This window comes from Amycolatopsis lurida, assembly GCF_900105055.1.
Classification (GTDB): domain Bacteria; phylum Actinomycetota; class Actinomycetes; order Mycobacteriales; family Pseudonocardiaceae; genus Amycolatopsis; species Amycolatopsis lurida.
In genome coordinates, this window is sequence record NZ_FNTA01000004.1 from 2,825,803 (window position 1) to 3,048,162 (window position 222,360).

A 222,360-nucleotide genomic window follows, 5' to 3' on the forward strand; every position below is an offset into this window, starting at 1 on the left:
CAGCTCGTGCTCGATGTCGGTCATCTGCTTCGCCGCGACGGAACCGGATTCGAGGAGCTTGCGGTCGCGGTCGCCGCGGGCGCGCACCGACTCGATCTCCTTCTCCTGGCGCGCGATCTCGCGGTCGAGGTCGGACGCCGCGGTCTGGACCGAGACCAGCGCGTCACGTCGTTCGCGCACCGTCTTCTCGCCCGCGTCGATCTCGGCGATCTCCGGCAGGGTGCGGCGGCGGTGGGCGGTACGCGAGAGTTCCGCGTCCACCTTCGCGAGTTCGAGCAGCTGGCGCTGGACGGCGGGGTCGGCCTTCACGGTGCTCCTTGAATTGTCAGTGCTCGGTTCGGGTGGCCCGTAGCGTCCACGGGTCGGTGCACCTCGTGGAGACGTGAACGTCGACGTTACCCGCAAACGCGGCGCGGACGACGGCCGAGGCTTGCTCGCACCACGGCCATTCGCTCGCCCAGTGTGTGACGCCGACCAGGGCGGGGACTTCGCTGATCTCGGCGAGATGCTCGCCGGCGGGATGATGCCGGAGATCGGCGGTGACGTACGCGTCGACACCGGCGGCGGTGGCCCGCTTGAGATAGCTGTCGCCGGAACCCCCGGAGACGGCGACGCGGCTGATCGGGCGGTCCGGGTCGCCGGCGCCGTAGACGCCCGGCTCGGTGCGCGGCAAGGCGTTCGCGACGCGTTCGACGAAGGCGGAAAACGGTTCGGGCTCGGGTAGCTCGCCGATGCGCCCGATACCGGTGACGCCGTCTTCGCGGGGGTCGAGCGGGCCGAGGACGGTCAGGCCGATGGCGTCGGCGAGCGCGTCGGAAACGCCGGGCGACGCGGAATCGGCGTTGGTGTGCGCGCAGTAGAGCGCCACGCCCGCACGGATCAGGCGGTGCACGAGGCGCCCCTTGGTGCTGTCGGCCGGGACGCCGTGGACGCCGCGCAGCAGCAGCGGATGATGCGCGACGATCAGCTGCGCGCCGCCGTCGATCGCCTCGTCGACGGTCTCCTCGACCGGGTCGACGCAGAACAGGACCTTGTCCACCTTCTCGGCCGGGTCGCCGCAGACGAGCCCGACGGCATCCCACGATTCGGCGAGTTCGGGCGGGTACGCCTGTTCCAAGGCGGCGATGACTTCGGCTAGCGCGGGCACCCGGGGATTTTCGCATGTAGCGTTTCCTGGCATGCGACTTCGGGTGCTCTGTGCCGCTTCGCTGCTTCTCCTGGTGCTACCGGCGCCGCCTGCGTCGGCGTCTTCGGGGCTCTGGCAGCTGACCGACCTGGCCGCGCAGCGCGTGCAGATCGCCGACAAGGTCGCGGCCGCGAAGTTCGGCACGCCGTCGCCCATCAACGACCCGGTGCGCGAACAGCAGATCCTCGACTCGGTGGCCGCGAAGGCGCCTGGTCTCGGTCTCGACGCGGCCGAGGTGGTGCGGTTCTTCCGCGACCAGATCGAGGCGAACAAGGTCGTGCAACGCGGCCTGTACGCGCGGTGGACCGAACACCCCGGCACGCGGCCGCCCGGACGGCCCGATCTGGGGACCGAGGTGCGGCCGGTGATCGACCGGCTCAACGCGGGCCTGCTCTCCGAACTCGCGGAGACGCGGGACGCGCGGGCGCGGCGGTCGTGCGACGCGCGGCTCGCGGTCACGGTGCGGCTGACCGACGCGCGGCGGGAGCTCGACCGGCTGCACTCGGGCGCGCTCGCGGCGTCCGTGCGGTCTACCTGCGTGCGACCCTGACCTGCGGAAAGGGAGCAAGGGACCTTTGCTATCGCCCGGACCGCGCCGCGTGTTGCGAAAGCCACTTTCGCAACCTTCACCGTTGCGAAAGTGGCTTTCGCAACATCCTGGGATGTGCCGCCCGGGTCGCTGACCTGCGAAAAGGGAGCAAGGGACCTTTGCTACCGCCCCCGGCTCAGTCCAGCGCCTTCGCGTCCTTGTTGATCGCCCAGCGGCCGGCCGCGCGCACGACGCGACCGGTCCACAACATCGCCCGGTAGGCCTTCGTCGCTTGATCGGGCACATCGGGCCGGACGACCTCGTACGGCGCGACGGACGCGCTCGACCGGAGATGCAACGGCATCCTGGTCATCGCCTCTTTCGGCGATCTCGCCTGGACGAAGTGGTGCTCCGACAGGATCCGCCCGACCTCGTAGGGGTGCGGATGCTTGACGGTGATGCGATACCAGCGAAGCCCGGTTGCCGGGGACTCGACGCTGGGTGTTGGTGCGCTCATACGCGACCTTCCTGCGTGTTTCTCTCCAGGAGGTCTACTCCCGCTTCGTCCCGGCTTTCCACCTTCGCGCGCCCGGTAGCCGTTCGGAGCCGGTGAGCGGTCGATCTCCGGCGGCCATCACACTGATCAGGTGCTGCACATCGTCTTCGTCTGTTCCGGCAACATCTGCCGCTCCCCGATGGCCGAGCTCGTCTTCCGAGCGAAGGCCGAGGAGGCGGGGCTCGATCACCTCGTTCAGGTGTCCAGCGCCGGAACCGGCGGCTGGCACGTCGGTGAGGCCGCCGACAAGCGGGCCCGCGCGAAGCTGGCCGAACACGGTTACCCGACCGGCCACGTCGCGGCCGAGGTCGACCGCGGGCATCTGGCCGCCGACCTGCTGCTCGCGGCGGACGAGAGTCACCTGTCGTTCCTTCGGCGCAAGGTGTCGGACCCGGCGAAGGTCCGGCTGCTGCGCGCGTTCGATCCGTCCGCGCCCGAAGGCGCCGAGGTTCCGGACCCGTACTACGGCGAGGACGACGGATTCGAGGACGTCCTCGGCATGATCGAGCGGGCCGTTCCCGGACTGCTCGACTGGGTGCGCGCACACGCCTGAGGCCGACCGCTTACCGTGGTGGGGTGCGGTTGAAGTTCCTGCTGAAGCCCGGGTGGCTGGCGTTGACGTTGGTGGTGTTCACCTTCGCCATCACTTGCTTCACCCTGCTGGCGCCGTGGCAGTTCTCCCGCAACACCGAGCGCGAGCATCAGAACGCGGCGCTGCGGGAGTCGTTCTCGGGGCAGCCGCGGTCGCTGGACCAGCTGCTTCCCCACGGAGCCGCCCCTGATCAGCGCACCGAATGGCACTTGGTCGCGATGAAGGGGACGTACCTGCCCGAAGGCGAGGTCATTGCCCGTCTGCGCTCCGTACAGGGCGAAGCGGCCTTCGAGGTCCTGACTCCGTTCCGAACCGTCGAGGGCACGGTCGTACTGGTGGACCGCGGGTACGTCCGGCTCGACGACAAGTCGCGCGCGCTCCCCTTCGACCCGCCGCCCGCCGGAACGGTGGACATCGTCACGCGGGCCCGTCACGACGAGAAGGACGGGAAGAACCGCGACGCCTTCGCCGACGAGTCGACCGGCGGGAAGCTGCAGAGCTACGTCGTCGATTCCCAGGTCGTCGCGCGGGCCGCGAAGCTGGACATCCGTCCGGGCTACTTCCAGCTCGACGTGAACCAGCCCGGCGTGCTGGGCGCGCTGCCGCTGCCGCAGACCGACGCCGGGCCGTTCTTCTCCTACGCGCTCCAGTGGATCGCGTTCGGGGCGATGGCGCTGATGGGCTGGCTGTACTTCACCGTCCGCGAGCTGAAGCCGGGCGGCGTGCTGGCCACTGAGCGGCCGCAGCGCCGCAAGAGTGTCGCCGAGATGCTGGCCGAGGACGAACGCTCCGAAGTGGCTACCTGATCTGACGCGAAAATGGCCCTTTTATAGGTCCATTCCGCGTGTTCCCCTTCGATCATGCTGATTCACCCGTGGGACGCCGCCCACGACGACGCCGAATGGCAGGCCTGGCTCTCCGAACACGACTTCGGCCAGTTGATCGCCGGGGGCGCGGGCCGTGACCTGCCGATCGTCAACCCCGTGCACTTCGTCTACGACGGCGACCGAACGGTCCTGCTGCACCTCGCGCGCCCCAACCCGGTCTGGCCGTTGCTGGAGGAACACCCGCGCGCGCTGCTCTCGGTGATCGACGACCACACCTACATCCGCTCCGGCTGGAACACCCCGGCCGACCCGCCGCACGGGGTCCCGACGTCGTATTACGCGTCCGTCCAGCTCGAATGCGACGTCCGGCTCATCGACGACGCCGCGGAGAAGGCAGCGCTGCTCGACCGGCAGCTCGCGCACTTCGAACCCGGTTCGGGCCGGTTGGGGGTGAGCGCCACCGAGGCGCCGGACAAGCGGGTCCTGCCCGGCATCCGCGGCGTCGAGCTGACCGTCACCGGGGTGCGGGCGAAGTTCAAGTTCGGCGGGAACAAGCAGCCCGCCGACCGAGCACGGATCGACGCGGAGCTCGCGCGGCGCGACGGTCCGATGGACGCACGGGCGCGGGCGCAGCTGGCGCGGCGGGAGCGGTAGCAAAGGTCCCCCGCTCTCTTCCCGCAGGTCAGCGGGCCACGCGGTAGCAAAGGTCCCTTGCTCCCCCGCCGCCGAAACCTCGGATCAGCGCCGTCGTCGCCGCAGCCCGACGAGACCCGCCAGCACCACTGAGCTGAGCGCGCCCAGCCAGCCGACCACTCGCGAGAGTTCCACGGCCCGCGTGACGTGCCCGGCGTCCGGGTTGCGGCCGATGCCGAGCACCGGCAGTTCCTCGACTCCGTGCGGATACACCGTCCGCCCGCCGACCCGGATCTCGAGTGCCCCGGCGAACGCGGCCTCGACGCGGCCCGCGTTCGGGCTCGGGTGCGCGGTGGTGTCCCGTCGCCAAGCCCGCCAAGCGCCGCCCGCCGAGCCGCCGACGACGGGTGCCGCGAGCACGGTCAGCCCGGCGGCGACTCGCGTGGGCACGAGATGGACGATTTCGTCCAGCCGGGCGACGAGCCATCGGTACCGCTCGGGGCGCCCGCGCCCGATGCCGCGCAGCAGGCTGATCGCGCGCGAGCCGAGCAGGCCGGGGATACCGGCCAGCGCTCCCCACACCAGCGGCGCGATGACGACGTCGGCGGTGTTCTCGGCGAGCGTCTCCACCGAAGCGCGCGAAAGGCCGATGACCCCGAGGTCGTCGGCGACTCGGGGGTCCAGTGTGGACAGTGTGCCGCGCGCGGTCTCGAGTTCGCCTTCTTCGAGGTCCCGGGCCAGCGATGTGCCGTGCGCGGCCAGGCCGGCGGCGCCGAGGACGGCCCAGGTGGTCACCGCGGTCGTGGTCGCCTGCAGGACGGGACTGCGCCGTCCGGCGCGTTCGGCGAGCACACCCGCCAGTACGGCGGAGCCCGCGAGGCCCCCGGTCCACAGGACTCCGGCCACCGGATGCTTCGACCGGACCTTCGCGTCCGCCGCGGAGGCCGCCCTGGCGAACGCCGTCGCCGGACGCCGGGACCGAGGGTCTCCGATCACCCCGTCCGCGGCCACCCCCAACACCAAGCCGATCGCGCGAGCCGCGCTCACCATCGCCCCCTGCAGCCAGTATCCCTCGAAGACCTGCAGAGGTTACTCGAAGATCATCCGTCCAGAAGGACGGCCATCTCGTCACGCGCCTGGATGACGATGTCCCGCATCGCGCGTTCGGCCCGGTCAGGGTCACCGGCGTCGACGGCCGCGGCGACCTCGACGTGCAGGGCGACGGCCTCGGGTTGCGGTTCCTCCGGCATCAGCCCGTGCCCGGTGCGCCCGGCGAGCACCGCGGCGACGACCGCCGAAAGCTGCGCGAACATCGGGTTCCGCGACGCGGACAGCAGCAGCTCGTGGAAGGCGACGTCGTGCCCCAGGAAGGTTTCGAGGTCCCGTTGGTGCGCCGTCTCCTCAAGCCTCTTCGCCAAGGCCCGGAGACGGCCGCCTTCTTCCGGTGTCGCCCGCAGCGCGGCGTACCGGGCGGCGCACGGTTCGACGCCGGAGCGCAGTTCGGTGAGAGTTCGCAGCGCGGTCTTCCGCTCGGATCCGTCGAGTTGCCAGCGGAGCAGTCTCGGGTCGTAATGGTTCCAGTCGCGCGGCTCGCGCACGATCATCCCGACCCGGCGCTTGCTGCTGGTCAGGCACATCGTTTCGAGGACGCGTACCACCTCGCGCGCGACCGTGCGGGACGCGCCGAACCGCTCTTGGAGCTCCTCCGAGCGCAGGACGGAACCCGGCGGGAGCTCCCCGTTCGCGATCGCGGAGCCGAGCGCGTCGAGCACTTCGGCATGCCTGTCGTTGCCCACCAGGCGACTGTAACGTTCTGACTCGATTAAGTAGTACTTGATGTTGCTTAAGTAGTACTTTTGAGCTGTACTCGTCCCGGCTACAACGACGTGGGAGGTACGGATGACCGTCATCGTGGTGATGGGCGTTTCCGGCTCGGGCAAGACGACCGTGGGCACGGCACTCGCCGAACGCCTCGGCGTCGACTACGCCGAAGCGGACACGTTCCATCCGAAGGCGAACATCGACAAGATGAGCTCCGGCCACCCGCTGAACGACGAAGACCGGCGACCCTGGCTCGAAGCCATCGCCGCCTGGATCTCCGATCACCAGTCCTCCGGCGGCGTCGTGACGTCCTCCGCGCTCAAGTACCGCTACCGCGACATCCTGCGCAGCGGCGGCGACGTCTGGTTCCTGCACCTGCACGGCGACCGCGACCTGCTCGCCGACCGGATGAAGACCCGCTCCGGTCATTTCATGCCGGTGTCCCTCTTGGACTCCCAGCTCGCCGACCTCGAACCGTTGCAGCCGGACGAATTCGGCCTCATCGCCGACATCGCGAAGAAGCCGGAAGAGATCGTCGACACCGCCCTTTCCGCTTTCGAGGACCGCTGATGACCACCACTCTCGCCGCCGCCTGGACCGGACACGACACCCGTCTCATCGGCGCGACGGTGCTCGCCATCGCCGTGATCGTCGTGCTGATCACCAAGGCGAAGCAGCATCCGTTCCTGGCTCTGATCCTCGGCTCCGGCGTGCTCGGGCTCGTCGGGGGCATGCCGGTGGACAAGCTGATCAAGAGCTTCAGTTCCGGCGTCGGTTCCACCGTCGCCTCGGTCGGCGTGCTGATCGCGCTCGGCGCGATGCTCGGCAAGCTGCTCGCCGACTCAGGCGGCGCGGATCAGATCGTCGACACCATCCTGCGCCGCGCGGGCGACCGCGCCCTGCCATGGGCGATGGCGCTGGTCGCCGCGCTGATCGGGCTCCCGATGTTCTTCGAGATCGGCCTGGTCATGCTGATCCCGGTGATCCTGCTGGTCGCCAGGCGCACCGGGAAACCGCTGCTGATGCTGGGAATCCCCGCGCTCGCCGGGCTTTCGGTGCTGCACGGTCTCGTCCCGCCGCATCCCGGACCGCTCGCCGCCGCGGGCGCGCTTAACGCGAACGTCGGACTCACTCTGGCCTTCGGTCTGCTCGTCGCGATCCCGACGGTGATCATCGCCGGGCCGCTGTTCGGCAAGCTGGCCGCGAAGATGGTTCCGGACGCCGTCGCGCCGGAACGCCTGATCCCGGAATCGTCCTCTTCGGACGGTCGGCGGCCCGGCTTCCTCGCGACACTGTCCACCGTGCTGCTGCCCGTCGTGCTGATGATGGGCAAGGCGCTCGCCGACATCCTGCTGGAGAAGGAGAACCACGTCCGCCGCGTGCTCGACTTCATCGGCGACCCGCTGGTGGCACTGCTCGCCGCCGTCCTGCTCGGCATGCTCACCCTTGGCAGGTCCGCGGGCTTCACGCGGGACAAGCTGTCGTCCACGGTGGCGGACTCGCTGCCGCCGATCGCCGGCATTCTGCTCATCGTCGGCGCGGGTGGCGGATTCAAGCAGACCCTCGTCGACGCCGGGGTCGGCAACGTCATCACCGGTCTCGCCACCGGCGCGAACCTGTCGCCGCTGCTGCTCGGCTGGCTGGTCGCGGTCGCGATCCGGCTCGCCACCGGTTCCGCGACGGTCGCGACCGTGTCGGCCGCCGGCATCGTGGCCCCGCTCGCCGCGACCATGGACCCGTCGCACAGCGCGCTGCTGGTGCTCGCGATCGGCGCCGGTTCGCTGTTCTTCTCCCATGTCAACGACGCCGGGTTCTGGCTGGTCAAGGAGTACTTCGGGCTTTCGGTCGGGCAGACGCTGAAGAGCTGGTCGATCATGGAGACGGTCATCTCGGTGGTCGCGATCGCGCTGATCCTGCCGCTCGGCGCCTTGCTGTAGCCGAAGCACCGGTTGTCATGTGACCTTTTGGTCACCTATTCTGCTGGCGTGCCCGACGACGACCTGGTTTTCAAGGCCCTGGCGGATCCGACCCGCCGGTTCCTGCTCGACCAGCTGTTCACGCGTGACGGCCGCACGCTGACCGAACTCGAGTCCGGCCTGGACATGAGCCGGTTCGGCGTGATGAAGCATCTGAAACTGCTCGAAGAAGCCGGACTCGTCGTCACACGCAAGGAAGGCCGGGAGAAGAAGCACTTTCTCAACCCGGTGCCGATCCGCCAGATCCACGACCGGTGGATCGACAAGTTCACCGAGCGCAACGTGACCGCGTTGCTCGACCTCAAAGCCGAACTCGAAAAGCAGGAGCCGCCATGACCGACGTCCAGGTCTACCGCGTCTACATCAAGGCCACCCCGGAGAAGATCTGGGACGCGATCACGAAGCCGGAGTGGTCACGGAAATACGGCTACACCGGCCTCGTCGACTTCGATCTGCGCCCGGGCGGCAAGCACACCACGCATCCGACACCGGACTACGTCGAGGCCGGATTCACCGGCGACCTGGTCGACGGCGAGGTCCTGGAAGTCGTCCCGCCGCGCAGACTGGTCATCACCTGGAGGCTGCTGATGGACCCGGCCTTCACCGGGGAGCCGTACACCAAGCTCACCTACGAGATCGAGGAGACGAAGACGGCGGGAACCCGGCTGACCGTCACCCACGACGTCACCGGCGCACCGACGACGGCCTCCATGGTCGACGGCTCTCAGGAGAACATCGACGCCGGACCGGACGAGAACCCCGGCGGCGGCTGGCCGTGGATCCTGTCGGACCTCAAGACGCTGCTGGAGACGGACGAGCCGCTCGTCTCCGCCTGACCAGGAAGTGCTGAAGGGAACTTTCCCCGCATAGGACGCCACGAAAGGGCCCTTCACCGCATCGCATGCGGTGAAGGGCCCTTTCAGCCCTCTCTAGACCCGCTTGGTGGCGGCCTTCAGCGCGGCCTTGGCGGTGCCGGAAGCACCGATGGTGTCCAGTGCGAACAACGCCGCGCCGACCACCGGGGCCACGTCGACCACCTGGATCGAGGCCTGCGGCGCCACCTTCAGGCACCGCCGCTCGATTTCCGCGATCACCTGCTCGCCGACCCCGGTCAGCACTCCCCCGCCGAGGATGACCTCCGGCGCCTCCTCGGTCAGTTCCAGCCGCCGCAGGATGACCGAGACCAGCAAGGCGACCTCTTCGACGAACCGGTCGACCACGTCCTGCGCCACCTCGTCGCCGCCCGCCGCGACGGCGAACAGCAGCGGGCACAGGCCGTGGATCGCGTCGGAGTGCAACTCCTCGAAGTGCAGGCGCTGCACCACTTCCAGCACCGAAGACGCCTTGAAGTGCGCGGTGACGGCGGCTTGCAGGGCCGTGCCGGGGCCCCGGCCGTCCTCGGCGCGGACGGCCCACCACAGTGCTTCCTCGCCCAGCCGGTAGCCACCGCCCCAGTCGCCGGAGATCTTGCCCAGCGCGGGAAACCGATGCTCACGGCCGTCGGCGCTGACGCCGGCGCCGTTGATCCCGGCGCCGCACACCACCGCCACCCCGGTCCCGTCGGAGCTGCCCGCCCGCAGCAGCGCGAGCGTGTCGTTGCCGACGATCAGCGTGTCGCTCCAGCCGCGGGCGGCCAGCGCGGCGTGCAGGATCGCCTCCTCCCGAGGGAAATCCAACCCCGCGAGGTAGGCCGACGTATGTATCGCGAAAGGACGTTCGTCGGGAAGCCCTGCCCCGCGAAGGGCTTCCAGGACCAGCTTCTCCAGCGCCTGGACGCTGCCGTCCACCCCGATGTTCTGCGGGGACGCGCCCGGCCCTCGCGACTGTCCGAGCACCCGTCCGTCCCGGGAGACGATCAGGACGTCGGTCTTGCTGTTGCCGCCGTCGATCGCGACGACGACGTCCTGTGAGCCGGCCGTCATGCCCCCGCCCACGGCAGGAACTCACGGTTGATCCGCACCAGCGTGTCGGCGAGCTGATCGGCCTTGGTGTACTGGCCGACCAGGGGATGCGCGAGCAGCGCGTCGGCCACCCGGTCGCGGCCGCCCTTGATGGCCGCCTCCAGCGCGAGGTGCTCGTACGCGGTCACTCCGGCGATGAGCCCGGCGAACCGCTGCTCCACCGGCGGCTGCGCGATCGGACGCGGACCATCACCGTCCACAAGGGACGGAACCTCGATGACGGCGTCGTCGGGCAGGAAGTCGAAAGTGCCCGCGTTGCGAACGTTGACGACGTGTTCCTCCGCCGGGCCACCCGAGGTGAGCGCGTGCACCAACTGCACCGCGGCCTCGGAGTAGTAGGCACCGCCCCGCTTTTCCAGCTGCTCCGGTTTGGTCACCACCTCCGGGTCGAGGTACACCTTGAGCAGTTCTTCCTCGACGTCGCTGACGACGTCCGCGCGCGGCCGCTCGGTGCGCTGCTTCGTGACCTGCTCGTCGTGCCCGTAGTAGTACTTCAGGTAGTACGACGGCACGACGTTCATCCGCCGCATCCATTCGACCGGCGCGGTGACGTGCTCGCCGAGGAATTCCGCGTGCTCCGCCAGCAATTCCGGCAGGCGGTCCTCGCCGTTGACGAGCACCTTCCGTTCCCAGCTCAGGTGGTTCAGTCCGGTGTGGACGAGTTTGACCTCGTCGACCCCGGCACCGAGCAGGTGCGCGAACGTGCGCTGGAGGTGGATCGCGACGTTGCACAGCCCGACGGCGCGGTGCCCCTCGTTCAGCAGCGCGCGGGTGACGATGCCGACCGGGTTCGTGAAGTTCACGATCCAGGTGTCGTCACCGGCGATCTTCCTTACCCGGTCGGCGATGTCGAGCACCACCGGAACGGTGCGCAGCGCCTTCGCGAGGCCACCCGCGCCCGTGGTCTCCTGCCCGACACAACCGCAGGCGTGCGGGAACGTCTCGTCCCCGCGCCGCGCGCGCTGCCCGCCGACCCGCAGCTGGATCAGCACCGCGGACGCCCCGTCGACACCTTCTTCGAGACTCGACGTGGTGCGGACCCGCGCCGGATGCCCGGCGTGGCTCAGCAAGCGATTGCTGAAATCCCCGACCGCCTCCACCCGGTACGCGTCCGGATCGATCAGCACGATCTCGTCGACGTCCAAAGTGGACCGCCGTCCGGCGATCCCGTCGATCAGCTCGGGCGTGTACGTGGACCCACCACCGACGACTGCCAGTTTCATCCCTTGACCCCTGTGAATGTGATGCCCTTGACGAAGGACTTCTGCGCGAACACGAACAGGACGATCACCGGCAGCATGATCAGCGCGGTGGCCGCCATGGTGAGGTTCCATTCCACGTGGTGCATACCGCGGAACGACGCGATCGCCAGCGAAAGCGGCCAGCTGTCCCTGGTCTCACCCGTGTAGAGCAGCGGACCGAAATAGTCGTTCCAGGTGAACAGGAAGCAGAACATCGCGGTGGCCGCGATCCCCGGCTTCGCCATCGGGATCAGTACCTTGACCATCGCCTTGAACTCAGTGCAGCCGTCGATCTTCGCCGCTTCGAGATAGTCCTTCGGAATGGTGAGGAAGAACTGCCGCAGCAGGAAGATCGAGAACGCGTCGAAGAAGAAGTACGGCGCGATCAACGGGATCAGCGTCCCGGTGAACCCGAGCCGCACCCACAGGTCGTACAACGGCACGACGGTGACCTGCGGGGGCAGCATCATCGCGGCGACGGTCAGCATGAAGAACAGGTTCTGCCCCCGGAACTTCAGTTTCGAAAGCGCGTACGCCGCCGGGATCGCCGAGACGAGCGCCCCGACCGTGGCCAGCGTCGAATACAGCATGCTGTTGCCGAAGTACCGCAGCAGCGGCGCCTTTTCGAACACCTCGATGAAGTTCTCGAAATGCCATTCCGTCGGCCAGAAGTTCGACGAAAGTGCCTGATCGCTGGACATCACCGCGGTGAGGAACACGAACAGGATGGGCAGCATGAAGATCACGCCCATCGCGATGCCCACACTGTGCGTCGCGATCCAGTACAGCTTCTTGTCCCACTTGCGCCGCATCCGCACCTTCGGCGGTTCGGACGCCGGGGCGGTGTGCCTGGGTTCGGCCAGAGTGGTCATCCGCCCACTCCGCTCACGCGGGACACCCGCACCCGGTCAGGGCCATGAACAGGCTGGCGCGAGAATATGATCATGCCCCCTCCTCCTGATGCTGAGACTTACGAAGCTGCCTGACCAGAATCCAGGTGAACCCGGCCGAGACGACGAACAGCAGGACCGCCATCGCCGCCGCGTAACCCATGTTGAAATACCGGAAACCCTGCACGTACAGCCAAACCGGATAGGTCAGCGTCGAGTTCTGTGGTGCGCCGATGAACTTCGTGTTGCCCGCGACGTCGGCCGCTCCGGCCGCGGCCGATCCCGCGACGATCGCCTGTGTGAAGAACTGCAACGCGAAGATGATCGAGTTGACGATGCCGAACAGCAGCACCGGCGAGATCGACGGCAGCGTGACATGCCAGAACCGGCGGACCGGCCCGGCGCCGTCGAGCTGAGCGGCTTCGTACTGTTCCTGCGGCACGTCGAGCAGCGCCGCCAGGATGATGATCATCAGCTCGCCCGAACCCCACATCACCAGCAGGGTCAGTGCCGGTTTCGACATCGCCGGGTCGTTGAACCACAGCCCGCCGTCGATGCCGACGAAGTCCAGGAACGCGTTGACCGGGCCGTATTCCGGGTTGAACAGGAACACGAAGGCCAGGGTCGCCGCCGCCGGCGGAGCCAGCGAAGGCAGGTAGCACAGCGTCCGGACCAGGCCGACGCCCGACTTCAACCGGGAGATGACCGAGGCCACGCCGAGCGCGAACACCACCCGGCAGACGGTCAGGACGATCACCAGCCACAACGTGTTGTACGCGGCGGTGCCGACCAGCGGCTCGGTGGTGAACATCCGGACGTAGTTGTCGAAACCGATGAACTCCGGCGCGTTGATCAGGTCGTACCGGGTGAACGAGTAGTACACGGTGGCGATCAGCGGGTAGCCGAAGAAGATCAGGAAACCCAGCATCGCCGGGGCGATGAAGTAGAAGACGGTGCGACGGCGGCGCGCCGCGTTCCCCTTCCGCGTCCGGGTGGACGCGGAAGGGGAGGCGACCGCCCTGGATTCCAGGGTCGAAGTCATGCGATCAGCCGCCGGCGCGTTTCTGGGCCAGCTCGTCGTTGATCTGAGCGTCGACCTGCTTCAGACCCGCGACCATGTCCGGGACGTTGCCCGCCTGCCACTTCTCCGCGAAGTCGTTGACCGCCTTGAGGTGCGCGTCGCCGATCGGCGTCGACGGGTTCGGCGTCAGCTTGCCGCCGTTGTACAGGTCGAGGAACGTCTTGAACTCCGGCGTGACCTCGAGCTTCGGGTCGGTCAGCGCGGCCTTGGTGCTCGGGACGTTCTTCAGGCCGTTGGACAGCTCGACCAGCGTGGACGTGTCGAGGGTGACCTGCTTGATCAGTTCCCAAGCCGCGCCGGGGTTCTTGGCGCCCTTGGGGATCGCGATGATCGTGCCCGTGGTGAACGCGCCGCCGTAGCGGTCGGGCTTGCTGTCGAGCACCGGCGGGGCCGCCGTGCCGAACTTGAGCTCCGGCGCCTGGTCCTTGATGAACGCGGTGCGGTACTCGCCGTCGATCATCATCGCGAGCTTGCCGCGCTGGAAACCGTGGTCCGCCGAGTACTCCTCGCCGAGACCGGCCTTGAACTGCTCGACCTTGGCGTGGCCGCCGTAGAAGTCCACCAGCTGCTTCTGGAAGTCGAACATCGCCTTCCACTCGGGGCTGTCGGCGAGGTGCGACTGGCCGTCGGGGCCGATGTAGGTGGCGCCGAAGTTCGGGGCCCAGTACTGCGCCATGTTGGCGTAGAACGGCATCGACGGCAGGAAACCGGCGACCTTGATGGAGCCGTCCGGGTTGAACTCGGTCAGCTTCTTGGTGGCTTCGAACAGTTCCGAGGTCGTCTTCGGCGGCGACGTGACACCCTTCGCCGCGAACATGTCCTTGTTGTAGTAGAAGCCGTAGACGTCGGCGAGCAGCGGCATGGCACAGCGCTTGCCCTGGAATTCGGTGTAGCTGCGGACCGCGTCGGGGATCTGCGTCAGGTCGATCTTGTCGCGGTCAATGTAGGGCTTGAGGTCCTGGAAGCTGCCCGTCGAGCACCACGCGCCGAGGTTGTCGGTGAAGAACGAGATCGCCACGTCCGGCGGGTTGCCACCGCGGATGGACTGGGTGATCTTGTCGTCGTCCTGCTGGCCTTCGTGCTTGATCTCGATGTTCGGGAACTTCGCCTTGAGCTTGTTGAGCCCGGCGGTGACCACGTTGTACTCACGGTCGGTGAACTTGCTGTAGACGGTCAACGTGAGCTTCGCGTCCGCGGCGGGGGCGGCCGCCGCGTCGCCCGCCCCACCGTTCGGGCCGCTTGCGGCGCCCGAACAAGCGGACACCAGTGCGGCGACGGTGACCGCGCCGAGCACTATCGAGCCGCGCCAACGGCGGCCACTTCTCCGAACCTGGGTCGTGGAACTCATGACCCTCCTCCTAGTTGGTTGGGGCGGGAGACGGTGGTTCTGTTCGTGAATCCGGGATCGCCACGATCGGATTGGGCTCTCCCGCCCCGGACCGTCTCGGCCCGAGGAGCGAAGGGGTGTTGACGCCGAAGACGTCCCGGCGGACGGTGGCGAGCGCCGATTGGAGCGCGCCCGCGCGGACCGCGTTGCCCTGCACCGAAGCGACCCCGACGGGGGTGCGGGGCAGGACCAGTTCGTGCAGCCTTCTCGCGACCAGTGCGGCGAATTCGTCGCCGCCGGCCCGGCTGGTGTCGCCGGAAAGGAGCACGAGTTCGGGGTCGACGACCGCGATCAGGCCGGCCGCTCCGCCCGCGACACGGCGGGCGAGGTCGTCGAGGAAGGCTTCGTTGTGGCCTTCGCGCGCCTTGAGGACGGCGTCCGCACCGGTCTCGGCCTCGATGCCGTGCGCGGCGGCAAGCTCGACGACGGCGGGAGAAGCGACGAGATCACCGAAGCGATCTCCCGCACGAGGCTTCTCCCTCGGTGTGGCAACGGAAACCGGATCGGGAACGCGCATCCAGTCGATCTCGCCGCCACCGCCGGTCGCGCCGCGCAACAGCCTGCGGCCGACCACGACCGCGCCGCCGACGCCGTCGCTGAGCCAGATCATCACGAAGTCGTCGAGGCCGACGGCCTGGCCGACCGTCATCTCCACGATCGCGACGAGGTTGACGTCGTTCTCGATGGTGACCTCGACGCCGAGCTCCCGGCTGAGCCTGCCCGGTACGTCGAACCCGAGCCAGCCGGGGATGTGAGGCGCCGAGGAGAGCAAGCCGGTGCGGGGATCGAAGGCGCCCTGCGCACCGATGACGACGTGGCGGAGATCGGTGGCGGCGAGGCCGGCGCTGTTCGCGACGCTGGTGAGCGCCGCGCCGAAGGTGCCGACGACGTCCGCGCCCTCGTGGACCGGCAGCGGGACCTGGTACTCGGCGAGCACGGCGCCTGCGACGTCGGCGACCACGAAGTCGGCCTGCTGCGGCGTCAGGTCCACGGCCGCGACGTACGCGACGCCACCGTCGACCTGCCAGAGCTGCGCCCTCGGGCCGCGGCCCCCGCCGCGGACGCCCGCTTTGGCGACGATGCCGTCCTGCTCGAGCCGGGTGAGCAGCTGCGCCGTCGCGGGCTTCGACAGGCCGATGGCGACTTCGAGCTCGGAACGCGTCAGAGGGCCGTCCCTGAGGAGGACCTCGAGGGCCGCGCGATCGTTGATCTCGCGCAGCATTCGCGGACTACCGGCTCGCACTGGGGCTCGCTCCCGACTTCGTTAGGAAACTTTACAGACGGTTTCCGGGGACTGTAGTGAGCCGAGCCACAGCCGTCAACGGCGCCGGGAAACGGGGAGGTAACGCTTGCCGTGTTCCGCACAGCGGGTATGCGTACCGGCGCGGAGGGTGGCCGCTACGGGTCGCCACTCACGGCCACCTGCGCGTTTCGTGCGGCCGATTGGGCGACACCCACGTCGGCCGCGTGTCGTCCGTCCAGTCACACGTGTCGTCCATCCAGTCACGCGTGTCGTCCGTCCAAGCACGCGAAACCGCCATCGGAGTTCTTGACTGGTCATTCTTGAATGACTATTCTCAAACCCATGGCCCGACCACGCCAGTTCGACGAGATGACAGCGATCGAAGCCGCGGCGGCGGTCTTCCGGCAGCGGGGATACCACGCGACCTCGGTCGATCACCTCGTCGAGGCGACGGGTGTCCACCGGGGAAGCCTGTACGGCGCGTTCGGCAGCAAGCACGGCTTGTTCACCCGGGTGCTGGAACACGTCGCCGACGATCGGGACGGCGCCGGGCGGCTCGACGTCCTGCTGATCGCCCTGCTCGAACTCGCGCCCGAGGACGAGCGGTTGCGCGCCCGGGTCCGGACCGTCATGCAGGACGTCGGGATCACCCCGGACCAGCTGGGACGCCGGTTGCTGGCCCGCGCCGGATTGCCGGACATCGACAACGGAGGAACGACATGAGCAACAACCGCGTCACCATCACCGGAGACCGCCTGGTGGTCGAACCGGTGGGGATCGACAAGGTCTGGTCATTCACCCGGCGGCTCGAATTCCCGCTCGCCCATGTACGCGGCGCGACACACGATCCGGGAATGCGCGACGAGCCGAAGGGGTGGCGCGGGCCGGGTCTCCGGATCCCCGGGAAGCTCAGCGGTACCTTTCACGCCGACGGCGACCGGCAGTTCTGGAACGTCTCCGGGTTCGACCGCACGGTCGTCATCACTCTCGACGAGGCCGAGGACTACAACCGGCTCGTGCTCACGGTCGACGATCCCGCCGAGACCGTCACCGCCGTCAACAAGGCGATCGCGTGACGACCAGCCTGCTGGTGGAGCGAACGTGGCGATCATCAACCTTGAGGGACTCGGGGTCCCTTTAGGAGGCCTTCACCTTGTTGGCCTTGCCGAGGTCATCTGTCCATAAAGGAAACCGACCCTCGTCGCAGCATCCGATGTCCCCAATGTGGCATTGGAGACGCTCAGTGTCCCCAATGCCACATTGGGGACACTGAGCGTCAGCGACGCGGCGGTGGATCAGAAGTTGGGCTGCACGTACAGATCCCACACCCAGGGAAGCGAGGAGGGGTAGCACATCCACCCGTCCCAGTCCCCGGCGATCTGGCCGTGGTGGCCGGTGATTCCGCAGTCCTCCTCGGTGTACGAACCGAAGTACTCGTAGTCCGAGGCCTGCGCCGCTCCCGCGGTCACGGCGCTGAACGAAACGAAGGCCGCGACAGCGGCTCCGGCGACGGCGAACCGCCGCAAGGTGTTCTTCATGTTTTCCCCAGTGTCCTGACTTGATGATCTCGAACCGGACAGCAGGAGATTAGCGGACGCGTCACCGCCTTGAGGGCGAATCACCAACATGATCAAAGTCCCCCGCCGAGGATCAGACGCCGGCCCAGGCCGCCAGCATCACGCGCGCGATCGACGAGTTGCCCGGCAGCACCAGCTGCCGTGTGCCACCGGCGATCGGCGTCGGCACGGCGCCCGCGTTCCGCAGCTGGCTGTTCGCGAAAGCGGCCCGCACCTCCTCGCGCGAAACCCAGAACGCCTCTTCGATCTCGCCCTCCGCGGGCACGATCGTCGCGGTGATGTCGGCCCGCGCGGTGAAGCCGAGCATGATCGACCGCGGGAACGGCCACGGCTGGCTGCCGAGATAGCGCACATCGCGTACCTCGACGCCGACCTCTTCGCGGATCTCGCGCTCGACACAACCTTCGAGCGATTCCCCCGCCTCGACGAAACCGGCGAGGATCGAGTACCGGTCCGGCGGCCAGATCGGCTGCCGCGCCAGCAGGACGTGCTCGCCGTTGACGCCGGCGTCGTCGTGCACCAGGCAGATCACCGCCGGGTCGGTGCGCGGGTACTCCTCGCGGCCGCAGCCGCTGCACTTACTGGCCCAGCCCAGCTGGATCAGCTCGGTCGGGCTGCCGCAGCGCGTGCAGAACTTCGCCTGCCGCCGCCAGGCCTGCAGCGCCTGCGCGGTGGTGAACAGCCCGGCCGACGTGTCGTCGAGCAGGTCGCCGTAGCCGCGCAGGTCGACCCAGATCTCACCGTCGCGGCGCTGGACCTGTTCGATGACGCCCCAGCTACCCGCCATTTCGACGGTCTCGGTCTCCCCGGCGGGGCGGCCGGGCATCGACCAGTAGTCGGTGCCCTGCCACTCCCCCAGGAAGACCGCGTCCGCGGGCGGCTCGGTGCCGAAGTCCTGCGACTTGCGGGTCGCGAGCGTGCCGGAACCCTCCACCACCGGGGTCCGCGCGTGCTCGTCGAGCAGCACGACCCGGGCGTTCGGCCAGCGCTCGGCGAGCCTGTCCGGGTTGGTGCGCAAGGATTCCTGACGGTCCGCGGTGGAGCGCGAAAGCGTCGGGAGCGCCCCCAACCCGAACGGTGTCTCCATCAGGAGGGCTCCCCGACGGTCACATCGCCCAGCGCCGTCAGCTTCGGCGCGAGGACCTCGGCGTCGCCGACGACGACCCCGGTGAACCGCTTGGGCGCGAAGAACTCCAGCGCCGCGTTCGCCACGTCTTCGGCGGTGACCGCGGCGAGCCGCTCCGGATGCCCGGCGAGCCATTCGACACCCAGCCCCGTCGCGGCGAGCGCGGACAGCTGCGCGGCCAGGCCACCCTGCGACGACGCCGCCGTGACCAGCGAACCGATCGCGTACTGGCGCACCGACTCGACCTCGTCGGCGGTCGGCGGCACGAGACCGAGCCTGGCCAGCTCGTACCGCGTCTCCATGAGGGCGGCGGCGGTGGCGTCGGTCGCGGTGTCCGCGTCGACGTTCACCACGGCGGTCTGGTCGGTGAACTCGAATCCGGAGTGCGCGCTATAGGTGTAACCCTTGTCCTCACGGATGTTCTCGACCAGCCGCGACGAGAAGTACCCGCCGTACACGAGGTTCGCCAGCTGCAGCGCCGGGTACCGCGGGTCCGTGCGCGACACGGTCTGCGCGGACAGCCGGATCTGCGACTGCACGGCACCGGCCCGCGGCACCAGCAGGACGTTGCCGCCGACGAGGTCGGGCAGCACGGGCAGGCGGACGGCGGAGCGGTCCGAAGCCCAGCCGCCGAACGCCTTCTCCAGGTCGCCGATGACGGTCTCCGGGTCGATGTCGCCGACGATCACCAGCACGGATCCCCGAGGCAGCACCGACGCCTGGTGCAGCGCGCGAACCTGTTGCGGTGTCACGACTGCCACGTCTTCGGCCTGCGGCACCTCGCGCACCGCCGGGTGGTCGCCGTAGCGGTGCTTCTGCAGCGCCTCGCGGGCGATCGTCCTCGGCTGCGTGCGGGAGACGGCGATCCGCTCGATGAGCCGCTCGCGTTCCCGCTCGACCTCGGCGTCCGCGTACGACGCGCCGGTGAGCGAGTCGGCGAGGACGTCGAGCATCGTCGGCAGGCCGTCGGCCAGCGAGGTACCGGTGATGATCAGACGCTCCGGGTCGACGCCGGACGCGAGGTCACCACCGATCAGCGCCAGATCCGCGTCGATCTCGATGCGGTCGCGACGGGCGGTGCCGGTCAGCAGGGTTTCGGCCAGCACCTCGGCGGTGGCCGGGTGCAGCTTGTCTTCACCGGCGAACGGGATCCAGACGCGCAGCTCGACCAGCGGCACGGTGGGCTTGCGGACGGCGAGCACCCGCAGCCCGTTGCTCAGCGTGGTGTCCACATGGGACAGATCGGCGGCGGCGCGCTGTGTCCCCAGCGAAGGGACCGGACGCGGCCCGGCGGCCGTGCGGCCGATCTCCTCGGCGGTGCGGTGCGGTGCGCTCACTGCTCGGTACCTTCCTGGTCTGAAGATCCACTACCCGGGCGGACGACGAGCACGGCGCGCGAATCCGGCCGCAGCGCCTTCGCCGCCGCCGAAACGGCCTCCCCGGTGATCGCCGAGATCTTCTCGGCGAGCCGGTACACCAGCGAAGCGTCGCCGTACAGCAGCTCGAACGAGCCGAGGGCCAGCGTGCGGGACACCAGCTTGTCGTGCTCGGAGTGCAGGCTCGCGGCCCAGCGCGCGGTGACCTTCTTGATCTCCTGGTCTTCCGGCGGCGTGGCCGCCAGCTTCTCCAGTTCCTCGTCGAGCGCGGCGAGGACCTGGTCGGTGCTCACCTCGTGCGGGTGGATCGCGGTGATGGTGAACGTGTCCGGGTCGCGGGCCTCGAACGGGCCGAACAGCCCGGCGCCCGCGCCGATGTCGACGACCAGCGGCTCCCGGTGCACCAGGCGCTGCTGCAGGCGGGAACCGTCGCCGTCGGTCAGCACGCCGGCGAGCACGAGGTTCGCCAGGTAGCCGTCGAGGTCGTTGATCGGATCCGGCATGCGGTAGCCGACGCCGACCGCGGGCAGCGGGGCGTGCGGGTCCACGTGCTCGCCGCGCAGCTCGCCCTCGGGGGCGGGCTCGGCGAACGACGGACGCTGCGGCGCGGGCCGGTGCGGTACGTCGCCGAAGTGCTTCTCGATCAGCTCGCGGGCCTCCGCGACGGTGAAGTCACCGGCGACGGTCAACACCGCGTTCGCGGGCGAGTAGTAGGTGTCGAAGAAGGCCGCGCAGTCGTCCAGGGTGGCCTGTTCGAGATCCTCGAAACCGCCATAACCGTTGTGCGCGTTGGGGAACGTGGAGTACAGCACCGGAGGGAGGAGGATCCACGGGAACCCGCCGTACGGCCGGTTCAGCACGTTGAGGCGGATCTCCTCCTTGACCACGTCGATCTGGTTGGCCAGGTTCTCCTGCGTCAGCTTCGGCGCCCGCATCCTGTCCGCTTCGAGGAACAGGGCGCGCTCGAGTGCCGCGGCGGGGAGGACCTCGAAGTAGTCCGTGTAGTCCGGATGGGTGGAGCCGTTGAAGCTGCCACCACTCGACTGGACGTACCGGAAGTGCGCGAGCTTCTCCAGGCTCTCGCTCCCCTGGAACATCAAATGCTCGAAGAGGTGCGCGAAACCGGTGCGCCCTTCGGGCTCGGAACGGAAGCCCACGTCATAGTGGACGCTGACACCCACCACCGGAGCGGTCGCGTCGGGCGCGAGCACCACGCGCAGACCGTTGTCGAGGGTGAATCGGACAAGCTCGGGATCGGCCATGCGCACCACCCTACGGGCTAGTCAGGCCTCCAGGCGACGACCCTGGCGGGTCGCGGCGAAGGTTCCCACTAGCGCGGCCGTGAAGTCGCTCACCCGCTCGATCGCGACCTCGCCGCCGTCTTCCCTGCCGTACCAGTAGATCTTGGGCGGCCCCTTGAGCGCGGCGAATCCGGAGACCCACTGTTCTTGTTCGCCGAGAGCGAGCGCGTACGGCAGCGCCCGGGAAAGAAGCACCTCGCGTTCGAGCTTCGGGACGGCCGTCGCCTCGGTCGCCAGCAGCGCGTCGCGGACGCCGAGCAGCCGCCGGTGCAGCGCGACGCCGGCGCCGGTGCGCACCGGCAGCCACCGGGCGGCGACGGCGAGTACCGTGCCCGCGGCGATGACGATCAATCCGAGCTGGGCGTAGCCGACGGTAAAGGCCAGCAGGACGGTGAGGAACAGCCCGTAGAAGCAGAGCCGCAGGCCGACGCGGGTCAGCCTGCCGGGCAGCCGCGAGTACCAGCGGCGTTCGACCACGCTGTCGTCCAGCGCGTCCCGCACCGTTTCGATCCCGATCCGCGCCGACTGGATCTCCGACAACAACACGGACTCGCGTTCACCGGGCAGCAGCGCGTCGAAGACCGCGCGTTCGTAAGCGGTCAGCTGGCCGTCCGGCGGGTTTCGGCGGACGAGCCGCCAGCCGGTCAGCTCGCTGGGCTCCTCGCTCACCCAGAGGTAGTTCCGGACGGCGAGGTCGACGACCGTCGCGGCCAGGTCGACGGCGTCGGCGCGCCCCGTGAGCACGGTCCCCACCTGCCCGGGCAGCACACCGTCGGGTGACGCGAACGCGGCCTGGTCGTCCTTCCCGGTGAGCAGCCGGACCGGGAGCGCGTCGCCAGGGTGCTCGTCCCGCCTCCGCAGCAGGACCAACGCCACCGCGGCCGCGACCAGCGCGAGTGCGAAGCCGAACCAAGCCCAGCCGACCGGAGCGGTGAGCACGAACGCGCCGGCGAAGGTCTTCGACGGCTCCAGGCGCGCGTTCGCCGGGACGGTGCCCCCGGGCAACTCGACCGAGATCTCCATCCGCTGCCCGGCCGCGAGGTTCTGCTGGCTGAACCTGGTCAGCCCGGAATGCGCGATCTGGGCGGTGCCGCAGCGTGCGCGAGCACCCTCGGGCCCGGCGTGACAGGTGACCGCGTCCGGGACGGACGGCGCGGCGAAGCTCGCTCGCACCAGTTCGAGCCGGGAGTCCCAGCCGCCCGCGAGCTGCCAGCTCACCCGGGTCAGGCCGTCGACTTCGGCGACCGCACCGTCCACTGTGTACCGGACGATCGAGGTGCCGCCCTTCAGCTTGACGGTGAACTCGTCGTCGGTCAGCTCGGCGTTGCCCGCGCCCTCGATGACGACGTCGCGGATGCCGATGATCCGGTCACGGTTGTGCGGAGCGGCCGTGCGGAGCGGGATCCGGCGGGTCATCGTCGCCTCGCTCGGCACGGACACCGCTTCGACGACCGAGAGCGCGCCGTCGCGTTCCACCTTGAGCGAGATCTCCGCGCTGTTCGGCAGCGAGGGCAGCTGCGGTTCGCCTTGCGCTCCCGCCGGTGCCGCGCCCAGCACCAGCAGGAGACCGACCAGCAAGCAGATCTTCACGTCAGGCGGGGACCGGTTCCGGGCGAAGCGAGCGCAGGTGCCCGGATTCGGCGAGCAGACCGTCCAAAGCGGACAGGAACGACGGCAGGTGCGCGGCGAACCGGCGCAGGTCCCGATCGCCTTCGAGGCCGCCGAACCAGTACAGCCCGGCCGAACCGTCCGCCGACGGGTCGAGCCCCTCGAACGTCCGGAGCCAGCGCTCGACGTCACCGAGCACGATGGCGTACGGCAGAGACCGGGAGAACACCATTTCCCGGTCTCCCACCGGAATGTCGGCGACCTTGACGGTGTGCAGGTACTCGAGCAGACCGCGCACCTGGCCGACCAGACGCCTGCCGCGCGAGGTCCGCGGCGGCACCCACGAAGCGCCCAGCAACGCGGCGACCCCGGCGAGCACGGCCGCGACGCCGAGCAGCGCGTGCCCGACGGTGAACGTCAGGACGGCGGTGCCCACGAGACCGAGGGCGATCAGGCCGATCCCCGCCCAGGTGAGTTTGCTCCTGCCCTTGTCCGGGCGGCGCGAGAACCAGCCCCGGCGCACCACGTCGGCGTACATCGCCTCGCCCGCGACACGGAGATCGACGGTGCCGCGGCCGCGGAGTTCCGACAGCAGCACGGAATCGGTGCCCTCGGGCAGGATCGCGGTGTAGATCTCGCGCTCGAAGGCGGCGAGATGCTCGTCCGGCGCGTTGCGGCGCGCGATCTGCCAGTCGACCGTGCCCGCGCCGCGGACCTCGGCGATCCACAGGTAGTTGCGGACCGCGAGGTCGACCACCGTGCCGCTGACGTCCACGACGTCGACCGTCTCGTCGACGACTGTGCCGACCTGTCCCGGCAGGACACCGTCGGGCGAGGCGAACGAGACCCGGCCGCCTTCTCGCATGAGGACGTCGACCGGGCCGGTGCCCGCGGCGAGCGCGCCCTTGTCGCGGCGGCGCAGCAGCCAGACGGCGAGCGCGCCGAGAACCAGGAACAGTGCCAGCGCCCCGAACCCGATACCGGCGAGGATGGTGAGGGCGAACGCGCCGCCGACCGTGGCGATCTGCTCGAACCGCGCGTTCGCAGGCACCGTGCCCGCCGGAAGCTGGACGGCGATGTCGACCCGTTCGCCCGCCGGGAGTTTGTCCTGCTCGACGCGGACGACGCCGCTGTGGTCGGTTTCGGCGAGCGAACACTGCCTGTCCGAACCGAGCGGCCCGGCGAAGCAGTCCACTGTGGGCGTTTCGCGCGTCGGCGCGCTGAACGAAGCGGACACCCGGGACAGCTCGCCGTCCCAGCCGCTGGCGACCTGCCAGCGGACCTGCTGTGCGCCGCTGACGTCCGCGACCGCGCCGTCCACTTTGTACTTGAGGGTGGCCGCGCCGCCGTCGAAGGTGGCGACCAGCTGCTCGCCGTTCGGCTCCGCCCTGCCCGCGCCCTCGACCGAGACGTCACGGACGACGTACACGCGGTCCTGCTCCTCACCGGCGGGAACCCGCAAGGGAATCCGGCGTACGAGGTGCTGTCCACCCGGGACGGTCACCTGCTCGGTGATCGACAGCGAACCGTCGCGTTCCACCTTCACCGCGACGTTCGCGGCCGGCCCGCTCGGCGGCTGGAGCAGCCCGAGCTGGCCGCGGGCGCCGATCGGCGGCGGCTTCGGCAACTGCGGCGCGTTGGTCAGCGAAGGGCCCGCCGCGGGCGCCTCCGGAACGTTCGTATCCGACGGCGGGGCCATCAAGGCCGAGCTCGCCGCGACGGCCACGACCGCCGTCCCCCATTTCGTCAACACAGCCACACACTCTAGGGCAGCCGATCTATGCTGACCGCCGAAACGCCGAATCCGCCACCTGGGCGAACGGCGTTGCCGAACGCATGGGGGATCCACTCGATGAACCAGCAGCCGCCCGGCCCGCCTGATCCGCGGCGCCGGCCGACTCCGCCACCACGTCCGCCGCAAGGCGGCCGTCCGCTCCCGCCGCCGGGAGCGCGTCCGCTGCCGCCGCGCGGTGGCCCGCCGATGCCGCCGCCGAACCGGCCGGGTCCCGTCCCGCCCGGTCGTCCTCGGCCGCCGATTTCCCGGCCGACGCCGATGCCGCCGCCGTTCCGGCCGGGTCCGCCGAGCGGCGGTATACCGCTTCCCCCGCCGGGCGCGGCTCCGCTGCCGCCGCCGCGGATCGGCGCGCCGATCCCGTTCCGGCCCGGCGCCGTCGGCCCGCCACAGCTTCCGTACGGTCCGCGTTTCGCGCAGCCCGCGTTCACGCCTTACGGGGGATACCAAGCCAAGAAGTCGAACGGCGGGGTCATCGCGGCGGTCGCGATCGTGGCCTTGATGGCGTTGATGGGCGGGCTGCTCATGGTGGTCACCCTCGCCAACGGCGGCTCGAAGCAGGTCGCCGATGTCGGATATTCGAGCTACCCGACGACGTCCTCTTCGGACTACACGACGACCACCACGTCCAGCGACACGTCGACCACGAGCACCCGTTCGCGCGATTCGACCGCCTCACGCGAGACGTCGGCGGGCTCGACCCGCGAGACGTCGACCAGTCGCGCGCCGTCCGGACCGCGGCCGCACCTCAAGCTGGCGGACAACCCGCTGTGGCTCGATTCCCAGGTCGGCTTGCCGAACCAGCCATGCAACCTCTCGCGCTGGGCGAACAACCCGGACGCGGCGGCGGCCTTCTTCGACAGCGCGCGGCCCTGCCTGGACAGTGTCTGGCAGCAGGTCATGAACTACACGAAACTGCCGTTCCGGGTCCCGACAGTGAAGTACCCGTCCGGCAAGAACTGGTCGAGCCCCTGCGGCGACGCCAGCAACGGTTCGGTCGCGGCGTTCTACTGCTCGCAGAACGAGACGCTTTACATGCCGTACGAAGGCCTCCAAGTTTCCCAGTACGGCAGCCGGCCGGGGGTCTATCTGGCCGTCTTCGCCCATGAGTACGCGCACCACATCCAAGCGCTTTCCGGTATTTCGGAGGCCTATTGGACCGCACGCTACGAAGCGGGCACCGATTCGGCGGCGGGCCTGGAGATGTCGCGGCGCAACGAGCTTTCGGCGCAGTGTCTGTCCGGGACGTTCCTGGGTTCGACGGTCGGCCGCGGCGGCTCGGTCGACCAGGCGATGTACCGCGACGCCTGGCAGACCCAGGACCGCGGCGACCACAACGGCGGCCCGCGCGACCACGGCTCCGACGCGCACGCCGTCTCGTGGTGGCAGCACGGCGCGCAGAAGAACCGGATGTTCGAGTGCAACACCTGGTCGGCGAAGTCGTCCGACGTTTCCTGACCACGCCGGTACGTGAAGGCCCCCTTCATTGCGTCTAGCGCAGTGAAGGGGGCCTTCACGTACTTGGAGCGCGGCGGGTCAGCCCGGCGGCGCGAAAGGGTTCTCCGGAACCGGCGCTGACGGCGCTTCCGGCTGGACGACCGGTGCGGAAACAGCCGGAGCGACCGCCTGCGGGTAAGCCTGCCCGTACTGAACCGCCGGTTGGAGCTTCGCCTGGTCCCGCCGCCGTCGCTCGGCCAGCACGGCCGACAGATAGGCCCAGGACGGCACCCCGGGCGGCACCGGCGCCCCGATCGCGGCCGCGACCTGCTGCGCGAGCCCGTACCCGAGCGCTTCGACCGCTTCGGGGCGAAGCTCGCTCGTCCGGCTCAGGTACTGCCGGACGGCCAGCGCGAGGTCGTTCGAAAGCCGGGTCAGGTCCAGCTGCGAGGCCCAGTACGCCAGCTGCGGCGGCATCCCGACGTACGGCGTCCGCGAGGCGGGCATGCGTTCCCGGATCACCAGCGTGCCGGCGAGATAGTCGCCGACGCGGCGGCCGTTGGGCGACAGCAGGGACGTGACCACCGCCACGACGCCGAGCATCCCCAGCGCCCAGAAGTCGATGAAGAATCCGGCGAGCCCGCGGACCAGCGCGTGCCGGAACCGCACCGGCCCGCCGTCGGTGCGGACCACCCGCAGGCCGAGCGCCATCTTCCCCAGGGTGCGGCCGCGGCTCAGTGTCTCGAAGATCACCGGGTAGCCGACCATGATCAGCACGACGGTCACCAGGAACAGGGTCAGCGCCAGCGCTTCGTCACCGAACGCGGCGACCTGGCTCAGCACCAGCATCGCGACGAGCAGGGCGAAGAGCTGGAGGACGACGTCGAGCATCATGGCGAGCCCACGGCTGGCCAGTTTCGCCGCGCGGACGTCCAGGACGACGGCCTCGCCGGTGACGAGTTCGGACTCTTGTTCCACCTGGCAAGCGTAGTGACGAATAGGCTGGGCGACCAAGGACGATCGCCGGGAGGGCTCCGAGTTGGACGTGGACGTGTTCGTCGCCGCGCACCAGGCCGAATGGAACCGGCTGCGTGACCTCGTGGGCCGCGCCGGGAAGCTCAGCGGCCCGGACGCCGACGAGCTGGTGACGCTGTACCAGCGCGTCGCGACGCATCTTTCGATCATCCGCTCGGTCGCGCCCGATCCCGTGCTCGTCGCGCAGCTGTCCGGCCTGGTCGCGAAGGCCCGCTCGGCCGTCACCGGTTCGCACAGTCCCGCGTGGCGCGAGATCGCCCTCTTCTTCACCCAGCGGTTCCCGGCGGCGCTGTATCTGAGCCGGCGCTGGTGGCTGGCGTCGGCGGCGGCGTCGATCGCGGTGATGGCGATCGCGGCGGTGTGGATCGCCGGTGACCCACAGGTGCTCGCGTCGCTGGCCTCGCCAGAGGAGTTCAGGGACCTGACCGCGCCGGGCGGGAAGTACGAGACGTACTACTCGTCCGATCCCGCGGGTTCCTTCGCCGCGCGCGTCTGGACCAACAACGCTTGGGTGGCCGCGACCTGCCTGTTCCTCGGCGTGGTGCTGGGTGTCCCGGTGGTCTACGCGCTCTGGGCGAACTCGCTGAACCTCGCGATCGGGGCGGCGCTGATGTCCTCGGCCGGGCGGCTCGACGTGTTCTTCGGCCTGATCCTGCCGCACGGCCTGCTGGAGCTGACCGCGGTGTTCGTCGCCGCCGGAACGGGACTGAAACTCGGCTGGACGGTCATCGACCCGGGGCGCCGGTCCCGGACGGCGGCGCTCGGCGAGCAGGGTCGCTCGGTCGTGGTAATGGCGCTGGGGCTGACCGTGGTGCTGCTGATCTCCGGTGTGATCGAGGGTTTCGTGACCCCGTCGGGCCTGCCGACCTGGGCGCGTGTCGGCATTGGAGTAATCGCGGAGGTCGCGTTCTTACTTTACGTGTTCGTTGTCGGGCGCAGGGCCGCGAAAGCGGGCGAAGTGGGTGATGTCGACTGGCGATACGCTGGAGATTCTCGACCGGAAGCCGGCTGACCTGGTTAGCTCCTTGCATGGGGAGAAATCGGTTACGCGGCTTTGCGATCTTCGTCCTGTCTGTCCTCGCCTCGACGCTCCTCGTCGGCGTGTCCCAGGCCAGGACCGCGTCCGCGCCCTCGGGCAAAAAGAACTGGGTGGTGAGCGTCGCCGGATTCCGGACCGACGCCGACCGCAACTACATCCGCCTCGGCTACCTCGTGTTCAACCCGGCCGACAACACGGTCGCGCACAATTTCTGGACCTGGAACCAGGCGGATTTTCCCGTTCCGGTCAACAGCGGCGACGTCTACTACTGCGGCGATTGGGCACCCGGATCCAATCCCCGCAACAACTGCCCGATCAAGACCGCGCCGGGCTTCACCGGTGAACCGAACGGCCATTTCACCGGCACCTACGCCGAGAACTCCGGGCAAGTGGCCATCACCTGGACGAAGAGCACCGTCAACGGCACGACGACGGCCGTGAACCTCGCGGAGAAGTGGGCGGTTTCGGAACCGCGGCCCGGCCTCGGCCGGATGCAGCTGGTGAGCGACGACTACTCGATCACCAGCGGCATCGCCTACGGCAGCAACGCCTCCCTCGCGCAGACCAGCAAGGCCCCGATGAGCTCGGTCCGCGCGACCCAGCGGTCGTACCTGCTCGAAGGGCAAGGGGTGAACCGCCGCGCGATCACCGACTGGACCAGGGGCAGCAGCGGCGCGCTCGGGGTCGGTCCGGGGTGGAACAAGTGCGACGACGGCTCGTGCCTCGGCTTCGTGCAGTACGACTCCGGGTGCGCCCCGACCTCCTGCTGTCTGCCAGGTGAGGGCTACGAGGCCTGCGCGAAGAAGATCATCGACACCGGTGACAGGCGGTTCTACTACCTGAGCGACGCCTTCGGCGGACGCCGCAACAGCTACGAGTTCTGGTGCGAATGCCTGTCCTACAACGGTTGCTACCTCGGCAACAGCCACGTGCGGCCGCTCCTGCAGGTGATCGACGACGCGGGCGCGTTCCAAGGCTGGGTCGGTGCCGAGGTCAGCCCCGACCGGAGCGGCTCACGGGACCCGTCGGGCGAGTACTACTCGAGTTTCGCTCTGGTGGCTTAGCGCGTGTCGTCCATCCCGTCACGCGTGTCGTCCGTCGGATCACACGTGTCGTCCATCCAGTCACGCGAAACTCCCGGTTCGGTCCAGGTGGGTCGCGGGTAAGCCGTTCCCGTCGACGGGACTGATCGCCGCCAGGCATTGTCCACTCGCGACATGCGTCGACGTCGGCGTCGGCGAGGGCGAGCTTGCCGTCGGCCACGGCCAAGGAGATGATGCCGCCCCCGTCGGCGAGGTAGACCGGCGTTCCGGCGGGCCGCGCGGAAGCGGGTGTCCCGGACAGCAGCACCGAAACCACCGCGAAGATCAGCACGAACCTGCGCAAGCCTGGGCCCCCATCGTGTCGGTCCGGATCTCCCTCCGAGCTAACCGCCCGGAACACCCGTCGCCAACCGGCGCCACTCCATCGGGTTCAGCCGAACCGCACGTGGGTCTGCCACAGCTTGAACAACTCAAGATCACCGAAGACGTCCTGGGCGTCCTGGCGCTGGTAGAGCGCCAGCACTAGTTCTGTCAGCGAGCCGCGCACGGTCACCGCGGCACCGCGTCGTCCCCGCTCCCAGGTCACCACCGAGCCGCCGAGGTCGAGGAACCAAGCGTGCTCCCCCGACTCGAAACCCACCGACCGGCCGGCCCCGAGGATCTCCCGCTTCTCCGGCCTGAACTCGAAGTGCAGCGGCAGCGCTTCGAGTTCCATCCACTCGTCGATCGCGTCGAGCACGACTTCGGGCGCGGCGCGGAACTCCAGCCCCGCCGCCAGGGTCGCGTCGGCGCGATGGACCAGCGTCTCGTGTGTGAAGCGGCGCGCGTAGAACGACGCGGTCCGGTAGTGGAACGGCACCCAGACCTCGGCGTCCGGTCCCGCTTCCCGCAGCGCCGTCGCCAGCTCTGAAGCACCGTCCACCAGCCAGGACCCGGGCAGCCGTCCGGAATCGTCGCCGTCCACCCGGCGCACCTGGTCGTCGGGCACCGGCGCGGTCGCCCGGCTCCGGACGATCTCGGCCGCCCACCGGTGCCCGGCACCGAGATGCCGCACCAGCGCGCCCAGTGTCCAGCCGGGGCAGGACGGCACGGGCGTCGTCAGGCCGGCGTCGGCCAGTTCGGTCGCGAGCAGTTCGGCCTGGGTGACGATCTCCGCGCAGTGCCGGTCGAAATCCATCGGTTCCTCCTGATGATCGGTTCACCAGAGGGTCGGAGCCGGTTCACGGCTCTCGACATCACAGCCGCCCGGCCGCCTTCAAGGCGAGATACCGGTCCGCCAGCCGCGGCGGCAGCTCCTCGGGCACGGCGTCGACGACCTCGACCCCGTGCCGCGCCAGCCGCGCGGTGACCTGGCGCCGTTCGGCCAGCACCCGCTCGGCCGCGGCCGCGTCGTAGACCGCTTCCGCGTCGCCGCGGCCCGCCGCCATCTCGGCGACCCGCGGGTCCGCCACCGAAGCGATCATCAGCTGGTGCCGCGAAGTCAGCTTCGACAAGATCGGGAACAGGCCTTCTTCCAGCGGCGCCGCGTCCAGCCCGGTCAGGAGGACGACCAGCGCGCGCCGCCGGGTCCGCCGCAGCACCTCCGCGACCATCCCCCGCGCGTCGGTCTCGACCAGCGAAGATTCGAGCGGTGCCATGGCGTTCACCAAGGCGGGCAACAACTCCGTCGACCCCTGGACCGCGGCGTGGACCTGCCGGTCGTAGGCGAGGAGGTCGACGCGGTCACCCGCCCGAGCGGCGAGCACGGCCAGCAGCAGGGCCGCGTCCATCGCCGCGTCGAGCCGGGGCGCGTCCCCCACCCGGCCCGCCGAAACGCGGCCGGTGTCGAGCACCAGCACCACGTGCCGGTCGCGTTCCGGGCGCCAGGTCCGCACCATGACGTCGGACGCGCGCGCCGAGGCCCGCCAGTCGATCGAGCGGACGTCGTCGCCGATCACGTATTCGCGCAGGGAGTCGAATTCCGTGCCCTGGCCCCGGATCAGCACCGCGTTGCGGCCGTCGAGCTGCTGCAACCGCGCGAGCCGCGAAGGCAGATGCTTGCGGCTGTGGAACGGCGGCAGCACCCGCACGGTCCACGGCACGTCGTGCGAACCCTGCCGTGCGGCGAGCCCCAACGGCCCGGTCGAGCGGACGGTCACCCTGGCCGCGATCCGGTCGCCGCGCCGGGTCGGCAGGAGCCGGGTGGTCACAACGCGGCGTTCGCCTGGGGGCAGCGTCAGCCGGTGCCGGTCGTCCGCGCCGGCACTGGGCGGCCAGGCGTCCCGGAGCCACGCGCGCACCGGGCGGACGCCGGGATTGGCCACGGTGAGCGTGACCTCGCACTCCTCCCCCAGCCGCACGGAGGTCGCGCCGGACCGCGCGAAATGCAGCTTGCGCACGCTCCCTGCGAGCAGGAGATCCAGCACCACCAACAGAAGCAGCACCGCCGCGGCCAGCCCTATCCCGGCCCACGAGGGCAGCAGGAAACCGACCACCGGCGCCGCGAGGAGCGCCAGCAGCCCGAGCCGTCCGGTGACGGCCATCAGCGCGGAACGGGTACGGACGCGAGGACCCGGTCCAGCACGCCGTCGGCGGTCGCACCTTCGAGTTCGGCCTCGGGCCGCAGGTCGAGCCGGTGCCGCAAAGCCGGACGTGCCAAGGCTTTGACGTCGTCCGGGGTGGCGTAGTCGCGGCCTGCGAGCCAGGCCCATGCCCGGGTCGCGGCGAGCAATGCGGTCGCGCCACGCGGGGAGACGCCGAGCCGCACGGACGGCAGCGACCGCGTCGCCCGGCAGACGTCGACGATGTAGGCGAGCACTTCGGGACGCACGGTGACCCCGGCGACCGCGCGCCGCGCGGCGTCGAGCTGGGCGATCCCGGCGACCGGGGTGACCCCCGCCGCGGACAGGTCCCGCGGGTCGAAACCCTGCGCGTGCCGGGAAAGGATGCCGAATTCGTCCTCACGGGACGGCATCGGCATGGTCAGCTTCAGCAGGAACCGGTCCAGCTGCGCCTCGGGCAGCGGGTACGTGCCCTCGTATTCGACCGGGTTCTGCGTCGCGATGACGATGAACGGGTCGGGCAGCGGCCGTGTCTTGCCGTCGCTGGAAACCTGACGCTCCTCCATCGCCTCCAGCAGCGAAGACTGGGTTTTCGGCGGGGTGCGGTTGATCTCGTCGGCCAGCAACAGGCTCGTGAACACCGGGCCCTCGCGGAACGAGAACTCGCCGCTGTGCGCGTCGTACACGATCGAACCGGTGATGTCGCCCGGCATCAGATCCGGCGTGAACTGCACCCGGGTCGTCTCCAGATCCAGCGCGGCCGCCAACGCCCGCACCAGCAAAGTCTTCGCCACCCCAGGGACGCCTTCGAGCAGCACGTGCCCCCGGCACAGCAACGCGATGATGAGCCCGGTGACGGCCGCGTCGTTGCCCACCACGGCTTTTCCGACCTCGGTCCGCAACGCGATCAGCGCCGCCCGCGCGTCGGCCGCACTGTCCAAATCGGACTGCTCGCTACTCAAGACCGCTCCACCTCTCGTTCCACGACATCGAGTCCGTCCGCCAGCCGCACGAGTGCGGCGTCGTCGGCGGGCGGATCTCCGTACAACAGCGCGCCGATCTCGGCGGGCGCCCGGCCGGTCCGCGCGGCGACGGACTCCACGAGCGCGGCGGGTTCGGCGTCGCGGGTGAGCCCCAGCAACGGCCGGAGCCGCGCGCGGGCCGCCTCCCGCAGGGTTTCCCCGGCGTGCGCGGCGGCTTTCGCCTTGCGATACAACCTCGCCCGCCCCTCGGTGGCCTCCGCCGCGCGGACCACGACCGGGATCGGTTCGGTCACCACCGGGCCCAGCCGCCGGGAACGCCACAGCGCCAGCAGCACCACCGCGACCCCGGCCTGCAACGCCGCGTACGACCAGCCCGCCGGGATCAGTTCGGACAGCGGCTTCTTCTGCGTCTCCAGCGACGGGTCGCCGGCCGTCGGCAGGTACCAGACCAGCCGCTCGTGTTTTCCGAGCAGCCGCATCGCCAGCGCCGCGTTGCCCTCGTCGGCCAGCCAGTCGTTGGTCAGCGGGGTGGGGGTGCCGAGTACGGTCACCGTCCCTTGTGGACTCGGGACTTCGAGATACGAGCCGCCGTAGCATTCCTGCGCCCTCGGCTGCGTGGCCGAATACTTCAGGCCGCCCATCGTCGCGTTGCCCGCCGCGACGGGATCCTTCGCCTCGCAGTCGGGCTCGCGGGTCTCGGTCTCGGCCTGGCCGTTCACCCGCACGCCGGGAAGGATTTCTTCGACCGTGCGAGGGCTCGGCTGCACCAGCACGACATGCTCGGCGTTCTGCCTGATCTCCGTGAAGGCGCTCTTGGGCACGTACTCGGGCTTAGTGATCAAGACCGTCGCGCCCCTCGCGACCCCCTTGGCCGCGGCGGCGGTGCGCACGATCGGGATCTTGACGCCTTCCCGCTCCAGCAACGTCGCCAGCGCGCGGCTGCCGGTGGGCTCGTACGAACCCGGTTCGAGCGCGCCGGTGGTCTGCTCGCCGCGGAAGAGCACGAGCAGCGTCCCGGTCAGCACGATCAGGAGCACGACGGCGAGCGGGAGCCGCACCCCGCGCCAGATCCGGCGGGCGTCGGGCGAAACGGAGGTCATCCGGCCGCCAAGGCGACGGGCCTGGCACGACGGCAGCCTTCGTCCAATTCGGACAGCGACCGATAACCGGCCTCCGTGGCGGGGATGCCGCCGTAGTGGACGTCGTCGAACAACCGGGCGCCCGCGCGCAACGGAACGGCGACATCGGGGAGCAGCCGTCCGGCTTCGATGGCGGCCTCGTCGGCGGTCCGCCCGGACTTCTCGTCCAGCAGCGCCCGCTCCTCCAAGGACCGCACCACGGCACGGAACCGCTCACGGACGGCGTCGTCGAAGTCGCCCCGCGACGCGGCCTCCTCGGCCGCCTTGCGATGTTCGCCGGACGCCTTGCGCTGCCCGGCGAACACGGCCCGCCCGCTCTTGGCCGACGTCGCCAGCGGACCCGACTTCAGCCGGATCACCACGACCACCACGATCAGCACGACGACCAGCAGCAGCACGGCGAAGATCCCCCCGGGCACCGCGCTGTCCACCTTTTCGAGGAAGCCCAGCAGCTTTTCGACCACCCAGTTGAACGCTTCGGTCAGCCAGCTCGGTCTCGCGGCCTGATAGGCCTCGCCCGAGAGCTCCTCGGCCGCGCGCAGCCGGGCGTTGTCCCGGTCGATGTCGACCGGGACCTCGGTGAGGAAACGCGTCACCATGCCTGCGGCGGGGGCGGCGTCGCGATCCCGGCCGCGCGGGCCAGCTCGATGTCCATGCCCTCGCGGCGCATCCGCTGATCGATGTAGAGGATCACGGTCACCAGCGCGGTGAACGGGCCGACGATCGTCTGCGCGATCACCGTGCCCACCGACTGCAGGATCAGGTCACCGGTCGACGGGATGTACATCTGGTCCAGATCGCCGAAAATGGACAGGAAGGCGCTGAAGCTGAACGGGATCGTGATGATGGACGCCAGGAAGGACGAGATCACGGTGGCCAGCAGCAGGATGCCGAAGACCCGCCAGAACATCCCCGACACCAGCTTCACCGAACGGCGGAACGCCTCCATCACCGTGCCGCGTTCGAGGATGAACGCCGGGCTGGCCAGCGCCCAGAAGGTGTAGGGGATGATCGCGGGCAGCAGGCAGAAGATCGCGCCGACCATGATCGCCAGTGTGTAGAGCACGGTCAGGCCGAGCAACGGAAGCAGCCGCGGCGTCGCCTCACGCAGCGCTTCCTTGAACGTGACCGGCTTGCCCAGCACGGCCTTGCCCATCAGGACGGTGAGGAATCCGGTGAGGATCGTCGTCCCGAGCAAGGTGGCGACCAAGCTGATGGACGACGACGCCAGCGTCCCGCCGAGGACGCCGAGCAGCTGGTTCATCAGTTCCTGATCGGTGGCCGCCGGGCCGAGATCGCGCATCCGTTCCAGGTCGGCGGTCGTGTCGACCAGCAGCAACCCCACCAGATTGATGGCCGCGGTGAGCACGGCGGTGACCGCGGCGGCACCGAAGACCATCCGCCAGTACTTGCGCATGGCGGTGACCGCGCCGTCGAGGATGTCGGTCAGGTTCAGCGGGCGCAGCGGGATGACGCCGGGCCTGCCGAGGCCGACCTTCCAGTTCGGATACTGCTGCTGCGGCGGCTGGTACGACGGCAACGGGGGAGGCGGCGGCGTCGCCCCGGACGGGGACTGCCACTGCTCCGGCGCCGGCGAAGGCGGCACTTCGCCCTGCGGCGGCGTCGGCGTGTCCGCCCGCGACTGTGCTGGTTCCCCCGCCTTCGGCTTCGGCATCTCGGTGCCTTCAGGCCCGGACGGTCCGCCGGTCTCCGTCATGCGACAGCCCCTTACCCGTTCACGTTGCTTGCGCCCACTCTTCCAGAGGGGCCGACACCCAGCCAGAGCTGGGGGGACGACACTGATGGGTGACCGCTCGCCTCACGCTGGATACCCTCTGCAGCCGAGCTGTGGGTGGGGACACCGTTAGCTCGTTATGCTGAACATCGGGCCGGGTACCCCCGGTTCGCCCCTAGAACCACCGGGACCGACTTGATGACGCAACCGCCCCACGGCCAGTGGCCGCCACGCGGCGCCGTCCAGCCACCGCCGGTGCACGGCCAGCACCCTGCCCAGTGGCACGGAGCGCCGCACCACTTCCCGCCTCCGCCGCCCCGCAGGTCCGTGGGCGCGATCATCGGTATCTGCCTCGGCGCGGTCGCCGTATTGGTCCTCGGCCTGGTGGCGATCGTTTCACTCAATCGTGACGACTCCGATCACGTAGCGAACGCGGGCTACAGCACTCTCCCGGCCACGTCCTCGCGCGCGGAACTACCGCCGAGCGGGTCTTCGTCGCCCTCGTCCTCGACGAACCCGTTCCCGACATCACCGTCCAGGGCGCCGTCCTCGTCGAGCGGTCCGCAGAAGATCCTCAAGCTCGCCGACCACCCGATCCTCCAGGACCCCAACGCCGGCCTGCGGAACCGCGTCTGCACGCTGCCGCAGTGGCAGAGCAGCCAGCAGGCCGCCGAGGCGTTCTTCACGGCGGCGGGCAAATGCCTCGACAACGCCTGGGGCCCGTTCCTCGACGCCTACGACCTGCCGTTCACCCCACCCGCCCTGCACTTCCCGACCGGGGCCAGCTTCGAGACCGAATGCGGCACGATCCAGGTGGGCATCGCGACGGCGGCGTACTACTGCGAGAACAACCTCTACGTGCCGTTCCGTGGTCTTCAGACCGACCAGTACGGCAACAACCCCGGCGTCTACCTCGCCCTTTTCGCGCATGAGTACGGGCACCACGTGCAGGAGGTCGCCGGGCTGATGGACGCGGCCTGGCAGAAGATCTACGACGCGGGCCAGAACAGCCCCGCCGGGCTGGAGATGTCGCGGCGCAAGGAACTCCAGGCACAGTGCTTCTCCGGGATGTTCCTCGGCGCGCACGTCGACCAGGGCGGCACGGTCAGCCGGGACATGTACAACAAGGCCTGGAACGATCAGGAGACCCGGGGCGACAACACCTCGCGCAGCCAGGACCACGGGACGAACGCGCACTACGCGTCCTGGTGGCGGGCGGGTGCGAGCAACAACCGGATCGCCGACTGCAACACCTTCTCGGCCCCGGCGAGCGCCGTTTCCTGACGTAGCGGAAGTACGTGAAGGCCCCCTTCATTGCGTCTAGCGCAATGAAGGGGGCCTTCACGTACTTGGGGAGTCGGGTGCCGTTCGCCGACGGACGCGGTGCCGTCGTCGATTCCGGCTTGCCCGGTCCGGCTGGTCAGTGGGTGCCCGTCCGGGCCAGGACGTCGTGACCGGCCCGGTCAGCCACAGGGCGAAGCGTCGCCCCCGCCGGTTCAAGAGGATCAGGCCGTCACCGGGACCCGCGGCCCGCGCAACACCAGGAAGACGTACATCCCGCCCGCGAAGCAGCTGAACACCAGCAGCGCCAGCCCGAGTGGCCGCCGCGCGTCGCTCGCTCCGGCCGTCGCGTCGGCCGCGTGCACCGGGACCGAGTCCCCCGAAGCGCCGTCGGGGACGACGACCTCGAGGCGCTCGCCCTTGCCGTGACCGCAGCCGTTGAGCGCACCCTCCGTCGGCTTGCCGCCGAATTCGAACTTGACCTTCTCGGTCGCACCGCCGCCCGTGCAAGGGGCGGGCTCGACGACCTCCGCCTGCACGGTCGTCCCCTTGGTCTCGTTCGAGATACCGAACAGCCCCGGCCCGGCGAGCCAGGCCAGGAAGATCACCAGCAGGCCGGCGCCGGCCGCCACGGCCAGGGAGTTCCACCCCGGGGTGAGCCCTCTGGCGGGGTCCGATCGCTTGCGCACGAACGCCATGTTCCCAGAACCTCGCGGCAAAACACAGGAGCCCGGGAACGCGGGAGCAAAGGTCCCCTGCTACCGCTCGATGGTCTCCGCGGAGGTCACCTTCCGGATGTACAGCAGCTTGTCCCCCGGCTCGATCGCGTCCGCCTGCGGGGCGTCCACGCGGTACAGGACGCCGCCGCGGACGACACCCAGCACGATGTCCGGCAGATGCCGCGGCGAACCGCCCTCTTCGGACGGCTCCACCGGGCGTTCGGCGATCGCGAGACCGGATTCGGGGGTGAGCAGGTCCTCGACCATGTCGACCACCAGCGGCGTCGACGTCGCCATGCCGAGCAGGCGTCCGGCGGTCTCACTCGACACCACGACCTGGTTGGCGCCCGACTGCTTGAGCAGGTGGACGTTCTCCGCTTCCCGCACCGACGCCACGATGTGCGACTTCGGCGCCAGCTCACGGGCGGTCAGGGTGACCAGTACGGCGGTGTCGTCCCGGTTCGGGGCGACGACGACGGCCTTGGCCCGCTGCACGCCGGCGACCCGCAGCACGTCGGCGCGGGTGGCCGAGCCGTGCACGGTCACCAGGCCGAGTGACGTGGCCGCTTCGAGGGCCTGCTGGTCGGTGTCCACGACGACGATGTGGTCGGGTTCGACGTTCTCGTCCCCGAGCAGCGCGTTGACCGCCGACCGGCCCTTCGTGCCGAATCCGACGACGACCGTGTGGTCACGCACTTTCGTCCTCCACTTTTGGATCTTGAAAGCCTGACGGGAGCGCTCGGTGAGCACTTCGAGGGTGGTACCGACCAGGACGATGAGGAAGAGCACCCGCAGCGGGGTGATCACCAGGACGTTCACCAGCCGCGCGGACGGCGTCGCGGGCGCGATGTCACCGTACCCCGTCGTCGACAGCGACACGGTCGCGTAATAGAGGCTGTCGAGGAAGGTGAGCCCGTCGCCGTTGGCGTCGCGGTAGCCGTCCCGGTCGAGGTAGACGATCAGGACGGTCGCCAGCAGGGCGAGCATCGCGCCGATGATCCGCTTGGAGATGGCCCGCAGCGGGCTGACCGTCAGCTCCGGCATGCGGATCACGCCGACGAGCTCGTGGTCCGGGCGGTCGCTCAGCCTGACCGGGAAACGCTTGAGAACCCTCATGCACAGGCTCCGGCCTGGTCCGCATAACTCACGGTCGGGAGGATAGCCGAAGATCCTCACGTTGAGCGCGGTATGCGAAGCTCAGGGCATGTCTTCGGATTCCAAGCCGTCTCAGCGGCCCGCGTATTTCCTCGCCGGCCTGCTCGGCGCGGCCGGTGTTCTGCACTTCGTCCAGCCGAAGCCGTTCGACGCCATCATCCCGAAGCAGCTTCCCGGTTCCCCGCGCGCGTGGACCTATGGCTCCGGCGTGGCCGAGCTGGGCGTCGCCGCGGCGGTCGCCAACCCGAAGACGCGACGGCTCGGCGGGCTCGCGGCCGCGCTGCTGTTCGTCGTGGTCCTGCCGGGGAACGTGAAGATGGCCGTCGACGCCGACCGCCGCAAGGCCCCGAAGCACTGGCGGGTGGCTTTCTGGGCCCGCGTGCCCCTGCAAATCCCCTTGGTCACCTGGGCCCTGAAGGTGCGTGACCGCGCCTGATCTCCGCATTTCGTCATCTACTCGCGATAGTCGCACGCGCGATCACCGCAAGTAGATGACGAATTGCTAGATCGTCGGGACGCTCCGCAGGAGTTGCCGCAGGCCTTCGGCGTCCAGCAGATCCGCCGGCCGGACGGTCTTGTCGTGTTTCACGTAGTGGAACGCCGCGCGGACCTTCTCGACCGGCACCTTCTTCAGCGCCGCCCACGCCAGCCGGTACGCCGCCAGCTGCACGGCCAGCGGTTCGAGCCGGTCCTTGTCCGGCACGGCGCCGGTCTTCCAGTCGACGACGGTCCAGCCGCCGTCCGCGTCGGCGAACACGGCGTCCATCCGCCCGCGCACCGTCACGCCCACGACGTCCGCCGAGAACGGGACCTCGACGGCGTGCGGCACCCGGTGCGCCCACTCGCTCTTCTCGAACGCGGTCTGCAACGCCTCCAGCTCGGTATCGGGGGCCTCGTCGACGTCGGCCGCGCCCGGCAGGTCGTGGATCTCCAGCAGCTGCTCGCCACCGAACCGCTGCTCCAGCCAGCCGTGGAACGCCGTCCCCCGGCGCGCGTACGTGTTGGGGCGCACGGGAAGCGGCCGCCGCAGCCGCTTGGCCAGCGCCGCGGGATCGGCCGACAGCTCCACCAGCTGACTCACCGAGAGATGCGGCGGCAGGACCACCTGCTGCACGCGATCCCGTGCCCGCGCGCGCTCCTCCAGCAGCACCTTGGTGTCGGAGATCCAGCCGTCCGGATCGTCCTCTTCCTCTTCCTCGGCGTGTTCGGCCTCTTCCATCGCACCGAGCACCAGGTCGACGCCGCCTGCGACGCCTTCGCGCCGCGGCCACAGCGGATCGACCGGCCAGCGCGCTCGGCGGGAGTCGGCGACCAGCGGATTCTCGCCGTCGGTTTCCGGCTCGTCGGCCCAGTGCTCGATGCGGCCGACCGAGTTCGCCCGCATCACCTCGCCGATTTCCAGCAGGAATTCCGACGGCCCCTTCGGCCGCGCGCTGCTCTCGTTCCACCAATGACCTGAGATCAGCATCGTGTGCTCGGAGCGCGTCAGCGCGACGTAACAGAGCCGCCGCTCCTCGTCCGCTTCACGCGCGACGAAGCCTTCTTCGTGCAGCTCCAGTGCTTCCTGCACTTCCTTGCGGTCCGCGCCTTCGGGAATCCGCAGCACCGGCAAGTCCTCGGAGTCACCGCGCAGCGCGGCGGGCAGCGAGGTCGACGTCCGCAGCCACGACGACGAACGCCGCCGGCCGGGGAAGACCTCCTTGACCAGATGCGGGATCGCGACGATGCGCCATTCCAGCCCCTTGGCCGAGTGCACCGTCAGTACCTGGACCCGATCCGGGACGACCTCCACCTCGCCCGGAGTGAGCCCGTCTTCCGCGTGCGCGGCCGTGTTCAGGTAGTCCACAAAGGACAACAGGGTGGCCGTCGGCGAGGTCTCGGCGAAATCCGTGACGACGTCGGCGAAAGCGTCCAGATGCGCGCGTCCGGCCGGCCCTGGGCGGGCCAGAGACTCGACGTCGAGCAGCATGGTGCGCTCCACGTCGGCGACCAGCTCGGGCAGCGACTGGTCCAGCCGCCGTCGCAACGCCGACAACTCGGCGCCGATCTTCCGGATCCGCCGGTAGCCCTCGGGAGAATACCGGTCCGGTGTCCCGGGATCGTCGATGGCGTCGGCGAGCCCCGCCTGCTCGACCCGTTCGGTCACCAGCACCGGTTCGTCCACATCGGACTTCCCCGACGGCGGGACCGGCGAGGACAGTTCGCCCGCACGTCGCCACAACGCCGCGAGGTCTGCCGCCGCGATCCGCCAGCGCGCCCCGGTGAGCAACCGCGCCGCCGCGCTGCCCGCGAGCGGGTCCGCGAGCACGCGCAACGTGCTGACCAGGTCCGCGACCTCGGGTTCGTCGAGGAGCCCGCCGAGACCGACGACCTCCACCGGCAGTCCGCGTGCCCGCATTTCCGCCGCGATCGGCGCCATGTCGGCGCGACGGCGCACCAGCACCGCGGCCGTCGGCGGTTTTCCGGTCTCCTCCACGGTTTCGAACCAGCGTTTCGCCACCGCGTCGGCCACCCACTCGCGTTCGGCGCGGACGTCCGGGAGCAGCGCGGCGGCGATATCGGCCGAGCCCGCGCCTTCCAGCGCGCGCAGCCGCGCGACACCGAGACCGCGTTCCCGCAACGGTTCCGAGATCGCGTTCGCGAGTTCGAGCACCTCGGGCGGGTTGCGGAAACTGGTCAGCAGCCCGAAGTCCCAGGCCGGGACGAGCCGTTCGCCGTTGTCGCGGGGGAAGTCCGTGGTGAACCGGGGCAGGTTCGCCGCGCTCGCCCCGCGCCAGCCGTAGATGGCCTGTGCCGGGTCGCCCACCGCGGTCACCGGCATCGGCGGATGCTCGACGCCGCCGAACAGCGACCGCAGCAGGATGCGCTGAGCATGCCCGGTGTCCTGGTACTCGTCGAGCAGGACGGCGCCGTAGCGCTCGCGCTCCCCCGCGACCACCGCCGGATAGCTGCTGGCGAGCTGCGCGGCCAGCGACATCTGGTCGGCGAAGTCGAGCGCGCCTTCCGCCCGTTTCCGCATGTGATACGCCTCGACCAGCGGCAGGAGCGCGAGCCGGAACCGTTGCGCGGCCATGACTTCGGCGAGTTTCTGCGGCAACGACGCGCGCTGCCCCTTCGCGCGCGGCGCGTTCTCGATGACCTCGCACAGCCAGGACGTGTACTCCGCGAGCCGTTCGGTCTCGACCAGATGCTCGCCGAGCTCCCCGGCCAGCGCCAGCAGTTGCGCCGTCACCGTGGAGGGCACGCGGTCGGTGTCCAGATCATTGTCCCAAGTGGACACGACGCGATGCGAGAACTGCCACGAAGACGTCTCCGAAAGCAACCGGACGCCGGGCTGGACGGGCAACCGGAGGCCGTGTTCGGACAGCAGCCGCCCGGCGTACGCGTGATAGGTGAGCACCGTCGGCTCGCCCGCGGTCACCGTGGTGCGCAGGTCGCCGGTCGGGTCGATCTTGTCGAGCAGCCCCGATCCGACCAGGCGGCGCAGCCGGGTGCGGACGCGTTCGCCGAGCTGGCGGGCGGCCTTGCGGGTGAAGGTCAGGCCGAGCACGCGTTCCGGCGGGACGACGCTGTTGGCCACCAGCCACACCACGCGCGCGGCCATCGTCTCGGTCTTGCCGGCACCCGCGCCGGCGACGACCAGCGACGGCTCGATCGGCGCGGCGATCACCTCGGCCTGCTCGTCGGTCGGACTGTGCAGGCCGAGCGCGCGGGCGATTTCGCCCGGCTCGACCTGACGGCGCTGAAGTTCGGAGATCAAGGACCGGTCACCTGCCTGCCCTCGGGCCGGAGCGGGCAGCAACCCCTTGCCGGGCAACGATCACAGTCCGGGTTCTCGGTGACTCCGTACTCCGGGCCCGCGGCGGATCCGGCCGCCGACCGCACCAGTTCCAGCCACTGCTTGCCGCCGTCCTCGTCCAGCGGCGCCTGCTCACGCTGGGTGGATCCGGTCTTGTTGTTGGACTTCGCGACGTAGACCAGCCGCGCGCCACCGGGTTTCGAACCGCCCTCGACCGCACCGAGCAGCACGGCGAGCTGGTACGCGGCGAGCTGCGGATGCTGTTCGGCGTCGGCGGCGGAGATCGGGACCTTGCCGGTCTTGATGTCGATGACGACCGGACGGCCGTCCTTGTCCATCTCGACGCGGTCGACGCGGCCGCGCAACAGCACGCGGACGTCGTCATCGCCGACCGGCAACTCGACCTCGATGTCCTGCTCGACCCCGGCTTCGATCAGCTCCTTACGGCTGGATTCCAGCCAGGTGATGAAGTTCCGCAGCATCTGCTCGACCCGCGACCGCTCACGGCGCGAGAACCACGGCGCCCCCGCGTCGACCCGGACCCACGCTTCGTCGAGAGCGGCGCGGATCTGCTCGTCACTGCTGCCACCCGCGACCGCCTGCGCGAGGCCGTGCACCAGGGTTCCGGTGACCGCCGCGAGTTGCGCCGGGTCACTGCCGCCGTGGCGTTCGATCAGCCAGCGCAGCGGGCATTTGACCAGAACCTCCACAGTGGACGGTGAGATACGGATGAGGTCGCCCGGCCCGTGCACGGGTTCGCCGGTGGAGGGTTCCAGCAGGCCGTACCAGGTGCCCGGATGCGCGCCCGGCACCCCGGCGGCGGCCAGTTTCGCGAGCTGCCGTGCCGCCCGCTGTCGCCGCTCCGGCTCGCTTTTGTCGTCACAGACGACCTCACGGAGTTCGCCGACGAGTTCGGCGAGCACCAGCGAACGTTCCGCCGGCTTCATCCGCGAGTCGAGGCCGCCGTCGTCCGCACCGTTCTCCTCCAGGTCGTCGATGAACCGCGAGGGCTGCTCGTCCTCGCCTGCGACCGCGCTGACCAGCAACGTCTTCCGCGCGCGGCTCGCGGCGAGGTAGAACAGCCGCCGCTCCTCGGCGAGGATCGGCGCGGTGGCGGACACCTTTTCGTCGTCGACTCCGGACATGAGGTCGACCAGCCGCTCGACGCCGAGCACGGAACCGCGCAGCCGCAGATCCGGCCAGCTGCCCTCCTGGACACCGGCGATGGCCACGACCGTCCACTCGCGACCGGCGGACGCGTGCGCCGTGAGGAGCGAGACGCCGTCGCTCTTCATCGCGGCGGGCGCCAGCGTGTCACCGGCGATGTTCTGCGAGGACAGGTAATCCGCGAACGAGGCGACACTCGCCTTCGGCAATCTGTCGACATAGCGACCAGCCGCGTCGAAGAGCGCGACGATCGCGTCGAGGTCGCGATCCGCCTGAGAACCGAGCGAACCACCACGGTCGACCATACGCAGCAGGCGCTCCTCCAGACCGCTCGCCTGCCAGAGATCCCACAGCACCTGCTCGACGCCGTCCCCGCGTACGACGGCTTGGTGCGCGGCGTGCAGCAGGCCGCCGATCCGGCGCATCGGCAACGCCTCGGCCTCGGCGAGACCGGTGAGAACGTCGTTGGTCCGCAAGGCTTCCACCAGCAGCTCGTCGCTCGACCGCTGTCCGCCGCCCGCGAGCTCCAGCCTGCGCAAGCCACGACGCAGCCTGCGCAGGGCGAGCGGATCCGCGCCGCCCAAGGGCGAGGACAACAGCATCTCGGCGAGGTCGACGTCGAGCAGGTCCGGATCCGCGGCGAGCCGCAACATCGCCAGCAGAGGACGAACTGCGGGCTGCTTCGCGAGCGGCAGTTCTTCGGTGGCGGAACCGATAGGCACCCCGGCTGCCCGGAGAGCACGCTGCAGGACAAGGAAAGTACGAGCGGGCGAGCGGACGAGCACCGCCATTTCCGACCACGGCACGCCGTCGACGAGATGCGCGCGGCGGAGCTGATCGGCGATCCAGCTCGCCTCGGCGGCCGGCGTCGGCATCAGGCGGACCCGGACGACGCCGCCCTCGGCGTCCGGCGCGTCGACGAGTTTGCGTTGCGGCGACGAGCCGGGCAGCACGGAGCCGAGTTTCGTGACTGCCGTGCGGATCACCGGGGCGAGCCGGTGGGCCGTGGTCAGCAGGACCGTGCGCTCGCCGTCCTCGTCCGCGTCGGCGAACAGGCTCGGATCCGCGCCGCGGAAGGAGAACACGGACTGATCGGGATCGCCCGCGACGACGAACTCGTCGGCCGCGTGCCCGATGAGCCGGATGAGCTGCGTCTGCAACGGGTCGAGATGCTGCGCGTCGTCGACGAAGAGATGCCGGACGCGGCGCTGCTCGCGTTCGCGCAGTTCGGGATCGTCCTCCAGCGCGAGCAGCGCCGAAGTGACCAGCTCGGCGGCGTCCAGCGCGGGAGCGCTCGCGACGCCGAGCGCGTTGCCGCCCGCGCCCTGCAGCAGCGTGACCTCTTCGTACTGGCTCCAGAAGCGCCCGGCCGCGATCCACTCCTCGCGGCCGCGGCGCCTGCCGAGCTCGACCAGGTCTTCCGGGCCCAGCCCGCGCTCGGCAGCGCGAAGCAAGAGGTCTCGCAGCTCCTCGGCGAACCCGGGCACGCCCAACGCGGGCCGCAGCTGCTCCGGCCAGTCGAGCGCGCCCTCTTCGAGGTCGCCTGCGAGCAGGTCACGGACGACGACGTCCTGTTCCGCTCCGGCGAGCAGGCGAGGCGGCGGGAGATCGTCGGCCTGCGCCTCCATCCGCAACAGCGCGTACGCGTACGAGTGCACCGTGCGCACGAGCGGCTCACGGATCGTGCGCGGCAGCGGATCCTCTTCCGGGTCGGTGGTGAGCCGGTGGGTGATGTCGGCGCGCAGGACCTCGGCCGCCTTGCGGGAGGTGGTCAGGATGAGCACGCTCTCCGGGTTCGCGCCCTCCGCGATGCGCCGCGACGCCGCCGACGCCAGCAAGGCCGTCTTGCCCGTGCCCGGCCCGCCGAGGACCCGGCGGAAGCCGTCCGGGGCGGCCAGCAGGCGGCGGGCGCCGGAATCCCACTGGAACGACGGCGTGCCGGTGACCGGCGTGCGGACCAGCCGCGCGTCGGTTCCTGCCGCTGTTCGCCGCCCGTTCACGCCCACGATGGAACCACGCCCCGCCGACACAACCTCGCAGCGGCACGGCAAAGTGGTCCCATGGATGACGAACTGCACGAGCGGGTGCGCGAGGTCATCGCGAGCGTGCCCGCCGGCTCGGTCGCGACTTATGGGGATATAGCGTCGGTTTCGGGGGCCCCGTCCCCGCGGCTGGTCGGCCGGATCCTCGGCGAGGACGGCCACGATCTGCCTTGGCACCGCATTCTGCGGGCCGACGGGACACCGGCTCCGCATCTGCTCGACGAGCAACTGCAACGACTGCGCGCGGAGGGCGTCATCCCCGACGGCCAGCGCGTCGACCTGCGGAAATACCGGTGGCAACGTGATCCGGATGACGACGCTGGTCCGGGCGCTCTCTTTTAGGTTAGCCTCGCCTAATGAGCTACATCGAGGCGAAGGTGACCGGTGTCCGGCGGCTCACTCCGCATATGAGCAGGGTGACCTTCTCGGGGGCGTCGCTGGTGGACCAGGCGCCCGACCAGTACCTGAAGGTGTTCTTCCCGCAGCCCGGCCAGGCGGCGCCCGTGCTGCCCGCTCCGCTGAGCGGCGACGAAGTCCTGTCCTGGTACCGGACCTACCTCGCGATGCCCGACGACGTCCGGCCGCCGATGCGCACGTACACCGTGCGCGCGCTGCGACCGTCGGTGCGGGAGGTGGACATCGACTTCGTGCTGCACGGCGACGAAGGCCCGGCCTCGGCGTGGGCTTCGCGCGCTTCGGAGGGCGATCGGGTCGCCTTCCTGGGACCGCACGGGCTCTACGACGTGCCCTCGGACACCAACTGGCAGCTGCTGGTCGGTGACGAGACCGCCATCCCGGCGATCGGCGCGATCGTCGAGGCGCTGCCCGCCGGGACGCGAGCGGTGGTCTACGTCGAGATCAGTGATCGCGAAGACCGGCAGGTCTTCGAAACGCAGGGAACCGTGGAACTGCACTGGGTGGTGCGAGGCTCCGGCCCTGTCGGCGACGCGGTGCTCGAAGCCGTCCGGAAAGCGGAGCTGCCTGGCGGAACGCCCTACGCCTGGATCTCCGGCGAAGCGAACATGGTGAAGTTGGTGCGGCGGCACCTCGTACGGGAGCGCGGGGTCGACAAGCGGGCGATCTGCTTCACGGGGTACTGGCGGCAAGGGGTGAGCGAAGAGGCCGCCGGCCGTGAAGCGATGAGGCAGGCGGAGGCCGGGGAGGCTCCGGCTCCCGACGAGGACTGAGGGCTTTCGGACTGAATGCGGAAGATGCCACGTGCACCCAATGTGGCATTGGGGCCATTGAGTGTCCCCACTGCCACATTGGGCACCCTCGGCTCTGCGTCGGCCAGCGCCGTGTCCTGAAGGCCCCCTTTGAGACGTTCGACGTCCTGAAGGCCACCCTTGAGACATCGGTGACCATCGCGCAACCCGCCTCAGTAGACCTCTGACCTGCAGGAAGAGAGCAAGGGACCTTTGCTATCACTTACGCAGGCATGCTAAGCAAGTGAGAGCAAAGGTCCCTTACTCCCCTTCACGGACCGAAGCCTCAGTGCGGCACCCACAACGTCACCCGCGTCCCCCGCCCCGGATGCGAATCGATCGTTCCTCGCCCGCCGACCTCCGCCAGCCGCGCCATGATCGACTGGCTGATCCCGAAGCCCGGCGGCCGGTCCAGCATGCTGAAACCGGTCCCCTGATCCCGCGCGATGACCGCGATGCCACCTTCGGATTCCTCGACGCGAAGCACGACCTGGTTCGTCCCGGCGTGCTTCACGGTGTTTCGGAGTGCTTCGCGGACGGCGTCGCGGATGGCGGTCCGGCGCGCGTGCGAGAGGCGGTAGTCCTGTTCGGTCTCGGCGGCGACGAGCTGGGTGCGGAGGCCGTCGCGCGCCATTTCGGTGGCGACCTCGGCGAGGTCCGCGGTGAGGCCGCGGGCCGACGGCGCGTCGGGGCCGGTCAGTTCGCGGCGCAGTTCGGCGGCTTGCGCCCGTGCGGTGGCGCGCATTTCCGCGAGCCGTTCCGCGGCGGCGGAATCGTCGTCCGGCGCCTCCAGCCCCATCGCCTCCAAAGTCTGGAGCACGGAGTCGTGCATGACCCGCTGGGTCCGCAGGCGTTCGGCGCGCTGTCCCCGGCGCATCCCGATCCCGAGCGCGAACCGCGTCCCCACGCCGAGCAGGATCAGGATCCCCGCCGTGGTCACCATCGCCACGACGAGCGCGACCATGCACCCCACCGACCGGCTCACCGCGAGCGGATGGTCGATCGGCAGTCCGCCGATCCAGGTCAGGAACACCCGGAACGGCACGGCCGCGATCACCAGCGCGAGTGCGGCCGGCAGCCCGAACGACAGCGTCCACAGCGCCACCGTCCCGACCATCCACGTCCACGCGACGTCGACGGCGAACGGCTGGATCCCGGCGGGCGCCGCGGTGGCCACGATCGTCGTGAGCACGACGCCCACGGCGAGATCCGCGTACATCAGCCGCCCGGACGTCTTCGCCCGGATCCCTCGGCCCCGCACCACCCACCAGACCGCGAGGACGTTGAGCAGCACCCCGAGGATCGTCACGCTCAGCACCGGGACGATCCCCGCCGACCCGTTCGAGACCAGGAAACCGATGTACACCTTCGGAAACGCGGCCACGCGGTAGAAGATCGGGCCGAGCGCGGAGTAGCGGATCGCCCGCATAAGCAGCGTGTCCGCGGAATCTTCCCGATAGCGCCAATCGGGAACGGAATCGGGGTCGGGTGCTTCGTCGGCGGGGCTCGCGCCCAAGACCGAAGAGCCCTTTCGCAACATCGCGCGCACGAACGTGACCGATTGAGACTCGGACATCCGCCGCCCTCCCCGCGTCCGATGTCTCGAGCCTGGCAAAGCGGGCTACCCGCGTCAAGACGGCCGAATGCGCAGCTCCGCGACGAGAAGTTTGACCAACGCGCCGAGCCGCTGACGTTCGGGCTGCACGGTCGGCACCCCGGCGGCTTCCAGCGGCGCCGCGGTCACCGGTCCGACGCACGCGCACAAAACCGGACCTCGCAGTGCGGCAAGAAGTTCCTCGCGCCGCGACCCCGCCAGCGTCAGCAGGTTCGCGGCCGCCGGAGCGGAGGTGAAGGCCAACGCGTGCACGCGTCCGGCGATCACGCTTTCGACGAGTTCGTGCACAGGTGCGACGTCGGCGGGCGAAAGCCAGCGATACGGTTGTGCCTGGACGACGTCCGCGCCCGCGTCACGCAGCGACCCGGTGAGTTCGGGCAGCAGGGTTCCGTGCAATTGGACGGCGACCCGTGCTCCGCGAACCCCTGCGTCGCGCAAGCCTTCGAACAGTTCCGCGTTGCTCTCCTCGGGCGCCGAGAATTCCTCGCGCAGCCCCTCGCCGCGCACCGCGCCCGCGGCTTTCGGTCCACGCACGAAGATCCGTGACGCGGCCAGCCGCTCCAGCAACGGTTCACGCAGTCCCCAGCCTTCGGCCGCCGAAAGCCAGCCGCGGAATCCGGCGCCGGTGGTGACCGCGGTGAAGCCGACCGGTCCGGCCAGCACGGCATCCGTCGCCGCCCGTAGCTCGGTGTCGTCGGGCAGCGGGACGATCCGGATGGTGGGCGCGTGCAGGACGGTCGCGCCGTGCCGCGTCAGCGCGCCGATGAAGTCGTCGGCCCGCCGCTCCGCGGTGATCCCGATCGTGATTCCGTCCAGGTCAGCCATAACGCGCGCCCATCTTCCCGATCTCTTCCGCCAGCCGCTCGCGCAACTCCGGCGGTGCGAGCACTTCGAGGTTCCCGCCGAACCGCAGTAGCTCACCGACCGCCGGTTCTCCGGGTTCCACGGGCAGTTTCATCGTCAACCAGCCGTCTTCGTCCGGCTCGGCGTCCGTCTCCCGTAACGCTCTCGCTCCGACGGCGCCGAGATAGAACGGCACCAGTATGCGGGCGAACTCGTTCAGCCGGACCACCGCCACTCGCGAGTACATCCGCTTTTCGAACTGCTCCGACCATTCCTGCCAGTAGCGCGCGAGGTCGAAGTCGGACGGCCGCTCGAAGGTCTCGCCGAGATCTTCGAGCTCTTCGATCCGGGAGACTCGATAGGTCCGGTCGCTGCCGTCGCACCGCGCCGCGAGGTACCAGTTCCCGGCCTTGAGGATCAGGCCGAGCGGGTCGAGGACGCGATCGACCTTCCGCTGTCCCCAGCGCTCGTACCGGACCTTGACCCGCCGCGCGTGCCAGACCGCGTCGGCCAGTTCGGACAGCCGCGGCAGGCTTTCGATCCCGCGATGCCAGCCGGGGACGTCCAGATAGAACCGTTCGGAGATCCTGCTCGCCCCGGCACGCAGTTCCGCGGGCATGGCCGCGTGCAGTTTGAGCTGAGCGGCGGCGAGGACCGTGCCTAGCCCGAGCTCACTGGCCGCCCCCGGCAGGCCCGCCAGCGAAAGCGATTGCGCCTCTTCCTCGGTCAGCCCGGTCAGGCGCGTGCGATAGCCGTCGACCAGCTGATATCCACCCGTGCGCCCGCGATCGGCGTACACCGGCACGCCGGCCGCGGACAGCGCCTCGACGTCGCGGTAGACCGTCCGGACCGACACCTCCAGCTCGGTCGCGAGTTCCTCGGCCGTCATCCGGCCGCGGTTCTGCAGCAGGAGAAGGACCGACAGGAGTCTGCTGGCGCGCATGAATCCAGTATCCCCGAAAACCTGACACAACCTGACAGGTATCGCTGACAGGGTGAGCCCATGAACACGTTCGCCATGAAGAACTGGGAAGAAGCCGTCGTCAGCGGCACCGACGACGGCCCGCGGGTGGCCCACGCGCACGCCACGTTCGCCTACAGCGGGCTGATCGAAGGCGGATCCGTGATCGACTACCTGCTGTACTACGCGGGTGAGGGCTACGACGGCGGTGACACGACCTCTCCCGGTCTCGAACGGATCGAGGGCTATGTGGACGGACGCGAAGGAAGCTTCGTGATCAAGCACGACTCCGGGTTCGACGCGAAGGGCTTCACCTCGACGTTCGAGATCGTCAAAGGATCCGGAACGGGTGAACTCGCCGGGATCACCGGCACCGGCACCACGGCCGGCGTCCTCGGCGAGCCGACGATGTCGTACACACTCGATTACTCGCTCTGAGGAGGACAAGTGCTCGAGGTCGATCGCGAGCAGGTGCTGGCGTACCGGATCGCGGCCCACGGACTGCACCGTGAGGAGAAGGATCCGGCCGCGGCGGCCGTGTTCGACCTCGGGCTGCAGGATTCCGTGCGCGACACCGCCCTGCTGGGCCTCGCCGCCCGGATCGACGGTGAGATCAGGCCCGCGGTCTGGGACGACGATCGGTTCGTGCTCGCGTGGACCCATCGTGGCGCGCCGCATTTCCACCGGCGCACGGAACTGGACGCGATCCGGGCCGCACTCGTGCCGCTCGACGAGAAGGACGCGATGGCCCGGATCCTCTGGCAACGCAAACAGGTCGAGGACGCGGGCATGTCCGCGACGGACGCGCTGTTCACCGCGGCGAAAGCGATCCGCGAAGTCGTCACCGGCGCGCAGACCAAGGGGACGGTGAGCGGCGCCGTCACGAAACTGATCCCCGACGGGCTGTCGTACGCCTGCCGCGGCTGCGGTGTCGTGCACATCTACGAGCAGTTGATGCGGGTCGCGTCGATCCACGCCGGGGTCCGGCTGGAAGCGGGCGCGACGCCGGCGACGTTGGCACCGCTGGAAGGCCGCGGCCGCATCAAGACGTCGCCGAACGTCAAGGCGGCCACTCGCGTCATCGAGGATTACCTGCGGATCAACGGCCCCGCCACACCTGGTGACGCCGCCGCCTACGCCGGGACGACCCGCGCCGGCGTCGATGCGATGTGGCCGGACGGCCTGGCCGAGATCCGGGTCGACGGCAGGACGGCCTATCTGCCGGAAGACCGCGTGCCGCTGCTGGAGAAACCACCGGAGCCGGACGTGGTCCGCCTGCTGCCACCGCTGGACCCGTTCGTCCAGGCACGCGACCGCGCCGTGCTGGTACCGGACAAGGCCCGGCAGAAGGAGGTCTGGAAGATCCTCGGCAGTCCCGGCGCGCTGCTGGCCGACGGTGAGATCGCCGGTGTGTGGCGGGCCAAGGCGAGCGGCAGGAAACGGCTCGACTTCACCGTGACCCCGTTCGAGGTCCTCCGCCCGGCCGTGCGGAAAGCCGCCGAAGCGGAAGCGGCCCGCGTCGCCGCCGCCCGGGAGTTCCCAGACCACCGCGTCACCTTCTCCTGACCGCGCCTCCCGCAATTCGTCATCTACTTGCGACACGTTCCCGCGCTCGACCACCGCAATTAGGTGACGAAACGCGGGGGTCAGGGGTCGACGGCCAGGCGGTAGCCGCGTTTCACCACCGTCTGGACGAGTTTCGGTGACCCCAAAGAGCTCCGCAGGCGCCCGATGGCGGTCTCGACGGCGTGTTCCTCACCGCCGTCGGGCAACGCGGAGACCAGCTCCCGCCGGGAGAACACCCGCCCCGGTGACTCCGCCAGCGCCCGCAGTACCGCCATCGGCGCGGGCGCGACGTCACACCACTGCCCGTCGACCAGCGCCGCCTGACCCCGCAGCTCGATGGTGCGGCCGCCCGCGGTCAGCCGCAGCGAACGCGCTTCGAGCGCGTCGGACACCGTCCGCGCCAACGCCCCGATCCGCGACCGCGACGGCTGGACCGTCGGGATCCCGAGCGCGGCCAGCGGTGCCGCCGTGATCGGCCCGACACAGGCCGCCACGACCCGTTTCTCCAGTGCCCGCACGATTCCCGGCAACCGTCCGGTCCGTTTCGCGACCGCCAGCATGGACGCCACCGCGGGCGCGCTGGTGAACGGCAACGCGTCCACCGAACCGTCTAGCACACCGTCGAGCAGCCGGTCCAGCGGGCCGGGGTCGGCCGGGCCGACCCAGCGGTACACCGGCACCTCGATCACCTCGGCGCCCGCGGCGCGCAGGCTGTCCACAAAGTACGGAAGCGGCTCGCCGTGCAGCTGCACCGCGACCCGCTGACCGTCCACACCGGAATCGAGAAGATGCCGCAGCACCTCGGCGTTGCTCTCCGAAGCGGGCGAGTAATCCTCCGAAAGCCCGGCCGCGCGGATCGCGCCCTTCGCCTTCGGACCGCGAGCCAGCAGCGACGACTTCCCGAGCCGGTCGAGCAGCTCCTCCCCCAGCCCCCAGCCTTCGGCCGCCTCGACCCAGCCGCGGAAGCCGATCCCGGTCGTCGCGACGACGGCGTCGACCCGGTCCTCCAGCAGGCGCTGAGTGGCCGCCCGCAGTTCGGTGTCGTCGGCGAGCGGCACGATCCGGATGGCCGGGCCGTAGCGCACGGTCGCACCCTTACGCACGAACAGCGCGCCGAGCTCGTCAGCCCGCCGCGCCGCCGTGATCCCGATGACGAATCCCGCCAGGGGAAGGACTTCTGTCACGGTGAGAATTCCACCTCCACGACACCCTCGGTGACCCGCACCCGATAGGCCGGGACCGAGACACCTTCGGCGTCGAGACATTCACCGGTCCGCAGATCGAACCGTTCCTTGTACACCGGCGACGCCACCACGGGGACGCCGCCCGCGTCACCGACGATCCCTCGCGAAAGCACCGCCGCGCCGCTGACCGGATCCACATTGGACAGTGCGTGCCACCGATCACCGGGCAGCCGGAAGATCGCCACCTGCACGCCGCCCTCGAGCAGGGCGGCGACGCCGGACCATTCGGGGACCGCGCCCGCCGCGCAGACGGCGGTCCAGGTGCGCTCGATCGAGGTCGTCACTGTTTCACCTCCGGGATGCCCAGCAGCACGGGCACCTTCTGGTCGCGTTCGGTGCGGAACGAGATCGTCGGATCCGGCGTGCCCGGCGCGTTGACGAACGAGGTGAACTTCGCCAGCTTCTCCGGGTCTTCCAGCACGCCGCGCCACTCGTCGGCGTAGTCACCGACGTGCTTGGCCATCGCCGCGTCGAGGTCCTCGCAGATGCCGAGCTTGTCGTCGACGATCACCGCGCGCAGGTGATCGAGACCGCCTTCCATCTCCTCCACCCACGGCGCGGTGCGCTGCAGGCGGTCGGCCGTGCGGACGTAGAACATCAGGAACCGGTCGATCGTCCGGATCAGCGTCTCGGTGTCCACTTCGGACACCAGCAGATCCGCGTGCCGCGGGGTCGCGCCGCCGTTACCGCCGACGTAGAGGTTCCAGCCCTTGTCGGTGGCGATGATGCCGAAGTCCTTGCTCCGCGCCTCGGCGCATTCCCGGGCACAGCCCGAAACGGCGGACTTCAGCTTGTGCGGCGAGCGCAGGCCGCGGTAGCGCAGCTCCAGCTCGATCGCCAACCCGACGCTGTCCTGCACGCCGTAGCGGCACCAGGTCGAACCGACGCACGACTTCACCGTGCGCAACGACTTCCCGTAGGCGTGCCCCGACTCGAACCCGGCGTCGACGAGCCGCCGCCAGATCAGCGGGAGCTGGTCGACGGTGGCGCCGAACAGGTCGATCCGCTGTCCACCGGTGATCTTGGTGTACAGCCCTAAATCCATCGCCACCTGCGCGATGACCATGAGCTTCTCCGGCGTGATCTCGCCGCCGGGGATCCGCGGGACGACCGAGTAGGTCCCGTTGCGCTGCAGGTTCGCGAGGAATTTGTCGTTGGTGTCCTGCAACGTCGCCTGCTCGCCGGCGAGGATGTGCCCGTTGCCCAGCGTGGCCAGGATGGACGCGATCGCCGGTTTGCAGATCGCGCAGCCGGTTCCGGTGCCGTAGCGGTCGATCATCTCGCTGAACGTGGTGATCCGCGTGGCCTGGAGGATCTGGAACAGCTCCGCGCGCGACTGCGGGAAGTGCTCGCACAGCGCCTTCGATTGCTCGACGCCGCAAGCCGTCAGCAGCTTGCCCAGCAACGGGACACACGATCCGCAGGCCGTGCCGGCCCGGGTGCAGCCCTTGATCTTGGCGACCGAATCGCAGCCCTCTTCGGTGATCGCGTGCGTGATCGCACCCTTGGACACCGCGTTGCAGGAACAGATCTGCGCGGCGTCGGGCAGCGCGTCGACCCCGACCGCCGCCCCGCCACCGGCCGGGGCGAGGATCGCGCCGGGTTCGGCGGGCAGCGGCCTGCCGACCATCGCGCGCAGCGTGTTGAACTCGCTCGCGTCGCCGACCAGCACCCCGCCGAGCAACGTCTTCGAGTCGTCCGACACGACGAGCTTCTTGTAGGTCCCCGCGACGGCGTCGTTGAACGCGACCTCCAGCGCGCCCTCGGTCGCCGCGTGCGCGTCGCCGAAGCTGGCGACGTCGACGCCCATGAGCTTGAGCTTCGTCGACATGTCCGGCTCGGGGAACGTGCCCTCGCCACCGGTCAGCCGCGCCGCCACGATCTCCGCCATCGCGTACCCGGGCGCCACGATGCCGTACACCTTGCCGTCCACGGCCGCGCATTCACCGATCGCGTACACCGCCGGATCGGACGTCCGGCAGGTGTCGTCGACCAGGATCCCGCCCCGCGCACCGACTTCCAGGCCGGATGAACGCGCCAGATCGTCACGCGGCCGGATACCGGCGGAGAACACGACCAGGTCGACGTCGAGTTCCGTGCCGTTGCCGAGCTTCGCGAGGTAGCGTTCGCCGTCCGGCTCGATGGCGTCGGTCGACGTTCCCGTGTGGACGGTCACGTCGAGATCGGTGATCAGCCGCCGGAGCAGGCCGCCGCCGCCCTCGTCGACCTGCAGCGGCATCAGCCGCGGCGCCATCTCGACCACGTGCGGCGAAAGACCCATGTCCCGCAACGCCTTCGCGGCTTCCAACCCCAGAAGCCCGCCACCGATGACGACCGCCGAACGCCGTCCGCGCCCGGGCCGCTGAGCGGCTTCCCGGATGGCGTCGAGGTCCTCGATCGTCCGGTAGACGAAACAGCCGGGAAGATCATGGCCCGGCACCGGCGGGACGAACGGCCGCGAACCGGTCGCGAGGACGAGCGCGTCGTACGGCTGCTCGTATCCGGCTTCGGTGACGACGACCTCGCGGTCCCGATCCACCGAAACCACCGCGTCACCGAGCCGCAGCTCGACCAGCGGATCGTCCGCGTAGTCAGCGCCTTCCAACGCGAGGGACGCGGGATCCCAGGTGTCCACATAGGATGTCAGGGCGACGCGGTCGTACGCGGGCCGCGCCTCCTCGGCGAGCACCACGACCTGCCACTCACCGGTCTTGTCCTCCGCGCGCACCGCTTCCACGAGCCGGTGCGCGACCATGCCATGTCCGACGACGACGAGTTTCCGCATCAGACCTCCGCCCCGGCGAGCGCCAGACCTCGGGTGCTCGCCACTTCCGACTGCTGTTTGCGCAGGTACACCGCCCAGGTGACGGCGAAGCACAGGCCGTAGAAGACGAGGAAGGCGACGAACGCCGGCACCCCGCTCTTCGTGTCCGCGAACGAATGACGGAAGGCCAGGTTGATGAAGAGGCCCCCGAGCGCGCCGATCGCTCCGGCCAGCCCGATCAAAGCCCCGGAGAGCTTGCGGGCCTTGAGCATCTCCAGCGTCTCGTCCGCGCCCTCGCTGATCGCGACCTTCGCCTTGGCGCGGAAGATCGCCGGGATCATCTTGTACGTCGAGCCGTTGCCGATACCGGTGAGCACGAACAGCACGATGAACGCGACGGTGAACAGCGCCAGCGAGTTCGACGTCGACGCGAGGATCAGCACCACGGTCGCCGCGGCCATGCCGACGAACGTCACGAAGGTGATCTTTCCGCCTCCGATGCGGTCGGCCAGCCAGCCGCCCGTCGGCCGTGAGAACGAACCGAGCAGCGGCCCGAGGAACGTCACCGCGGCCGCCTGCAACGGCGTGCGACCGAACTGGTTCTGCAGCACCAGGCCGAAGGCGAAGCTGTACCCGATGAACGAACCGAACGTGCCGACGTAGAGGAACGACATCACCCAGGTGTGCGGGTCCTTGACGACCTCGCGCATCGCCTTGGTGTCGCCCTTCATCGAGGCGAGGTTGTCCATGAAGAAGTACGCGCAGGTCGCGGCGACCACGATCAGCGGGATGTAGATGTAGAGGACCACCCGCGGCGCGGTCGCGCCGACGGTGCCGATGACCAGCAGGCCGATCAGCTGGATCGCCGCCACCCCGAGGTTCCCGCCGCCCGCGTTGAGCCCGAGCGCCCAGCCCTTGTGCTTCTCGGGGTAGAAGGCGTTGATGTTGGTCATCGACGACGCGAAGTTCCCGCCGCCGACCCCGCCGAGCGCGGCGATCAGCAGGAACGTGCCGAGCGAGGTACCCGGCTCCATCGCGATCGCCGCCAGGATCGTGGGCGCCAGCAACAGCATCGCGCTGACGATCGTCCAGTTCCGGCCACCGAACCGTGCCACCGCGAAGGTGTACAGCGGCCGCATCAACGCGCCGATCAGAGTCGGCGTCGAGACCAGCAGGAACTTGTCGGCGGCCGAGAACCCGTACTGCGGCCCCATGAACAGGACCATGACCGACCACAGTGTCCAGACGGAGAAGCCGATGTGCTCGGCCAGGATGGAGAACCAGAGGTTCCGCCGGGCGACCTTCTTCCCGGTCTCCTCCCAGAACCGCTCGTTCTCCGGATCCCAGTGCTCGATCCAGCGCTTTCCACGAGCGTGCATGAGGTCCTCCTTGGTGGATGCGTTCGGGTTCACTGGGCGGCCAGCCATTTCGCGACCCCGTCGACGGCGTCCTTGCAGCCGCCGCAGCCGGTCGTCGCGCGGGTCGCCCCGGCGAGGGCGGGGACGTCGGTGGCGCCGCCGCGCCACGCTTCGACGAGCCGTCCCTTGGTCACCGCGTTGCAGCGGCAGATGACCGCCGACGCGGGCAGATCGGCCGGGCTCGCCGCCGACGGCGCCCCCGGTGGCAGTGAGCGTCCTAAAAGGACTGCGAGCCGGTCTTCGGGTACCGGCGTACCCCGGTCGTAGAGCTGCGTGATCGTCGCGGCCGCGTCGGGCAGGCCGAGCAGGATCGCACCGGTCACCCGGTTCTCGCGGATGACGAGCTTGCCGTAGCGGCAGCCCGCCGGGTCGCTGAAGGTGAGCACTTCGGCGGACGGGTCGTCCGCGCCGGTCATCGTCTCGCCGAGCGCGGTGAGGTCGATGCCGCGGGCCTTGAGCCGCGTCACCGCCTGGGTGCCGCGATATCGTGACGCGGATTTCGTGCCGGTGACCAGATCCGCGACGACGGCGGCCTGTTCCCACGCGGGTTGTACGAGCCCGCCGAACGCGCCCGGATGCTTCGCGCAGTCGCCGATCGCGTGGATCCGGCCGTCGCTGGTGCGCAGCAGGTCGTCGACGACGATGCCGCCCTCGACGGTCAGCCCGGCGTCCACGGCCAGTTTCGTCTCCGGCCGGACGCCGGTGGAGACGACGATGAGATCGGCGGGCACGTGCGTGCCGTCGTCGAGTTTGAGCCCGTCGCCGCTGACGTAGCGCGCGGCCCCGACACCTAGCCGGAAGGCGACGCCGAGCTCTTCGAGCTTCCTGGTCAGCACCCGCGCGGATTCCGCGTCGAGCTGGCGTTCCATGATGTGCGGCATCGGATGCACGACGGTGACGAGGTTTCCCCGCCCGGCGAGGCCCCGTGCGGCTTCCAGGCCGAGCAGCCCGCCGCCGAGCACCGCGACCGGGGCGCCCAGTTTGGCCGCGTCCAGGATGCGCGCGCAGTCGTCGAGGGTGCGGAACGCGACGACGTCCGGGCCGGGTTCGAGCCCTTCGACCGGCGGCATCCACGGGTTCGCGCCGGTGGCGAGCACGAGCGCGTCGTAGTCCACAGTGGACCCGTCGTCGAGGTGCACGCGCCGCGCCGCGCGGTCGATCGAGGTCGCGGTGACCCCGCGGCGCAGGTCGGCCCCGGTACGGGACGGCCAGTCGTCATCGTGGAGCCGGACCACCTCGGGCCGCATCGTCCCGGCGACCACCGACGACAGCAGCACCCGGTTGTAGGCGGTATGCGTCTCCGCGCCGACGACGGTGAGCCGGACGCGTTCACCGTCGGGATCGCGGCGGCGGATGTCGTCCGCCAGCCGCGCGCCCGCCATCCCGTATCCGGCGATGACCACCGACCGGGGGCTCACGCGACGGCCTCGGCCGGGGCGAGCGCGACCGCGCACACCTTGAACTCGGGCATCCGGCTCGTCGGGTCGAGCGCCGGGTTGGTCAGCAGGTTCGCCCTGCCCTCGCCGGGGAAGTGGAACGGCAGGAACACCAGGTCGGGGCGCAGCGACGCCACGCAGCGAACGCGTGCGACGGTCTCCCCGCGGCGGGACCGCACGACGGCGAGATCGCCCTCGGCCAGTCCCGCGCGAGCAGCGGTGTCGGGATGAACTTCCACGAAGGCCTCCGCCACGACGTCGTTGAGTTCCTTGACCAGCCGGGTCTGCGCCCCGGACTGGTAGTGCTGCAGGACCCGCCCGGTGGTGGCCTGCAAGGGGAATTCGGCGTCGGGCAGTTCGGCCGGGCCGACGTGGTCCACCGGGACGAACCGTGCGCGGCCGTCCGGGTGGGCGAAGCGGTCGAGGAACATCCGCGGCGTGCCGGGATGCGATTCCGCCGGGACGGGCCAGTAGAGGGCCTCGCCGTCACGGAGCCGGTCGTAGGTGATGCCCGAGTAGTCGGCGACACCGCCCTTGGATGCCTGGCGAAGCTCGGTGAAGACGGTCTCGGCGTCCGTCGGGAACCGGCCATCGGGCTGGCCGAACCGGCGGGCGAGCTCGGAGAGCACGTAAAGATCGGTCTTCGCGCCGGACGGTGGATCGATCGCCTTGCGGCGCAGGAGGATCCGGCCTTCGAGGTTGGTCATCGTGCCGTCCTCCTCGGCCCACTGGGTGACCGGCAGGACGACGTCGGCCATCGCCGCCGTCTCCGACAGGACGAGGTCCGAGACCACCAGGAAGTCCAAAGAGGACACCTTGTCCTGGATGTTCCCGGCGCCGGGCGCGGAAACGACGAGGTTGCTGCCGAACACCATCAGCGCGCTCGGCCCGTCTTCGGCGCCGAGCGCCTCCAGCAGCTCGACGGCCGAACGGCCCGGGCCCGGCAAGGATTCCGGCGGCACACCCCACACCCCGGCGACGTACTCGCGGGCCGCGGGGTCGTCGATCTTGCGGTAGCCGGGCAGCTGGTCGGCCTTCTGCCCGTGCTCGCGACCGCCTTGGCCGTTGCCCTGTCCGGTCAGGCAGCCGAAGCCGGACCCCTTGCGCCCGGGCAGGCCCAGGGCGAGCGAAAGGTTGATCCAGGCGTTGACCATCGCGGTGCCGTTGGCGTGCTGTTCGGTGCCGCGCGCGGTGAGGACGTAGGCGTTGCGGGCCGCGGCGAGCTTGGCGGCGACACGACGCTGGTCCGCGGCGGAGACCCCGGTGATCTGCTCGACGCGCTCCGGCCACCAGGCCGCGACCGAGCGCCACAGTTCTTCGAAACCGTTGGTTCGGGCGTCCACATAGGACTGATCGAGCAGGCCGTCGGCGACGACGGCGTGCAGAATGCCCTGCGCGAGGGCGAGGTCGGTACCCGGCGCGGGCTGCAGGTGCAGTCCGGCGAGTTCGGCGGTCGGCGTGCGGCGCGGGTCGACGACGATCAGGTCCGCGCCCCGCAGATGCTGCGTGAACGGCGGCATCGTCTCGGCCGGGTTCGCGCCGATCAGCAGGACCGCGTCGGCGTCGGCGAGATCCGTGACGGGGAACGGCATGCCACGGTCGGCGCCGAACGCCTTGATCCCGGCGGCGGCCGCCGACGACATGCAGAACCGGCCGTTGTAGTCGATCTGCGAGGTGCCCAGCGCGATCCGCGCGAACTTCCCCAGCAGATACGCCTTCTCGTTGGTCAAACCGCCACCGCCGAAGACGGCGACCGAGTCGGCCCCCTTGGCCGCGCGGATCTCGATGAGCCGTTCGGCGACGAGATCGAGGGCCTGCGTCCAGGTCGCGGGCCGGAGTTCGCCGTCGACCCTGATCAGCGGTGTCGTCAAGCGGGAGGGCGAGGTGAGGAGCTCCCCCGACGTCCAGCCCTTCTGGCAGAGGCCGCCGGCGTTGACCGGGAAGTCACGCGGGGCGACCCGGGCGCCGTCGAGGCTCATCCCGCACTGCAGGGCGCAGTACGGGCAGTGCGTGTCCACCGCGGTCACGGTGGGGGCGGCGAGCGGCACGGGCACCTCCTCCAGGCGTCGATAGCGCTTGAAGGTAGGTAGGCCGTGTTACCTGAAAACTCCTGAATGTTTCAGGCGTTTGACATTGCCCGCCGCTGATCGACGTCACACCGTGAGGTCGCGGGCCTGCTCGAGTCGACCTCGTATGCGGGGGAATGACGCCTTCAGCAGCTATACACTCAATGTATAGATTGTGTGTATAGTCGCCCGCATGTCCATCGGGAACACGCTGCTCGGCCTGCTCGAAGCGGGTCCGAAGCACGGCTACGACCTCAAACAGCTCTACGACAAGCAGTTCCGGCAAGATCGTCCGCTGCACTACGGGCAGGTCTACTCGACGCTGAACCGGCTCCTGAAGAACGGCCTGGTCGAGGAGAACGGCGTCGAGGCGGGCGGCGGCCCGGACCGGAAGCGCTACGCGATCACCGAGGCGGGCGTCACCAACGTCGAGGAATGGCTGAAAAGCCCGGAAAGTCCCTCGGTCTACCTGCAGAACACGCTCTACACCAAGGTCGTGCTCGCGCTGCTGTCCGGCCGCGGCGCACAGGACCTCCTCGACGCCCAGCGGAGCTCCCACCTGCGCGCCATGCGTGAGCTCACCGCCCGCAAGACCGACGGCGACCTCGCCGACCAGCTGATCTGCGACCACGCGCTCTTCCACCTGGAAGCGGATTTGCGGTGGCTGGAACTCACCGCCGCCCGCCTCGACGACCTCGCGCGCCAGCTGACGCGCTGATCTGGGGACCACACAGTGGAAACACCGTTGTTACACGGGCTCGGCCTGCACAAGGCCTTCGGCCCGAACCAGGCGCTCGACGGGGCCGGGCTGACGCTCGAAGCCGGGGAGATCGTCGCGATCATGGGTCCCTCCGGCTCCGGGAAGTCGACACTGCTGCACTGCCTGTCCGGAATCGTGCGGCCCGACGCGGGTCAGGTGCTGTTCCGCGGGCGAGATCTCGCGAGCATGTCCGACACCGAACGCAGTGCGTTGCGGCGCAGCGAATTCGGTTTCGTCTTCCAGTTCGGGCAGCTCGTGCCCGAGCTGACCTGCCTGGAAAACGTCGCGCTGCCGTTGCGCCTTGGCGGCATGAAGCGCCGTCCCGCCGAGCGGATCGCGCGGACCTGGCTCGACCGGCTGGCGGTCGGTGACGCCGACGACAGCACACCCGGCCAGGTTTCGGGTGGGCAGAGCCAGCGGGTCGCCATGGCCAGGGCGCTGATCACCGAGCCGTCGGTGATCTTCGCCGACGAACCGACCGGCGCGCTCGACACGCTCAGCGGAGAGCTGGTCATGCGTTTGCTGTCCGAGACGGCGAAGCAGACCGACGCCGCCGTCGTCCTCGTCACCCACGAACCGCGGGTGGCCGCCTACTCCGACCGGGAGGTCATCGTGCGAGACGGCCGGACACGCGAACCGGTGGTCACCCGATGACCGGGCGCGAAGACCTGATGCTGGGGTTCCGGCTGGCCGTCGGGGGCGGCCGGGGCTCGATCGTCAGGCTCGTCCTGAGCACCGTCGGCATCGGGCTCGCGGTGGCGGTCCTCCTGATCGGCGCCTCCGCGGGCACCGTCAAGGAGAACCGGGACCAGCGGGCGTATGCCACCTCCCCGCGGAACGAACCGATCCCGGGTGTCGCACCACTGAACCATCACACGACGACGACCGACTTCCGCGGCCAGGCGATCTCGCTCGTCCACCTTCAGGCCACCGGGCCGAACTCGCCGATCCCGCCGGGGGTGGATCGGCTGCCGGCGCCGGGCGAGGTCTTCCTTTCGCCGAAGCTCGACGAACTCGTCGCGGCCGACACCAGTGGCCTGTTGCGGCCCCGTCTTCCCGGCAAGCCGGTCGGGATCATCGACGCGGAAGCCGTGCTCAACCCGAACGACCTCGTCGTCTACGCCGGCACGGACAATCCACGCAACGGCGTCGCGACCTATGCCTTCGGTTCCCTTCCCGGCTACGAAACGCCGTTCGAGCGGGGAATCCTCTCACTACTGCTGATCGGTCTCTTCGTCCTGCTCACGCCGGTGTTCATCTTCGTGGGGACGGTCTCCCGGCTCGGCGGTGCGGCCCGTGACCGGCGGCTCGCCGCGCTGCGGCTGGCGGGCTCGTCCCTCAAGCAGCTGCGCCGGATCACCGCGGCGGAATCCCTCGTGGGCGCCGTGGCCGGGCTGGTCGCCGGTGCCGCGTCGTTCCTGCTGTTCCGCGGCGCGGTGGCGGACTTCCAGGTGCTCCGGTTCGGGGTGTACCCGGAGGATCTGACGCCGCCGTGGCCACTGGTGGTGCTGATCGTGCTCGTGGTCCCCGCCCTGACCGTGGCGGCGGCTTGGGCCGCCCAGCGACACACGGTCGTCGAACCGCTCGGAGTCGTCCGCGAAACCGTGCCACCGAAGCGGCGGTTGTGGTGGAGGCTGCTGCCGATCGTCGCCGGAATCGCTTTGATAGCCCCGGATTTCAGCGTCGCGAGCGAATTCGGCCGAATGGCGCTGATCGCCGGTGCCGTGCTGCTGATGCTCGGGATACCCGCGGTGCTGCCGTGGCTGCTGGAGCGGGTCGTCGCCCGGATCAAGGGCGGGCCGCCGTCGTTCCAGCTCGCGATCCGCCGTCTGCGGAACGACAGCGGAACCCCGGCTCGGGTGGTCGCGGGGCTTTGCGTGGTGCTCGCCGGGGTGATCGCGCTGCAGAGCCTGTTGGCGGGCCAGGTGACGTTGGCGGCCGTCTACCAGAAGAAGACCGACGACCGGATCTCCGTCCATGCCGACAGTTCGGTGGCCGATCAGGCGATCGCCGCGGTCCGCGCGGTGCCCGGCGCGGCCGGCTTCCAGGCCATGCGCTCGATGCTCGTCGACACGAACCGCGGCGACGGCGGGCTCGCCTCGCTCGCCGTCGCCGACTGCGCCACGATCGAAGCGACCACTGCCGCGACCGGATGCCACGACGGTGACGTGTTCGCCGATCCGGCCTCTCTCCACAAAGGACAGTCGGTGAAGCTCACCGACGACGACAAGAGGGAGCGGCCCTGGACCGTTCCGGCCACGCCCCGCCCGCTCGGCGTGAAGCCGTCGGGGCTCGGCGAGCAGCTCCAGCCACACGTGCTCGCGACGCCTGCCGCGATGGCGGGCGTCGACCTGGCCGCCGCGCCGGTCACGGTGAGCCTGCGGGGGACGACCGGCGATCCGGACTTCGTCGAGCTGGTGCGGAACTCGGTGGCGCCGTACAGCGGACAGGTCTCGGTGTCGTCCGCCAACGAAAAGCGGGTCTCCGACGAGGCCCGGATGCTCGACGACGTGCGGAACATCCTGTTCGGCGGCGCGTTGTCCGTCCTGCTGCTGGCCGGGGTGAGCCTGCTGGTGCTCGCTCAGGAACAGGTCCGGGAACGGCGCCGGGCGCTCGGGGCGCTGGCCGCCACCGGCGTGCCGGTGCGGGTGATCGTCCGGTCCCTGTTGTGGCAGAACGGGATTCCGCTGCTGGTGGGCATCGTGGTCGCGACGGTGACCGGGATCGCCGTCGCCGCGCTGGGCAGGCGGCTGTTCTGGAAGGGCTTGCACGTCGACTGGTCCGCGGTCGGGCTGCTCACCGCGGCGGCGATCGCGATGGTGCTGCTGGTGACGGCGTCGACGGTTCCGTCCGTCCGCGCGGCGGCGAAGACGGAGAACCTGCGCACCGAGTGACCTACAGCACCGCGCTCACGTCCCGGGCGGCGGCACGGAGCCCGTCGTGCGCCGCCCGGGTCGACCGCGGGTCGAGGGCGTTGGCGGCGAGCCGGAAGAGGACCGCCCGCAGGAGAAGCTGGGGCCATTGGGGCAGATGCGCCCAGCGTTCGAGGAGATCGATGGTGGCGCCGCCCCAGGCCAGCGCGTCGACCGCGACGATCGCGGCGCCCCATTCACCCGGCCGGTAGTACGGCACGAAATCGACGATGCCGGGGGCGGCGTCGCCGTCGAAGAGCACGCCGGCGAGAAGCTCCCCGTGGACGACCTGGTCCGGCAGCTTGACCGGTCTTCGCGAACCGGCCAGCACCTCGAACCAGCGGCCGCCCTTGTTCTCGTCGAGGGGCATTTCCGCCTCGCCCCAGGCGAGTTTGTCGGCCAGCGCCTCGATATCGGTGCGCCGTCCCAGGAAATCCGGCCGGGGCAACCCGGCCGTCGCGCGATGCAGTTTGACCGCCGCGTGCACGACCTCGTCGTACCGGTGCTCGGCCGTACCGGACACGTAGCGATTCGCCGACCAGCCGCCGACGATCCATCGGCCGTCGCTGGACCGGACGGGCTTCGCGACCCGCAGCCCCGGCTCGTCGACGGCTTCCAGCGCTCGGGCCGTCCACAGGGTCCGCGACTTGTCGACGACGGGTTTGAGCACGAGATCGTTGTAGCGCCAGGCGGTGGTGCCTGGCAGCGGTTCCGCGTCACCGGTACGTCCGCCGAACGCCGAACAGACGTGTTCCGGAGGGCTTTCAAGGGTGGCACGCACGGCTCGGGACGTTACCCGGTCTTGCGCGCCACGAACGAGAAGACGCGCTGGTCTTGAGTAGCGATACTCAAGACAGGATCGCTTCTGACCTGCCATTCTTCGACCGTGATCCCCCGAACGGCTCAGCGTCGCCTCACCGGCGGGCAACTCGCGGCGCTCGCACTCGGCTCACTGTGGCTGCTCGGGACGCTCGGAGCACTCACCGTGGGCCTGTTGCTTCCCCTCGCCGCGTTCCTGCACGCGCCCTGGATCGCGTTACCGGTGCCGCTCGTGTCGATCGGCGTGGTCTACCTCATCGGTTTCGTGGCGCCGGAGGCCTTCCCGTCCGTCGCGAAACCTTGGCCGCGACTGGCCTGGGCCTTCGCGACCGGGATCTGTGGTGTTTTCGGCGCGATCTTCGTGCTGGAAGTGGCGGAGGCGTTCGACCCTTGGTTCGCGGTGCCGTTCCTGGGCGTGCCCGTGCTGCTCGTCGCGGGGCTGTTCACGCGTGACCTCCGGGTGCGGGCAGGGGCGGGCGTCCTCCTGGTCGCCCTGATCGCCGGCGGGATCGCCGTCCCCGCGTCGCTGCCTTTGGACACCCCCGCACGGCGCCTCGCCTCGACCGGCGTCCCGCACGACCGCACCCTCGCGGCGGACCTCGGCCCGCGGCGACTCCCGACCAAGACGACCGAAGACTCCGGGTCGCTGATCGTCGAATACGCGCCTCAGCTGTGGGTCTCGCCCGTCTGGACCTTCGCGACCGACGCCGTCGAGAACTGCGAGACGTCGGTGAAGACCGCTTGGCGTCTCGAGAACGCGACGTGCGCCCAAGTCGGCGAAGGCGAGTTCATCCGGCGGAACGCGGACCGCATCGAGTTCATCCAGCGGCGTGGCGGGCTGTCGGTGCACCTCGCGGGAAACCACAACTGGAAACCCGAAGAGCTACGGGAACTGGCCGGGAAGACCCATCCGCTGACCGACGCCGAGATCATCGCCGCCGTACCGAAGGCGGCCTCCGGGAACCGGACGGACGTCGTCGCGGGGTTCGCGACGTTCGTGCGGGCGATCTTCGTGGGCCGGTCCGTCGGCTACTGACGGGAGCAAGGGACCTTTGCTACCGCCTAGGGTCCCCCGCGGACCATTTCGCGCGTGAAGGCCCCCTTCCCTCGGCTGAGCCGAGGGAAGGGGGCCTTCACGCGCTTCCGCGAAACCTCAGTAGGTCGGCAGGCTCTGGTCGATCTGCCGCGCCCACGCCAGCACGCCGCCCCCAAGGTGGGTCGCGTCCTTGAACCCGGCCTTGTGCAGCGCCGCGAGAGCCTCCGCCGAACGCGCGCCCGACTTGCAGTGCAGCACGATCGGCTTGTCCTGCGGTAGTTCCGCCAGCGCCTCGCCCGAGAGGATCTTGTCCTTCGGGATCAGCGTCGCGCCCTTGATGTTGACGATCTCGTACTCGTGCGGCTCGCGGACGTCGATGAGGGCGAAGTTGTCGCCGTTGTCGAACTTGGCCTTGAGCTCCGCCGGAGTGATCGTGTGTCCCGAAGCGGCCGAAGCGGCTTCGTCGGACACAACACCGCAGAACGCTTCGTAGTCGATGAGCTCGGTGATCTTCGGGGTCTCCGGATCCTTGCGGATCTTGACCTCGCGGTACTTCATCTCGAGCGCGTCGTAGCTGACGAGCCTGCCCAGCAGCGGCTCACCGATGCCGGTGATCAGCTTGATCGCCTCGTTCACCATGATCGAGCCGATGGACGCGCACAGCACGCCCAGCACACCGCCCTCGGCGCACGACGGGACCATGCCGGGCGGCGGCGGCTCGGGGTAGAGGTCGCGGTAGTTGAGGCCCTTGCCGTTCGGCGCGTCCTCCCAGAACACGCTCGCCTGGCCCTCGAACCGGTAGATCGAGCCCCACACGTAGGGCTTGCCGGTGAGCACGGCGGCGTCGTTGACCAGGTAGCGCGTCGCGAAGTTGTCGGTGCCGTCGAGGATCAGGTCGTACTGCTCGAACAGCTCCAGCGCGTTGGACGACTCGAGCCGGTCGGTGTGCAGGTGCACCTTGACGAACGGGTTGATCTCGGCGAGCGACTCCTGCGCGGACGCCGCCTTCAGCTTGCCGATGTCGGACTGGCCGTGGATGACCTGGCGGTGCAGGTTCGATTCGTCGACCTCGTCGAAGTCGACGATGCCGAGCGTGCCGACCCCGGCCGCGGCGAGGTACAGCAGCGCCGGGCTGCCGAGGCCGCCGGCACCGATGACCAGGACCTTGGCGTTCTTCAGCCGCTTCTGCCCGGTCATCCCGACGTCCGGGATGATCAGGTGACGGCTGTACCGGGCCACCTCTTCCTTGGTGAGCTCGGCGGCCGGCTCGACGAGCGGCGGCAGCGTGCCTGACATCGGGTCCTCCATCTCGCGTGGATCGCGGGTCGCATCCCAGTATCTACAACACGGAAAGGCCCGAACGCCTTCCCCTGTTCCAGACCGTGGGAAGTTCCAGCAGGTGAGACGGCGGAGACTAGGGTGACGGGTTCGGCCAGGAGCCCGGCTTGCAGACCTTGCCGTCGGCGGGCACCTTGCCCCGGTCCCCACCCGGCAGATCGTTCAGCTGCGCGACGAAGTCGTTGGAGACGCCGAAGGTCTGCTGCATCATGACCGGCGCGATCGCGCCGTTCTCCTTGCAGCCCACGTGCTTTCCGCCCAGGGCGTGCCCGACCTCGTGGTTGATGGCGTACTGACGGTACGAGACCATGTCGCCCTGGAACGCCATCGCTCCGCGCACCCAGCGGGCGAGGTTGATCACCACGCGCTTGTCGAAACTCGACCGGTAGCACGAGGTCTCGTAGGTGATCTGGAACATGCAGACGTCCGCGCGGTGCGTCGTGTTCGGTGTGGTGAGACTCACCCGGAAGCTGGGGTTCGGGAAACTCGCGTCCACGCGCTGGAGCGCCTTCTTCCCGTCCCACGTCCAGCTCTGGGGATTGGACAGCGTCTCCTCGACCGACCTGGCGAAGCTGTCGTCCCCCATGTAGCTCGACGGATCGATGCCGTCCTCGACCTCGACGGTGTACGTGAACAGCTGGCCCGTCCCGACCTTCTCCCCCTTGCCCGGCACCACGTGATACGTGCCCTTGCCCGACTGGGTGAAGTCGCCGCCCTTGGGCAGGTCCGCGGTGGGGATCTTGAGGTCGACCGGTTTGGCCGGGTTCTCCGGAAGGACGTCGCCGCCCCCATCGACACCCGCGCCCGGCTCTCCGCCGTTGCCCGCGGAACCGTCGGATCCATCGGCCGAAGCGAGACTCGCCCCATCCGTGGCGATCGGCTCGGGCGGGCCGGTGGCGGTGTTGAACACGACCAGCGCGGTGATCACGACGAGGATCGGCAGCGCGTACACGCGCCAGCCGTAGGTCTTGGCGAACTGGCCGATGCCGCCCTTGCTCTTGCGCTTGGCGGTCTTCGCGGCGCCGGGCTCGTGCGGCTTCCAGGAGGCACTGAGCGGCTGGGCACTGGTCCGGCGGCCGCCGGGACGGTAGCGGTCCTCGTCGAGCCGCTGCGACGGCGGTGGCGTCGGCCGGTACTGACCGGTGCGCGGCGCGTCGGTGGTCCGGGGCTGGGGGCGCGACGGACGGCGGGCGGAGGCGGAGTACTGAGACCGCCGACCTTCGCCCTGCGCGCCTTGCTTTACCCGATCCACGCGCACCAGGGTGCCATAACCGAACTGTGATGTTGTGAGCGACCGGCGCTTCGCGGGCCGTGTCCCGCCCACCCGAATGGGCTACCAGGTGCCCGATTCGACCGATTCCCACATCCCCAAAACGGCCTTCGCTACGACATTCGGGCGTTCCATCTGCGCCACGTGGCCGGTTCGGGGCAGGACCAGCAACCGGGCGTGCGGAAGTAGCCGAGCGGTGCGCTCGGCGCGCCGGACGGAGATCACCCGGTCGTGCTGCCCCCACACGACGAGCGTCGGCGCGTCGACGGTCGGCGCGACCGCCCACAGCGACGCGGGCCCGCGGGCGGACCACGTCCGGAAGATGCCGAAGGTGCTGCGAGCCAGCGCGGGGGCGGCCCACTCGAAGGCGGCGCGAGCGCTGTGCTCCTCTTCGAGCTCGTTCAGCCTGCTTTCGGCGAAGCGGCTGGGGTCGGCGAAGCACAGCTTGATGACCTGCATGGCACGTTCGCGCGGGCCGAGCGCGGCCAGTTGCCGTCGCACCCGCGGACCGATCAGCGGCAGGTACGCGAACGCCATCCGCGGGTCGGACAGCCGTCGCATACTGGGCCGGAGATCCGGCATCGCGGGCGAGATCAGCGTCAGCGTCTTCACCAGCTCCGGACGGCGGGCCGCGACGAGCAGCACGACCGCGCCGCCCATCGAGTTGCCGAACAAGTGCACCGGCCCCGCGTCGAGGCTCTCGATGTGACTCGCGACGATCTCGGCGTGCGAGTCGAGACTGAAGTCGAACCCGGCGGCCGGCTCCGAATAGCCGAAACCCGGCAAATCGACCGCCGTACCTCCCGCTTGGGGCGCCAGCAACGCGGCGAGGTCGGTCCAGTTCGTGGACGAACCGCCGAGCCCGTGGACGTAAACGGCCGTCTCCGGCCCGCCCGGTGTCCGGCGGATGTGCAATTTCACCCCGGCGACACCTATTGTTTCCCCGGGCCAAGGGGGCGGCGCGGGCTCCAGTGACGGCAACGACCTGCGCGAAAGCGGCACATGGGTCAGCGGCGGACGACCCCCGGCGGCACGGGAAACTGGAGAAGACACAGCATCAAGGATGCCTGACCCTTGGCGGTCCGGCTGTACCGGCGAGTAATCTCGACCTCACTTCACGCGGTGGTGACCCCGCCCGTGGAGCCCCGCTCGACTGCGCTCTGCGTTCTCGGCGGAGACGAGTGCCTCGAACTGGAGGAACGATGACAGACATGGCGCGACTGCAGGCCCGAGGTGTTCGCCTGCCCAGAACGGAACGCCGCGCCCAGCTGCTGGCCGCCGCGCAGCGGGTGTTCGCCGCGAACGGATACCACGCTGCCGCGATGGACGAGATCGCCGAAGAGGCCGGAGTCAGCAAGCCGGTCCTCTATCAGCACTTCCCCGGCAAGCTCGACCTCTACATCGCGCTGCTGGAGAGCCACGTCGACGAACTGGTGCGGCGGGTCAAGGAGGCGCTCGACTCCACGACGGACAACAAGCAGCGTGTGCCGGCGACCGTCGGCGCGTTCTTCGACTTCGTCAACAACGACGCCGGCGCGTTCCGCATGGTCTTCGAGTCGGATCTGCGCGGTGAGCCCGCCGTGCAGGAGGCGGTGGACCGGGCGACGTCGGCCAGCGTCGACGCGATCACCGAGACCATCACCGCCGACGCGGGCCTCGACGAGGACAAGGCCCGGCTGCTCGCCGTCGGCCTCGTGGGCCTCTCGCAGGTCAGCGCGCGGTTCTGGCTGGCGCACCACAAGTCGATGAGCCGCGAAGAGGCCGTCGCCCTCACCGCCAACCTCGCCTGGCGGGGTATCGGCGGCGGTTTCCCGCTGCAGCACTGACCCGACCCGCAATTCGTCATCTACTCGCGATCATCGCGAACGCAAGTAGATGACGAATTGCGTCAGGTCACTGGGGCAGGAGCTTCTTCACGCGGTCGGCGGCAAGCTGGGCGTCGGCGACGACCTTCGCGGTGTCGATGCCGACAACGCGTCCTTCGCGTTTGAGGGCGCGGCCGTCGACGAACACCCATGAGACGTTCGCGGGCTGGGTGTTGAAGACCAGCTGATTCACCCAGTCCACCTTCGGCGCGAAGTTGACCGCCTGGGCGTCGACCAGCTGGAGATCCGCCCGCTTGCCCGGCGTCAGCGACCCGATCTCCTTGTCCATCCCCAGCGCTTCCGCACCGCCGAGGGTCGCCATGCGCAGGACGTCCGCGGTGGTCGGGTAGACCGCCGGATCCGTCGTGGTCGCCCGCTGAAGACCGACGGCCGCGCGCATCACATTGAACATGTCGCTCGTGTCGTTGGTACCGCCGTCGAGGCCGAGCCCGACCTTCATGTTCCGCTTCTTCATCTCCGGCAGCCGGATCACCCCCGACGCGAGCCGCATGTTCGACAGCGGGTTGTGCGCGACGCTGACCCCGGCTGCCGCGAGCTCGTCGAGGTCGGCGTCGGTGGTCTGGATGACGTGGTTCGCCACCAGCCCGGGGTGCAGCGCGTTCGCCCGCCGGAGCGCGTCCATCTGCCCCGCGGTCAGATCGGCCTTCGATTCGAGCAGGTGAACGTTCAGCGAGACGCCGAGTTCGCGGGCGAGCTTCTCCGAGGCCTCGACGCTCGGGAAGTTCCCCGTGGACGGATGAGTGCCGATCTGCAGGCGCGCCAACGGGTTCGGATCGATGACCTCGCGCTTCACGCGGCGGATCTCGTTCTGCAGCGCGGGATCGGTGGTGCCGTTGTAGGAGTAGAGGAATCGCAGCTTCGACTCGCCGAGCGCACGGAGACCGCCCTTGGCGAAGTCGGTGTTGAAGGCGTGCGACCAGTCGGTGACCGTGGTGATGCCGGTCGAGACGACGTCGGCCGCGGCGAGTTTCGTGCCCGCGTACGCGTCCGCGTCGGTCACGGGCGCGCGATACAACGGGATGACGCATTTGCCGAGCCAGCCGATGAGTTCCTTGTCGGCAGCGCAGCCTCGGATGAGCGACTGCCACAGGTGGTTGTGCAGGTCGACGAACCCGGGCAGCACGATCTTGCCTCGGCCGTCGACGACTTTCGCGGAGCCCGCGTCGATATCCTTGCCGACCTGTTTGATCTTGGTGCCTTCCAGCACGACGTCGGAGTCGGCGAGGGCGCCGAGCGGTCCTTCGCCGAGGGCGGGGTCCATCGTGAGCACCATCGACGCGTCACGGATGACGACGCGGCCGGCCCCGGAGAACTCGGCGTCGCTCCCGGTTTCGGTGGTCTCACCGCCGAGGTTCGTGAGCAGGGCGGCGCCGAGAACCGCGGCGAGGGTGAGGGTGAAGACGGACAAGATCGATCCACGTTGTTTCATCGTTTCAACTCCCCAGTCGATGAGATCACGTTAGCTCACCGGACGCCTCGCGAAATAACCGCGACGGGGTGTTTCAGCACGCAGGATTTGCTCGTCCATCGGATCGCCCGGCCGTTCGGCTCCGGGATGGGTGTGGGCGCCCGGAACCGGATCGGATGTTCAGCGGTCGCCGTCGGCGTAGAGATCGACGCGCGGCCCCGGAGTCTGACGATCACGACGTCCCTCGTGAGTGGTCGGCCCGACTCAAGCACGGTCGGGGGCCTCACGAGAAGGGCAAGGGACCTTTGCTCTTGCTCTGATTCGGCCGAAGGCACCGGCTCGGGCCGGATTTCGGCTATGAATCGAACGACCGCGTCACCGATCCGCGAGGAGTAAGCCATGCCCCACATCGCGCTCGATGAGAACCTGCCCGGCATCACGGCCCTGTTCGCCTACCGGCCGGAGACGGCCGCGCCGCTCGGGCAACTCGCCGAGGTCCTGCTTCGCGGCCCGAGCAGTCTCAGCGTGGGCGAGCGCGAACTGATCGGTGCGGTCGTCTCGCGCGGCAACGACTGCACGTTCTGCTCACGCAGTCACGCCGCCGTCGCCGCCGAAGCGCTCGAAGGCGGCATGCCGGTCGTCGAAGCGGCTTGGAAGGACGTCGACGGCGCACCCGTCTCGGCGAAGGTGAAGGCGCTCCTGCACGTCGCGCTCGCCGTCCGGGAAAGCGGAAAATCCGTGGGCGGAGAGCTGATCGAGATGGCCCGCGCGGAGGGCGCGACGGACGTCGAAATCCACGACACGGTCCTGATCGCGGCCGCGTTCTGCATGTTCAACCGCTACGTCGACGGGCTGGCCACCCTCGCCGTCGACGACCAGGACGCCTACCGGGAGACCGGTGTCCGCCTCCTGGAGCACGGCTACACGAACCTCTGAGGGAGCAAGGGACCTTTGCTCCCGCTGCGGGAAGAGAGCAAGGGACCTTTGCTCCCACTTGTCTCACTGTCGAGAGAAGCGGTAGCAAAGGTCCCTTGCTCCCCTTTCTCAGGCCCTCGCGGCGCGGCGGACGAGGGCGGCGATGCGGTCCGAAACCTCTTGCGCCCGTTCCTGCGGGAGCATGTGCCCGGCGCCCGGGTAGCGCACGAACTCCGCCTCCGGCAGCTCGTCGGCGATGACCTTGGCGTGCGGCGGCGGGCAGAGCCGATCCCGCTCCCCCGCGAGCACGACCACCGGTTTGCCCTGCAGCGCGGCCAGCGTGACCCGGCAGTCGTGCCGCGAGATCGCGTCCTGGAAGCCCGCGACGCTCGCCGGATGCGCACACAGCAGCTGTTCGGCGACCGAGTCCACGTCGGCCCGCTGCGGCCGCCGCCCGAAGACGAGCAGCCGAGCGCCCGGCCGTACCACCGACAGCGGCAGCGGCAAGGCGTCGCGGCGGTTCTTCGCGAGCAGCTTCGCGAGCCTCCGCTCGAACCTCGCCGCGCCGCTGCCCGCGATCCCCGGCAGGCCGAGGGTGATCCGGTCCATCTCACCGGACGATGTGGCGACGAACGCGACCCCTGCGACGCGCCGGGCCACGAGATCGGGATGCCTTCGGGAAAGTTCCATGATCGTCATGCCGCCCATGGAGTGCCCGGCGAGCACGAGCGGTCCGTTCGGGACGCGGTCTTCGATCAGCTCGGCGAGGTCGTCGGCGAGGGTGGCGATCGTGGCCGTCCCCGGTTTCGCCGGCGCGGAACCGCCGTGGCCGCGCAGGTCGTAGCGCAGGGTCCGGATGGAGTCGCCGAGCCGTGCCGCCACGCCGTCCCAGGTCCGGTGGTCCTGAGTCCAGCCGTGCACGAGCACCAGCGTGAGTTCGGAGTCGGCGGGGCCGCTCGTCTCGACGTGCAGTGCGGTGCCGTCGCCCGTCACGAACCGGTGTTCCCGCGACGGGTCCCACGAGACGGCGTCGCGCTGCTTGACGCTCTTCATCGCTTCCCCGGCAGCAGGAAGGACTTGCGCCAGAAGTACATGCCCGGCTTGCCGACCAGACCGGATTCCTGCAGGAACGGCATGATCTTCTCGCCGGCCCACTGGATGCTTTCACGCCAGTTGGGGTTGTTCAGCGCGGCCTCGACGCCGTCGCGCGGACGGATGCCGACGGCCTTGTAGACGTTCGGGTTGATGAAGGCCCGCGTCACGAAGTACGAAATGAGCGCGATGATGAACTGCTGGTAGAGGATTTCCTTCTTCGACAGTTTCGCCATCCCGCGCGTCACCTCTTCGCGGGCGAAGGTGACATGCCGGGCCTCTTCGAGCACGTGGATCCGGTTGACCATGCGCACCAGCGGCTGGATCTCCGGGTCGTTCATCTGCTCGCGCTGAAGCCGGTCGAGGACCTCTTCGGCGACGAGGATCGCGCCGTAGCGCGCGGGGCCGTAGCTGATCGTCGGCATGAGTTTCGCCAGCCGCCGCAACCAGGGCACCGGCCCGTAGTTCGGGCATCCGATCCGCGAAGCCATCCGCGCGAACATCGTCGAGTGACGGCATTCGTCCGCGATCTCGGTCAACGCGTACTGGGCGTGCGAGCTGGTCGGGTCCTCTTCGTAGACCTCCTTGAGCAGCATCTGCATCAGGAGGATTTCGAACCACAGCCCCGTCGTGGCGACGCTCGCGACTTCGTGCTTGCCGAGTTCGATGCGCTGCTCTTCGGAGAGCGAGTCCCACAGCTCGGTGCCGTAGAGCGAAGAACGGTGGGCCGGGATGTAGTGCTTCCCGTCGACGAGCGGGGCGTTCCAGTCGATGTCGACGTCGGGATCGTAGAACTTGTTCGCGGAGGACTTGAGCAGCCGCTCGGCCGTCTTCTCCCGGTCTGTTTCTTTCAGCGCCCGCGTCATTGCCGACACACCCCTATCTGTAACTCGTGGTAACAGTTACCTCTGGTAGCATGACTTGGGTGATCGAACGTGTCAAGCGCAACAGCAAGCAGTCGAGCAAGCACCCCACAGCGGGTGAAGCCGACACGGGTGACGCCCGTCGCGACCGCTGGCGCAAACACCGGATCGCGCGCCGCGCGGAGTTCGTCGAGGCCGCCCTGCGCGCGCTCGACACCCACGGGCCGGACCTCGGCATGGAAGACGTCGCCGCCGAAGCGGGCGTCACGAAACCCGTGCTGTACAGGCACTTCGACGACAAGGCGGATCTGTACGTCGCGCTCGGGCAGCGCGGCACGGAGATCCTCTTCCAGCGGCTGATCCCGGCCATCAACTCCGAGCTCGCCCCGGTCCCGCGGATCCGGATGGCGCTCGACGCGTTCTTCAGCGTCATCGAGGAACACCCCAACCTGTACCGCCTGCTCGCGCGCGGCGGCCTTCAGGAAAAGGTGGTCGTCAAGGCTGACGTCGTCGCCGAGGACAAGGAACTGATCGCCACCGCGCTGACCGCGTTGCTCGGCGACTACATGCGAATGTTCAACATGGACTCCGGCGCCGCCGAACCGTGGGCGCACGGCATCGTCGGTATGGTGCAGAGCACCGGCGAATGGTGGCTGGACCGGCGCTCGATGGGGCGCGACAGCGTCGTCGAGTACCTGACGCAGATCATCTGGGCCGCGATCGACGGCCTCTCCCGGCAGCAGGGCATCGTCATCGACCCGAACCTGCCGCTCGAAGAGAACAAGGTCGTCCAGATGCGGAAGGAATCGGAGGCGCAATGAGCGAGCACGACGAAGACGGTTACTCCGGCGAAGCGGTCCTCGTGATCGACGGGACCGAGATCGCGACCACGGTTGACCTGAGGGGCTACTTCCAGCCCATCGACGGGTATTACCGCTGGTACGGCCGCGTGGCCACCAACGAGCAGGTGTCCGCGGCGGCCGGCGGCAAGAAGACCGCCGTCGAGATCCGCGCGGGCGAGTACAGCGCGAAGGGCGAACTCTCCGATCCGGACCCGTGGGACCGCTACCGCATCATGGGCACCAGCACGCCGCCCTTCCACGTGCCGACCAGCCTCGAAGAACTGAACGAACTCAACGCCTGACCTGCGGAGGTACGTGAAGGCCCCCTTCACTGCGCCTAGCGCAGTGAAGGGGGCCTTCACGTACCTCACGGTCGAGGGAGAGCAAGGGACCTTTGCTACCACTCCGCAGGTCAGCGCCTACTTTCGCCAGCGCACGCGCTCCAGTCGGCTCCGGAAGGTCCCAATGTCGCATTTGAGACGCTCAGCGTCCCAGATGCGACATTGGGAACCCCGCGCTTCAGGAAGACTTCAGCCCTGCCGTTGCGCGGGCACCCGAGTCCGCGGCACCAGGTACTTCGGCCAGCTCGACAGCTTGTTCATCGCCCATTCCAGCGGCCCGCGCCCGACGAACTTCCGCCACAGCACCGCGGCGGTCAGCGCGACCACCGAGAACTCGACGAAGTGCAGCACGCTGAAGATCGAGTCGCCGTCGCTCTCGTCCCACAGCAGCGCGATCGCCACGAAATGCAGCACGTACGCGCTGAGCACCCGCCCACCCAGATCCGAAAGCGGCCGCAGCACGCGTTCGAACTTCGGCATCAGCAGCTGGCAGCCACCGATCACCGCCGCCGCGATCCCGATCGAGATCAGCAGGTCGAACGGCGTGTACGAGGTTCCCGTCGGCAGTAGCTCCCAGGCCCAGCTGGTGGTCGGCGGGGTGCCGTGGATCCAGGTCTGGTGGAGCCGGAGGAATTCCGGCGGCGTCATCCCCAGCTGCGCGGCGGCCGGTTCCAGCGAGCGGTAGACGGCCTGCATGCCACCGAGCGGCCCGGTCGCGATCCAGGACACGACGTACCCGCCCACCGCGAGCGCGGATCCGCCGAAGAACAGCCGACGGCACACGCTGCGCGACGTCAGGTCCATCCGGCCGATCGCCATCCCGGCGAACACGTACGCCATCAGCGTCAACGCGGGGAAGGTACCAGTCAGGACGAGGACGGTCGCGGCCTTCAGCAGTCCGGTCGACGTGACATCGTCCGCGGTCAGGTCGGGTGCGAAGAAGAGCAGGTCGCGGGGAAGCAATTGCGCTCTGATGAGATGCGAGAGCACTGGCCCCGCCACGGCGACGACGACCGCCGCGATCGCCAGCGCCTTCGCGCCCGCGCGCAGCCACGGGATCGCGAAGAGGAAGCAGGCCCCGTAGTAGGCCAGGATCACCATGTAGCCGGTTTCGAGGCTGGTCAGCCACAGCCCCAGCGCCACCAAGAGCGGGGCGCGGGTCGCCAGTTTGAGTGCGACGCGGGTCCGGTCGCGGCCCTGTTTGGGACGGCGTCCGCCGGACATCAGCGCGATCGAGACCCCGGCCAGCACCGCGAACAACGCCGCGGAATGACCTTCGAACGGCTTGAACAGCACCCCGACGCCGCCTTTGGCCGGATCGGGGCCGACATGCACCGCGTACATGCCGAGTACGGCCAGGCCGCGGGCGACGTCTATACCGGTCAGCCGCCCAGCGACCCGTTTGCCTCGTTCGGGAACAGTGCGCGCGCCGTCGACCAGCGCGCGGTCCATCACAGTGACGCCGTCCACCTCATTTCTCGGCTAGCCCCCTGCCGTCCCCGCCATAGCGTGACGATCAAATCTGAGAGCTGGCTGAGACGCGGCGGTGACGCCACTGTGACATCCGACTACAACCCGATCGGGTTAGCCACCAACAGCGAAGCCGACCTTGCGAACATCCGACGGCGCGATCTCGACGTAGGCGATCCGGTCGGTGGGCACGATGTACTTGCGGCCCTTTTCGTCGTCGAGGCGGAAGATCCCGTCGCCGGCCCTCAAGGCGTTCGCGACCAGTTCCTCGACCTCGTCGGGTGACTGGCTGCTGGACACCACGAGCTCCCGCGGCGTGTCCTTGATGCCGATCTTGACCTCCACGTGGGACCTCCGCTTGAAAGTTCGAAAATTACTGGTGCGCCAAGGCTAGCCGAAGTGACCTCAGCCGAGCCCCAGCACCTGCATGCGCTTGGTGTGCCCCTGCTGCAACCGGCGGAACAGCGCGGCGATTCCCGAAAGGTCGCCCGAACCCTCGACGATCAGCTCGGCGAGCCCGTCCCGCTCGGCGACGACGTACTGGGCCTGCGTCAGCGCCTCTCCCAGCAGACGGCGGCCCCACAGCGCGAGCTTGTCCCGCGCCTTCGGGTCGGCCTCGATACCGGCCGCGACTTCGCGTTCGGCGAACGCGGAATGCCCCGTGTCGGCGAGCACGGTGAGCACCAGATCCTTGGTCTCGGGGTCGAGCCAGCTGGCCATCTCGCGGTAGAGGTCGGCCGCGAGCCCGTCGCCGACGTAGGCCTTCACCAGGGACTCGAGCCAGGAGCGCGGCGCCGTGGAGGCGTGCCAGGCGTCGATGTGCCCGACGAACGGCCGCATCGCGTCCTCGATCGCGACGCCGTGCCCCGCGAGGTGCTTGGTGAGCAGGTCGTAGTGCCCGATCTCGGCGGCCGCCATGGACGCCAGCGCGGCCCGGCCGGACAGCGTCGGCGCGGTGCGCGCGTCTTCGGCCATGCGATCGAATGCGGACAATTCCCCATAGGCGAGTACGCCGAGCAAATCGACTACGCCCTCACTGATCTGCTTTGCCTCCGTCACGGCGGAAAGGGTATCGCCGAACACACGTCAGAGGTGGTGAAGAGACCGATCCCACCCTCCCCGGCGCGCCGGTGGATTCGGCCGGAAAGAGACCTGACCCACCTTCCGACCCGATGGGGACTTTCCGAAAACCGCAGATCAGGTAGACTGACGGCCGGATACGACGGATCATCCGTCCCGGATCGGGACGCTGCTGCGGCTGAAGGACAGCCGGTGCGGCCCTGATCAGCGCAAGAATGATGTGCGTGCACGCCATCCTGCGGCATTCCCACGAAGGGCCGCTTCAGCGCCAGTAGCGCGGAGCCCGAGCGAATTTTCGTGGTCGAGTGTCGATCGGTGACCAGGGCAGTGCGCGCTGGTCACGAGAGAGGCGAGCACCCTGACCACGAACGAAACCACAACCGAAGAGCACACCACCACCGGCGTCCCGGAGGCCGTCGCGCTGGAGCACAGCGAGACAGGCCCGGCGGCGTTGGACACGTCGCACCCGCTGCAGGCGGGCGCGCCGGTGGAGGACGAATCCCCCACCTTCGCCTCCTTCGGCGTCAAGCCGGAGATCGTGAAGGCACTCAGCGAAGCCGGGATCGAGCGCACCTTCGCCATCCAGGCACTCACGCTGCCGCTGGCCATGGCGGGCGACGACCTGATCGGCCAGGCCCGCACGGGCATGGGCAAGACGCTGGGCTTCGGTGTCCCGCTGCTGCACCGCGTCGAGGTCCCCGGCGACGGCACCCCGCAGGTGCTGGTCGTCGTGCCGACCCGCGAGCTGTGCATCCAGGTCGCGAACGACCTCAAGGGCGCGGGCAAGCACCTCGGCATCCGCACGCTGGCCATCTACGGTGGCCGCCCCTACGAGCCGCAGATCGCGGCGCTCCGCAACGGCGTCGACGTCGTCATCGGCACGCCCGGCCGCCTGCTGGACCTGGCCGAGCAGAAGCACCTCGTGCTGGGCAAGGTCCGCGGTCTGGTGCTCGACGAGGCCGACGAGATGCTCGACCTGGGCTTCCTGCCCGACATCGAGCGCATCCTGCGGATGGTCCCGGACAAGCGCCAGACGATGCTGTTCTCGGCGACCATGCCGGGCCCGATCATCACGCTGGCCCGCACGTTCCTCACTCAGCCGACGCATATCCGCGCCGAGGAGAACGACGCCGGCGCGATCCACGAGCGCACCACCCAGTTCGTCTACCGGGCGCACTCGATGGACAAGCCCGAGCTGATCGCCCGCGCGCTGCAGGCCGAAGGCCGTGGCCTGACGATGATCTTCACCCGCACGAAGCGCACCGCGCAGAAGGTCGCCGACGAGCTCGTCGAGCGTGGCTTCGCGGCCGCCGCCGTGCACGGTGACCTCGGCCAGGGTGCCCGTGAACAGGCGCTGCGCGCGTTCCGGGCAGGCAAGGTCGACGTGCTGGTCGCCACCGATGTCGCCGCCCGCGGTATCGACATCGACGACGTCACGCACGTGATCAACTACCAGACACCGGAGGACGAGAAGACCTACGTCCACCGGATCGGCCGCACCGGCCGCGCCGGGCGCACCGGTGTCGCGATCACCCTCGTCGACTGGGACGAGGAGCCGCGCTGGAAGATGATCTCGGACATCCTCGGGCTCGACATGCCCGAGCCCGCAGAGACGTACTCGTCGTCGAAGCACCTGTTCAGCGACCTGGGCATCCCCGAGGGCACCACCGGGCGCCTCCCGCTGTCGAGGCGGACCCGCGCCGGTCTTTCGGCCGAGGTCGAGGAAGACCTGGGCGGCAAGCGCCGCGGCCGTGGACAGGGTCCGGCGAAGGACGAAGAAGCGCCCCGCAAGCGCAACCGCGCGCCGCGCAAGCGGACCCGTGGTGGCGCCGACGCGGCCGCCAAGATCGAGGCCGCCGACGCCGCCGCGAGCGCTTCCGCGGAAGGGACCGCTGGCGAAGCCGCTGAGTCCTCTTCGGAGGGCCGCACGCGGACCCGCCGTCGCAGCCGTGGCGCTGCGAAGCCGAGCCCGGAGGTCAGCGGCCCGGCGGTCGAGAAGGAGGCAGGCGACAGCGCCGAGCGTCCGGCTCGCCGACGCCGCCGTCGCCGTCCGTCGGCGACTTCTGATACACCTGCGTCGGCAGACTGAGCTTTCATACTGCGGACATGGGGAGCTAGGGGCACGTGAGCGAACGCTGGGACTCCGCGCCGGACGACGAACCGGCGCGGCCCGTGCCCGCCGATGCCGGGCAACCGGACGGCAGCGAGCCGGAGACGGCCGAAAACGCGATCGGCACGGAAGACGTGCTGGACGCCGATCCCGCCCAGCCGGTGGCCGACGAGCCGCCGCTGGGCGGGAAACGCGCCCGTCGCTCGCCGTGGAACCGCACGCGGGATCGCGTGATCGCCGCGGCGATCGTGGTGGCCGTCGCGGTCACCGGCGTCGTCATCGGCGTGACCAGTGACAACGCGGCGACGGTCGCGCAAGTCGCCGCCACCCTGCCGCCAGGGCTTCCGCCCGCGCCGGCGCAGGTTCCCGGCTCCCTGAGCGAGATGTGGCAGGCGCCGAGTTCATCGACACCGGTCCCGATCGGCGAAGCCAACAGCGTCGTCACCGCGGACAAGGGCGAGGTACTCGGCCGGGACCCGTACACCGGCGAGGTCCGGTGGCGCTACTCGCGCGATCTCGAACTGTGCACCGTCGCGCTCGCCGGGATCAAGGTGGACGCGGTGTACCGCAAGGACACCGGCTGCAGCGAGGTCACCCAGCTCGACGCGGGCACCGGGCGCCGCACGGCGCAGCGCAACGGCGACGCCGAACTCGGGACCAGGCTGGTCGTCGACGGATCGCACGTCACCACGACCGGCAAGAAGCTGCTGAACACCTGGCGCGACGACCTGGTCAAAAGCATGGAGTACGGCCAGGTCCCCGCCATCGTGAACCCGAACAAGCAGCCGAGGACCGGCTGCACCTACGGCACGGTGGCCGCCGCGGCGGGCAAGATCGGCGTGATCGAGCGCTGCCCCGGCGACCCGGCCGACCGGTTCACCGTCTACCGAGCGACCAACGACGAAGCCGACGACCCCAAGGTCGAATACAGCACCGTGCTCGCCGGCAGGAACGCGAAGGTCGTCGCGATGTCCGGTGATCTCGCGCTGATCGTGCTGCCCGAGCAGAAACTGCTCGTCATCTACGGCGGCGACGGGCTGCAGAAGTCGGCGTACCCGCTCGACGTGCCTGACGCGGACATCGCGCAGGATCCGGTGGGCGGCGTCATGACGACCTCGTGGACCGCGCAGGGCGTCTACTGGTTCACCGGCTCGAAGACCATGGCGTTCTCACGGGACGACCTCACGCCGCGCTGGACGCTGAACAACTCCACCGGTCCCGGGGTGACCTTCGGGGAACAGCTGGTCGTGCCGATCCAGGGCGGGCTCGCCGTGCTCGATGAGACGACCGGCGCCACGCTCCGCACCGTCGGCGTCGACCGGCGCGGCTACACCGGCCCGGTGACGCTTTCTTCGGTCGGGCCCGTGCTGCTGGAGCAGCGCGGCCCCACCCTCGTCGCGCTCAAGTGACCGGCAGGCGGTAGCAAAGGTCCCTTGCTCCCGCCGGCCGTCAGCGCGTCGTCGAAGTCCTGGAAGTACGCAGCCGGCTGACTTCCTTCCAGCACCACTTGCCGCCTTCGCTGGCGAGCGTGCCGGTGGCGGTACCCGGCCGCCCCGCGACGGTCAGCGTGACGGCGACCGTGTACTTGGTTTCGGAGACCTTCGTGACCGGGCCGAGCGAAGCGTCCGAGGCTTCGTCGACGCGCTCGATGATCTGGTCGATGTCCTTCTCGGCGCTCCCGCACTTGAGCGCCGTCAACGCGGCCCTGTCGTGGGCGTTGATGCCGTCGATGATCGCCTGCGCGGTCCCTTCCGGGCCGGACGCCTTCTCGGCCTTGTCGTCGCTGAGGAAGAAGCCGGGCGCGACGAATCCGGTGATACCCAGCGTGAGCACCACGACGGCAGCGGCGGCGATACCCACGATCAGGCCGGTCTTGTTGTTCTTCGGGGGCGCGGGCGGCCCGCCGAAGCCCTGGGGGTTCTGGCCGTACTGCTGCTGGCCGTAGCCGGGGTATTGCTGCTGCGGGAACGCGCCGCTCTGGTCGTAGCCGCCCTGCGGATACTGCTGCTGTCCGGGGTATTGCTGTTGCCCGGGGTACTGCTGCTGTCCTGGGTACTGCTGCCCACTCTGGTCGGGCTGTCCCGGGTACTGCTGCCCGCCTTGGCCGTGGTCAGGCTGTCCTGGCTGGGGTGGGTAGGTCATCGACAGTGCCCTTCGTTCTCGCTGCGGGGCAGCGTGTTCATCTACGACATGCCCCAGTGAGCCATAGTTTCGCAGCGGCGGGACGCTTTTCGGGTCAATGGCACCTTCCTGCCGTATCAGCTCCACCAGAACAGGCTCAGCGCGGCCGACACGCTCACCACGACCAGGAGACCCGCGTAGCCCGCGACGTGGCCATTACGCGAATCGGCGACCCGTTGTGCCAGCAAGGCGACGACCGCCGCGACCGGATGTCCGATCAGCATCAGGAGCCCCGGCCCCGGCGCACCGGTGAACAGACAGAGCGAAGCGATCGCGACGACGCACACCGCGAGCACGGCCATTCCGGCCGCGAGCGCTCCGGTCAGCCCGCGCCAGAACCGGCCGCCTTCGGGCGTCTTGGGTTCGTCCTCGGGCCGCGGAATGATCGCGAGCTCTTCGGTGTCCGGTGACGACACGTCCTCGCCTGTCCAATCGTCGGGGTTTCAGAGATCTAGGGCGCCAGCAACTCCCACGGCTGAGCCGCGGGCCCGGCCTCCTGGCCTGCCGCGCAACTGGGCCGGAAGTCGCACCATGAGCAACGACGGCCAGGGCGCGCCGGGAACAACACGTCCGCGTCGCCGCCTGCGTCCAGGGTATCCGCTGCCAGCCGCAGGTCCCCGGCGGTCTCGTCGGCGCGTTGGAGATGCCGTTTCAGGCTTTCTTCGGTGTGCTCGGCGGCCGCGATGGTTCCGGTGGGAACGTGGTGCAGCTCGACCTGATAGCACGGCGTCCGCAGGGTCCTGGCGGCCGCGACCGCGTACAGCGCCAAGGCCTGCGACGAGCGCGCCTCGTACTCGTCCGGCTCGCGGCGACCGGTCTTGTAGTCGATGATCACCAGTTCCCGGCCGCGTTGATCGATCCGGTCGGCGCGGCCCTCGATGATGAGGCTGGGCCCGCTGCCCGGCTCGAGCGTGACCGGCGCCGAAACCCAGCGCTCCAGCCCGACCGGATCGACGCTGACGTCGTTGTGCTCGACGTACTCCGCGACCCAGGCCTTGGCCCTGGCGCGGTACCGGGCGGCCTGGTCGGCGTCCTCGAACCCGGCGTCCTTCCAATGTTCGGCGACGAGCGCCATCGCCCGCTGCGGCACGCGCTTGATCACCGGCAGGTCGAACAACGCCCGCAAAGCGTTGTGCACCACCGCACCCAGCGTGCTGTGCGCCCACGCGCCGGTGCGTGCCGGAGACGGCCGGTCGAGATATGACATGCGGTAGCGGCGCGGGCAATCTTCGAACGTCGCGAGGCGCGCGGGCGAGACCTTCGTCAGCTTGCGCGGCGCTTCGACGCCGAAGTCGAAACCAATCTGCTCCATCGGATCACCCCGCGCGCAACGCTACGCACCCCCACCGACACTTTTCGAGGGGATCCCCAGGAAGGGAGCAAGGGACCTTTGCTATCACTCCGGGCCTCAGGCGGCGGCCGGGTCCGTGAAGGTGGTGTCCGAACGAACCCCGACCTGAACCTTCGGGGCCAGGAGGTCTTCACGACTCCGGATCCGGGAGCAAGGGACCTTTGCTACCACCCGCAGCCGGTCACGTGCCCGAGATGAAGCCCTTCACCGAGTTCGCCACCAGCTCGACCGCGATGGCGGCCAGCAGCAGACCGGCGATCTTCGCCAGCAGCGTGATGCCGCTTTCCTTGATCAGCCGGATGACCACGCCCGAGTACCGCATGCACAGGTACAGCACGAAGTGCACCGTCACGATCGAAAGCGCGAGAGCCACGTACGCGCCCACGTGCCCATCGGCCTGGCGCACGAAGACGATGGTCGCGGCGATCGCGCCCGGGCCTGCGAGCAGCGGTGTCCCGAGCGGCACGAGGGCCACGTTGACGTCGTCGCCCGCCGCCTCGGCCTCGCCGCCGGTCTTGCCGGTCAGCAGTTGCAGCGCGATGAGCAGCAGCAACAGCCCGCCCGCGCCCTGCAGCGCCGGGATCCCGATGCCGAGGTACGACAGGATCGCTTGTCCCGCAACGGCGAACAGCGAGATCACCAGCAAGGAGACCAGCACCGCCTGCCGCGCGGCCTTGGCGCGGAAGGCCACCGATTTGCGGCCGGTCAGGCTCAGGAACACCGGCACCGTGCCGGGCGGGTCCATGATGACGATCAGCGTGATCGTCGCGCTCATGAACAGGCGGGCGTCGAAGAAGTCCGTGATCGTCACCGGGTCACGACCTGGTAGCCGGTCGACCGCGCGACGAGTTCTTCGAGCGCGCGGGGGTCGGTGGTCTCGTCGCCGAGATCGATGGTCTTGTTCGTGCCGTGGTAGTCGCTCGAACCGGTGCGCACGAGCCCCAGCTCCCCCGCCAGCCCGTGCAGCCGGACGCGGGTCTCCTCGTCGTGGTTCGGGTGGTCGACCTCGACGCCGGTGAGCCCGTGCTCCGCCAGCCCGGCGAGCACGTCGACGGTGATGGTCGCGCCGCGCGTGTAGGCGAAGGGGTGCGCGATGACGGTGACGCCGCCCGCCTCCGCGATCATGTCGATCGCGTCCTCGACTAGCGTGTCCTGCCGCGCCACGAAGTAGCCGCTGCCGTTGCCGAGATAGCTCCCGAAGGCCTCGTTCACCGACGAGACGACGCCTGCCCGCACCAGAGCCTGCGCGAGATGCGGCCGACCGGCCGAACCGTCCTCCGGCAGCAGCGACATGACCTCGTCGGGATCGACGGGGAGACCGTCGGCGGCCATCCGCTCGGCCATCACCCGCAGCCGCCATCGCCGCTCCGAGCGCAGCCGGGTCTGCTCGGCGACGATCGACGGCGACGCCGGGTCGAAGAGGTACGCGAGCAGGTGGACGCTGATATGCCGCCCGGTCACCGGATCGACGGAGATCGTGGACAGCTCGGCGCCGGGGACCAGGGTGAGTCCCGGCGGAAGTGCCTCGGCGGCCGGGGCCCAGCCGGCCGTGGTGTCGTGATCGGTGATCGCGACTACGTCGAGGCCCGCCTTCGCGGCGGCGGCGACCAGCCCGGCCGGGCTGTCGGTACCGTCGGAGGCGGTGGAGTGGGCGTGCAGGTCGATGCGCATCGCCGCTCAGTATCGACGATGCTCCAGGTCACAGCGACTCCGGGACCTGCGCTAACCGACCTTCTTCTTGCCGCGCGCCGCACGCTGCGCCTTGATCATCGAAAAGCGCTCGGCCTGCTTTTGCTTGTCGCCGAAGACGAGCTCGGAAATCGTGTCGTAGAACTCTTCCGGCTTCGGCAGGTAGTCGATGCGGTTCAGCGCCTGGATCTGACCGGCGGACTCGACCACCATGGTCCCGTACCCCATCATCCGGCCCCACGCCGAACGCTCGTAGGTGAGGTCGGTGACCTTGGTGATCGGCATCATCAGCACTTTCGTGGTGAAAACACCGGTAGTCATGACGAACCGCTTGTCCGTGACCACCAGGCGCTCGACCCACCACTCCATCACCACGTACGCGAAGCGCAGGATGATGAGCAACGCGGCATACCAGAGGATGTTCTGGATGACCCACGCGGCGGGCGGCAACAGGTAGGAGACCAGGACGCAGACGGCCAGCAACGCGGCCGTCTCGAAGGTTTCCCACAACAGCACAGCCCAGTGCCGGCGGATCCTGATGACCCGCCGCTCGGTGTCGAGGAGATACTCGTCTGGATCGCGTGGGGCGAACATACCGATAGAGTATCCGCTCCCCCGCTAGCTGAAGACGTTGCTGACGAAGGTGATCACCGATTCGGCCGAGTCACGCAGGAAGCCGATGATGTTTCCCACGAGGCCCGCGGCCTGACCTGGCTGCGCGATCACGAAGAACAGCACCAACGCGATTCCTGCGAAAGTGAGGAGCTTTTTCGCGTTCACAGCGATCAATCCTGTCTCTTACGGTGACTGACTGCGGATACTGACCATTCATTTTGTACCGCACCTTCCACCGGCGCGGGAGGGAAGTCCCGCGCTTGGGTCAGTCGGCGAGGTGAAGTGTACCGTACGGCTACTCTCCGTGTACAGGACAGCCATTGTCAGGAAGCCCGCGTCTACCATTCGGGAATGAACACCGTTTCGGACAGCACCGTCCGCTGTGTCGGCGGCATCGTCCACGACGAGCTGGGGCGGATTCTGCTGATCCGGCGCGCGAATGAACCCGGACGTGGACTCTGGTCGGTCCCCGGCGGGCGGGTCGAACCAGGCGAAACGGACGAAGCGGCCGTTATTCGCGAGATGCGCGAAGAGACCGGGCTCGACGTGACGCCGGGCACATTCGTCGGCAACGTCCGTCGTGGCCCGTATGACATCCACGACTACGCCTGCGCGGTCGACGGCGGCACTCTCCGTGCCGGGGACGACGCCACCGACGCCCGGTGGATCGACGCCGAAACCTTGATCGAACTCGACGAAGGCGGCCACTTGGCCGAACTCCTGTTCGTCACTCTCCGCGATTGGGGAGTGCTGCCGACCGGGAAGATCCCACCGTTTTGACACCCGCTGTGCCCGAATCGGCAAAAGACGCGGGGATAAAGCAGCGCGAGAGGTGAAAATTAGCCTTCCCGATGCATTGCCGACATCTCGGCAGGCCGAATGGGTAAACCTGGCAGCCGCGGCTCAAACCGGCAGCCAGGTCATCCGCTGCCCGTGCGGGGCCGTCCGGGCCAGCGCTCGCACGTCCGGCACTCCGGCGTCCCAGCGGACGAGCCCGAGCACGGCCTGATCCCCGGGTTCGGCGAGATCGGCCCTGCCGGGAACCAGGAATTCCAGCGCGGCGGCGTAGAACTCCTCGCTGACCCACCACACCGGCCGGTCCGCGGCGAGTTTCCGGAGCGCTTCGACGAAGTCCGCCCGCCGCTCCCCCAGGTACGCCAGCACATGGCTGGTCAGCACCACGAGAGGTACGTCGGCGGGCAGCGTGGCGGCCGCCGAGGCCAGATCGTCGACGGCGTCCCCCGCGATCAGCTCCGGACGCTGCTTGGCCTGCGCCGCCGCGGCCGTGCGCAGAAGCCGGATCCGGTCCGGCTGGTCGGCCCAGACGCAGGCTTCGAGCCAGGCCAGTTCGTCCTCGTCGGCCAGGTCCACCGGTGCGCGGTCGAGGCCGGCGCGGGCGGTGATCGTCAGCTTCTTCGGCACCTTCGGCGTGACGGCGCCGGGCGCGAGGTCCAGCGCGCAGTGCAGGCCGACCGCGGTCTTCGCGGGCCCGGCGGTGAGCTGTTCGCCGCCGCCGCACTGGTAGCGGTAGGCGTATTTGTCCAGGCCGAGCAGCAGACCCGCGCTGCAGCCGACCTCGAGCAGCGCGATCTTGCCGCCCGCCTCCTTCGCGGCCGTCGTCATCGCGGGATAGAGCAGCGCGGCACGGCGGACCTCGTTGGTCTGCGTGTACCGCGAGGAGATGATCGACCGGGCCTTGTCCGCCCGTTCCAGCAGGAACGAGCGGAACAGCGGCCAGGTCTCCGAGTCCACGCCGTCGAAACCGCCGACGGACGGGTAGTACCGCGAGAGCGGGTGGATAGGGTCGGCCTGGATGAGCCGGTGCGCCGTCGCCATGAGGAGCGTTCCGCGCGCTTCACCGCCGCGGGCGTCGGTCAGGAGACCGGCGACGTCGTCGTCCTCGGACGCCTTCGCCGCCAGGTGCTCGTACAGCGGCGAAACACCGGCCGCCTCGACCGTCGCGAACTTCCGCAGACGGCTCTTGATCTCATCCAGCCCGATGGGCATCGGCGCGCTCCCTCTTCCCGTTCGTGGCACCCATTATTCGTGCGGAACCGGGCGGCCGGGCTGTTCACCGCCCCTGCTGTCACCGTAAGACCGCTTCGGCACCATCACCTTGCGACGGAAGACACACACGATCGTGCCGTCCTGCTTGTAGCCGCGGGTCTCGACGTAGACGACACCGCGATCGTCCTTCGACTTCGACGGCGTCTTGTCCAGCACCTCGGTCTCGCCGTAGATCGTGTCGCCGTGGAAGGTCGGCTTCACGTGCTTCAGCGATTCGACCTCGAGGTTCGCGATCGCCTTGCCGGACACGTCCGGCACCGACATCCCCAGCAGCAGCGAGTAGATGTAGTTGCCGACCACGACGTTCTTGCCGAAGTCGGTGGTCTCCTCGGCGTAGTGCGCGTCGAGGTGCAGCGGATGGTGGTTCATGGTGATGAGGCAGAACAGGTGGTCGTCGTACTCGGTGACCGTTTTGCCCGGCCAGTGCTTGTAGACCGCGCCGACCTCGAACTCTTCGTAATAGCGACCGAACTGCACCCATTCCTCCTGCACGAGTAACGCGGCGTGAGCCTGGAACGACAGGCCTTCGTGTTGAGGAGTACCCTCGACTATTGGTGTCGGGTCGTCAACGCGACCCACACCACTGCGTAACCGTCCGCCGAGCCAAGGAGGTGAGGAACCCGATGTCCAGTGGCGATAGTCCGCTTCCTAGTAGTCGCAGCGTTTCCGCCTTCACATCTCGCCGGATCCCCACCTGGCAGGGCTGACGAAACCGGGAACGCTGGCCTAGCCGAGCGGCCCCCCGACCGCTTGGCCCGTCGTCTTCGCGCATCAACGCACGACGTCTGCCCAGGAGACCCCATGCCTGCCATTCCCTCGCTCGGCGGCCTTCGCGGCCGGAGCAACGGCCGCGCCAAGAGCGTCCCCGAACGCCCGCTGCCCGTCCCCCTTTCGGCGTACGTCGTCGATTGCGCGGTTTACGTGGAGGGCAAGCGCCTGCCCGGCCGCTGGACGCACGCCGAGGCCATCAAAGAGGTGCGCAAGCGGCACGCCGGGTTCGTCTGGATCGGCCTGCACGAGCCCGACGCGGTCCAGATCCAGGGCATCGCGGACACCTTCGGCCTGCACGAGCTGGCCGTCGAGGACGCGCTGGAAGCACACCAGCGGCCCAAGCTGGAACGCTACGACGACACGCTGTTCATGGTCCTGAAGACCGTCCGGTACGTCGAGCACGAGTCGCCCGCGACGGCGAACGAGATCGTCGAGACCGGCGAGCTGATGGCCTTCCTCGGCCGCGACTTCGTGATCACCGTGCGGCACGGGAACCACTCGGGGCTCGCCAGGCTGCGCCGCGAACTCGACCAGGACCCCGAGCGGCTCGACCTCGGGCCGTCCGCGGTGCTGCACGCGATCGCGGACCACGTCGTCGACCACTACCTCGACGTCACCACGGCGATCGAGTCGGACATCGACGAAATGGAGACCCACGTCTTCGCCCCGCGCTCCAAGGTGAGCGCCGAGCAGATCTACTTCATGAAGCGCGAGGTGCTGGAGCTGCGCCGCGCCGTCATGCCGCTGGGCACCCCGCTGCAGCGCCTCGCCGAGGGCTACACGCGGCTGATCCCGGACGAGGTCCGCTCGTACTTTCGCGACGTTTCCGACCACTTGACGACCGTGGCGGAGCGGGTCGCGAACTTCGACGAGCTGCTGACCACCCTGGTGGACGCGACACTGGCGAAGATCACGCTCCAGCAGAACACCGACATGCGCAAGATCACCGCGTGGGCGGCGATCATCGCGGTCCCCACGGCGCTGGCCGGCATCTACGGGATGAACTTCGACTACATGCCGGAGCTGCATTGGCGCTTCGGCTACCCGGTGGCGATGACGGTGATCTTCGGCGTCTGCATCCTGCTCTACCGAATATTCAGGAAGAACCGCTGGCTCTGACCTCTTCCCGCTTTCGGTAGTACCTGGAGTTCCCCATGCCAAGGATCCTGACCAACCTCAAGTTCTGGGCGCTGGCGTTCTGCGTCGTCTGGCTCGGCATCGTGATCGCGATCATCGCCAAGGACCCCGCGTTCGCGCACGGCCCGCAGTAGGCCGTCCGGCATTACGCTGGAGCACATGAAGGCGCTGGTCGTCGCGGACGAGGTCGAAGAGCGGTTGTGGACGTCCGCCGTCCACCGGCTGCCTGCCGACCTCGGCCTTGTCGTCGGTGCCGGCGACCTGCCGTACGACTACCTCGAGTTCCTGGCGAGCGCGCTCGACGTGCCGTGCGTCTTCGTCCCCGGCAACCACGACCCCGACCTGTCCGGTTACACGCGCTACGGCGGACTGTCCATGAAGGACGGTTTCCCCGCCGTGTGGCCCGGGCCGGCGGGCGGGGTGAACGCGGACGGCCGCGTCGTCGACGTCGGCGGGCTCCGGTTCGCCGGGCTCGGCGGTTCGGTGCGCTACAACGACGGCCCGAACCAGTGGACGCAACGCCAGCAGGCGCGGCGTGCCCGGCGGCTGGTGCGCCGGGCCCGGCTCCGCCGATGGCGAGAGGGGCGGGACGGCGGGGAAGTTGATGTACTGCTCACGCACGCGCCGCCGCGGCATTGCGGCGACCGCGAGGATCCGCCGCACCGCGGGTTCGACTGTCTCCATCGCACGATCGAGTTGTTGCGCCCGAAGTGGTTGCTGCACGGGCATATCCACCCGCACGGTGAACCCGTGCCGGACCGGGTGATCGGCGGGACCACGGTCCGCAATGTGGTCGGGCACCGGATCATGGAGTTCTCATGAAGGACACGGGCTTTCCCCGCGCGGACGCGGAGCACGACTTCCTCCGCGCGCGACGGCGTCAAGTGCTGTCCCGGCTGGCGAACTGGCTGCGCCGCGAGCCGGACGACGTCAACATCATGCTGCCGTTCCACGAGGTGGTCGACGCGCTCGGCTATCTCGGCGAACGGAAGATCGGGGCGCGGGTGATCCGGCTCGATTCGATCGTCGGCAGCGTCGACCGCGGCCGCGACTTCGACCGCCGCTTCCGCCCGACGTCCGGGCGGGTTCGCGAACGCTGGGAACGGCTGGCGCTCGCCACCCGGCGCGGCGAGTCGATCCCGCCGATCGAGGTGTACCGCGTCGGCGAGCTGCATTTCATCATCGACGGGCACCATCGCGTTTCGGTGGCGCACGCGATGCGACTGTCCACAATAGAGGCGATGGTCACCGAGGTGCGGACCAAACTGGACCCGAGCGGGATCCGGTACCGCGGCGACCTGATCGTGAAGGACTACCGGCGGCTGTTCCTGGAACGCGTCCCGCTATCGGGGCAGTCGCGGGCTTCGGTGGTGTTCACGGACCCGTGGGACTACGCGCGGCTCGGTGAGCACGTAGAGGCGTGGGGTTTCCGGCTGATGCAGGACGAAGGCACGTACTCGGACCGCGCGACGCTGGCGCAGCGGTGGTTCGACGAGGAATTCGTGCCTGTGGTGGCGATGCTGCGGCAGGCGGACCTGATCGGCTCGCGGACGGACGCCGAGGCGTATCTGTGGGTGGCTTGCGAACGGTACCGGCTGATCCGGACGCACCGGTGGGACGACGAGGTCTTCGAGGCCGTGCGGTCACAGTCGCGGCCCACCTAGGTACGTGAAGGCCCCCTTCATGTACCTAGGCGCACTGAAGGGGGCCTTCACGTACTTGGACTACATGTGCACGGCGACCGGAGCCTCAGCGCCCTCCGGCGCCTTCGCCGGGGCACCCGACCGCAGCAGCAGACCGCAGATCACCGCACCGATGACGAAGATCCATCCGCCCCACACGAAAGCGGTCGTGTAACTGTGCACAGCCGCTTCGGCCGCCAGCTGCGGCGAAGGCGCCTTCCCGGCCAGGAACGACGTCGCCGCGTTACCGGCCAGCGTGCTCAGCAGCGCGGTCCCGATCGAGCCGCCGACCTGCTGCGCGGTGTTGACCGCCGCCGACGCGACACCGGCGTCGTGCGTGTCGACGCCGAAGGTCGCGACGCTCATCGCGGGCGCCATGGCGAGGCCGATGCCGGCTCCCATGATCATCAGCGGGAACAGCACCCCGCCGGCGTAGGTGCTGGTGGTGTCGATGGCCGAGAGCCAGAACAGCCCCGCGCCGGCGATCAGCATACCCAGTGACACCAACGGTTTCGCGCCGAACTTCGGCAGCAGGATCGCTGTCGCGGACGTCGCGCTCGCCATCAGGGTGGCCACCATCGGCAGGAACGCGACACCGCTCTGCACGGGCGTGAACTGGAGGTTCAGCTGGATGTAGAAGGTGAGGAACAGGAAGATCGAGAACATCCCGATGGCGAGCAGGAACATCGCGAGGTACGAGCCGCCGCGGTCGCGGTCGAGCAGCACCCGCAGCGGCAGCAGCGGATGCGAAACCCGCTGCTGGATCACGACGAAAGCGGCCAGCAGCACGACACCGGCGGCGAGGAAACCCCAGACCGAAACCGAGGACCACGAGTCGCGCTCGGCGTTCGCGAAGCCGTAGACCAGCGCGAAGAGACCGGCCGACGCGGTGATCGTGCCCGGGATGTCGAGCTTCGGGCGCGGGCCGTCGGTCTCGGAGTTCTTCAGCAGCACGGCCGAACCGGCGAACGCGATCACCGCGAAGATGATGTTGACGTACATCGACCAGCGCCAGTCGAGGTACTCGGTCAGCACGCCGCCGAGCAGCAGGCCGATCGCCGCGCCGCCACCACCGATCGCGCCGAAGACACCGAACGCCTTACCGCGTTCCTTCGGGTCGGTGAAGGTCGTGGTCAGCAGCGAAAGGGCGGCCGGGGCGAGAAGCGCGCCGAAGACACCCTGCGCGGCGCGGGCGACGAGCAGCATTTCGATACTGGTGGCGGCGCCGCCGATCGCGGACACGATGGCGAAGCCCGCGAGCCCGACGAGGAAGGCGCGTTTGCGGCCGAAGAGGTCCGCGAGCCGCCCGCCCAGCAGGAGCAGGCTGCCGAACGCGAGCGCGTAGGCGGTGACGACCCACTGGCGGGCGTCGTTCGAGAAGCCGAGGTCCTGCTGCGCCGACGGGAGCGCGATGTTCACGACGGTGGCGTCGAGGACGACCATCAGCTGGGCGAGGCCGATCATCACCAGGATCAGCCATCTCCTGGCGTGGTGCGGGTTGGCGTGCTGCACGGCCGCGTCCCCCGGCGGCGCGGCGACAGCGGTGGATGAGTCAGACATACGGGCGGTTTCCTCACCGATAGTGACCAAGAAGCTATGTGGAGTAGGTATCTCCCCTTTCCGCGCCCAAGGTACACAAGAAGTGGAGAAGTGTCCTCTACTTCATTTGTTAAGCTGGACGAATGGCTCGGGAACTCGCTCCCGCCGCACCGGCGCGGCCGTTGCGGCGCGACGCTGAACTCAATCGGCAGCGCATCATCGCGGCGGCGCACACCGTCTTCGGCGAGCGCGGGCTCGAAGCGACTCTCGACGACGTCGCGCATCACGCCGGCGTCGGCGTCGGCACCGTCTATCGCCGCTTCCCGAGCAAGGAACACCTGGTCGAGGCCATGTTCGTCGACCAGTTCGAGACGATCCGCGAGTTCGCCGAAGAAGCACTTCGCGCCGAAGATCCCTGGGAGGGATTCGCGGGCTTCACCTGGCGCGCGGCCGAGCTGCACGCCGGTGACCGCGGGTTACGCGAAGTCATGCTGTCGAACGTCTTCGGCCAGGAGCGCGTCGCCGAGGCGAAATCCCGCATGGTGCCGTTGATCACACAGCTCGTCGAGCGGGCTCAGACGGCGGGTGTCCTCCGCGCCGACTTCGTGCCGACGGACATACCGCTTCTGCACCAGATGATCGGCTCCGTCATCGAGTTCACGCACGGTATCCAGCCGGAGCTGTGGCGCCGGTGCCTCGCGATGCTGCTGGACGGCCTGCGCGCCGAACCCGGCCGCGCCACCGCGCTGCCGCATCCGCCCCTGGACGTCGAGGCGCTCGACGAGGCGATGTGCTCCTTCCGCCTGCCCAGGCTTCGCTAGCCCCACGCAACTAGTCACCTACTTGCGGCGTCGACGGACGTCCTGGAGCACCCGACGGCCGCAAGTAGGTGACGAATTGCGTGGGGAGGGCGTCAGGGGAGCTTCGGGAACACGGCGACGGCGACTTCTCGGGCCGCCGCGCAGGTGGCCTCCTCGGGCGCGCCGTCGACACCCACCACCGAAAGCATCGCCTGCTCGACCCGGTCCGGGGTGCCCGGAATCGGCCGGTGCGTGGTCACCTGGCAGAACGCGCCGGACGTGGTGACCTGGACCTGCCGCCCACCCAGCGCCTCCGTCGCACCCGGCGTGGTGTCCGCGCCCACCGACAGCGCGAAACTGACCTTGCCGCGGATGCAGCTGTGCCCGGACAGCGCCGGGGCCGGTTTGGTCTCCGGGCCGGCGGCGTCGTCGAGCTCGTGCTGGTCGAGCGGCGCGCACGGGGCGACCCGGCCCCACGAACGCTGGTCGAGGTTCAGCCGCCCGACCTTGCGCGCGCCGATCACCCCGGCCGCGCCGTCGACCGTCGCGTCGGCGATCCGGCAGCGGTCGGCCTGATCCGCGGGCGCGGTGTCGTCGGAGGTCACCGCGATGGACAGCCTAATCCCGTCGGCGAAGGTGAGCAGCCGGGTGCAGGCGGTGTCCTCGTTGAACGTCGACCGCTGGACGCTGACACCTTCCGGCAACGGACCGGCGTATTCGTACGGCTGATTGTTCGGATCCTGGCCGGAAGTGATCGGGCCGGTGGTCACGGTGTAGCGATTGGCGCCCTCGACGAATTCGAGGCGGCAGAACTCGAAAGAGGTCAACGGCGGTTTGACCGCGTTTCCCCCGCCGATCACTTTCCGCTGGTCGACAAGGCTGCAGTAATCCAGCGACGAATATTCGCCGAGTGCCTCGGAAGCGGTCAGGGCCTCCTCACCCGCCGTGGCCGACGGCGCCACCGCCGGTTCCGGGGTGGAACAGGCCGCGGCGAGGAACAGGCCGCAGAGTGCTGCGCTGAGTCTCTTCGAGGGCACCGGAGCAGTATCGTCAAAAGATCGCGGAACACCAGCCCCTACGGGCGAAGAACACAGGGTCCGCCACGTTTTCCCAGGTGACTGCCTTACCGCGATTTCACGCCCCTAGGGGTGCGTTTCGTTCCGCGGTGGGATGCGGCGGGGCCGTCACGAGACGAGAATGGGTTTCACACACCGTGACGACCGAGAGGGAAGTACCGTGACGAACCCCGTAGCCGCCCGCCTGACCCGACCGCGCCAGGGCCGCATGATCGGCGGCGTCTGCGCCGGTCTCGCCAAACGCTTCGGCACCACGCCGGGCAAGGTCCGCCTGCTCGCCGTGCTGTCCTGCCTGCTGCCCGGCCCGCAGTTCATCGTCTACCTCGTGCTCTGGCTCGCCCTGCCCGAGAGCGAGTACTGATCCTCAGGCCTGGGGATCGAAGGGGATGCCCGCCGGTTTGGCCTTCCCCAGGTTGTATTCGAAGGAGCCGTCCTTGATCGCCAGGCTCGCGCTGCCGAAATCGGCGCGGACGAGCGTGTCACGGATTCCGGGCGGGAACCCGTCCCAGCTGACGAGGTCCGGATACTGCCAGGCGTTGTAGTGGTTCTCCGGCGGTTCGGTCGCGCTCGCGATGCGGAAGCAGTGGGTGCTCGCGCCGTCCTTGTGATAGACGATCTTCGGATGGGTCCCCTCCCAGGAGACCTTGGAGCGGTCGTAAGTGGAGTAGTTGCCGTGCGCTGACGTCGAGACGTACCGGGCCTGGCCCTCGTTGACCCAGACGACGACGTGTTCGATGTCGTGCCGGTGCCCGCAGCAGTCGACGAGCGGGACGGCCTGGTCCTTTTCGAAGTACAGGTCGTAGAGGTGCGCGCACCAGCCGTTGTTGCACTTCGACCGTGCGTAGGAATTGGTGTTGTCGAGGTCCGACCGGTCGCGGCACTGACCGTTGAGGGCTCCGGAGTTCTTGAGCCCGGTGGCGATCGCGCCGGTCGGTGAGATCGCGGGCGTCGGGTAGCAGCCGTCGGTGTCGTAGTCGAACGCGGGCTGCCACGTGCGGTCGGCCTCGGTCGCGTTCGAGGGCAAGGCCTGCGGTGGTTCGGCCCAGGCGACGGCCGGCGCGAGCGTGGTGATGAGGACCGCGCCGACCAGGCCCTGCAGGAGACGGCGTGTCAGCTTCTTCGGCAAGGCAGGCGCCCTTCTCTAGGTACCGATGCGGGGCCGAGGATCCCCGATCGCCCCGTGAGGCGTACACCGCCGAAGGTGGGGAATTCACGATGTCCGAAGTGGACAAGGCGTAACTCGCGTGAAGGCCCCCTTCCCTCGGCTGAGCCGAGGGAAGGGGGCCTTCACGCGCTACAGAAGCGAGCTAGTCGGTGTAGGTCAGGTTCTTGCCGCTGGCCCCGTCGAACAGCTTGATCTTGTCCGCGTCGAACCACAGCTCGACGTCCTGGTTCTCCGCCGCCGACGAGGCCGCCGAGAGGCGGGCCACGATCTGTGACTCGGAGCCTGGGACGTCCGAGGAACCGCTGTCGGCGGCCAGATCCGCGAGGTCGGACGACGACGCGGCCTCCCCCTCGACCGAGAAGTGCGCGAACTTCTCGGACCCCATCGACTCGAGGACGTCGACATGGGCGGTGAACGTCGCGCCCTGACGGGCGGCGGCGTCCACCAGCGCGGCGTCCTCGAAATGCTCCGGCCGGATGCCGACGATGACCTCACGCGGCGCATCGGCGGCTTCGACCAGCCGCCGCACCCGATCGGTGAGCGGGATGTCGCCCAGCGCGCTGCGGGCCGTCCCGTTCTCCAGCGTCGCGGGCACGAAGTTCATCGACGGGCTGCCGATGAATCCGGCCACGAACAGGTTCGCCGGGTTGTCGTAGAGGAACTGCGGCGATCCGATCTGCTGCACGTAGCCAGCCCGCAGCACGACGACCCGGTCGCCGAGGGTCATCGCCTCGGTCTGGTCGTGCGTGACGTAGAGCGTCGTCGTGCCGAGCTGTTTCTGGATCTTCGACACCGACGTCCGCATCTGGCCCCGGAGTTTCGCGTCCAGATTGGACAGTGGTTCGTCCATCAGGAACGCCTTGGGGTTGCGGACGATCGCGCGCCCCATCGCGACGCGCTGCCGCTGACCACCGGAGAGGTTCGCCGGTTTGCGGTCCAGGTGCCCGGTCAGGTCGAGGATCTTCGCGGCTTCTTCGACCTTGGCCCGTACGGTCTTGTCGTCGACCTTGGCCAGCCGTAGCGGGAACGCCATGTTCTCCCGCACGCTCATGTGCGGGTACAGCGCGTAGGACTGGAACACCATCGCGATGTCGCGGTCCTTGGGCGCCTTCTCGTTGACACGCTGGCCGTCGATGCGCAGTTCACCGGAGGAGATGTCCTCCAGTCCCGCGACCATGTTCAGGGTCGTGGACTTTCCGCAGCCGGACGGGCCGACCAGGATGATGAACTCACCGTCGGCGATCGTGATGTCCACTTCGGACACCGCGAGGGCGCCGTCGGGGTACTTCTTGGACACTTTTTCGAGAACGATTTCAGCCATGGGTCAGCCCTTCACCGCACCGGACGTCAGCCCCGCCACGATGCGACGCTGGAAGAACAACACGAACAGGATGATCGGGACGGTGATCACCACGGCGGCCGCGGAGATCGTCCCGGTCGGGTCTTCGAACTGCGATGACCCGGTGAAGAACGACAGCGCCGCCGGGACCGTGCGCGAGGCCTCGGTCGAGGTCAGCGAGATCGCGAACAGGAAGTCGTTCCAGCAGAAGATGAACACCAGGATCGCGGTGGTGAACACCCCCGGTGCCGCCAGGGGCGCGATCACCTTCCGGAACGCCTGCGCCGGGGTCGCGCCGTCCATCTTCGCCGCCTTTTCCAGTTCCCACGGGATCTCCCGGAAGAACGCGGACAGCGTGTAGATCGACAGCGGCAGCGCGAACGTGATGTAGGGCAGGATCAGCCCAGGCCAGGTGTCGAACAGGCCGAGCTCACGTTCGATGTTGAACAGCGGCGTCACCAGCGACACCTGCGGGAACATCGCGATCAGCAGCGACATCCCGACCAGCACCTGCTTGCCGGGGAAGTCCAGCCGCGCGATCGCGTACGCCGCCATCGTGCCGAGGACTACCGCGATCACCGTCGCGATGATCGCGATCCCGATCGAGTTCACCAGCGCCCTGATGAACTCCGTGGTCTCGAAGATGTCCGCGTAGTTCTGCCACGTCCATTCCGACGGGATGAAGTTCCCGTCGTCCAAGGTCTCCTTGGTCTTGAACGAAAGCGAGACCACCCAGAGCACCGGGAACAGCGCGAACACCAGCACGAGGATGTCGACGAGGCCCCACTTGAACTTGCGGCCGGGAGTGACCGCTCCACCGATCGCCATCAGCGCTTACCCCCGTTGTCGCTACCAGGCGCGGCCGTGCCGAACACCTTGATGAAGATGAACGCGATGATCGCCACCGTGATGAAGATCAGCACCGCCATCGTCGACCCGATCCCGAGGTTCAATCCCTTGACCAGGTTGTTGTAGGTCTGCATCGATACCGACGACGTATCCTGCGCGCCGTTGGTGAGCACGAAGATGTTGTCGAAGATGCGGAACGCGTCCAGGGTGCGGAACAGCAGCGCCACCAGGATCGCCGGCTTCATCACCGGCAGCATCACCTTCGTGAACCGCTGCCACGCCGTCGCGCCGTCCATCGCCGCGGCCTTCAGCAGGTCGTCCGGCACCAACGCCAGGCCGGCCATCAGCAGCAGCGCCATGAACGGCGTCGTCTTCCACACCTCGGCCAGCACGATGATCGCCAGCGAAGGCCAGTATTGGGTCAGCGGCGCGGTGTCCGGGAAGAACAGGTTGGCCAGATAACCCGTGTCCGGCGTCCAGGCGTAGTACCAGGAGAACGCCGCGACCACCGTCACGATGCCGTACGGGATCAGGGCGACCGTCCGCACGAGGCCCCGGCCGACGAGCGTCCGGTGCATGATCAGCGCCAGGCCCATGCCCAGCACGAACTCGATCACCACCGAAACGATGGTCAACCCCATCGTCGTCCCGAACGCCGTCCACCAGTAGCCGTTGGACAGCACCGCGATGTAGTTGTCGAGCCCGACGAACTCCTGCTGCGCCGGGAACCTGAGGTCGTAGCGCTGCAGGGAGAGCCAGATCGAGTAGATGATCGGGTACCCGGTCACCGCGATCATCACGATCGCCGCCGGGGCGCACAGCCACAGCCCGAGTCTGCGCTCGGCCTTCTTTCCTTCACTGAGCACGGGTTTCGTCTTCTTGCCCGGTTCGGCCGCGGTCGCCGAACCAGTGGTTTCCTGCACGGTCACGGGATCACCCCCTTCGACTGGAGCGCGTCGGCGAGTTCTTCCTTCAGCTTCTCCGCCGTCTTCTGCGGGTCGATGGCGGAAGGCGGGGAAAGCACCTTCGACAACACCGTCGAGGCGTTCTGGTAGGCCGGGGTCAGCGGGCGCACGGCGGCGTCCTTGAGGGCCTCCAGGATCGTTTCCCGCATCGGGTACTTCGTTTCCATGCTCGGGTTGTCGTCGCTCGCCGGCGCCGTCGCGTCGAGTGGCAGCGTGTCCGTGTAGAGCGATTCGATCGTCGGCGGGACGCCGTCCTTGAGCGCGGAGAACTTCTGGTTCTTCGCGCTGCGCAGGCACAGCGCGACCTCATAGGCCTCGGCCTTGTGCTTCGAGGTCGAGCTGACCGCCAGGTTGTAGCCACCGATCGTGGTCTTGGCGGGTTTGCCCGCCTCGAACTGCGGATAGGTGGTCCACTTGAAGTGCTTCAGCTCGTCCTTCTTCTCCTTGGCGTAGGAGGCGTAGACGAACGGCCAGTTCAACTCGAAGGCGGCGTTCCCGCGCTGGAAGGCCTGGCGGACCTCGTCCTCTTTGGAGTTGGTCAGCGACGGGTCGGTGATCCCGGCCGTGGTGACCTTCTTGAGCATCTCCAGCGCCTTGATCGCGCCCGCGTCCATCACGACCGACTTGCCGTCGTCGGAGAGGATCTTGCCGCCCGCCGACTCGACGAGCGTGTTGTAGATGACGACCAGGCCTTCGTACTGCGCGCCGGTGAACACGACGTTCGCCGGCTTACCCTGCGCCTTGAGCGCCTGGGCCTGCTGGATCATCTCGTCCCAGGTCTTCGGCGGTGCCGGGGTGAGCCGATCGTCGTACCAGAGCAGCTGGACGTTGGTGTTCTTGGTCGCCGCGTAGAGTTTTCCGTTCCAGGTGGCGGTTTCGAGCGGCCCCGGCAGGACGCCGGCGGTCGCCTCGGCCTTGGCTTCACCCGTCCATTCGTCGACCCAGCCCGCCTCGGCGAACTCCGAGACCCAGGTGACGTCCAGCCCGAGTACGTCGAGCGAATCGTCCCCGGCGGCCAGGCGCCGGACCATCTGTTCCCGCTGGCCGTCGGCCGGACGCGGGAGCTTGTTGTACACGACCTCGTATCGCCCGCCCGAGGCCTTGGTGCAATCGTCCACAACGGACTGGAAATTGTCTTCGGGCGCGTAGTAGACGTTGATCTTCAGCCCGGCATCCGAACCGCAACCCGCCAGCAAGCCGGCCGTCAGCGCCACCGCGCCGAGTAGCGAGCCGGTGCGGCCTGGTGAGCGGCCCCTCCGGCTCGCGCTCATCCTCTTCCCCATGAGGCCTCCTCACCCGCGCACGCCTGGGGAACGGCGGCACTAGGACGCGTTGAAGAAGCCCGCGCGCCAGCACCCCGACGTGCTAGTGCTCGGGCGGACACGCTGGAGTACGCGACCGCCCGACTGGTGTTGTGCAACCTATTCCGGGCGATCACCGCCCGCAAGCAGTATCGGTAACGATTCAGCGGACCGCACGACGAACAGGTGAACGAGTACCGCCGAATGTCCGTGGCTCGGACTCGGAGTCATCCGGTGGGACGGCCGCCCAACGCCAGCTGGGCGAGGAGCTCACGCCCCTGTTCGGCCGAACGCGGCTGGCAGAGGACGTCATACCGGCCGGCGACCAGCTGGCTCGCGGAGGAGAAGTCGCGGCGGGACATGCTGTAGCTGATCGCCGCGAAGACCGTCCACGCCAGGATGCCGAGCACGAGCCCGCCGATCATGGGCTGCCAGGCGAAACCCTGGTTGTTGAACATGCCCAGCAGCAACCCGATGATCAGGCCGAACCACGCGCCGGACACCGCGCCCGTGCCCAGCACCCGGCCCCAGCTCAGCCTGCCGACGACGCGCTCGACGAGCATCAGGTCGACGCCGACGATGGTCACGTCGGAGACCCCGAACTCCTTCTCCGCGAGGAAACCGACGGCTTGCTGGGCTTCGCCGTACGTCGCGTAGGAACCGATCGGCCAGCCGGTAGGCGGTGTCGGCAGCCTGGGCAGCCCGCCCGCGGCCCGGCCGCTTCCGCCAAAGGGAGCACTCACGTAATCACCTCTCGCCCGTCCTGGTCCATCTTCTCAAGGACGGGCGAAAGGCGCGAACGTGAGCTGAAGGACGCCTTCCTCGCGTAGGACGCGGTGAAGGGAGCTTTCACCGCATCCGATGCGGTGAAAGCGTCCTTCAGCACCCTTCAGGAGCGGGACTTGTACTCGCGGAGCAGGCCGCGGCTGATGATGGTCTTCTGGATCTCACTGGTGCCTTCGCCGATGAGCAGGAACGGCGCCTCGCGCATGAGGCGTTCGATCTCGTACTCCTTGGAGTAGCCGTAGCCGCCGTGGATGCGGAAGGAGTCCTGGGTGACCTCGGCGCAGTACTCGCTGGCGATCAGCTTCGCCATGCCCGCTTCGACGTCGTTGCGCTCGCCGGAGTCCTTGAGGCGGGCGGCGTTGACCATCATCAGGTGCGCGGCCTCGACCTTGGTGGCCATCTCGGCGAGTTTGAACGCGACCGCCTGGTGCTCGGCGATGGCCTTGCCGAAGGTCTTGCGCTGCTGGGCGTACTCGACGGCGAGCTCGAACGCGCGGATCGCGATACCGCAGGCGCGGGCGGCGACGTTGACGCGGCCGACCTCGACACCGTCCATCATGTACGCGAAGCCCTTGCCCGGCGCTTCGCCGAGGACCTTGTCCGCGCCGATCTTGTAGCCGTCGAACACGGCCTCGGTGGTGTCGACGCCCTTGTAGCCCATCTTGTCGATCTTGCCGGGGATGGTGAGGCCGGGAGCGACCTCGCCGAAGCCCTCGGGCTTCTCGACCAGGAACGTGGTCAGGTTCTGGTGGGCCTTCTCGGCGCCTTCGTCGGTCTTGACGAGCAGCGCGATCAGGTTGGAGCTGCCGCCGTTGGTCAGCCACATCTTCGAACCGTCGATGACGTAGCCGTCGTCGGTCTTGCGGGCGCGGGTCTTGATCGCGGCGACGTCGGAGCCGAGGTCGGGCTCGGACATCGAGAACGAGCCGCGGACCTCACCGGTCGCCATGCGCGGCAGGAAGTGCTGCTTCTGCTCCGGCGTCCCGTGTTGCTTGATCATGTGCGCGACGATGAAGTGCGTGTTGATCACACCGGAGACGCTCATCCAGCCGCGCGCGATCTCCTCGACCACGAGCGCGTAGGTCAGCAGTGATTCGCCGAGGCCGCCGTACTCCTCCGGGATGGTGAGCCCGAACAGGCCCATCTCCTTCATCCCCTCGACGATGTCGGTGGGGTAGGTGTCGGAATGCTCGAGCTCCTGCGCGCGCGGGATGACCTCCTTGTCCACGAACTGGCGGACCGTGGCCAGGATTTCGGACTGCACGTCGGTCAAGCCGGCGGTCTGGGCGAGGCGAGCCATCGCTGCTCCCTAAATTCGCGCGCGCCGGGCTCCCGGCGCTGGGTTACCGGTGAGTATGACGGCTGGCGAGAGACCCCGCTATGAGCGCAGTCACGCGTACGCCATCCGTGGCAAGGGCCATCGCTGTCCCCGTCGCGCTGAACATCGCCGCGAAACACGGGGCATTCCGGTAGCGATACGGTCCTCGTCTACGAGGGGACCCGCATGACGAATCCGCACGACCCGTACGGGCAGCAGCCGTCCGGGCAGTTCCAGCAGCCCTACGGTCTCCAGCCGTATCAGCCGCCGCCTCAGCAGTACTACGTCCAACAGACCTACGTGCGGCCGCCGGACCAGGGCATGGCGGTGGCGTCGCTGGTGTGTTCGCTGATCGGGCTGGTCATGTGCTTCCCTGCGATCCTGGGGATCATCTTCGGGCACATCGCGCTGTCGAAGGCCAAACGTGGCGAAGCGGGCGGCCAGGGCATGGCGCAGGCGGGGATGATCATCGGATACGTCGTCACCGCGCTTTGGCTGATCCCGGTCATCCTGTGGTTCGTTTTCGTGGTGCTCGCGATCGGAGCCGCGGGCGTCTCGTGACCCGTTCGGACGATACGGTGGTGTCCCGCACGAACCAGGGGGCAACCGGATGAGCAGTTCCGACTCGCAGGACACACCGTCGACGTCGTCCTACACCGACTCGAACACCTTCTCGGACCCGACTGTGGTGTCTTCGGCGCCCGAAACCGTGTCGGGCCCGCAGCCCTTTCAGCCGCCGGAGCCCTTCAGTCCGCCCCCGCCGTTCGAGCCGCCCGCTCCGTTCGAGCCGCCTTCGGCTTCCGCCCCGGATCCCGCTCCCGCTCCCGAGCCGGCTTCCGTTCCGGTTCCGGTCGAGACGTACGGGCAGGCCATCGACCCGCTGACCGCCGAGCCCGTGCCGCCGCCTTACGCGACTCCGGCCCCGCCGGTGTACACACCCGTGCCGTTGCCCGCCGCATACCCGCCGCCGCAGCCGTACAACCCCTACGCGGCGGCCGCTCCCCCGCGATCACAGGACAACGGGATGGCGATCGCCGGACTGGTGTGCTCGCTCATCGGGATCTGCTCCTGTGTGACGGTGATCGTCGGGCTGATCCTGGGGCACATCGGGCTGGCGAAGGCGAATCGCGGCGAGGCGGGCGGGCGTGGCATGGCGCTCGCGGCGGTGATCATCGCCTACGTCGTGATCGCGCTGTACGTCGGTTTCGGCGGCACGATGATCATTCTCGGGGTGAACGGCGAGCTTGAGTAGCGGCGTCGTCCGGTTCGCGCGGCGCCGGCGCCACCTGACCGTTGCCCTCTGAGACCTCCGGCTCCCGCTTCGGGGTGTTCGCGTCGAGGAAGCGCAAAAGCTCCACCGGGAACGGCAGGACCAGCGTCGAGTTCTTCTCCGCTGAGACCTGCACGACGGTCTCCAGCAGCCGCAGCTGCAACGCCGCCGGGGTGTCGGCCATGGTCGCGGCCGCCTGCGAAAGCTTGTGCGACGCCTGCAACTCGCCGTCGGCCGAGATGACCCGCGCCCGCCGTTCGCGTTCGGCTTCGGCCTGGCGCGACATCGAGCGTTTCATCGACTCCGGCAGCGCGACGTCCTTGATCTCTACGCGGTCGATGTGGATGCCCCAGTCCAAGGCCGGGCTGTCGATCATCAGCTCCAGGCCCTCGTTCAGCCGTTCGCGGTTCGACAGCAGGTCGTCCAGGTCGCTCTTGCCGATGATCGACCGCAGCGAGGTCTGCGCGACCTGGCCGACGGCCGAGCGGTAGTCCTGCACGTTGACCGCGGCCAGCACCGGGTCGATCACCTTGAAGTACACGACCGCGTCCACCCGCACGGTGACGTTGTCGCGGGTGATGCCGTCCTGCGCGGGGATCGGCATCGTGACGATCTGCATGTTGACCTTCTGCAGCCTGTCCGCGATCGGCACCAGCAGCGCGAGCCCCGGCTCCCGGATGGCGGGGCGCACCCGCCCGAACCGGAACACCAGGCCGCGTTCGTACTGTTTCACCACGCGAAGGCCGGTCGCGAGCCAAGCACCGCCCGCGACGGCGACCGCACTGAGAATCTCCACCACCATGGCTGCTCCCGGGGTTGTTCTCGCTGTTCACGGTACGCCCGGCGGGTCACGAGGGAAACACGGTGGACGGGCCTGCCAAGGTGGATCCGTGACCGGTTTCAAAATCCCGCCCAAGTTCCTCGACCGTGCCGCCGAACTCGGCCCCGGGGCCGCCGAGTGGCTCGACTCCCTCCCGTTCCTCGCCGAGAAGTACACCGCCAAGTGGCAACTCGACTACGACGGCGAGGCCATGCACGGCTTCGTCGGCGTCGCGCAGCCCGTGCGCCGCGCGGACGGCTCCCCCGCGATCCTCAAACTCGGTTGGCCGCACGAGGAATCCGACGACGAACCGCTCGCACTGTCCACTTGGGCCGGTCAGGGCGCGGTGCTGATGTACGACAACGTGCCCGAGGACGGCGTGCTGCTCCTGGAGCGGCTCGACGCGAGCCGGTCGCTCGAAACGGAGCCGATCCGAGAGGCCATCGAGACCGTCGGTGCCCTGGCACGGCGGCTGGCCGTCCCCGCTCCCGAAACGCTGCAGCGCTCCCTTCGCGAGGAAGCCGAGGAGCTGGTCACCGAACTCCCGGAGACCTGGAGCGAGCTGGGAGAACCGTTCGATCGCAAGTACATCGACGCCGCCGTGGAAATCTGCGTGAACCTCGGACCGGAGGCCGGTGAGCTGATGGTGAACGAGGACCTGCACTTCGAAAACGTCCTCGCCGGGGAACGCGAACCGTGGCTGGTGATCGACCCGAAGCCGCTTTCGGGTGACCTCGAGTTCGGCGCGATCTCGATCCTCTGGAACCGGGCGAACGAGTCCACAATGGACGAAAAGATCGCGTGGTTCACCGCGGCCGCCGGGGTGGACGCCGAGCGCACGCGGGCGTGGACGCTGGTCCGCGCGGTGCAGAACTGGACCTGGCTGTACGAAGACCTCGCCGAGGGCGCCTCGCCCGAAACCCTCGCCGAAGACCCGGCCTACGCCGCCGTCCCCGCGATCGCCGCCTGGGCATTGCGGTGATCACACGAATCGTCTCCGGCCCCGGGAGCGGATAACCTTCGGGCATGGCAGCCGTGAACAGGGTATTCGCAGCTCAGCTGGCCGGTTTGCCGGTTTTCGGCCCCGATGGTGAATCGATCGGCAAGGTACGGGACCTGGTGGCGGGCCTGCGCCTCGACCAGCAACCCCCGCGGATCCTGGGCATCGTGGTCGAACTGACGACGAGGCGCCGGGTGTTCGTGCCGATGTTGCGCGTGACGTCGATCGAGCCCAGCGCCGTCACGCTCGCGACCGGCTCGGTGAACATGCGGCGCTTCCACCAACGGCCCAACGAGGTGCTGGTGGTCGGGCAGCTGTTCGACGCGCACGCCACCCTCGCCGGTTCGGACACGCGGGTCACCGTCGTCGACGCCGGCATGGAACCGACGCGCACGCGGGACTGGGTGCTCGCGAAGCTCGCGATCCGGGAACGGTCGAGCAGGCTCGGCCTCGGCAGACGGCGTTCGGCGATGCAGGTGTTGCCGTGGGCGGAGGTGTCCGGGCTCGGGCTCACCGACCTGACCGGCCAGACCCAGGGCGCGGCGCAGTTACTGATGCTGTTCGACACCATGCGCGCGGCCGACGTCGCCGCCACGGTCCGCGACCTGCCGCTCAAACGACGGCACGAGGTCGCCGACGCGATGGACGACGAGCACCTCGCCGACGTCATCGAGGAGCTTCCCGAAGACGACCAGAAGGAACTGCTGTCCTACCTCCCCGAGGAACGCGCCGCCGACGTCCTCGAAGCGATGGACCCCGACGACGCCGCCGACCTGCTGGCCGAACTGGCCCCCGCCGAACAGAACCGATTCCTGGAGCTGATGGAACCCGAGGAGTCGGCGCCGGTGAAGCGGCTGCTGGAGTACTCCTCCGACACCGCGGGCGGGTTGATGACGCCCGAGCCGGTGGTGCTGACGCCGGACGCCACGGTCGCCGAGGCGCTCGCGCACATCCGGAACGCGGACCTCCCGGTGGCGCTGGCGAGCATGGTGTTCGTCTGCCGTCCGCCGACCGAGACGCCGACCGGGCGCTTCGTCGGCGTCGTCCACTTCCAGCGGCTGCTGCGCGAACCACCCGCGGAGATGGTGGCGAGCGCCATCGACTCCCAGTTGCCCGCGCTGCGGCCGAACGCCACCTTGTCCGAGGTCACGCGCTACTTCGCCGCCTACAACCTCACCTGCGGGCCGGTGGTGGACGCCGAAGACCACCTGCTCGGCGCGGTCACCGTCGACGACGTGCTCGACCACCTGCTCCCGGAGGACTGGCGCGAGACCGGGCTGCACGACATCACCGGCGAGATCACCGAGGAGACCGAACGTGCCTGAACTTTTGTCCGGGCGGCGGCTGGACCAGCCCCGCGGCCAGAGCCGGTTCAGGCTCAACATCGACCCCGATTCGTTCGGCCGGTTCACCGAACGGATCGCACGGTTCCTCGGCACCGGCAAGTACCTGTTCTGGCAGACGCTGATCGTGATCATCTGGATCGTGCTGAACCTGGTCGCGGTCTCGCTGCGGTGGGACCCGTACCCGTTCATCCTGCTGAACCTGGCGTTCTCGACGCAGGCCGCGTACGCCGCGCCGCTGATCCTGCTCGCGCAGAACCGGCAGGACGACCGCGACCGTGTCTCGCTGGAGGAGGACCGGAACCGCGCCGCGCAGACCAAGGCCGACACCGAGTACCTCGCGCGGGAGCTGGCGTCGCTGCGGATCGCGCTCGGTGAGGTCGCCACCCGGGACTTCCTGCGAGGCGAACTCGACCGGCTCCGTGAGGATCTCGACGCCAAGCCGCGCAAGGCCAAACCCGACCGCACCTCTACCGGTACTTGATTTTCGCGGCTGAGCCCCCGTTCTCGCTCCCAGAGCACCCTGCCGCTGTGCTCCTGGGGGCCTTCGGCCAGGCGGGTTCGCCCAGCTCCGCCTACCGGTACGTAACATGGTGGGGTGACCAGTACGCAGCAACTCCCCAGCGTCGACGATGTCCGCACCGCGCTGAAGGCCGTGTACGACCCGGAGATCAAGAAACCGATCACCGAACTCGGCATGGTCAAGGACGTGGAGGTCGGCTCGGACGGTGTGGTCACCGTCGGGATCTACCTGACGGTCGCCGGTTGCCCACTGAAGGCGACGCTGACCAACGACACCACCGAAGCCGTCAAGAAGCTCCCCGGCGTCAGCGACGTCCGGGTCGAGCTCGACGTGATGAGCGACGAGCAACGCACGGAGCTGCGGAAATCGCTGCGCGGTGACGCCGCGGAGCCGGTGATCCCGTTCGCGCAGCCGGGCTCGCTGACGCGCGTCTACTGCGTCGCGTCCGGCAAGGGCGGTGTCGGCAAGTCCTCGGTGACGGTGAACCTCGCGGCCGCGATGGCCGAGCGCGGGCTTTCCGTCGGTGTGGTGGACGCGGACATCTACGGGCACTCGGTGCCGCGGATGCTCGGCGCGCGGGAGAAGCCGACCAAGGTCGACACCATGATCATGCCGCCGCAGGCGCACGGCGTGAAGGTCATCTCGATCGGCATGTTCACCCCGGGCAATCAGCCCGTCGTGTGGCGCGGGCCGATGCTGCACCGCGCGCTGCAGCAGTTCCTCGCCGACGTGTTCTGGGGCGACCTCGACATCCTGCTGCTGGACCTGCCGCCGGGCACCGGTGACATCGCGATCTCGGTGGCGCAGCTGATCCCGAACGCGGAGATCCTGGTCGTCACCACCCCGCAGCAGGCGGCCGCCGAGGTGGCCGAGCGCGCGGGCGCCATCGCGCTCCAGACGCGGCAGCGCGTGGCCGGGGTCATCGAGAACATGTCGTGGCTGGAGACGCCCGACGGTCAGAAGATGGAGATCTTCGGCTCCGGTGGCGGGCAGTCCGTCGCCGACTCGCTGTCGAAGTCGGTCGGGTCGACCGTGCCACTGCTCGGACAGGTCCCGATGGACCCGCGCGTGGTCGCCCACGGTGACGCGGGGACGCCGATCGTGCTGGCCGAGCCGGACGCGCCGGCGTCGCTCGTGCTCAAGGAGGCGGCGAAGAAGCTGACCGTCCGGGCGCGCGGGCTGGCCGGGATGATGCTGAACGTCACTCCTGCGGGCCGCTGACCATACGCAATCAGTCCTCTGGATGCGATCCTTGCGCGTGCAAGTACCGCATCCAGAGGACTGATTGCGGGTTGGTCAGGTGGCGTCCGGATCGACCGGCGGGCGCTCCCCCGGCTTCAGCGGCTCGGGCTGCGAAGCCGTCGCCGGATAGCCGTTGGGCTTGGCAGCGCCGTTGGTCCCGTTCGCGCCATTGGTGCCGTTGATGTTGTTGATCCCCAGCGGATCCGAGTCACCGTCGAACAGGTGCTGGGTGACGACCCGCTTCGGGTCGAAGTTCCGCAGGCCCCTCAGGTCCTCCAGCGGCTTGCGCAGCTGATCGAACTCCGGGCCCATCTCCTCGCGCAGTTGCGTCTTGGCCCCGGTCGCGAAGTCGCGAACCTTGCGGACGCTCTTCGCCACCCACGACGCCGCTTCGGGCAGCCGTTCCGGACCGAGGATGAAAAGACCCGCGACGACGATGATGAGGATCTCTCCCCAGCCGACACTCTCGAACACCCGTGTGAACCTCCGCCTCGGCGTCTTCCCCGTTCAGGGTACCCGGCCGAACCCGCTAGTCCGAGGCCAGTTTCACGTCCACGACAAGAGAAGACCCATCGCGGACAAGGCGGACAGGGACGACTTCGCCGACTTCGCGGGCGCGGACCGCGACGAGCAGTTCCGCCGAGTCGCGCACGAGCCGTCCGCCGACCTCCGTGATGACGTCGCCTTCCTTGATCCCGGCGGCGGCCGCGGGGCCGCCAGGGGCGACGTTGCGGACCTGTGCGCCCATGGTGCTGGAGCCCGCGACGGTCGACGAAGCGTTGATGCCGATGTCGGGGTGGACGACCTTGCCGTCCTTGATCAGTGTTTTCGCGATTTTCACCGCGTAGTCACTGGGGATGGCGAACCCGATGCCGATGCTGCCGCCTTCGGCACTGGAGGAGCGGATCGCGGAGTTGATCCCGACCAGCGCGCCGGTCGCGTCGACGAGCGCGCCGCCCGAGTTGCCGTGGTTGATCGCGGCGTCGGTCTGGATGGCCTCGTAGATCACCGGCGCGCTGCCGCCGTCACCACCGGCGGTCACCGGGCGGTTGAGCGCGCTCACGATGCCCGCGGTGACCGAGTTCTGCAGCGCCAGCGGCGAGCCGACGGCGATCACGGAGTCGCCGACGGCGAGGTCGGAGGACTTCCCGACCTGCAGCGCGGTCAGGTTCTTGACGTCGACCTTGACCACGGCGAGGTCGGTCTTGGGGTCGGCGCCGACGACCTTCGCCTCGACGCGCTTGCCGTCGAAGAACACGGCGGTGACCTTGGTGGCCGCGTCGGCCGTCGCGGCGGAGATCACGTGTTCGTTCGTGAGCACGTAGCCCTGGGTGTCGATGACGACGCCGGAGCCCTGCTGACCGGCTTCGGCGCCGGGTTTGAACACTTCGAGCGAGACCACGGTGGGCGCCACCCGGTGGGCGATGTCCGCGATCGAGCCCGCCGGACGTTCCTTGGCCGCGTCGGCTTCGGAGATGCTGGCCTGTCCGGTCAGTTCGGTGCCGGTGTCGGCGAACCACCAGCCGATCAGCCCGCCGGCGGCGCCGATGACCAGCGCGACCGCGGCGAGCATCGCCAGTGCCTTCGTCTGCACACGCCGGCCGAAAAGGACCTCCGGAAGGCTCAGCAGCGCACCCTGCGGGCGCTTCGCGTCCTTCTCCTCGTCGGAGTCCTGCTGCACGGCGGGCCCGGCGAGCACCGCGCCGGACGACGGGTCACGCCAGGGATCCGAGGTCGTGGTCCAGAGCGGGTCTTCGGCGCCGTTCGCGGACGGTGCGGAGCCGTTGGTCCCGTGCGGGCGCTCCAGCACGACACCTTCTGCGCCCGGCGGGCGGCGGAAGGCCTCGGCGAGCGATTCCGGCGTTGGCGGCGCGAGGTTCAGGCCCGGCGCAGACTGCCCGTTGCCGCTCGGCTGGTACAGCTTGTCGAAGGCACCGTCGACGCCGTGCGGCCTGCCGAACGTGGCCGCCTGTGCCGGATCGACGGCGGGCCGGGCCAGCGGGCGCGGCGCCAGCCGATCCCGCGCCGGGTCACCAGGCTGCTGCGGATTCGCGTTCGGCTGCTCGGTCATCATTCCCCGGGGCTGAGATCAGGTTGGCCGGACGCGAGAGTACGCCAAGCCTTGTCCGGGATTCTGCCGTGACCACGGTGAAGTGCGCGTTGATTCCCCGAACCCGGCAAGAAATGTGACACTTGAGGCAACCATGTCTCACGTCTGGCAGTCTAACGGGCATGTCGGAGAACCCGGGGGCTCCCTTTCCGCCCCAGAACGCCCCTCACCAGCAATGGCCGCACCAGCAGTGGCCCCAGCACCAGGGCTGGCCGCAGCAGCCGCCCAAGAAGAAGGGTCTGTCCACCAAGGTGAAAGTGCTGCTGCTCGTCGCCGCGCTCGTCGTGGTCGGCGGCGGGATCGGCTTCATCTTCGTGATGAAGGCGGCCGTCGGACCGGAGAAGCAGGCCAAGGCGCTCACCGAGGGCGATTGCGTCGTGCTGACCGGCTCCGGCAAGGAAGCCGACGCGGTCAAGACGCCGTGCGATTCGCCGCAGGCGCCCTACGCGGTGAGCCTCACCGGGCTCGACAAGGGTGAGTGGGACTGCAAGGACGGTTTCTACAAGTACGCCGTCCCGAGGGGAGCGCGCGGGGACGGCGTCGCCCTGTGCCTGGCGATCAACGCCAAGGTCGGGTTGTGTTTCGACGACATCGAGACCAAGACACCGCCGCCGCTGAAGGACTGCGGCTCGGCACGGCTGAAGATCAGCGAGGTCTTCCCGCAGATGAGCGTGGTGAACAGCCCGTGTGCGGAGGGCACCGCGGAGGTCATCTCCTACGCCAGCTACGGGACCACGAAGTTCAAGAGCGCGACGATCTGTTTCGTCAAACCCTGACGAAGCGGATCAGCGGGCCGAGACGGGCACGGGCGCGCTCGACGTGCTCGGGCTCGGCGCGGGGCTGCGCGGCGGTTCCGGAGGAGTGCCGCCGCCCAGCTGCGCGGGCAGCAGTCCGGCGTTGACCCCCTGCGGCGGGGTGAAACCGGTGTTCGGCTGGTCTTCGGTGCCGTCACCCGAAGTCGCGACGAGGGCCAGCGCGCTCAGCACCAGACCCGAAACGACGACTCCGGCGCCCTGCGCGTACTTCCGCCGGGCGAGGCCGAACCGTCCGCCGCCGAGGACGTTCGGCGACTGGCCCAGCGGTGCCGTTGATCCCAACGGCGCTGTACCGCCCAAGACCCCGGTGTCGCGAAGGCCGGCGACCCGGTCGGGCCGCTGGATGGCCACCAGCTGACCGTCGGCGGTCATCGCCAGGTTGTCCGGCGTGCCGGGAAGTTCGGTGTTCTGCGGGATGGAGCACAGGCTGGCCAGGAAACCCGCCGACATCGACGGGGCTCCCGCCTGCTTCACGGCCGCTACGGCCTGGCGCTGGGCGGTCACTTCGGCGGCACAGGACTGGCAACGGGCGATATGCGCCGAAGCCCTGTCCTGGGCACCAAGGGAAAGCTCCCCGTCGACGAAGGCGACGATGGCGTCCGGAAGCAGATGCGACTCGGGGAGCCCCCAACCTCGCGGTGCGGTCATACCCCCACCTTCGCAGACTCCTGCGCCGCGGCGCGACGACGCTCCAAAGAAGCGCGAAGCGCCTGGCGGCCGCGGTGGATCCGGCTGCGCACGGTGCCGAGCTTGACACCGAGGGTGGCGCCGATCTCCTCGTACGAGAGGCCTTCGACGTCGCACAGCACGACCGCGGCACGGAACTCGGGCGGCAACTCGTCGAGCGCGGCCTGCAGGTCCGGGTCGAGATGCGTGTCCGAGTAGACCTGCTCCGGGCTCGGGTCGTCGCCGACGATGCGGTCGGTGTCCTCGGGGAGGCCCTCCATCCGCACGCGCGAGCGGCGGCGGGCCATGTCGAGGAAGAGGTTCGTGGTGATGCGGTGCAGCCAGCCTTCGAACGTGCCGGGCTTGTAGGACGCGAGGGAGCGGAAGACCCGGATGAAGGTCTCCTGCGTCAGGTCCTCGGCGTCGTGGGCGTTACCGGTCAGGCGGTACGCCAACCGGTAGACGCGGTCGGCGTGTTCACGCACGACCTCGTCCCACGAGGGCGGCGTCCATGCGGCCTCGTCCACCGTCACCGGCGTGACCTGGTCCGCGTGCTGGTCCTGCATCGTTTCCTGCATCGGGGAAGTAGGCACCTCCATCAGCGTCTTCTCCCAACTACTCCACCCAACGCGGGCGATGAGCACGGTGTTCCCGTTGTCGAGGACCAGTCTGTCCGGCCTGCTTATGTTTCTAGTGAGACTGGACTGAGAGGAGGCTGAGAAGTCGGTACCAGGGAGTCTTCGCTCTTTTGACGATAGGCAGCGCTAACCTCCGCGTGTGAATTCCGGGACGCATGCGGGCTCGCCTGCCGAGGCCGCCGACGCCGATCTCGTCGACGGCTACGTCCCCGACGACGAGGTACTGGCCGCCGCGCGGGCACGGTCGGCCGATCTGGGGTGCGGCCCGCTGAGCGCGGGCGCGGGTGCCACTCTGCGTTTTCTCGCCACGACGCTGCGGGCGAAGGCCGTCGTCGAGGTCGGGACCGGGGCCGGGGTGAGCGGGTTGTGCCTGCTCGGCGGCATGGTCGACGACGGGATCCTCACCTCGATCGACATCGAGCCGGAGTACCACCGGGCGGCGCGGGCGGCGTTCCGCGAGGCAGGCTACGCGCCGGGGCGGACCCGGCTGATCATGGGGCGCGCGCTCGACGTCCTCCCCCGGCTCACCCCCGGCGGTTACGACCTGGTGTTCGTCGATTCGGCGCCGATCGAGTACCCGAGCTGCTACGAGAAGGCCGTCTCGCTGCTGCGGCCCGGCGGGATACTGGCGTTCCACAACGTTTCGGGGACCAGAGTGACCGATCCCTCACGGCGTGATCCGGACACGCTCGCGCTGCGGGAGGTCGCGCGGGCCTTCCGCGAGGACGAGCGGCTGGTCCCGGCGCTGTTGCCGGTGGGCGGCGGGCTGCTCGTCGCCGCGATCGCGTAGCAAGGGACCTTTGCTATCGCCGGGGGCTGAAGGACGCTTTGCCCACGTCAGACGCGGCGAAGGACGCTTTCACCACGTGTGATGCGGGGAAAGTCCGGCGGTTTCAACTGGTTGTTGCAAGTAGTGCTTTGTCGAGTGCTTGTGCTGGTGTGAGGAGGCCGAGTGTAGGGCGTGGTCGGGTGTTGAGGCGTAGGGCGATCGCGTCGCAGTGGGTTTGGGTGAGGTGGCGCAGGTCTGAGCTTTTGGGCCAGTACTGGCGTAGCAGGCCGTTGGTGTTCTCGTTGCTGCCGCGTTCCCAGGGGCTGTGTGGGTTGCAGAAGTAGACCTGCAGGCCGGTGTCCAGGGTGAACTGGGCGTGCTGGGCCATTTCGTTGCCCTGGTCCCAGGTCAGCGACCGTTTCAGTTCGGTGGGCAGGGTAGTGATCATGCTGGTGAGCAGTTCCCGGACTTCGACGGCCTTGTGTGTGTCGGGCAGGGGGGCCAGCAACACGAATCGGGAGTGGCGTTCGACCAGGGTGATGACCGCGCCCTGGCCGACTGCCCCGAGGATCAGATCGCCTTCCCAGTGCCCGGGCACTGCCCGGTCGGCGGCCTCGGCGGGGCGTTCACTGATCGGGGTCATCCCGGTTATCCGGCCCTGGCGGCGGCTGGAGGTGCTGGTGCGTGACCGGCGCTGGTCACGGCCTGACCGCAGGTGCTCGGTGAGTTCGTTGCGCAGTTCACCACGAGTCTGGATGAACAGTGACAGGTAGATCGTCTCGTGACTCACCCGCATAGCCTGATCGTCGGGGAACAGCGTCGGCAACATCAGGGAGATCAGCCGGGGTGACCAGTCTGCTTCCAGCAGACCGGTCACCACCGCCGCCAACTCACCGGCCAGCAGATGGGCTTTCGGGCGCCGGCCGCGTTCGACGGCCAGGCGCTGGGCTCGGTCGGCCCGATAACGGCGAGGCCGGCCATTGACCTTGCTTCCGGGCCTGGAACACCGCGGCCCACCACCGCGGCGTACTTCTCGTGAAATCGTCGAGGGTGACTTACCCAGAACCTTCGCCACCGCGTCCTGGGTAAGACCTTGATCCAGACCATTCTGGATCTTCTCCCGCTCCTCGCGCGTCAACGGGGCTCCTGGCATGACGACCTCCCTATCAGCCGCCACTACTTGCAACAACCGATTGAGACCGCCTCCCCTTCAGCACGACCACCGCGGCGATGGCGAGCCAGGCGGCGGTCAGCACGATCAGCCAGGTCCAGCCCGCGTGCCCGTAGACGGTCGCGCCGACGGCGCCTCCGATGCTGCTGCCGAGGTAGTACGAAAGTGTGTAGAGCCCGCCGACCTGGCCTCGGGCGTTCTCGGGTGCCTCCGCGGCGGCCCAGCCGTTGGCGACGGCGTGCGCGGCGAAGAACGCGCCGGTCAGCACCACGAACCCGGCGACGACCATGGGCAGCGAGTCGGACAGCGTCAGGGCGGTGCCCGCGATCGTGAGCAGCAGGGCACCGACGAGCGCGCGGCGGCGGCCGAACCGGCCGACGAGCTTGCCCGCCGTCGCCGACGAGACCGAGCCCATCGCGTAGGCGAGGAAGACGAGCGACGCGATCGCCGGCGAGAGGTTCAGCGGTTCGCCGGTCAGCCGGAATCCGGCGGCGTTGTACAACGCGACGAACGAGCCCATGGCCAGCAGAGCGACCGCGTACTGGACCAGCAGGACCGGCTTCCGCACCGCCGCGCCGAGCCCGGCCAGCACCGCCCTGCCTTGCTCGCGTAACCGCTCTGACCTGCGGTTATCCGCCGAAGTGGTAGCAAAGGTCCCTTGCTCCCCCGGCGGCAGGGCCAGCACCGTGACCACCGTGCAGACCAGCCCGATCCCCGCGACCACGATCAGCGCGCCGTGATACCCGAACGGTCCGGCGGTGAACCCGGCCGCGAGCCGCCCGATCATGCCGCCGATGGTGTTCCCGGCGATCATCGCGCCCACCGCCGCCGCGAGCCCGGCCCTGCCGAGCCGTTCCGCGAGGTAGGCGGCGGCCACTCCGGGGAACCCCGCGATCGCGACCCCTTGCAGCGCCCGGAGCACGAGCAGCGCCGGGTAGCCGGGCGCCAGTGGCAGCAGGAAACCGAACACGACCGACGCGACCACCGAGGCGATGATCACCGGACGCCGTCCCACCACCTCGGAGAGCGCGGCGATGGGCAGGACGGCGATCGCCAGCGCTCCGGTCGCGACACTCACCGCTAGCGAGGCACCACCGGGATCGAGGTGGTACTGCTCGGCCAGCTGCGGCAGCACCGGCTGTGGCGCGTAGAGCAGCGCGAACGAGGAGATCCCGGCCGCGGCGACGGCGATCGTCACGCGGCGGGTGGTTCCGGTGGCAGGCACGGTGCCGAAGCTAAGCCTGGCTAAACGATACGTCTAATACGCTCATCTGCCACAATCGATACCGTGCTGAATGAAAGGATGACCGCCCAGCTAGCTCCACAGCTCGCCCTGCTCACCGCACTCCGCCGCACGACGAACGTCACACGCGCGGCCGAACTGCTCGGCGTCCCACAGCCCACGGTAAGCCGCCGGATCTCGGCGCTCGGCGAGGCCCTCGGCGCCCCGCTCACGGTCCCCGACGGTCGCGGTATCCGGCTCACCCGCGCCGCCGAGCTGCTGGCCGACGCCGCCGAACGCGCCCTCGCCGCCGTCGACGCCGGGGTCCGCCAAGCCCGCGAAGAGGTCGACCCCGGATCCGGGCATGTCGTCCTCGGCTTCCTGCACCTGCTCGGCAGGTCGCTGGTCCCCACGTTGCTCCGCGGCTATCGCGCGGACCATCCGGGCGTTCGTTTCACCCTGGTCCAGGGTTCACGCCAGGACATGGTCGACAGGCTCACCAGCGGCGAACTCGATCTCGCGCTGCTCGCGCCCGCGCCCGTCGACGACCCGCTGCTCGACACTGCGGTGCTCACCGAGCAGGAGATCTTCCTGTCCGTTCCGACGTCACACCGCCTCGCCGACCGGCCCAGCGCCGCCATCGAGGACCTCAAGGACGAGGAATTCGTGCTCCTCGAAACCGGCTACGGCCTCCGCACCATCACCGACGACCTGTGCGCGGCGGCCGGCTTCGAGCCGAAGATCGCCTTCGAAGGCCAGGAGTCCGACACCGTCCGCGGGCTGGTCGCGGCCGGGCTCGGTGTCGCGCTGCTCCCCCGTTTCGAGCCGGGCAGCCCCGCGGGGGTCGTCGAAGTCCCGCTGGTGCCACCGGTCGGGCGGACCATCGGGCTGGCCTGGCGTCGCGACGTGGTCCTGCCGCCCGCCGTGCTGCGGTTCCGGGAGCGGGTCCGCGCGCGGCCCTGGTGACGATCGTCAGGGTCGATTCCTGCCGTTCGTCCACCCCGGGGGCGCGTCGTTTTCGCTAACTTCGGGTGAATGTACGACGACATCGTGGAGTTGGCGGGTGAGAGCCCGAACTGGCTTCAGGCGACGGGGATTCTGTTCACGGAAGCAGGACTGCTCGCCTTCGCGGGGCTCTTCGCCTGGCTGTTGTGGCGGGCGCGCACTTCGCCCCTCCGGATCGCCGTGGCGCTGCTGCCGCCCGGCGCAACCGCGATCGCGTACTTGATCAGCGAGGGTCTGAAGACGGTGATCCAGGAGGACCGGCCTTGCCGGAACCTCGTCACGCTCGTCGACTGCCCGCAGATCGGCGACTGGTCCTTCCCGAGCAACCATTCCACGATCGCGGGAGCGGCCGCCGTCGGCCTGACACTCGCTTGGCGCCGGCTCGCGCCGTGGGTGCTCCCGGGTGCCCTGCTGATGGGCTTCTCGCGGGTCTTCGTCGGCGCGCACTACCCGCACGACGTACTCGCCGGGCTCGTCCTCGGCTCCGTCACGGCGTGGCTCGTGTTCCGGTACCTGCAGGGCCCGGCGACCGGGATCGCCCGACGGCTCACCGCCCACGCCGGAGACGCGCCGACCCAGCCCATGCCCAAGGTCGACCTGCGGAGCGGTAGCAAAGGTCCCTTGCTCCCGCCCCGCAGGTAACCGCAGGTCAGGCGTAGGAGGCGACCAGTTCGACCAGCGTGCGCGCCGCGAAACCGGTGGCCCCGGGCACGACGTCGGCGTAGGTCTTGTCGGCCCGCGCGGGGCCGGCGATGTCGAGATGCGCCCACGGCACGTCGCCGACGAACTCCCGCAGGAACAGCGCCGCGACGATGCCGCCGGGACCACCCGGCGCCTGCCGGACGTCACCGAGCGAGCCCTGCACGGTCTCGGCCAGATCCTCCAGCAGCGGCATCCGCCACCACGCCTCGCCGACCCGCTCGCCCGCCTTCGTGATCCGTTCCGCGAGGGCGTCTTCGGTGGCGAAGACGCCACCGGTGCGGACGCCGAGGGAGACCTTCATGGCGCCGGTCAGGGTCGCCGCGTCGATCACCGCGTCCGGCTTGTGCTTCTTGATGCCGTAGACGAGCGCGTCGGCCAGGACCATGCGGCCCTCGGCGTCGGTGTTGCCCACCTCGGTGGTCTTGCCGCCGTAGTGCCGGACGATGTCGCCGGGCCGGTACGACGAGCCGGACACGTGGTTTTCGGCGGCGGGCACCAGCCCGGTCACCTTCACCGGCAGGCGCAGCGCCGCGATCGCGCGGACCGCGGCGATGATCGCCGCGCCGCCCGCCATGTCGGTGCGCATGAGGTGCATGCCGTCAGCCGGTTTGATCGAAAGACCACCGGTGTCGAAGGTGATGCCCTTGCCGACGAGCAGCAGATGCGTCGTCGCCCCGCGCGGCCGGTATTCCAGCTCGATGAGCCGCGGCGGCGCGGCCGACCCGCCGCCGACGGCGAGCACGCCGCCGAAGCCCTGCTCGGCCAGCCACTTCTCGTCCCGCGCCGTCACGGTCAGGTTCGGGATGCCACCGGCGACCCGGGCGGCCGTGTCGGCGAGCCAAGCGGGGGTCTTGACGTTCGACGGCGTGTTCGCCAGATCGCGCGCGAACGCGGCGGCCGCGGCGAGTTCGCGGACCCGCTCCAAATCGACTTCGTGACGTGTGATCAAGCGCACGGTCCGCAGGCTCGGCTTCGGGTCCTCGGCCGTCACCGTGAACCGGTAACCGCCGAGCAGCAGCCCGAACGCCAGTTCCTCGACGTGCTCGGCGCCCGCGTCTTCGGGCAGTTCGACGGCGAAGGCGCGGAACGCCTTCTTCCCCGCCTTGACGTCTTCTTCCAGCGCCGACGAAACGGCGCGGACCAGAGCGGCACCGGCCTTGCGGTACTGCTTCGGCTCACCGTCGCCGACACCCGCCAGCCAGCGGACGCCGCCGGTCGGCACGGTCTGCACGTCACCGGCCCTGCCGGTCGGCCGCACGCCGCCGATCTCCGCGAGTCCGGCGTCACCGTCCTCTTCGGACGGCGCGGCGATCAGCGTGGCCAGCGGCGTACCGCGCCGTAGGTCGTCCGAGACCTCGAGTTCGAGCAGCTTCCCCGGAACGGGGGGTAGCGGGTTACGCACAGTGAGCGACCTCCGGGCGCAGATGAACCGCGACCCCGGCCTCCGAAGGGAGACCGGGGTGCGGGTGGTTGAACGTTGGTGCGGTCCGGCTCAGCCGGTGACCTCCTGCAAGGCCGCGCCGAGATCCTTCGCTTCTTCCGCGGAGAGTTCGACGACGAGGCGCCCACCACCTTCGAGTGGTACGCGCATCACGAGGCCCCGCCCCTCCTTAGTCACTTCGAGGGGACCATCTCCGGTCCGGGGCTTCATGGCCGCCATAGCGTGCTCCCTCCGTCTCAACCGGCGCGCCCGGGTCGCGCTCGTCAAAGCCAGCCGGGTCTACTGTCCATTGTCCCTCATCAGCGGCCGAGCGCGAACGCGGACCGATCTTTTGCCGCCGTATCGGTGCTGGTATGCGGCTCGCGAGGCTGAAAGACTCGTCTCAGACCGCAGTTTCGCCGACTAGGAGATCCCGTGACCACATCCGACGTTCTGCTGACCGCCGACGCCGATGGCGTGCGCACCTTCACGCTGAACCGGCCGCAGGCGTACAACTCGCTGACCGTCGAACTCAAGGAACTGCTGCTGGCGGGCCTGACCGAGGCCGCGGCCGACGACAGTGTCCGCGCGGTCGTGCTGACCGGTTCGGGCAAGGCGTTCTGCGCCGGGCAGGACCTGAAAGAGCATGTCGGGCTGCTGCAGGCGGGTGACCCCGCGCCGCTACACACGGTCAAGGAGCACTACAACCCGATCGTCAAGACCATCGTCGGGATGCCGAAGCCGGTCATCGCGGCGGTGAACGGCCCGGCGGCCGGCGCGGGCGCTGCCTTCGCGTACGCGAGCGACCTCCGGATCGCGGCGACGTCGGCGAACTTCCTGATGGCGTTCGCGAACGTCGGCCTCGGCCCGGACTCGGGCGCGTCGTGGACGTTGCAGCGGCTGATCGGTCTCGGCCGCGCGGCCGAGCTGATGCTGCTGGCGCGCACGGTCGACGCCGCCGAAGCGCTGACACTGGGACTGGTCAGCGAAGTCGTTCCGGACGAGGAACTGGCCGCCCGCGCGCAGAAGGTCGCCGCGAAGCTCGCGGCCGGCCCGACGGTCGCGTACGCGAAGATCAAGAACGTCCTGTCCGTCGCCGCCGAGTCGTCCCTCGAAACCGCGCTGGCGGCCGAGGACGAGGCCCAGACCGCGCTCGGCGCGACCGCCGACCACACCGAGGCCGTCGAGGCCTTCGTGGGCAAGCGCAAGCCGAACTTCCAGGGCAAGTAGCCGCACGCGGCGTGCTGTGAAAGGTCCTTTCCTTGCAAATTTTGCAAGGAAAGGACCTTTCATAGCGCACCCGGGACCGGTACCGGACCGCCGCGACTAGCGTCCGGGAGTGATCCCGACCCCGCCCCACCTCCAGTCGACAGCCGCCGAGCGCGACCTCGGTGACTGCCTCCGCCGCTACCGCCGCAGGCCGGGCGTCATCGGGACCTTCTTCGCCTTCGCGCCACTGGCGGGCGCTCTCGCACTCGGGCTCCGCGAAGGCGACATGACCGGAGCCCTGGCCGTCGTGCTGTTCGTGTGGCCGCCGCTCTTCCTGTGGTGGTGTGCCTTGACGCGGAAACGTCTCGACGGCGGCCTCTACGTCTTCACCGGCGGTTTCGCGGAGGTCTACGGACGCAAGGTCCGGCACGCGATCGCGTGGGCCGAAGTCCGCTCAGTGCGTTACCAGGGCACCGAGTTTCGGTTCAGCTACGTCGTCCCCTTCGCGTACGTCGCGAGATGCACCATCGAATTGCGTGACGGTGGCGTGATCGAGTTCGACGGCACCTACCGAACGCTCCAACGGCTGGCCGAAGACCTCCACGCCCGCTCGGTCTAAGCGGCCCGGAAGCAGTCCTTCACGTGGTCGTCGACCATCCCCGTCGCCTGCATCAGCGCGTAACAGGTGGTCGGCCCGAGGAACACGAAGCCGCGCTTCTTGAGTTCCTTCGCCATCGCCTTCGACTCGTCGGTGATCGCCGGAACGTCGGCCATCCGCCGCGGCCGGGTGTGCGAAGAAGGCGCGAACGACCACAGCAGGTCGTCCAGCGAACCGTCCAGTTCCTCGATCGCCCGCGCGTTGTTGATCGCCGCCAGGATCTTCGCCCGGTTCCGCACGATCGACGCGTCCTCCATGAGACGAGCGACGTCATCGTCGGTGAAGACGGCGACCTTCTCCGGCACGAATCCGGCGAACGCCTTCCGGAACGACTCCCGTTTCCGCAGGATCGTGATCCACGAAAGCCCGGACTGGAACGACTCCAGACACAAGCGTTCGTACAGTTCTTCGTCGCCGTGGAGCGGGACGCCCCATTCGGTGTCGTGGTACTCGACGTAGTCCGGGGCCGAGTTGCCCCACGAACACCGCTTGATCCCGTCCGCGCCCAGCAGACCCGCCTCAGCCAACCCGGTACCCCTCCGCGTACTTCACGAATCTCTGCAGGCACAGCCGCAGCCCCAGTTCGAAACCCGGCTTGGCGACCGGCCAGCCGAGCCGCCCGACGACGCCGAACGGCGGCCGCAGATGCTCCGCCCAGACGAACGTCGACGCGTGCGGCCCCTTCTCGATCACCTGGAACACCCCGGTGCCCTGCACGATCTTGCCGGTATGCCGCACGACGCAACGAAGCGGCGGCTCCCAGCCGGTGATCTCCATGGTGTCGGTGAAGCCGATCCCGGCCACCCCGGTGAACGCCGACAGTTTCGAACCCACGCTACGCCCGTTGCCTTCGACGACCTCGACCTCGGTGCCGAGCATCCATTCGCCCTGGCGTTCCCAATCGGTCAGGGCGAGCCAAGCCGTCCCGGCCGGTACCGCGACGTCGACGGAGACGACGACATCGGTCACCTGGCGTCCTCGCGCTCGGCCTCCAGTTCGGCCACCTTGGCGCGCAGCTCCTCGATCTCGACGCCGAGCCGCCGCATCACCCAGTCCACTTCGGACATCTTGTAGCCGCGCAGCACCATCTGGTAGCGGACGGCGTGGACGTCCTCGGCGGTGATGTCCTCTGCGGGCAGCCTGGTCGGCGAGCTGCCGGGCGGCAGCGGGGCCAGTTCCTCACCCCGGCCGAACACCACGGCGGCCAGCAAGAACACCACCGCGGCCACCAGCAGCATGACTACGAGATAGATCAGGGCGGTCGTCACGCGACGATCGTGGCACACGAACGCCAGGATCGTCGCGCCAGCAACGCGAGTCGCACGCTGACCACGATCCAGAGCACCATGAGGATCCCGCACGGCACGGACAGGAACAGTCTCGACGCGTCGATGAACCCGGTGGCGATCACCAGCAGCGCCACCGAAAGCAGGTTCAGCCCGACGGCCTCACCGATCAGCACGCCGGCGGTCTTGACCAGCCGCGCACCGTCCATCCGCCGGGACAGCCAGCGCATGGAGACGAGAGCGAACACGCCCAGCACCGGGACGATGAAGACCGAACCGTGGGTGAACTGGGCGATGTACTTGTACCAACCCGGCGTCGGCGCGAGCTGCGACCAGTCGCCGAAGGTCCACTTGCGGGCGAGCTCCCAGGCGAGCTGCATCAGCGGTACGCCGAGGATCAGCTTCCAGAGGGTGCGGGTGCCGCTGTGCATGCCCAGTTCGGCCTGGTAGTCCCGGGCGATCAGGTGCACCGGCCCGAAATCGGCGACGGCGCGCCGCTGTGCCTCGTGCTCGCTCCAGCCGCCGTCGCGGTAGGCGTCCGCCGCGTCGTTGAGCCCGTCCCGCGCTTCACGCAGCAGGTCCCGCTTCGCCGACGCCGGGCCGTCCAGCCGCGTGCGCAGCTCCCCGAGATAGGCCTCGATCACCGTCATGCCGTGGTTCTCCAACTCCGCGCGGCGACCGCCAGCCGCATGCTGAACAAGATCCAGGTTCCGGACAGGACCGCGCACGGCACGCTGACGAGCATGCGGGCGGGTTCCATCAGCCCGGTCGCGCCGCCGTACGTCGCGACCGCGACCAGGTTCAACCCCACGGCCGCGGCCAGCGTCCACGAGACCGCGCGCGCGACCGGCGGACCGGCCGCCCGCCGCGAAAGCAGCCGTGCCGCGAGCAGCCCGGCGACCGCGACGGCCGGGGACAGCGCCGCCAGCGTGTCGGCCACACCGATCGCGCGGTGGTACCAGGACGGCGTAGCACCGAGCCCCGACCAGTCGGCGAAGGCCCGCGCCAGATCCCAGGCGAGGATCAGGAGCGGGACACCGGCGATCAGCTCCCACAGCACGCGGATGTCGCGCCGCAGCCCCAGTTCCGCCTGGTAGTCGCGGGCGATCAGGTCGACGGGGCCGAAATCGGCGACGGCACGACGTTCGGCTTCCGACTCGTCCGCACCGCCCGCGCGGTAGGCGTCGGCCGCGTCGACCAGACCGTCCCTCGCTTCGGCGAGCAGATCGGCTTTCGCCGACCGCGGCCCGGACAGGCGGGCGTCGAGTTCGCCGATGCAGGCCTCGATCGGGTTCATGCGGCGAGCGCGGGCCGGGGCCGGAAAGCCGGTGAGAGCAGCCAGAAACTGAAGGCGACCCAGCCGAGCGCCACCAGGTTGCACACGAGGCTCACGTTCATCCTCGACGGATCGAGGACCGCTGTGCTCACGGTGAGCAGCAGCAGCGCCAGCAGGTTCGTGCCCGCCACGGCACCCACCGTCCACCGCGTCACCTTCCCCAGGCTCACGCTGTCGAGCCTGCGCCCCAGCCGCCGGGCCCCGAAAAGCGACACCGCGCCGATCACGGCCGGAACGAGGACCAGGACGCCGAAGATCTCGATGACGGCCGTGAACCACTCCGGGTTCGGCTTCCCCGAACGGCTCCAATCGCCATAGGTCCAGATCCGCGCCAGCTCCCAGCTCACCTGGATCAGCGGCACACCGACGATGACCTTCCACAACGTGCCGATGTCGCCGCGCAACGCCAGCTCCGCCTGATAGTCACGCGCGATCACGGCGACCGGGCCGAAGTCGGCGACCGCCCGGCGTTCGGCTTCCGCCTCGCCGATCCCGCCCTCGCGATACGCCTCGGCCGCGTCGACCAGACCATCCCTCGCCTCGGTGAGCAGATCGATCTTCGCTCTCGCCGGCCCGCGCAACCGTCTGCCCAGGTCACCGATGTAAGCCTCGATCTCGCTCATGCCGTGCTCCCCCCGAGGACACCACCGATCACGGTGGTGAACTCCTGCCACTCCGCCCGTTCCGCGGCCAGCGCCTTCTGCCCTGAGCGCGTGAGCTTGTACGTACGACGTTTGCGGCCGGACACGACGTCCCATTCGCTGGCGAGGAATCCGGCGCGCTCCAACCGGCGAAGCGCCGGGTAGACGGTGCCCGTCGGCAGGTCGAGCGCACCGTCACTGCGGAGCTGGAGCGCCTCGATGATGGCGTACCCGTGCAGCTTCCGGCCGTCGAGGACGGCGAGGAGCAGCGCGTCGAGGTGCCCGCGCAGACTGTCGGCCTTCATAGATAGACAGTCTACACATCGCCGCATACCAGGGTAGCCGGGACTTTCCCGGACCGGCCTCAGGGAAAGTCCCCGAGATCACCCCGGTTTCATAGATTTAGTGGCTACATGTAGCCAGCCTACGTATACAGTGCTTCGACATGGACGCACTCCCGATCGCGAGACTCCAGTTCGCGACGACGACCTCGTTCCACTTCCTGTTCGTGCTGCTCACACTGGGGCTCGTGACACTCGTCGCGGTGATGCAGACACGCTCCGCGTTCGGCGGAAAGCCGGAACTCACGCGGATGACTCGCTTCTGGGGCAAGCTTTACGTGATCAATTACGCGCTGGGAATCGTCACCGGAATCGTGATGGAATTCCAGTTCGGACTCACCTGGACCGGCCTGTCCGCGGTCGCGGGCGACGTCTTCGGCGCACCCCTGGCCATCGAGACGCTGGTGGCCTTCTTCGCCGAATCGACCTTCCTCGGCCTGTGGATCTTCGGCTGGGGACGGCTGAACAAATGGGTCCACCTGACGCTGATCTGGCTGGTCACGCTGACCGCGTACGCCTCGGCGCTGTTCATCATGGTGGCCAACTCGTTCCTGCAGAACCCGGTCGGCACGCACGCCGAGAACGGCGTGCTGGAACTCGACGATTTCGGCGCGCTGTTCACCAACCCGGCGCTGACGATGTCGCTGCCGCACGTGCTGAGTGCGGCGTTGATGACCGGCGGCTTCTTCGTCGTCGGCGTCAGCGCGTACCACTTCATCAAGCGCACCATGGAGGTCGAGTTCTTCCGGCGCTCGATGCGGATCGGCGTGCTCGCCTCGCTGGCCGGAAGCACGCTGGTGATCGGCTTCGGCTTCGGCCAGTTCGGTCCACTGGGCGAGTACCACGGCGACAAGCTGGAGTCGCCGGATCCGCTGGTCGGCGCCTCGCTGGGCTTCATGATCCAGATCGGCTTCATCGCCTTCCTCGCCTCCATCCTCGGCACGCTGCTCCTGTTCCGGAACTGGATCACCAAGGTGCGGCCGCTGCTGTACGTGATGGTTCTGGCCATCCCGCTGCCGTTCGTCGCGGCGATCCTCGGCTGGCTGGTGCGCGAGATCGGCCGTCAGCCGTGGCTGATCCGCGGGCAGCTGACCACCGCCGACGCCGTCGCGGCGATCCCGGCGGGGCAGATCCTGTTCTCCTTCATCGCTTTCACGCTGTTGTTCCTGGTGCTCGCGATCGCCGACTGGGTGCTGATGTCACGGGTCGCGAAACGCGGCCCGGACGCGAGCGAAGAGGCGGCCGTGCCCCGTGCCGAACTTCCCGTCCTGAGCGGAGTCTGACCGATGGTGATCCTCTGGTGGTGCGTGCTCGGTTTCCTGACCGCCGGCTATTTCGCGCTGGCCGGCTACGACTACGGCGTCGGCATGCTGCTCGGCAGGCTGGGCCGTGACGAGGCAGGGCGGCGGCGCGTGCTCGGCGCCTTCGGCCCGTTCTTCCTGGCCAACGAGGTGTGGCTGGTCGCCGCGGTCGGCGTCCTGTTCGGCGCTTTCCCCCATCTGGAAGGAAAAGTGTTCGCCGGGGCGTACATCCCGGTGGTGACCCTGCTGCTCGGGCTGGTCACGTTCACCGCGGCGGTGCAGCTGCGCAGCAGGCGGCCGGACGCGCGCCGCGGCGCCTGGACACTGGCGATCACCGTCGGCGCGTGGGTGACGGCGGTGTCCTGGGGCGTGTTCCTCGGCAACCTCGTCCTCGGGCTCCCGCTCGACGCGGCCGGTAAACCGTCCGGCGACGTCCTCGCGGTGTTCAGCCCGTACGCGCTGCTCTGGGGCGCGGGGTTCGTCGCGCTGTTCGCCTTGCAGGGAGCGGCTTTCCTCGCCGTGCGGGCACCGGCGGAGTTCACCGCCCACGCGAACCGGATCGCCAAGGCGCTGCTCGCGCCGGCGCTCGCGTTCCTGGTCGTGGCGGTCGTCTGGGGTGCCGTCGAAACCTCCGCGTCGTGGTCCGTGCTGCCCGCGATCGTGCTGGCGTTCGGCGCGCTGGGCGTCGCGGCCGCGGCTCTGCGCGCCGGGCGGCACAAGACGGCACTGGTCGCCACGATGACGCTGTCGGCGTCACCGGTGGTCGCCGTCGGGACCGCGCGCCTGCCCGACGCGCTGGTGTCCTCTGTGGACGGAGGTTTCTCGTTGAGTCTGACGGAAGCGGCCACCAGTACCGAGATGCTCGGCCTGCTCACCTTCGTCCTGCCTCCCGCGCTCGTGGCGATCGCCGCCGTGCAGTGGGTGACGTGGCGCAGGCACGACACCCGCGTCGACCAGCGCTCGCTGCTGCACTTCTAGGAGCTTGAAATGCCTCCCCTTCCCGGACTGCGCCGCCATTTCGGCGTACTGGCCGTCCTCGGCACGCTGACCGCCGCGGCGATCCTCGTCCAGGCCGACGGCCTCGCGACGCTGCTCACCGGCGGCGGCGTGACCTGGACGCTCGTGGCCGCCATCGCGGTACGGGCTTTGCTCGCGGGTGTCCAGGGCTCCGTCGGTGGCCGGTTCGCGGCGAAGGTCAAGGGCGGGCTGCGCAAACGGCTGCTCGGCGCGGAAGCGGAGAATCCCGGCGCGGTCGCGACCCTGGTGACCAAGGGGATCGACGCGAGCGACGCCTATCTGACCGGATATCTGCCGACGGTGGTGCTGTCGGCGATCGTGCCGGTCGCGGTGCTCGTCCGGCTGTTCGCCGCGGATCTGTCGTCGGCGCTGATCATCCTCGCGACACTGCCGCTGATCCCGGTGTTCGCGATCCTCGTCGGGCAGCACACGAAGGCGAAGACCGCCAAGCAGTGGTCGCTGCTTTCCAAGCTGGGCGGGCATTTCCTCGACGTCGTGCGCGGCCTCGGCACGCTCAAGGTGTTCGGCCGCGCCGAAGCGCAGGTGAAGACCGTGCGGGCGATGGCGGACGCGCACACCGACGCGACGATGCGCACGCTGCGGGTCGCGTTCCTGTCCGCGCTGGTACTGGAACTGGTGGCGACGCTATCGGTGGCGCTGGTCGCGGTGCCGATCGGCTTCCGGCTGCTCGAAGGCGGCATGGTCGTGCACACGGCGGTGCTGGTCCTGCTGCTCGCTCCCGAGGCGTACCTGCCGCTGCGGGCGGCCGGGGCGAAGTTCCACGCCAGCGCGGAAGGGCTCGCCACGCTGCGCGAGGCACTGGCCGTCCGCTCGGAGGACGTCGTCCGGGGTTCGCGGGTGGCCCGCCGCGGGGCGCCGCGGATCGTACTGGAGAAGGTGAGCGTCGCGTACGGCGGTGAGACCGTGTTGTCCGAAGTGGACATGACGATCGAGGCGGGCGAGCACGTCGCGCTCGTCGGTCCCAGTGGTTCCGGGAAGAGCACGCTGCTGGCGGTCCTGTTGGGTTTCGTGACGCCGACGTCCGGCCGGGTCCTGGTCGACGGTGTCGATCTGGGCGATCTGGATCCGGCCGTGTGGCGGGCGGGGGCGGCGTGGGTGCCGCAGCGGCCGACGTTGTTCACCGGGACCGTCGAGGAGAACATCGCCATGGGCCAGGTGCCGGACGTCCAGGCCGCGGCGCGCGCGGCGGCGTTCGACGAGGTCGTGCGCGGATTGCCCGACGGCTACCGGACGCGGGTCGGCGAACTGGGCGCGCCGCTTTCCGCCGGTCAGCGGCAACGGCTCGGCCTCGCCAGGGCGCTGGCCCGTACCGAGGCGGGCCTGGCGCTGCTCGACGAGCCGACCGCCCGGCTCGACGCGGCGACCGAAGCGGCCGTGCTCGGCGCGACCCGCGAACTGCTCACCGGCCGGACCGCGGTACTCGTGGCCCACCGGCCCGCGATGGCCGCGCTGGCCACTCGCGTCCTCGAAGTCCACGATGGCACCGTACGAGCAGTAGGCGGAGCTGAAGATGCACCTCGGGCGGTGACCGAACGCGTGAACCCGCCACGGCCGAAGGTCCCGCTATCGCGGTGGCAGGACGCCACCTCCGCATCGGCGAGGTGAATGACCGACCAGCGTCCTGCCGACGTCGATCGCGGACGCGGGTTCACCGACGAACACTGAGAGAACGGGAACTGGTGTGAACGTCTGGGGAGTGTCCACAAAGGACGCCGTACGGCTGGTCCGGGCCGGGCTGATCGGGGCCGGGGCGGAGATCGCCGGGTTGGCGTTGATGGCCACCGCCGCTTGGCTGCTGCTGAAGGCGGCCGAACAGCCGCCGTTAGCCTCGCTCACCGTGGCGATCGTCGCCGTCCGGACGCTGGCGTTGCTGCGCGGCGGGCTGCGTTACGCGGAACGGCTCGCCGGGCACGAGGTCGTCCTGCGCTATCTCGGTGCCTTGCGGACTCGCGTGTACACGTCCCTGCTGCCGCACCGGGTCTCGCGGCATTCCGGCGGCGATCTCGTCACGCGGCTGGTGTCCGATGTGGACGCCGTGCAGGACGCGATCCTGCGGTGCCTGCTGCCCGCCGGTGTCGCCGCGTTCGTGGGCGCGGTGTCGACGACGGTCGCGCTGATCGCCAGCCCGGCCGCCGGGCTCGTGCTGGCACTCGGACTCGCCATCGCGGGGATCGGGCTGCCGTGGCTGTGCGTGCGGATCACCCGCGCGGCGGCGGAGAAGAGCGCTCCGGCCCGCGCGGACCTCGCCGAGCGGGCGGTCGAGCTGATCACCGGACGGCGGGAGCTGATCGCCTACGGCGTTCACGAGTCCACTGTGGACGCCGCGCACACCGCTGTCGAAGCCCTCGCTTCGCGGGATCGGGTGACGGCGAACCGCACGAGCTTGCTGACGGCGTCCGGGATCCTCGTCCAGCTGCTGACTTGCCTCGCGATCGCCCTGACCGCCGGGGTTTCACCGCCGCTGACCGCAGCCCTCGCGCTCGGTGCGCTGGCCGTGTTCGAGCTGGTCCTCCCGCTGACCGCGGCCGCCCAGCGCTGGGTCGAGGTCCGCGCGTCGGCCGAGCGGGTGCGCGCGCTGCTGACGGAACCGCCGCCCGCGCGCGGCACCGTGGCGCCCGAGCCGGGGCATCTGCGGCTCGAAGGGGTCGGCGTCCGGTTCGAGGGCAGGGCCCCGGCGCTGGACGGCGTCGACCTCGACCTGCCGCCGGGCAAGCGGGTCGGGATCGTGGGACCGAGCGGGGCCGGGAAGACGACGTTGCTGAACGTGCTGCTGGGTTCCGTGGCGCCGACGTCCGGACGCGCTCTGCTCAACGGGAAGCCGCTGGAGACCTACGATCCGACGCTACTTCCTTCGGTGATTTCGGGCGCGCTCGCGGACGCGCACGTCTTCCACACGACGGTCCGGGAGAACCTGCTGCTCGCGAAGCCCTGCTCTTCGGATGCCGAACTGCTCGCCGCCTGTGAGACGGCCGGTTTCGACCTGCCGCTGGATCGCGAGGTCGGCTCCGACGGCGGCACGCTGTCCGGCGGGCAGCGCCAGCGGCTCATCCTGGCGAGAGCAGTGCTCTCGGCGCCGCCGATTCTCGTACTGGACGAGCCCGTCGAGGGGCTGGACCCGGAGCACGGCGACGCCGTCCTGGCGGACGTGCTCGCCGCCGCGCGCGGCACCGTCGTCCTGGTCACGCATCGTGAGTCGCAGGTGGCCGGGTTCGACGAGGTCCTGCGGCTGGGTTCCTGAAGTACGTGAAGGCCCCCTTCATTGCGTCTAGCGCAGTGAAGGGGGCCTTCACGTACTTCAGGAGAGGCGCCGCACGTCCCGCATCGGCGGCCGGTCACTCACCGACACCTCGGCGACCTCCGGCAGCCATTCGTCACCTACTTGCGCGAATTGGGTGAGCTGGGCGGGGTCGTCGGACTTGATGCCGCAGCGCGCGAGCGCCGTCCCGAGGATCTGGCGCGCCATCACCCCCAGCTGAAGCAGAGAGCGGTTGCGATGCTTGCGTACGCCGAGGTTGACCTGCGCGAGCCCTTCAAGGCCGTAGCGCGCTTCGGCGTCGAGGATGAGCCCGATCTCGACGCCGTACCCGGCCGCGAAGGGCACGGACTCGAGAAACTCGCGCGTCGCGGCGTACTCGCCTCCAAGGGGCTGAATGAGCCCCGAGAGCGAAGGGCGCAGCGCCGAGAGGACCGGTCGCGCCAGCAACTCGGTGACCCGGCCGCCGCCACTGCTCTCCAACCGCAGCGGCCGCCGGTAGAACCCCTTGACCAGGTGGACGCCCTCTTCGCAGAGCAGAGGGCCGAGCAGGGTCGGGACGAACGCCGGATCCGGGTCGACGAGGTCGGAGTCGAGGAACACGACGACGTCACCGGTGGTCGCGGCCAGCGACCGCCACAGCACCTCGCCCTTGCCCGGCACCGGTGGCAGGTCGGGGAGCACGTCCTCGCGGTGCACCACGCGCGCGCCGGCGCGGGCCGCGAGCTCGACGGTGGCGTCGGTGGACCCGGAGTCCATCACGACCAGCTCGTCGACGACCGTGCCCAGCAACGGCCGCACCGTCCCCACGACCTCGGCGACGGTGTCCTCTTCGTCGAGCGCCGGTAGCACGACCGAAACCGTCCGGTCACCCTTCGCAGCGACGATGTCATCGACCGTCCAGCCGGGGTTCTGCCACGTACGCCGCTCGAACCAACTCATGAGTAGTGATCGTGCCATGCTGGAGTCCGACACCCTGTCGATGGAGGAACCTTGCTACCGCTACTCGTCCGATTCGTGCTGGGCCCGCTGGTCAGGGCGCTGTACCGCCCCGACATCCGCGGCGTGGAGAACATTCCCGCCACCGGGCCGGTGCTGCTGGCACCCAACCATCGGGCGGCCCTGGACACCGGCGTGATCACTTTCACGGCGATGCGGCAGGTCAAGTTCCTCGGCAAGGCGGAGTACTTCACCGGCCGCGGGCTCAAGGGCAAACTGATGGCCGGCTTCCTGGGCGGCCTCGGCTACGTCCCGGTCGAACGCGGCAACGCGCAGGCCGGTCTCGCCGCGCTGGAAGCGGCGCGGAAGGTGCTCGACGCGGGCGGCGCTTTCGCGATCTACCCCGAGGGCACCCGCTCGCTGGACGGGCGGCTGCACCGCGGCCACACCGGTGTCGCGGCCCTGGCGCTGGCGACCGGCGCGAAGGTCGTGCCCGTCGCGCTTTCCGGGACCGAAAACCTGCAGCCCGCCGGTAAGCGGATCCCGCGGCGGGCGAAGATCACCGTCACCTACGGTGCGCCGCTGGACTTCTCGCGGTACGAGGGGCAGGACTCGTCGCCGGCGATCCGGCGCTCGGTGACCGACGAGATCATGTACGCGATCCTGGAGCTTTCGGGGCAGGAATACGTCGACTCGTACCACAAACGGCCTGATCAGAGCGCTGCCTGACGGTTGCGGCGGGCCGAGGTGGTAGCAAAGGTCCCTTGCTCCCCCGCCGCTCCCGGCCCTTGCTTAACGGGACTTCTGGCGCATCGGGCGCGGCTGGCTGGGTGACGTGCTGTGAAGGACTCTGGGTCCCTCGAGGGGCCCTTCATGACTGGCCACCAACCCCAGGTGCACCAGTGACCCACATGTCACAGCGGTAGCGCGTGAAGGCCCCTTTTTCTCGGCTGAGCCGAGGAAAGGGGGCCTTCACGCGCTACCGGAAAACCTACTTAGCCCACTTAGGCCGAGGCGGAGGCACGTAGTCCGCGAAGGCGTCCAGGAGCACCGAAGCGTCCGAGTCGATCGAGAGCATGTCCCGGTACCCAGCCGACAGGAAGCCCTCGGAAACCATGTGGTCGGCGAACTTCAGCAGCGGCGCGTAGTACCCGCCGACGTCGACGAGCCCGATCGGCTTCTCGTGCAGCCCGAGCTGCGCCCACGTCCACACCTCGAACAGCTCCTCCAGCGTCCCCGCGCCGCCGGGCAGCGCGAGGAAGCCGTCGGACAGCGCGGCCATTTTCGCCTTACGCTGGTGCATGTCGGCGACGACGTGCAGTTCCGTCAGTCCGGCGTGTGCGATCTCGACACTGCCCAGTGCCTCGGGGATCACGCCGATCACCTCGCCGCCCGCGGCCAGTGCCGCGTCCGCGACGACGCCCATGGTCCCGACCGAGGCCCCGCCGTAGACCAGCCCGATGCCCCGCGAGGCCAGCAACGTGCCCAGGGCGCGAGCTTCGTCCGCATACCTCGGGTCGAAGCCCATCGAAGAGCCGCAAAAGACGCAGATCCGGCGCGGCGCCGCCATCAGTGGGTGTCCTCCCATGCCTTGTACGAGTCCTGCACGACACGGACGGCGTCCTCGATGTCATCGGTGACGTGCAGCAGTTCGAGATCCTTCTGACCGATCTTGCCCTCGGCGAGCAGCGAACTGGCGATCCAGTCGTACAGGCCGCCCCAGTACTTGCTGCCGAACAGCACGACCGGGAACTTCGTGACCTTCTTCGTCTGCACCAGGGTGAGCGCCTCGAACAGCTCGTCGAGCGTGCCGAAGCCGCCGGGCAGGCAGATGAACGCCTGCGAGTACTTGATGAACATGGTCTTGCGCGCGAAGAAGTACCGGAAGTTGACGCCCAGGTCGACCCACGGGTTCAGGCCCTGCTCGAACGGCAGCTCGATGCCGAGGCCGACCGAGAACCCACCCGCCTCGTTGGCGCCGCGGTTCACCGCTTCCATCGCGCCGGGGCCACCGCCGGTCATCACCGCGAAGCCCGCGTTCGCGAGCGCGCCGCCGATCTTGCGGCCGAGTTCGTACTCCGGGTGGTCCCGCTTGGTCCGCGCCGAACCGAACACCGTCACCGCGCGCGGTACCTCGGCGAGCGCGCCGAAGCCCTCGACGAACTCCGCCTGGATCCGCAGCACGCGCCACGGGTCGGTGTGCACCCAGTCGCTCGGCCCCCGCGAGTCCAGCAGGCGCTGGTCGGTGGTGCTGCCCTGGTCACGGCGATCCCGCCGCAGCACGACCGGGCCCTTGTGGCGCTCGATCGGACGTTCCGGGTACTGGCCGTCGGGGAACTCGCTTGTCTCACTCACCCCGCCAAGCCTACGACGTCGTCACCGTCCGGAGCGGCTGCATCGCCGCGAACAGGAGTTGTCGGAAACGCGAACGCGGGGCCCGCCGGTGAGCGGGCCCCGCGATCACGCCTCAGGAACGTCCGGTCAGCGCGAACGCGAGCATGGCCGTCGAGGTGAAGTCGATGGCGGGCTCGTTGCTCGGCCACGAGGCCAGGTCGTCGGCGTAACGGGACTCGGGGGTGTCGAAGGCTTCGAAGGGCTTCCTGCAGTCCTTCGATCCGGGCGGGAGCTCCATGTGCTCGAAGTTCTCCGCCCCGTTGGGGCCGTTCACGACGGCACCGTAGAGCAGTTTCTCCTCGCCGGCGAGGTTCGCCGCCTGGTGGTGCGGGCACCGCGGGTACGTGGTGCCGACGCCGACGACCAGCGAGATGCCCCAGGCGTTCGCGCCGAGGGTGAAGTTCCGCTGCTGCGAGCCGAACGCCGCGTACCGCCGGTCACCGGTCAGGTCCGCGTACAGCCGCTCGGTCGCGGCGAATCCGAAGCTCTTGCTGGCCGCGTCGAATTCCTTCACCGAGACGGCGGTCCGGAAAGGACTCTGAGCCGCGCTCGCGACACCTTCGTCGAGCTGACGGCGGAGGTCGCCGATCAGTTCCTTCGGACCGAGCGCGGCACCCGGGACGCCGTGCCGCAGGAGCTTCGCCAGTTCGGCGTGCGCCAGCGCGCTGGTGTCGTACAGGTTGAGCGTGCTCTTCTCTTCGACGTCGATGTAGGCCTTCGCCCAGTGCGCCGCCTGCCGCGTCCAGTCGGCGGACCGCGGGTCCCGCAGGGCCTTGGCCGCCAGGGCCAGCTGCGTCGCGCCGAGTTCCATGTCGTCCCGCCAGGACGACTCCGGGTAGTACGCGTGCGGGAACGCGGTGACCAGTTCGCCGACGTTCTCGGTCTTGGCCTGCGCGAAGACCGACGCGGCCTCGGCGAGGTATTCCCTTGCCAGCGTGGGGTTCCGCTTCGCCTCGACCTGAGCGCCGAGCGCGAACGCGGCGGCGACCCGGCCGGCGAGGTTCGGGCTGAGTCCGGACCCGCCAGGGTTCGCGGGGAAGACCGGCCGGTGCTTCACGAAGTACTTGGGGTCACCGGGTTTCACGTCGAGCGGATCGTCGTCGTGCGGGTTCCGCCAGACGTCGTGGTCGCCGAGGAACCCGAACTTGTCGCTGCCCGTGCCGATCCCGACCTGGGCGTAGAGCGTCTTGCTCTTCTCGTCCCACATCTTGTCGAGCCAGTCGAGGCCGAGCTTGACCTCCTTGGCCAGCTCCCGGTCGTAGCCCTCGCGGAGCACGTAACCCAGCTCCGCCAGCGAGTACGCCGTGTTCGACGTGAACTTGACGAAGTCGCCCGCGTCGACCCAGCCGCCCTCGACGTCGATCGGCCCGCCCGCCGGCTTCAGCGGTTCGGTGATCTCGTCGCCGAATTCGCCGCCGAACGCGGGCCATTCGTAGACCGTGGCCTGTTTGTCGGCCAGATGCGAGGGTTTGCGGTCGAGCCGGCCGGGGATGATGTCGTCGCCGTCGCGCTGCGCCTGGAAGAACTCGTTGGTGGCACGGACGAGCGGCGTGAAGAGCCGGTCCTTGGTGTCCACCCGGAACGTCGGCGACGTCGCCTTGGTCTCGCCGGTGACCTCGATCCGGTACTTGCCCGGCAGCCAGACCTTCGACAGGTCGAGCTGGTACACCGCCGGATACTTCGCGTTCCACGCGCCGAGCGACTGCCCGGTCCGTCCACGATGGACGGTCCGGCCGCGTTCGTCGATCACCGAGAACGCGCCCGGCGCGCTGGACAGGAGATAGGCGTGCTTGGTCTCGGTGATGCCGTAGCCGACCTGATCGACCCGCACCTCACCTTGCACCGCCGCCGCGGCCGAAACCGCCGGAACCGTCAAACCCCCGAGGACCAGTGCCGAAACCGCGGCCACCGTCCGGGACCAGGAACTCACCATCATCGGCGCCCCGCTCATGAATTAGTTAAGAAAGTTTCCTTTTTATGGCGCAAGACGCTAGCGTCCGGGACGCCACCAGTCAATATGTCCGTTTCGCCGGTCGGAAGTCACCGGATCCGTCCGTTGTTGGCGGGTATCCGCCCAGCTCAGCCGGATAGCCGCCGGGAAATCGTCTACCGTGGATCAGTGCCGTCCAGGACAGAACCGCTCGGCGCGCGGATCCGGCGGTTGCGCCGGGCACGCGGGCTGACTCAGCGTGAGCTCGCCGAGCCGCGCTACGACCGCGGTTTCCTCGCCAAGGTCGAGTCGGGCCGCCGCGCGCCCTCGGACGACGTGCTCTCCCATCTCGCGCGACGGCTCGGCCTCACCGCGGACGAACTCCGCTTCGACCGGCCACCGGGCGCCGCCGAAGAACTCACCGGCGCGCTGGAGACCGCGTACCGCGAGCTCCAGCAAGGCGGACTCGAAGCCGCCGAGCGCGAGTTCACCCGAGTGGAACGCCGGGCGGCGGAATACCGGCTGCCGGACGTCCAATGCCACGCGCGCTTCTACCTCGGTGAAGTCCAGTGGCAACGCTACGACATCCCGTTGGCGGACAAGGGATTCGCGCACGCCATGGAACTCGCCAACGCCGCGTCTCCCCGGCTGCGCGCGATGATCGTCAACCGCGTCGCCGCCTGCCGCGCGCTTTCGGGCGACTTGGGCGCTTCGGTCGCGCTCGTGGACAACGCGCTCGCCGACCTGCGGGCCACCGGCGCGAGTGATCCCGACGCCGAACTGGCGCTGGTGACCGCGTCGCTCCACCCGTTGATCGAAATGGGCGCGCTCGGCCGTGCTCGCCGGGCCGCCGAAGAAGGCCGTCGCGTCCTCCCTTCCGTCCACCGTGCCGACATCGCCGCGCGCTACCACCGGCAGGCGGCGCAACTGTGGCAGGAGATCGGCCTGGTCGACCGCGCGGAGAAGGACCTGTCGCGGGCACTGCGCCTGTTCACTTCCCTCGGCTACGACCGCGACGCCGCCCGGTGCCGCTGGGCGCGCGGCTTCCTGTGGCGACGGCTGGGCGAACTCGACGAGGCACACGCCGAACTGCGCCTCGCGCGCGATCTCCTTGCCAAGGCCGGGTCACGGGAGGGCGTGCTCGGGGCGACCATCGAACTCGCCGACGTCCGCCGCCGCCAAGGGAAGCTCGACGAGGCCGCCGAACTCGCCGAAGGGATCCGCCCGCTTCTGGATCGATCCCCCGATATCGAGGCCAGGACCGAGGTTCTCCGGTTACTGGGACTCATCGCCCGCGCGCGCGGCGACCTTCCCGAGGCGACCGCACTGCTCGAAGAAGCCGCCACCGCACAGGAAAAGTCCGAACTGCGCGGCGCGCTCGTCGCCACCTCACTGCATTTGGGCGACACGTTGCGCGCCCGCGGATTAATCGAAAAGGCGGCGGAGGCCTATCGGCGCGGTGTACGCGCGGCCGCTATGTCCGATTTCGGGCCGACCGGCTGAAGACCATACGAAAGTCGCCATATATCGCACATGGCGGGAAAAACTCTTACTACACAGGCATTTCATTCCCTGCATGTCGATCTTCACCCGCTCCGCTAGGCCATCCGGCCCATTGACGCGGCTTGTGACCGGCTCCTTTACTCGGACGTGTCCATCGGGATAACTCCAGTTATCCGAATGGGCACGCTCCCCGTCCCCCGCCGTGCGCCCGCCAGGTCGAATTCCCCGCCGCGCCTAAAAGCCGGACGGGTACACGGTCCTGCCCATGGAAGGTTCACATGACCGTTCAGCGAGGGCTCAGAACAGGGTTGGCGGCCGTCGCCGGCCTTGCCCTGAGCATGACGTTCCCGGTGACCCCGGCGAACGCGACCACCGCCACCATCCAGCCCGCGAGCCCCGACGCCGTGGCCGCGAGCGCGGCCGACCGGGCCGCCGCGACCGGCGTGGACCAGTTGCGAAAGGGGGCGCAGGAGGACTTCCGCCGCGTCGGGCTGACCCCCGGTGGCGGAGGACTCTTCTACGCCGCATACGAACGAACCTACCGTGGCCTGCCGGTCGTCGGCGGGGACGCGGTGGTGGTGGCCGACGGCGCCGGGCGCGTCCGCGGCACCAGCGCCGCGGAGACCGCGGCGATCTCGGTCGACACCAAGGCCAAGATCTCCGCCGCGAAGGCGACCGAGGTCGCCCGCGGCCAGCTGTCCAAAGTAGACAGTGTCGTCGCGCCGAAGCTCGTCGTGCTGGCGGGGAACTCCCCCAAACTCGCCTACGAGGTCGTCGTCGCCGGTACCAAGGCGGCGAACCCGAGCAACCTGCACGTGTTCGTGGACGGCGTCACCGGCGCGGTCCTCGAAACCCGTGACGACGTCAAGATGTCCAACTTCCCCACCGCCGCACCGAAGGCGGCGGCGAACGACGTCAGCACGCTGGGGGCCGGGAACAGCTACTACGTCGGCAATGTCACCATCGACACGACGAACTCCGGCGGCACGTACACGATGCGCGACCCGCAGCGCACCAACATCAGCTGCGCCCGTCAGAACGGCTCGCCCTTCAGCGGCCCGGACGACAACTGGGGCAACGGTTCCGGCACCGACCTGGAAACCGCCTGCGTCGACGCGCTCTTCGGCGTGCAGACCGAGTGGAAGATGCTGGGCGAATGGCTCGGCCGCAACGGCATCAACGGCAACGGCGGCGGTTTCCCCGCCTACGTCGGCCTCAACCAGGCCAACGCCTACTGGAACGGTTCCTCGACCACCTACGGCCGCTCGTCGGACAGCCAGCGCCAGGCCACCCCGATGGACGTCGTCGCGCACGAGTACGGCCACGCCATCTTCCAGACCACACCGGGCGGCGCGGGCAGCGGCAACGAGAACGGCGGCCTCAACGAGTCCACCGGTGACATCTTCGGTGCCATCACCGAGCATTACGCCAACAACGCCAAGGACACCCCCGACTACGACGTCGGCGAGGGCGTGAACCTGGTCGGCCGCGGGCCGATCCGTTACATGAACCAGCCGAGCCGGATCTCCGGCAACCCCGACTGCTACTCGTCGTCCATCCCGAACACCGAGGTGCACGCCGCCGCCGGCCCGCAGAACCACTGGTTCTACCTGCTGGCCGAGGGCACCGCGCCGGTCGGCAAGCCGGCCAGCCCGACCTGCAACAACACCTCGATCACCGGGATCGGCATCCAGAAGGCCGGCAAGATCTTCTACAACGGCCTGCTGAAGAAGACCTCCAGCTGGAACCACAAGGCGGCCCGCAAGGCCACCCTGGAAGCGGCGCTCGCGCTGTACCCGGGTTCCTGCACCGAGTTCAACACCACCAAGGCGGCATGGGACGCGATCAGCGTCACCGCGGCGACCGGCGAGCCGACGTCGTGCACCCCGCAGGGCAACGACTTCTCGGTCGGCGTCACCCCGTCGTCGGGTTCGGTCAAGCCGGGCGAGTCGGCCACGGTCACGGTGAACACCGCGACCACCAACGGCACGGCACAGTCGGTCGCGCTGAGTGCGACCGGCCTCCCCGCCGGGGCGACCGCGACGTTCAACCCGGCTTCGGTGCAGTCCGGTGCCTCCTCGACGCTCACCATCGCGACGTCGGCGAGCACTCCTGACGGCACCAGCACCATCACGGTGACCGGCACCGGGGCCAGCGGCGCGCGCACCGCGCAGTACAAGCTGACCGTCGGCACCGGCGGTGACGTGCGCACCTACACCAACGACACCGACTACGCGCTGAACGACTACGGCACGGTGAACAGCCCGATCACCTCCACCGCCACCGGCAACGCGGTTTCGCCGGTGAAGGTGACGGTCACCGGGACGCACACCTGCTCCGAGGACCTCCGCATCAGCCTCAAGGCCCCCGACGGCAGCACGTACTCGGTCAAGGCCACCGGTTCCCTGCCCTGCACCGATCTGGGCACCCGGAACTACTCGGTGAACGTGACCAATGAAGTCGCGGCGGGCACCTGGACCCTCGTGGTCTACGACGCCTACGCGCAGGACACCGGCACGCTCTCCAGCTGGTCCATCACCGTCTGATTCCCGTTCCGTGAAGGCCTCCTTCCCTACTTTCAGCGTAGGGAAGGAGGCCTTCACGGACCATCACCTCAGAAAGGAAGACCCCGGCATGAAGTGGGGAAAGCGAATAGGAGCGGCCGTCGTCGGCATGGCCGCCGTACTGGGTGTCGTCACGGCGCCCGCGCAGGCGGTCACGGCCGCCGCCGCGCCCGACATCTCGCTCGCCAACGTCAAGGCGCATTTGAGCGCCCTGCAGACGATCGCCAACCAGAACGGCGGCAACCGCGCGGCCGGACGGCCGGGCTACCCGGCGTCGGTTTCCTATGTGGCGCAGAAGCTGCGCGACGCGGGCTACAACGTCACGCTGCAGTCCTGCACGAGCTGCGCGGGTTCGAACCAGAACATCATCGCGGAATGGCCGCAGGGTGACGCCGGCCAGGTCATCATGCTCGGCGCGCACCTCGACAGCGTCAGCGCCGGCCCCGGCATCAACGACAACGGCTCGGGTTCGGCCTCGATCCTCGAAGTCGCGCTGACCCTGGCCCGCGAGAATCCCACGATGGCCAAGCGCGTCCGCTTCGGCTGGTGGGCCGACGAGGAGTCCGGCCTGCGCGGGTCCAAGTTCTACGTGAACAGCCTGCCGCAGACCGAGCGCACGAAGATCAAGACCTACCTGAACTTCGACATGATCGGCTCGGACAACTGGGGCTACTTCGTCTATGACGACGTCGCTTCGGTCAAGGCCGTGTTCGACGAGTACTTCCGGACGATCGGCATCCAGACCGAAGGCGACACCGAGGGCGACGGCCGTTCGGACCACGCGTCGTTCAAGAGCGCGGGCATCCCGGTCGGCGGCCTCGCGACCGGCGCCGGATACACGAAGAGCGCGGCACAGCAACAGAAATGGGGCGGCACCGCCGGTAGGGCGTTCGACAGCTGCTACCACCGCGCGTGCGACACGCTGTCGAACATCCCGGACACCCCGCTGGAGAAGAACAGCGACGCGATCGCGTACGCGCTCTGGAAGCTCGCCGTCGGCACGTCGACGGGGCCGGACTTCTCACTCGGTCTCTCGCCGTCCTCCGGCACCGTCCAAGCGGGACAATCGACCACCGTCACGGTCAACACGACGACGACTTCCGGTGCGGCGCAAGCGGTTTCGCTGAGCGCCAGTGGTCTTCCCGCCGGGGCGACCGCCACGTTCAACCCCGCTTCGGTGCAGTCCGGCGGGTCCTCGACGCTCACCATCGCGACGTCGGCGAGCACCCCCAACGGCACCAGCACGATCACCGTGACCGGCGACGGGACCTCGGTGGACCGCACGGCGCAGTACACGCTCACCGTCGGCGACGTCAGCGTGCGCACCTTCACCAACGGCACCGACTTCGCGCTCAACGACTACGCGACGGTCAACAGCCCGATCACGTCCAGCGCGACGGGTGCGGCGACCTCGCCGGTGAAGGTGTCGATCACCGGGACGCACACCTGCTCCGAGGACCTCCGCATCAGCCTCAAGGCGCCTGACGGCAGCACGTACTCGGTCAAGCCGACCGGTTCCCTGCCCTGTACGGATCTCGGCACCAAGACGTACTCGGTGCCGGTGACCAACGAAGCCGCTTCCGGCACTTGGACGCTCGTGCTCTACGACGCCTACGCGCAGGACACCGGCACGCTCGATAGCTGGACCATCACCGTCTGACCATCCGAATGGCGAAGGCCATCTCACGAGGACACCCGGCCTCGTGGGATGGCCTTCGTGCGTGAGAGGGATTTTCGGGCAACTCTTCGATATCTGGTCTAGACCACCCGATCGTCGGTAGCGCCACTCATGCGCGGCGACCTATGTTGAGCCGAACGGCCGCTTCCTGTTCATTCAAACCGCTTTCGAGATGGGAGCTGGGTATGTTCGGTCGCGTCTCACGGCTGCTCGCAATCACCGGCGCGGCGGTACTCGCCGTCACCACACTCGTCGCCTTGGGCTCGGCGCAGGCGTCACCCGACGCCGAGGTCTGCGCGGTCAAATCGAAGCCCGCGGGCAAGGTCCTGCAGGGCTATTGGGAGAACTGGGACGGCGCGTCGAACGGCGTCCATCCGCCCATGGGCTGGATCCCGATCACCGACGCCCGGATCAAGGCCAACGGGTACAACGTGATCAACGCGGCCTTTCCGGTCATCCTGTCCGACGGAACGGCCAAATGGGAGGACGGGATGGACGCGACTGTGAAGGTCGCGACCCCATCCGAAATGTGCGCCGCGAAGGACGCCGGTGCGACCATCCTGATGTCCATCGGCGGCGCCACCGCGGGGATCGACCTGAATTCGGCCACCGTGGCGGACAAATTCGTCGCGACCATCGTGCCGATCCTGAAGAAGTACAACTTCGACGGGATCGACATCGACATCGAAACCGGCCTCACCGGCAGCGGGAACATCAGCACGCTTTCGGCGTCGCAGAAGAACCTCATCCGCATCATCGACGGCGTCCTCGCCGCGATGCCGCCGAACTTCGGGCTCACCATGGCACCGGAGACCGCGTACGTCACCGGCGGCAGCGTCGTCTACGGCTCGATCTGGGGCGCGTACCTGCCGATCATCAAGAAGTACGCGGACAACGGCAGGCTGTGGTGGCTGAACATGCAGTACTACAACGGAAGCATGTACGGCTGCTCCGGCGATTCGTACCAGGCCGGGACGGTCCAGGGCTTCGTCGCGCAGACCAACTGCCTCGACAAGGGCCTGGTGATCCAGGGCCAGACGATCCGCGTTCCTTACGACAAGCAGGCCCCTGGCCTGCCCGCGCAGGCGGGCGCCGGCGGCGGCTACATGTCGCCGAGCCTGGTTTCCCAGGCGTACCGCAGCATTCCGGCACTGAAGGGCCTGATGACCTGGTCGATCAACTGGGACGGCTCGCGGAACTGGACCTTCGGCCAGAACGTGAAATCTCTACAGGGCCGCTGATCCTCGTGTCGTCCGTCTGATCACGCGAGTTCGCCTTCTGATCACGCGAGTTACGCCTTCAATCACGCGAGTTCGCCTTCTGATCACGCGAGTCACGAGTTCGGTCACGCGGGCTCGCCGTGCGGAACCGGCGAACTCGCGTGATCAGAGGCGTAACTCGCGTGATTGAAGGCGTAACTCACGATTCGCCGGTCGGGATCGGGTCGTCGTACTCCCCTGAAGGACCCGAGTGCTGCTTCCCGTCGGGGTAGGGCCACGGATTCGCGGTGCAGCCGTGCAGGCCGAGCGTCTGCTGCTGCATCACCGGCGCGAGCCCGCCCGGCACGGGACATTTCTCGTGGCCGCGCCCGAGCCGGTGCCCGACCTCGTGCGTGACCATGTACTGCCGATAGACCGTCAGCGGCGCGCCGTAACCGGGCACGCCGTTCGCCCAGCGCGCGACGTTGAGCACGACGCTGTTCCCGTTGCGGCACGACGTGTAGCCGTCGGACCTGCCGCACAACACGTCCCGTGTGCCCGGCGTGGCGAGGCGGATCGTGAAATCGGCCGGACCGTCCGGACCGACCCGCTGCAACCGCCATCGCCCGCCGGAGGTCCAGCCGCGCGGATCCGCCAAAGTGAGCTCGACCGCCTTGGTGAAGCCGTCGACGCTCACGCCCGCGATGTCGGCTTCGACGGCGAGGCGGTACCGCAGCAGCCTCCCGGTCTGCCCGGCGACCGCGCCTTCGCCGAGCGAAAACAGCCATCGGCCGGATCCCGCCCGCGGGAAGGTGATTTCGGCGGACGGCGGCGCCAGCACGGGCTTCGGCGCGGAGGACGACGTCGTCGAGGGAACGATGACCGGTGTCACGGCGGGAGGGGCGACCGAATGGGTTTCGCAGCCGGCCACCACGAAGGCGCACACGACGAGAGCCAATGCCCGGCGCGCGGTCATCGGCCCTCCCGGAGATCTTCGGTCACACCCAGGAATACGAGCAGGGGCCTGGAGAGGTTGTGGGACCGCGCGCGCAACCTTTCGGCGCGTCCGCCCGTATCGTTCTCGGACATGGGCGAGGAGGTCGGCGGACGGTTACGACGGCTCCGCGCCGAACGCGGCCTCACGCAGCGCGAGCTCGCCGAACCGCACTACACCGCCGCGTACGTCTCGTCCGTCGAGACGGGTGCGCGGACACCTTCCGGTGACGCGGTGCGTCATTTCGCCGCGCGGCTCGGCGTGGACACCGGCGAACTGCTCGGCGTGACGTCGCCCCGCGACGACGTCCGGCTCGATCTGGACATCGCGGCCGCCGCGGCGGACTTCCTGGCGGGGACCGGCTCGGCGCCGAAGATGCGGCGGCTGGCCAGACAGGCCGAGAAGATCGGCCGCGACCGGCAGGCCGGACTCGCCTGGCTTTGGCTCGCGCGGTTCGCCGAGGGCCACGCCAGGGCGCGGCCGGTGGCAGCCGCCGAAGCCGCGCTCGCCGACGAAATCCCGCCATACCGCGAACTGGCCGCCGCGCTGCGGGCGAACGTCCTGATCGACCGGGGCGAGCCGCATCACGCGATGCATCTGCTCCGGACCGCGCTCGACGCGAGCCTCGCCCGTCATCCGCATCCGGTGCTCCTGGTGACCCTGCACGCGTACCTGGCCGACGGGCGGCTCCGCCTCGGCGAGAACGCCCAAGCCGCGCACCACGCGAAAGAGGCACTTCGGCTGGCTCGCGGCGGCGAGGAGGTCCTGGCCGAACTCGCCGAGAACCAGCGACGGCTGGCCGAGTCCTATCTCGGCGAAGGACGGCTGGCCGACGCCGTCGCCGCCGTGTCGGCGCTGCACGACCTACTCCACGAACGCGCCCTGCGGCCGGTGCTGGCCCGGTGCCTGTTCGCGCGGGCACTGCACCGGCGTGCCGACGACCCCGAAGGCGCTCTCGCGGACCTTCGCGCGTCACGCGCGGCCGCACCCGATCACACCGTCACGCTGGAACTCGCCGACGTCTGCCGTGAACTCGGTCGTCTCGACGACGCCACCGAGCTACTCTCCGAAGCAACCGAAGCCATCCCGGAGGACTCGCCGCTGTCCGCTTCACTCACGTTCCAGCAGGGCTCGCTGGCCCTGGCCTGTGGAGACCTCGAAGCGGCCGAAGCAGCCTTCGCGCATGCCATCGACGTAGCCACTCTCCACGACACTCGCGGCGTCTTGGCCGCTTCAGTCGACAAAGCGGGAGAGCTCCTTCTCGAGCAGGGGCGCATTGAAGAGGCCGCGGACCTACTGCGGCATGGACTGCTCCTTCTCGGAGCCGAGGAGGACGTTCCCCGATGACCGAAGTGGACTTGGAAGACATCAGTGCCCGTTTGGTGAGCCGATTCGGCGCCGACGCCGATGGATGGCTCGCCGGGGTCCCCGCCCTCGCCGAGAGGCTGGCCTCTCGGTGGGACTTCGAACTCGGCGAACTGTTCGAGAGCGGAGCGTCGTCCGTCGTCCTGCGCTGCCGATGGTCCGACGGGACACCGGCGGTGCTCAAACTCAGCCCGGACGGGGCGCTGCTGACCAGACAGCTCGAAATGCTGCGGGTGTTCGCGCCCTCGGGCCGCGTGCCCGCCGTCCTCGCGGCCGACGCGGACGCCGGCGCGATGGTCCTCGAAGAGATCCAGCCGGGCACCCCGGCCGACGACCTGCCGCTGCCGACGCTGCCGGGACGCTGGGGAGACCTGCTCACCGCGCTGCATTCCGTCGCCCCGCCCGCGGACTGGCCGTGGAGCCTGCGCGGCCGGTTCGAAGAATCCTTCGACCGGATCGGCAAACGGATCACCGAACCGGCCATCGCCGCCAGGATCGGCCCGGACACCTGGCAGCGGGCGATCGAGCGCTGCGAGAGGTTGCTGGACACCCAGGCCGCCGTCGTGTTGCTCCACGGCGATCTGCATCTCGGCAACGCCTTGGACGGCGGCTCGCGCGGCCTGATCGCGATCGATCCGAAAGCGTGCGTGGGTGATCCGTGCTTCGACGCCGTCGATTACGTGGTGAGCGGCGCCGGGCACGAGGGCGTCGAGGCCCGTTGCCGTTCGGTGGCGGACGCCTGCGGGCTCGACGGGGACCGGTTGTTCGCCTGGAGCCGCGTGGTCGCCCCCATGTTCGCCATCTCGCAGTTGACCTATGGCGGCCCGGAGCAGGCCCTCGAAGAATGGCTCGCCCTGGCTAGCTGAGGAATTCGCGCAGCACCGCGGCGACGTGCCGGATCTCGCCCGCGCGCACGTTCTCCTGGCGGGTGTGCGCCAGCGTCGGGTCGCCCGGACCGAAGTTGACCGCCGGGATCCCGAGAGCCGCGAAGCGCGCGACGTCGGTCCAGCCCAGCTTCGCGACCGCCTTGCCCCCGGCCGCGGCGACCAGCTCTGCCGCCGCGGGAGCGCTCAAACCGGGCAACGCGCCAGGCGACAAGTCGACGACCTTGACGTCGTAGCCCTCGAAGACCTCACGGAGGTGCACCTCGGCTTGCTCGGCGTTCCTGTCGGGCGCGAACCGGTGGTTGATCGTGAGCACGGCCTCGTCCGGAACGACGTTGCCCGCGACACCGCCGCCGATCTTCGTGGCCTGCAGTCCTTCGCGGTAGGTCAGGCCGTCGATGTCGACCACGCGCGGCGTGTACTCGGCCAGCCGGCGCAGCGGTTCGGCGAGACCGTGGATCGCGTTGACGCCCATCCAGCCGCGCGCGGTGTGCGCCCGGACGCCGTCGACACGGAGCTCGATCCGCATCGTGCCCTGGCAACCGCCCTCGATCCCGCCGTTCGACGGCTCGCCGAGGATCGCGAGGTCGGCGCGCAGCCACTCGGGCAGCTCACGCTCGATGCGGCCGAGACCGTTCTTCGTCGCTTCGATCTCTTCGCAGTCGTAGAACACGAAGGTGATGTCGTGCCTCGGCTCCGGGAGGGCGGCGGCGAGGTGCAGGAAGACGGCGTCGCCGCTCTTCATGTCGACGGTGCCGAGACCGTGCAGGATTTCGTCGTCACCGGTCCCCTCACGGCGCACGGGCAGGTTCTCGTTGACCGGAACGGTATCGAGATGCCCGGCCAGCAGCACCCGCGAAGGACGGCCGAGGTTCGTGCGCGCGAGGACCGCGTCGCCGTTGCGGATCACCTCGAGATGCGGCGCCTGCGTCTGGAGCGCGGCCTCCACGGTGTCCGCGATGGCCTTCTCCTCCTCCGAGACGCTGAAGATGTCCACCAGCGCGGCGGTGAGGTCGACGGGATCGGCGTGCAAGTCGAGCGAAGGCATGCCCGCACCGTACCGCCGGGGGCCCAGGGCTACCGTGAAGGCGTGCGCACCAAAGCGATCCTGCTCGCCCTTCTCCTGGTACTCAGTGGCTGTGGATCGAACGAGGTCCCCGTCACGGTGAAACCCACCCGCGGCGAGGGGCCGGACGTGCTGCCGATCAAGCTCAAGGCGCTGAGCGCCGACCAGTGTTATCTGGCGCCGGGGGCCGAGTCGCCCAAGGGCTGCCAGAAGTACGTGACCGAACTCTTCAGCGCTGCGGGCACCATCCGCAAGCGCCGCCCGGACCTGTCGTCGCACGCCGATGCGCTGGAGCGCCCGATCGCCGCCTTCCGCACCGCGAACTGCCAGGACCAGGCCGCCCCCGGCGGACCGTGCGGCCAGACGCTCGGCGACATGGCGACGGCGCTGACCAGTGTGAAGAGCCTCGTCGACGGCTGAGAGGGGTCACTGGGTTACCGTTCAGGTCGTGAGCGAGCAGACCCCTGACCCCGAAACGACCGGCGCCACCGGCGTCGGACTGGCCACTGTCACGACCGACGGCACGGTGCTGGACACCTGGTTCCCGCTGCCCAAGCTGACCGACGGCACCGACAGCAAGGCCGGCACGGTGCGGCTGACCGCCGAAGAGGCCGCCGAGGCCCTCGGCGAGGCCGCGGCCGCCCAGCTCGGCCCGGACACCGATCGCGGTGTCGAGGTCGTCGCGGTCCGCACGACCATCGCCCGGCTGTCCGATGCCCCCGGCGACACGCACGACGTCTACCTGCGTCTTCACCTGCTGTCGCACCGTCTGGTCCGGCCGCACGGCGCGAGCCTCGACGGCATTTTCGGCCTGCTGGCGAACGTCGTGTGGACCAACCACGGACCGTGCCCCGTCGAGGGCTTCGAGGCGACCCGGCTGCGGCTGCGGGCGCGCGGCAACGTCACCGTCTACGGCGTGGACAAGTTCCCGCGGATGGTGGACTACGTCGTGCCGACCGGCGTCCGCATCGCCGACGCCGACCGCGCCCGCCTCGGCGCGCACCTGGCCAACGGCACCACGGTCATGCACGAGGGCTTCATCAACTTCAACGCCGGCACGCTCGGCGCCTCCATGGTCGAAGGCCGGATCTCGGCCGGTGTCGTGGTCGGTGACGGCTCCGACGTCGGCGGCGGCGCGTCGATCATGGGCACGCTGTCCGGCGGTGGCAAGGAGACCATCTCGATCGGCGAGCGCTGCCTGATCGGCGCGAACGGCGGCGTCGGCATCTCGCTCGGCGACGACTCGGTCGTCGAAGCGGGCCTGTACGTGACGGCCGGCACGAAGGTGACCTTCGAGGGCAAGGTCGTGAAGGCGCTGGAGCTGTCCGGCATCTCGGGCGCGGTGTTCCGGCGGAACTCCGGGACCGGCGCCGTCGAGGTCGTCGCGCGCACCGGCGTCGGTATCGAGCTGAACGCCGCCCTGCACGCCAACTGACCTGCCGAAAGAGAGCAGGGGACCTTTGCTACCACTTTCCCCCGGAGGGCGGTAGCAAAGGTCCCTTGCTTCTCTCACGGCCTGGACCACCTTGCCGGTTCACCTAGAATTCATCTCGTGACAGCCGAGACCCTGCCGCGCAAGAACGCCCCTTCGACCACTCCGGCCGCGCTAGGGCTCGGCGACCGGCCCGCGAAAGCCGGGCCCGGTGATCCGGCGGCCACCCACGTCCGGGTCAAACTCGACGTCGAGATCCGCGCGCTCCTCGCGCACGAACCGGGCACCAAATCCGGTGCCGACCCCGAAGACCTGCACCAGATGCGGGTCGCCCTGCGCCGCATGCGGAGCGTCCTCAAGCTCTCGGGCCGCCTCGTCGGCCCGGACGCCGAGGCCGTGCGCGCCGAGCTCGGCTGGCTCGGCCAGTCCCTCGGCGAAGTCCGCGACTACGACGTCCTGATCGGGCATCTCCGCGAGGTCGTCGCCGAGTTCGAGGTGCGCGACCAGCCGGCCGCGCGACGTCTGGTGTCGAAGTTCGTCACCGAGCGCGGCGTCGCGAAACGGCGGCTCACCCGCGCGCTCGCCAGCCCCCGGTACGCCTCGCTGCTGCAGGACCTCGGCCGCCTCGCCCGGCAGCCCGCCACCGAAGAAGCCGACGAAAGGCCCCAGACCTCGGCCGATCTCGCGAAGCCGCATCGAAAACTCGCGAAGGCCGTGAAGACCCTTCCCGCCGATCCCCCGGATGACGACCTTCACGCGCTTCGCATCTACGGCAAGAAACTCCGTTACGCCGCCGAGATGGCCAAGCCCGCCGCGAAGAAGAAGCAGGCGGAGCGGATCCAGCGGCTGATCAAGGCCACAAAGAACTTTCAGACCGTCCTCGGGGACCACCAGGACGCCTGCGTCGCCGCCGATCGGATGAGGGGCGTCGTGGCCTCCGTCGATTCCGAGGTCGCCTTCATCGCCGGCCGGATCGCGGAGAAGGAACTGCTGCGCCGCGCCGAGGTCCGTGCCGCATGGCGCGACGTCTGGGCCGAAGTCGACGAAGCCGCTCAGGCGGTGAGCCCGCGGATATAGCCGTCCGGGCGGATCAGCACCTGCCGCCCGTTCTCGGCTTCATACGCGGCGAAGGCGTGCCCGCCGACGTCCTCGAAATCCGCGCCGGCCAGCGCACTGCCCGCGGGCAGGATCCGCCGCGCGCCTTCGGGTGCCGGACCGTCGCCGAACACCAGCACGGTCGCCTGCGGGCCGCGCAGCACCTCGAACAGCCGGACGGACTTGCCGTTCGCGTCCTTCAGCGGCGCGTCCGGGGCACGATCGCCGGGCCGGATCCGGCCGGTCGCCGCGGGCGCGAGCGGGCCACCGCGATACCCGATGTCGAGCTGACGCGTGTTCTCGCCGCGCTCGTGGGCGTCTTCCGCGCCTTCCTTGTATTTCTCGAGGATTTCGGTGCTGATCTTCAACACCCGCGCGGCGACCCCGCGCCGTTCGGGCTCGTAGCTGTCGAGCAGCTCCGGTGAACCGTCGGCGAGCTTCCAGCCCAGGTTGTACGCGTCCTGGACGCCGGTGTTGAGTCCCTGCCCACCGGTCGGCGGGTGGACGTGCGCGGCGTCGCCCGCGAGGAACACCCGGCCCCGCCGGAATCGCTCGGCGAGCCGGATGTTGGGCCGCCACACCGTCGACCAGGCGAGATCGTGCAGCCGGACCCCGCCGCCGGACAGCTCGTCGAGCCGGGCCTGCAACGTGCCGAGCGACGCCTCGACCTCCTCTTCGCCCAGTGGCGCGGCGAACTGGAAGTGCGGTACCCCGGGCAGTGGCGTGAGCCCGATCCCCGACATCGGGTCTTCGGGCTTCGCGAACCAATGTCCGTACGCGCGATCGAGCCCCTCGGCCTGGACATCGCCGAGCAGCATGCGGATCGATTCGTCGGTGGTGCCCTCGAACGCGATCCCGAGTGCCTTGCGCACGAAGCTCTTCCCGCCGTCGGCGCCGACGAGGTACTCGACCCGCACCCGCTCACCCGGGAGTTCGGCCGTCACGCCGCCGGCGTCCTGTTCGAAGCCGAGCAACGGCGTGCCGAGCTCGACCTGGACGCCGAATTCGGCGAGCCGGTCGCGCAGGATCCCTTCGGTCCGGGACTGGCCGAGGAAGAACCCGTTCGGATACGGCACGTCCGGAGTCGGCTCGGCGAGTTCGGCCATCATCCGCTCGCCGACTACCTCACCGCCGAGATGGATCCGTATCGGCACGGGTACCTGGCCGGCGGCCAGCACCGCGTCCAGGACACCGAGGTCCTCGAAGACCTCCAGCGTGCGCGGTTGCAGGCCGTCGCCGCGCGAACCTTCGAAGAACGTCTCGGCCTTCTCCACGATCCGTACGGCGACGCCGCGGCGCGCGAGATCGATGGCCAGCGTGAGGCCGGTCGGCCCGGCTCCCGCGATCAGTACCTCGGTCATCTTCCCTCCAGTGAATCATAATTCAGTGAATCTTGATTCAGTTTGCTCGTTGCTAGCCTTCCCTGTCAAGGAGGTGGCGATGACGGCGACGAGCCGCAAGGAGAAGGCAGCGGAAACCGAGGCCGCGCTCAAGGAGGCGGCGAAGCGCGTTTTCGCGGCGAAGGGGTACCTGAACACCAAGATCACCGACATCACGGCGGAGGCCGGACGCGCGGCGGGTTCGTTCTACAACCACTTCACGAGCAAGGAAGAGCTGCTCGAAGCACTCCTCGAAGATCTCGCGGCGGCGAGCGACGTCAACGCGACCTCACCGGAGCACATCCCCGACTTCACCGACCCGCAAGCCGTGCGCTGGCACGTCCGCGAGTACTGGAACTTCCACCGTGACAACGCCGCGACCATGCTCGCGCTGCGCCAGGCCGCCATGGTCAGCGACGAGTTCGCACGCACTTATGCGCGTTTCGGCGCCGATCAGGCGGAGGACCTTCTCGACCACCTCGGGTACATCACCGCGGCGGGCATGGCACTCCCGGCGTCGGAGCGGGTCACGCTCGCGATGATGGCCGAACTGGTCAACGGTTTCGCGCACACGTGGCTGCTCGACCCGTCGTCGGTCTCCGAAGAAGAAGCCGTCGAGGCGCTGACGCGGTTCGTCTACCGGGGTTTCACCGGCCGCGACGTGCCCTAGTCAGGAAGCGAGCCGCTCCACGGCGGTGTCGATCCGTTCGTCCGTCGCCGTCAACGCGATCCGGACGTGCCGTCCACCGGCCGGCCCGTAGAACGTGCCGGGTGCGGCGAGGATGCCGCGATCGGCCAACCAGTCGACCGTGTCGAGCGCGGATTCCCCGCGCGTGGACCAGAGATACAACCCGGCCTCGGAATGCGAGATCTCGAAACCGCTGTCCAGCAACGCCTTCCGCAGCACCAAACGACGGCGCGCATAGCGTTCCCGTTGCACAGCAAGCGCTTCGTCGTCCTTCAGCGCGGCGACCATGGCCTCCTGCACCGGCCGCGGCACGATCAGCCCGGAGTGTTTGCGGATCTCCAGCAGCCCGGCGACGAGCTTCGGGTCACCGGTGACGAATCCGGCTCGATAGCTGGCGAGGTTCGCGGATTTCGACAGCGAGTGGACGGCCAGCAGGCCGTCGAGGGAGCCGCCGTGCACGGACGGGTGCAGGATCGACACGGGCTCGCTTTCCCAGCCCAGCGCCAGATAACACTCGTCGGAGACCACGACGACATCGCGTTCGCGCGCCCATTCGACGACCTTGCGCAGGTGGTCGACGCCGAGCACGCGCCCCGTCGGATTGGACGGCGAGTTGATCCAAAGCATCGAAGGCCGCTGCGGACCGAGCGCGAACGTGCTGTCCGCGCGCAGCAGGGAAGCACCCGCCAGCAGCACGCCGACCTCGTACGTCGGGTACGCCACCTCGGGGATCACGACGAGATCGCCGGGGCCGAACCCCAGCTGCCGCGGCAGCGAAGCGACCAGTTCCTTCGAACCGATCGTCGGCAGCACGGCCGCCTCGGGAACACCCTCGATGCCGTGCCGCCGCGAAAGCGCGTCGATCGCGGCGGCCCTCAGCTCGGGGATCCCGTGCGTGGTCGGGTACCCCGGGATCTCCGACACGGACGCGAGCGCCGCGCGGATGCTCTCGGGGACCGGGTCCACCGGCGTGCCGATCGACAGGTCGACGAGGCCGCCGGGATGCGCCTGAGCCTTCGCCTTCGCCTCGGCGAGGGAGTCCCAGGGAAAATCGGGAAGAGCGACCCGGCTCATTCGCCCTGCGGGGGAAGAGCCTTGATGAAGGCGGGGTCGTGACTGGTCTTGCCGACCTTGGAGGCGCCACCGGGCGAGCCGAGCTCGTCGAAGAAGTCGACGTTGGCCTTGGTGTAGTCGTTCCACTCGTCGGGGACGTCGTCCTCGTAGTAGATCGCCTCGACGGGGCAGACCGGCTCGCAGGCACCACAGTCGACGCATTCGTCCGGGTGGATGTACAGCATGCGGTCACCCTCGTAGATGCAATCCACGGGGCACTCGTCGATACACGCCTTGTCGAGCACGTCGACGCAGGGCTCGGCGATCACGTAGGTCACTGCGCACTCCTGCTTTATCTCTGCTTCACCAGTCTGCAACGGACATTACGCGCCCACGGGCGCGACCGGCCCGCTTAGGCCACCCTTATCGCCTACCCCGGGTATGGGCGTTCAGCGGTCTTTCCGGCGAGGCGGCGGAGTGGCCCTGCTGTCCCCAGTGATGACGAACTTCGGCGCGGCGGGCTTCGCCGCCACTGTGTCCGTCTCGCCCTTCTCGACGGCCTTTTCCGCGCCCAATGCCCGGTTGAAGCCGTCCGAGATCTCGCGGACGAGGTCTTCGTTGTGCCTGTCGTCCTTGCGCGCGATGCTCATCGGGGTCCCTCCACTGCCTTCCTTGGCACAATCTAACCGTGAACACTGCGGAAATGCTCGAGCTCACCTGTAGCCGCGCTTGGACTCCCCTGCTGGAGAGCCGGATCGGTGACTGGAGGCTCCGCTGGGCGGACGGGTTCACCGCGCGGGCCAACAGTGCCCTGGCGATCGGTGACCCGGGAAAACCGCTGCCAGACACCCTGCGGACGGTCTGTGACTTCGCCCACGATCATGCCATCCCGCCCGTCGTTCAGGTGATCCAGAACACGTCTCTCGAGGATGCCATCGCCGCCTGTGGCTGGGTCCACTATGTGGAACACCGGCCCGCGCACGAGGTCCGCGTGCTGACCGGGCCGCTCTCGCACGGGACCTCGGCCGGAGCGGTGATTCTCGATGAACCGACGTCCGGATGGTGGGAGTCGACGGCGGGCAGCGCGGATCCGGCGGAGGCGCCGAGGCATGTCCTCGGCACCGGCAAGGTCGGCTTCGGGGTCGTCGAGCTGGACGGCGTCACGGCGGGCGCGGTGCGCGGAGCGGTCGTCGGCGAGTGGTTGCACATCGCCCGGCTGGAGGTACGGCCGGAGTTCCGGCGGCGAGGGCTGGCACGCGGGCTGATGAACGCCGTGGGTGCCTGGGGTGCCGCTCAGGGCGCGACCGGGATGCTGCTGCAGGTCGCGGTGGCGAACTCCGGCGCGCTGAAGCTGTACGAAAGCCTGGGCTGTACGGAGCACCACAGGTACCGCTACTGGGCCCCGGGCCCCGGCGCGTGCGAGGATCGCCCGTCGTGAAGGTCGTCATTTTGGTCGGCGGAGTGGGCGGAGCCCGCTTCCTGCTGGGGGTCAAACAAGCACTGGGTCTGCCCGCGACCGGCTCCGCGCCGGAGTCGCCGCACGAGGTGACCGCGCTGGTGAACACCGGGGACGACGTGTGGATGCACGGTCTGCGCATCTGCCCGGACCTGGACACCTGCATGTACACCCTCGGCGGGGGGATCGACGAAGAGCGCGGCTGGGGCCATTCCGGGGAGACCTGGACGGTCAAGGAGGAGCTCGCCGCCTATGGCGCCGAGCCGACCTGGTTCGGCCTGGGCGACAAGGACATCGCGACGCATCTGATCCGGTCGCGGATGCTGCGCGCGGGCTATCCGCTTTCGCAGGTCACCGAGGCGCTGTGCGATCGCTGGCAGCCGGGTGTGCGTCTGCTGCCGATGTCGGACGACCGCGTCGAAACGCATGTCGTGATCGATGACCCGGAGGATCCGGACCAGCGCAAGGCGATCCACTTCCAGGAGTGGTGGGTGCGCTACCGCGCCGAGCCGAAGGCGCATTCGATCATCGCCGTCGGCGCCGACGAGGCCAAACCGGCGCCGGGCGTGCTCGACGCGATCGCGGCCGCCGACATCGTGCTGTTCGCGCCCTCCAATCCGGTGGTCTCCGTGGGCACGACGCTCGGTGTCCCGGGAATCCGCGACGCACTGCGGAAGACGCGCGCCAAGGTCGTCGGTGTCTCGCCGATCATCGGCGGGAAGCCGTTGCGCGGGATGGCCGACGCGTGCCTGAGCGCGATCGGCGTGGAGACCTCGGCCGAAGCCGTCGGGCGGCATTACGGTTCCCGCAAGGAATCCGACGGTGTGCTCGACGGCTGGCTGGTCTCCGAGGGCGAGACCGTCGACGTGCCGGGAGTCGCCGTCCGCGCCGTACCGCTGCTGATGTCCGATGTGGACGCCACGGCGGCCATGGTGCGCGCCGCCTTCGATCTGGCTGGAGTTTCCGTTGAGTGACCACGCTTCCGCGAAGATCGAGATCCTGCCGGTCGAAGGCCTGCCGGAGTTCCGTCCCGGCGACGACCTGACCGGGGCGCTCGTCGAAGCGGCTCCCTGGCTGCGGTCGGGCGACGTCCTGGTCGTGACGAGCAAGATCGTTTCCAAGGTCGAGGGCATGCTGATCCGCGTCCCCGCCGACCCGGAGGAGCGTGACGCCGCCCGGCGCAAGCTCGTCGAGGAGGAGTCCGTCCGCGTGATCGCGCGGATCAAGCGGACGGTGATCACCGAGAACAAGCTCGGTATCGTGCAGGCCGCCTCCGGGGTGGACGCGTCGAACGTGGCCTCCGGCGAGGTCGCGCTGCTGCCGTCCGATCCGGACGCTTCCGCGCTCGCGCTGCGGAACGGACTGCGTGAACGGCTCGGTGTCGAGGTCGCCGTCGTGGTCACCGACACGATGGGCCGCGCGTGGCGGGTCGGGCAGACCGACGCCGCGATCGGCGCGTCCGGACTGCGGGTGCTGCACTCGTACGCGGGCGAGGTCGACAGCCAGGGCAACGAACTCGCCGTCACCGAGGTGGCGATCGCCGACGAACTCGCCGCCGCGGCGGATCTGGTCAAGGGCAAGCTCGGCGGGACACCGGTCGCCGTCGTGCGTGGACTTCGGCTGACCGACGACGGTTCGACCGCACGAAAACTGCTCCGCCCGGTCGAAGAAGACCTGTTCCGCCTCGGGACCGACGAAGCCATCGCGCAGGGGCGCCGGGAAGCCGTGCTCGCGCGGCGTTCGATCCGGTCGTTCACCGACGAGCCGGTCGATCCCGACGTGCTGCGCCGCGCGGTCGGGACGGCGCTGACGGCGCCCGCGCCGCATCACACGAAGCCGGTCCGGTTCGTGTGGCTGCGCGAGGAAGGCTTGCGCCGCAAGCTTCTCGACGCGATGAAGGCGTCGTGGCAAGCCGATCTCGAAGCCGACGACTTCACCGCCGAACAGGTCGCGAAGCGCCTCAGCCGCGGTGACATCCTTTACAACGCGCCCGAAGTCGTGGTGCCGTTCCTCGTCGCCGAGGGCGCGCACACCTACCGCGACGACCGGCGGAACGCTTGTGAGCACACGATGTTCACCGTCGCCGGCGGCGCCGCGGTGCAGGGCCTGCTGGTCGCGCTCGCCGCCGAAGACCTGGGTTCATGCTGGATCGGGTCGACGATCTTCGCCGCGGACATCGTGCGTGACGTGCTCGGTCTGGACGAGCGCTGGGAACCGCTCGGCGCCGTCGCGATCGGGCATCCCGCCGCCCTTCCGCCTGCCCGCGACCCCGTCGAACCCGCTGAAGGACTTCTCGAACTGTGACCCTGCACGACGACGTTGTGTCCACTTTGTCCGGTTGGCGACCCGGGGACGCGGCTCAGGAATCCTTGCGCCAGGCCTATCTCGGCTTCCTCGCCGCCCGCGACGACGTCTGCCGCCGCGAATGCGCGGCCGGGCATATCACCGCGTCGGCCGTCCTTCTCGATGCCGACGCGGAAAACGTGCTGCTCACCCTGCATCCGCGAGTCGGGCGCTGGTTGCAGCTCGGCGGGCATTGCGAACCCGGCGACGCGACGCTCGCGGACGCCGCCCTTCGTGAGGCACGTGAGGAATCCGGCATCGAGGAGCTCGTGATCGACCCGGCGCCGGTGCATCTCGACGTCCACCCGATCACGTGCTCGCTCGGCGTGCCCACCCGGCATTTCGACGTGCGTTTCGTGGTGCGCGCACCACGGGGAGCACAACCGGTCCAAAGTGACGAATCGGACGATCTTCGGTGGTGGCCGGTGGATTCCCTGCCGGAAGGGTCGGAAGATCTCGCCGAACTGATGGAAGCCGCAGTGCCCGTCGCGCTCGGCCGTTAGGGTGTCGGCTGACGTTCTGAAGGGGGAATGATGCTGACGGCGCTGACGCCATACCTCGACCGGGTCCGGGTCCACAGCAGCGGTGACGGTGACGGCTTCGGCTGGTTTCTGCTGGCCCTGGCGATCATCGTCATCATCATCGTGATCGTGGTGATCATCGTTAAGGTCAACCAGGCGAAGAAGCCGCCGATGACCTTCCCGCAGAACCCGAACTTCGGCGGTGGCGGCCCGGCCCCCGGCTTCCCGCCGCCCCCGCCCGCCGGTGGCCCCGCCCCGCAGGGCAACTGGCAGCAGCAGCCCGGCTTCCCGCCGCCTCAGCCCGGTTACGGCCAGGCACCCGGCTTCCCGCCGCCCCCGGCGGGTTTCGCCCCCGCTCCGGCTGGGTTCCCGCCGCCGCAGGCCGGTTTCGCGCCGCCGCCCGGCGCCCCGGCGCCCAACCCCTTCGGCGCGGCGCAGCCGCCGGCCGCAGCCGGGTTCCCGCCGCCTCCCCCGCAGCCGGGGCCGCCGATCGACGCCGGCGCGGACCGCACCCAGGTCGTGTCCCCCCAGCACCAGGCGGACGCCGGCGCCGACCGCACCCAGGTCGTGTCGCCCGCGGGCGGCGACCGTACGCAGGTCGTCTCTCCAGCGGGCGACGGCGACCGTACGCAGGTCGTATCCGGTGGCGGCGGCGACGCCACCCAGGTAGTGCCCGGTGGCGACCGCACTCAGGTCGTCCCGCCCCGCCAGTAGTCCGACTGTCCGTGAAGGCCTCCTTCCCTACCCTCAAGGTAGGCAAGGAGGCCTTCACGGCATTTCCAGCAGGGAGAAACCGCATGGTCAGGGTCGACCCGAACTCCTCGGTCCCGCCCTTCGAGCAGGTCCGCACCGCCTACGCGGAGCAGATCAACGACGGCTCCCTGCCCGTCGGGGCGAAACTGCCGACCGTGCGCAAACTCGCCGAAGACCTCGGCATCGCCCCGAACACGGTCGCCAAGGCCTACCGCGAACTCGAAGAGGCGGGTCTGATCGAGACCCGCGGCAGGGCCGGGACGTTCGTGAGCGCCGTCGGTGACGAGACTCGCGAACGGGCGAGGCAGGCGGCCGCCGACTACGCCGCGCTGACCAGGAAGCTGGGTCTCGGCCGCGACGAGGCCAAGGCGATCATCGACGCCGCGCTGGGTTGACCGCCCACTTCGGGAACGGACGAAGGAGCCATGCCGTGGTCATGATCGGCGAACTGGTACTCATCGCGGCCGCGCTCGTGGGCGTGGGTGTGTGCGTTTACCTGACGCTCAGAAAGCCGAAGCAGCCGCCGCGGGGCTGATGACGGGTTCTCAGGTTAGTCTCTCGGCATGGTCTTCCTCTTGGTGCTGGTGGTCGCCTTCCTGGTCCTGGCCGGGGTCGGGGTCGGGGTCTACTTCCTCGTGAAGTCGAACACCAAGCAGCCGCCCGCGCTCCCCCACCACCAGTACCCGCAGCAGCCGCCGCAGTACCCGAGCCAGCAGCAGCCTTACCCGCCGCAGGGCTGGGGCAACTGACCCCATTCCCGCATTCAGAGGACTGAATGCGGGTCACATGGCGCGGTAGTCGCGGAGTTCGATCTTCGGCCCGAACCTCGGACGGCGGAATCCGGCCGTCGACAGGTAGCGCACCGCGCGCTGCCGCTGGGGTGAATACGGCGCCAGCACCTCGGACATCCCCACGTCGTCGAGTTTCGTCCCGACCAGCGCGTGCCCGACCATCGACGGGATGTTGTAGTCGCCGAAGCTCACCGCGTCCGGGTCTCCCCAGGCACGTTGCGCGATCTCCGCCGCGGTCCACACGCCGATTCCGGGCACCTTCCGCAGCCAGGCCCGGCCTTCGGCACCCTTCAGTTCGACGGCCTTTTCCAGCCGTGACGCGACGCGGGCAGCGGCGATCAGTGTCGTCCGCCGTTTCAGGTCCACCCCGGCGCGATGCCACTTCCAGTCCACAATGGATCGGATGGCGACGGGTGTCGGCGGCACGCGCAGCCGCGCCGGGCCCGGCCCTGGCGCCTGCTCTCCGAACCAGCGGCACAGCTCGCCCCACGACCGCAGCGCCTCCGTGCTGGTCACCTTCTGCTCCAGCACGGCGAGCACCAGCGCGTCCCACACCCGGCCGGTCGAACCGAGGCGCAATCCCGGGTTCCGGCGCCGCGCCGACGCGATGACGTCGTGGTGCGCGACGAATTCGGAGTCGTCGTCATGCGCGCCCAGCATCGCCGGAACGCCTTCGAGGAGCCTGTCCGCGCCGGGTCCCCAGGCCTCCGCCTCGATCTCGCCATCGGCGCGCCGCAGCAGCGCGAGCGTGCCCGCGCCGTCCGCCGTGTTGGCGGCCAGCCAGGTGACCCCGGCCTCGGTGCGGACGACGTTGGGCGAACGCGATCCCCGGCTCAGCGGCCCCAGGACCGCGTCCAGATCGAGCGAGTACCCAGGACGGAACAGCACACGGTGAAACTACCCGGCACTCGGCTAGGGTGAGCGGGCCACCTGAAACCGTAAGCCTACGGAGGACACCGACGATGACCGAGCGACCGGCGAAGGCCTCGATCGTCAGCGGGTACTTCAACCCGCTCCACCAGGGCCATCTCGACCTGTTCGAGTCCGCGCAGGCGCGGTCCGGCTACCTGATCGTCATCGTCAACAACGATCACCAGCAAGTCCTCAAGAAGGGCAGGGTGATCCAGACCGAGGACGTCCGCGCCAGGATCGTCCGCGCGCTGCGCATCGTCGACGACGTGTACATCGCCGTCGAGCAGGGGCCGGGCATCAACGAGTCGTTCGACCAGATCCGTGCGGCGTACCCCGACACGGAGCTCGAGTTCTGCAACGGCGGCGACCGGCGCAACGTCGACGAGCTCCCGGCCGATGAGGTCGAGGCGGGGGCCCGCAACAACATCTCGATGATCTACGGCATCGGCGGCACGGACAAGGCGGACTCCAGCACGCGGATCCTCTCGGACATGGAAGCCTGAGTACTGGCGGCCCGCCAACTTTTGTCGGAAGACGTTTGCGGGTCTGCTGACGGCAGCCGCACCTAGGGCCTACCCTAGACAACACACAGTCGGCCCTGAACCCAGAGGGCCCCAGGTCAGTCGGGAGGCCTAGGGGAATGGACCCCCGTGCTCGGGCGGACGCCTTGCTCGCACGCGCAAGCGCGCGTGGAGCCTTCGTCGTGACACCGGACAACGCGACGTCTCCGATGGACTCCGCGAACACTCAGCAGATCCCCCGATCGGTGGTCGCCGAGATCGACCGGTCCTCGGACCCCGATACGACCACTCAGCTACCGGCTTCGTTGATCGCCGAGAACGACCACCCGCTCGCGGGGGCCGAACCGACGACGCGGCTGGACTTGCCGCCGGCGCGGGGCGAAGGCTCGACTCAGCCGCAGCCGTATCCCCGCCGACCCGGCGCTCCCCAGCAGACCAGGCCTCTGCCCCAGGCGACGACCCCGCTCACCCGGCGGCCGCCCGCCGCGCCGGTGCAGAGCCCGTTGATCGAGCAGCCGGAGCCGGAGACCGTCGAGAACGAGGTCGGCGGCCTGGTGCCGACGGTGAAGCAGAACCCTTCGGGCCGGTCGAACCTCTCGCGCCGCCTGGACGGCATCTAGCCCTCGAAACGTGCAAGGAAAGGCCCCTTCATAGCAAATTTTGCCATGAAGGGGCCTTTCCTTGCACGCGCGAGCACCTGCATCAGGAGGCCGTGATCACCCGATCGATCTCCTTGATCGCCGCTCCCCCGCCGTACGTGGCATTGGACAGCATCGCGACGTCCAGCCCTTCGGCCGGATAGTGCCGCATCAGCGAGCAGACGCCGACGTTCCCGCCGTCCTTGTAGTAGTGCCGCACCGAGCCGTCCGGCGCGAGGACGAATTCGAGGCCGAAGCCGTACCAGACACCGCTGCTGTGAAGCACCTGCGGCGTGAGGAACTCCTTCGTGCGCGCAGGGCTCAGGAGCCGTTCCTCGCGGATCGCCCGTAGCAGCCGGACGAGGTCACCGACGGTGCAGTACGCACCTCCATCGGGTGTCCCGATCGGCGGGTAGCTGAAGATGTTCTGCTTCCAGCCGGTGATCCGCTCGCCGTCGAGGATCGGGTCCCAGCCCTCGGCGACCCTCGGCGCCGGATCGCGTCGGTCGAAGAAACCCGAATCGGACATCCCCGCGCGCTCGAGCACGGTCTCCCGGACGTGGTCGCGATACGGCCTTCCGGTGATCTCCTCGATCACCAGCCCGGCGAGGACGTAGCCCGAATTGCAGTACCGGCAGCCCTCGCCCGGGGCGAAATTCGGTGCCCGGTAAGCGAAATTGGGCAGATGATCCCGTGTGTCGACCACCGAGTACACCGGCTTGTCGACCCACAACGCCTCGTAACTCTCGCCCGCTTCCTCGTCGGCGTCGTCGGCGATCCCGGACGTGTGCGTGAGCAGCTGCCGCGTCGTCGCCCCGGGCGCGATCGCCGTGCCATCGAGGTCGATGATCTCGCCGATCGGGCGATCGAGATCCAGCCGCCCCTCGTCGGCGAGCCGCAGCGCGGCGATCGCGGTGACGACCTTCGTGATCGACGCGGTGTCGTACCGGACGTCCGGCGCGTTCGGCACCGACCAGCGGCGGCTGGCCAGGCCGTACCCGTGTTCGAACAGTGTCTCGGCTCCGCGCCGGATCAGCACGACTCCGGAGAATCGGTCCTCCCCGGCGCGTTCCGTCAACCAGGTGTCCAGTGCGGCGAAGTCCATGCACCGACGGTAACGATGACGAAGAGCGGAGTCGCGCGAGTTCCGGTGGCCGGAACGGCTACTTCCCGCGCGTTTCGAGCTTGAGCCGCAGCGCGAGACCGGCCTTCACCGCGAGCAGGACCGGCTTCCACAGAAGTCCGCGGTGACGGTCCGCGAGGTAGCGGTACGCACTTTCGTGGTGCACGCGCAGCATCTTCTCCGAAGCCTGCGAAGTCGAGTGCCCACCGATGTGCATGACGCTCGACGAAGGGGCGTACACGTTCAGCCAGCCCGCGCGGGTCAGCCGGTCACCGAGGTCGACATCCTCGAAGTACATGAAGTAGCGCGTGTCGAAGCCGTCGACCGAGTCGAAGGCCTCGCGGCGGAACAGCTGGCAGGACCCGGAAAGCCAGCCTGCCGTGCGCTCGACCGGGGTGCCGGTCTCCTGCCGGTACTGCCGCGTCCACGGGTTGCCCGGCCAGATCTTGCCGAACGCCGCGTGCCCGATCCCCCGGCCGAACGACGGCAGCAGCCGGGCCGACGGGTAGACGGTGCCGTCGAGATCGTGGATGAGCGGACCGAACGCACCACCGCGCGGCCAGCGCTCGGCCACCTCCAGCAGCGCGTCGAGCGAACCGGGTTCCCATTCGAGGTCCGGGTTCACCACGACGACCCAGCCGTAGCCGTCGTCGAGTTCCGCGACACCTCGGTTGGCGGCCGTGCCGTAACCGACGTTCTCGCCAATCCTGAGCAGCTTGACGTTGTCCCGGCGGGCGGCCTTGTCCAGCGCGTCGTCGCCCGTGGAGTCGTTGTCGGCGACGACGACCTGGACGTCCCGGTCCGTCGCCTTCTCGAGCGTGTCGAGGAACTTCTCGAGGGTTTCGCCGGGGAAGTAGGTCACGGTCACGACGGCGAGCCCGTCGCCGTAGCTGGGGTGCTCAGTCACGCGGCCATTGTCCACCCGTCACCGAACGCGACCGCGCCGCACCCACCTCGGCAGTTGCAACGCCGCAACTGAACGTGTGCACCCCGCTGCTTTCCGCAATCACCGCCGGGCAGAATGGGCCGATGCCCGTGCACGCCTTCATCGACGAATCGGTGCGAGATCAGCGATACCTCTTGTGCATGACGCTGGTCGCCCCCGCGCAGCTCGCGCCGTCGCGGCGAGAGTTGAGTTCGTTGCTGCTTCCCGGCGCACGTGAACTGCACTTCAAGAAAGAAAAGGAACCCCGCCGCAGGCGACTGATCGACCGCATAGCCGCGTTGGAAGTCACGACATCCATCTCCCTGGCTGCCTGTACCCGGAAAACAGAGGAAGAGACGAGACAGAAATGCCTCGAACGCGCTGTCGCCGACTTGCTCGCCAAGAACGCTCACCGGCTGGTGCTCGACTCGCGCGACCATCGTGATCTCCACGATCGCAGGACGATGCAGAAAGCCCTCGGCCACCGCCCGTCCAAGACCGAGCTCACCTACGAACATCTGAACTCGACCGCCGAACCCCTGCTGTGGATTTCCGACGCGGTGGGATGGTGTTTCGGCGCGGGCGGCACCTGGCGCCGGAGAGCGAGCCGGCTCATCGACTCGGTCATCGAGCCCTGAACAGCGAAAAGCCCGCGAGACGACCGTCCGGACGCGTCACGGGCTTTCATACTCGGCCCCACCGGGGCCTCGCACCTCAAGCATACCCCACCTGCCGCACCCACCCCGGGCGATAGCAAAGGTCCCTTGCTCCCCGCCGCTCCGCGAGGGGCGAGTCGTCGACATCCGACGCTCCCCATGTGGCATTGGGGTCGCCCAGCGTCCCCAATGCCACATGGGGGACATCCGTGCGCCCAGCGTCAGCGGGTACGGGGCGGAGCCTCAGCCCGCCCGCCGCTGCGCATGCCGGTACCAAGCCTTCGCGTAAGCCTCCCGATGCCGCTCCGCGGTCGTCGCCCACGAGAACTCCTTCGCCCGCCGGAGCGCCGCTTCGCCCAGCTCGGCCCGCCTCGCCGGGGCGTCGAGCAGCTCCGAGATGGCCGCCGCGACGTCTCCGGCGCCGACCCCGCAGTAGGCGACCGCGTCCCCGCCGACCTCCGGCAGGGAGAGCCGCCGGGTCGTGAGCACGGCCGCGCCGCACGCCATCGCCTCCAGCACCGGCAGTCCGAATCCCTCGCCGAGGCTCGGGTAGGCGACCAGTTCGGAGCCACCGAGGAAGCCGGCGAGCGTGTCGAACGGCAGATATCCGGCCCGGATCACCCGCAGCCGGTGCGGTACGGCGTCGAGTGCGCGTTCGACCTGCGAATCCCAGCCCGGTTGCCCGGCCAGCACCAGCGCCGGCGGGTTCGGCCTGCCGCTCACGGCGTGTGCGAAGCCGCGGATCAGCGCGGGCACGTTCTTGCGCGGTTCCAGCGCGCCGAGGAAGGCGACGTACGGCGTTTTCCCGAGTCCGACGGCCTGCCGTGCGGCCTCGATCTCGGCGGGCGAGGGCGGATGGAACCGGTCCGGTTCGACGCCGTGGTGGATGATCTCCAGTTCGGCAGTGCGCGCCTGGCCGACGCGGTCCAGTTCGGCCGCCGTAGCGATGCTCGGCACGATGCACAGTGTCGCGCGGCGAAGCGCCGTCGCGGTCCAGGCGCGGAAGAAGCGCGCTTTCACCGAAGAGTGCAGCACCGCGTCGGTGAAGAAGGTCGCGTCGTGCAGGGTCACCACCGAAGCGGCCGGGCTGGCCAGCGGCATCGTGTAGTGCGGGGAGTGGACGACGTCGGCGGAGAGCCGCCGGACCAGCCGGGGCAGGGTCGCCTGCTCCCAGGTCAGCCTGGCCGTCCTGGTCGACGTCGACGGTGAGGTGGGCACGATCCGCGCGCCGGGCGCCAGCCGGTCGTACAGCACCGCGTCCCGTGGTTGACAGACGACGGTGATCCGCGCGCCGTCCTCGTCCAGCGCCGCGACCAGCGAATCCACGTAACGACCGACGCCACCCCGGTCCGCGGGGACGGCGGTCGCGTCGATCAGCACGCGAGGGTCTTCGGTCACCCTAGGAGGGTACGGCGGCTCACGGGCCGCGCGGTGGGGAACCGACAAACTACTGGCGCTGGTGGAGACCCCACACCGCGGAAGCGGCACCCCGCCAGGTGAACTCACTCGAACGGCTGAGACCACTGTCACGCAGCGCTGCCGCATGCTCCGGATGGTCCAGTACGTCACGAAGGGCATCCGCAAGCGCTTGCGCCTCGCCGACAGGGACCGCCACGCCCGCTCCCCCGGCCACCTCGACCAGGGCAGGAACGTCCGAGTGCACCACCGGCACCCCGGCCGCCATCGCCTCGATCAGCGGCAGCCCGAACCCCTCCGCCCGGCTCGGCATCGCCAGCACCGACGCGCCCCGCAACGTGGACGCCAGTTCCGCGTCACTCACCTTCCCCAGCACCCGGACGTCGGCGCCGTGCTCGCGCGCCAGTGCCACCGGATCGATACCGCCCCAGCCCGGCTGACCCGCCAGCACCAGCGGCACCCCGATCCGGCCGACGGCGTCGATCAGCACGTCGATGCCCTTGCGCGGCTCGATGGTTCCGATCGCGAGCACGTACCGCTCCGGCAGCGAGACCTCGGCGAACCCGGTATGCGGCCGCACACCGTGCGGGATCACGCGCAGCGGCACGGAGACCGGAACCAGCGCGGTGAGCTCGTCCGCGATCGCTCGCGTCGGCACGGTGAGCGCGGTCGCCCGCGACGCGGCCCGCGCGATCACCGCCTTGTGCCACGCGACGCCGCGCGGCGTCAGCGTCTCGGGATGCGTCCAGGGCACGGTGTCGTGCACCGCGACCGACAGCGTCCGCCCCTTCGGCACCCGCGCGGGCGCGAGCGGCGTCGGCGCGTGGACCGCGTCGCCACCCGGCCACCACGGCAGGCCCAGCTGCCAAGCCGCGATCAGCGCGCGGGGCGGGATCGGCAGCACGCGCGGACCCTCGACCCCTTCGACGACGGCGGCCCCGACGTCGTCGTGGCGGGCGACCACGCTCGACACCGTCCATCCCGGCGGCGCGGTCTCGGCGAGCGCCCGCAGCAGCTCCCCGGTGTAGCGGCCGGTCCCGCCGGGGACGGGCGCCAGCAGCTGCTCGGCGAGCACGACCAGTTCGGGCATGGTCTCTATTCTCTCTGGCATGACCAGCACCACCGTCGTCGTGGTCACCTGGCGCGGCGCCGCGCACATCACCGCCTGCCTCGACGCCCTCGCCGCGCAGTCCCGCCCGCATCGGACGCTGGTCGTCGACAACGCCTCCGACGACGGGACGGCCGCTCTGCTCGCCGCCCATCCCTCTAAGCCCGAGGTGCTGCGGCTGCGGCGCAACTCCGGTTACGCGGGCGCCATGGCCGCCGCGCTGGACAAAGTGGACACCCCGCTGATGGCCTGGCTGAACGACGACGCCGCCCCGGCCCCGGAATGGCTGGCGACCTGCGAAGACACCCTCGCCAAGGCTCCGCTCGCCGCCGCCGTGAGCGCCCGGCTGACGCTGGCCGACGGGACCGTCCAGTCGACCGGCGTCCGCCTGACCGCCGACGGCCACGGTGCCGACCTGCCTGAACCCGCCGACGAGGTCTTCGGTTTCTGCGGGGGCGCGGCCGTGCTGAACGTCGAGGCACTCCGTTTCGTCGGCGGCGTTCCGGCGTCCTATTTCTGCTATTACGAAGACACCGACACGGCGTGGAGGCTGCGGCTGGCGGGCTGGGACGTCGTGGGGGCCGAGGCCGAGGTCAGCCATCGGCATGGTGCGAGCACCCTGCCGGGCTCGGTCCCGTTCCACCTGTGGAATGAACGCAACCGCCTGCTGACCCTCCTGCGGTGCGCGCCGCGCGCGGTGGCGATCCGCCAGCTGGTGAAGTTCGCGGTCCTGACCGCGGTACTCCCCCTTCGAGGGCTCCGTCATTCCCAGAGGGCGGACGCGCCGAACTTCCGTCTGAGCCTCCGGTGCCGGGTCCTGGGCGCGGTCGCCGCCCGCCTGCCGCGCACGCTGCTCGAGCGGCGGGCCATCGGGCGGCGGGCGACACTGGGCCGAGGCGCGGTCTGGGACGCGTGGGCGGGCAATTAAGCTTGCCCCATTCGAGAGCAGGGAGTACGGCTTTGGCGCAGGGGGAAACGCAACCGGTCGTCTCGGTGATCGTGGTCAACTACCGGGGAGCGGCCGACACCATCACCTGCCTGCGCGCACTCGCCGAACACGATTACCCGAACCTCGAGGTCATCTGCGTCGACAACGCCTCCGGCGGCACCGACGTGGCCGAGATCAGAGCCGCGGCCCCGGGCGTCAAGCTCGTCGAGTCCCCGGTGAACTCCGGCTTCGCGGGAGGCTGCAACCTCGGTGCGCGGCACGCCACCGGCACCGTCCTCGCCTTCCTCAACAACGACGCCCGCCCGGCTCCCGGCTGGGCCGGCGCGGCCGTGGCCGAGTTGCGCGCGCAACCGACGGTCGCCGCGGTGGCCAGCAAGGTCCTCGACTGGGACGGCACCGGCACCGACTTCGTCGACGCGGGCCTCACCTGGTTCGGCATGGGCTACAAGCGCCATGCGGGCAGCCCCTTGGCCGACGTCCCCGCCGCCGAACACGAGATCGCCAAGGACGTCCTGTTCGCGACCGGTTCGGCGATGTTCGTCCGCGCCGGGGTGTTCGCCGAACTCGGCGGTTTCGACGAGCGGTTCTTCATGTTCTACGAGGACGTCGACCTCGGCTGGCGGCTGAACCTGCGCGGCTGGCGCGTGCGCTACGTGCCGGAGTCGCTGACCTACCACCGGCATCACGCCACGATGTCCACAGTGGACGCACCGGACTCCGGTCGCGAGACGTTCCTGCTGGAACGCAACGCCTTGGCCGCGCTGTACAAGAACCTCTCCGACGAGACCCTCGCCCGCGCCCTGCCCGCCGCGCTGGCGCTGGCGGTCCGCCGGGCGACCGCGCGCGGCGACCTCGACGCCACCCGGTTCGACCTCGCCCAGGGCGTCGGCCCGGCCGAAACCGGCCCGGTCGAGGTGCCGAGGACGACGTTGGCCGGCGTGCTGGCGATCGACCAGTTCGTCGAACTGCTGCCCTCGCTCACCGAGTCGCGCGCCGCCGAACAGGCCGCCCGCGTCCGCACCGACGCCGATCTGCTTCCCTTGCTGCGCAAGGCCTTGGAGCCCGCGTATCCGCTGCCGCGTTATCTCGCCGCGCACGAAATCCTGGTCGAGACGTTCGGCATCGACGCGCTCTTCGGCCAGCGCCGCAAGGTACTGGTGATCACCGGCGACGCGATCACCGAACGGATGGCGGGCCCGGCGATCCGCGCGTGGAACATGGCCACGACCCTCGCCACCGAACACGACGTCCACCTGGTCACGGTCAACCCGCTCGCCGATCCGCCGCCCGCCGCGTTCCGGGTCAGCGCGGCCACCCGGCGCGATCTGGAGACACCGATCGAGTGGGCCGACATCATCGTCCTGCAGGGCCACGTGCTGGAACTCGCGCCCTCGCTGAAGAAGCAGTACGCGCACAAGATCGTGGTCGCGGATCTGTACGACCCGATGCACCTCGAACTGCTCGAACAGGGCAAGGGCGTTCCCGACGACAAGCGGGCGCTGGACCTCATCGGGGTCACCAAGGTCCTCGACGCGCAGCTGGAACGCGGCGACTTCTTCCTGTGCGCGTCGGAACGTCAGCGGCACTTCTGGCTTGGCCACCTCGCCGCGATGGGCAGGCTGTCGCCTCGCCTGTACGACGCCGACCCGACCACCCAGTCGCTGCTGTCGATCGTCCCGTTCGGCCTGCCGCCACAGGCGCCGGTCCGCACCGGCCCCGGCCTCCGGTCCACTTTGGACGGTATCGGCGAGACCGACCACGTCGTGCTGTGGGCGGGCGGCGTCTACAGCTGGTTCGACCCGCTGACCCTGGTCCGGGCGATCGAACTGCTGCGGCAGCGCCGCGGCGACGTCCGCCTGGTGTTCCTCGGGATGAAGCATCCCAACCCCGAGGTCACCGAGATGGACATCGGCGCGCGGACGATGCTGCTGTCCGACACGCTCGGGCTCACCGGCAAGCACGTGTTCTTCAACCAGCAGTGGGTGCCGTACGAGGAGCGCCAGAACTGGCTGCTCGACGCGAACTGCGGCGTCACCACGCATTACGAGCACGTCGAGACGACCTTCGCGTTCCGGACGCGGGTGCTGGACTACCTGTGGGCCGGGCTGCCGATCGTCACCACCGACGGCGACTCGTTCGCCGACCTGGTCCGCGAGGAACGGCTCGGCGTCGTCGTCCCGGCCGAGGACGTGGACGCGCTGGCCGACGCGCTGGAAAAGGCCTTGTACGACGAGGAATTCGCCGCGGGCTGTGTCGAGCGGATGGCCGCGGTCGCCCGGCGTTACGCCTGGCCGGAGGCGCTGAAACCACTGGTGGAGTTCTGCCGGAATCCGCGGCCCGCCGCCGACCGGCTGCCCGGCTCCAGCGACCTCGTGGTCTCCGAACCGGTGCGGGGCAAGGAAATGCTGCTCCGCGACGTCGGCCTGATCCGCGAGTACCTCGCCGACGGCGGCCCGAAGGAGCTCGCGCGGCGCGTCGGCGGCCGCGTGGTCAAGGTCGCCAAGCAGAGGCTCGGCCGTGGCTGACCGCCCCTTGCGCGTCCTGCTCGACGGGACCCCGCTTCTCGGTGCCAGGACGGGTATCGGCCGGTACACCGTCGCGCTGTCCGAAGAACTCGCCTCGATGTCCGAAGTGGACACTCGCGCGGTCGCGTTCACGCTGCGCGGCTGGCGAAGGCTGCGGCACGTGCTCCCGCACGGCGTCCGGGCACGAGGTATGCCGGTGGCGGCGCGGCTGCTGCGCAAGGCGTGGCTGCGTTCGCAACTGCCGCCGGTGGAACTGTTCGCCGGTCCGACGGATGTCGTGCACGGCACCAACTTCGTCCTGCCCGGCCGGTTCCGCGCGGCGGGCGTGGTGACCATCCACGATCTGGCCTTTCTGGACGCTCCCGAGGAGCTCGCGCCGAGCGATCACGAACTGCCGCGGCTGGTGCGGCGCGGCGCCCGGCTCGCCGACGCGATCTGCACGCCCACCAACGCCGTCGCCGACCAGATCGCCGAACGGCTCGACGTGGACCGCGGCAAGATCATCGTCACCCCGCTCGGCGTGAACCCGGCCTGGTTCACCGCCCGCCCGCCGGACCCGGAACGCCGCAAGGAACTCGGGCTCCCGGACAAGTACCTGCTCTTCGCCGGCGCCCCCGGGCCCCGGAAGGGCCTGCATTGGCTTCGGCAGGCGCACGAGGCCGCGCCGGATCTGCCTGATCTGGTGTTCGTCGGTCCCGGTTCGTTCGCGGTGGGCCCTCGTTCGCGCCACGTGGGCTACCTGTCGGACGTCAACCTCCGGAGGGTCGTCGCCGGGGCGAGCGCACTGGTGCTGCCGTCACGCGACGAAGGCTTCGGGCTCCCGGTGCTGGAAGCGCTGGCGTCGGACGTCCCCGTGGTGTGCACGGACATCCCGGCACTGCGCGAGGTCGCGGGGAACTGCGCGAGCCTGGTCCCCTACGAGGACGTCGACGGGCTCGTGGAAGCGCTGCGGGTGGCCGTCAGCGACCCGCACGCCGTCGCCACTTCGGCCGCGCGCCGCGCGCACGTCGCGAACTTCACCTGGCGGGCGTGCGCCGAGCTCACCGTCGCCGCTTACCGTCAGGCGAGCACGAAGCACTGACCTCCGCGATTAGTCACCTACTTGCCCTTCAGGCCTTCCGGCGCACAAATACGGTCAGGGCAAGTAGGTGACCAATTGCGGGGTTCAGGAAGCGAAGTAGGCCTTCAGGGCGTCAGGCCAGCCCCGAAGCGGCGTAAGACCCGCCTCGCGCCAGGACGCGTTCGACAGCACCCCGTACGCCGGGCGCGCCGCCGGACGGGGGAACTCCGCCGTCGTGCAAGGCTTCACGCGCGCCGGATCCGCGCCCAGCTCCGCGAAGATCGCCTTCGCGAAACCGCACCACGTCGTCGACCCGCCGCCCGTGCAGTGCAGCACCCGTTGCGTCGGCCCTTCACCGGCGGCGACCCGGCCCGCCAGCTCGATCAGGCCCGCGGCGAGGTCGCGTGACCAGGTCGGCGAACCGGTCTGATCGTCCACTACGGACAGTTCGTCGCGCTCCTTTTCCAGCCGCGCCATGGTCTCCACGAAGTTCGACCCGGTTTTGCCGTACACCCAGGACGTCCGCACGATCCACGAACGGGCACCCGAACCGAGCAGCGCGTCCTCCCCGGCCGCCTTCGTCCGGCCGTAGGCGTTGAGCGGGCCCAGCAGGTCATCGGTCTCGTACGGCGAAGTCGCGTCACCCGCGAACACGTAGTCCGTGGACACGTGGATGAGCGGCACCCCGCGCGACGAGCACGCCGCGGCGAGCACCCGGGGGCCGTCGGCGTTCACCGCGAACGCCCGTTCCTCATCGGTTTCCGCCGCGTCCACCGCGGTGTAGGCCGCCGCGTTGATCACCACCGGCGACGTCCCCGCCGCCCGCGCCCGGGCGGCCAGCTCGGTCACCGCGGCGACGACCTGGCCGGCGTCGCGCACGTCCAGCTCCGACGACGACGGGGACGTGGCGTCGATGGAGCCCACGGCGAGCGCCGCGAGGTCCCGTCCCAGCTGCCCGGATCCGCCCGGTACGAGGATGCTCAGCACTTCTTCACTCCCCCGCACGCTTCTTCAGCGGCTCCCACCAGGACCGATTCCCGCTGTACCAGGCGACCGTGTCGGCCAGACCGTCCTCAAAGGACTTGCGCGGCGCGTAACCGAGCTCCCGCGAGATCTTGGTGATGTCGACCGAATACCGGCGGTCGTGTCCCTTGCGGTCCACGACCGGCTCGACACTGTCCCAGCCGGCGCCGACGGCGTCCAGGAGCCGCTCGGTCAGCTCGCGGTTGGTCAGTTCCGTTCCGCCGCCGATGTTGTAGACCTCGCCCGGCCTGCCACCGTCGGCGACCAGCTGGATGCCGTTGCAGTGATCGTCCACGTGCAGCCAGTCACGCACGTTGAGCCCGTCGCCGTAGAGCGGCACCTTCTTGCCGTCGAGCAGGTTGGTCACGAAGAGCGGGATGACCTTCTCCGGAAACTGGTACGGACCGTAGTTGTTCGAGCACCTCGTGACACAGACGGGCAATCCGTGCGTGCGGAAGAACGAACGGGCCAGCAGATCCGAGGACGCCTTCGACGCCGAGTACGGCGAATTCGGCTCCAGCACGTGGTCCTCGTCCCAGGAGCCCTTGTCGATCGAGCCGTAGACCTCGTCGGTGGACACGTGGACGAACTTCCCGACCTGCGCCTCGAGCGCGGCCTGCAACAGGGTCTGGGTGCCGAGCACGTTCGTCAGCACGAAGTCGGCCGCGCCGGCGATCGAACGGTCCACATGGGACTCGGCGGCGAAATGCACGACCAGGTCGATCCCCCGCATCAGCTCACCGACCAGGGCGGCGTCACAGATGTCACCCTTTTCGAACCGGTAGCGCGGGTTCTCGCGCACGAGCTCCAGGTTCGCCTCGTTGCCCGCGTAGGTCAGCTTGTCGAGCACGATCAGCTCGGCGTCGGCCAAGCTCGGGTACGCACCCGTCAGCACCTGCCGGACGTAATGCGAACCGATGAAGCCGGCGCCACCGGTGACCAGCACTCGCATGCCGCGATCCTCCCTCTGCTACTTCCTGACCGGCCGAGTGTGTCACGACCGGGGCAACCTTTCACCAGCCTACGGACGTCTAACACGAGACTCAGTAGAGTCAGGTTCGAGGCACGCGTGTGCCCTGGGGAGATTCGTGGAGGACCGCACGTGACCGAGTGGCCCGGGCCACCCATTCCGGCGCGCCGTGGCGGCGGCGTCGTGGTGTTCGCCCGCCGTGGCGTGAAGGTCGTGTTCAGCCTGGTCTCGATCACGATCCTGGCCATGACCTGGTGGGGCTGGCAGTTCATCGGCGACCCGTCCCAGGGCTTCGCGACCACGAACATCTTCGAGGACAACGGCCACCCACCGGCGAAACCGCTGGACGGCGCGATCGACATCCTGCTGGTCGGCCAGGACAGCCGTACCGACGCGCAGGGCAACCCGCTGCCGCGCGAGGTCCTCGACATGCTGCACGCCGGTGTTTCGGACGGCGAGCGCCAGACCGACACGATGATCCTGGTGCACATCCCCCAGAACGGTAAGAAGGCGGTCGCGATCTCCTTCCCCCGTGACTCGTGGGTCGAGATCACCGGCGGTTTCGGCAAGCACAAGCTCAACAGCGCGTACGTGTACGCCTACAACGACACGTCGAAGACGCTGCAGCAGCAGGGCAACACCGACCTCAAGGACGTCGACGCCAAGGCCAAGGACGCCAGCCGCAAGAACCTGATCGCGACGCTGGAGAAGTTCATCGGCAAGCCGAAGATGATCGACCGGTACGCCGAGGTGAACCTGTCGAGCTTCTACGAGATCACCAAGGCGATCGGCGGCGTCGAGGTCTGCCTCAACAACGCGGTCAAGGAGAAGAAGTCCGGCGTGGACCTGCCCGCCGGGAAGTCGACCGTCGAGGGTGTCCAGGCGCTCGCGTTCGTCCGCCAGCGTTACGACCTGCAGAACGGCGACCTCGACCGGATCGCCCGGCAGCAGGCCTTCCTGTCCGGGCTGGCGAACAAGGTGCTCTCGTCGGACGTCCTGGCCAACCCGGCGAAGATCGCGGACCTGATCGAAGCCGTGAAGAAGTCGGTCGTGCTGTCGGCAGGCTGGGATCTGCCGGAGTTCGCCGCGCAGATGCGCGGGCTGACCAGCGGCAACGTCGAGTTCCACACCATCCCGACCCAGGGCGACGCGACCATCGGCGGCGCCGCCGTGCTCCGCGTGGACCCGGCGCAGGTGCAGGCCGAGGTCGCCCGACTGACCGCCGACGGGGAGACCGCGCCCCCCGAGACTCCGGCCACCCTGCCGGGCGCGGCAGCGGTGACCGTCGAACTCTTCGACGGGACCGGTTCGCCCACGGCGGCCATCGAAACCCGGAACCTCTTGCAAGGCAAGGGTTTCAAACTCGCGGCCGACACCAAGCTCAGCACCCGGAACTCGACGGTCGTCCGGCACGCGCCGGGCGACGACGCCGCGCTGGCCCTGATCAAGCAGGTCTTCGGCACCGCGGTGCAGGCCGAGGCGGACCGTGACGTCGCGCCCGGCAAAGTGCGGGTCCTGCTCGGCAAGGACTTCAAGGGCGCGGCCACGCCCCCGGCGAAAACGTCGGAGCCCTCGAAGCCGGCTCAGCCGCCCTCCAGCGCTCCGGCGGCGCCCACCACGAAGCCGATCGTCGCGGGCAATGTGCCCTGCGTCAATTAATTCCGGGTACTCAGCGTGGCCGCCCTCACGGTGGCTTAGCCTTCTCCTACGATCGGACCGGCTACCGCGCCAGGGGAGGTGATCAGGGATGAGCGACGAGGACAAGAGCGTCAACGAACGTTCTGAGCACTTGGACGCCGAAGAGCCGAAGTCCGAAAAGGACGGCAATTCGGACACCGAGAGTGACGAAAAGCTCGTCCCGACGCCGTACCCGCGGAATCCGCCGCTTCCGCAGCCATCGGCCCCGGCCGAGGACGAAGACGAACCGATTTCGGGTGTGCTCGACGTGCCCGAGCGCCCGCTGCGCCGCGCCGGCCGGATCACCCGGCGGATCGCGCTCGGCCTCGTGTCCCTGCTCGCCCTCGGCACGACGGGCTACGCGTACGTCACCAAGGACCAGCTGCAGAACAACGTCCCCACGACGAACGCCTTGAGCAAGCCCGACGATCCCGCCGCGCCGCCCGCCGACGACGGCGCGACCGACATCCTCCTGGTCGGCAGCGACGCGCGGACCGACGCGCAGGGCAATCCGCTGCCACTCCGCGTGCTCAAGCAGCTGCGCACCGAGGAGAAGCCCGGCGTCAGCACCGACACCATCATCATCCTGCGCATCCCGAAGAACGGCGGGAAACCGTCCGGCGTCTCGATCCCGCGCGACACCTGGACCGACATCCCCGGCCGCGGCCCGAACAAGATCAATTCGGCCTACGGCGTCGCGAAGACCAACTACGCGAACGCCCATCGGGGTGAAACCGATCAGGCGAAACTCGAACGCGATTCCGATCAGGAAGGCCGCAAGGCACTGGTCCAGACCGTTCAGGAACTGACGCAGATCCGCATCGACCACTACGCCGAGGTCAACCTGCTCGGGTTCTACCTGCTGACCGAGGCGCTGGGCGGCGTCAAGGTCTGCCTGAATCACGCGACCGAGGACAAGGACTCGGGCGCGAACTTCCGGCGCGGCGTACAGACCGTGTCGGGCGGCGAGGCGCTTTCCTTCGTGCGGCAGCGGAAGAACCTGCCGCGTGGCGACCTCGACCGCATCGTGCGGCAGCAGACGTTCCTGTCCTCGGCGCTGAACCAGGTGCTTTCGGCCGGGACGCTGACCAGCCCGTCGACGATGTCGGGCCTGATGGACGTCGTGCGCCGGTCGATCGTCCTCGACGAAGGACTGGACCTGCTGGAGTTCGCGCAGCAGGCGAAGGGGATCGCGTCGGGCGATCTGACGTTCACGACCATCCCGGTGGTGAACATCAACGGCCGCAGCGCGGACGGCCAGAGCATCGTCGAGATCGATGTCGCCGCCGTGCGAAGCTTCATCTCCGGCCTGGCGGGCCGGGGCGGCGGTGGCGGCGCTCCCGGCGCGGCTCCGGTGCTCGCCGCGTCGAGCGTTCCCTGCGTGAACTAACGTCGTGGTGTGAGCCTCACCGAATTGCTGCTGCGGCCCGTGCTCGGGTCGCCCGCGAAACCGCTGATCACGCACTACGACGACAAGCAGGGCAGCCGGGTCGAACTGTCCGTGGTGACCACGGTGAACTGGGCGGCCAAGACGGCGAACTGGCTGGTCGAAGAGTTCGACGTCGAACCCGGGGACGAGGTCGCCGTGGTGCTGCCGTCGCATTGGCAGACCGCCGGTGTCCTGCTGGGCGCGTGGTGGTGCGGCGCCAGGGTGGTGACGGAGACCGCGGGCGCGCGGGTGGCGTTCGTCGCGCCGGGCGGCGCGTCCGACGCGGCCGCCACGGCCGTCGTCTCGCTGCACCCGATGGGTCTCGGGCTGCCCGCCGGTTCCGTGCCGGACGGTGCGCTGGACTACCTGACCGAAGCCCGGCTTTCGGGTGACCAGTTCAGCCCGCTGTTCCCCGTGCCCGGCGACACTCCGGCACTGGGCTCGTCCACTGTGGACGAAGTCCTCGCCGAAGCCCGCGCGCGTGCCACCGGTCTTGGCCTGTCCGCCGAAGACCGGGTTCTGTCCACTGTGGAGTGGACGGGTGAGGAAGGGATTCTCGCGGGATTCCTGACGCCGCTGGCGGCGGGTGCGCATCTGGTCCAGGTCACCGACGCGGATCCGGCCAATCTCGCTTCCCGGCGCGAAGCCGAGCGGACGACGGCGGATCTCCCCTCCTGAACTGCCACGAAGGGGCCTTTCCTGGCGATTTTTGCCAGGAAAGGCCCCTTCATCGCAGCCGAGGTCAGGCGTCCTGGAGCTGCTTCGCCTCACGCTTGCGCCCGAAGAGCGCGTGGTCGAGCGACAGCTTGCCGGCGTTGAAGCCGAGCGCGAGCCCGGCGACCGCCAGGACGAGGACGAGTTCGTAACCGCCCTGGCCGGTGAGGCCGTTGTCGAGGTGCACCGAGAGCAGAGCACCGACGGAGACCACGACGAAGCCGAGGCCCACCAGCGGCGTCAGGAAACCGACGATGAACAAGATCGCACCCACGATCTCCACCGCGATCGCGAAGATCGCCGCGAGCGTCGGCAGCGGGATTCCGGCCTGCTCGAAGAACTTCGCGGTGCCGTCGATCCCGTTTTCCCACTTCTGCAGGCCGTGTGCGAGGAAGACCACACCGACACCGATCCGGCCGAGCAGGAGGGCGACATCCTTGAAACGAGCGAACATCGGGTATCAGCTTTCTGGTCGGTGAATATTCAACTTACCCGGATCACGGTAGGGCACCGGACGGCTCCAATGGCACCTCCGGAGCGTGATCGACAGGTACCCGACAGGAAGCCTGTACGGCAGACTCGCGTCCGTGACGGACGAACGGCTGACCGGCCTGTGGTCGGATGAAATCCTGCATCCGGGCAGCACCGAGACCGTCGACCTGGTGTTCCGCCGCGGCGGCTCCGGATGGCTGTACTGGTCGAGCTGGAGCACTGAGTTCGCGGTGTCCCGCTTCACCTGGGCGACCCCGGGCGAACTGGTCTTGAAATTCCATCGCACCCTCGAGGGCACGTGGTCGATCGACAACGGTGTCACCCGGCACGACGTCGAATCCGACGAGCAGGAAGAGTCTGTGGTCGAGGTCGGCTACGAGATCGCACCCGGCGAAGACCCGTACGGCACCCCGGTGACCCTGCTCTCGCTGGACCGTCCGCTGACCGAGCACCTGGCGGGTTCACGGTTCGCGTGGGTCGAGAAACCGGTGTCGCTCAGCGACCCGTCCGCCGGTGCTCCGCGGCCAGACCCGTCCAGCCCCCGCTGACGGCCAGCACCTCGAGCACCCGCTCGGCCTGCTCCGCGAACCCGGCCAGATCGGCATGCAGCAACGCTATGCGCTCGGCGTCGAGCGGGACCTCGTCGTCGGCCCACAGCTCGATCACCGTGCTGACGGTCCACACGAGGAACTGGATGATCCGGATGAACCCCTCCGACGGCTCGTCGACGGCCTCGCGGTAGCCCGTCTCGATCTCGTCGCAAGCCGCGACCAGCTCACGCAGCGGCTTGACGACGTCGGCCGCCGTCCCGTCCCACGCGGCCGTCGGCCACATGCGATCCCCGAGTTCGAGCCACAACCGCCAGCCGGCGATCAGCTCGGCCTCGTCGTGCGGTGTCCACGACACCGGTGCGAACCAGAACATCTTTCGAGAGTGACACCGGCGGTCCATGATCGCCGCACTTCCGTGAAGCATCTCACCGAAGGGCCATCTCACCTGCGCATTTCGTCACCTGAATGCGAGCCCTTGAAATACATGAAGGCCCCCTTCCTTGCGTCAGGGGGCCTTCATGTATTCGAGACGTCAGCCCTTGAGCAGGGCGCGCGCCATGACCATGCGCTGGATCTGGTTAGTGCCTTCGTAGATCTGGGTGATCTTCGCGTCGCGCATCATGCGCTCCACCGGGAAGTCGCGCGTGTAGCCCGCGCCACCGAAGAGCTGCACGGCGTCCGTCGTCACCGACATCGCGATGTCCGACGCGTACGCCTTCGCGGCCGCGGCCATGTAGCCGCCGCGCTTGTCGCCGCGCTCGGTCGCCGCGGCGGAGGCGTAGACGAGGTTCCGGGCGGCTTCGATCTTGATGCCCATGTCGGCCAGCATGAACTGGACGCCCTGGAACTCCGAGATCGACTTGCCGAACTGCTTGCGCTCCTTGACGTACGCGATCGACGCGTCGAGCGCGCCCTGCGCGATGCCCAGTGCCTGCGCGCCGATGGTCGGGCGGGTGTGGTCGAGGGTGCGCAGCGCGGTCTTCAGACCGGTGCCGGGCTCGCCGATGATGCGGTCGGCCGGGATGGTGCAGTTCTCGAAGTGGATCTCGCGGGTCGGCGAGCCCTTGATGCCGAGCTTCCGCTCCTTCGATCCGACGGTGAAGCCGGGGTCGTCCTTGTGCACGACGAACGCGGAGATGCCGTTGGCCTTCTTCTCGGCGTTGGGGTCGGTCACCGCCATCACGGTGTACCAGGACGATTCACCCGCGTTGGTGATCCAGCACTTGGTGCCGTTCAGCACCCAGTGGTCACCGTCGAGCTTCGCGCGGGTGCGCATCGAGGCGGTGTCCGAGCCGGCTTCGCGCTCCGAAAGCGCGTACGACGCCGAGGCTTCACCGGAGGCGATCGACGGCAGCACCAGCTTCTTGAGGTCTTCCGACGCCGAAAGAATGATCGGCACCGTGCCCAGCTTGTTCACCGCCGGGATCAACGACGCCGACGCGTCGACCCGCGCGACCTCCTCGATCACGATGCAGGCGGCGATGGCGTCCGCGCCCTGGCCGTCGTAGGCCTCGTCGATGTGGACGGCGTTGAAACCCGACTTGACCAGCGCGTTGTACGCCTCGATCGGGTAACGCTCGTCCTCGTCGACCTCGGCAGCGTAGGGCTCGATCTCCTTCTCGGCGAGGGCACGCACCGCGGCCCGCAGCTCCTCGTGCTCTTCGGCAAGCTGGTACAGACCCGGGCCGTCAGACACCTTCGTCACCTCTTCTAACCGCGTTTGGGAGTTTGACCGATGTTAGCGCTCGTTCACATCGTGCGACATCGCGAGCGCTTGTGTCTTTGACCGCAAAGTCCGTACGTTCGAGTGATGGAGCTCACCCCGTTCCCCCGGTCGCTCGACTATCCCGAGGTCCCGGTCGGCTCGGTGCTCGCGGGCGCCGCTACCCGCTGGGGCGCCCGCACGGCCTTCGCCCACGGAGACCAGAGCCTCACCTTCGCCGAGACGTACAGCGCGGCCTGCCGCTTCGCGAACGCCCTGCGCGCCGAGGGCGTCGGGCGGGGCGACGTCGTCGCGCTCCACTTACCGAACTGCCTGGCGTACCCGGTCGCGTACTACGGGACGCTGCTCGCCGGGGCCACCTTCAGCCCGGCGAATCCGCTGCTCCCGCCCGACGACCTCGCCTTCCAGCTGGCCGACGCCGGGGCGGTCGCCGCCATCACCGTCGGCCCCGTCGCCCGTGTCCTCGCTTCGGTCCGTGACCGGACATCGGTCCGGCTGAGCATCGTCGTCCACCCGCCCGAGGCCTTGGCACAGGGCGAGGTCGAGTTCACCGAGTTCTACTCCGCTCACTCGGACGAGCGGCCGGACGTCGAGATCGACATCTACCGCGATCTCGCCCATCTGGCGTACACCGGCGGCACCACCGGACGCTCGAAGGGCGTGTGCCTGCCGCACCGGAACGTCGTGGTCAACAGCCTCCAGAGTTCCTGCTGGCGGCTGGGCGCGGTCCCTGCTGTCGACGCTTCAGGCGAGGTGATCGTCGAGCAGCTCGGCGGTCCGGAGGAATGGCCGTCCCGGATCGGCACCGGCGTCGCCCTCAACCTGACTCCGTGGTTCCACGCCATGGGCACCATCGCCGCGCTCAACGTCCCGCTGCTCGACGGCGGCACCGTCGTCCTGCACGACCGCTTCGACCCGGCCGCGTACGTGGCCGACGCCGAACTGCTGCGGGTCACCACGATCGGCGGGGCGCCGGCGTTGTTCGCCGCCTTGCTCGCCTGCCCCGAGTTTCACACAGCCGACCTGTCTTCGGTACTGACCATCGGGTCCGGCGCGGCGCCGATGAACCACGAGATGATCCGCGCCCTGCAGAAACGCTTCCCCGGAGTGATCATCACCGAGGGATACGGGCTCACCGAGGTCACCATGGGCGCCGTCATCGCGCCGTCGTATCGCTCCGCCACCCGGAAGGTGGGCTCGGTCGGCCTCCCGCTGCCCGACACCGAGATCAAGATCGTCCCGGCCGAAGGCGGCGAAGATCCTTTGCCCGCCGGGGAAAGCGGCGAGGTATGCCTGCGCGGCCCCCAGGTGATGACCGGCTATCGCAACCGCCCGGACGAGAACGCGGCCGTGCTCGTCGACGGCTGGCTGCACACCGGCGACATCGGCATCCTCGACGAGGACGACTACTTGTCCATTGTGGACCGCAAGAAGGACATGCTGCTGTACAAGGGATACAACGTCTTCCCGCGCGAACTCGAAGAGCTGCTGATCACCCTGCCCGGCGTCGCCGCGGCGGCCGTCGTCGGCAAACCGGACACCGAGGTCGGCGAGCTACCGGTCGCGTTCGTGGTGCGCAGCGACGAGAACGTCACCGCCGAGCAACTCCTGGAGGCCGTCGGCGCCCGCGTTCTGCCGTATAAGCGGCTGCGGGCGATCCACTTCGTCGACCAGATCCCGGTCTCGGCGGCCGGGAAAGTGCTCAAACGGGAGCTGCGGAAGCAACTCGCCGACTGATCCTCCCGCATTTCGTCCTCTGGATGCGGTGGTTCGATGGCGAACTACCGCATCCAGGGGACGAAATGCGTATCAGCGGCCGCGAAGGTTGCCGATCACCAGTTCCGCGGCCTTGAGCGCCGCCGCGCACCGATCATCGCCCCAGTACTCGGACTTGCCGTCGCTGACCTGGGAGTACCGGAACTCCAGCAGTTCGGTGTCCGTGGCCCCGACCTCGACTGTGCAAGCCTCGAGCGTCGAGCCGTTGTACTCGAAGACCGCCGGGTTCTCGACCTGTTCGACCGCGGGAAGACCGCTGATCGACAACTCACGCCACCGCGAGAACTTCGACGGATCTCGCTTGTGCTGGTCCACCCGCTCCTCAAGACTGCCAGTGGCTGCCCGGGGGATCCCAACTGTCAACGAGCCCGCGCGGAACTGGTCCCACTTGCAGGCGCGGTCGTATCCGACGGAGTACCGCTCCGCTTTCACCTTGTCCGGCGGATCTGCGATCAGCGCGGCGACCTCCGGCTGATCGAGAACGCCACAAGGGTTCGCCCTGAAGAAATCCAAGGGCAGTGGGTTCCGCACTGGCGCGACGGGGATCGCAGGACCCGTCCGCGCCGGCACCGGCCGCTCGTCGAGCACCTTCCCGCTTCCACAACCCGCAAGGAGTGCCGCCGACAAGGTGAGCACACCGGCAAGTCCTACAGCGCGCACGACGCTTCCCCTATTCCGGTACGGCATCGGGTTCGATCTTCCACTGCTTCTGATTGTCCATTCCGGTGTTCGTGGGCAGATCAGGAAGCTCGACAAAATTCGTACCGAGCTGCTCGAAGCCAACCGCAGCACCGACGAACCCGCTCATCTGCTTCGCGGCATCCCCGATCAACTTCACAAAGGATTCAACCAGTGTCCCTAATGCCTCAACGATAGTGTCGATCACATCAGACCACATTATCGCGTTCAAACCCGGCACAACGGTAGCCGCCGCCGCGATCAATGCCTTCACGTCAATGGCCGCGAGCCGCCCGGCACAAACACCCAGGAATTCAATGGCCGCAGCGTACGTGTCGACCACTATCTGCCTTACTTCCACCAGGAAGCCCGACACACTGGCAACCGCCTCTTGCTCCTTCTCCAGAGCATTGGTCACGTTTGACGCGTATGCAGTGAACTGGTCAGCGGCCCGCCCGGACCAGGTTCCCGCCAGGGACTGCACAGCGGCGCCCATGTCGCCATGAGCTTCACGCATAGCATTGTTCTTGGCAAACCGGAAGGCCATCTCATCTATCCGAGCAGGATTTCCGAGAAGCCTGTCGCGAACGTCGTCGAGCAGCTGAAGGATGTCAGGACGGCCGATAAAGGGAAGATTCGCGAATTCGCGAATCTTCGCATCCGCCCCCTGTGGATACTCCGGCGGAGCGGAAATCCCAGAAGACACCTTTACTTCCCTCCCTTTTCAAGATCACGCAAACGCTTGAAATACTCGTCATCCTGAGCATCGTAGTAATCGGCCGCCTTGTCCATAGCCTCACCGAGCGCCAGAAGCCGGTCGAAATTTCTCTTGCTTTTATCCTGCATTTCCGTGATCATCTTGGCGAAGGAGCGAGCAATGCCCACCCGATCACCCAGCATTCCGACGTCGTGCGAACCGAGACTCAAGTCGCTCAAGTCGTGATCGGCGAAGTCACGCAGGATCCCGCCTGCGTGATAAATCTCCTCGGTCGCTTTACGCAGTGCCTCCGGGTAGACCTCGTAGCCTGAGCCATTAGATCCGAGCGGATCGGAGAGGGTCAACTCTCTCGCCTCCCCGATGCCTCCGTGATCATGGCGTCCCGTCTGGTTGAGGCCGCACTCTCCGCATCACGGATTGCCTGAAGGACGTGACCGGCCAGACTGGCGCCCGTCTGCGTCCTCATTGCGTCCCGATCCAGCTCGATCGACACCAAGGAGCCCGAACCCGCCACGGTGACCGTCCCCAACCCGGCACCGATATTCCTGACCAACGGCAATTTGCGACCGTTCTCAGCGGCTCGTTCTATGGCGGCGACGCGAGCATCGATCTCTTTGGCCAGGTTGTAGAGCCTGTCATAGGTGTTCACCGGTGATCATCCTCCTCGTCGTCCGAGAGGAAATCGACCTCGTCGAAGCTCACCTCGTGATCGGCTTCGTCGCGGGCTGGCCTGCGGTGCGACGTCACGGTCCGATCCGAACGCGGCTGCACAGTCGTGTTCTGAGTGAACTCAATCCGAGCAGCGTGCTGCCCGTGGAACAGCGCGTTCAGCTCCGGAATCGATGCGTCGCTTGCCCCGTTCCTGGCCGCTTGCACGGCCTCCACAATGCTGACTCCCAGCTTCTGAGCCCAGGTGCTGGTCAGTGCCGCATCTTCGATACGAAGGTCGATCAGATGCCCATGGCCGGTCACCGTCGCTGTCACTGCTTCATTGGCGGATCGACCGAAGTACCGGGCGGTTGCCAGCCGGCTATCCAGAGCTCCCGCTCTCGCCTGCAAGGCACGCAGGCCATGCGGCGCCGTCATGACGGCATCACAAAGCAAAACATCGTGCTCCCTCCTCCACCACCGGACGATTCTGACCGGTAGTGCCCGCCTGACACCTTACTGTGACGGCATACGCGCGCAAGCAGGTTCCAAGGAATCGGAGGAAACGGAGCAGATTCAGCCTTCGACGCGTTTGCGCAAAGCGGCGTCCTTGTCGAGCACCAGCTGCTCCAGATCCGCCTGGAACCGCGCCATCTTCGCCTGAAGGTCCTCATCGGACGCGGCGAGAATGCGCACCGCGAGCAGGCCCGCGTTGCGCGCCCCGCCGACCGAAACCGTCGCGACCGGGACGCCCGCGGGCATCTGCACGATCGAGAGCAGCGAGTCCATGCCGTCGAGGTACTTCAGCGGGACCGGCACGCCGATCACCGGCAGCACCGTCGCCGACGCGACCATGCCCGGCAGGTGCGCGGCACCGCCGGCGCCCGCGATGATCACGCGCACACCGCGCGAAGCGGCCGAAGTCGCGTAGTCGAGCATCCGCTGCGGAGTGCGGTGCGCCGAGTAGACCCCGACCTCGTATTCGACACCGAACTCGGCCAGCGCCTGCCCGGCCGCTTCCATCGTCGGCCAGTCCGAATCGCTGCCCATGATCAGGCCAACCTGCGGCGCCATTTTCCTACTCCTAGTGAATTTTGTAGCCGTCGAGCCAGACGGCGTGGGAAAGCCAGTGCGCGGCGAGCAGCGCGCGATCGCGCAGCTCTTCCATCCGTTCGCCGACGAGGTTGACGTGGCCGAGTTTGCGGCCGGGGCGCTCTCCCTTGCCGTACAGGTGGACGCGGACGTCCGGGTACCGCGCGAACAGGTGGTGCAGCCGCTCGTCCGGGCCCATCGCCGGGGCCTCGGGCGCGCCGAGGACGTTCGCCATCACACAGGCGGGGGCGATCAGGTCGGTCACGCCGAGCGGGTAGTCGAGCACGGCACGCAGGTGCTGCTCGAACTGCGAAGTCTTCGAGCCGTCCTGGGTCCAGTGTCCCGAGTTGTGCGGGCGCATGGCGAGTTCGTTGACCAGCAGGCCTTCGTCAGTCTCGAACAGCTCGACGGCGAGCAGGCCGGTCACGTTCAGCGTCGCGGCGATCCGCAGCGCCAGATCCTGCGCCTCCTGCGTGCGCTCGACGCTCAGCCCCGGCGCCGGGGCGAGCACCTCGGTGTTGATCCCGCCGGACTGCACGGTTTCCACCACCGGCCACGCCGCGCCCTGGCCGAACGGCGACCGGGCCACGAGCGCGGACAGTTCGCGCCGCATGACGACCTTTTCCTCGACCAGCAGCGGGGTTCCGGCGTCGAGCAGTTCGGGGACGGTCTCGCGGGCGTGCTGCGCGGTGTCGAGCATCCAGACGCCGCGGCCGTCGTAGCCGCCCTGCGCCGCCTTGAGCACCACCGGCCAGGAGTGCTTTTCGCCGAAGGTGATCACGTCGTCCACAGAGGACACTTCGGCGAAGGCGGGGCCGGGGATCTCGAGTCCGGCCATCATCTCGCGCATGACGAGCTTGTTCTGCGCCATCGACAACGCGGCCGGATCGGGCCGGATGGTGACGCCTTCCATCGCGAGCGTGAGCAGATGTTCGCCGGGAACGTGTTCGTGGTCGAACGTCAGCACGTCGACCCCGGCGGCGAACGAGCGCAGCGCTTCGAGGTCGGTGTGGTGCCCGTGCACGACCTCGCCCGCGACGAGGCCGGCGGATTCGTTCTCCCCGGCGGCCAGCACGCGCAGGGACTGGCCGAGGGAGATCGCCGCCTGGTGGGTCATCCTGGCCAGCTGTCCGCCGCCCACCATGCCCACGATCGGAAGACCGGTTCGTTTGTCCATAACAGGGTGCAGATTACTTGGCCGCCACCGCCACGACCTGGGCGGACCCGCGTCGCAGCTCCCGCACCGCCAGGCCTGTGATGGCGATCGCAGCCGTGAGGACATAGACGTTCCCGAGCAGCGACCAGCCCAGCCCCCAGCCGAACTCGGTCTCCCCGCCGTTGGGCACGACCATGATCAGGCAGCTCGCGAACAGCATCGCGACGCCCGCGGCCGGAACCCACGATCGGCGGATCACGAGCAGCACGAGCAACGGCACCGTCCACACCCAGTGGTGTGACCAGGACACCGGCGAGAGCAGCAGCCCGTAGAACGCGGTCACCAGCAGCGCGCCGACCTGGTCGCCGCGGCGGTGCAGGCGCACGACCAGCCAGACGGCGGGGACGGCCAAGACGGCGGCGACGGCGATGGCCACCGCCAGTGACCACGACGCGAGTTCCGAGGCGCGGTTCACCAGTCCGTTGAGTGACTGGTTGAAGATCCAGTGCACGGAGCCGACCCGGCTGGGGTCGGTCGCCGATTCGGTCCAGAACCGGACGGCGTCGCCGGGGATCACCGCGAACATCACCGCTTCGAGCGCGACGAACGTGCCGAGCGCCCGCAGCGCGTCCTTCCAGCGGCCGGTGAACAGCAGATGCGGCACGAAGATCAGCGGCGTCAGCTTGATCGCGGCCGAAATCCCGATCAGCACCCCTGCCCAGCGCGAACCGCGCGCGGAAAGCACGAGGACGTCGAGGACGATCAGCGCCATCAGGATGAGGTTGATCTGCCCGAGGAAGATCGTCTTCCACGCCGGCTCCAGCACCAGCGCACCGGCCGTGGCGAGCGGCAGCACCCACCACCGGGTGATCGGGGCGCTGCAGGCTCGGGCGACCACGGAGATCACCACGCTCAGGCAGACCACGGAGAGCGCGCCGACCACACCCCAGGTCAGCCCGGCGGGCACGATCGCGAGCGGCAGGAACAGCGGCGCCGCGGCCGGGGTGTAGGTGAACGGCAGCAGCACCCACGGCGGCAGGGTCGTCAGCGCCTCGCGGGTGTAGAGCGGCTCGCCCTTCAGCAGCGTGAGAGCGCCTGCGCGGTAAACGGCGCTGTCCGCGCCGAGGTGCCACTCGCCGAGCCACGCGACGATGCCGAGCGCGAGCATCGCCAGTGCGAGCGCACCCGCCAGCGTGGCCCCGACGACGCGGGGCTCAGCCGCCGGACGCGACTTCAGCATGTTTTTCGGTATCCGCGGCGCCTTGCTTCCGGCGCAGGTACCACCAGCGCCCGGCCAGCGCGAGCGCGAGCACCAGCGGCATGAAGATGTACGCGCTGCCGAGGATGTTCTGCCACACCTTCCAGTGCAGCTCGACGTTGCGGCCGTTCGGCAGGATCAACAGCACACAGCTGATGAAGACGAAGAAAACGGCGAAGGTGCCGAGCCAGCGTCTCCACGCGGTGGCGGGTGTGGTCTTCGGCAGCCGCGAGACCAGCAGGACGACCAGCGGCGCCACCCACACCCAGTGATGGGTCCAGGAGATCGGCGAGATCAGCAGGATCCAGAACGCCGTCACCAGCATCGCGGCGAGCGCCTGGCCCTTGCGGTGGAAGCGCAGCACCAGCCAGATCGCCGGGATCGCGAGCAGGGCGCCGATCCCCATCGCCGCCTTCGACGCCCAGGGCGCGAGCTCGGTGAAGCGGTTCATCAGCGCGTTCAGCGACTGGTTGCCCGCCCAGTGCACCGGGCCGATACGGCCGGTGTCGGGCAGTGTGTAGGTCCAGTATCGGGCCGCGTCGTGCGGGATGATCAGGAACATCAGGCCCTGCATCACGACGAAGGTGACGAGCCCGCGGACGGCGTCCATCCGGCGGCCGGTGATGAACAGATGCCCCAGGAACACGATCGGGGTGAGCTTGACGGCGGCCGCGACGCCGACGAGCACGCCGCCCCAGCGGCTGCCCCTCGCCCCGATGACCAGGATGTCGAGCATCACCAGCGCCATCAGGATGATGTTGATCTGGCCGAGGAAGATCGTGCGCCACACCGGTTCGAGGCCGAGGAAGACCAGGAAGAACGCGATCGTCGACCGGGCGGGCGAGGCCCACCAGCGGGGGGCGTCGGTCGAGGGCTTCGGCAGCGCGCCGATGGCGATCCGGACGCACAGCGCCAGCGCGAGCAGCGAGACCGCGGTCAGGAGCCCCCAGGCGACCTGCGTCGGGACGATCGCGAGCGGAATGAACAGCAGTGCGGCGGTCGGCGGGTAGGTGAACGGCAGCAGCGCCCACCACGGTTCCACCGGAAGTGTGTTCGCGTCGTACAGCGGGTCGCCGTTCAGCAGCGTCTCGGCGCCGGCGCGGTAGACCGCGCTGTCCACGCCCAGCACCCATTCGTGCTGCCAGCCCCAGATACCGAAACCGATCGCGACCAGCGGGATCACCGACAGGATCAGGATCGATCTCGGCCGGACGGACAAGCGGGCGAGCGACTTCCGCAGCGACAGTCGATGCTGCGGGCGGCTCGCCGAAACGTCGCCGTTGGCGTCGGCGGGAACAGTCCGGGTCACGCGAACAGGAAATCATGAACCGGGTCGTCCCTGGTCGACAGGGTCGGCCGTGACCTGGAGAACGTCTTACGCTACCCCCGCGTCAGGAGCGCGCGAGGGTGCCGAGGAGATCACACGCGAGGTCGTAAGTCGCCGGGAGGCGGACCGCCGAAATCTGCGGGCGGCCGGTGTCACGCAACTGGGCGTCCACGGAAAGCCTGTCGTTAAGCGCCCTTCGCAGCGCGACGCCGGACGAAGCGAGCCGCACGTCCTTCGGCACCAGAGCGCCCGCGACGGACGGCCCGATCGAGGCGACGCTCTCCCCGCCGTCGAACACCTGCTTGAGCGCGTCCGCGACCAGGATCATCCCGGTCAGCCGGGGCCAGCCCGCGACCGAGCTGAAGTCCATCGAGACCACGAGCAGCGTATGCGCCTCCGCGACCGGCCGCTCGTCACGGCGGGCCTGGCGGTACAGCTCACTCAGCCGGGTCCTCAGGTAAGCGGCCGTGGGCAGCCCGGTGAGGGGTTCGGTGACCTCGGTGTTCACCAGCTGATCGGTCGCGACGTCCGCCCAGGCGAGCGCCGTCACCCGGAGTAATCGCGACGGTGTCGAGTCGACATCGGGCGCGAGGAAACCGTCCACCGCGTCCGGGTCGGCGAGTACGGCGTGCAACGCCGCGAGGTCCGCGAGCGTTTCGGCGAGTCCCGCTCCCGCGGCGGCCCGTGCCCGGCCCAGTCCCGCGAGGGCGGTCTCCGCCATTTCGGCGGGCGCGACCCGGCCGTTCTTGATCACCGCCGCGCAGACGGCGTCCACCTCGGGGAGGCCCCAGTCACTCGGGAAACGCCAGCCCGCGGCCAGGCTGGCCGTCCGCCAGCGGGCCCGCAGTGCGCGGAGCGTGCGATCTCGTTCGAACCGGTTCCAGGCGGCTTGCCCGTCGGATCCCCCGGACGGCGCACCGGTGGCCGGTACGTCCACTGCCCACCGCCCCTTTCCGTTCCGATCTTTTCGATCTTGCGATCGCTTCACGGTGGGGACGCCGCTCCACGCCGCGCGTGACGGCGTTTTCCAAGGATCTTTCCGAACTCTTCGGTAACCCAGGGCGGGTGAAGGTGTTGCGCTCTCCGGGTCATCGGAGGGGCCGCGAGGTGACGTGCGTCGCCCTGTCCGTCACACTGAGCGTGTTCGGGCGTTTAAGACAGTAGACCCGCCGAACCAGCAGATGAAGGAGCCCCGTGTCCACCGTTCCCGCCGATCTCTCCGGTAAGAGTGACGCCGAGCTGATCGCCGAGGTGCGTGACGGGAAGATCGCGTCTTACGGAACCCTGTACGAGCGCCACGCCGGCGCGGCGCACAACCTCGCCCGTCAGCTCGCCCGCTCGAGTTCCGAGGCCGACGACCTCGTTTCCGAAGCCTTCGCGAAAGTGCTGGACACGCTGCGCGGCGGCAAAGGCCCCGACGCCGCGTTCCGCGCGTACCTGCTGACCGCGCTCCGGCACACCGCCTACGACAAGACGCGCAAGGACAAACGCGTCGACCTGAACGAGGACATGTCCGACGTCGGCGGTGCCGTCGGCGAGGCGCTGACGGTCCCGTTCTCCGACACCGCCGTCGCCGGGCTCGAGCGCACGCTCGCCGCGAAGGCGTTCGCCCGGCTGCCCGAGCGGTGGCAGGCGGTGCTGTGGCACACCGAGATCGAGGGGCAGACGCCCGCCGAGGTCGCGCCGCTGCTGGGCCTGACCGCGAACGGTGTTTCCGCCCTCGCCTACCGCGCCCGTGAAGGGCTGCGCCAGGCCTATCTGCAGGTCCATCTGGCCGAGAACTCCGCCGAACGCTGCCGCGCGAGCGCGGACAAGCTCGGCGCCTGGACCCGGGACGGTTTGTCCAAACGCGAACGGACCCAGGTGGAGAACCACCTGGACGAATGCGAGAACTGCCGCGCGCTGGCCGCGGAACTGGCCGACGTCAACACCGGTCTGCGCGGGATCATCGCGCCGATCGTGCTCGGTGGCGCGGCTCTCGGTTACCTGGCGACGACCGGGGCCGGCAAGGCGAGCGCGGTCACCGCGGCCGCGACGGCCGCCGCCGCGGGGTCGAGTTCGGGTGGCGCCGCCGGTGCCGCCGCGGCCGGACCGCGCCAATTCGCCGGAGTGGCCGGATCGAGCGCGGCCATCGTCGCCGCCGTCGCGGTGGCGCTCGCCGCCGGTGGCGGCACGCAGGAGATCCCGGCCGCCGCGTCGGTCCAGCCGCCCGCCGTGGCGCCCGCTCCCAAACCGGCCGACCCGCCCCCGGCGCCGCCCGCCGCCCCGCCGCCGGCGCAGCAGCCGGTGCCGCCCGCTCAGCAGGTGCCGCCTCCGGCGCCCGCTCCCACTCCCGCGCCGACTCCGACACCCGCCGAGCCGCCCGCGCCCACGCCGGTGGTCCCGGTGCCTCCGGTGATGACGGCGTCGACCCCACCCGGCGGTGTCCAGCTCAGGCCCGGTGAACCGGCCGATCTGCCGATCACCGTGCGCAACGACGGCGGATCGAAGTCCGAACCCGTGGCGGTCTCGCTGAATCTGCCGAAGGGCGTGCGGGCCGTCAACGCCGGAGGCGGTGGCGCGATGGGCGCCACCGGATTCCGTCAGCAGGCGCCCGCTCCGATCGCGGTGAGCTGCCCCGGCGGCACCGGCACGGTGACCTGCCGGACGGGCACCGGCCTCGAACCGGGACAGACCGCGGTGCTGACCTTCCGGTTGCGCGCCGACGCGACGGCCGTGGACGGCAGCGTGGTCACCGGTTCGGTGACGGCGGGCGCGCAGATCAAGGTGTCGGTCGAGGTGAAGGTCAAGGTGCCGGCGCCGCCCGCGCCCGTGGACGGCCTCTCCCTGAGTGCCCGAAGCGTCTGGCCGTCTTCGTTCCCCTGGTTCCCCAATCCGCGGATGACCATCCAGGTGACGAACACCGGCGAATCGACGAAGCCGGTGACGATCACTCTCGATCACCGCGTTCTCCACTCGTCGAGCTTCTCCGGTATCCGATGCACTCCGACCGGCGAAGGTGCGTCGTGCACTTCGCGTGGCTCGCTGGCTCCGGGGCGCCGGGCGAACCTGATGGTGACGCTGAAGGGCCGGCCGCCGGCGCATGTCCCGGTGACGGTGAACGCCACCCTCGGCACTGCCAAGGCCAAGCCCGCCGAGGTCTACCTCGACTGCTGGCATCACGGGTGTGACGACAACTCGCTGCTTCCGTCGACCACGGTGCCTTCGCTGCCTTCGGTCACTTCGAAGCCCCCGGCCGGCATCGACACGACGAAGCCTGGGCGGCCAGGGTGGCCTGTTCCGTCGAAGAAGCCTTCGCCGGCCGTGACGTCGTCGGAGCCTGCGCAGCAAGAGCCGGCCCTGCCGGTGACGACCACGACCACGAGCGCGCCGCCGCGGCCCGGCAAGACCAAGCCGTCCACGCGGCCCAACGGAGTGGTCGACCGCATTTTCCAGTAGCGTCGCCCGCATGTGGGGGAAGCATCGCGAACTGCTGCGGTTCGTACTGGTCGGCGGCGCGAGCTTCGTCATCACGATGACGATCACCTACGGGCTCAAGTTCACCGTGCTGACCGACAAACCGGTGACCGCGCTGATCATCGGGGTCCTGGTGGCGACCGTTTTCTCGTACGTCGCGAATCGCGAATGGTCCTTTCGCTCCCGTGGCGGGCGTGAGCGAGCACACGAAGCGGCGCTCTTCTTCCTGCTCAGCGCGATCGCGCTCGGCCTCAACGCGCTTCCGCAGCTGGTTTCTCGGTACGTGTTCAAGCTGGAGCAGCCGTATGTCGGGCTCCTGACCCAAGAGGTCGCCGACTTCGTCAGTGGCGTGATCATCGGCACCCTGCTGGGCACGGCGTTCCGCTGGTGGTCGTTCAAGAAGTGGGTCTTCCCGGAGGCGGACGCGCGACCGCGGCTGCTGCGGGGCGGCGGGCGGGAGATTTCCGACATTCCCGACGATTCCGCCGCCTGATCCGCGCCCACCGGGCGGCCAGCCGGGTGTCGCGAGTGGGCGATTCGGGAACCTTCACGGACCAGAGACCGCGGCCGGAACCGATCGCCGCCGAATCACCCAAAGCGCCATATACCGCGCTGTCCATCCCCTGCCGACCCGTTCGGCGGGCGACGCGAATTAGACTGATCCGGTGACCGTGGTCGAATCCGTCCTTTCCAGGACGCCCGAGCCGCTCCGATCCGTGCTGATCAAGCACCGTGAGCTGTTGAAGTTCGCGATCGTGGGCGGCACGACGTTCCTGGTCGACAACGGCGTCTGGTACCTGCTGAAACTCAGCGTGCTGGAGTCGAAGCCGACCACGGCGAAGGCCATCGCGATCATCGTCGCGACGATCGTGTCCTACATCCTCAACCGCGAGTGGTCCTTCCGGACCCGCGGCGGCCGCGAACGGCATCACGAAGCGGCGCTCTTCTTCGTGATCAGCGGTATCGCCGTGGTGGTCAACCTGATCCCGCTGTACACGTCGCGCTACATCTTCGACCTCGAGGTGCCGCACGTGACGCGCTTCGTCCAGGAACTGGCGGACTTCACCAGCGGGTCGATCATCGGCATGCTGCTGGCGATGTTCTTCCGTTTCTGGGGTTTCAAGAAGTGGGTCTTCCCGGACGAGCTGGGCAAACGCCGCCGGGACAGCGACGAGCCGGACGAAGACGTCATTCCGCTCCGCTAAGTACTTGTCACAAGACATGTGATTGTCTAGAGTCATCCATGTCAACGTTCCTTCATTGATGACGCCGGCCGGGTTCGTACGGTCGAGCGGGACGAATTCGAGGTGATCGCCAAGCGCGAAGAGGACCGCATCCGATCCGGATGACGGTTGAGCCTTTTCCCGTCTTGGCGGGGATCCGGAGCCGCTTTCGTGCGCTGCTCCGCGTCCCTCGCGTTCCCTCGTTTCTTCCAGTGAACGGATCTCTCTCTTGAGCACCACCCTCGGCGCGCCTCCGCGCGCCCGAAACACCCTTGCCCTCGTCGGGCTCTTCGCCGCCGTGTTCCTGGCGATGCTCGACGCCCAAGTCGTCGCGACCGCGCTGCCGCGCCTGGTCGGTGAACTCGGCGGCGCCGGGTCGTTCGCCTGGGTCACCACCGCCTACCTGCTCGCGGGCAGCGTCAGCGCGCCCGTCTACGGGAAGCTCGGTGACCTCTTCGGCCGCAAGCGCGTCGTGCTCGCCGCGATCGCGCTGTTCGTCCTCGGCTCCCTCGCCTGCGCACTCGCGCCGACGATGCCACTGCTGATCGCCGCCCGCGTCCTGCAGGGCATCGGCTCCGGCGGCCTGTTCGTCGCCGTCGCCGCGATCATCGGCGAACTGTTCCCGGGACGCGAAGGCGCCCGCCACTTCGCCTGGTTCTCGCTCTGCTTCGCCGGGTCTTCGCTCGCGGGCCCTGTCGTCGGCGGCGTCCTGACCGACCTCGCGGGCTGGCGGTCGATCTTCGGCCTCAACGTGCCGATCGGGCTGGCCGCGTTCGGCGTCGTCGCGCGATTCCTGCGCCTCGAACGACGCCGGACGACCGCACCGTTCGACTTCGCGGGCATCGTCGTCCTGTCCGGCGGGATCGTCGGGCTGACCCTGGCGACGCCGCTGTCGGCCTCGATCGGCGCGGTGCTGCTCGTCGCCTTCCTGCTCATCGAACGCCGGGCGGCCGAACCGGTCGTCCCGCTCCGGCTGTTCCGTTCCAGGATGTTCAGCCTGAGCGTGCTGGCCAGTGCCGCCGCCGGATTCGTCTTCCTGGGGTCGGTCAACTACCTGGCGCTCTTCCTGCAGACCGCGGGCGGCGCCGGACCGTCGGAAGCCGGGCTCCTGCTGCTGCCCATGACCCTCGCGGTCGCCGCGTCGTCGATGGTCGCGGGCCGGGTCATCGCCAAGACCGGCGCCTACCGCTGGGCACCGATCCTCAGCATGACCCTCGGCCTCGCCGCCGCGCTCGCTATGTCCACAATGGACGAAATGACGCCGTTGCCGCTCGTCGTCGCCCATCTCGTCGTGTTCGGCGCGGCCGCAGGGCTCAACATGCAAGTGCTTTCCATGGCGGCCCAGCAGAACGTCGCCAGGACCGATCTCGGCGCCGTTTCGGCGACCGTCGGTTTCCTGCGTTCCCTCGGCACCACGGCCGGGCTGACCGTTTACGGCGCGGTGTTCACGAACGCCTTCGCCGACGACAGTCCCGCCGGTTACTCCACCGCGCTCGACGGCGTGTTCCTGGTGATGGTCCCCGCCTTGGCGGTCGGCCTCGCCGCTTCCCTCTTCCTGCCGCGCGTTTCCTTGCGGCGCAACCACTAAGGAGTCCTTCGATGATCCTCGTACTCGGTTCCACCGGCAAAATCGGCCGCGAACTCGTCCCCGCACTGCTGGACAGGGGCGCTCGCGTGCGCGCCCTGACACGCGACCCCGCCCGCGCCCGCGTCGATCCGCGTGCCGAGGTCGCCCCCGGCGATCTCGACGCCTTCGATCCCGCGCTGCTCGACGGCGTCGACCGCGTGTTCGTCCTGACCTCCGGACACGGCTCGGACCCGCTCGCCCAAGAGCGAGCCGTGCTCGAGGCCGCCACCGACGTCTCGCACGTCGTCAAACTCTCCACCACCGGAGTCCACTTCGGACAGACCGACCCCATCTCCCTCGTGCACGCCGAGGCGGAACAGGCCGTACGCGAAGCCGGGCCGGACTGGACGATCCTGCGTCCCGGCACGTTCATGGACAACCGGTTCGCCTGGTTGCCCGCCGTGCGCGGCGACGGGGTCGTCCGCGTCCCCGAAGGCGATCCGGCGTCCGCGCTGGTGCACGTCCGCGACATCGCCGAAGTCGCGGCGACCGTGCTGACGACCGACGGGCACGCCGGCCAGACGTACCCGATCACCGGCGGCGAAGCGCTCACGACTCGGCGGCAGGTCGAGATCCTCGGTGACGCGCTCGGCCGACCGCTGACGTACATCGAAGAGCCCGAAGCCGCTTCGCGAGCCCGGATGCTCGGGTACGGCTGGCCCGCTTCGGCGGTCGACGGGATCTTCGAGCTCAAACGGCAGTCGGCCGGAAACGAGGAGATCGTGTTCGACACCGTCCGCGAACTGCTCGGGCGGGCGCCGCTCACGTTCGCCGACTGGGCCAGGGAGCACGCCGCCGCCTTCGCCTGACCTGCAAAAAGGGAGCAAGGGACCTTTGCTATCCCCTGGCTCCCGCCGGTCCGTGAAGGCCTCCTTGAGGGACCCAGAGTCCCTCAAGGAGGCCTTCACGGACTTGAGACCCGAACTTGCGCCGAAAGGGTTAATGGGTTGGGCGAGCCACCGCGAGTACGCGATACTCATCAGGCGTTTAATTTTCGCCGGTCCGCTGTCCGGACCACGCGTTGTCCGCCGCCCGGCCCTCTCGCTAACGTGCCGCGTCGGGGAGACAGGGGGAACTGTATGAACGAACGCCTTCGTGTGCTCGTGGTCGACGACCATCCGCTGTTCCGGTTCGGGGTCTGCACACTGCTCGCCAACGAACCGCTGGTCGACGTGGTCGGCGAGGCCGCGAGCGGCGCGCACGCCATCAGCGCGGCGAGCGCACTCGGTCCCGACGTCGTGGTCATGGACCTGCATTTGCCCGATATCAGCGGCGCCGAAGCGACCCGGCACATCGTCGCCGAACGGCCGGACGTCGGCGTGCTCATGCTGACGATGGCCGACGAAAGTGAATCCGTTTTCTCGGCGATGCGTGCCGGAGCCCGCGGATATCTGCTGAAGGACGCGGAGCCCGACGAAATCATCCGTGCCGTTCACGCCGTCGCTAGGCGCGAAGCGATCTTCGGCCCCGATATCGCGACGCGCGTTCTCGGCTTCTTCAACCACTCTCAGCCGAGCACGGACACGGTGTTCCCTGAACTCACCGTCCGCGAACGAGAGGTCCTCTCGCTCATCGCGGGGGGCCACAGCAACACCGCCATCGCCAGCACTCTCTGTCTCAGCCCGAAAACCGTGCGGAACCACATTTCGAACGTCTTCAGCAAGCTCCACGTCGCGGACCGCGCCGAAGCGATCGTGCGCGCCCGCGAAGCAGGATTGGGCCGCTGAAAAAAGCGACCCCGATAAGGGCGGCTTTTCGGGCAATTCCGGGACCGGAGTCCCATGCGCCCGGGACACCTCACCCGGCAGGGTGAGTAGCGCGAGGGGTGGGACCCTCGCACAGTTCGAGGGGAATGGGAATCACATGTTCGAACCGAACAGGACACCGGTGGTCGTCCGCGCCACCGATCCGATTTTGCACAACGGCGTTTGCATGACACTCCGCTCCCGTGACGATGTCTGGCTGGTGGACGGGGAGACCGCCGACCCGACGATGGTGGCCCTCCTGGTCACCGACCGCCTCGACGAGGCCATGACGCAACTGCTGTCCGCACTGCACCACCAAGGATTCACCCGCATCGTGCTCATCGCGGGTGAAGTCGACGACAACGAGATCCTCAGCGCCATCGAACACGGCGTCTGCGCGGTCGCCCGCCGTTCCGAGGCGGGCGCCGACGTCCTGGTCCGGCTGATCAAGGCGGCCGCGGCCGGGGAAGGCGCGCTGCCGCCCGACCTGCTCGGCAGGCTGCTGCACCGGGTCTCGCGGCTGCAACGCCAGGTGCTGCAGCCGCGCGGCCTGCATTTCGGTGGCATGAGCAGCCGGGAGACCGAGGTGCTCAAGCTGGTCGCGTCGGGGTTCTCGACGCAGGAGATCGCCGATCAGCTCTGCTATTCGCAGCGCACGGTGAAGAGCATCCTGCACGACGTGACCAACCGGTTCCAGCTCCGGAACCGCTCGCACGCGGTGGCATACGCACTGCGTGAGGGATTGATCTGACCCCGTGATCAGCCAGGTCGACGAGGCGTTGTGCCTGCTCATCGCACCCCATCTGCCGGAGGGGACGGTGGTCCGGCTGGATCCGCCGAAACCCGCCTGGCAGACCGAGACGCGGGTGTCGAGCGTCGATCTGTTCCTCTTCGCCCTGCACGGCGCCGGCTCGGAAACCGGCGCCGTGCGGGCGGAGCGCTGCGAACTGTCCTATTTGGTCACCGCACAGGCGGACAAGGTCCGGGACGAGCACACCCTGCTCGACCGCTCGCTACGGATCCTGCTCGGGACGGAGTTCCTCATGGTCGGCGACCAGCAGGCACGGATGGCCCTCGGGCGAACCGATCCGACCGGGCTGTGGGCGGGCCTCGGCCTGCCCGCCCGTGCGGCGTTCGTCGTCACGGTCACGGCGGAGTACCGAGACTGAGCACCGAGGACCGCCGCAGGACCACCCCGCCGATGGACGACAGCTGCCCGCCGAAGAGCTCGCACCATTCGGCGGCCGTCTCGGGCGGGCCGCATTCACCGGCCCGCTTCGCCCATTCCGCGCGGACTTCGAGGCGGTAGCCGAGGATGCCGGTCAGGGTCAGCCCGTTCCTGCTGGCGCCGACCCCGCACATGCCCCGGTAGAGCCGGGCGTCCGGCGGCCGGAATTCGGCGCTCTGCTGGACGAACCGGTGTCCCGCCGCCCCGGTCACGGTCGCGACCGGCGTGTCGATCCCGCTGACGAACAGGCCCTTCGACAGCAGATCCAAGGCTTCCGCCTCCATCCGCTCCACCACGCCGGGCGGACGACGGCACCCGTACAGCGCGCCGTCGAAGGACAACCCCACGGTGACCACCACCTTGCCGATCTCCAGGGTCGCCGCGGCCACCGGACTCACCGGCGGGTGGTAGCGGAACGCCGTCGCACGCACCCCCCGACGGTAGGTCGGCGCGCTGCCACGGCATTGCCCGATCGGGAGATCCTTGGGGAGGTCTTAGCGCGGGACCCGCTCGGCGGGCCAGCGCACCTCGGCCACATCGCCCGGCCGGGGCACCTTCAGGAAGAGGCTGAACACCGCGGGCTGCTTGCTCGACAGCTCCAGCCGTCCACCGTCGGCCTCGATGAGCGCGCGGGCGAGCGCGAGCCCGACGCCGGTCGAACCGCCGCCGGAGAAGCCGCGTTCGAAGATATGCGGCGCGAGCTCCTCGGGCACTCCCGATCCGGTGTCGGCGACCTCGATGACGACGGTGCCTTCCGTGTCGCCGCGGCGAGCGGCGAGCGTGACCGTTCCCGCGCCGTGGCGCAGGGCGTTGTCGAGCAGGACGCCGACGACCTCGCGCAACCGGCCCGGCGTCGCCCTGGCCCTGAGGCCGTCGGTGACGCGGATCCGCAGATGCCTTCCTTCGGCGCGAAGCAGCTGCCGCCACTCTTCGGAGACTTCGGGAAGCACTTCCTGGAGGTTCACCGGTTCCGCGCCGACCTCGCGTGCCGCCCGTGCGGCGGCCAGCAACTCGTCGAGGGCCTCGGCGAGCCGGTCGGCCTGCTCCTGAGCGGCCTTCGCCTCGTCGACGACGTCTTGGTCGGCGTGGACGGTGAGCGGTTCGAGCCGCAGCTGCAACGCGGTCAACCGGCTCCGCAGCTGGTGGGAGACGTCGCCGACGAGCTGGCGTTCCCGCTGGACGAGCTGCGCGAGCGCCGAACCGGACGCGTCGAGCGCCTCGGCGACCATGTCGAGTTCGCCGACGCCATAGCGTTTGGGATCCGGCCGGAAATCGCCGCCGCCGAGTTTGACCGCACGATCCGCGACATGTCTCAGCGGTTTCGCGAGCCTTCGCGCGGTCACCGTCGCGACCACCGTGCCGGTGCCCACCGACAGCACGACCAGCAGCACCACCAGCAGGGTGACCTGGGTCTGGCGAGTGCGCATCGGCCCGGCGGGCACGGCCAGCTCGACCTCACCGTGCAACGCGATCGGCGCCCGCTCGGACACCACGTCGGGGCCGGGATCGGTGCCGTAGCGCTTCTCCATCTGCCCCTGGGTGCGGACGGTCAGCAAACCGCCCTGCGGGACACCCACGCGGAGCAGATCGAGATTGATCGGCTGGCCGACGGCGATCTCGTTGTCGAGTGTCGCCGCGATCCCGCGGGCCGAGGAGGCCAGATTCTCCCGGTTGAGGTTCTCGACCAGCTGCCACGCGGTGATCCCCAGCGGGATGCCCAGCACCGCCGCGGTGACCGCGACGGCGAGCAGGATCGCCAGAAGGATGCGCCGGCGCATGCTATTCCGCGTTGAAGCGGAAGCCGACGCCGCGGACCGTGGCGATCCGCCGTTCGCCGTCGCCGTTCCCGCCGGGTTTGCCCGCCCTGCCCGCGGCTTCGTCGGCCGCGATCGCGAGCTTCCGCCTGAGCCACGACATGTGCATGTCGAGGGTCTTCGAGGTCTTCGATTCGAGGTCGTTCCACACCTCGGCGAGGATCTCGTCACGGCTGACCACCTGGCCGGCGCGGCTCATCAGCACCCGGAGCAGCTCGAATTCCTTGTTCGCCAGCTGCACCTCATGCAGGTCCACGGTGACCATCCGGGCGCCGAGGTCCATCCGCACTCCCCCGGCTTCGAGCACGTCCGGTGCCCGGCGGCGGAGCAACGCGCGGATGCGGGCCAGCAGTTCGGCCAGCCGGAACGGCTTGGCGACGTAGTCGTCGGCGCCGGCGTCGAGCCCGACCACGAAATCGACCTCGTCGGTGCGCGCGGTGAGCATCAGCACGGGCACCTCGGTGCCGCTGGCGCGCAGGCGGCGGCACACTTCGAGCCCGTCCATCCCGGGGAGGCCGAGATCGAGGACCAGCAGGTCCACCCGGTCGCTCTCGGTCGCGTCGAGGGCGGCGGGCCCGTCGCCGACGACCCGCACGTCGTACCCCTCCCGCTGGAGTGCGCGGGAAAGCGGATCGGCGATGGCCGGGTCGTCCTCGGCGAGTAGCACCATGCTCACCTGGCCAACTCTACGACTGCCGGGCGTGAAACCATCGTCACCGTGCCTGGCTACGAGAATGATCTGGAACTCGCCACCCGGCTGGCCGACGCCGCCGACGCCATCACCACCGCCCGGTTCCGCGCGCTCGACCTGGCCGTGGAACGCAAACCCGACCGGACGCCGGTCACCGACGCGGACACCGCCGTCGAGGACGCCATCCGCGCGATCCTCGCCGCGGACCGGCCGGACGACGCGGTACTCGGCGAGGAACGCGGCGGCACCGCGGCGACCGGCCGCGCCTGGGTGCTCGACCCGATCGACGGGACCAAGAACTTCCTGCGCGGTGTCCCGGTCTGGGCGACGCTGATCGCGCTGGTCGAAGATGGCACGCCCGTGGTGGGGATGATCAGCGCGCCGCTGCTCGGCCGCCGCTGGTGGGCCGCCGACGGCGACGGCGCCTGGATGAGCGACTCCGCCGGCGAGCGGCGCATCTCGGTGTCGAAGGTCGCGTCGCTCGAAGACGCGTATCTGTCCACAACGGACCTGAACTCGTGGGTGGAGTACCACTCCCGCGAGAAGTACCTCGACCTCGTGAACGCCTGTTGGGAAAGCCGCGCTTTCGGCGATTTCTGGCACCACTGCCTGGTCGCCGAGGGCGCGCTCGACGTCACCGCGGAATGCATCGTGAACCCGTGGGACGTCGCCGCGGCCCAGGTGCTGATCACCGAAGCCGGTGGCCGCTTCAGCGACCTGAACGGCGAAGCGCGCTACGACAACGGCTCGGCGCTTTCGACGAACGGTCTGCTGCACGACGAGGTCTTGGCGATCCTGGAGCGCTGACCGCGCGGGTGACACGTCGCGAAAGTGGCTTTCGGGACATACCTTTGGCTAGGCGCGGGCGGCGGGCCGGGTTGCGAAAGCCACTTTCGCAACCTTCAACGTTGCGAAAGTGGCTTTCGCAACTCCTCGCCAAGACGGGGGTCACTGCGCCCCGGGCATAAGGCCGACGGCGCCGCGCGCGACCTGCGACCAGGCGAGACGTCCGAAGAGGTAGTGGCAGGCGACCTGCTCGCTGGTGAACCGGGCCCAGTCGTACCGGTTGCCCTGCTCCCGCCAGAAGACCTCCCAGGCGGGCTCGGCGCCTTCCTCCTCGGTGCGCATGAGGCACCACGCATTGTCCGTCTCCGCACCGACCGACACCACTTCGGGCGGCACGCCCAGTGCGGCCAGCCACCGCAGGATCGTTCCCGTGTTCACCGAACCTCCCCCGTGACGTCCGCCAGGAAGCCCAGCGTGACGAGTTCATCGGCGCCCAGCACGGTGCGGAAGCACACCCCGCCGCCGGGCTGGCCGAACCATCCGGCGGTCACCGAGCGCCAGACCGGCAGCGCCCGCACGACGCGGTAACGCCGGTACGAGGTGATCTGATCGGGTGGCAGCGAACGCATCGAAAACAAGGTCGCGTCCTCGGCGAGGAGCCGGCCGTGCTGATCCCCGAAGCGGTCGAGAAGGGTGCCCACTTCGAGCATCACGGGCCTCGCCGGAAGGGCGTCGTCCGGCCACAGGTAGCCCGTCTCAGTCACGAAACGCGCTTTCCAGTCCTCTTCGGACATTCCGCCCCACGGATCGTGGCCCCTGGTCAACTCGGCCGGGGGCGTGACGCCCGGAGCCGTCGGCGAGCGCCGGAAACCGCTGCTGACGTGGGACAACGCGTCCAGGTCGTCGAGCACGTCCGCCTCGGGATGGTCCTGCGGGCCGGAACCGCCCTCGGGAAGCGGCAACTGGCGCGCGGGTTTGCCCATCGCGACCGGCAGATGCCCGATGGGGAACATGTGCACGAGGAACAGCGCGATCACGCTCTCCCGCTCGGTCCGCAAGGCCCCCATCGGAGGTGGAGCGGCGGGCTGGGGCGGAAACGGCACTCGCAGCGGCGCCACCGCGGGCGGCCACGGCGAGGGCGCGTACGGAGCGCGTGCCCCGTGCGGCGGGGTCGGGGCGTCGTATTCGGCGGGCAGCCGGATCGGGCCCGTTCCGGCCTCGCTCGGATCGGTCACCGCACCTCCCCCAAGGAATCGGACCCCACCGGTGGACGGGGGAGGCAGCGGACAGGACGCGTTACGACCTTAGCGCCGACCGGCGGTCTCGTCGGCGGATACCCGAAAGCGCGGCAAGGCCCGCGCGGGCGGCTCGTCCGCGAGTTCCGCGAACCTCATCCGGCGAGCGCGTTGACCACCCGGGACGGACTCGGCCTGCCCAGCTTCCCGGCCATCCACTTGCTCGTCGCCACCAGCGCGTCGAGGTCGACACCGGTTTCGACGCCGAGGCCGTCGAGCATCCACACGAGGTCTTCGGTGGCGAGGTTCCCGGTGGCCGATTCGGCGTACGGGCAGCCGCCGAGCCCGCCGGCCGAGGAGTCCACAGTGGACACACCGCAGCGGAGGGCGGCCAGCGTGTTCGCGAGCGCCTGGCCGTAGGTGTCGTGGAAATGGACGGCCAGGGTGCCGACGTCGGCGAACTGCCCGATCAGCGCCTCGACCTGTCCCGCGGTGGCGACGCCGATGGTGTCCCCGAGCGAGAGCTGCGAGCAGCCGAGGTCGAGGAGCCGTTTACCCACTCCGGCGACCTGCTCGGCCGGGACGGCGCCCTCCCACGGGTCGCCGAAGCACATCGACACGTACCCGCGGACGTCGAGACCTTCGGCCCGCGCCCTGGTGACGACCGGCTCGAACATCGCGAACTGATCGTCCACCGTCGAGTTGAGGTTCTTCTTGGCGAAGGTTTCGGTGGCGCTGGCGAAGATCGCGATATGCGAGACCCCGGCCGCCAGCGCCCTGTCCAGCCCGCGTTCGTTCGGGACGAGCACCGGGTACCGGACGCCTTCGCGCTTTTCGAGTCCGGCCAGGAGCTGCTCGGCGTCGGCCAGCTGCGGCACCCATTTCGGGCTCACGAAACTGGTTGCTTCGAGCGTGGTCAGCCCGGCGCCGGCGAGCTTGTCCAGGAACTCCAGTTTGACCTCGACCGGGACGATCGACTTCTCGTTCTGGAGACCGTCACGCGGACCGACCTCCCAGATCGTCACCCGCTCCGGCAACGCGGCGGCCGACGGGACGCGGTCGGGCAGCCCCAGCTCTCGCGTGCCCATCAGCGGCGCCGGTTTCCGCGCGGCGGGTGCCCCTGCGGCGGAAGCGGTTCGGTCTGCTGGGGCGCGGGGGCACCCGGCGCGAAGTCGTCGTACGGGTTGTCGTTGACTTCGCGGTAGATGACCGTGTGCACGCGCTCGACCTTGGGGATGTCGTCGAATTTCAGCGGTTCGTCCGAAGCGGACTCGATCACCAGCGTGCCGCAGCCGAACACACGGTCCAGCAGCCCGTGCTCGAACTGGACGCTGTTGATCCGCGACAGCGGGATGTCGATCCCGGTCCGCTTGAGCACCCCCTCGCGGGCGATCAGCCGGTCCGTGGTCACGATGAAATGCGTCGTCCGCCAGCGGACGAACGGCGCCAGGAAGAGCCACACGACGAGACCGAGCCCGACCGCCGCGATCGCGATCTCGGCGATCAGGTCCCACGGGGCGGTCGCGTCCTTCGCGACGACGGCCAGCCAAATCCCCACGCCGAGCGTGACGATCAGCGCGAGGAACGGGAAGATCAGCATCTTGAAATGCGGGTGACTGTGCACCACGACGTGCTCGTTTTCGCTGAGCAAATCGTCCGGATAGGCCACGACGGACGCTCCCAAAGTGTGTTCGGCGCTGGTGAGCTCACCGTACCGGCGAACGGTCCCGGCGGAAGAGGAGACGCCGGAAAACGAGACGCACGGATCAGGCCTTGGCGGGCCGCACGTGGACGACGTCTCCGGCGAACACCGTGTACCGCTCACCACCAGGAACGTCGACCTGGAGCTGTCCGGCGGGATCGATGTCGGCGGCGCGTCCGGTCAGCGCCGAACCATCGGGCAGCTGGACCTCGACGTCCTGGCCCAGCGTGGCGCAGTACCGGCGGTAGTCCCCGAGCAGTCCGGCTTCGGCCAGTGACCCGCCGGCGAGCCGCCAGCGGCGTTCGAGCTCGTCGAAACCGGTGAGCAGCCGCGAGGCGATCTCGGCGCGATCGGTCTCCGTCGCGCCCTGCTCGGCCAGCGAGGTCGCGGGCAGGCCGCCGGGCCCGGCCGGGACGTTCTCGCCGAGCGGCAGCACGTTCAGGCCGATACCGAGAATCACGGTGGTGTCGTCACCGGCGACGGCCTCCGCCAGGATGCCCGCGCATTTGGCGCGCTCGGGCCCGGCGAGGACGTCGTTCGGCCACTTGAGGACGGCGTCGACGCCGAGGCCCGCGGCGACCTCCCGGACCGCGAGGCCCGCGACCACGGAAAGTGACCCCAAATTGGCGAACGGAACGCCGCCGGGACGCAGCAGGACACTGATGTAGAGGCCCGACCCCTTCGGCGAGGCCCACTGCCGCGCGCGGCGGCCGACACCGGCCGTCTGCTCTTCGGCGATCAGCACAGTGCGGTCTTCGGCGCCCCGCGTGGCGGCTTCCCGCAGGTCGGCGTTGGTGGACCCGGTACTCGCCACAACCTGGATCGCGGCGTACCGGCCGGACAGCGTGGCACCCAGACGCCTTGCGTCGAGCGCTCCCGTCTCACTCATTCGTCCAGAATATGAGAGTCCCCCTAACGTGCAAGGCGTTCGCTCGTTACGCAGAGGTGGTCTCCAATAACCTGGACGGCGTGACTGAGCCCGACCCGGCCCCGAGCGCGCCCGAAACCAGCCGGAAGAAGTCGTGGGCACACGGCGTGGCGATGCGCGGCCTGGTCGCCCTCCCCCTGGTCGCGGGGCTCGCGACGGCGGGCTGGCTGCTCGCGGGCGGCAACGATCCCGCACCCGCGGACGGGCGCCAGCCGATTCCCGTTCCGGCCGCCAAGCAGGATCCGGCCACCGTCGGCGGCGGCGCGGGCCCGTCGGTGCTAGAAGTCAGCGCACCGGTGAAGGCGCAGGAGACGCCGAAGGGCGCCCGGCCGCTCGAAGAGTGGGCGAACAAGCTCGCCGGGGCGCTCGACATCCCGGCGAAATCGCTCATGGGGTACGCGAACGGCGAACTGGCCCTGCGCGGCGAGCAGCCGAACTGCCACCTGTCCTGGGTCACCCTCGCCGGAATCGGCGCGGCGAGCTCGAACCACGGGCGCGGCGGCGACAACCCCCTCGGCCTGTCGGCGCAGCAGTGGAAGAAGCACGGCGCGTCGATCCCCGGTATCGCGAAACCCGCGCTCACCGATCCGGACTCCGCCTCGGTCGCCGCCGGCCGCGCCCTGTGCGCTTCCGGAGCCGACCTGGGCGGCGGCAACGGCTGGTGGAAGGCCATCGCCGGCTACCAGGGCGGCAAGGGCAACGACGCCGAACTGTTCCGCCAGCGGGTCCTGGGCAACGCTCAGCTGTACGCGACCCTGTCCCTCGATCCGGCACGTTCCGCCAGCCCGGCCGTGAAGGCGACCCGGTTCGCCCTGGGTCAGCTGGGTCTCCCGTACGTGTGGGGCGGCAACGGCCCCGAAGCGGGCGCGGCGGGCTTCGACTGCTCCGGGCTGACCAAGAAGTCCTACGACGAAGCCGGGATCTCGCTCCCGCGGACCGCGGACAGCCAGTTCCGGGCGCTGCCGCAGGTGCCCGGCGAGCCGAAACTCGGGGACCTCGTGTTCTACGGGAACCCGGCGACGCGGATCCACCACGTCGGGCTGTACCTCGGGAACGGGCTGATGATCAACGCGCCCACCGAGGGCCAGGCCGTCCAGATCCACACGTATCACTCGAAGGGCGACGACTACACCGGCGCGGGACGGCCCGCGGCCTGAACCGGCCAGAACCCCCGTTACCCCGGCACCGGCGGTTACCGTGGCGCCCATGCGTTCGATCGAGTTCCGCAGGGTCTCCCGGAGACCGGCCGAGCGGGAAACGTCGCTTCGATTCCTGATCGACGGCGTTTCTTTCCTGGAGTTGGTGCGCGAAGCCGAACTTCCCGGCGCGCTCGCGGAACAGAAGGAGCGCATCGAGGAATGCCCGTCGGAGCCCGCCCCTTTGCTCGCCGGGGATTACGCTCCCTCGACGCGTCTTTCCGCCGAGCATCTGCTCGGCGGGGCGCCGGATCGCGTTCCACACGGCGTCGAAGACGACGAGCACCTCTTGCTGGGGTGCACCTGCGGTATCGACGACTGCTGGGCGCTGGTGGCGAAGATCGCGCTCGGCGAGGACACGGTGATGTGGTCGGGTCTGCGCAATACGTACCGGGACTGGGATTACGGCAGCATCGGTGAGCTGACGTTCTCGCGACAGGACTACGAGAGGTCGCTTCGCGCCGCTTTCGGCGCCGGATAGTGCTCGTGGGGCCGGCGCAGCCGGTGGATGGCGGGCATCGGCATGTCCCGGGAGAACGGCCAGCCGATCCCCGTCCGCACACCGGCCAGCAAGCGGGACACGAAGGTCCCGTGACTGCCCACCAGCACGACACCGCCGTCATACTCCTCGGCGAGCCGATCGACGGCGGCCATCGCGCGTGCCGTCAGCTGCCGCAGGCTCTCGGCGCCCGGCCGCGCGAAATCCGGATCCACCCAGCTGCGCTCGTAGTGCCCGGCGTAGTCCGGTGTCGGCTCCAAGCCCGAGTCCCACTCGCGTAGCTCCCAGCGGGTCGTGACTTCGAGCCCGGCCTTCCTGGCCGCGGGCTCGACCGTCGCGACCGCTCGCCGGTACGGACTCGACACGACCGCCGTCGGCTTCATCGCGGCGAGCTCGTGCGCGGCCACTGACCGCGGCCGCCACGCCCGCCGCGGTCAGTGGCCGCTCGGGGTCGTCGGGCCTTCCCGGCGAAGGCGGAACGGACTCGGCGTGCCGGATCAGGACGACGTCGCAGCTCACGCGCGTTCGGCCAGCCATTCGAGCGCGGCCTCCCCGTGCCGGAGGACCGACACGTGCCCGTCCTCGGGAAAGACGCGCGACGCGGCCGTGGCGCACTGCCGGGTCAGCCATTCGCCGTGTGCGGCCGGCACGATCCGGTCCGCGCCACCGTGCAGGTGCAGAACCGGGACCTGGACGTCGGACGGCTGGAACCCCCACGGTGCGACGTACGCGAGATCGTCGTCGATCAGCGCGCCTGGCCCGCCCTCGACCGCGGGACCGACCACGTCGAGCACCCAGTTCCAGTCACCGGCCAAGGCCGCGTGATCCGCCGGGGTGAACATGTCGGCGTCGTAGTCGGCGGTCGCCTCGTACCGCTCCTTTTCCGCCCGGCCCGCCACGGCTGCCCGCAGAGAGCCGGCTCCCGCCGGGCCCATCCCCGCGAACCAGTCGAGCCCCTCGGCGTCGTACGGGGCCAGACTCGCGACGCAGACCATCGCCGTCACTCGATCCGGCATCAGGGCAGCGCAGGCGAACGCGTGCGGGCCGCCTCCCGAATGCCCGAAGACCGAGAAGCGCTCGATCTCCAGAGCATCGGCGACCTTCTCGACGTCCGACGCCGCCGACGCGACGTCTCGGCCGGGCCGCGGCGAGGAACGGCCGTAACCGGGCCGGTCGTAGGAGACCCACCGCAGCCCGAGCCGCTCGGCGGCCGCGAACAGCGGGACCGGCGGGGCGCCGATGTTCGGGGTGCCGTGGTGCCAGAAGACCACCCGGCCGGCCCCGCCCGTGTCGTAGGTGTGCAGTGTGGTCCCGTCCCCCAGGTCCACGTCGGACTCGTTCACCATGGCGCGAGCGTAGGGCACCCTGGAACCATGTCCCGCTATCACGAGATCAAGCACCGCGTGGCCACCACCTTCCAGCGCCATGTCGGCAACCCGATCCTCGTCCGCCTGCCGTCCCAGCCGGTCCTGGAGACCACGGGCCGCAGATCCGGGGAGCCCCGGCGGACGCCGATCGGTGGCCGCCGGGTGGGCCGCTCGTTCTGGATCGTCTCGGAATTCGGTGAGAAGTCGCAGTACGTCCGCAACATCCAGGCCGATCCGCGGGTCCGGGTCCGGCTCAAGGGCCGGTGGCACACCGGTACGGCGCGCCTGCTCCCCGAAGACGACCCCCGCGCCCGGCTGAAGACCCTGCCCACGGTCAACAGCGCCGCCGTTCGGGCGATCGGCACGAACCTCCTCACCATCCGGGTCGATCTCGACGACTGAACGTTTGCCTTGACGCCAAGGGCAAGGTTTACGCTCGGCTCCATGCGGATCGGCGAACTCGCCGCGCGCACCGGAACCACCACCCGCGCGCTGCGTTTCTATGAGTCACAAGGGCTTCTCGACGCACGGCGCGCGTCGAACGGCTACCGGGAGTACGACGAGGACGACTACCGTCTGGTGAACGAGATCCTGACGCTGCAAGCTGTCGGGCTCAGCCTCGAAGACACCAGGCCGTTCGTCGAGTGCCTGCGCGCCGGGCACGAGACCGGTGACTCGTGCGCCGATTCGATCGAGGTCTACCAACGCAAACTCGCCGAGGTGGACGCCTGTCTGGCCCGGCTCAACGACGTACGGGAAAGCCTGCTGACCAAGCTGGCGGGCGCGCTGAAAACGCCGCCGGGACCGTGCGTCGTCACGCCGCGAAACGAGGAGGCCTGAATGTCCCTGTCCGTCGTCACCGACGAAACCTTCCAAGAGCTCGTCCTGGATCAGGACACGCCCGTCCTGGTGGACTTCTGGGCGCAATGGTGCCCGCCCTGCCACATGATCGCGCCGGTGCTCGCGGAGATCGCCGAGGAACGCGCCGGATCGCTGCTCATCCGCAAGCTCAATTCCGACGAAAACCCGCTCACGGCACGGAATTTTCAGGTCATGTCGCTGCCGACGCTGATCCTTTTCCGGGGCGGGCGTCCAGTGTGGACGACCGTCGGAGCCCGGCCGAAGGCCAAGCTGCTGGCTGATCTGGACGCCGCTCTGCAGCCCGCCCTCTCGTGAGTGGTAAGTGTCGTTAGAACGACACTTACCACTCACGACCCCCTTGACTCCTGACGGCCCGAAACCCACCTCGCTCATAAATGTGTTGCGCCGGGCGCCGTCCGTTCGCATCCTTCTCCCATGACTTCGACCCTCGCCTTCCTGACCCCGTCCTCCGTCGTCCGACGGGTGCGGGTGCAGCAGCAGGCCGGGTCCTGGCGGAGGACGACACCAGTCCGGCCGTGAGCGCCGCGCTCGTCGCGGGCCTGCTCGCCGGGTATGGCATCGCCATCCCGGTGGGCGCGGTCGCGACCTATCTGGTGGTGTTGACGGCCAGATCGGGGCTCAAGATCGGCGCGTACGCCGCGCTCGGCGTCGCCACGGCCGACGGGTTGTACGCGCTGGTCGCGGTTCTCGGCGGTGGGGGGCTCATCCCCGTCATCGAGCCGATCGCCGTACCACTGCGCTGGACGTCGGTCGTGGTGCTGCTCGCACTGGCCGTCCACATCGGACTCACCGGAATCCGGAACTTCCGCGACTCCGCGAAAGCCGAGGTCACGCAGCCGGTCACGATCGGGCCGGTGAAGGCCTACGTGAGCCTGCTCGGGATCACGCTGCTGAACCCGACGACGGTGGTCTACTTCGCGGCGCTCGTACTCGGCAGCGAGGACATGGCCGCGGCGAGCGGAGCGGAACACGTGGTCTTCGTGGCCGCGGCGTTCGCGGCTTCGGCCAGCTGGCAATTGTTCCTCGCGGGTGGCGGCGCCGTACTCGGCAAAGCGTTGACCGGACGCCGGGGGCGGCTGGTGACGGCGCTGGCGTCGAGCGCGCTCATCACCGTGCTCGGTCTGCGGTTGCTCTGGTGAAGAATCCGGTGGGAATCGAGGACCGTGGTTGTCCGCGTCGGTTGCGAGGCTGTGCCCATGACCGAAACCCAGGAACGCACCGCCGCCCTCCACTCCTACCTCGCTTACAACGACGCCCCCAAGGCCCTCCGCTGGCTCGAACGCGCCTTCGGCTTCGAGACCACCACGGAGTACCCCGACGACAAGGGCCTGATTTTGCACGCGGAACTGCGGCTTGGCGGAGTCCGGATCATCGTGTTCAGCGCGGAGGAGGACTGCGACCGCCCGGCACGCAAGGGCGAAACCGTCGGCCACGGCCTCTACGTGAGCCTTCCGACGCAGGAAGCCGTGGACGCCGTGTTCGCCTCCGCCCTCGAAGCCGGCGCGACGGCGGTCTGGGAACCGGTGAACACCGAATGGGGCAACTACCGCTGCCGCGTCGACGACCTCGAAGGCTACGAATGGACTTTCGGCACGTACGTCCCCGGCGAACCGCAAGGCTAGAGCAACCGCGCGAACCACTCGCGGGTGCGTCGGAGCAGATCCAGCTGGTGTTCCCGTTCGGAGATCCTGTGCCCTTCACCGGGATACACGACGAGGTCGTGTTCGACGCCGAAGTGCCGTAGCGCGCGGTGGAAGAATTCCGCCTGGGACAACGGGACGTTCGTGTCGTCCGCACCGTGCACGATCAGCACGGGGGTCTCGACCTTCGACGCGTAGGAGATCGGGCTGAGCTGATCGTGCCGGTGCGGACCAGTCCCTTCCCATCCGGTACTTCCGCCGAGCCCGGCTTCCAAGGGGCCGAATTCACCGGTCGCGGCGAGCATTCCCCAGTCACAGATCCCGGCCCCCATCAGCGCCGCCTCGAACCGGCGGGTCTGCCCGACGGCCCAGGCCGTCAGGTATCCGCCGTGACTCCAGCCCGCGATCCCGAGCCGCTCCGGGTCGGCCACTCCTTCCGCGATGAGGAGATCGATCCCGGCCTCGAGATCGCTCCATTCCTCCAGCCCTACCCGTGCCGCGACGGAAGCGGCGAACTCGTGCCCATGACCTTGCCCCCCACGGGGATTCGGCAGGAAGACGGCGTGTCCCGCCGAGGCCAGCCACCGCGCCGACGGGTACCAGCCCAGCATGAAGCCGTCCGCGTACCGGTCGTACGGTCCGCCATGCGGCGCGACGATCAGGGAGAACGGCCCGTCCTCCCGGGTCTTTCCCGGCGGGAGAACGAGCAGTCCGTCCAGTGTCAGGCCATCGGAAGCTTTGTAGGACAAGCGTTCTTGCGGCCCCCAAGGAATATCGGCGAGCTCCGGCGCCGTATCGCTCACTCGTTCCAACGGGCCGCCGACGGGTCCACAGTGGACATCTTTCGGGCGATCGGCGGTGCTCAGCACGACAGCCACGATCTCGCCGTTCGAAGAGATCGCGTCCGCCTGCCCGCGCCACAACGACACTGCGCCTTCGCCGAGCCGATGCAGGGCCGTGTCGAGCCCGTCGGCCACGAGCATCAGCGGAGCGCCGGAATCGACCTGCGTGAGCCTGATCGGACAGGCCGATTCCGGTGTCAGGTCGCGGTGTTCTCCCGTTTCCACAGGGACGTCGAAGACCGCCCAACCGCCGATCATTTCGGGGGTCGCGAGATACGTGACGTGCCAGCCGTCGCCGCCCCGCCACCAAACGGGGCTGCAGGCTTCGACCGGGACCCGGCCGAGCTCACGCCGCTCACCGGTTTCCAGGTCCAGCAAGGAAAGCCGGGGTTCGAGCCCGCCGGGATCAAGTTCGGGCGTCGGCCAGGTGACGACGGCGAGCGCGCCGTCGTCCTGACGGCGGGCGACGTCGACCACGTGGTCTTCGAGCAGTGTCGTGATCTCACCGGTTCGCGGGTCGAAGCTCCGCAGCCGCGCCGGACGGAGACTTTCACTCCAGACCCAGACGGCCGGAGGGGGCGTCTCGTCTTCGGCGATGAACACGATCCGCTCGCGCATCGGGAGAAACGCGGTGATCTCGCTCCGCCAAGCGAACAGCGGCCCGTCCTCCGTGTGGATCAGCCCGTCCCGGAGGAAATAGAGGGAATCCGGTGACCACCGGGGCGAGGCCCCTTCGGCCAGCTTCCGCGGCTCTTCCTCGCCGTCCACGGCCGCCAGCCAGATTTCCGGGACGCCTCGCGCGATGGTCGAGACCTGGTAGGCGATCCACCGTCCATCCGGGGAGAGCGCGGGATTCGACGGGACACGACTGTCGACGATCAGCTCAGCTGTCAGCATGTGTTCATACTGCCGACAATGCCTTCCCCAGTGCGTCGAGCCAGTCGCCCGTGCCCTGCTCCCGCCAGCTCGGCTCCTCGTGGCCGTCGAGGAAGGTGCCCTGCTCGATCACCGTCAGCCGGGTTCCGCCTTCCGCTGCTTCGAGCAGGATCGTCGTGACCGACACGGTCGCCAGGACGTCGTCCGCGGAGAGCGTCCCCGCGTAGACGATCCGCTCGTTTTCCGCGATGTCCTCGTAGCGGGCTTCGAAAACCAGCCGCTTGCCGTCGGCGGGGCCGCTGATGACCTCGCGGCCGCCGACCCGGAAGTCCAGCGAGTGCCCGCCACCGGGCGCGGTGATCCACCCGGCTTTCGCGGCCGGATCCGACCAAGCGGCGAAGACACGTTCCGGCGCCACGGGGTAGACGCGCTCGAGGGTGAAAGTGGCGTGTTTGACGGTCATGACCGTTTCCCTTCGTCGGTGTCCAGATGGCCGCCAAGGCGATCGAGCCGGTGTTCCCAGCCGGTGCGCTGCCCGCCGAGCCAGTCCTCGGCCATCCGCAGGCCGTCCGGTTCGAGGTGGCAGGTGCGGACGCGCCCCACCTTCTCCGACCGGACGAGCCCGCTGGCCTCCAGCACCTGGAGGTGCTGCATCACGGCGGGCAGCGACATCGACAGCGGCTGCGCGAGCTCCCCCACCGAGGCGGGTCCCCGGGTGAGACGCTCGATCATTTCGCGGCGCGTTCCGTCGGAAAGCGCCTTGAACACCTGGTCCATGCATTGGTTAGGCACATGCTTAACTATCCGCCACGCCGGACGATAGTCAAGCATGTGCTTAACTTTCCGCGGTCATGCCTTCGACGAGCAGCCACTGCGACGCGAGGTACGAAGTCAGCACGAAGGTTTCGAGATTGGCCCGCACCCGCTCGCTGGTGACGAAGTCGCGCCGGATCAGGATCGCCAGATCCGACGCGGAGAACAGCAGCGCACCGGCGGCGATCCAGGTACGGCGGTCACCCGACGGGATCACCATCCCGCCCGAGACCTTGGCCTTCGGCGCCAGCACCGGGTCGGCCGCGAGGGTCGACGTCGTGCTCAGCAGGCCCCCGTAGACCGAAAGCACCGAAGAGACCGGAGACGGCTTCGGCACCGCCATCGCGACCGCGGCCGTGGCCCACGCCGCCAGCCGGGGCGGCGCGGTCGCCGCGCGCGGGCGAGCACCGCGACGCCACAACAGCGTGGAGTACAGCACCTGCATGACACCGAACGACGTCGCACCCCTGATCAGCTGGCCGTCCTCGTCGGACCGGCCCATGAAGTGGTCGCCCGCGCCCGCCGCGATCAACGCGGCGACGAGCAGGCCCTTCTCCCCCGGCGCGAGCCCGCGCGAACGCGCGACCCTGGCGGCGAGCACCGGGACCGCGGCCGGTTTGGTCGCGAGTTGCAGCTTCCGATTGCCTGTCCTCGCGGAGTACACCGTGCCGATCGCGGCACCGGCGAACAGCACCCGTTCGGCGAGCTTGAGGACCTTCACTGACCACCTCCGGAACTTATTTTTGGGTAAGTTACCAGGAGGTCAGCTGCTTTCAGACGGCTTCGCGGAAGGTGTTCCGATACGCGCTCGGCGAGACCCCCAACGCCGCCTGCAAATGCTGGCGCAGCGACGCGGCGGTGCCGAAACCCGCTTCGGTGGCGACCTTGTCCACCGGCAGATCGGTCTCTTCGAGCAGCTGACGCGCCCGTTCGATCCGCTGCTGGGTCAGCCACTGCAACGCCGAAATCCCGACTTCGTCGCGGAACCGCCGCGTGAACGTCCTGGTGCTCATCGCCTCTTTCGCCGCCAGCTCGCGCAGAGTCAGCGGCCGGCCCAGGTTCTCGAGCGCCCAGGCCCGTGCCGCCGCGGTCGAGGAGGATTGCGGCTCCGGCACCGGCCGCCGGATGAACTGCGCCTGCCCGCCCTCGCGGTGCGGCGACACGACCGTGCCGCGCGCGACCTCGTTCGCGACCGCGGCACCGTGATCACAGCGGATCATGTGCAGGCAGAGATCGATCCCGGACGCGACGCCCGCCGCGGTCAGGACGTTCCCGTCGTCGGTGTAGAGCACGTTGGGATCGAGGTCGACCTTCGGGAACTTCGCCTGGAAGTCCAGCGCCGAACGCCAGTGCGTGGTCGCCCTGCGGCCGTCGAGCAGCCCGGCGGCGGCGAGCACGAAGGCACCTGTGCAGATCGACGCGATCCGGGCGTCCGGCCGGATCAGCTCCAGCGCCCGCGCGAGTGGTTCGGTGAGGTCGTGCCCCGACGGTTCGTATTCGGTGGACGACGCCGGGATGACCACGGTGTCGGCCTCGGCGAGCACCTCCGGGCCGAGCGCGACCGAGATCGTGACGTCGGCGTCCGTCCGGATCTGCCCTGGTTCCGGCGTGCAGGTGACGACCTCGTAGAGCGGCTCGCCGTCGGCCGACTTGGCCGTGCCGAACAGCCGGGTGACGATCCCCAGCTCCATCACCAGCATTCCGTGGCGGACCAACACGGCGACCCGATGGCGGCTGGGATGCACGAAAGAGCCCATGGCTCGATTCTTGCACATGTTGTCCATCGGGCCACTCGTCCCGGCGGGAAGAACGCGCGACGGTGAGACCATGAACGTGCTGTGGATCTTCGCCCATCCGGAACCCCGCTCCCTCGGCGGATCGCTGCGCGACGAGGGATTGCGTGCCCTCCGCGCGCAGGGCGCCGACGTTCGGGAATCCGATCTGTACGCGATGAAGTGGAAGCCCGTCGTCGACGCCGACGATTTCGGCCGGGCCGCGTCCCCGGACCGGCTCGTCGTCGGCTCGACGTCGAAGAACGCCTTCGAGACCGGCGAACTCGGCGAGGACATCCGCGCCGAGCACGGAAAACTGGCGTGGGCGGACGCCGTGATCATCCAATTCCCGCTGTGGTGGTACGGAATGCCCGCCATCCTCAAGGGCTGGTTCGACCGCGTCTTCGTCAAGGGTTTCGCCTACGGTGTCCAGCGGCCCGACGGCCGGACGGCGCGCTACGGCGAAGGAGCGCTGGCCGGGAAGCGCGCCATGGTCGTGCTGACCGCCGGGGCGCCTGAGGCCACGATCGGTCCGCGCGGGGTGAACGGCGATATCGGCGACCTGCTGTTCCCGTTGCAGCACGGGACACTCTGGTACGCGGGCATGTCCGTCCTTCCCCCGCTGACGATCTGCGGTGCCGACCGCTTCTCACCGGAGCAGTTCGAAGCCGCCGCCGCATCGCTGCGAGCACGACTGCGAACACTGGCCACTCAGGACCCGATCCCGTTCCGTCCCCAGAACGAGGGCGACTACGACGACGATCTGATCCTGCGTGACGACCTCGCCCCCGGACAGAACGGACTCGGCGTCCATCTGGCTCGATGATCTCCACCCTGGGGATGACCTTCGCCGGACGGACGCGCACACACCGCGCATCCGGTTAAGTTCGCCGTATGAAACAGCCGTCGGCGCTCCCCCAACGGGTGGCGTACACGATCGACGCGCTCCTCGCGCTGGTGCTCGTCGTGGCCGTCGGCGGGAACCTGGCCGCGAGGACCTGGACGTTCCTCATCGCCATCCCGATGTGGCTCGCCTGGGCGACGGTCGCCGCCAGCGGGATCGCGATCGCGCTGCGGCGCCACCGGCCACTGGTCGCGTACGGCCTCGGACTCGGCAGCCTGGTCCCGGCCCTGGTCGCCGGCAACGGACTGGGCCCGGCCGCGCTCCTGGCCACGGCGTGCGCCCTGTACACCGTGGCGCTGGAACATCCGCGCGCCCGCTCGCTGATCGCGATGGGCCTCGGCCTGGTCGTCGTCATGATCTTCGAGTTCCTGCGGCTCGGGCCGAACACGATCGCGTCGACGGCCTTCGCGGGCGGCGGCGTGGCGGGCTCGTGGGCGCTGGGCTGGATGACGCGGCAGCGGCGCGCGAATCTGGCGCAGCTCGCGGAAACCCAAGCCGATCAGGCGGTTTCCGACGAGCGGCTGCGCATCGCCCGCGAGATGCACGACGTCGTCGCGCACAGCATGAGCCTGATCGCGGTCAAGGCGGCCGTCGGCAACCACGTCGCACGGGAACAGCCCGAAGAAGCCCGCGAAGCGTTGCGGGTCATCGAGCTGACCAGCCGCGAGACGCTCGTCGAACTCCGGCGGATGCTCGGCGTCCTCCGTTCCGGCGACGGCACGCCCGAGGTCGCGCTCGGCCCCGCGCCGAAACTCGCCGACCTGCGGACCCTCGCCGAACGCGCCGGACAGGCCGGGGTGCGGGTGGAACTGACCGGCGAAGGGGTGGACGACCTCCCGGAAGGTGTCGCGCTTTCGGTCTACCGCATCACCCAGGAGGCGGTGACCAACGTCGTGAAGCACGCGGGACCGTCGGCCTGCCGGGTCACGATCACCGAAGGCCCCGGCGAGGTCAGCGTCGAAATCGTCGACGACGGGCGCGGCGAAGGTTCGCCGTCGACGACCGGCGGGCACGGTTTGATCGGCATGCGCGAACGCGTCGCCGTCTACGGTGGTGACTTCGAAGCGGGCCCGCTGCCCGCCGGGGGATTCCGGGTGTTCGCGCGGCTGCCGTACGCCGCCAAGGAAGTGGGGACACGATGATCCGCGTTCTGATCGCCGACGACCAGGCGTTGCTGCGCGGCAGCTTCCGCGTGCTCGTCGACAGCGCGCCGGACCTCGAAGTCGTCGGGGAGGCGAGCGACGGCGCGGAAGCCGCCGAACTCGCCGAGCAGGAGCGCCCCGACGTCGTGCTGATGGACGTCCGCATGCCCGAGCTGGACGGAATCGAAGCGACCCGGCGGATCTGCGCGTCGGCCACCACCGAAGGCGTCCACGTGCTGATGCTGACGACCTTCGACCTCGACGCCTACGTCTATTCGGCATTGCGCGCGGGCGCGAGCGGATTCCTGCTGAAGGACACGCCGCCCGCCGAGCTGCTGACCGCGATCCGGGTCGTCGCGGCGGGCGAAGGACTGCTCGCCCCGTCGATCACGCGAAGGCTCATCGCCGAATTCGCGCGGCTGCCCGAACCCGGGCAGCGCGTCGCGGCGTCGCTGGACAACATCACCACCCGCGAACGCGAGGTCCTGAGCCTGATCGCGCGCGGACTGTCGAACGACGAGATCGCCGGAACGCTGCATCTCGGGCTGGCGACGGTGAAGACGCATATCGGCCACCTCCTGCACAAACTCGCGGCGCGGGACCGGGCGCAGCTCGTGATCGCGGCCTACGAGTCCGGTCTGGTGCGCGCCTCCGTCCAGTGATGTCCGCCCAGTCACGCGTGTCGTCCGTCGGATCACGCGTGTCGTCCGTTTCGGGCGGGTTGCTCGCTGACCGGCGCCAAGCCCCACGGACGTTGCCTACGCCACACGCGAAGTGACCGTCGAGTAGCTAGGCTGCCGATTCATGAGCAGTGCGACGGAGCCGCTCGGGACGCCGCCCGAGGACGAACCGGACATCCACACCACGGCCGGCAAGCTGGCCGACCTGTACCGCCGGTATGACGAGGCGGTGCACGCGGGTTCCGCGAGGGCGGTGGAGAAACAGCACGCCAAGGGCAAGAAGACCGCCCGCGAGCGGATCGACCTGCTCCTGGACGAGGGCTCCTTCGTCGAACTCGACGAGCTCGCGAAGCACCGCTCGGTGAACTTCGGCCAGGAGAAGAACCGGCCCTACGGCGACGGCGTCGTCACCGGCTACGGCACCGTCGACGGACGTCCGGTGTGCGTATTCAGCCAGGACGTCACGGTCTTCGGCGGTTCACTCGGTGAGGTGTACGGCGAGAAGATCGTCAAGGTGATGGACCTGGCGATCAAGACCGGCCGCCCGATCATCGGCATCAACGAGGGCGGTGGCGCGCGGATCCAGGAAGGCGTCGTCTCGCTCGGGTTGTACGGCGAGATCTTCAACCGCAACGTCAAGGCGTCCGGCGTCATCCCGCAGATCTCGCTGATCATGGGCGCCAACGCGGGCGGGCACGTCTACTCCCCCGCGCTGACCGACTTCGTGGTGATGGTCGACAAGACCTCGCACATGTTCATCACCGGCCCCGACGTCGTGAAGACCGTGACCGGCGAAGAGGTCTCCTTCGAGGAGCTCGGCGGCGGGCGCACGCACAACACCCGTTCGGGGAACGCGCACTACCTCGGTTCCGACGACGAGGACGCCATCGCCTACGTCAAGGAACTGCTCTCGTTCCTCCCGGCGAACAACCTGTCCGAGGCCCCGGTCTTCGAGACCGACTCGGCACCGGGAGGGTTCTTCGACGACGTCACCGAGTCGGACCGTGAACTCGACACGCTGATCCCGGACTCGCCGAACCAGCCGTACGACATGCACGAGGTCATCAACCGCATCGTCGACGACGGCGACTTCCTCGAGGTCCACGAGCTGTTCGCGCCCAACATCCTGGTCGGCTTCGGCCGGGTGGACGGGCGCAGCGTCGGCATCGTGGCGAACCAGCCGACCCAGTTCGCCGGCTGTCTCGACATCGACGCGTCCGAGAAGGCCGCGCGGTTCGTGCGCACCTGCGACGCGTTCAACATCCCGGTGCTGACCTTCGTCGACGTTCCCGGCTTCCTGCCGGGCACCGACCAGGAGTGGAACGGCATCATCCGGCGTGGCGCGAAGCTGATCTACGCCTACGCCGAAGCGACCGTCCCGCTCGTCACCGTCATCACCCGCAAGGCGTACGGCGGCGCGTACGACGTCATGGGGTCCAAGCACCTCGGCGCGGACATCAACCTGGCCTGGCCGACGGCGCAGGTCGCGGTCATGGGCGCACAGGGCGCGGCGAACATCGTGCACCGCAAGACCCTCGCCGCGGCCGCCGCCGACGGCAAGGACGTCGACGCGCTGCGCGCCGAGCTGATCCAGGAGTACGAGGACACGCTCCTGAATCCGTACGCGGCGGCCGAACGCGGCTACGTCGACTCGGTGATCGTGCCCGCGCACACCCGCGGCCACATCGCGAAGGCACTTTCGCTGCTCCAAGGCAAGCGAGAGACGCTGCCGCCCAAGAAGCACGGGAACATCCCGCTGTGACCGCGCCCGAAACCCCGCTGCTGCGCGTCGTCCGGGGCAACCCGGACGACGCCGAACTCGCCGCGCTGACCGCCGTCGTCGCGGCGGCGGCCAGTGCGCGGGCGCCGGAACCGGCCCCGAAACGGGAGTCGTGGTGGGCGGACAAGGCTTCGCTCGTGCGGGCTCCGCTCGCGCCCGGCGAAGGGGCGTGGCGCGCTTCCGCGCTCCCTCGCTGAAAGCGGCTTCGCGGGTTATCGTGACGGATCCGCCGACCGCGATCGCCCCAGAAAGCCGTGCGTGACGAACCAGGACCACCTCTCCACCGAATTGCGCCGCCTGCGCAAAGCCGCCGGGTTGTCCGGTACCGAAGCGGCCAGGCTCACCGGCCTCAGTCAGTCGAAGGTCTCGCGGGTCGAAACCGGCGCGTTCATGCCCACCGAGGAGCAGGTCGTCGCGCTGTGCCGCCTCTACCGCGCGCCCGCGAAGGTCCGGCGAGCGCTCGTCGCGATCACGCGGGACCTCCGCGAGGAGGCGTCGTCCGCCCGCGTCGTCCTCCAGCGCGGTGCGTGGCGGATGCAGCAGCGCATCGGCAAGATCGAGACGGCGTCCGCCCGGATCCGGAGTTTCCAGCCGACCATCGTGTTCGGCCTGCTCCAGACCCGCGACTACATCACCGCCCTGTTCGGTGATTCGCTGCCTGCCGGCGAACGCGACCAAACGGTCGACGCCAGGCTGGAACGCCAGCGGATCCTCGACTCGAACCGCGAGTTCCACTTCGTGCTCACCGAAGGCGCCCTGCGCTGGAACATGGGCGGCGCGGCGACGATGCTGGCCCAGCTCGGCCACCTCGTCGAGGTGTCCCGGCGCGGGCGTGTGCGGCTCGGGGTGATCCCGTGGACCACACCGGTTTCGGTCCCGGTCCTCCACGGCTTCGACATCTACGACTCGCGCGCCGTGCTCCTCGGGACCCAGACGGCCACGGCGCTCGTCACGGACGAACGCGAAGTGGCCGACTACGAGAAGAACTTCACCGAAGTCGAGCGCTACGCCACCTACGGCGACATCGCCTGCTCACATCTGATGCGGATCGCGGCCGACTACCGACAGCTCGCGGTCGAACCACTTCGGTGACCTAATACCCTTTGCGCTATGCACTCCGAGAGTGCATCGTGAGTAAAGCACCTGTCGGTGAAGGTCCTCTTTCGTGCGCCGAACGCGATCACCGAAGCCGTTCACCGACCAGCGGACACAGATCACCCGATCTCGCCAACCTTGCTGCCGCGCAACCCGTCTACTTGCCGAAACAGTCACTGGGGAAAGGGCCTCCGATGACCACCTGGCACGAAAGCATGACCGGCTGGCACAAGTCGACCTACACGCACTGGGAAGAGAACGCCTGCGTCGAGGTCGGCGTCGCACCCGGCCTGGTCGGCATCCGGGACACCAAGCAATGGGCGATGCCGGACGAGACCCGGCCGATCCTGGTGCTCCCCGCCGAGTCCTTCGCCGCGCTCCTCGAGCACCTCGGTCGATGAACGACGTCGCCGAGCCGTACATGGTCCACGATCCGCGGGAGATGGCGGGCCAGCTGATCAACGGCAACTGGATCGTCGCGCGATGGGAACACCTCGGCGAGGACGAGGACCTCGACCACTGGACGGCCGTCCTGCGGAGCCACTGCGAAGAACTCGACGTCGATCCGTACGTCATCAACATCCCGCGCAAGAGCCTCACCGTCGTCTTCAACGGCGCACTCCCCGCGCCGACGTTCGAACAACTCGAGAACTCGATCGCGGCCATCGAGTACCACCGCTTCCTCGAACGCGAAATCGGGCCGAGACCCCTGAACTGACACGCGAGTCACGCCTCCAAACACGAGAGTCACGCTTCCAAGCACGCGAGTCACGCCTTCAAGCACGCGAGTCACGCCTCCAAGCACGCGAACCCCGTACTTGAGCCCGAACCGGTCCTGCCATATAGTCCACTCGGAATAATCAGTAAGGAATCTTCCGAGAGGATCATCCATGGCCTCGAAGCTCACTCCGCTCGCCATGGCGGTGCTGGAGCTCCTTCACGAGCGGGCCATGCATCCGTACGAGATGGCGCAGCTGATGCGGGAGCGCTTCGTCAGCACGCGCGTCAAAGTGAAGGCGGGCTCGCTCTACCACACGGTGGATCGCCTGGTGCAGAACGGATTCGTCGAGGCCGTCGAGACACAGCGCGACGGCAAACGCCCCGAGCGCACCGTCTACGCGATGACGGACGCCGGCCGCGACGAGTTCGTCGACCGAGCGCAGGACATGCTGGCCAACCCCGCCGAGGAGTATCCCGAGTTCCTCAGCGCGCTCGCCGTCATCGACGAGCTCGGCCCGGAGATGTCGCTCACCCACCTCAAGCATCGCGTGCTGCGGCTTCAGGCCGCCATCGCCTCCGACCAGGTCGTGCTCGAAAACCTGGTCAACGAGCACAAACTCCCCGAGGTCTACTGGCTCGACTGGTCCTACGCCACCGCGCGGCGGGCCTTCGAGCTCCAGTGGACCCAAAAACTGGTCGAAGACCTGGAATCCGGTCGCATCCGGTTCCAGGGACATTGCACGCCGCACCTGAACCTGGTCACCGAGGACGACAGTGATGAACGCGCGACAAGCTGACCCCTGGGCGGCGCTTTCCGCGCTGTGCCTGGGTTTCTTCATGATCCTGCTGGACACCACGATCGTTTCGACCGCGATTCCCGCGATGCTGCGTGAACTCGACGCGGGGCTGAACGCGATCGTCTGGGTGATCAGCGTCTACCTGCTCGCCTACGCGGTGCCGATGCTGTTCGCGAGCAGGCTCGGTGACCGTTTCGGCCCGAAACGCGTCTACCTGGCCGGGCTCGTGGTGTTCACCCTGGCTTCGCTGTGGTGCGGCCTGTCCGGTTCTGTCGAAATGCTGATCGCGGCCCGCGCGGTGCAGGGACTCGGCGCCGCCTTGATGACGCCGCAGACCCTCG

At 69.1% G+C, this 222,360-nt stretch carries 233 protein-coding genes (2 of these 233 cut by a window edge); 107 read left to right on the top strand and 126 right to left on the bottom strand.

From position 1 onward, the window contains the following. Window positions 1–309, bottom strand: partial view of a zinc ribbon domain-containing protein gene (locus BLW75_RS18045; RefSeq protein WP_034313141.1) — the beginning only. The gene continues 429 nt to the left of window position 1, outside the view; only the first 309 of its 738 coding nucleotides appear in the window; its start codon is at window positions 307–309; its stop codon lies beyond the left edge, outside the window. A gap of 16 nt (window positions 310–325) precedes the next feature. Further along, window positions 326–1,147, bottom strand: coding sequence for a Nif3-like dinuclear metal center hexameric protein (locus tag BLW75_RS18050; protein WP_034313143.1), 822 nt, complete (start codon window positions 1,145–1,147; stop codon window positions 326–328). Window positions 1,148–1,178: 31 nt separating this feature from the next. On the opposite strand from BLW75_RS18050, the gene BLW75_RS18055 reads away from it, so the two are divergent. Then, complete coding sequence (locus tag BLW75_RS18055) at window positions 1,179–1,736, top strand: chorismate mutase (RefSeq protein WP_034313145.1); 558 nt, start codon at window positions 1,179–1,181, stop codon at window positions 1,734–1,736. A gap of 175 nt (window positions 1,737–1,911) precedes the next feature. On the opposite strand, the gene BLW75_RS18060 is transcribed toward BLW75_RS18055, so the two are convergent. Continuing rightward, entirely contained in the window at window positions 1,912–2,232 is a 321-nt protein-coding gene (locus tag BLW75_RS18060) for a hypothetical protein (protein WP_034313148.1), read from the bottom strand. A gap of 130 nt (window positions 2,233–2,362) precedes the next feature. Here BLW75_RS18060 and BLW75_RS18065 point away from each other — a divergent pair, with 130 nt between their 5' ends. The 3 genes from BLW75_RS18065 to BLW75_RS18075 are packed head-to-tail and all read left to right on the top strand — an operon-like array spanning window position 2,363 to window position 4,344. Further along, entirely contained in the window at window positions 2,363–2,824 is a 462-nt protein-coding gene (locus BLW75_RS18065; RefSeq protein ID WP_034313150.1) for a low molecular weight protein-tyrosine-phosphatase, read from the top strand. A 23-nt stretch (window positions 2,825–2,847) separates the two neighbouring features. Continuing rightward, a complete protein-coding gene (locus tag BLW75_RS18070) occupies window positions 2,848–3,669 on the top strand; it encodes an SURF1 family cytochrome oxidase biogenesis protein (protein ID WP_034313151.1) in 822 nt (273 codons plus the stop codon). A 54-nt stretch (window positions 3,670–3,723) separates the two neighbouring features. After that, a complete protein-coding gene (locus BLW75_RS18075) occupies window positions 3,724–4,344 on the top strand; it encodes an FMN-binding negative transcriptional regulator (RefSeq protein WP_034313154.1) in 621 nt (206 codons plus the stop codon). Between the two features lie 84 nt (window positions 4,345–4,428). Here the strand turns inward: BLW75_RS18075 and BLW75_RS18080 are convergent, their stop codons facing one another. Together BLW75_RS18080 and BLW75_RS18085 are read right to left on the bottom strand one after the other, a co-directional pair. Beyond that, window positions 4,429–5,370, bottom strand: coding sequence for a cobalamin biosynthesis protein CobD/CbiB (locus tag BLW75_RS18080; protein ID WP_034313378.1), 942 nt, complete (start codon window positions 5,368–5,370; stop codon window positions 4,429–4,431). Window positions 5,371–5,423: 53 nt separating this feature from the next. Beyond that, a complete protein-coding gene (locus tag BLW75_RS18085) occupies window positions 5,424–6,119 on the bottom strand; it encodes a FadR/GntR family transcriptional regulator (protein WP_091597805.1) in 696 nt (231 codons plus the stop codon). Between the two features lie 103 nt (window positions 6,120–6,222). Here BLW75_RS18085 and BLW75_RS18090 point away from each other — a divergent pair, with 103 nt between their 5' ends. The 4 genes from BLW75_RS18090 to BLW75_RS18105 are packed head-to-tail and all read left to right on the top strand — an operon-like array spanning window position 6,223 to window position 8,956. Beyond that, window positions 6,223–6,714 carry a gluconokinase gene (locus BLW75_RS18090; protein WP_034313157.1) on the top strand — a complete coding sequence of 164 codons (492 nt, stop codon included), beginning with the start codon at window positions 6,223–6,225 and terminating at the stop codon, window positions 6,712–6,714. Beyond that, window positions 6,714–8,081, top strand: a complete 1,368-nt coding sequence (locus BLW75_RS18095) for a GntT/GntP/DsdX family permease (protein WP_034313160.1) — start codon at window positions 6,714–6,716, stop codon at window positions 8,079–8,081. Before BLW75_RS18090 ends, BLW75_RS18095 begins: the two co-directional genes overlap by 1 nt. Before the next feature lie 48 nt (window positions 8,082–8,129). Next, complete coding sequence (locus tag BLW75_RS18100; RefSeq protein WP_034313162.1) at window positions 8,130–8,456, top strand: ArsR/SmtB family transcription factor; 327 nt, start codon at window positions 8,130–8,132, stop codon at window positions 8,454–8,456. Beyond that, window positions 8,453–8,956, top strand: a complete 504-nt coding sequence (locus BLW75_RS18105) for an SRPBCC domain-containing protein (protein WP_034313164.1) — start codon at window positions 8,453–8,455, stop codon at window positions 8,954–8,956. Before BLW75_RS18100 ends, BLW75_RS18105 begins: the two co-directional genes overlap by 4 nt. Window positions 8,957–9,049: 93 nt before the next feature. On the opposite strand, the gene BLW75_RS18110 is transcribed toward BLW75_RS18105, so the two are convergent. The 6 genes from BLW75_RS18110 to BLW75_RS18135 all read right to left on the bottom strand — a co-directional run bounded on the left by BLW75_RS18110 (window position 9,050) and on the right by BLW75_RS18135 (window position 15,902). Continuing rightward, window positions 9,050–10,054, bottom strand: a complete 1,005-nt coding sequence (locus BLW75_RS18110; RefSeq protein WP_034313167.1) for an N-acetylglucosamine kinase — start codon at window positions 10,052–10,054, stop codon at window positions 9,050–9,052. Then, window positions 10,039–11,304 carry a 6-phospho-beta-glucosidase gene (locus BLW75_RS18115; RefSeq protein ID WP_034313169.1) on the bottom strand — a complete coding sequence of 422 codons (1,266 nt, stop codon included), beginning with the start codon at window positions 11,302–11,304 and terminating at the stop codon, window positions 10,039–10,041. Before BLW75_RS18115 ends, BLW75_RS18110 begins: the two co-directional genes overlap by 16 nt. After that, a complete protein-coding gene (locus tag BLW75_RS18120; RefSeq protein ID WP_034313171.1) occupies window positions 11,301–12,194 on the bottom strand; it encodes a carbohydrate ABC transporter permease in 894 nt (297 codons plus the stop codon). The genes BLW75_RS18115 and BLW75_RS18120 overlap by 4 nt, the downstream gene beginning before the upstream one ends. Before the next feature lie 70 nt (window positions 12,195–12,264). Beyond that, window positions 12,265–13,254 carry a carbohydrate ABC transporter permease gene (locus tag BLW75_RS18125; RefSeq protein ID WP_034313174.1) on the bottom strand — a complete coding sequence of 330 codons (990 nt, stop codon included), beginning with the start codon at window positions 13,252–13,254 and terminating at the stop codon, window positions 12,265–12,267. A 4-nt stretch (window positions 13,255–13,258) separates the two neighbouring features. Further along, complete coding sequence (locus tag BLW75_RS18130) at window positions 13,259–14,641, bottom strand: extracellular solute-binding protein (RefSeq protein ID WP_034313175.1); 1,383 nt, start codon at window positions 14,639–14,641, stop codon at window positions 13,259–13,261. A gap of 10 nt (window positions 14,642–14,651) precedes the next feature. Next, window positions 14,652–15,902, bottom strand: a complete 1,251-nt coding sequence (locus tag BLW75_RS18135) for an ROK family transcriptional regulator (protein ID WP_034313177.1) — start codon at window positions 15,900–15,902, stop codon at window positions 14,652–14,654. 363 nt (window positions 15,903–16,265) lie between these two features. Between BLW75_RS18135 and BLW75_RS18140 the strand changes: the two genes are divergently transcribed. Together BLW75_RS18140 and BLW75_RS18145 are read left to right on the top strand one after the other, a co-directional pair. Next, complete coding sequence (locus tag BLW75_RS18140) at window positions 16,266–16,646, top strand: TetR/AcrR family transcriptional regulator (protein WP_034313180.1); 381 nt, start codon at window positions 16,266–16,268, stop codon at window positions 16,644–16,646. Further along, window positions 16,643–16,999 carry a hypothetical protein gene (locus BLW75_RS18145; protein WP_034313183.1) on the top strand — a complete coding sequence of 119 codons (357 nt, stop codon included), beginning with the start codon at window positions 16,643–16,645 and terminating at the stop codon, window positions 16,997–16,999. The genes BLW75_RS18140 and BLW75_RS18145 overlap by 4 nt, the downstream gene beginning before the upstream one ends. A gap of 219 nt (window positions 17,000–17,218) precedes the next feature. On the opposite strand, the gene BLW75_RS18150 is transcribed toward BLW75_RS18145, so the two are convergent. The 6 genes from BLW75_RS18150 to BLW75_RS18175 all read right to left on the bottom strand — a co-directional run bounded on the left by BLW75_RS18150 (window position 17,219) and on the right by BLW75_RS18175 (window position 24,664). Further along, on the bottom strand, window positions 17,219–17,461 hold the full coding sequence (locus BLW75_RS18150) for a hypothetical protein (protein WP_034313185.1): 243 nt from the start codon (window positions 17,459–17,461) through the stop codon (window positions 17,219–17,221). A gap of 112 nt (window positions 17,462–17,573) precedes the next feature. Further along, window positions 17,574–18,587 (bottom strand): NAD(+) diphosphatase, encoded by a 1,014-nt coding sequence (nudC, locus tag BLW75_RS18155; protein ID WP_034313188.1) that lies wholly within the window; start codon window positions 18,585–18,587, stop codon window positions 17,574–17,576. Next, entirely contained in the window at window positions 18,587–19,963 is a 1,377-nt protein-coding gene (locus BLW75_RS18160; protein ID WP_034313190.1) for a M16 family metallopeptidase, read from the bottom strand. The genes nudC and BLW75_RS18160 overlap by 1 nt, the downstream gene beginning before the upstream one ends. Further along, window positions 19,960–21,264, bottom strand: coding sequence for a M16 family metallopeptidase (locus BLW75_RS18165; RefSeq protein WP_034313191.1), 1,305 nt, complete (start codon window positions 21,262–21,264; stop codon window positions 19,960–19,962). Before BLW75_RS18165 ends, BLW75_RS18160 begins: the two co-directional genes overlap by 4 nt. Window positions 21,265–21,285: 21 nt before the next feature. Further along, window positions 21,286–22,893 (bottom strand): DUF2207 family protein, encoded by a 1,608-nt coding sequence (locus tag BLW75_RS18170; protein ID WP_034313193.1) that lies wholly within the window; start codon window positions 22,891–22,893, stop codon window positions 21,286–21,288. A 1-nt stretch (window position 22,894) separates the two neighbouring features. Continuing rightward, window positions 22,895–24,664: a DUF2207 domain-containing protein gene (locus BLW75_RS18175; RefSeq protein WP_167373610.1), complete on the bottom strand. Its 1,770-nt coding sequence runs from the start codon at window positions 24,662–24,664 to the stop codon at window positions 22,895–22,897. 228 nt (window positions 24,665–24,892) lie between these two features. On the opposite strand from BLW75_RS18175, the gene BLW75_RS18180 reads away from it, so the two are divergent. Beyond that, a complete protein-coding gene (locus BLW75_RS18180; protein ID WP_091597808.1) occupies window positions 24,893–26,161 on the top strand; it encodes a neutral zinc metallopeptidase in 1,269 nt (422 codons plus the stop codon). Window positions 26,162–26,239: 78 nt separating this feature from the next. Here the strand turns inward: BLW75_RS18180 and BLW75_RS18185 are convergent, their stop codons facing one another. Continuing rightward, window positions 26,240–27,118 carry an RDD family protein gene (locus tag BLW75_RS18185; RefSeq protein ID WP_034313198.1) on the bottom strand — a complete coding sequence of 293 codons (879 nt, stop codon included), beginning with the start codon at window positions 27,116–27,118 and terminating at the stop codon, window positions 26,240–26,242. Between the two features lie 61 nt (window positions 27,119–27,179). Here BLW75_RS18185 and BLW75_RS18190 point away from each other — a divergent pair, with 61 nt between their 5' ends. Continuing rightward, complete coding sequence (locus tag BLW75_RS18190; protein WP_034313201.1) at window positions 27,180–28,187, top strand: stage II sporulation protein M; 1,008 nt, start codon at window positions 27,180–27,182, stop codon at window positions 28,185–28,187. 17 nt (window positions 28,188–28,204) lie between these two features. Next, window positions 28,205–29,278 carry an SET domain-containing protein gene (locus BLW75_RS18195; RefSeq protein WP_034313204.1) on the top strand — a complete coding sequence of 358 codons (1,074 nt, stop codon included), beginning with the start codon at window positions 28,205–28,207 and terminating at the stop codon, window positions 29,276–29,278. A 409-nt stretch (window positions 29,279–29,687) separates the two neighbouring features. Here the strand turns inward: BLW75_RS18195 and BLW75_RS18205 are convergent, their stop codons facing one another. From BLW75_RS18205 to BLW75_RS18230, 6 genes are read right to left on the bottom strand one after another with little or no spacing between them, the layout of a single operon-like run. After that, window positions 29,688–30,434: a maleylpyruvate isomerase family mycothiol-dependent enzyme gene (locus BLW75_RS18205; RefSeq protein WP_034313206.1), complete on the bottom strand. Its 747-nt coding sequence runs from the start codon at window positions 30,432–30,434 to the stop codon at window positions 29,688–29,690. 58 nt (window positions 30,435–30,492) lie between these two features. Beyond that, on the bottom strand, window positions 30,493–31,779 hold the full coding sequence (locus tag BLW75_RS18210) for a DUF58 domain-containing protein (RefSeq protein ID WP_034313208.1): 1,287 nt from the start codon (window positions 31,777–31,779) through the stop codon (window positions 30,493–30,495). After that, entirely contained in the window at window positions 31,779–32,738 is a 960-nt protein-coding gene (locus tag BLW75_RS18215; protein ID WP_091597811.1) for an AAA family ATPase, read from the bottom strand. Before BLW75_RS18215 ends, BLW75_RS18210 begins: the two co-directional genes overlap by 1 nt. A gap of 17 nt (window positions 32,739–32,755) precedes the next feature. After that, on the bottom strand, window positions 32,756–33,880 hold the full coding sequence (locus BLW75_RS18220; RefSeq protein WP_034313213.1) for a DUF4350 domain-containing protein: 1,125 nt from the start codon (window positions 33,878–33,880) through the stop codon (window positions 32,756–32,758). Next, window positions 33,877–34,518 (bottom strand): DUF4129 domain-containing protein, encoded by a 642-nt coding sequence (locus BLW75_RS18225; RefSeq protein ID WP_034313216.1) that lies wholly within the window; start codon window positions 34,516–34,518, stop codon window positions 33,877–33,879. The genes BLW75_RS18220 and BLW75_RS18225 overlap by 4 nt, the downstream gene beginning before the upstream one ends. Continuing rightward, entirely contained in the window at window positions 34,512–35,636 is a 1,125-nt protein-coding gene (locus tag BLW75_RS18230; RefSeq protein ID WP_034313217.1) for a DUF7847 domain-containing protein, read from the bottom strand. The genes BLW75_RS18225 and BLW75_RS18230 overlap by 7 nt, the downstream gene beginning before the upstream one ends. A 216-nt stretch (window positions 35,637–35,852) precedes the next feature. Here BLW75_RS18230 and BLW75_RS18235 point away from each other — a divergent pair, with 216 nt between their 5' ends. Beyond that, the gene (locus tag BLW75_RS18235; RefSeq protein ID WP_395766754.1) at window positions 35,853–36,938 is read left to right on the top strand and encodes a neutral zinc metallopeptidase; all 1,086 of its coding nucleotides are present in this window, start codon (window positions 35,853–35,855) and stop codon (window positions 36,936–36,938) included. A 221-nt stretch (window positions 36,939–37,159) separates the two neighbouring features. On the opposite strand, the gene BLW75_RS18240 is transcribed toward BLW75_RS18235, so the two are convergent. After that, window positions 37,160–37,567 (bottom strand): hypothetical protein, encoded by a 408-nt coding sequence (locus BLW75_RS18240; RefSeq protein ID WP_091599817.1) that lies wholly within the window; start codon window positions 37,565–37,567, stop codon window positions 37,160–37,162. 126 nt (window positions 37,568–37,693) lie between these two features. Beyond that, window positions 37,694–38,770 (bottom strand): potassium channel family protein, encoded by a 1,077-nt coding sequence (locus tag BLW75_RS18245; RefSeq protein ID WP_034313222.1) that lies wholly within the window; start codon window positions 38,768–38,770, stop codon window positions 37,694–37,696. Window positions 38,771–38,858: 88 nt separating this feature from the next. Here BLW75_RS18245 and BLW75_RS18250 point away from each other — a divergent pair, with 88 nt between their 5' ends. Further along, on the top strand, window positions 38,859–39,245 hold the full coding sequence (locus BLW75_RS18250) for a DoxX family protein (protein ID WP_034313224.1): 387 nt from the start codon (window positions 38,859–38,861) through the stop codon (window positions 39,243–39,245). Window positions 39,246–39,311: 66 nt separating this feature from the next. On the opposite strand, the gene BLW75_RS18255 is transcribed toward BLW75_RS18250, so the two are convergent. Continuing rightward, a complete protein-coding gene (locus BLW75_RS18255; protein ID WP_034313388.1) occupies window positions 39,312–42,569 on the bottom strand; it encodes an ATP-dependent helicase in 3,258 nt (1,085 codons plus the stop codon). Continuing rightward, the gene (locus BLW75_RS18260; RefSeq protein WP_198935748.1) at window positions 42,566–45,781 is read right to left on the bottom strand and encodes an ATP-dependent helicase; all 3,216 of its coding nucleotides are present in this window, start codon (window positions 45,779–45,781) and stop codon (window positions 42,566–42,568) included. Before BLW75_RS18260 ends, BLW75_RS18255 begins: the two co-directional genes overlap by 4 nt. A 54-nt stretch (window positions 45,782–45,835) precedes the next feature. Here BLW75_RS18260 and BLW75_RS18265 point away from each other — a divergent pair, with 54 nt between their 5' ends. Then, window positions 45,836–46,159, top strand: a complete 324-nt coding sequence (locus tag BLW75_RS18265; protein WP_034313227.1) for an MGMT family protein — start codon at window positions 45,836–45,838, stop codon at window positions 46,157–46,159. Between the two features lie 14 nt (window positions 46,160–46,173). Further along, on the top strand, window positions 46,174–47,004 hold the full coding sequence (locus BLW75_RS18270; protein WP_034313228.1) for a siderophore-interacting protein: 831 nt from the start codon (window positions 46,174–46,176) through the stop codon (window positions 47,002–47,004). A gap of 304 nt (window positions 47,005–47,308) precedes the next feature. Here BLW75_RS18270 and BLW75_RS18275 read toward each other — a convergent pair whose 3' ends face one another. Genes BLW75_RS18275 through BLW75_RS18285 form a run of 3 tightly spaced genes read right to left on the bottom strand, consistent with a single transcriptional unit; the run spans window position 47,309 to window position 50,423 of the window. After that, on the bottom strand, window positions 47,309–48,598 hold the full coding sequence (locus tag BLW75_RS18275) for a sensor histidine kinase (protein ID WP_034313232.1): 1,290 nt from the start codon (window positions 48,596–48,598) through the stop codon (window positions 47,309–47,311). 54 nt (window positions 48,599–48,652) lie between these two features. Continuing rightward, window positions 48,653–49,462, bottom strand: a complete 810-nt coding sequence (locus tag BLW75_RS18280) for a uroporphyrinogen-III synthase (RefSeq protein WP_034313233.1) — start codon at window positions 49,460–49,462, stop codon at window positions 48,653–48,655. Continuing rightward, the gene (locus BLW75_RS18285; protein ID WP_034313235.1) at window positions 49,455–50,423 is read right to left on the bottom strand and encodes a helix-turn-helix transcriptional regulator; all 969 of its coding nucleotides are present in this window, start codon (window positions 50,421–50,423) and stop codon (window positions 49,455–49,457) included. Before BLW75_RS18285 ends, BLW75_RS18280 begins: the two co-directional genes overlap by 8 nt. Window positions 50,424–50,483: 60 nt before the next feature. Between BLW75_RS18285 and BLW75_RS18290 the strand changes: the two genes are divergently transcribed. Both BLW75_RS18290 and BLW75_RS18295 read left to right on the top strand, forming a co-directional pair. Continuing rightward, the gene (locus BLW75_RS18290; protein ID WP_034313237.1) at window positions 50,484–50,879 is read left to right on the top strand and encodes a DUF3224 domain-containing protein; all 396 of its coding nucleotides are present in this window, start codon (window positions 50,484–50,486) and stop codon (window positions 50,877–50,879) included. Between the two features lie 9 nt (window positions 50,880–50,888). Continuing rightward, window positions 50,889–52,007 carry a DNA glycosylase AlkZ-like family protein gene (locus BLW75_RS18295; RefSeq protein WP_034313239.1) on the top strand — a complete coding sequence of 373 codons (1,119 nt, stop codon included), beginning with the start codon at window positions 50,889–50,891 and terminating at the stop codon, window positions 52,005–52,007. Window positions 52,008–52,087: 80 nt separating this feature from the next. Here the strand turns inward: BLW75_RS18295 and BLW75_RS18300 are convergent, their stop codons facing one another. From BLW75_RS18300 to BLW75_RS18325, 6 genes are read right to left on the bottom strand one after another with little or no spacing between them, the layout of a single operon-like run. Further along, entirely contained in the window at window positions 52,088–53,191 is a 1,104-nt protein-coding gene (locus tag BLW75_RS18300) for a uroporphyrinogen-III synthase (protein ID WP_034313241.1), read from the bottom strand. Continuing rightward, window positions 53,188–53,535 carry a nitrite reductase small subunit NirD gene (gene nirD / locus BLW75_RS18305; RefSeq protein ID WP_034313243.1) on the bottom strand — a complete coding sequence of 116 codons (348 nt, stop codon included), beginning with the start codon at window positions 53,533–53,535 and terminating at the stop codon, window positions 53,188–53,190. Before nirD ends, BLW75_RS18300 begins: the two co-directional genes overlap by 4 nt. After that, window positions 53,532–56,036: a nitrite reductase large subunit NirB gene (nirB, locus tag BLW75_RS18310; RefSeq protein ID WP_034313245.1), complete on the bottom strand. Its 2,505-nt coding sequence runs from the start codon at window positions 56,034–56,036 to the stop codon at window positions 53,532–53,534. The genes nirD and nirB overlap by 4 nt, the downstream gene beginning before the upstream one ends. Then, window positions 56,036–57,394: a nitrate/nitrite transporter gene (locus BLW75_RS18315; protein ID WP_034313396.1), complete on the bottom strand. Its 1,359-nt coding sequence runs from the start codon at window positions 57,392–57,394 to the stop codon at window positions 56,036–56,038. Before BLW75_RS18315 ends, nirB begins: the two co-directional genes overlap by 1 nt. A gap of 29 nt (window positions 57,395–57,423) precedes the next feature. Continuing rightward, entirely contained in the window at window positions 57,424–58,851 is a 1,428-nt protein-coding gene (locus BLW75_RS18320) for an FAD-dependent oxidoreductase (RefSeq protein ID WP_034313247.1), read from the bottom strand. Continuing rightward, window positions 58,848–60,917 (bottom strand): molybdopterin oxidoreductase family protein, encoded by a 2,070-nt coding sequence (locus BLW75_RS18325; protein ID WP_241783646.1) that lies wholly within the window; start codon window positions 60,915–60,917, stop codon window positions 58,848–58,850. The genes BLW75_RS18320 and BLW75_RS18325 overlap by 4 nt, the downstream gene beginning before the upstream one ends. Before the next feature lie 211 nt (window positions 60,918–61,128). On the opposite strand from BLW75_RS18325, the gene BLW75_RS18330 reads away from it, so the two are divergent. The 3 genes from BLW75_RS18330 to BLW75_RS18340 are packed head-to-tail and all read left to right on the top strand — an operon-like array spanning window position 61,129 to window position 64,589. Beyond that, a complete protein-coding gene (locus tag BLW75_RS18330; protein ID WP_034313248.1) occupies window positions 61,129–61,653 on the top strand; it encodes a PadR family transcriptional regulator in 525 nt (174 codons plus the stop codon). Between the two features lie 15 nt (window positions 61,654–61,668). Continuing rightward, complete coding sequence (locus BLW75_RS18335; RefSeq protein WP_034313250.1) at window positions 61,669–62,349, top strand: ABC transporter ATP-binding protein; 681 nt, start codon at window positions 61,669–61,671, stop codon at window positions 62,347–62,349. After that, window positions 62,346–64,589 (top strand): FtsX-like permease family protein, encoded by a 2,244-nt coding sequence (locus BLW75_RS18340; protein ID WP_034313252.1) that lies wholly within the window; start codon window positions 62,346–62,348, stop codon window positions 64,587–64,589. The genes BLW75_RS18335 and BLW75_RS18340 overlap by 4 nt, the downstream gene beginning before the upstream one ends. Before the next feature lies 1 nt (window position 64,590). Here the strand turns inward: BLW75_RS18340 and BLW75_RS18345 are convergent, their stop codons facing one another. After that, on the bottom strand, window positions 64,591–65,388 hold the full coding sequence (locus BLW75_RS18345) for a TIGR02569 family protein (RefSeq protein WP_034313255.1): 798 nt from the start codon (window positions 65,386–65,388) through the stop codon (window positions 64,591–64,593). 105 nt (window positions 65,389–65,493) lie between these two features. Here BLW75_RS18345 and BLW75_RS18350 point away from each other — a divergent pair, with 105 nt between their 5' ends. Continuing rightward, window positions 65,494–66,462, top strand: coding sequence for a hypothetical protein (locus tag BLW75_RS18350; protein ID WP_091597814.1), 969 nt, complete (start codon window positions 65,494–65,496; stop codon window positions 66,460–66,462). A gap of 117 nt (window positions 66,463–66,579) precedes the next feature. Here the strand turns inward: BLW75_RS18350 and moeZ are convergent, their stop codons facing one another. From moeZ to BLW75_RS18365, 3 genes are all read right to left on the bottom strand, one after another. Further along, window positions 66,580–67,758 (bottom strand): adenylyltransferase/sulfurtransferase MoeZ, encoded by a 1,179-nt coding sequence (gene moeZ / locus BLW75_RS18355; protein WP_034313402.1) that lies wholly within the window; start codon window positions 67,756–67,758, stop codon window positions 66,580–66,582. 118 nt (window positions 67,759–67,876) lie between these two features. Continuing rightward, on the bottom strand, window positions 67,877–69,052 hold the full coding sequence (locus tag BLW75_RS18360) for a DUF3152 domain-containing protein (RefSeq protein WP_034313404.1): 1,176 nt from the start codon (window positions 69,050–69,052) through the stop codon (window positions 67,877–67,879). A gap of 81 nt (window positions 69,053–69,133) precedes the next feature. Then, window positions 69,134–69,991, bottom strand: coding sequence for an alpha/beta fold hydrolase (locus BLW75_RS18365; RefSeq protein ID WP_034313260.1), 858 nt, complete (start codon window positions 69,989–69,991; stop codon window positions 69,134–69,136). 281 nt (window positions 69,992–70,272) lie between these two features. On the opposite strand from BLW75_RS18365, the gene BLW75_RS18370 reads away from it, so the two are divergent. Then, the gene (locus BLW75_RS18370; protein ID WP_034313261.1) at window positions 70,273–70,896 is read left to right on the top strand and encodes a TetR/AcrR family transcriptional regulator; all 624 of its coding nucleotides are present in this window, start codon (window positions 70,273–70,275) and stop codon (window positions 70,894–70,896) included. A gap of 67 nt (window positions 70,897–70,963) precedes the next feature. Here the strand turns inward: BLW75_RS18370 and BLW75_RS18375 are convergent, their stop codons facing one another. Further along, window positions 70,964–72,385, bottom strand: coding sequence for an amidohydrolase family protein (locus BLW75_RS18375; RefSeq protein WP_034313263.1), 1,422 nt, complete (start codon window positions 72,383–72,385; stop codon window positions 70,964–70,966). A 378-nt stretch (window positions 72,386–72,763) separates the two neighbouring features. Here BLW75_RS18375 and BLW75_RS18380 point away from each other — a divergent pair, with 378 nt between their 5' ends. Further along, on the top strand, window positions 72,764–73,300 hold the full coding sequence (locus BLW75_RS18380) for a carboxymuconolactone decarboxylase family protein (RefSeq protein WP_034313266.1): 537 nt from the start codon (window positions 72,764–72,766) through the stop codon (window positions 73,298–73,300). Between the two features lie 108 nt (window positions 73,301–73,408). Here the strand turns inward: BLW75_RS18380 and BLW75_RS18385 are convergent, their stop codons facing one another. Together BLW75_RS18385 and BLW75_RS18390 are read right to left on the bottom strand one after the other, a co-directional pair. Next, on the bottom strand, window positions 73,409–74,332 hold the full coding sequence (locus BLW75_RS18385; protein ID WP_034313267.1) for an alpha/beta fold hydrolase: 924 nt from the start codon (window positions 74,330–74,332) through the stop codon (window positions 73,409–73,411). Next, window positions 74,329–75,237, bottom strand: a complete 909-nt coding sequence (locus BLW75_RS18390) for an AurF N-oxygenase family protein (protein WP_034313270.1) — start codon at window positions 75,235–75,237, stop codon at window positions 74,329–74,331. The genes BLW75_RS18385 and BLW75_RS18390 overlap by 4 nt, the downstream gene beginning before the upstream one ends. Before the next feature lie 50 nt (window positions 75,238–75,287). On the opposite strand from BLW75_RS18390, the gene BLW75_RS18395 reads away from it, so the two are divergent. Then, on the top strand, window positions 75,288–76,055 hold the full coding sequence (locus BLW75_RS18395) for a TetR/AcrR family transcriptional regulator (protein WP_034313272.1): 768 nt from the start codon (window positions 75,288–75,290) through the stop codon (window positions 76,053–76,055). Continuing rightward, window positions 76,052–76,378: a DUF4873 domain-containing protein gene (locus tag BLW75_RS18400; protein WP_034313275.1), complete on the top strand. Its 327-nt coding sequence runs from the start codon at window positions 76,052–76,054 to the stop codon at window positions 76,376–76,378. The genes BLW75_RS18395 and BLW75_RS18400 overlap by 4 nt, the downstream gene beginning before the upstream one ends. 228 nt (window positions 76,379–76,606) lie before the next feature. Here BLW75_RS18400 and BLW75_RS18405 read toward each other — a convergent pair whose 3' ends face one another. From BLW75_RS18405 to BLW75_RS18415, 3 genes are all read right to left on the bottom strand, one after another. Then, window positions 76,607–77,887 carry a heparan-alpha-glucosaminide N-acetyltransferase domain-containing protein gene (locus BLW75_RS18405; RefSeq protein ID WP_034313277.1) on the bottom strand — a complete coding sequence of 427 codons (1,281 nt, stop codon included), beginning with the start codon at window positions 77,885–77,887 and terminating at the stop codon, window positions 76,607–76,609. Window positions 77,888–78,001: 114 nt separating this feature from the next. Beyond that, window positions 78,002–78,232, bottom strand: a complete 231-nt coding sequence (locus BLW75_RS18410) for a DUF3107 domain-containing protein (RefSeq protein ID WP_005167610.1) — start codon at window positions 78,230–78,232, stop codon at window positions 78,002–78,004. Between the two features lie 60 nt (window positions 78,233–78,292). Further along, the gene (locus tag BLW75_RS18415; RefSeq protein WP_034313407.1) at window positions 78,293–78,946 is read right to left on the bottom strand and encodes a ferritin-like fold-containing protein; all 654 of its coding nucleotides are present in this window, start codon (window positions 78,944–78,946) and stop codon (window positions 78,293–78,295) included. A gap of 508 nt (window positions 78,947–79,454) precedes the next feature. On the opposite strand from BLW75_RS18415, the gene BLW75_RS18420 reads away from it, so the two are divergent. Together BLW75_RS18420 and BLW75_RS18425 are read left to right on the top strand one after the other, a co-directional pair. Then, complete coding sequence (locus BLW75_RS18420; protein ID WP_034313409.1) at window positions 79,455–81,056, top strand: DEAD/DEAH box helicase; 1,602 nt, start codon at window positions 79,455–79,457, stop codon at window positions 81,054–81,056. Between the two features lie 35 nt (window positions 81,057–81,091). Further along, a complete protein-coding gene (locus BLW75_RS18425; RefSeq protein ID WP_034313280.1) occupies window positions 81,092–82,486 on the top strand; it encodes an Rv3212 family protein in 1,395 nt (464 codons plus the stop codon). Between the two features lie 40 nt (window positions 82,487–82,526). On the opposite strand, the gene BLW75_RS18430 is transcribed toward BLW75_RS18425, so the two are convergent. The 7 genes from BLW75_RS18430 to BLW75_RS18460 all read right to left on the bottom strand — a co-directional run bounded on the left by BLW75_RS18430 (window position 82,527) and on the right by BLW75_RS18460 (window position 87,078). After that, complete coding sequence (locus BLW75_RS18430; protein ID WP_034313284.1) at window positions 82,527–83,219, bottom strand: hypothetical protein; 693 nt, start codon at window positions 83,217–83,219, stop codon at window positions 82,527–82,529. Between the two features lie 116 nt (window positions 83,220–83,335). Then, a complete protein-coding gene (locus tag BLW75_RS18435) occupies window positions 83,336–83,674 on the bottom strand; it encodes a hypothetical protein (RefSeq protein WP_034313285.1) in 339 nt (112 codons plus the stop codon). Window positions 83,675–83,709: 35 nt separating this feature from the next. After that, window positions 83,710–84,570, bottom strand: a complete 861-nt coding sequence (locus BLW75_RS18440) for a RecB family exonuclease (protein ID WP_034313287.1) — start codon at window positions 84,568–84,570, stop codon at window positions 83,710–83,712. Window positions 84,571–84,790: 220 nt separating this feature from the next. Further along, the gene (locus tag BLW75_RS18445) at window positions 84,791–85,420 is read right to left on the bottom strand and encodes a MarC family protein (RefSeq protein ID WP_016331481.1); all 630 of its coding nucleotides are present in this window, start codon (window positions 85,418–85,420) and stop codon (window positions 84,791–84,793) included. Beyond that, window positions 85,417–86,280 carry a PHP domain-containing protein gene (locus BLW75_RS18450; RefSeq protein ID WP_034313289.1) on the bottom strand — a complete coding sequence of 288 codons (864 nt, stop codon included), beginning with the start codon at window positions 86,278–86,280 and terminating at the stop codon, window positions 85,417–85,419. Before BLW75_RS18450 ends, BLW75_RS18445 begins: the two co-directional genes overlap by 4 nt. 51 nt (window positions 86,281–86,331) lie before the next feature. After that, window positions 86,332–86,892: a PH domain-containing protein gene (locus tag BLW75_RS18455; RefSeq protein ID WP_034313292.1), complete on the bottom strand. Its 561-nt coding sequence runs from the start codon at window positions 86,890–86,892 to the stop codon at window positions 86,332–86,334. Window positions 86,893–86,916: 24 nt separating this feature from the next. Next, entirely contained in the window at window positions 86,917–87,078 is a 162-nt protein-coding gene (locus tag BLW75_RS18460) for a hypothetical protein (RefSeq protein ID WP_005167589.1), read from the bottom strand. Window positions 87,079–87,264: 186 nt separating this feature from the next. Between BLW75_RS18460 and BLW75_RS18465 the strand changes: the two genes are divergently transcribed. Next, window positions 87,265–87,693, top strand: a complete 429-nt coding sequence (locus BLW75_RS18465) for an NUDIX hydrolase (RefSeq protein WP_034313295.1) — start codon at window positions 87,265–87,267, stop codon at window positions 87,691–87,693. A gap of 123 nt (window positions 87,694–87,816) precedes the next feature. On the opposite strand, the gene BLW75_RS18470 is transcribed toward BLW75_RS18465, so the two are convergent. Both BLW75_RS18470 and BLW75_RS18475 read right to left on the bottom strand, forming a co-directional pair. Beyond that, a complete protein-coding gene (locus BLW75_RS18470; protein ID WP_034313296.1) occupies window positions 87,817–88,920 on the bottom strand; it encodes a DUF2332 domain-containing protein in 1,104 nt (367 codons plus the stop codon). Between the two features lie 33 nt (window positions 88,921–88,953). Beyond that, entirely contained in the window at window positions 88,954–89,472 is a 519-nt protein-coding gene (locus BLW75_RS18475) for a MaoC family dehydratase (RefSeq protein WP_338399997.1), read from the bottom strand. Window positions 89,473–89,781: 309 nt separating this feature from the next. Here BLW75_RS18475 and corA point away from each other — a divergent pair, with 309 nt between their 5' ends. The 3 genes from corA to BLW75_RS18490 all read left to right on the top strand — a co-directional run bounded on the left by corA (window position 89,782) and on the right by BLW75_RS18490 (window position 92,552). Then, a complete protein-coding gene (corA, locus tag BLW75_RS18480; protein ID WP_034313298.1) occupies window positions 89,782–90,870 on the top strand; it encodes a magnesium/cobalt transporter CorA in 1,089 nt (362 codons plus the stop codon). Window positions 90,871–91,047: 177 nt separating this feature from the next. Continuing rightward, window positions 91,048–91,710, top strand: coding sequence for a metallophosphoesterase family protein (locus BLW75_RS18485; RefSeq protein ID WP_034313301.1), 663 nt, complete (start codon window positions 91,048–91,050; stop codon window positions 91,708–91,710). Further along, window positions 91,707–92,552: a ParB N-terminal domain-containing protein gene (locus tag BLW75_RS18490; protein WP_034313303.1), complete on the top strand. Its 846-nt coding sequence runs from the start codon at window positions 91,707–91,709 to the stop codon at window positions 92,550–92,552. Before BLW75_RS18485 ends, BLW75_RS18490 begins: the two co-directional genes overlap by 4 nt. 60 nt (window positions 92,553–92,612) lie before the next feature. Here the strand turns inward: BLW75_RS18490 and BLW75_RS18495 are convergent, their stop codons facing one another. Further along, complete coding sequence (locus BLW75_RS18495; RefSeq protein ID WP_034313305.1) at window positions 92,613–94,130, bottom strand: MFS transporter; 1,518 nt, start codon at window positions 94,128–94,130, stop codon at window positions 92,613–92,615. Window positions 94,131–94,252: 122 nt separating this feature from the next. Here BLW75_RS18495 and BLW75_RS18500 point away from each other — a divergent pair, with 122 nt between their 5' ends. Continuing rightward, entirely contained in the window at window positions 94,253–94,930 is a 678-nt protein-coding gene (locus BLW75_RS18500) for a TetR/AcrR family transcriptional regulator (protein ID WP_034313309.1), read from the top strand. 92 nt (window positions 94,931–95,022) lie between these two features. Here the strand turns inward: BLW75_RS18500 and BLW75_RS18505 are convergent, their stop codons facing one another. Next, window positions 95,023–95,946 (bottom strand): hypothetical protein, encoded by a 924-nt coding sequence (locus tag BLW75_RS18505; RefSeq protein WP_034313311.1) that lies wholly within the window; start codon window positions 95,944–95,946, stop codon window positions 95,023–95,025. Window positions 95,947–96,145: 199 nt separating this feature from the next. On the opposite strand from BLW75_RS18505, the gene BLW75_RS18510 reads away from it, so the two are divergent. Next, on the top strand, window positions 96,146–96,346 hold the full coding sequence (locus BLW75_RS18510) for a PspC domain-containing protein (RefSeq protein ID WP_034313416.1): 201 nt from the start codon (window positions 96,146–96,148) through the stop codon (window positions 96,344–96,346). A 3-nt stretch (window positions 96,347–96,349) separates the two neighbouring features. Here the strand turns inward: BLW75_RS18510 and BLW75_RS18515 are convergent, their stop codons facing one another. From BLW75_RS18515 to BLW75_RS18545, 7 genes are all read right to left on the bottom strand, one after another. Continuing rightward, window positions 96,350–97,111: an NPP1 family protein gene (locus BLW75_RS18515; RefSeq protein WP_034313313.1), complete on the bottom strand. Its 762-nt coding sequence runs from the start codon at window positions 97,109–97,111 to the stop codon at window positions 96,350–96,352. 181 nt (window positions 97,112–97,292) lie between these two features. Continuing rightward, complete coding sequence (locus BLW75_RS18520; RefSeq protein ID WP_034313315.1) at window positions 97,293–98,471, bottom strand: ABC transporter ATP-binding protein; 1,179 nt, start codon at window positions 98,469–98,471, stop codon at window positions 97,293–97,295. A gap of 3 nt (window positions 98,472–98,474) precedes the next feature. Further along, on the bottom strand, window positions 98,475–99,317 hold the full coding sequence (locus BLW75_RS18525) for a carbohydrate ABC transporter permease (RefSeq protein WP_034313318.1): 843 nt from the start codon (window positions 99,315–99,317) through the stop codon (window positions 98,475–98,477). Further along, the gene (locus BLW75_RS18530; protein ID WP_034313322.1) at window positions 99,317–100,267 is read right to left on the bottom strand and encodes a carbohydrate ABC transporter permease; all 951 of its coding nucleotides are present in this window, start codon (window positions 100,265–100,267) and stop codon (window positions 99,317–99,319) included. Before BLW75_RS18530 ends, BLW75_RS18525 begins: the two co-directional genes overlap by 1 nt. Further along, window positions 100,264–101,586 carry an ABC transporter substrate-binding protein gene (locus BLW75_RS18535; RefSeq protein WP_034313325.1) on the bottom strand — a complete coding sequence of 441 codons (1,323 nt, stop codon included), beginning with the start codon at window positions 101,584–101,586 and terminating at the stop codon, window positions 100,264–100,266. The genes BLW75_RS18530 and BLW75_RS18535 overlap by 4 nt, the downstream gene beginning before the upstream one ends. 245 nt (window positions 101,587–101,831) lie before the next feature. Further along, window positions 101,832–102,347 carry a YflT domain-containing protein gene (locus BLW75_RS18540; RefSeq protein ID WP_016331463.1) on the bottom strand — a complete coding sequence of 172 codons (516 nt, stop codon included), beginning with the start codon at window positions 102,345–102,347 and terminating at the stop codon, window positions 101,832–101,834. 146 nt (window positions 102,348–102,493) lie between these two features. Further along, window positions 102,494–103,690, bottom strand: a complete 1,197-nt coding sequence (locus tag BLW75_RS18545; RefSeq protein WP_034313327.1) for an acyl-CoA dehydrogenase family protein — start codon at window positions 103,688–103,690, stop codon at window positions 102,494–102,496. Window positions 103,691–103,894: 204 nt separating this feature from the next. Between BLW75_RS18545 and BLW75_RS18550 the strand changes: the two genes are divergently transcribed. Beyond that, window positions 103,895–104,269, top strand: coding sequence for a DUF4190 domain-containing protein (locus tag BLW75_RS18550; protein WP_034313330.1), 375 nt, complete (start codon window positions 103,895–103,897; stop codon window positions 104,267–104,269). 49 nt (window positions 104,270–104,318) lie between these two features. After that, on the top strand, window positions 104,319–104,960 hold the full coding sequence (locus BLW75_RS18555) for a DUF4190 domain-containing protein (protein ID WP_034313332.1): 642 nt from the start codon (window positions 104,319–104,321) through the stop codon (window positions 104,958–104,960). Here the strand turns inward: BLW75_RS18555 and BLW75_RS18560 are convergent. Then, on the bottom strand, window positions 104,929–105,780 hold the full coding sequence (locus BLW75_RS18560) for a slipin family protein (protein ID WP_034313335.1): 852 nt from the start codon (window positions 105,778–105,780) through the stop codon (window positions 104,929–104,931). The two genes, BLW75_RS18555 and BLW75_RS18560, sit on opposite strands and share 32 nt — an antisense overlap. An 88-nt stretch (window positions 105,781–105,868) precedes the next feature. Here BLW75_RS18560 and BLW75_RS18565 point away from each other — a divergent pair, with 88 nt between their 5' ends. The 4 genes from BLW75_RS18565 (at window position 105,869) to BLW75_RS18580 (ending at window position 109,885) form a co-directional block, all read left to right on the top strand. Continuing rightward, the gene (locus BLW75_RS18565; RefSeq protein ID WP_034313338.1) at window positions 105,869–106,780 is read left to right on the top strand and encodes an aminoglycoside phosphotransferase family protein; all 912 of its coding nucleotides are present in this window, start codon (window positions 105,869–105,871) and stop codon (window positions 106,778–106,780) included. Between the two features lie 44 nt (window positions 106,781–106,824). After that, entirely contained in the window at window positions 106,825–108,123 is a 1,299-nt protein-coding gene (locus BLW75_RS18570; RefSeq protein WP_034313340.1) for a magnesium transporter MgtE N-terminal domain-containing protein, read from the top strand. Further along, window positions 108,116–108,625: a DUF1003 domain-containing protein gene (locus tag BLW75_RS18575; RefSeq protein WP_034313343.1), complete on the top strand. Its 510-nt coding sequence runs from the start codon at window positions 108,116–108,118 to the stop codon at window positions 108,623–108,625. Before BLW75_RS18570 ends, BLW75_RS18575 begins: the two co-directional genes overlap by 8 nt. A gap of 114 nt (window positions 108,626–108,739) precedes the next feature. Continuing rightward, the gene (locus tag BLW75_RS18580) at window positions 108,740–109,885 is read left to right on the top strand and encodes an Mrp/NBP35 family ATP-binding protein (RefSeq protein ID WP_034313345.1); all 1,146 of its coding nucleotides are present in this window, start codon (window positions 108,740–108,742) and stop codon (window positions 109,883–109,885) included. Between the two features lie 75 nt (window positions 109,886–109,960). On the opposite strand, the gene tatB is transcribed toward BLW75_RS18580, so the two are convergent. Beyond that, a complete protein-coding gene (gene tatB, locus BLW75_RS18585; protein WP_034313348.1) occupies window positions 109,961–110,380 on the bottom strand; it encodes a Sec-independent protein translocase protein TatB in 420 nt (139 codons plus the stop codon). Window positions 110,381–110,435: 55 nt separating this feature from the next. Beyond that, window positions 110,436–111,977 carry a S1C family serine protease gene (locus tag BLW75_RS18590; protein WP_034313351.1) on the bottom strand — a complete coding sequence of 514 codons (1,542 nt, stop codon included), beginning with the start codon at window positions 111,975–111,977 and terminating at the stop codon, window positions 110,436–110,438. Between the two features lie 161 nt (window positions 111,978–112,138). Between BLW75_RS18590 and BLW75_RS18595 the strand changes: the two genes are divergently transcribed. Beyond that, entirely contained in the window at window positions 112,139–112,792 is a 654-nt protein-coding gene (locus tag BLW75_RS18595) for an LppU/SCO3897 family protein (protein ID WP_034313354.1), read from the top strand. Window positions 112,793–112,801: 9 nt separating this feature from the next. Here the strand turns inward: BLW75_RS18595 and BLW75_RS18600 are convergent, their stop codons facing one another. Further along, on the bottom strand, window positions 112,802–113,479 hold the full coding sequence (locus tag BLW75_RS18600) for an anti-sigma factor family protein (protein WP_034313357.1): 678 nt from the start codon (window positions 113,477–113,479) through the stop codon (window positions 112,802–112,804). Continuing rightward, the gene (sigE, locus tag BLW75_RS18605; protein ID WP_016331450.1) at window positions 113,476–114,075 is read right to left on the bottom strand and encodes an RNA polymerase sigma factor SigE; all 600 of its coding nucleotides are present in this window, start codon (window positions 114,073–114,075) and stop codon (window positions 113,476–113,478) included. Before sigE ends, BLW75_RS18600 begins: the two co-directional genes overlap by 4 nt. Before the next feature lie 199 nt (window positions 114,076–114,274). Between sigE and BLW75_RS18610 the strand changes: the two genes are divergently transcribed. Continuing rightward, on the top strand, window positions 114,275–114,925 hold the full coding sequence (locus BLW75_RS18610; RefSeq protein ID WP_034313363.1) for an O-methyltransferase: 651 nt from the start codon (window positions 114,275–114,277) through the stop codon (window positions 114,923–114,925). A gap of 103 nt (window positions 114,926–115,028) precedes the next feature. Here BLW75_RS18610 and BLW75_RS18615 read toward each other — a convergent pair whose 3' ends face one another. Together BLW75_RS18615 and BLW75_RS18620 are read right to left on the bottom strand one after the other, a co-directional pair. Continuing rightward, entirely contained in the window at window positions 115,029–116,057 is a 1,029-nt protein-coding gene (locus tag BLW75_RS18615) for an IS30 family transposase (protein WP_091597302.1), read from the bottom strand. Between the two features lie 13 nt (window positions 116,058–116,070). Beyond that, a complete protein-coding gene (locus tag BLW75_RS18620; RefSeq protein WP_208610339.1) occupies window positions 116,071–117,273 on the bottom strand; it encodes an MFS transporter in 1,203 nt (400 codons plus the stop codon). 105 nt (window positions 117,274–117,378) lie between these two features. Here BLW75_RS18620 and BLW75_RS18625 point away from each other — a divergent pair, with 105 nt between their 5' ends. Together BLW75_RS18625 and BLW75_RS18630 are read left to right on the top strand one after the other, a co-directional pair. Beyond that, window positions 117,379–118,263 carry a LysR family transcriptional regulator gene (locus BLW75_RS18625; RefSeq protein WP_034324070.1) on the top strand — a complete coding sequence of 295 codons (885 nt, stop codon included), beginning with the start codon at window positions 117,379–117,381 and terminating at the stop codon, window positions 118,261–118,263. Between the two features lie 69 nt (window positions 118,264–118,332). Beyond that, entirely contained in the window at window positions 118,333–118,944 is a 612-nt protein-coding gene (locus tag BLW75_RS18630) for a phosphatase PAP2 family protein (protein WP_034324067.1), read from the top strand. Window positions 118,945–118,951: 7 nt separating this feature from the next. Here BLW75_RS18630 and BLW75_RS18635 read toward each other — a convergent pair whose 3' ends face one another. Both BLW75_RS18635 and BLW75_RS18640 read right to left on the bottom strand, forming a co-directional pair. Beyond that, on the bottom strand, window positions 118,952–120,406 hold the full coding sequence (locus tag BLW75_RS18635) for a leucyl aminopeptidase family protein (RefSeq protein WP_034324065.1): 1,455 nt from the start codon (window positions 120,404–120,406) through the stop codon (window positions 118,952–118,954). Between the two features lie 90 nt (window positions 120,407–120,496). After that, window positions 120,497–120,664, bottom strand: coding sequence for a DUF3117 domain-containing protein (locus BLW75_RS18640; protein ID WP_005155393.1), 168 nt, complete (start codon window positions 120,662–120,664; stop codon window positions 120,497–120,499). A gap of 195 nt (window positions 120,665–120,859) precedes the next feature. Here BLW75_RS18640 and BLW75_RS18645 point away from each other — a divergent pair, with 195 nt between their 5' ends. Further along, entirely contained in the window at window positions 120,860–121,654 is a 795-nt protein-coding gene (locus BLW75_RS18645) for an enoyl-CoA hydratase/isomerase family protein (protein WP_034324062.1), read from the top strand. A gap of 109 nt (window positions 121,655–121,763) precedes the next feature. Continuing rightward, window positions 121,764–122,252, top strand: a complete 489-nt coding sequence (locus tag BLW75_RS18650; RefSeq protein WP_034324060.1) for a hypothetical protein — start codon at window positions 121,764–121,766, stop codon at window positions 122,250–122,252. Here the strand turns inward: BLW75_RS18650 and BLW75_RS18655 are convergent. From BLW75_RS18655 to BLW75_RS18685, 7 genes are read right to left on the bottom strand one after another with little or no spacing between them, the layout of a single operon-like run. Beyond that, complete coding sequence (locus tag BLW75_RS18655) at window positions 122,249–122,818, bottom strand: DNA-3-methyladenine glycosylase I (protein WP_034324057.1); 570 nt, start codon at window positions 122,816–122,818, stop codon at window positions 122,249–122,251. The two genes, BLW75_RS18650 and BLW75_RS18655, sit on opposite strands and share 4 nt — an antisense overlap. Beyond that, window positions 122,811–123,260, bottom strand: a complete 450-nt coding sequence (locus BLW75_RS18660; RefSeq protein WP_034324054.1) for an SRPBCC family protein — start codon at window positions 123,258–123,260, stop codon at window positions 122,811–122,813. The genes BLW75_RS18655 and BLW75_RS18660 overlap by 8 nt, the downstream gene beginning before the upstream one ends. Next, window positions 123,257–123,559 (bottom strand): DivIVA domain-containing protein, encoded by a 303-nt coding sequence (locus tag BLW75_RS18665; RefSeq protein WP_034324052.1) that lies wholly within the window; start codon window positions 123,557–123,559, stop codon window positions 123,257–123,259. The genes BLW75_RS18660 and BLW75_RS18665 overlap by 4 nt, the downstream gene beginning before the upstream one ends. Further along, window positions 123,556–124,227 (bottom strand): permease prefix domain 1-containing protein, encoded by a 672-nt coding sequence (locus tag BLW75_RS18670; RefSeq protein WP_091597829.1) that lies wholly within the window; start codon window positions 124,225–124,227, stop codon window positions 123,556–123,558. Before BLW75_RS18670 ends, BLW75_RS18665 begins: the two co-directional genes overlap by 4 nt. Beyond that, entirely contained in the window at window positions 124,224–124,874 is a 651-nt protein-coding gene (locus BLW75_RS18675; RefSeq protein WP_034324049.1) for a permease prefix domain 1-containing protein, read from the bottom strand. Before BLW75_RS18675 ends, BLW75_RS18670 begins: the two co-directional genes overlap by 4 nt. Beyond that, complete coding sequence (locus tag BLW75_RS18680) at window positions 124,871–125,536, bottom strand: permease prefix domain 1-containing protein (protein ID WP_034324046.1); 666 nt, start codon at window positions 125,534–125,536, stop codon at window positions 124,871–124,873. The genes BLW75_RS18675 and BLW75_RS18680 overlap by 4 nt, the downstream gene beginning before the upstream one ends. After that, on the bottom strand, window positions 125,533–125,859 hold the full coding sequence (locus BLW75_RS18685; RefSeq protein WP_005155407.1) for a helix-turn-helix transcriptional regulator: 327 nt from the start codon (window positions 125,857–125,859) through the stop codon (window positions 125,533–125,535). The genes BLW75_RS18680 and BLW75_RS18685 overlap by 4 nt, the downstream gene beginning before the upstream one ends. 140 nt (window positions 125,860–125,999) lie before the next feature. Here BLW75_RS18685 and BLW75_RS18690 point away from each other — a divergent pair, with 140 nt between their 5' ends. The 4 genes from BLW75_RS18690 (at window position 126,000) to cydC (ending at window position 131,472) form a co-directional block, all read left to right on the top strand. Next, window positions 126,000–127,178 carry a cytochrome ubiquinol oxidase subunit I gene (locus BLW75_RS18690; protein WP_034324043.1) on the top strand — a complete coding sequence of 393 codons (1,179 nt, stop codon included), beginning with the start codon at window positions 126,000–126,002 and terminating at the stop codon, window positions 127,176–127,178. Window positions 127,179–127,181: 3 nt separating this feature from the next. Continuing rightward, window positions 127,182–128,174: a cytochrome d ubiquinol oxidase subunit II gene (locus tag BLW75_RS18695; protein ID WP_034324041.1), complete on the top strand. Its 993-nt coding sequence runs from the start codon at window positions 127,182–127,184 to the stop codon at window positions 128,172–128,174. Window positions 128,175–128,183: 9 nt separating this feature from the next. After that, window positions 128,184–129,839 (top strand): thiol reductant ABC exporter subunit CydD, encoded by a 1,656-nt coding sequence (cydD, locus tag BLW75_RS18700; RefSeq protein WP_241784165.1) that lies wholly within the window; start codon window positions 128,184–128,186, stop codon window positions 129,837–129,839. 76 nt (window positions 129,840–129,915) lie between these two features. After that, window positions 129,916–131,472, top strand: a complete 1,557-nt coding sequence (gene cydC, locus BLW75_RS18705; protein ID WP_034324039.1) for a thiol reductant ABC exporter subunit CydC — start codon at window positions 129,916–129,918, stop codon at window positions 131,470–131,472. A 57-nt stretch (window positions 131,473–131,529) separates the two neighbouring features. Here the strand turns inward: cydC and BLW75_RS18710 are convergent, their stop codons facing one another. Further along, on the bottom strand, window positions 131,530–132,429 hold the full coding sequence (locus BLW75_RS18710) for a glucosyl-3-phosphoglycerate synthase (protein WP_034324037.1): 900 nt from the start codon (window positions 132,427–132,429) through the stop codon (window positions 131,530–131,532). Window positions 132,430–132,480: 51 nt separating this feature from the next. Between BLW75_RS18710 and BLW75_RS18715 the strand changes: the two genes are divergently transcribed. Further along, a complete protein-coding gene (locus BLW75_RS18715; RefSeq protein WP_034324035.1) occupies window positions 132,481–133,155 on the top strand; it encodes a lysophospholipid acyltransferase family protein in 675 nt (224 codons plus the stop codon). Window positions 133,156–133,417: 262 nt separating this feature from the next. On the opposite strand, the gene BLW75_RS18720 is transcribed toward BLW75_RS18715, so the two are convergent. The 3 genes from BLW75_RS18720 to BLW75_RS18730 all read right to left on the bottom strand — a co-directional run bounded on the left by BLW75_RS18720 (window position 133,418) and on the right by BLW75_RS18730 (window position 136,756). Beyond that, on the bottom strand, window positions 133,418–133,996 hold the full coding sequence (locus BLW75_RS18720; RefSeq protein WP_034324031.1) for an LOG family protein: 579 nt from the start codon (window positions 133,994–133,996) through the stop codon (window positions 133,418–133,420). Then, a complete protein-coding gene (locus BLW75_RS18725; protein ID WP_034324028.1) occupies window positions 133,996–134,781 on the bottom strand; it encodes an LOG family protein in 786 nt (261 codons plus the stop codon). Before BLW75_RS18725 ends, BLW75_RS18720 begins: the two co-directional genes overlap by 1 nt. Before the next feature lie 112 nt (window positions 134,782–134,893). Next, on the bottom strand, window positions 134,894–136,756 hold the full coding sequence (locus BLW75_RS18730) for a glycoside hydrolase family 9 protein (RefSeq protein ID WP_034324026.1): 1,863 nt from the start codon (window positions 136,754–136,756) through the stop codon (window positions 134,894–134,896). 183 nt (window positions 136,757–136,939) lie between these two features. On the opposite strand from BLW75_RS18730, the gene BLW75_RS18735 reads away from it, so the two are divergent. The 4 genes from BLW75_RS18735 (at window position 136,940) to BLW75_RS18750 (ending at window position 143,736) form a co-directional block, all read left to right on the top strand. Continuing rightward, window positions 136,940–138,253 carry a helix-turn-helix domain-containing protein gene (locus BLW75_RS18735; RefSeq protein ID WP_241784162.1) on the top strand — a complete coding sequence of 438 codons (1,314 nt, stop codon included), beginning with the start codon at window positions 136,940–136,942 and terminating at the stop codon, window positions 138,251–138,253. 278 nt (window positions 138,254–138,531) lie between these two features. Then, a complete protein-coding gene (locus BLW75_RS18740) occupies window positions 138,532–140,799 on the top strand; it encodes a M4 family metallopeptidase (RefSeq protein ID WP_091597832.1) in 2,268 nt (755 codons plus the stop codon). Window positions 140,800–140,887: 88 nt separating this feature from the next. Further along, on the top strand, window positions 140,888–142,477 hold the full coding sequence (locus BLW75_RS18745) for a M28 family peptidase (protein WP_034324023.1): 1,590 nt from the start codon (window positions 140,888–140,890) through the stop codon (window positions 142,475–142,477). A 203-nt stretch (window positions 142,478–142,680) separates the two neighbouring features. Next, entirely contained in the window at window positions 142,681–143,736 is a 1,056-nt protein-coding gene (locus BLW75_RS18750; RefSeq protein ID WP_034324021.1) for a chitinase, read from the top strand. A 178-nt stretch (window positions 143,737–143,914) separates the two neighbouring features. Here the strand turns inward: BLW75_RS18750 and BLW75_RS18755 are convergent, their stop codons facing one another. Further along, window positions 143,915–144,670 carry a DUF3152 domain-containing protein gene (locus BLW75_RS18755; RefSeq protein WP_034324018.1) on the bottom strand — a complete coding sequence of 252 codons (756 nt, stop codon included), beginning with the start codon at window positions 144,668–144,670 and terminating at the stop codon, window positions 143,915–143,917. Between the two features lie 111 nt (window positions 144,671–144,781). Between BLW75_RS18755 and BLW75_RS18760 the strand changes: the two genes are divergently transcribed. Next, a complete protein-coding gene (locus BLW75_RS18760) occupies window positions 144,782–146,035 on the top strand; it encodes a helix-turn-helix domain-containing protein (RefSeq protein WP_091599824.1) in 1,254 nt (417 codons plus the stop codon). After that, window positions 146,032–146,919: an aminoglycoside phosphotransferase family protein gene (locus tag BLW75_RS18765; RefSeq protein ID WP_091597837.1), complete on the top strand. Its 888-nt coding sequence runs from the start codon at window positions 146,032–146,034 to the stop codon at window positions 146,917–146,919. The genes BLW75_RS18760 and BLW75_RS18765 overlap by 4 nt, the downstream gene beginning before the upstream one ends. On the opposite strand, the gene dapE is transcribed toward BLW75_RS18765, so the two are convergent. Beyond that, a complete protein-coding gene (gene dapE / locus BLW75_RS18770; RefSeq protein WP_034304937.1) occupies window positions 146,912–147,985 on the bottom strand; it encodes a succinyl-diaminopimelate desuccinylase in 1,074 nt (357 codons plus the stop codon). The genes BLW75_RS18765 and dapE overlap by 8 nt on opposite strands. Window positions 147,986–148,027: 42 nt before the next feature. Here dapE and BLW75_RS18775 point away from each other — a divergent pair, with 42 nt between their 5' ends. From BLW75_RS18775 to BLW75_RS18785, 3 genes are all read left to right on the top strand, one after another. Continuing rightward, on the top strand, window positions 148,028–148,423 hold the full coding sequence (locus tag BLW75_RS18775; protein ID WP_034304936.1) for a hypothetical protein: 396 nt from the start codon (window positions 148,028–148,030) through the stop codon (window positions 148,421–148,423). A gap of 28 nt (window positions 148,424–148,451) precedes the next feature. Continuing rightward, a complete protein-coding gene (dapD, locus tag BLW75_RS18780; RefSeq protein ID WP_034304934.1) occupies window positions 148,452–149,438 on the top strand; it encodes a 2,3,4,5-tetrahydropyridine-2,6-dicarboxylate N-succinyltransferase in 987 nt (328 codons plus the stop codon). Window positions 149,439–149,555: 117 nt separating this feature from the next. Next, window positions 149,556–150,512 (top strand): CHAD domain-containing protein, encoded by a 957-nt coding sequence (locus BLW75_RS18785; protein WP_034304931.1) that lies wholly within the window; start codon window positions 149,556–149,558, stop codon window positions 150,510–150,512. Here BLW75_RS18785 and BLW75_RS18790 read toward each other — a convergent pair. Then, the gene (locus tag BLW75_RS18790; RefSeq protein WP_034304928.1) at window positions 150,488–151,891 is read right to left on the bottom strand and encodes an FAD-dependent monooxygenase; all 1,404 of its coding nucleotides are present in this window, start codon (window positions 151,889–151,891) and stop codon (window positions 150,488–150,490) included. The two genes, BLW75_RS18785 and BLW75_RS18790, sit on opposite strands and share 25 nt — an antisense overlap. Window positions 151,892–151,970: 79 nt before the next feature. Here BLW75_RS18790 and BLW75_RS18795 point away from each other — a divergent pair, with 79 nt between their 5' ends. After that, a complete protein-coding gene (locus BLW75_RS18795) occupies window positions 151,971–152,579 on the top strand; it encodes a TetR/AcrR family transcriptional regulator (RefSeq protein ID WP_034304926.1) in 609 nt (202 codons plus the stop codon). On the opposite strand, the gene dapC is transcribed toward BLW75_RS18795, so the two are convergent. The 3 genes from dapC to BLW75_RS18810 form a co-directional block, all read right to left on the bottom strand. Further along, window positions 152,580–153,671 (bottom strand): succinyldiaminopimelate transaminase, encoded by a 1,092-nt coding sequence (dapC, locus tag BLW75_RS18800; protein WP_034304923.1) that lies wholly within the window; start codon window positions 153,669–153,671, stop codon window positions 152,580–152,582. Beyond that, complete coding sequence (gene fdxA, locus BLW75_RS18805; RefSeq protein WP_016331413.1) at window positions 153,668–153,988, bottom strand: ferredoxin; 321 nt, start codon at window positions 153,986–153,988, stop codon at window positions 153,668–153,670. The genes dapC and fdxA overlap by 4 nt, the downstream gene beginning before the upstream one ends. Before the next feature lie 111 nt (window positions 153,989–154,099). Continuing rightward, complete coding sequence (locus BLW75_RS18810) at window positions 154,100–154,300, bottom strand: hypothetical protein (RefSeq protein WP_034304919.1); 201 nt, start codon at window positions 154,298–154,300, stop codon at window positions 154,100–154,102. 53 nt (window positions 154,301–154,353) lie between these two features. Between BLW75_RS18810 and BLW75_RS18815 the strand changes: the two genes are divergently transcribed. From BLW75_RS18815 to BLW75_RS18845, 8 genes are all read left to right on the top strand, one after another. Beyond that, window positions 154,354–155,088, top strand: coding sequence for a GNAT family N-acetyltransferase (locus BLW75_RS18815; RefSeq protein ID WP_034304917.1), 735 nt, complete (start codon window positions 154,354–154,356; stop codon window positions 155,086–155,088). Beyond that, window positions 155,085–156,080: a 2-phospho-L-lactate transferase gene (gene cofD, locus BLW75_RS18820; protein WP_034304914.1), complete on the top strand. Its 996-nt coding sequence runs from the start codon at window positions 155,085–155,087 to the stop codon at window positions 156,078–156,080. Before BLW75_RS18815 ends, cofD begins: the two co-directional genes overlap by 4 nt. Then, entirely contained in the window at window positions 156,016–157,410 is a 1,395-nt protein-coding gene (locus BLW75_RS18825; RefSeq protein ID WP_091597840.1) for a coenzyme F420-0:L-glutamate ligase, read from the top strand. The genes cofD and BLW75_RS18825 overlap by 65 nt, the downstream gene beginning before the upstream one ends. Next, window positions 157,407–157,952 carry an NUDIX hydrolase gene (locus BLW75_RS18830; protein WP_034304910.1) on the top strand — a complete coding sequence of 182 codons (546 nt, stop codon included), beginning with the start codon at window positions 157,407–157,409 and terminating at the stop codon, window positions 157,950–157,952. The genes BLW75_RS18825 and BLW75_RS18830 overlap by 4 nt, the downstream gene beginning before the upstream one ends. Window positions 157,953–157,982: 30 nt before the next feature. Next, window positions 157,983–158,684, top strand: coding sequence for a hypothetical protein (locus BLW75_RS18835; protein ID WP_167373474.1), 702 nt, complete (start codon window positions 157,983–157,985; stop codon window positions 158,682–158,684). Between the two features lie 83 nt (window positions 158,685–158,767). After that, a complete protein-coding gene (locus BLW75_RS18840; RefSeq protein ID WP_034304904.1) occupies window positions 158,768–159,118 on the top strand; it encodes a GntR family transcriptional regulator in 351 nt (116 codons plus the stop codon). Window positions 159,119–159,159: 41 nt separating this feature from the next. Beyond that, the gene (locus tag BLW75_RS43965; RefSeq protein WP_167373504.1) at window positions 159,160–159,258 is read left to right on the top strand and encodes a DUF4366 domain-containing protein; all 99 of its coding nucleotides are present in this window, start codon (window positions 159,160–159,162) and stop codon (window positions 159,256–159,258) included. Between the two features lie 28 nt (window positions 159,259–159,286). Further along, the gene (locus BLW75_RS18845; protein ID WP_034304901.1) at window positions 159,287–159,472 is read left to right on the top strand and encodes a hypothetical protein; all 186 of its coding nucleotides are present in this window, start codon (window positions 159,287–159,289) and stop codon (window positions 159,470–159,472) included. Window positions 159,473–159,505: 33 nt separating this feature from the next. Here the strand turns inward: BLW75_RS18845 and BLW75_RS18850 are convergent, their stop codons facing one another. Beyond that, window positions 159,506–160,402, bottom strand: coding sequence for a DNA-3-methyladenine glycosylase family protein (locus BLW75_RS18850; protein WP_034304898.1), 897 nt, complete (start codon window positions 160,400–160,402; stop codon window positions 159,506–159,508). 74 nt (window positions 160,403–160,476) lie between these two features. On the opposite strand from BLW75_RS18850, the gene BLW75_RS18855 reads away from it, so the two are divergent. Together BLW75_RS18855 and BLW75_RS18860 are read left to right on the top strand one after the other, a co-directional pair. Continuing rightward, window positions 160,477–160,929 carry an adenylyltransferase/cytidyltransferase family protein gene (locus BLW75_RS18855; protein ID WP_034304896.1) on the top strand — a complete coding sequence of 151 codons (453 nt, stop codon included), beginning with the start codon at window positions 160,477–160,479 and terminating at the stop codon, window positions 160,927–160,929. 137 nt (window positions 160,930–161,066) lie between these two features. Then, window positions 161,067–161,567 carry a hypothetical protein gene (locus BLW75_RS18860; protein ID WP_034304893.1) on the top strand — a complete coding sequence of 167 codons (501 nt, stop codon included), beginning with the start codon at window positions 161,067–161,069 and terminating at the stop codon, window positions 161,565–161,567. An 82-nt stretch (window positions 161,568–161,649) separates the two neighbouring features. Here the strand turns inward: BLW75_RS18860 and BLW75_RS18865 are convergent, their stop codons facing one another. Next, window positions 161,650–162,690 carry a serine hydrolase domain-containing protein gene (locus tag BLW75_RS18865; RefSeq protein ID WP_034304891.1) on the bottom strand — a complete coding sequence of 347 codons (1,041 nt, stop codon included), beginning with the start codon at window positions 162,688–162,690 and terminating at the stop codon, window positions 161,650–161,652. A gap of 58 nt (window positions 162,691–162,748) precedes the next feature. After that, window positions 162,749–163,615 carry a glycosyltransferase family 2 protein gene (locus BLW75_RS18870; protein WP_198935646.1) on the bottom strand — a complete coding sequence of 289 codons (867 nt, stop codon included), beginning with the start codon at window positions 163,613–163,615 and terminating at the stop codon, window positions 162,749–162,751. A gap of 122 nt (window positions 163,616–163,737) precedes the next feature. On the opposite strand from BLW75_RS18870, the gene BLW75_RS18875 reads away from it, so the two are divergent. Then, window positions 163,738–164,271 carry a hypothetical protein gene (locus tag BLW75_RS18875; protein WP_034305089.1) on the top strand — a complete coding sequence of 178 codons (534 nt, stop codon included), beginning with the start codon at window positions 163,738–163,740 and terminating at the stop codon, window positions 164,269–164,271. A gap of 261 nt (window positions 164,272–164,532) precedes the next feature. On the opposite strand, the gene BLW75_RS18880 is transcribed toward BLW75_RS18875, so the two are convergent. Both BLW75_RS18880 and BLW75_RS18885 read right to left on the bottom strand, forming a co-directional pair. Continuing rightward, a complete protein-coding gene (locus tag BLW75_RS18880) occupies window positions 164,533–165,669 on the bottom strand; it encodes a glycosyltransferase family 4 protein (protein ID WP_034304888.1) in 1,137 nt (378 codons plus the stop codon). Window positions 165,670–165,736: 67 nt separating this feature from the next. Next, entirely contained in the window at window positions 165,737–166,795 is a 1,059-nt protein-coding gene (locus BLW75_RS18885; RefSeq protein ID WP_034305086.1) for a glycosyltransferase family 4 protein, read from the bottom strand. Window positions 166,796–166,814: 19 nt separating this feature from the next. Between BLW75_RS18885 and BLW75_RS18890 the strand changes: the two genes are divergently transcribed. The 3 genes from BLW75_RS18890 to BLW75_RS18900 are packed head-to-tail and all read left to right on the top strand — an operon-like array spanning window position 166,815 to window position 171,368. Beyond that, a complete protein-coding gene (locus BLW75_RS18890; protein WP_034304886.1) occupies window positions 166,815–167,741 on the top strand; it encodes a glycosyltransferase in 927 nt (308 codons plus the stop codon). A 32-nt stretch (window positions 167,742–167,773) separates the two neighbouring features. Beyond that, a complete protein-coding gene (locus BLW75_RS18895; RefSeq protein WP_034304884.1) occupies window positions 167,774–170,287 on the top strand; it encodes a glycosyltransferase in 2,514 nt (837 codons plus the stop codon). After that, the gene (locus BLW75_RS18900; protein WP_034304881.1) at window positions 170,280–171,368 is read left to right on the top strand and encodes a glycosyltransferase family 4 protein; all 1,089 of its coding nucleotides are present in this window, start codon (window positions 170,280–170,282) and stop codon (window positions 171,366–171,368) included. Before BLW75_RS18895 ends, BLW75_RS18900 begins: the two co-directional genes overlap by 8 nt. 84 nt (window positions 171,369–171,452) lie before the next feature. Here the strand turns inward: BLW75_RS18900 and rfbD are convergent, their stop codons facing one another. Together rfbD and rfbB are read right to left on the bottom strand one after the other, a co-directional pair. Next, window positions 171,453–172,334: a dTDP-4-dehydrorhamnose reductase gene (gene rfbD, locus BLW75_RS18905; protein WP_034305084.1), complete on the bottom strand. Its 882-nt coding sequence runs from the start codon at window positions 172,332–172,334 to the stop codon at window positions 171,453–171,455. A gap of 4 nt (window positions 172,335–172,338) precedes the next feature. Then, window positions 172,339–173,322, bottom strand: a complete 984-nt coding sequence (rfbB, locus tag BLW75_RS18910) for a dTDP-glucose 4,6-dehydratase (protein ID WP_034304878.1) — start codon at window positions 173,320–173,322, stop codon at window positions 172,339–172,341. Window positions 173,323–173,472: 150 nt separating this feature from the next. Here rfbB and BLW75_RS18915 point away from each other — a divergent pair, with 150 nt between their 5' ends. The 3 genes from BLW75_RS18915 (at window position 173,473) to BLW75_RS18925 (ending at window position 177,124) form a co-directional block, all read left to right on the top strand. Next, a complete protein-coding gene (locus tag BLW75_RS18915; RefSeq protein ID WP_034304876.1) occupies window positions 173,473–174,999 on the top strand; it encodes an LCP family protein in 1,527 nt (508 codons plus the stop codon). An 88-nt stretch (window positions 175,000–175,087) separates the two neighbouring features. Then, complete coding sequence (locus tag BLW75_RS18920; protein ID WP_034304874.1) at window positions 175,088–176,407, top strand: LCP family protein; 1,320 nt, start codon at window positions 175,088–175,090, stop codon at window positions 176,405–176,407. A 9-nt stretch (window positions 176,408–176,416) separates the two neighbouring features. Continuing rightward, on the top strand, window positions 176,417–177,124 hold the full coding sequence (locus BLW75_RS18925) for a TIGR03089 family protein (RefSeq protein ID WP_034304872.1): 708 nt from the start codon (window positions 176,417–176,419) through the stop codon (window positions 177,122–177,124). 64 nt (window positions 177,125–177,188) lie between these two features. Here BLW75_RS18925 and BLW75_RS18930 read toward each other — a convergent pair whose 3' ends face one another. Then, window positions 177,189–177,614, bottom strand: coding sequence for a DoxX family protein (locus tag BLW75_RS18930; protein WP_034304869.1), 426 nt, complete (start codon window positions 177,612–177,614; stop codon window positions 177,189–177,191). Between the two features lie 133 nt (window positions 177,615–177,747). On the opposite strand from BLW75_RS18930, the gene BLW75_RS18935 reads away from it, so the two are divergent. Then, window positions 177,748–178,200: a hypothetical protein gene (locus tag BLW75_RS18935; RefSeq protein ID WP_034304866.1), complete on the top strand. Its 453-nt coding sequence runs from the start codon at window positions 177,748–177,750 to the stop codon at window positions 178,198–178,200. Here BLW75_RS18935 and BLW75_RS18940 read toward each other — a convergent pair. Both BLW75_RS18940 and BLW75_RS18945 read right to left on the bottom strand, forming a co-directional pair. Further along, window positions 178,148–178,576 carry a hypothetical protein gene (locus tag BLW75_RS18940; protein WP_034304864.1) on the bottom strand — a complete coding sequence of 143 codons (429 nt, stop codon included), beginning with the start codon at window positions 178,574–178,576 and terminating at the stop codon, window positions 178,148–178,150. The genes BLW75_RS18935 and BLW75_RS18940 overlap by 53 nt on opposite strands. A 159-nt stretch (window positions 178,577–178,735) precedes the next feature. Then, window positions 178,736–179,908 carry an acyl-CoA dehydrogenase family protein gene (locus BLW75_RS18945; RefSeq protein ID WP_185927251.1) on the bottom strand — a complete coding sequence of 391 codons (1,173 nt, stop codon included), beginning with the start codon at window positions 179,906–179,908 and terminating at the stop codon, window positions 178,736–178,738. Between the two features lie 105 nt (window positions 179,909–180,013). On the opposite strand from BLW75_RS18945, the gene BLW75_RS18950 reads away from it, so the two are divergent. Further along, the gene (locus tag BLW75_RS18950; protein WP_034304862.1) at window positions 180,014–181,663 is read left to right on the top strand and encodes a class I adenylate-forming enzyme family protein; all 1,650 of its coding nucleotides are present in this window, start codon (window positions 180,014–180,016) and stop codon (window positions 181,661–181,663) included. Window positions 181,664–181,735: 72 nt separating this feature from the next. Here the strand turns inward: BLW75_RS18950 and BLW75_RS18955 are convergent, their stop codons facing one another. The 10 genes from BLW75_RS18955 to BLW75_RS19000 all read right to left on the bottom strand — a co-directional run bounded on the left by BLW75_RS18955 (window position 181,736) and on the right by BLW75_RS19000 (window position 189,516). Continuing rightward, window positions 181,736–182,362 carry a DUF3558 domain-containing protein gene (locus BLW75_RS18955; RefSeq protein WP_158005343.1) on the bottom strand — a complete coding sequence of 209 codons (627 nt, stop codon included), beginning with the start codon at window positions 182,360–182,362 and terminating at the stop codon, window positions 181,736–181,738. 10 nt (window positions 182,363–182,372) lie between these two features. Next, a complete protein-coding gene (locus BLW75_RS18960; protein ID WP_034304858.1) occupies window positions 182,373–183,086 on the bottom strand; it encodes a WXG100 family type VII secretion target in 714 nt (237 codons plus the stop codon). Window positions 183,087–183,088: 2 nt separating this feature from the next. After that, window positions 183,089–183,442, bottom strand: coding sequence for a hypothetical protein (locus BLW75_RS18965; RefSeq protein ID WP_034304855.1), 354 nt, complete (start codon window positions 183,440–183,442; stop codon window positions 183,089–183,091). Next, a complete protein-coding gene (locus tag BLW75_RS18970) occupies window positions 183,439–183,747 on the bottom strand; it encodes a YbaB/EbfC family nucleoid-associated protein (RefSeq protein WP_034304852.1) in 309 nt (102 codons plus the stop codon). Before BLW75_RS18970 ends, BLW75_RS18965 begins: the two co-directional genes overlap by 4 nt. Continuing rightward, window positions 183,744–184,184, bottom strand: a complete 441-nt coding sequence (locus tag BLW75_RS18975; RefSeq protein ID WP_091597851.1) for a YbaB/EbfC family nucleoid-associated protein — start codon at window positions 184,182–184,184, stop codon at window positions 183,744–183,746. Before BLW75_RS18975 ends, BLW75_RS18970 begins: the two co-directional genes overlap by 4 nt. 138 nt (window positions 184,185–184,322) lie before the next feature. After that, the gene (gene purE, locus BLW75_RS18980; RefSeq protein WP_034304848.1) at window positions 184,323–184,820 is read right to left on the bottom strand and encodes a 5-(carboxyamino)imidazole ribonucleotide mutase; all 498 of its coding nucleotides are present in this window, start codon (window positions 184,818–184,820) and stop codon (window positions 184,323–184,325) included. A 10-nt stretch (window positions 184,821–184,830) separates the two neighbouring features. Beyond that, window positions 184,831–186,015, bottom strand: a complete 1,185-nt coding sequence (locus BLW75_RS18985; protein WP_034304846.1) for a 5-(carboxyamino)imidazole ribonucleotide synthase — start codon at window positions 186,013–186,015, stop codon at window positions 184,831–184,833. A gap of 13 nt (window positions 186,016–186,028) precedes the next feature. After that, window positions 186,029–187,234: a glycosyltransferase 87 family protein gene (locus tag BLW75_RS18990; protein WP_034305077.1), complete on the bottom strand. Its 1,206-nt coding sequence runs from the start codon at window positions 187,232–187,234 to the stop codon at window positions 186,029–186,031. Continuing rightward, window positions 187,209–188,561, bottom strand: a complete 1,353-nt coding sequence (locus tag BLW75_RS18995; protein WP_034304844.1) for a glycosyltransferase 87 family protein — start codon at window positions 188,559–188,561, stop codon at window positions 187,209–187,211. Before BLW75_RS18995 ends, BLW75_RS18990 begins: the two co-directional genes overlap by 26 nt. A gap of 82 nt (window positions 188,562–188,643) precedes the next feature. Beyond that, complete coding sequence (locus BLW75_RS19000; RefSeq protein ID WP_034304841.1) at window positions 188,644–189,516, bottom strand: nucleotidyl cyclase domain-containing protein; 873 nt, start codon at window positions 189,514–189,516, stop codon at window positions 188,644–188,646. A gap of 257 nt (window positions 189,517–189,773) precedes the next feature. On the opposite strand from BLW75_RS19000, the gene BLW75_RS19005 reads away from it, so the two are divergent. From BLW75_RS19005 to BLW75_RS19040, 8 genes are all read left to right on the top strand, one after another. Beyond that, window positions 189,774–192,017, top strand: a complete 2,244-nt coding sequence (locus tag BLW75_RS19005) for a sigma-70 family RNA polymerase sigma factor (RefSeq protein WP_034304839.1) — start codon at window positions 189,774–189,776, stop codon at window positions 192,015–192,017. A gap of 10 nt (window positions 192,018–192,027) precedes the next feature. Further along, complete coding sequence (locus tag BLW75_RS19010; protein ID WP_034304837.1) at window positions 192,028–192,528, top strand: GtrA family protein; 501 nt, start codon at window positions 192,028–192,030, stop codon at window positions 192,526–192,528. A gap of 172 nt (window positions 192,529–192,700) precedes the next feature. Continuing rightward, window positions 192,701–193,240 carry a GtrA family protein gene (locus BLW75_RS19015; protein WP_034304834.1) on the top strand — a complete coding sequence of 180 codons (540 nt, stop codon included), beginning with the start codon at window positions 192,701–192,703 and terminating at the stop codon, window positions 193,238–193,240. A gap of 247 nt (window positions 193,241–193,487) precedes the next feature. Then, entirely contained in the window at window positions 193,488–194,846 is a 1,359-nt protein-coding gene (locus tag BLW75_RS19020) for an MDR family MFS transporter (protein WP_034304832.1), read from the top strand. A gap of 11 nt (window positions 194,847–194,857) precedes the next feature. After that, window positions 194,858–195,694, top strand: coding sequence for an NAD(P)H-binding protein (locus tag BLW75_RS19025; protein WP_034304829.1), 837 nt, complete (start codon window positions 194,858–194,860; stop codon window positions 195,692–195,694). 270 nt (window positions 195,695–195,964) lie between these two features. Then, window positions 195,965–196,612 (top strand): response regulator, encoded by a 648-nt coding sequence (locus tag BLW75_RS19030; RefSeq protein WP_034304826.1) that lies wholly within the window; start codon window positions 195,965–195,967, stop codon window positions 196,610–196,612. A gap of 136 nt (window positions 196,613–196,748) precedes the next feature. Further along, a complete protein-coding gene (locus BLW75_RS19035; RefSeq protein WP_034304824.1) occupies window positions 196,749–197,381 on the top strand; it encodes a helix-turn-helix transcriptional regulator in 633 nt (210 codons plus the stop codon). 4 nt (window positions 197,382–197,385) lie between these two features. Further along, window positions 197,386–197,799, top strand: coding sequence for a hypothetical protein (locus BLW75_RS19040; RefSeq protein ID WP_034304822.1), 414 nt, complete (start codon window positions 197,386–197,388; stop codon window positions 197,797–197,799). On the opposite strand, the gene BLW75_RS19045 is transcribed toward BLW75_RS19040, so the two are convergent. The 3 genes from BLW75_RS19045 to BLW75_RS19055 form a co-directional block, all read right to left on the bottom strand. Further along, a complete protein-coding gene (locus tag BLW75_RS19045; protein WP_241783222.1) occupies window positions 197,777–198,289 on the bottom strand; it encodes a hypothetical protein in 513 nt (170 codons plus the stop codon). The genes BLW75_RS19040 and BLW75_RS19045 overlap by 23 nt on opposite strands. A 63-nt stretch (window positions 198,290–198,352) precedes the next feature. Then, complete coding sequence (locus BLW75_RS19050) at window positions 198,353–199,636, bottom strand: ATP-binding protein (RefSeq protein ID WP_034304816.1); 1,284 nt, start codon at window positions 199,634–199,636, stop codon at window positions 198,353–198,355. Between the two features lies 1 nt (window position 199,637). Then, window positions 199,638–200,342, bottom strand: coding sequence for a response regulator transcription factor (locus BLW75_RS19055; RefSeq protein WP_034304815.1), 705 nt, complete (start codon window positions 200,340–200,342; stop codon window positions 199,638–199,640). A gap of 39 nt (window positions 200,343–200,381) precedes the next feature. Between BLW75_RS19055 and hisN the strand changes: the two genes are divergently transcribed. Continuing rightward, window positions 200,382–201,170: a histidinol-phosphatase gene (hisN, locus tag BLW75_RS19060; protein WP_034304814.1), complete on the top strand. Its 789-nt coding sequence runs from the start codon at window positions 200,382–200,384 to the stop codon at window positions 201,168–201,170. A 141-nt stretch (window positions 201,171–201,311) separates the two neighbouring features. On the opposite strand, the gene BLW75_RS19065 is transcribed toward hisN, so the two are convergent. The 5 genes from BLW75_RS19065 to BLW75_RS19085 all read right to left on the bottom strand — a co-directional run bounded on the left by BLW75_RS19065 (window position 201,312) and on the right by BLW75_RS19085 (window position 204,975). Next, window positions 201,312–201,587: a hypothetical protein gene (locus BLW75_RS19065; protein ID WP_034304813.1), complete on the bottom strand. Its 276-nt coding sequence runs from the start codon at window positions 201,585–201,587 to the stop codon at window positions 201,312–201,314. Continuing rightward, window positions 201,584–202,384: a TNT domain-containing protein gene (locus tag BLW75_RS19070; protein ID WP_034304812.1), complete on the bottom strand. Its 801-nt coding sequence runs from the start codon at window positions 202,382–202,384 to the stop codon at window positions 201,584–201,586. The genes BLW75_RS19065 and BLW75_RS19070 overlap by 4 nt, the downstream gene beginning before the upstream one ends. 155 nt (window positions 202,385–202,539) lie before the next feature. Next, a complete protein-coding gene (locus BLW75_RS19075) occupies window positions 202,540–203,472 on the bottom strand; it encodes a hydroxymethylglutaryl-CoA lyase (RefSeq protein ID WP_034304810.1) in 933 nt (310 codons plus the stop codon). After that, window positions 203,472–204,053 carry a PH domain-containing protein gene (locus BLW75_RS19080; RefSeq protein ID WP_034304809.1) on the bottom strand — a complete coding sequence of 194 codons (582 nt, stop codon included), beginning with the start codon at window positions 204,051–204,053 and terminating at the stop codon, window positions 203,472–203,474. The genes BLW75_RS19075 and BLW75_RS19080 overlap by 1 nt, the downstream gene beginning before the upstream one ends. Window positions 204,054–204,150: 97 nt before the next feature. Beyond that, window positions 204,151–204,975, bottom strand: a complete 825-nt coding sequence (locus tag BLW75_RS19085) for a biotin--[acetyl-CoA-carboxylase] ligase (RefSeq protein WP_034304808.1) — start codon at window positions 204,973–204,975, stop codon at window positions 204,151–204,153. 80 nt (window positions 204,976–205,055) lie between these two features. Between BLW75_RS19085 and BLW75_RS19090 the strand changes: the two genes are divergently transcribed. Continuing rightward, complete coding sequence (locus BLW75_RS19090; RefSeq protein WP_198935645.1) at window positions 205,056–206,171, top strand: C40 family peptidase; 1,116 nt, start codon at window positions 205,056–205,058, stop codon at window positions 206,169–206,171. Between the two features lie 49 nt (window positions 206,172–206,220). Continuing rightward, a complete protein-coding gene (locus BLW75_RS19095; protein ID WP_091597854.1) occupies window positions 206,221–206,691 on the top strand; it encodes a hypothetical protein in 471 nt (156 codons plus the stop codon). On the opposite strand, the gene BLW75_RS19100 is transcribed toward BLW75_RS19095, so the two are convergent. Then, on the bottom strand, window positions 206,652–207,116 hold the full coding sequence (locus tag BLW75_RS19100; protein WP_091597857.1) for a histidine phosphatase family protein: 465 nt from the start codon (window positions 207,114–207,116) through the stop codon (window positions 206,652–206,654). The two genes, BLW75_RS19095 and BLW75_RS19100, sit on opposite strands and share 40 nt — an antisense overlap. A gap of 108 nt (window positions 207,117–207,224) precedes the next feature. Beyond that, complete coding sequence (locus BLW75_RS19105; RefSeq protein ID WP_034304806.1) at window positions 207,225–208,055, bottom strand: alpha/beta fold hydrolase; 831 nt, start codon at window positions 208,053–208,055, stop codon at window positions 207,225–207,227. 27 nt (window positions 208,056–208,082) lie between these two features. Here BLW75_RS19105 and BLW75_RS19110 point away from each other — a divergent pair, with 27 nt between their 5' ends. From BLW75_RS19110 to BLW75_RS19130, 5 genes are all read left to right on the top strand, one after another. Then, window positions 208,083–208,478, top strand: coding sequence for a nitroreductase/quinone reductase family protein (locus BLW75_RS19110; RefSeq protein WP_034304805.1), 396 nt, complete (start codon window positions 208,083–208,085; stop codon window positions 208,476–208,478). Between the two features lie 42 nt (window positions 208,479–208,520). Further along, window positions 208,521–208,916: a MerR family transcriptional regulator gene (locus tag BLW75_RS19115; RefSeq protein WP_034304804.1), complete on the top strand. Its 396-nt coding sequence runs from the start codon at window positions 208,521–208,523 to the stop codon at window positions 208,914–208,916. Next, window positions 208,917–209,252, top strand: coding sequence for a thioredoxin (trxA, locus tag BLW75_RS19120; RefSeq protein ID WP_034304802.1), 336 nt, complete (start codon window positions 208,917–208,919; stop codon window positions 209,250–209,252). Between the two features lie 221 nt (window positions 209,253–209,473). Further along, on the top strand, window positions 209,474–210,097 hold the full coding sequence (locus BLW75_RS19125) for a LysE family transporter (RefSeq protein ID WP_034304801.1): 624 nt from the start codon (window positions 209,474–209,476) through the stop codon (window positions 210,095–210,097). 57 nt (window positions 210,098–210,154) lie between these two features. Further along, window positions 210,155–210,580 (top strand): VOC family protein, encoded by a 426-nt coding sequence (locus tag BLW75_RS19130; protein ID WP_034304800.1) that lies wholly within the window; start codon window positions 210,155–210,157, stop codon window positions 210,578–210,580. Here the strand turns inward: BLW75_RS19130 and BLW75_RS19135 are convergent. The 5 genes from BLW75_RS19135 to BLW75_RS19155 are packed head-to-tail and all read right to left on the bottom strand — an operon-like array spanning window position 210,577 to window position 214,913. Beyond that, window positions 210,577–212,337 (bottom strand): S9 family peptidase, encoded by a 1,761-nt coding sequence (locus BLW75_RS19135; protein WP_034304797.1) that lies wholly within the window; start codon window positions 212,335–212,337, stop codon window positions 210,577–210,579. The two genes, BLW75_RS19130 and BLW75_RS19135, sit on opposite strands and share 4 nt — an antisense overlap. A gap of 4 nt (window positions 212,338–212,341) precedes the next feature. Continuing rightward, the gene (locus BLW75_RS19140; RefSeq protein ID WP_034304795.1) at window positions 212,342–212,779 is read right to left on the bottom strand and encodes an SRPBCC family protein; all 438 of its coding nucleotides are present in this window, start codon (window positions 212,777–212,779) and stop codon (window positions 212,342–212,344) included. Next, on the bottom strand, window positions 212,776–213,093 hold the full coding sequence (locus BLW75_RS19145; RefSeq protein ID WP_034304793.1) for an ArsR/SmtB family transcription factor: 318 nt from the start codon (window positions 213,091–213,093) through the stop codon (window positions 212,776–212,778). Before BLW75_RS19145 ends, BLW75_RS19140 begins: the two co-directional genes overlap by 4 nt. A gap of 58 nt (window positions 213,094–213,151) precedes the next feature. Continuing rightward, entirely contained in the window at window positions 213,152–213,850 is a 699-nt protein-coding gene (locus tag BLW75_RS19150) for a lysoplasmalogenase family protein (protein ID WP_034304790.1), read from the bottom strand. A 52-nt stretch (window positions 213,851–213,902) separates the two neighbouring features. Continuing rightward, entirely contained in the window at window positions 213,903–214,913 is a 1,011-nt protein-coding gene (locus BLW75_RS19155) for a GlxA family transcriptional regulator (RefSeq protein ID WP_034304787.1), read from the bottom strand. Between the two features lie 43 nt (window positions 214,914–214,956). Between BLW75_RS19155 and BLW75_RS19160 the strand changes: the two genes are divergently transcribed. From BLW75_RS19160 to BLW75_RS19205, 10 genes are all read left to right on the top strand, one after another. After that, window positions 214,957–215,727, top strand: a complete 771-nt coding sequence (locus BLW75_RS19160) for an NAD(P)H-dependent oxidoreductase (protein ID WP_034304785.1) — start codon at window positions 214,957–214,959, stop codon at window positions 215,725–215,727. Between the two features lie 68 nt (window positions 215,728–215,795). After that, a complete protein-coding gene (locus BLW75_RS19165) occupies window positions 215,796–216,947 on the top strand; it encodes a sensor histidine kinase (RefSeq protein WP_034304783.1) in 1,152 nt (383 codons plus the stop codon). Next, window positions 216,944–217,609 (top strand): response regulator, encoded by a 666-nt coding sequence (locus BLW75_RS19170; RefSeq protein ID WP_034304780.1) that lies wholly within the window; start codon window positions 216,944–216,946, stop codon window positions 217,607–217,609. The genes BLW75_RS19165 and BLW75_RS19170 overlap by 4 nt, the downstream gene beginning before the upstream one ends. Window positions 217,610–217,751: 142 nt before the next feature. Beyond that, window positions 217,752–219,389, top strand: a complete 1,638-nt coding sequence (locus tag BLW75_RS19175; RefSeq protein WP_034304778.1) for an acyl-CoA carboxylase subunit beta — start codon at window positions 217,752–217,754, stop codon at window positions 219,387–219,389. Continuing rightward, window positions 219,386–219,604 (top strand): acyl-CoA carboxylase subunit epsilon, encoded by a 219-nt coding sequence (locus BLW75_RS19180; RefSeq protein WP_034304776.1) that lies wholly within the window; start codon window positions 219,386–219,388, stop codon window positions 219,602–219,604. The genes BLW75_RS19175 and BLW75_RS19180 overlap by 4 nt, the downstream gene beginning before the upstream one ends. Before the next feature lie 61 nt (window positions 219,605–219,665). After that, complete coding sequence (locus BLW75_RS19185; RefSeq protein ID WP_034304773.1) at window positions 219,666–220,499, top strand: helix-turn-helix domain-containing protein; 834 nt, start codon at window positions 219,666–219,668, stop codon at window positions 220,497–220,499. 197 nt (window positions 220,500–220,696) lie between these two features. Continuing rightward, window positions 220,697–220,903, top strand: coding sequence for a DUF397 domain-containing protein (locus tag BLW75_RS19190; protein WP_034304771.1), 207 nt, complete (start codon window positions 220,697–220,699; stop codon window positions 220,901–220,903). Further along, the gene (locus tag BLW75_RS19195) at window positions 220,900–221,220 is read left to right on the top strand and encodes a hypothetical protein (RefSeq protein ID WP_034304768.1); all 321 of its coding nucleotides are present in this window, start codon (window positions 220,900–220,902) and stop codon (window positions 221,218–221,220) included. Before BLW75_RS19190 ends, BLW75_RS19195 begins: the two co-directional genes overlap by 4 nt. Window positions 221,221–221,392: 172 nt before the next feature. Further along, window positions 221,393–222,019 carry a PadR family transcriptional regulator gene (locus BLW75_RS19200; protein ID WP_034304765.1) on the top strand — a complete coding sequence of 209 codons (627 nt, stop codon included), beginning with the start codon at window positions 221,393–221,395 and terminating at the stop codon, window positions 222,017–222,019. Beyond that, window positions 222,000–222,360 carry the start of a DHA2 family efflux MFS transporter permease subunit gene (locus tag BLW75_RS19205; RefSeq protein WP_091597863.1) on the top strand. It continues 1,250 nt past the right edge of the window, so 361 of the gene's 1,611 nt are visible here — the first part of the coding sequence; its start codon is at window positions 222,000–222,002; its stop codon lies off the right edge, out of view. The genes BLW75_RS19200 and BLW75_RS19205 overlap by 20 nt, the downstream gene beginning before the upstream one ends.

What these genes read in the sequence shown, in the direction of transcription:
- BLW75_RS18940 (WP_034304864.1), bottom strand. Translation starts at nt 178,576, where the DNA reads ATGTTCTGGTTCGCACCGGTGTCGTGGACACCGCACGACGAGGCCGAG.
- BLW75_RS19115 (WP_034304804.1), top strand. Translation starts at nt 208,521, where the DNA reads ATGCGGATCGGCGAACTCGCCGCGCGCACCGGAACCACCACCCGCGCG.
- BLW75_RS18790 (WP_034304928.1), bottom strand. Translation starts at nt 151,891, where the DNA reads ATGACCGAGGTACTGATCGCGGGAGCCGGGCCGACCGGCCTCACGCTG.
- BLW75_RS18835 (WP_167373474.1), top strand. Translation starts at nt 157,983, where the DNA reads ATGCTGACGGCGCTGACGCCATACCTCGACCGGGTCCGGGTCCACAGC.
- BLW75_RS18920 (WP_034304874.1), top strand. Translation starts at nt 175,088, where the DNA reads ATGAGCGACGAGGACAAGAGCGTCAACGAACGTTCTGAGCACTTGGAC.
- cydD (WP_241784165.1), top strand. Translation starts at nt 128,184, where the DNA reads ATGCCTCCCCTTCCCGGACTGCGCCGCCATTTCGGCGTACTGGCCGTC.
- BLW75_RS19155 (WP_034304787.1), bottom strand. Translation starts at nt 214,913, where the DNA reads ATGGACAACATGTGCAAGAATCGAGCCATGGGCTCTTTCGTGCATCCC.
- BLW75_RS18985 (WP_034304846.1), bottom strand. Translation starts at nt 186,015, where the DNA reads ATGGACAAACGAACCGGTCTTCCGATCGTGGGCATGGTGGGCGGCGGA.
- BLW75_RS18710 (WP_034324037.1), bottom strand. Translation starts at nt 132,429, where the DNA reads ATGAGTTGGTTCGAGCGGCGTACGTGGCAGAACCCCGGCTGGACGGTC.
- BLW75_RS18275 (WP_034313232.1), bottom strand. Translation starts at nt 48,598, where the DNA reads ATGTCCGAGTCTCAATCGGTCACGTTCGTGCGCGCGATGTTGCGAAAG.
- BLW75_RS18535 (WP_034313325.1), bottom strand. Translation starts at nt 101,586, where the DNA reads ATGGGGAAGAGGATGAGCGCGAGCCGGAGGGGCCGCTCACCAGGCCGC.
- BLW75_RS18095 (WP_034313160.1), top strand. Translation starts at nt 6,714, where the DNA reads ATGACCACCACTCTCGCCGCCGCCTGGACCGGACACGACACCCGTCTC.
- trxA (WP_034304802.1), top strand. Translation starts at nt 208,917, where the DNA reads ATGTCCCTGTCCGTCGTCACCGACGAAACCTTCCAAGAGCTCGTCCTG.
- BLW75_RS18855 (WP_034304896.1), top strand. Translation starts at nt 160,477, where the DNA reads ATGACCGAGCGACCGGCGAAGGCCTCGATCGTCAGCGGGTACTTCAAC.
- BLW75_RS18990 (WP_034305077.1), bottom strand. Translation starts at nt 187,234, where the DNA reads ATGCTGAAGTCGCGTCCGGCGGCTGAGCCCCGCGTCGTCGGGGCCACG.
- BLW75_RS18755 (WP_034324018.1), bottom strand. Translation starts at nt 144,670, where the DNA reads ATGACCGCGCGCCGGGCATTGGCTCTCGTCGTGTGCGCCTTCGTGGTG.
- BLW75_RS18495 (WP_034313305.1), bottom strand. Translation starts at nt 94,130, where the DNA reads ATGTCTGACTCATCCACCGCTGTCGCCGCGCCGCCGGGGGACGCGGCC.
- BLW75_RS18760 (WP_091599824.1), top strand. Translation starts at nt 144,782, where the DNA reads ATGGGCGAGGAGGTCGGCGGACGGTTACGACGGCTCCGCGCCGAACGC.
- BLW75_RS19135 (WP_034304797.1), bottom strand. Translation starts at nt 212,337, where the DNA reads ATGCTGACAGCTGAGCTGATCGTCGACAGTCGTGTCCCGTCGAATCCC.
- BLW75_RS18745 (WP_034324023.1), top strand. Translation starts at nt 140,888, where the DNA reads ATGAAGTGGGGAAAGCGAATAGGAGCGGCCGTCGTCGGCATGGCCGCC.
- BLW75_RS18270 (WP_034313228.1), top strand. Translation starts at nt 46,174, where the DNA reads ATGAGCTACATCGAGGCGAAGGTGACCGGTGTCCGGCGGCTCACTCCG.
- BLW75_RS18680 (WP_034324046.1), bottom strand. Translation starts at nt 125,536, where the DNA reads ATGAGCGAGATCGAGGCTTACATCGGTGACCTGGGCAGACGGTTGCGC.
- BLW75_RS19025 (WP_034304829.1), top strand. Translation starts at nt 194,858, where the DNA reads ATGATCCTCGTACTCGGTTCCACCGGCAAAATCGGCCGCGAACTCGTC.
- BLW75_RS18150 (WP_034313185.1), bottom strand. Translation starts at nt 17,461, where the DNA reads ATGAAGAACACCTTGCGGCGGTTCGCCGTCGCCGGAGCCGCTGTCGCG.
- BLW75_RS18340 (WP_034313252.1), top strand. Translation starts at nt 62,346, where the DNA reads ATGACCGGGCGCGAAGACCTGATGCTGGGGTTCCGGCTGGCCGTCGGG.
- BLW75_RS18600 (WP_034313357.1), bottom strand. Translation starts at nt 113,479, where the DNA reads ATGACCGCACCGCGAGGTTGGGGGCTCCCCGAGTCGCATCTGCTTCCG.
- BLW75_RS18265 (WP_034313227.1), top strand. Translation starts at nt 45,836, where the DNA reads ATGGATGACGAACTGCACGAGCGGGTGCGCGAGGTCATCGCGAGCGTG.
- BLW75_RS18555 (WP_034313332.1), top strand. Translation starts at nt 104,319, where the DNA reads ATGAGCAGTTCCGACTCGCAGGACACACCGTCGACGTCGTCCTACACC.
- BLW75_RS18865 (WP_034304891.1), bottom strand. Translation starts at nt 162,690, where the DNA reads ATGGACTTCGCCGCACTGGACACCTGGTTGACGGAACGCGCCGGGGAG.
- dapC (WP_034304923.1), bottom strand. Translation starts at nt 153,671, where the DNA reads ATGAGCCGGGTCGCTCTTCCCGATTTTCCCTGGGACTCCCTCGCCGAG.
- BLW75_RS18885 (WP_034305086.1), bottom strand. Translation starts at nt 166,795, where the DNA reads ATGCCCGAACTGGTCGTGCTCGCCGAGCAGCTGCTGGCGCCCGTCCCC.
- BLW75_RS18590 (WP_034313351.1), bottom strand. Translation starts at nt 111,977, where the DNA reads ATGACCGAGCAGCCGAACGCGAATCCGCAGCAGCCTGGTGACCCGGCG.
- BLW75_RS18615 (WP_091597302.1), bottom strand. Translation starts at nt 116,057, where the DNA reads ATGCCAGGAGCCCCGTTGACGCGCGAGGAGCGGGAGAAGATCCAGAAT.
- BLW75_RS18640 (WP_005155393.1), bottom strand. Translation starts at nt 120,664, where the DNA reads ATGGCGGCCATGAAGCCCCGGACCGGAGATGGTCCCCTCGAAGTGACT.
- dapE (WP_034304937.1), bottom strand. Translation starts at nt 147,985, where the DNA reads ATGCCTTCGCTCGACTTGCACGCCGATCCCGTCGACCTCACCGCCGCG.
- BLW75_RS18545 (WP_034313327.1), bottom strand. Translation starts at nt 103,690, where the DNA reads ATGGCTCGCCTCGCCCAGACCGCCGGCTTGACCGACGTGCAGTCCGAA.
- BLW75_RS18890 (WP_034304886.1), top strand. Translation starts at nt 166,815, where the DNA reads ATGACCAGCACCACCGTCGTCGTGGTCACCTGGCGCGGCGCCGCGCAC.
- BLW75_RS18455 (WP_034313292.1), bottom strand. Translation starts at nt 86,892, where the DNA reads ATGTTCGCCCCACGCGATCCAGACGAGTATCTCCTCGACACCGAGCGG.
- sigE (WP_016331450.1), bottom strand. Translation starts at nt 114,075, where the DNA reads ATGCAGGAAACGATGCAGGACCAGCACGCGGACCAGGTCACGCCGGTG.
- BLW75_RS18060 (WP_034313148.1), bottom strand. Translation starts at nt 2,232, where the DNA reads ATGAGCGCACCAACACCCAGCGTCGAGTCCCCGGCAACCGGGCTTCGC.
- BLW75_RS18390 (WP_034313270.1), bottom strand. Translation starts at nt 75,237, where the DNA reads ATGACGCGGGCGCTGAAAGAAACAGACCGGGAGAAGACGGCCGAGCGG.
- BLW75_RS18290 (WP_034313237.1), top strand. Translation starts at nt 50,484, where the DNA reads ATGAACACGTTCGCCATGAAGAACTGGGAAGAAGCCGTCGTCAGCGGC.
- BLW75_RS18875 (WP_034305089.1), top strand. Translation starts at nt 163,738, where the DNA reads ATGCCCGTGCACGCCTTCATCGACGAATCGGTGCGAGATCAGCGATAC.
- nudC (WP_034313188.1), bottom strand. Translation starts at nt 18,587, where the DNA reads ATGGAGACACCGTTCGGGTTGGGGGCGCTCCCGACGCTTTCGCGCTCC.
- corA (WP_034313298.1), top strand. Translation starts at nt 89,782, where the DNA reads ATGCCTGCCATTCCCTCGCTCGGCGGCCTTCGCGGCCGGAGCAACGGC.
- BLW75_RS18400 (WP_034313275.1), top strand. Translation starts at nt 76,052, where the DNA reads ATGAGCGAGCACGACGAAGACGGTTACTCCGGCGAAGCGGTCCTCGTG.
- BLW75_RS18225 (WP_034313216.1), bottom strand. Translation starts at nt 34,518, where the DNA reads ATGGTGACGCGTTTCCTCACCGAGGTCCCGGTCGACATCGACCGGGAC.
- BLW75_RS18375 (WP_034313263.1), bottom strand. Translation starts at nt 72,385, where the DNA reads ATGAAACAACGTGGATCGATCTTGTCCGTCTTCACCCTCACCCTCGCC.
- BLW75_RS19035 (WP_034304824.1), top strand. Translation starts at nt 196,749, where the DNA reads ATGTTCGAACCGAACAGGACACCGGTGGTCGTCCGCGCCACCGATCCG.
- BLW75_RS18930 (WP_034304869.1), bottom strand. Translation starts at nt 177,614, where the DNA reads ATGTTCGCTCGTTTCAAGGATGTCGCCCTCCTGCTCGGCCGGATCGGT.
- BLW75_RS18485 (WP_034313301.1), top strand. Translation starts at nt 91,048, where the DNA reads ATGAAGGCGCTGGTCGTCGCGGACGAGGTCGAAGAGCGGTTGTGGACG.
- BLW75_RS19140 (WP_034304795.1), bottom strand. Translation starts at nt 212,779, where the DNA reads ATGACCGTCAAACACGCCACTTTCACCCTCGAGCGCGTCTACCCCGTG.
- BLW75_RS18135 (WP_034313177.1), bottom strand. Translation starts at nt 15,902, where the DNA reads ATGCTGCGCGAGATCAACGATCGCGCGGCCCTCGAGGTCCTCCTCAGG.
- BLW75_RS18720 (WP_034324031.1), bottom strand. Translation starts at nt 133,996, where the DNA reads ATGGCGGCGCCGCGCCGGATCTGCGTCTTTTGCGGCTCTTCGATGGGC.
- BLW75_RS19165 (WP_034304783.1), top strand. Translation starts at nt 215,796, where the DNA reads ATGAAACAGCCGTCGGCGCTCCCCCAACGGGTGGCGTACACGATCGAC.
- BLW75_RS18330 (WP_034313248.1), top strand. Translation starts at nt 61,129, where the DNA reads ATGTCCATCGGGAACACGCTGCTCGGCCTGCTCGAAGCGGGTCCGAAG.
- BLW75_RS18810 (WP_034304919.1), bottom strand. Translation starts at nt 154,300, where the DNA reads ATGAGCATCGCGCGCAAGGACGACAGGCACAACGAAGACCTCGTCCGC.
- nirB (WP_034313245.1), bottom strand. Translation starts at nt 56,036, where the DNA reads ATGCGGAAACTCGTCGTCGTCGGACATGGCATGGTCGCGCACCGGCTC.
- BLW75_RS18115 (WP_034313169.1), bottom strand. Translation starts at nt 11,304, where the DNA reads ATGAAACTGGCAGTCGTCGGTGGTGGGTCCACGTACACGCCCGAGCTG.
- BLW75_RS19190 (WP_034304771.1), top strand. Translation starts at nt 220,697, where the DNA reads ATGACCACCTGGCACGAAAGCATGACCGGCTGGCACAAGTCGACCTAC.
- BLW75_RS19010 (WP_034304837.1), top strand. Translation starts at nt 192,028, where the DNA reads ATGTGGGGGAAGCATCGCGAACTGCTGCGGTTCGTACTGGTCGGCGGC.
- BLW75_RS18490 (WP_034313303.1), top strand. Translation starts at nt 91,707, where the DNA reads ATGAAGGACACGGGCTTTCCCCGCGCGGACGCGGAGCACGACTTCCTC.
- moeZ (WP_034313402.1), bottom strand. Translation starts at nt 67,758, where the DNA reads ATGTCAGGCACGCTGCCGCCGCTCGTCGAGCCGGCCGCCGAGCTCACC.
- BLW75_RS18090 (WP_034313157.1), top strand. Translation starts at nt 6,223, where the DNA reads ATGACCGTCATCGTGGTGATGGGCGTTTCCGGCTCGGGCAAGACGACC.
- BLW75_RS18380 (WP_034313266.1), top strand. Translation starts at nt 72,764, where the DNA reads ATGCCCCACATCGCGCTCGATGAGAACCTGCCCGGCATCACGGCCCTG.
- BLW75_RS18625 (WP_034324070.1), top strand. Translation starts at nt 117,379, where the DNA reads ATGACCGCCCAGCTAGCTCCACAGCTCGCCCTGCTCACCGCACTCCGC.
- BLW75_RS18685 (WP_005155407.1), bottom strand. Translation starts at nt 125,859, where the DNA reads ATGAAGGCCGACAGTCTGCGCGGGCACCTCGACGCGCTGCTCCTCGCC.
- BLW75_RS18465 (WP_034313295.1), top strand. Translation starts at nt 87,265, where the DNA reads ATGAACACCGTTTCGGACAGCACCGTCCGCTGTGTCGGCGGCATCGTC.
- BLW75_RS18950 (WP_034304862.1), top strand. Translation starts at nt 180,014, where the DNA reads ATGGAGCTCACCCCGTTCCCCCGGTCGCTCGACTATCCCGAGGTCCCG.
- BLW75_RS19055 (WP_034304815.1), bottom strand. Translation starts at nt 200,342, where the DNA reads ATGGTGCTACTCGCCGAGGACGACCCGGCCATCGCCGATCCGCTTTCC.
- BLW75_RS19200 (WP_034304765.1), top strand. Translation starts at nt 221,393, where the DNA reads ATGGCCTCGAAGCTCACTCCGCTCGCCATGGCGGTGCTGGAGCTCCTT.
- BLW75_RS18075 (WP_034313154.1), top strand. Translation starts at nt 3,724, where the DNA reads ATGCTGATTCACCCGTGGGACGCCGCCCACGACGACGCCGAATGGCAG.
- BLW75_RS18560 (WP_034313335.1), bottom strand. Translation starts at nt 105,780, where the DNA reads ATGGTGGTGGAGATTCTCAGTGCGGTCGCCGTCGCGGGCGGTGCTTGG.
- BLW75_RS19075 (WP_034304810.1), bottom strand. Translation starts at nt 203,472, where the DNA reads ATGGGCACGCGAGAGCTGGGGCTGCCCGACCGCGTCCCGTCGGCCGCC.
- BLW75_RS18055 (WP_034313145.1), top strand. Translation starts at nt 1,179, where the DNA reads ATGCGACTTCGGGTGCTCTGTGCCGCTTCGCTGCTTCTCCTGGTGCTA.
- BLW75_RS18250 (WP_034313224.1), top strand. Translation starts at nt 38,859, where the DNA reads ATGTCTTCGGATTCCAAGCCGTCTCAGCGGCCCGCGTATTTCCTCGCC.
- BLW75_RS19050 (WP_034304816.1), bottom strand. Translation starts at nt 199,636, where the DNA reads ATGCGCCGGCGCATCCTTCTGGCGATCCTGCTCGCCGTCGCGGTCACC.
- rfbB (WP_034304878.1), bottom strand. Translation starts at nt 173,322, where the DNA reads ATGCGAGTGCTGGTCACCGGTGGCGCCGGCTTCATCGGTTCGCATTAC.
- BLW75_RS18740 (WP_091597832.1), top strand. Translation starts at nt 138,532, where the DNA reads ATGACCGTTCAGCGAGGGCTCAGAACAGGGTTGGCGGCCGTCGCCGGC.
- BLW75_RS18125 (WP_034313174.1), bottom strand. Translation starts at nt 13,254, where the DNA reads ATGACTTCGACCCTGGAATCCAGGGCGGTCGCCTCCCCTTCCGCGTCC.
- BLW75_RS18470 (WP_034313296.1), bottom strand. Translation starts at nt 88,920, where the DNA reads ATGCCCATCGGGCTGGATGAGATCAAGAGCCGTCTGCGGAAGTTCGCG.
- BLW75_RS43965 (WP_167373504.1), top strand. Translation starts at nt 159,160, where the DNA reads ATGATCGGCGAACTGGTACTCATCGCGGCCGCGCTCGTGGGCGTGGGT.
- BLW75_RS18795 (WP_034304926.1), top strand. Translation starts at nt 151,971, where the DNA reads ATGACGGCGACGAGCCGCAAGGAGAAGGCAGCGGAAACCGAGGCCGCG.
- BLW75_RS19195 (WP_034304768.1), top strand. Translation starts at nt 220,900, where the DNA reads ATGAACGACGTCGCCGAGCCGTACATGGTCCACGATCCGCGGGAGATG.
- BLW75_RS18630 (WP_034324067.1), top strand. Translation starts at nt 118,333, where the DNA reads ATGTACGACGACATCGTGGAGTTGGCGGGTGAGAGCCCGAACTGGCTT.
- BLW75_RS18440 (WP_034313287.1), bottom strand. Translation starts at nt 84,570, where the DNA reads ATGGAGCAGATTGGTTTCGACTTCGGCGTCGAAGCGCCGCGCAAGCTG.
- BLW75_RS18825 (WP_091597840.1), top strand. Translation starts at nt 156,016, where the DNA reads ATGTGGACGCCACGGCGGCCATGGTGCGCGCCGCCTTCGATCTGGCTG.
- BLW75_RS18695 (WP_034324041.1), top strand. Translation starts at nt 127,182, where the DNA reads ATGGTGATCCTCTGGTGGTGCGTGCTCGGTTTCCTGACCGCCGGCTAT.
- BLW75_RS18670 (WP_091597829.1), bottom strand. Translation starts at nt 124,227, where the DNA reads ATGACGGTGATCGAGGCCTATCTCGGGGAGCTGCGCACGCGGCTGGAC.
- BLW75_RS18730 (WP_034324026.1), bottom strand. Translation starts at nt 136,756, where the DNA reads ATGATGGTGAGTTCCTGGTCCCGGACGGTGGCCGCGGTTTCGGCACTG.
- BLW75_RS19145 (WP_034304793.1), bottom strand. Translation starts at nt 213,093, where the DNA reads ATGGACCAGGTGTTCAAGGCGCTTTCCGACGGAACGCGCCGCGAAATG.
- BLW75_RS18750 (WP_034324021.1), top strand. Translation starts at nt 142,681, where the DNA reads ATGTTCGGTCGCGTCTCACGGCTGCTCGCAATCACCGGCGCGGCGGTA.
- BLW75_RS19030 (WP_034304826.1), top strand. Translation starts at nt 195,965, where the DNA reads ATGAACGAACGCCTTCGTGTGCTCGTGGTCGACGACCATCCGCTGTTC.
- BLW75_RS18430 (WP_034313284.1), bottom strand. Translation starts at nt 83,219, where the DNA reads ATGACCTACCCACCCCAGCCAGGACAGCCTGACCACGGCCAAGGCGGG.
- BLW75_RS19110 (WP_034304805.1), top strand. Translation starts at nt 208,083, where the DNA reads ATGTCCCGCTATCACGAGATCAAGCACCGCGTGGCCACCACCTTCCAG.
- BLW75_RS18210 (WP_034313208.1), bottom strand. Translation starts at nt 31,779, where the DNA reads ATGGCCGTCACCGGACGGCTCGGGCTGCTGGCGCTCCTCGCGGCGCCG.
- BLW75_RS18550 (WP_034313330.1), top strand. Translation starts at nt 103,895, where the DNA reads ATGACGAATCCGCACGACCCGTACGGGCAGCAGCCGTCCGGGCAGTTC.
- BLW75_RS19105 (WP_034304806.1), bottom strand. Translation starts at nt 208,055, where the DNA reads ATGGTGAACGAGTCCGACGTGGACCTGGGGGACGGGACCACACTGCAC.
- BLW75_RS18975 (WP_091597851.1), bottom strand. Translation starts at nt 184,184, where the DNA reads ATGACGGCGCCGCATGGCCTGCGTGCCTTGCAGGCGAGAGCGGGAGCT.
- BLW75_RS19170 (WP_034304780.1), top strand. Translation starts at nt 216,944, where the DNA reads ATGATCCGCGTTCTGATCGCCGACGACCAGGCGTTGCTGCGCGGCAGC.
- BLW75_RS19085 (WP_034304808.1), bottom strand. Translation starts at nt 204,975, where the DNA reads ATGAGTGAGACGGGAGCGCTCGACGCAAGGCGTCTGGGTGCCACGCTG.
- BLW75_RS18245 (WP_034313222.1), bottom strand. Translation starts at nt 38,770, where the DNA reads ATGAGGGTTCTCAAGCGTTTCCCGGTCAGGCTGAGCGACCGCCCGGAC.
- BLW75_RS18220 (WP_034313213.1), bottom strand. Translation starts at nt 33,880, where the DNA reads ATGACCTCCGTTTCGCCCGACGCCCGCCGGATCTGGCGCGGGGTGCGG.
- BLW75_RS18130 (WP_034313175.1), bottom strand. Translation starts at nt 14,641, where the DNA reads ATGAGTTCCACGACCCAGGTTCGGAGAAGTGGCCGCCGTTGGCGCGGC.
- BLW75_RS18385 (WP_034313267.1), bottom strand. Translation starts at nt 74,332, where the DNA reads ATGAAGAGCGTCAAGCAGCGCGACGCCGTCTCGTGGGACCCGTCGCGG.
- BLW75_RS18145 (WP_034313183.1), top strand. Translation starts at nt 16,643, where the DNA reads ATGAGCAACAACCGCGTCACCATCACCGGAGACCGCCTGGTGGTCGAA.
- BLW75_RS18195 (WP_034313204.1), top strand. Translation starts at nt 28,205, where the DNA reads ATGGGGAGAAATCGGTTACGCGGCTTTGCGATCTTCGTCCTGTCTGTC.
- BLW75_RS18450 (WP_034313289.1), bottom strand. Translation starts at nt 86,280, where the DNA reads ATGCGCATCGACCTGCACGCCCACTCCACCGCCTCCGACGGTACCGAC.
- BLW75_RS18500 (WP_034313309.1), top strand. Translation starts at nt 94,253, where the DNA reads ATGGCTCGGGAACTCGCTCCCGCCGCACCGGCGCGGCCGTTGCGGCGC.
- BLW75_RS18765 (WP_091597837.1), top strand. Translation starts at nt 146,032, where the DNA reads ATGACCGAAGTGGACTTGGAAGACATCAGTGCCCGTTTGGTGAGCCGA.
- BLW75_RS18845 (WP_034304901.1), top strand. Translation starts at nt 159,287, where the DNA reads ATGGTCTTCCTCTTGGTGCTGGTGGTCGCCTTCCTGGTCCTGGCCGGG.
- BLW75_RS18285 (WP_034313235.1), bottom strand. Translation starts at nt 50,423, where the DNA reads ATGCGCGCCAGCAGACTCCTGTCGGTCCTTCTCCTGCTGCAGAACCGC.
- BLW75_RS18570 (WP_034313340.1), top strand. Translation starts at nt 106,825, where the DNA reads ATGGCAGCCGTGAACAGGGTATTCGCAGCTCAGCTGGCCGGTTTGCCG.
- BLW75_RS18140 (WP_034313180.1), top strand. Translation starts at nt 16,266, where the DNA reads ATGGCCCGACCACGCCAGTTCGACGAGATGACAGCGATCGAAGCCGCG.
- BLW75_RS19160 (WP_034304785.1), top strand. Translation starts at nt 214,957, where the DNA reads ATGAACGTGCTGTGGATCTTCGCCCATCCGGAACCCCGCTCCCTCGGC.
- purE (WP_034304848.1), bottom strand. Translation starts at nt 184,820, where the DNA reads ATGGCGCCGCAGGTTGGCCTGATCATGGGCAGCGATTCGGACTGGCCG.
- BLW75_RS18525 (WP_034313318.1), bottom strand. Translation starts at nt 99,317, where the DNA reads ATGGCGATCGGTGGAGCGGTCACTCCCGGCCGCAAGTTCAAGTGGGGC.
- BLW75_RS18120 (WP_034313171.1), bottom strand. Translation starts at nt 12,194, where the DNA reads ATGACCACTCTGGCCGAACCCAGGCACACCGCCCCGGCGTCCGAACCG.
- BLW75_RS18165 (WP_034313191.1), bottom strand. Translation starts at nt 21,264, where the DNA reads ATGGCCGATCCCGAGCTTGTCCGATTCACCCTCGACAACGGTCTGCGC.
- BLW75_RS18315 (WP_034313396.1), bottom strand. Translation starts at nt 57,394, where the DNA reads ATGCACGCTCGTGGAAAGCGCTGGATCGAGCACTGGGATCCGGAGAAC.
- BLW75_RS18395 (WP_034313272.1), top strand. Translation starts at nt 75,288, where the DNA reads ATGACTTGGGTGATCGAACGTGTCAAGCGCAACAGCAAGCAGTCGAGC.
- BLW75_RS18815 (WP_034304917.1), top strand. Translation starts at nt 154,354, where the DNA reads ATGCTCGAGCTCACCTGTAGCCGCGCTTGGACTCCCCTGCTGGAGAGC.
- BLW75_RS18370 (WP_034313261.1), top strand. Translation starts at nt 70,273, where the DNA reads ATGACAGACATGGCGCGACTGCAGGCCCGAGGTGTTCGCCTGCCCAGA.
- BLW75_RS18675 (WP_034324049.1), bottom strand. Translation starts at nt 124,874, where the DNA reads ATGAACCCGATCGAGGCCTGCATCGGCGAACTCGACGCCCGCCTGTCC.
- BLW75_RS18690 (WP_034324043.1), top strand. Translation starts at nt 126,000, where the DNA reads ATGGACGCACTCCCGATCGCGAGACTCCAGTTCGCGACGACGACCTCG.
- BLW75_RS18180 (WP_091597808.1), top strand. Translation starts at nt 24,893, where the DNA reads ATGCCGCCGCCGAACCGGCCGGGTCCCGTCCCGCCCGGTCGTCCTCGG.
- BLW75_RS19175 (WP_034304778.1), top strand. Translation starts at nt 217,752, where the DNA reads ATGAGCAGTGCGACGGAGCCGCTCGGGACGCCGCCCGAGGACGAACCG.
- BLW75_RS18230 (WP_034313217.1), bottom strand. Translation starts at nt 35,636, where the DNA reads ATGACGGAGACCGGCGGACCGTCCGGGCCTGAAGGCACCGAGATGCCG.
- BLW75_RS19130 (WP_034304800.1), top strand. Translation starts at nt 210,155, where the DNA reads ATGACCGAAACCCAGGAACGCACCGCCGCCCTCCACTCCTACCTCGCT.
- BLW75_RS18235 (WP_395766754.1), top strand. Translation starts at nt 35,853, where the DNA reads ATGACGCAACCGCCCCACGGCCAGTGGCCGCCACGCGGCGCCGTCCAG.
- BLW75_RS18280 (WP_034313233.1), bottom strand. Translation starts at nt 49,462, where the DNA reads ATGGCTGACCTGGACGGAATCACGATCGGGATCACCGCGGAGCGGCGG.
- BLW75_RS19095 (WP_091597854.1), top strand. Translation starts at nt 206,221, where the DNA reads ATGCGTTCGATCGAGTTCCGCAGGGTCTCCCGGAGACCGGCCGAGCGG.
- BLW75_RS18105 (WP_034313164.1), top strand. Translation starts at nt 8,453, where the DNA reads ATGACCGACGTCCAGGTCTACCGCGTCTACATCAAGGCCACCCCGGAG.
- BLW75_RS18205 (WP_034313206.1), bottom strand. Translation starts at nt 30,434, where the DNA reads ATGGATTTCGACCGGCACTGCGCGGAGATCGTCACCCAGGCCGAACTG.
- BLW75_RS18860 (WP_034304893.1), top strand. Translation starts at nt 161,067, where the DNA reads ATGGACCCCCGTGCTCGGGCGGACGCCTTGCTCGCACGCGCAAGCGCG.
- BLW75_RS18520 (WP_034313315.1), bottom strand. Translation starts at nt 98,471, where the DNA reads ATGGCTGAAATCGTTCTCGAAAAAGTGTCCAAGAAGTACCCCGACGGC.
- BLW75_RS18595 (WP_034313354.1), top strand. Translation starts at nt 112,139, where the DNA reads ATGTCGGAGAACCCGGGGGCTCCCTTTCCGCCCCAGAACGCCCCTCAC.
- BLW75_RS18840 (WP_034304904.1), top strand. Translation starts at nt 158,768, where the DNA reads ATGGTCAGGGTCGACCCGAACTCCTCGGTCCCGCCCTTCGAGCAGGTC.